This is a genomic window from Aeromonas sobria, from assembly GCF_000820145.1.
GTDB lineage: Bacteria > Pseudomonadota > Gammaproteobacteria > Enterobacterales > Aeromonadaceae > Aeromonas > Aeromonas sobria.
Genome location: NZ_CDBW01000032.1, coordinates 1 through 230,686, shown reverse-complemented (window position 1 = coordinate 230,686; position 230,686 = coordinate 1). Strand labels below are relative to the sequence as shown.

Below are 230,686 nucleotides of genomic sequence, written 5' to 3'. Positions count from 1 at the left end.
CGCCTTCCCCTCCAGGCTGTAACCGGCGATATGGGGGGTGGCAATCTCGGTATGGGGTACCAGCTCTGCCAGTGGCTCGGGCTCGTTCTCCCACACATCCATCACCAGTCGCAAAGGCTCATCGCTCAGCTGGCGTGCCAGCAGGGCCCGGTTATCCCACACCTCACCTCGTGAGGCGTTGATCAGGATCTGCCCTGCCGGGCGCGCCGCAATCGCCTGCTCATCGAGCAAGTGATAAGTGGCATCAGCGCCCTCACGAGTGATGGGCACGTGAAAGCTGACGATGTCGGCCTTAAGCGCAGTGTGATAATCGACAAAGCCGCCGGCGGGATTATCCCGCGCCTTGGGGGGATCGCAGCGCAGCACCCGCATGCCGAGCGCTTGGGCCTTGCCAGCCACGCACTCACCGGTATTACCCGCGCCAACCACCGCCAGGGACATGGCCGAGAGGTCAAGTTCATAGCGCTCAGCCAGCACCAGCAGGGCGGAGAGCACATAATCCCCCACCGAATACTTGTTGCAACCGGGGGCGCTGAAGAAGGGAATATTGCGGCTCGCCAGCAGGGCCTTGTCCACATGGTCGGTACCTATGGTGGCGGTGCCGACAAACCCGAGTTTAGGGCTGGTCGCCAGCAAATCGCCGTTGACGCGGGTGACCGAACGCACCAGCAGCACATCGGCATCCAGCAGATCGCGGGCCTGCATCTGCCGTCCGGGCAAGGCGACCACCTCGCCAAATTCGGCAAACAGCTCGACAGCATGGGGCATATTCTCATCAACGACTATCTTCATCGGGCTCTCTTTGGTCACAACCGCCACGGGGGCGCCATTCTAGCGCAAAGCCGCCCGAGATTTCAGCCTGTGATGCAATCAGCGGTGAAAGGGCGCGACATTCCCTCATCGCAGCGCCACAAGCAGCAGATAACCCGCTCCGGGCTCGGGATCGGGTCGCAAATATGTAAGCAGAGGTAACAAATCATCCGCCCGACTTTGCCCGTAGATCGGCTAATGGCACAATGCGCCACTTTCTCACTAGCGCCCAACGACCATGCCTCCTTGCACAACGTCACTCTCTCGCAGCCAGGTGCTCGGCTTCACAGCCCTGCTAACCCTGCCCCTGCTGCTACTCGCCACGCTGCCCTGGCAGCCTTTTCTGACCGGCTCCCTGCAATCTGGCTGGTTATGGTGGTCATACGCCCTCACCCGCATGGTCGATATTCCCGGGATCGGGGTCAGTGGCGCCCTCTTGCTGCTGCTGACCCGCTACAAACTCAAACTGGAGCTGGCGCCCTTTATTGCGCTAGGGTGCGCACTGGCGGCCCTGCTTGCCAGCGACTGGGTGCTCAAGAGCCAGATCAAACACCTGACCGAAGAGCCCAGACCCTACCTGCTCTGGCTGGAGAGTCAGGCGCTGATCCCGGCCATCAAGAGCTTCTACGCCAGTAGTGTCGATGTGCGCAGCGAACAGGTTCACGCCGCCAGCCAGTTGCTGGCCCTGCCCGAGTGGCTCGGCCACCACTGGCAAAAGGAGGTGAATTACGCCTTCCCTTCTGGCCACAGTATCGCCGCCATCAGCCTGGCCCAATTTTTTGGTCTGATCTGGCTGGCCCGCGCCCCCACTGGGGTCTGGCTGTTGCCACTGTGGGCCCTGGGGGTTGGCATGTCGCGCATGGTGATGGGGATGCACTGGCCAGCGGATGTGCTGGCCAGCGCCCTGCTTGGCACGCTCACCGCGCTGATTGCCGCCCGCTGGTGGCTGCACAGATATTGACTCCGGCGCCATCTTGGCGCGGCATCCTGCGTGGGATGGGAGGACAAGCCTGTGCTTTTTTGCCATAATGCCGCCTCATTTTATCCCGACCGAGATCCCATGACCGACGCAGTTCATACCCTCAAGGGCCGTTTCCGTGGTTTTTATCCCGTCGTCATCGATGTTGAAACAGCCGGGTTCAATGCCAAGACCGATGCCCTGCTCGAAATCGCCGCTTACACCCTGAAAATGGATGAGCAGGGCTGGCTCGTTCCCGATCAGGTATTCCACTTTCATGTCGAGCCCTTCGAAGGGGCCAACCTGGAAAAGGCCGCACTGGAGTTCACTGGCATCGATCCCTACAACCCGTTGCGTGGCGCAGTCTCGGAAAAAGAGGCACTGACCGAGATCTTCAAGGGGATCCGCAAAGGGATGAAGGAGCAGGATTGCGGCCGCGCCATCATAGTGGCCCACAACGCCACCTTCGATCACGGCTTTGTGATGGCCGCCGCCGAACGGGCTGGCCTCAAGCGCAATCCGTTCCACCCGTTTGCCACCTTCGATACCGCCGCCCTCTCCGGGCTGGCGCTGGGTCAGACCGTGCTGGCCAAGGCGTGCCAGAGCGCCCGCATCCCATTTGACAATAAAGAGGCGCACTCTGCCCTCTATGACACTGAACGTACCACCGAGCTGTTCTGTCATATCGTCAACCGCTGGAAGAGCATGGGGGGCTGGCCGCCAGCTCATCCGGATGACAACACGCCGGATGCCCCTGCCGACCATGAGGGGCAGGAATAAACGGACGAAGGCTGCCACTGGCAGCCTTCGCTTTTTTGGAAAGTGATTGATTGCGCGGCGCACCGGAAATCACCTCACTATCAACCGCTGCGCGCGCGATACACGGAGACAAACAGGTCACAAACCCTCATGTTGATCAACCTTGCGCCAGATGCTGCTGCGATATGAGGGGGTTGACTGATTTTTTTCTCGACATTTGTCACATTTTTCGCAAACTAACTCCCCTTCACATGACAGACAGCAATAACAAACTATAAGGAAATCAAATGAATCCAGTTGTTATCGCAGTCGGACTGATGCTGGTGCTCAGTCTGCTGCGGATCAATGTGGTGGTCTCGCTGGCGCTGGGCGCCATTGCGGGCGGCCTGGTCGGGGGATTGTCGTTGACAGAGACCCTCACCACCTTCAGTGGTGGCCTGGGCGGTGGCGCCGAGATTGCGCTCTCCTACGCCATGCTGGGTGCTTTCGCCGTCGCCATCTCCCGCTCCGGGATCACTGACCTGCTGGCCCGCAAGGTGATCAGCCAATTGGGCAAAGATGCCAGCTCGACCCGTATTATGTGGGTCAAAACCCTGCTGCTCTCTTCCGTGCTGGCCGTGGCTATCTCGTCCCAGAACCTGATCCCGGTTCATATCGCCTTTATCCCCATTCTGATCCCGCCGCTGTTGCATGTGATGGCGCAGATGCAGATCGACCGTCGTCAGGTCGCCTGTGTCCTCACCTTTGGCCTGACCGCCACCTATATGGTGCTGCCGGTTGGCTTTGGCGGCATCTTCCTGAACAATATTCTGGCCAAGAACTTGATCGATAACGGCGTGCCGATCACCTCCGGCCAGATCCCGCTGGCCATGGCCATTCCGGTCTGCGGCATGGTGCTGGGCCTGCTCATCGCAGTGTTCATCAGCTATCGCAAACCCCGCCAATACGATCTGGCCAAGATCTTGGAAGCCGAACCAGAGACCGTTGAACTCAATCTCACCCATATCTGGGTCGCCCTGCTGGCCATTGGCGTGGCGCTGGGGCTGCAACTGATGACCAACAGCATCGTACTGGGTGCGCTGGCCGGTTTTGTCATCTTCACCTGCGGTGGCGTCATCAAGTTTCGCGAAAGCCAGGATGCCTTCACCCAGGGGGTGCGGATGATGTCGCTGATCGGCTTCATTATGATCTCCGCCGCCGGCTTTGCGGCCGTGATGAAGGCGACCCACGGGGTCGATAGTCTGGTCGAGGTGGTCGCCTCCGGCATCGGCCAACACAAGGGCATCGCAGCCTTCCTGATGCTGCTAGTGGGCCTGCTGATCACCATGGGGATCGGTTCTTCCTTCTCCACCGTGCCCATCATTGCCACCATCTATGTGCCGCTCTGTCTACAACTGGGCTTCTCCCCGATGGCAATCATCGCACTGGTCGGTACCGCAGGCGCGCTGGGGGATGCCGGTTCACCGGCCTCCGACTCGACCCTGGGCCCCACCTCCGGCCTCAACGCCGATGGCCAGCACGACCATATCTGGGACAGCGTGGTGCCCACCTTTATTCACTACAATATTCCGCTCATCCTGTTCGGCTGGGTGGCAGCCATGGTGCTCTGACCCGCATATCTGACCAAAGCACGATACATAAAACGAAGGCGACCTCAGGGTCGCCTTCTTCATTCGCGCTAACCAATGGCCAAGCTCGACCGTAATAAAAACCGTCGGTCAGATATGACATCGAAGCCATCAGCTCACCGCCACGGATCCCGGTCTCCCAAGTTGCCCAGCACTCTGTTCAGCAATCACTTGAACAAGGAATGCCACAGCCTGAGCTGAAAACCATAGATATTGCTCTTCTCTTCTCTTTTCTTCTGGCTGCCCATATGACAGATATCGCAGCTCTTCGCACACACGGCTTTCGCCACTCTCAGGACTCTCGGTAATAAGAACAACCGCAGCCCAGAAGCCTCTGTAGCAGAACGACTGTTTACGCCAGATAGCACCACAACCGCCCTGAAACAGGGCTTATATACACAGACACAACACCTCCGAACGCGGTAGCCATGGGCTCAAACCATGGCCCGTTTGATGGTGTTGTGCTAACCCGGGGCAAACTGCAGCCATAAAAAAAGCCGCTCGATGAGCGGCCTTTTTATCACTGGGTCAGCAATTAACCTTCGCGGCGCTTGCCACCGAATTTACGCTTGTCAGCACCACCTTCACGGCGATCCCCACCCTTATTGAACGGGCGGTCACCACTCGGACGACGATCCTTGTTGAAAGGACGATCGCTGCGCGGCGGACGGCTGGCAGTGTTGCTACCGGCAGGTACTTCGGTGTAGCGGCTGATCTGCAGCGGACGCTGACAAACGCGAGCTTTCTTGATCACTTCCAGCACGTCGCCGGTCATACCCTTCGGCAGATCAACGGTGGAGAAGTCATCAGCGATGTCGATGTTACCGATGAAACGGCTCTCGATGTTCGCTTCGTTAGCGATAGCGCCAACGATCTGGCCCGGCTTGACACCGTGGTTAGCACCCACGTCTACGCGGTAGCGCTCCATCTCGACATCCGGGTTGTCTTTCAACGGACGCGGCTCGAGGGAAGGCATACGACGGGCAGGACGATCACCACGGTCAGCGAAGTCACGACCACCAAAATCACGGCCACCATCGCGACGTTCAAAGTCACGACCACCGCGATCATTGCTGGCGTTTAGCAGCGGATCAGGGATGGAGTCATCCAGCAGCAGCGGTTGGTCACCCTGAACCAGCTTGGCCAGTGCGGCAGCCAGTTCCAGCGGATCGGCAGAATCTTCTTCGATCAGCTCGTTCACCAGGTTGTGATAGATCTCAAGCTCTTCGCCCATCATGGTTTCACGAATGCGCTCTTTGAACTTGGTCATACGGTGCTGGTTGATGTCTTCGGTGCTCGGCATCTTCATCGGCTCGATGGCCTGACGAGTTGCTTGCTCGATGGCACGCAGCATACGACGCTCACGGGGAGCCACAAACAGAATGGCCTCGCCCTTACGGCCAGCACGACCGGTACGGCCGATACGGTGAACGTAGGATTCGGTATCGTAAGGGATGTCGTAGTTCACCACGTGGGTGATACGCTCAACGTCCAGACCACGGGCAACTACGTCGGTCGCGATCAGGATGTCCAGTTGACCTTGACGCAGCTTGTCAACGGTACGCTCACGCAACTTCTGCGGGATGTCACCGTGCAGCGCTTCACAAGCGTGGCCGCGGGCGGCCAGTTTGCCAGCCAGCTCTTCGGCAGCATTCTTGGTACGCACAAAGACCAGTACTGCTTCGTACGGCTCTACTTCAAGCAGACGAGTCATGGCGTCCAGCTTGTGCAGACCGGTTACCTGCCAGTAGCGCTGACGAATGGTCGGGGCAGTGGAGGTTTTGGAGACAATCTTGATCTCTTTCGGCTGCTTCAGGTGCTTCTGGGCAACACGACGGATCTGGTCCGGCATGGTGGCAGAGAACAGGGCAACCTGACGGGTGCTCGGGCACTGGTCCATGATCCAGTCAACGTCGTCGATGAAGCCCATACGCAGCATTTCATCAGCTTCGTCCAGAACCAGAGCTTTCAGGCCGGAGAGGTCCAGGTTCTTGCGACGGATCAAGTCCATCACACGGCCAGGAGTACCTACAACAACCTGAGCGCCACGACGCAGTGCGCGGGTCTGGGTTTCGTAAGAGGAACCGCCGTAGATAGGCAGAACGTGGAAATCAGGCATGTGCTTGGCGTAACGTTGGCACGCCTCAGCAACTTGCAGCGCCAGTTCACGGGTAGGTGCCAACACCAAAACCTGGGTGTTGCGGTTACCAGCTTCCAGACGAGATAAAAGAGGCAAGGCAAAAGCAGCGGTCTTCCCTGTACCGGTTTGCGCCTGCCCCAGCAGATCGTGTCCCGCCATCAGGTGGGGAATTGCTGCGGCCTGGATCGGTGACGGGCGCTCATAGCCCACGTCCTGCAGCGCTTTCAATACAGGCGCGGCCAGTCCAAGCTCACTAAAAAGGGGCAGTTGTTCGGTATCAGACATAGATTCTTCCAGATTAAGGCAGGCGGCTAAACACCGCGGAATAGCAAAAAGGCGGCGATTATAGCGCCACTTTGTTCTGCTGTCTTGAAAAATGTGATAAGCCTCTCAAGACGTTGGCAATTATAGAGGGATCTGGCGACTATAGCTTGCTTATTTTGCACCCTTAGGGCGTTATTGCAGATCACTCCTCGCTGGAGTCCTTGCCCCGCTTGTGTTTGAGCACTGCCATGGTCAGTCGGCTGGTGCACAATAAACGCTCACGTTCATCCCGAATTTCAATCTGCCACACCTGAGTTGTCGCCCCCAGATGCAGCGGTGAGCAACGCCCGCTGACCACCCCTTCCCGTTTGGCCCGCAGATGGTTGGCATTCACCTCCAGTCCCACGCAATAGCTATCTGGCCCCACCGCCATGTTGGCGGCAATCGATCCCAAGGTTTCCGCCAATACCACAGACGCGCCGCCATGCAGCATGCCAAGGGGCTGGTGGGTGCGATGATCCACCGGCATGGTCGCTTCCAGCCAATCGGGGCCAAAGGCGGTATAGACGATGTCGAGATGGGCCATCAGGGTGTTGCGAGAGGTGGCATTGAGCCCGTCCAGACTCATGGGTTTACGCCAGATGGGGGCAATATCGTGACTCATGGCAAGCAACTCCTTAAATCAGTAATGGATTGGTGCCGATGGGGTGACACACCCAGCATCGGCCAACCGGGTCAGAAAACAAACGGCCCCGAGCAAGGGGCCGCTTGATAAGTGATAACAGCAACCGGGACATCACCAGGGATAAGTCACCCCGGGCCACTCGTCCCAAGACTCTTGCCGCCCCGGTAGCCGGGGTTCAGGCCACTGCCAGACGTTGGCGAGCCAGTCGCGCAGCAGCGCCTCCAGCTCCTCATCCGTGATGGGTGCCTCGGCCACCTTCCAGAAGAAGAGCTCCACAGTTACCTCCGGCAGCACCGAAGGATAGAGATAAACCCCGCCCCAGAATTGCGGCTCTCGAGCTGAGCTCCATAGACCATAGGCAAAGGAGCGCTTGGCCAGAAACTCCGACTGCTGCCACTCCAGATCCCCTTGGTGCTGGCTCAGGCTGAAGTTGGCGGAAGGCCAGATATCGTTCGGGCGAAACAGCTGATGGAGCTGCTCGCGCTCGCGCAACATGGCGACAAACTCCACCACCGCCTGAGCCGGGGTGGCAGGCAACAGCAAAAAGCGCGGGTGCCGATAGGCCTTCGGCACCCGAAACCGTTTGGGAAAACGCAACATCAGAGCAGCTCCAGCAGGGCCTGCAATGGATGTTTGAGCTTCTCCCCCTCCATTCGCTTGACCTGACTGCGGCACGAATAGCCGGTCGCCAGACAGCGCGCTTTGGGCAGGCGGGCAAGGGGGTCGGCCCAGCTCAGCCCATAGATGCCCTTGGAGTTTTCCACCTGTTTGACGTCGTGACCATAGGTGCCTGCCATGCCACAGCAGCCCACAGAGACCGGCTGCAAGCTGGCCCCGAAGCGGCCAAACAGGGTGCTCCAGTCACCGTGGGTCGAGGGCTTGGCGGTCTTCTCGGTACAGTGGGCAAAGAGATACCAGGGCTCGGGATCGCTCCCCTCCCCGCTCTTTGCCTTGTCGGCGCTGACGGGCAGCTGATCTGCCGGCAACGACAGCAACCACTCCTGCGGCAGCAACACCTGAAAATCACCGCGGGCCGACCCCAGCGCCTTGGCATACTCGTCGCGATAGCAGAGCACCATGGCCGGATCCACCCCCACCATGGGGATGCCGAGCGCCGCCACCTTGTTGAGGAACTGGGCGCTGTTGGCGGCGGTGCGGGCAAAAGCGCGCAGGAATCCCTTGATATGCTGCGGTTTGCCGTTGGGTTTAAAGGGCAGCAGGTAGGGCTGGAACCCCAGCTTGCTGACGAGTTTCACCAGATCGCGCACCACGGGGGCATCGTAATAGCTGGTGAAAGGATCCTGCACGATGAGCACCACCTGCTTGCGTTGCTCGGCGCTCATCCGCTCCAGCCCCGGCAGGTCAAAATAGCGGGCGCGGTTGTCGTGTAGGGTCTCGGCCAGGGTCGGCACCGAGAGCAGCGGCACATCGACCATGCCGATGCTCTTCTCGGTCGCCTTCTGGGCCCACTCTTTTTCCAGGAAGAAGTTGACCAGCTTCGGCGCTTTGGCGAGCAGCGGCGCATAGCTTTCGACGGTGCCGACGAAGTAATCCTTCGGCGCGCGCAGATAGCGGCCATGATAAAGCTGCATAAAACGGGCGCGAAAATCGGGCACATCCACCTTGATCGGGCACTGGCTGGTGCACGCCTTGCAGGCCAGACAGCCCGCCATCGCCTCCATCACCTCGTGGGAGAAGTCATACTCGCCACGCTGTTTGGCCCAGCTGTTGCGCACCTTGTCCACCAGCTGTTTGAAGCGCACGCCACCGGATTGCAGTGCCACCTCTTCCGCCAGCGGATCGAAGCCCTGCTGCGCCAACTGACGCAGCCATTCGCGCATCAGACCCGCTCGCCCCTTGGGGGAGTGGCGGCGATCGCGGCTGATCTTGACCGAGGGGCACATGGGGGAGTCGGTCTCGAAGGTGAAACAGAGACCATTGCCGTTGCAATCCATGGCGCGGGTGTAGCTGGTGCGCACAGCGAGCGGGATCTGGCGGTCATACTTGCCGCGCTTGGGGCCATCCACCGACACCAGCTCGGCACCGCTGCCATAGGGGATGCAGATCTTGCCCGGGTTGATACGGTTGGCCGGGTCGAACGCCCCCTTGACTCGCTGCAGCTCTTCCCACAGCTCGCCAAAGAAGGCGGGGCTGTATTCGGAACGAAAACCCTTGCCATGCTCCCCCCACATCAGGCCGCCATATTTGGCGGTGAGCGCCACCACCTGATCGGAGATGCGGCGCAGCAGCACCTCCTGCTCGGGATCGCACAAGTCCAGTGCCGGGCGCACGTGCAGCACACCGGCATCGACGTGGCCAAACATGCCGTAATCGAGGCCGTGGGCATCGAGCAGGGCGCGAAATTCCATGATGAAATCGGCCAGCGACTCTGGCGGCACGGCGGTATCTTCAGTGAACGCCACCGGCTTCTTGCGCCCCTCGGCGTTGCCCAGCAGCCCCACCGACTTCTTGCGCATGGTGTAGATGGTCTCGATGCTCGGCAGGTGGTCACACACCTGATAGCCGATGATCCCGGCTTCCCCCTTGGCCAGCAGCGCGTCGATACGGTGGCAGAGCTCCGTCACCTTGGCCTTGTGTTCTGCCTCGTCGGTGTCGGCAAACTCGACGATGTTGAGCCCCTGCAGATCCTTGCCGGGCACATCCTGAATCAGGTTTTTCACCGAATGCCAGATGATGTCGGCGCGGGCCAACCCCAGCACCCGTGAGTCCACCGTCTCCACCGACAGAGCTTGCGCCTGCACCATAAAGGGGGCGTTGCGCAGGGCCGAGGGGAAGCTGTCGTACTTGACGTTGACCAGGGTGCGATAGCGCGGGATGAGAGTGATGTTGAGTCTGGCTTCGGTGATGAATCCCAAGGATCCTTCCGAGCCGCACAGCACCCGACTCACATCCAGTGTGTCGCTGTCGGGTTGATAGAGGTGCTTGAGATCGTAACCGGTCAAAAAGCGGTTGAGCTTGGGGAAGATGGCTTCGATGTCGGCGCGGCGCTCCTTGCCGATGCGATAGAGGGTGCGATAGATCTCCCCTTCGCGATTTTCCAGCGCCAGCTTGTCAGCCAGTCGCTCACCGGTCAGCGGCTCTGTGGCCATGATGTCGCCGTTCTCCAGCACCGCTTTGAGCCCCAGCACGTGATCCGAGGTTTTGCCGTAGACCAGTGACCCCTGCCCCGAGGCATCGGTGTTGATCATGCCGCCCAGGGTGGCGCGGTTGGAGGTGGAGAGATCCGGTGAGAAGAAGTAACCGTGGGGCTTGAGCCAGGCGTTGAGCTGGTCTTTTACCACCCCGGCCTGGGCGCGCACCCACCCCTCTTCCAGATTAATTTCCATGATCTGGTTCATATAACGGGAGAGATCGACGATAATGCCGCCGCCCAATGACTGACCATTGGTGCCGGTACCGCCACCACGAGGGAAAAAACTCAAGGAAGCGAACGCCGGTTCCGCGGCCAGCTTGAGCATTGCTGCTATGTCGTCCGCACTGTGCGGATAGAGAACCGCCTGGGGTACTACCTGATAGACGCTGTTATCCGTCGCCATCGCCAACCGGCTTGCATAAGACTTTTCGATATCACCACGAAATGCGCTGCGCTCTAGCAACTCAAGAAACTGCAGGGTTGCGGGTGACAAACTGTCCTGGTAATCGAGTCTCGGGATCATGAATCCTTGTTCCCATCCTTTGCTTGATGCCGGCACGCCGGCGACAACGACTGGCCAGCCGCCTATCAATGGCAATCAGACCAGTCCGCTCACATGTAAGCGGGCAGTATATCAGCAAGAAAACCGCTTGCCCTTGGCAATATTCACCATTTGAATGGAGGACTTTTATGGCTCACTATCGCCATGTTATCAGTACGTTTATCACCACCGAAAAGCAGGCTTTGACCCTGTCGCTGTTCGGCAGCATAGGGTTTGCCATCTTCGGCATCGGCTATGGCCTGCTGGTGGGATCCCACGCGATTATGCTCGACGGTCTTTTTAGCCTGTTCAGTATGGGCATGACCGGCCTTGGCCTGATCACCGCCTACCTCGTTACCCGCCCCTCCGATGCGCGCTTCCAGTACGGCTACGCCCATTTCGAACCCATTGCCAATGTGATCAACGGGGTCATCATTTTACTGCTCTGTCTGGGGGCGCTTTATAGCGGCATCACCACCCTGCTGGCGGGCGGCCGTGACATTGACCTCGGCCACGCGCTGATCTGCGCCGCTATCTCCACCTTTTTATGCTCCCTGTTTTATCTGGTCGAAGCGCGCTTGGCCAAGCAGTTCAACTCCGAACTGGTACGGGTCGATTCAGAGGAGTGGCTGGTTGATACCATACTGAGTGCCACCCTGCTGGTGGGTTTTTTGGTCGCGATGGGGCTAGATACCATCGGCTATGGCCAATACAACCGCTACATAGACCCGGTGCTGGTCTCCTTGCTGGCCCTGTGTGCCACCCTCATTCCCATCAAGGTGCTCAGTCGCAACCTGCGGGAAGTGTTGAAGATCGCCCCCAAGGGGGATGTGCCCCGTCAAGTCGAGCGGGAAATCGAGGCGCTGCGCCAACGCCACGGCATCGAGTGCTACAGCCATCTGGCCAAGAGCGGTCGGCGCTTTGATCTCGAGCTCAATATCCTGATTGCACCGGATCAAGAGTGGTCGGTGGATCGCCAGGATGCCTTGCGCCATGAGCTCTGGTCTCGCCTCGGCGATACCCTGGGTGATGCCTGGCTCTCGGTCTGTTTCACCCGCGAAAAGCGCTGGTTGTAACAACCGCACGGGGAGTGCGGCTTGGCCGCCTCCCCCAGTCTTGCTACTACCCCATCACGTCCCGCTGACGCTGTGCTTGCCAAATTGGCGCCAATCGTTATCATCAGGGCTCATTTTTCACCCGAGGTTTTATTGCCCATCATGGACAATCCCCGAAGTTGCTCTTCGTTCATTCCCTTCACGCACTCTCTTTATCTGCTTAATCCGCGCCTCTGAATAACGCCATTGCCTTGCTTTTACTACGGCCATCGTGCGCCGTGATCACTGTTTGCTCTGTCTGTTTTTATTGAGGTCGTCACAATGGAATTGCTGCTGGATCCCCATATCTGGGTTGGTCTGTTTACCCTGATCATTCTGGAAATCGTGCTGGGGATCGACAATCTGGTCTTTATCGCCATCCTGGTGAAAAAACTGCCCCCCGCCCAACGGGACAAAGCCCGCGTCATCGGTCTCTCCCTCGCCCTGCTGATGCGACTCGCGCTGTTGAGCGTCATGTCATGGCTGGTTACCCTGACCACCCCGATTTTACATCTGTGGGATCACCCCTTCTCCGGTCGGGACCTGATCCTGATGGGAGGTGGCCTGTTCCTGCTGTTCAAGGCCACCTCCGAGCTGCACGAGCGGCTGGAAGCCAAGCCCCATGACGATGGCCCGGTCGGCGCCTATGCCAGCTTTGGGGTGGTGATCGCCCAGATCCTGGTGCTCGATGCGGTCTTCTCGCTGGACTCCATCATCACCGCCGTCGGCATGGTGGAACACCTTGGCGTCATGATGGCTGCCGTGACCATCGCCATGGTGGTGATGGTGCTCGCCTCCAAGCCGCTGACCCGCTTCGTCAATGCCCACCCGACCGTGGTGGTGCTCTGCCTGAGCTTCCTGCTGATGATCGGTTTTAGCCTGGTGGCGGAGGGCTTCGGCTTTCATATTCCCAAGGGTTACCTCTACGCGGCCATCGGCTTCTCGGTGCTGATCGAGTTTTTCAACCAACTGTCCCAGCGCAGTGCCGAACGTCATGAATTAAAACAGCCCCTGCGCGAGCGCACTACCGCCGCCATCTTCAAGCTGATGGGCAGCAAGGCCTACCAGGATCAGCCGGACGACGACCTGGATGCGCCAGCGCCTGCGCCGCTGAGTTTTGGGGAAGAGGAGCGCTATATGGTGACCGGTGTGCTGTCGCTGGCCGAGCGTTCCATTCGCACCATCATGACCCCACGTTCAGACATGGCCTGGATCGATATCAACGACTCCAACGACGAGATCCGCGCCCTGCTGCAGCGAGAGCCCCACAGCCTGTTCCCTATCTGCGACGGGGATCTCGATGAGGTGATCGGGGTACTTAAAGCCCGCGATCTGCTGTTTGCCCTCAACGAGGGGCAATCCTTAAGCGAATTGGCCAAGCAGAACGACCCCATTATCGTGCCGCAGACCATCAACGTGATCCGCCTGCTGGCAGAGCTGCGTAAAGCCAAGGGGAGCCTTATTCTGGTCTCCGACGAGTTTGGCGTCATTCAGGGGCTGGTCACCACCCACGATCTGCTGGAGGCCATCGTCGGCGAACTGCCGGACGAGGACGAAACCCCGGATATCGTGCGCGATGGCGAAGGGTGGCTGATCAACGGCAGTACCAACATCCACCATGTGGAGCAGGTACTGGAGCACGAGGGTCTGGTAAGTGACAACGACGAGTATGTGACCCTGGCAGGCATGCTGCTTTCCCACTTTGGCATCCTGCCCAGCACGGGCCAGCAGTTGCAACTGCAGCAACTCAGCTTCGAGGTCGTCGAGGTGAGCGAGCGGCGCATCGAGCGGGTGCGGGTGATCCCGCAGGCAGTGTAAGCTGCCCACCATCATGACAAGAGGGCCACACGGCCCTCTTTTTTTGCATCTGGAACCGGCACAAAATAGATAGCCTCCCCTGTTTAAAGGCCGGTTGGGCTGATTGCTGCATTTTTCGCAATTCAATTATGCAATTACCCCTCTTTTTCACAACAAGATGCAGGCATAGAGTGGCGTCACTCTCACCCTCAGGAACTCAAGATGAGCCACGATCACCTGTTCTGCCCGCTGCGCCTCGGCCAGCTGCACCTTGCCAACCGCATCGTCATGCCCCCCATGACCCGCTCCCGTGCCAGTCAGCCCGGTGACGTGGCCAACGCCATGATGGCGAGCTACTACGCCCAGCGCGCCGACGCGGGGCTGATCATCAGCGAAGGCACCCAAATTGACCCCATGGGCAAGGGCTACGCCTGGACACCGGGGATCTACAGCGCCGAGCAGATCGCCGGCTGGAAGGGGGTAACCGATGCCGTGCACGCCAAGGGGGGCACCATGTTCGCCCAGCTCTGGCACGTCGGCCGGGTCACCCACCCCGACAACATCGGCGGCGCCCAGCCTATCTCTTCGTCAGCCATTGCAGCCGTGGGGGTCAAGGTGTTCGTCGATAACGGCAGCGATGCGCCGGGTTTTGTCGAGACCGTCACCCCGCGCGCCATGACCCAGAGCGATATCGAGCAGGTGATCGGCCAGTTCCGCCAAGCGGCCCGCAACGCCATCAGCGCCGGTTTTGACGGCATCGAGCTGCACGCCGCCAACGGTTATCTCATCAACCAGTTCCTCGACTCCGAGTCCAATGCCCGCACCGACAGTTACGGCGGCTCACTGGAGAACCGGCTGCGCTTCCTCAAAGAGGTGACCGAAGCGGTCAGTAGCGAAATCGGCGCCGATCGGGTTGGGGTGCGTCTCGCGCCGCTCACCACCCTCAACGGCACCGTCGATGCCAACCCGCAGGAAACCTATCTGGCAGCCGCCCGCCTGCTGGGCCAGCTCAATGTCACCTACCTGCACATTGCCGAAGCGGACTGGGACGATGCCCCCCTGATGCCGGAGAACTTCAAGCAGGGTCTGCGGGATGCCTTCCCCAACACCCTGATCTACGCCGGTAAATATGATGGAGCCCGCGCGCGCGCCGCCCTCGAAGCGGGTTGGGCCGACATGATTGGCTTTGGCCGCCCCTTCGTCGCCAACCCGGATCTGCCGAACCGGCTGCGCCACGGCTATCCGCTGGCCCCCCATGATCCGGCCACCCTGTTTGGCGGCGGCGAGAAGGGGCTGACCGACTACCCCGTCTATCAGGCCGATGACGCAACCACCAGCCGCTGATTGCCGATGGCCAACCGGCCACTTAAAGCAGGCCCCACAGGTTGGGGCCTGCTGTCTTGTTGCGCATTCGCAACAGTGATACTTATGACTGCCTTACTGTTGCAATCATCTCGTTAAGCTCTCCCACTGTTTCGCAAGGAGTCCTCATGAATCACACCCAAGCCTGGTGCTGGCATGCCCCCGGTGAACCGACCCAGCTTACCCTCGCCGATCTGCCCCTCTCCCCCCTTGGTCCTGACGAGGTGCTGGTAGCCAACCGGGTCATCGCCTTCAATCCGGTAGACTGGAAGCTGATCGAATATGGCCACTCCAACTGGCAGGACGGTCAGGTGCCCGGCGTCGACGGCATGGGCACTATCGTGGCGCTCGGTGCCAACGTCAGCCATCTACGCCTCGGCGCCCGGGTCGCCTATCACACCGACCTGCGCCACCACGGCAGCTTTGCCCGCCACACCCGGGTACCGGCCCGCGCCCTGCTGCCGGTGCCCGATGCCCTGAGTGACGAGGCGGCAGCCGCCCTGCCCTGCCCCGGCCTCACCGCCTGGCAGGCGCTGGCCAAGCTGCCGCGCCTGCACGGGGAAGCGCTGCTCATCACAAGTGCAGGCAGCAGCGTCGGCCGCTTTGCGGCGCAACTGGCCCTTAAACAGGGAGCTCGTGTCTTTGCCAGCGCCAGCCCACGCCACCATCAGTGGCTCAAACAGATCGGGGTGCAGGGGGTGGCCGATTATCGGGATCCAGAGTGGCTGGCCACCCTGCAGGCCGCCAACGGCAATGAGCCGTTCGAAGGGATCATCGATCTGGTCTCCAGCCAGCAGGCAGAAAGCTTGTTGCCTGCCCTTGGCTACTACGGCCATATGGTGACTGTGCTCGGGCGCATCCCCCACAATCCGCAGCCCGCCTTTGCCCACTGCCTCTCATTACACGAGATTGCTCTCGGAGCTCAACACGCCTTTGGCACCGACAAGCAGTGGAGCCGACTGGTGGCTGCCGGTGTCGCCATGATGGCGCAGATGGCGAGCGGCGAGCTGACCCTGCCGCCGCTGGTGGCCGGCAACTTCGAGGAGCTGCCCACCCTGCTCGACCGCTTCAAGCGCGAAGGACAGGGCGAGAAGTTTCTGGTGCGAGTGGCGTAACGCTGACCTCCCCCGGCAGCAACACCTGCCATTGAAACGAGAGAGGCCCGCCAGTAATGGCGGGCCTCTCTTTATATCTACTGCATGTCATCGCGACTTCATTAGCGCCTGACTCAGTGCAGGATCACCCCGTGGGTCTCGGCATAACTGCGGATCTCCCGGGTCAGCCGCGCCTTGTCGGCCAGAGGGATCCAGCTCGCCTCAACGGCATTGAGCGACAAGCGGCAGAGCTGACTCATGGTCGCGCCGAGGCCATCGGCCAGCGCCGCAAAGTTGGCCCCCATGTAGCCGCCGAAGTAAGCGGGATCGTCCGAGTTGATGGTGACGCAGAGCCCCTGCTCCAGCAGCCGCAGCACATTGTGCTGGGCCATCTGGTCGAACACCTTGAGCCGGGTGTTGGAGAGGGGGCAGACGGTGAGGGGCAACCGGGTATCGGCCAGATAGCGCAGCAGCTCGGGATCGTCTGCCGAGCGCACTCCGTGATCGATACGGCAAACGTGCAGCTCGTTGATCGCCTGCCAGATGTAGTCGGCGGGCCCCTCTTCACCGGCGTGGGCCACCACCGGCAGCCCCAGCTCGCGGCAGCGGGCAAAGACCCGGGCAAACTTGCTAGGCGGATTGCCCCTCTCCCCCGAGTCGAGGCCGATGCCGTGAATGCGGGCGAGGAACGGCTCCGCCTGCGCCAAGGTAGCAAAGGCCTCCTCTTCGCTGAGGTGGCGCAAGAAGCTCATGATCAGCCGCCAGCTGATGCCAAACTCCCGCTCTCCGGTCTGCAGCGCCCGCTCGATGCCGCCGAGCACAGTGGCAAAAGAGACGCCGCGGGCGGTGTGGGTCTGCGGGTCGAAGAAGATCTCCACATGCACCACCTTGTCGGCGGCGCAGCGCGCCAGATAGGCCCAGGTGAGGTCGAAGAAGTCCTGCTCGGTCACCAGCACGCTGGCACCGCGATAGTAGAGGTCGAGAAAGGATTGCAGGCAGTCAAAGTCATAGGCGGCACGCACGCTGGCCACGTCTGGCCAGGGCAGCGGCACACCGTTGCGGCGGCCCAGCTCAAACATCAGCTCAGGTTCGAGGCTGCCCTCGATATGCAGGTGCAGCTCCAGTTTCGGCAGTCCGGCGATAAATTGCGCGGCGGTGAGGTGTTCGGTTGTGACTGGCTTGGGAATTGGGGTGTCCATAGCGACGGCTCCATCAGCAAAGTGATCCGGCGTCAGCCCCTCCACCAGACTGACCCGACTGCAGCTTTATTGTGCACCCAAGTGGCGAGACAGGGGAGACTTGTCATCAAACAGACTTATAATGGCGTCACAAAAATCATAAATGATTGAACATCTTAACGATTGGCGGCTCGCCTGCGCCCTGACAAGGAGTTTTCATGAAGAAGAACGTCATCTGCGATATCGACGGTGTCATCCTGCACAATAACGATCTCATCCCTGGTGCCGACCTTTTCGTCCACCGCCTGCTGGAGCAGGGTAGCAAGCTGCTGTTTCTGACCAACTATCCGGCCCAGACCCAGAAAGATCTGCAAAACCGCTTCCGCTCCGCCGGGATCGAAGTGCCGGAGGAGAGCTTCTACACCTCCGCCATGGGCACCGCCGACTTCCTCAAGCGTCAGGATGGCAAGAAGGCCTATGTGATCGGTGAAGGGGCGCTGACCCACGAGCTCTACAAGGCCGGTTTCACCATCACCGACATCGACCCCGACTTCGTGGTGGTGGGCGAGACCCGCAACTACAACTGGACCATGATGCAGCTGGGCGCCAAGTTCGTCGATCAGGGGGCCCGCTTTATCGCCACCAACCCCGATACCCACGGCCCCATGATGCACCCGGCCTGCGGCGCTCTGTGCGCCCCCATCGAGCGGATGACCGGCAAGAAGCCGTTCTATGTCGGCAAGCCGAGCGCCTGGATCATCCGTGCGGCCCTCAACCGGATGGAGGCCCACTCCGACGACACCATCATCATCGGCGACAACCTGCGCACCGACATTCTGGCGGGCTTTCAGGCCGGTCTCGAGACGGTGCTGGTGCTCTCCGGGGTGAGCAAGGTGGCGGATATCGACCGCATGCCGTTCAGGCCGAACCATATTTTCGACTCAGTGGTCGACATCGATATCGTCTAATCACCACCCAAGCGTTAAACAGGGCAGGTCTCTCCTGCCCTTGCAGGATCTGTTATGGAACCCATTCTGATCGCCGTGGCCTTTGGCTGCGGCATGCTGGTCAATCTGATTGGCCTGCCCCCCCTGCTCGGCTTTCTGGCCGCCGGTTTTATCCTCAACGGCATGGGATATGAAAATACCCCCGCCCTGAGCGAGGTGGCCGATCTCGGCGTCACCCTGCTGCTGTTCACCATCGGTCTCAAGCTCAATATCAAGACCCTGATGCGGCGTGATGTGTGGGGCACCACCAGCCTGCACCTGCTGCTCTCCACCCTGCTCTTTACCGTGGTGCTGCTGGTCTGCAAGGGGCTGGGGCTCCACCTTGCCCTGTCGCTGGACTGGAAGCTGGCGCTGCTGCTGGGCTTTGCCCTCTCCTTCTCCAGCACCGTCTTTGCGGTCAAGGTGCTGGAAGATCGCAGTGACATGAATGCCCTCTACGCCCGCATCGCCATCGGGGTGCTGGTCATGCAAGACGTGTTCGCCGTGGCCTTTCTGGCGTTTTCCAGCGGTAAGTGGCCCAGCATCTGGGCGCTCTGGGTGCTGGGATTGCCGCTGCTGCGCCCGCTGCTGTTCAAACTGCTGGAGCGGGCTGGTCACGGTGAGTTGCAGGTACTGTTCGGGGTATTTCTGGCACTGGTCGTCGGAGCCGCCGGTTTTGAAGTGGTCGGGCTCAAACCGGATCTCGGGGCGCTGATCGTCGGCATGCTGCTCGCCTCCCATCCGGCGGCGGCGGGACTGGCCAAGGCGCTGTTTAACCTCAAAGACCTCTTTCTGGTCTGCTTCTTTCTCACCATCGGCCTCAACGGCCTGCCGACCCACGACACCATGCTGCTGGCACTGGCGCTGGTGCTGGCCCTGCCGCTCAAAAGCGCCCTCTACTATCTGGTCTATAGCGGCGCCCACCTGCGGGTGCGTACCGCCCTGCTCTCTACCCTGGCGCTCAGCAACTTCTCGGAGTTTGGCCTGATCGTTGCCGCCATCGCTGCCAAGGCGGGCTGGATCTCCCACGAGTGGCTGGTGGCGGTCTCGCTGGCGCTGGCGGCGAGCTTTATGATCTCGGCACCGCTCAATGCCCAGAGCGAGCGCATTTACCACCGCATCGGCCATTGGCTAAGGGGATTGCAGGCGAGCAACCTCCATCCGGAAGACAGGCCCATCGAACTGGGCGATGCCGAGGTGATCATCCTCGGCATGGGGCGGATTGGTCAGGGGGCCTACTTCGAGCTGGAGAACAAATACGGCAACGTCATCCTCGGGGTGGAAAACGACAGCGAGAAGCTGCCCACCCTGCGCGAACAGGGGATGAACGTCATCGAGGGGGATGCCACCGATACCGACTTCTGGGACAAGGTGCTGCTCTCCAATCAGGTCAATCTGGTGCTGCTGGCGATGCCCCACCACTCGGGTAACCTCTACGCCATCGAGAAGCTGCGCAGCCACGGATTTAGCGGCAAAATCGCCGCCATCGTCCGCTTCGAGGATGATATCGCCTCCCTGCAGGAGCAGGGGGTGGATGCGGTGTTCAACGTCTACAACGAAGCGGGCAGCGGCTTTGCCCGCCATGTGATCCGCCGCTTGCAGCCGCGCTGAGCACTGGCATCGGGGGCTTGGCAAGGACACTTGGCAAGGAGAGAAGCATCGTTTAAGTTATGCACAACCTCGTTTAATAAAACGAACGCGGGGCCGGGATGGCCCCGCTTTTATATCTCATTGCCAGGGAGGCACCATGAAGACCCTCAACGACTGGATCCTGCTCGACCGCCACGAAGCGGCCCCTACCCCACTGATGCCCGCCCCCGAGCGCATTAAAGCGGGCAACCCGGTGCAAACGGTGTGGAACCACTACTCCGATCCCAGCCAGCAGTTTCACGTCGGCTTCTGGGCTTGCGAGCCCGGCCGCTGGGCCATTCACTACACCGAGCACGAGTATTGCCAGCTGCTGGAGGGGGATGTGGTGATCCACGACAGTCAGGGCGGCCAGCTTGCCCTCAAACCCGGCGATCAATTCGTCATTCCCGCCGGCTTTGTCGGGGAGTGGGAGACCCTCACCCCCTGTCGCAAGGTTTATGTGATCTTCGAACCCGCCTCGGCTTGACGTTCACGTCACCCTGCCCTGTTGCAGCAGCCCTTATCCTGTTGATCTGCTTGACGCTTACGGCATGATTTTCTGCGGTTTTCCCGCTTGCAAAAGGTTTTTCCGCTAGGCATTGTGTCTGACGAGGAATGTAAATGGAATTTCGAGCCCGGACGTGGGGGGCTCATATAAAAATCAAGAGGATTACCGCCAATGTGTTCTATTTTCGGCATTCTGGACATCAAAACCGACCCGGCTCTATTGCGCAAATCGGCACTGGAGATGTCCAAGCGACTGCGTCACCGCGGGCCTGACTGGTCCGGCGTCTACAGCTCCGACAAAGCCATTCTGGTGCACGAGCGCCTGGCCATCGTCGATCCGGGCAATGGCGCCCAGCCGCTCTACAACCCCGAGCGCACTCACGTATTGGCCGTCAACGGCGAGATCTACAACCACAAAGAGCTGGAGAAGAACCTCAAGGTCGACTTCCAGTTCCAGACCAAATCCGACTGTGAAGTGCTGCTGGCCCTCTACAAGGAGAAGGGCCCAGCGTTTCTCGACGATCTCAACGGCATCTTCGCCTTTATCCTCTATGACGCCGAGCAGGATGCCTACCTGATTGGTCGTGACCATATGGGGATCATCCCCCTCTATACCGGTCGCGACGAACACGGCAACTTCTATGTCGCCTCCGAAATGAAAGCGCTGGTGCCGGTCTGCAAGAGCGTCGACACCTTCCCGCCGGGACACTACCTGTGGAGCAAGGATGGCGAGCTTAAGCAGTGGTACAAGCGCGACTGGATGGAGTACGGCGCGGTCGAGCACAACGTCAGTGACAAGGCCGAGCTGAAAGCCGCGCTGGAAGCGGCGGTCAAACGCCAGCTGATGTGTGACGTGCCTTATGGCGTGCTGCTCTCCGGCGGGCTGGATTCATCGGTGATCTCCGCCATCACCAAGATCTACGCCGCCCGTCGGGTGGAAGACGATGGCAAGAGCGAAGCCTGGTGGCCGCAGTTGCACTCCTTCGCCGTTGGCCTCGAAGGCTCGCCGGATCTCGCCGCCGCCCGCAAGGTAGCCGATCACCTCGGCACCATCCACCACCAGATCCACTTCACCGTGCAGGAGGGTCTGGATGCCCTGCGCGACGTCATCTATCACCTCGAGACCTATGACGTCACCACCATCCGCGCCTCCACGCCGATGTACCTGATGGCCCGTTACATCAAGGCGATGGGGATCAAGATGGTGCTCTCCGGCGAAGGCTCCGACGAGCTGTTCGGTGGCTACCTCTACTTCCACAAGGCGCCCAACGCCAAAGAGTTCCACGAAGAGAACGTGCGCAAGCTCGCCTCTTTGCACCTCTATGACTGCCTGCGCGCCAACAAATCGATGGCCGCCTGGGGCGTGGAAGGTCGCGTGCCCTTCCTCGACAAGGAGTTCATGGACGTGGCGATGCGCCTGCAACCTGCTGACAAGATGTGTGGCAAGGGCAAGATCGAGAAGCACATACTGCGCGAAGCGTTCGAGGAGCTGCTGCCCCACGAAGTGGCGTGGCGCCAGAAGGAGCAGTTCTCCGACGGCGTAGGTTATTCGTGGATCGACAGCCTGAAGGCGATGGTCGAGACCGAAGTGACGGATCAGATGTTCGAAGCAGCCGCATTCCGCTTCCCCATCAACACCCCGCTCACCAAAGAGGCCTACTTCTACCGCGCCATCTTCGACGAGCACTTCCCACTGGAAGCCGCCGCCCGCACCGTGCCCTACGGCAAGTCGGTCGCCTGCTCCACTCCCACTGCGCTGGAGTGGGATGCCAAGTTCAAAGAGATGGCCGACCCGTCCGGCCGCGCCGTGATGGACGTGCACCAGCAAGGCTACTAAGCCCGAACGGGGCAACCCGAGCGGATAACGCCAGATAGCAAAAAGCCCTTCACCATGGTGAAGGGCTTTTTCATATCCCCGCCCGCCAAACCACATCAGACCGCCGCAGATAGTTGATTTTTCATAAATATTTAATTTTTTTACCTAATGACCATTCATTGACAGGGTGTGCTTCGATTGACTATGCCTGAAGGGTGATCAACAGGATCACCACGATGACAACAAGGATCGGGAGGGGGCATGGACGCTAACACTCTTTCAAGGATTGGCCTGCTGGCAGCATTGCTTACCAGCCCGGCTGTGATGGCCAACGACAATATAGTGGTGCTGCAGCTTGGCAACGCCTTCAGCAATGAAAAACTCGATATTAAAATCGCCGACGCCAAGTTCCACCATATGTTTTGGCGTTGGGGGGACTCAGGCTGCCAATTTGGGCTGGGGGTACGTGGCGGTACCCTCAAGGTAGAAGATGAAGAGACCGCCAGACTGGGAGGCGGAGCCCGCATTGAATGCCAATGGGGTAACTGGGTGACCTGGCTCCCCGGCGAAATGGTCTGGCTCGATCAGCATCAATTTGGTACTCGCGGCCACGGCTACAAGGATTACGGCGGCCCCTTCCAGTTCACACTGGGTATCGGTCTCGGTTACGCCATCACCAAAAATTGGCTGGTCGGCTATCAGTATGAGCACATGTCCAACGCCTATATGTATGACAAGAACCCGGGGCTCGACAGCCATACCCTCCATATCGAGTACCGTTTTTAGCCAAGCAGGCTCAACCGTTATCGAAACCGTTAGACAAAAAAAGCCTTCACTTTCGTGAAGGCTTTTCGTCATGTGCACACTATCCATCGTTACAGATAGAAGATCCCCACGATCAGGGTATGGAAGACAAAGCCCGCCATCAGCGGCACAGAGGTACGCTTGATCACCGCAAACGGCGTCAGCTTGGCACCGCTGGCGACGGCGATAATCACCCCGGAAACTGGCGACATGGCCCGCCCCATATGGGAGGCCTGCTGCATCGGCAGGATCATCGCGGCTGTGTTGACCCCCATGCTGGCCGCGATCTGCGGGATCAGCTCGACAAAGGCAAGGAAAGGGGCATTGCCGGAACCCATGATGATGGCTGCCGCCAGGGTGACCAGCGCGAAGACGATAGCCATGGCAAATGCAGGCAGCCCCACATGCTCGGCGCCGACAATCATGATATCGATTACCCCCAGCACCTTGATGCCGTGGGCAAAGATCCCCGCCGCCACCAGCAACCCCACCACGTTGCTGAATGCTGACCCCATGCCATTGAGGAAGTGGCTGAAACCACCGCACACCTGCTTCATGTCACGGGTTCTGGCCGCCTCCACCACCATGCTGATAAACATCGAGATCATGACGATGGTGATGACGTTGAGCTTGATGTGATCCACAAACAGGGAGGAGAACCCCACCGCCATGATGATCGGCAGCATCGGCAAGATGGCATAAAAGCCCGGTACACCAACCTCTTTCGCCGACTCGTCCACCACAGCCGGCCCCTGATGCTGGTGCCCATCGAGCCGATCGCAGCGACGCTGCCAGAATACGTGCATCAAGCCCACCACCAGCACGGTCGCCAGCGCAGCGGGGCCCTGATAGGTGTAGACATACTCGATCACGTTATGGCCCATGCCCACCGCATCGGTCGCCCGAATGGCATCGATGGCAGTCGGGGTATAGGCAACCCCGAGAGAAGTAGCAATCACCCCGGCCGACGAGGCCGCAGAGAGCCCCAGCCCCACCATGATGGGGAAGAGGGTCGCCATCAACAGCACCGCCAGACCGGTCGCCGAGGGGATCGCCAGTTGCAGCGCGCTGGCCAGCAGGTAGGAGAAGAAGAGCAACACATAGGGGGAGCGCAACCGGCGCAGCGGACGGATGGCAATCCGCACCACCGCATCATTGGCCCCGATATGATCCATGTAATGGGCAAAGCCCATCAGCGCCATGATCATCAGACCCAGATCCGCCGCCCGCGAGCTGAAGAGATCCCGCATCACCTCGAAGGGATCAAACAGGGCAATGCCGGTGCTCTCGACCCCTTTGGGCAACACACTGCCCCACCCTGCCAGCTGGCTTGCCACCATCAGCACCAGACCGGCGGCAAACAGCACCGGCTCGGCCCGATAGCCTTTCAGGATCAATCTGGCCACCAGAACGATGACCAGTACAGCAATAACTACCTGAAACATGACGACTCCTTAGCGGCTGAAACGGGCGTGGGTGAGCTTGACTATCTCGATCACCACGGCACTGGCCGCTTCCAGAGATTTGACCGGCAGGTACTCGTAGATGGAGTGGAAGTTGTGGGCACCGGTGAAGAGGTTCGGGCAGGGCAATCCTTTCTGGGAGAGCACTGCGCCGTCATAACCGCCGCGCATCGGGATGGGCTTGGGGGTGATCCCCAGCGTCTCGTAAGCGGCCAGCGCCAGTTCGATGGGATAGCGGTTCTCCCCCTGCAGGCTGTTGAATACATTGCTGTAGCGATCGCTCAAACTGTAACTCACGCTCTGCTCGCCCCACAGGGCCTGACAGCTCTTGCCAAGGGTGTCGAGCAGGGTCATGCGCTGCTGATACCCCTGCTCGGTGAAGTCGCGCACATCCAGCTTGAGCACGGTGTTGGCGCTGTTGCCCTGCATCTGCTTGACCCAGTAGTAGCCCTCACGCCCTTCGGTATATTCCGGTGCTTCGCCCCCCGGCAGCATGGCGATGAACTTGTGGGCCATCAGCAGGGAGTTCTTCAGCTTGCCCTTGGCCGACATGGGGTGAGCCGAAGCACCGTGAAAAACAAACTCCGCATCACCCGCATTCCAGTTCTCATAGACCAGCTCGCCAATGCCGCAGCAGTCGAGGGTATAGGCAAAGTCGGCGCCAAAACGTTCGGTATCAAACGCCTTGGCTCCCCGCAGCCCCTGCTCCTCATCTGGCACCATACCAATTTTGATGGTGCCATGGGGGATCTCAGGATGCGCCTGCAGATAGGCCACGGCATTGACGATGGCGGCGATGGCCGCCTTGTCATCGGCCCCCAGCAGGCTGGTGCCATCGGTCACGATGATCTGATCACCGGCGTAATTGGCAAGCTCCGGGAACTCGCTCTGGCGCAGGGTGATCTGCTGCTCGGCATTGAGGCAGATATCCCCCCCTTCATAGCTCACCACTTGGGCATGGGTATCGGCGGTGTGCTCGGCACTGGTATCAAGATGGGCAAAGAACGCCACTGTGGGCAGATCTCCTGCCACATTGGCGGGCAGAGTGGCGGTCAGGATGGCGTTATCCGCCACCTCCACGGTCAGCCCCAGGGCGATCAGCTCCTGCGCCACCTTGTCAGCCAGCACCCGCTGGCCCGGTGAAGAGGGCATTACTCCGGCGGCCCCCGCTTCACGATTGGTAGTGGTATTGATTGCGGTATATCCCAAAAATCTGTCGACAATATGCATTGCGGTAGTCCTGTGAGTAGTGACGGATATGATGCAGTGACGAGATCCGACGGCGCGGTCACCTTATTCAGAAAGCAGCCGCCTTTTTCTGCAAACAGCCGTCTGATGAAGCGATAACGCCTTGGATTAACGAGAAAAAATGAGCTGGATAAAGAGAGTGCCCATCACAGTCGAATCAATGGGTAGTGATAAATAACACAGGAAAGATGCATAAAACCCACCAAATAGCCAAAAATGGGTAGTTGATCACATGACTGATATACCGAAAGGCGAAATAAAAACCTGAATGAAAGCATCCAATTTCGTATTTGGTAGCACAATCCACTACCCAGGCCAGACACATTGGCGGGATCTCATAGAGAAAAAATGCCAGAGCACAGGCTCCGGCATCGATAGAGGAAAAGTGAGCTGGGGGCCGGTCAGCCCGGCGGCGGCTCAAACCGACCGCAGCCCCTCCTTCTGCATGATGAGTGCGTCGCGGTTAATCCTTTTTCGCCTTGTTGGCGAAGAAGATATCGGCCTGAATATCTTGAGTGCGCACCGTGAAGATCTGGTTGGTCAGATCGTCGGTCAGCGTTTCGGCTTCCTGCATCACCCGCAGATTGAAGTCGTTGAGCATGCTGTTGGCGGCGGCCTTGTCGGTTTTGACCGTTTTCAGATAGTTGGCTTCCATCTCTTTCTGCTCTTTGGCGATCTTCGCCTCCCAGCTCTGGTACGCCTGCTTCACCATGGGTGCCAGTTTGGGGTAATCGGTCATCACCAGGGTCTGCAGCTTGCGATATTTCCAGTAGATGGAGTCGCTGTCGGCCTTGTCGCTGCCCATGGCATAGTGCGCCGGATAGGCTTCCAGACCGCTGTAGTAGGGAACGAAGGCGGTCAGATCCGCCATGCCGAGGCCCACATAGGTCACCTCCCCCACCTCGCGCGGCATCCAGGGGCGTACCTGCATCACGTGGGACTCGTAGGTGCGAAATACGCTGATGGGGCGCCACGGCTCCTGACCGTTCAACCCCTTACTGTAAGGATCGTGTTCGGTGCCATCATAGTGATTGCGCAGCACCGCCTTGACCTCCTCCAGCGTCATCTTCTTCTCGGGGGTCAAGGTGACCGGGAACTGACGACCGGCATCCACCGCCTGCTTGAGCGAGGGGTTGAACATCTGCTGGATGGTCCAGACTCGCGGATCGTTATAGCTGCGATCCCGTTCGTCATCGCGGGTATAGGCTTTCGAGAAGTTGAATGCCCCCTCCTTTTGCGGATGGTAGAGCCCCTTCTCGGTGGCAAATTCAATCAGATTTTTCGAGCCCATCATGTCGGCACTGGCCGGATCATACTGCTGCAGGCGGCCCTGATTGCCGGTGGCAAAGTAGTGATTTTTCGGCAAGCGCTGCGCCATCCAGTGGTGGCCGGTGGCGGTCTCCAGATACCAGAGCTCGTTATCATCCACCACAGCGACGCCAAATCCCTCTCCTGCACCGATTGTCTCGATGATGTTGCCAAGCAGGGCTACCGCCTCGCGGGCCGAGGTTGACCGGGAGAGCAGCACATCGGGAATGTCATCCTCGGTGATCCCCTTGTCCTCCACATAAGGGTCGACGGCGAGCGCTTCGGGTGAGGCGAAAATCGACTCGGTGCCGCTCACCCCTACCCCCTTCTCATTGAACCCGGTGGCGCCGTGCAGCTGGGTCTTCCAGTTCGGCACAGTGGTATAGCGCAGGGAATTTTTCGGCAAGGGGTAACTGAAATCATTGGCGCCATTATGGGCTTTGGAGCTGTGAACACCGCTCTGCCCCTGTTTGGCCGGATGGATCACAAAATGCTGGGCTTTCAGGGCATCGCTGTCGGCGCTGCGGGCCACCATCATGGAGCCATCGGCGCTGGCCTCGCTGCCAACCAGCAAGGTGGTGCAGGCGAACGCCGACGAGAAGAGGGCAAGATTGATGGAGAGTGCGACGACGCACTTTTTGAAGGAATGCATGAGATCTCCTTGTTGCACAGAGTGGTTGCAAATGAACGGTGGCTCGCCAGCCGACCTGCCGCTGTCGCAAGGGATCACCGCAGTGACACGGGCCGGGCAGTGCGGGCCATCAAACCGTAAAAATGAAAAAGAGAGGTGCGAACAGATCGTGGAAAGTAGAGAGACCCCGGAGCCCCTGATAGGCGACCTGTTCGTATCTCTCCTTTCCCCTGTTACGCAGGCGTGGCGATACTAGGCCTAATCAACTGGCACAAGTGTGATTGGCAACTCAAAACACCAACGAGGTGGCGCAGAACAATTAAAAATATCGATAAGTGTGACAAGCACGGGATTCCTGTCGACATTCAGACGTCAACACGAGGCGCGCAAGGAACACAGAGAGGGGGGAAATGAAGAGATGAGGGGAGATGGCGCGCGGGATGGCGTGCTGACGCCATCCCGCGATGTTCGTTAAGTCAGATTGTCACTGCGCGTCCAGCTGACTGGCAGGGGCCGCCTTGATAAAGGCCTGCAACTGCTCACAGTTGGCGACGATGCGGCAGATGGTGGGGTAATCGTCCAGGGTCATTTCGTAGCGGCGGGCATTGTAGACTTGGGGCACCAGCATGCAGTCGGCCAGGGTCACTTCGTTGCCGACGCAGTAGACGCCAGCAGTGGTCATCAACAGCTGCTCGAGGGCGGTGAAGGTCTCGTCAATCCAGTGGCGATACCAGTCCGCTTCCTGTGCTTTGCTGGCCCTGAAGTGCTCTTCCAGATAGTTGAGCACCCGCAGATTGTTGAGGGGGTGAATGTCGCAGGCGATCATGTTGACGATCTGGCGCACCCTGGCCCGCGCCTCGGGGGCCGAGGGCATCAGGGAGTAGGCGGGATAGGTCTCGTCGAGGTACTCCATGATGGCAACCGACTGGCCCAGCTGCACATCGCCATCCACCAAAAACGGCACCAGCCCCTGGGGGTTGATCCGGCGATAGGCCTTCTCGCGCTGCTCGCCCTGCCGCAAATTGATTGGATGCTGCTCATAAGTGAGCCCCTTGAGCTGCAACACGATCCGCACCCGAAAACTTGCCGACGAACGCCAATAGCCAAACAACTGCAACATAATCTATCCCTGCTTTTTATCTGGGCCCGAAGCCCGGCAGGTGCTCGCCACCTGCCTCCTTGTGTATCCGGCACCGGTTGAGGGCTCGTCGTGATCCGAACATATCCGGAATATCCTTGCCGCCAACCGGCGCTGGCCATCATCCTCCCTGACCGCTCGCTGGCACCAGCTGTTGAGAGATGGTGCCAAACAGGTTTTGGCCAGAGCGACCTTCCATCGCGATCGACACTCTATCACCAAACTGCAAATAGGGGGTTGTAGCTTGATCACAATCAAGAATTTCCAGCATGCGGCGCTCGGCGATGCAGGATGAACCGGCGCTGCGATCGTAATTGGAGACGGTGCCCGAGCCGATGATGCAACCCGCCCCGAGCGGTCTTGTCTTGGCGGCATGGGTAATCAGTTCGAAGAAGCTGAAGGTCATATCCACCCCGGCGTCTGGTGCGCCAAACAGGGCGCCGTTCAGATGGGTGCGCAGGGGCAGCAGCACCTTGCCATCGCGCCAGTCATCGCCCAGCTCGTCCGGGGTGATGGCCACCGGCGAGAAGGCGCTCGACGGTTTGGACTGGAAGAAGCCAAAGCCCTTGGCCAGCTCCCCCGGAATCAGGTTGCGCAGGCTCACGTCGTTGACCAGCATCAGCAGCTTGACGTGGCTGGCGGCCCCCTGCGGGCTTACTCCCATCGGCACGTCGTCGGTGATGATGGCTACCTCCGACTCGAAATCGATCCCCCACTCCTCAGATCCCATCACGATGGGGCCACGGGGGGCGAGAAAGCTGTCGGAGCCCCCCTGATACATCAGGGGATCGTGCCAGAAGCTCTCGGGCATCTCGGCGCCACGCGCCTTGCGCACCAGCTCCACATGGTTGACGTAGGCACTGCCATCGGCCCACTGGTAGGCACGGGGCAGCGGAGAGAGGCAAGACGCTTCGTCAAAAGGGAACGCCTCGGCCATACGGCCCTCGTTAAGCTGCTGATAGACCGCCTCAAGCCTGGGGGCAACCTCGGCCCACTCGTCGAGGGCGGCCTGCAAGGTGGGGGCAATCTCGCTCACCCGCACCGCCCGGGTCAGATCCCGGCTGACCACCACCAAAGCGCCATCGCGCTTGCCATTGTTCAATGTTGCCAATTTCATAAGCGATTCCTTATTTGCTGGCAGCAGCGTCCGGGCGCTGCCAGCTGGAGACATACCGGGGGTTCTCGATCCCTTCGCACAGACTGCCGACATGGAGCGCATCGCGGGTATCGAGCATCACCGCCACCTCGTCGGTGAACTTTTTGGCATAGGCCCGCCCCGCCGCAAACGCCTTGGGATGAGGGCCGTGGGTAAAACCGGCGGGGTGAAAGGTGACCATGCCCCGCTCAATATTGTCCCGGCTGAAGAAGTCCCCGGCATGGTAGAAGAGCACTTCGTCGTAGTCATCATTGCTGTGATAGAAGGGCACCTTGAGGGCGCCAGGGTCGCTCTCGATGGGGCGCGGCACGAAGGTACAAATCACGAAGCGGCTCGCCACAAAGGTGGAGTGGGCCGACGGCGGCAGATGGTAGCGGTGGCTCATCAGCGGGCGGATATCCCGCCAGTTGAGGCGCACCACGCACAAGTCGCCGTGCCACCCTTGCGCATCCAGAGGGTTGAACGGCCAGGTGATGACCGACACCTGATCGTGGCGTTTCACCTGCAGCGACCAGGGGTTCTCATCTTGCTGGGCCAAAAAGCGCGCGTTGATGGCGGGCACATCGAGCGCCGCCGAGTCAAAGATGGCGTGATTGCCCACCAGCCCCTTGTCCGGCAGCTGATAGCTGTCGTTGGTCGCCTCGATCATCAGGATGAACATGGGCGATGCGGGTTCAATGCGCCACATGGTGCCACGGGGGATCACCACGTAGTCGCCGTCCCGCAGAGTCAGATGGCCGTAATCGCAGAAGAACTCGCCGCTCCCCTCGTGGATAAAGAGCAGCTCGTCGCCGTCGGCGTTGCGCACCAGAAACGGCATCGCCTCGGAGAGCCGCCAGATGCGATAGCGGCAGTGGGGGTTGCTGAGAATGTCGGGAGCCACCCAGGGAGAGAGCGAGCTTACCTCCTCCTGGAGGGCATTGAGGTCAAACAGCCGTGGCCGCAGCGGCCCCTCCCAACTGATCCAGTCAGTGGGGGCATGCTTGTGGTGCATGTGGGTGGCGGGGCCGAAAAAGCCGCTTCGCCCCAGCTCGCGCTCATAGATGGCCTGTTCCGGCAGGTCGGCATGAGCCTGTCGGGAGTGGGTTCCCTCCCGGTGGGGAAAGTTAATCCAGTTACGCATCGCTCGCTCCCTCTTTGCGGGCACCCTTCTCATCCTCACCGCCATCCAGCACGCCGCGGCGGATCTGGTCCAGCTCTATCGATTCAAACAGCGCCTTGAAATTGCCCTCGCCAAACCCTTCGTTGCCCTTGCGCTGGATGATCTCGAAGAAGACCGGGCCAATCACGGTATCGGTGAAGATCTGCAGCAGAATGCCATCCTTGGTGGGGGAGCCGTCGATGAGGATGCGCAGCTCTTTGAGGGCCGCCAGATCCTCCTGATGCCCCTCGACCCGACTGTTCACCTTCTCGTAGTAGGTATCGGGCGTCGGCATAAAGCCGGTACCGCGGCTGCGCAGGGTGCGGATGGTGTGGTAGATATCGCTGGAGGCCATGGCGATGTGCTGGATCCCCTCCCCCTTGTACTGACGCAGGTACTCCTCAATCTGGGACTTGTCATCCGCCGACTCGTTGATGGGGATGCGGATCTTGCCGCAGGGGGCGGTCATGGCGCGTGAATGCAGCCCGGTCAGCTTGCCCTCGATATCGAAGTAGCGAATTTCGCGGAAGTTGCCGATCCGCTCATAGAAGTTGGACCAGACATCCATATTGCCGCGATGCACGTTATGGGTCAGGTGATCGATCTCCATAAGACCGGCATCTACCTCTGCCATCCGGGCCTGCCAGTCGGGGTAGAAGACAAAATCCACATCATAGATGGAGCCCTTGTCGCCATAACGGTCGACAAAGGAGAGAGTGCTCTCGCCGATACCGTAGATGGCGGGAATATTGAGCTCCATCGGGCCAATCTTGCCGACAAAGGGCTTGGCCCCCTTGGCGACGGCGAACTGCTGGGCCTTGCCCGCATCGCTCACCCGAAACGCCATGCCGCAGACGCTCGGCCCGTGCAGGCTGGCAAACTGTTCGGCTTGGGAGTGGGGCTCGGCATTGACCACGAAGTTGATGTCCCCCTGCCGGTAGAGCCAGCACTGCTTGTGCTTGTGCTGCGCGACCTCGGCAAACCCGAGCGAGACAAACAGGCTCTTGAGGGCGGCAATCCCTTTGGCATCGGGGGCCGTGTACTCGACAAACTCGAAGCCGTCCGTCCCTAACGGATTAGAGCTCAGCGGATTGATGGTATGGGTGGCGGAAGAGGTGGCATTCATCGGGCGCTCCTTGCTCTAAACAGGTTAAAACGAATTGCCGGGCGACTTGGCGCGGCAAGTGTTAACAACTTGTTTCATTAGAAGCAGGACGTAGCAGGAAGAGAAGAGGCAGGTCGCAGATAGTTGTGGGGGCTTGGCGGGCAAAAGATGTAAATAGATTGTGACGTTAAAGCCGCAGCCTTGCGGATCAACCGGTGACGACCCGCTGGTCTGTCAGCTTTGCCTTACAGCTGCCAATTCTTGACCATCAGCTGGGGCAAGCGGGCCCGGGCTTTTTGCAATCGCTCCGGGGTGGGATTGATCAACCATGCCTCTTTCCCCAACGCCAGCAGCGGCAGATCGTGCAGACTGTCGCTCAGGGCCAGCTCGGCATTGAGGGCGCAGATCTCCGGCAGCAGCTTGTGCTGACCCTGGCAATAGAAGCGCGGCATCAGGCCGCCGAACCGGTAGTGCATCCGCGAGCCAATGATCCGGTGGGGCAGCTGGCCGGGCAGTTGCTGATAAAGTTGTGCTCGCACCAGCGCGCAGGGGCTGGCGGAGATCACCCAGCAGCGCGCGCCCTCGCTTTGCAGCAGATCGCGAGCCTGACGAAACAACCCCGGCCTGGTGCGGCAATAGTCACGCACCAGCTTGCGCCACCCCAAAGGGGAGAGCCCAAAGGTGATGGCCCACCAGATAAGGGAGATACCGCGCCGCCGCTGGCTGGGAACAAGATAGACCAACCCACCCAGCGCAATCACCGGCAACAGCAGCAGCGGCCAGATCCGGCGGCGCAGAAGATAGCGCAGCAGACCGGCGTGGCTGTCGCCGGGAGCCAGAGTGTCGTCAAAGTCGGCCAGGATCCAGCGCGGAGTGCCCCCATCAGGCTCACGCGCTATCGATGAATGGATCATGGCATCAGGCTCAGTGCGCATAAGCATCAGGGCGCAAGGGTAGCGATGGCGGCAGTGAGCTCGGGGGTGACAAATTCACTCCCCACATCGGGCGGGCAGATAAAATCGAACGGCTCCCCCGCCAGGGTGAAGCTGAGCCGCCAGGCGTGCAGATAGCCCCGCTCGGCTGGCGTGCCGCCATAGCGCTCATCCCCCAGAATGGGCGCGCCGATACTTTTGAGGGCAACCCGGATCTGGTGGGTCTTGCCGGTCTGCGGCTTGATGCGGTAGAGCCGCAGCCCCTCGCGCACCGAGACAGAATCGAACCAGCTGATGGCGGGGTTTTCCAGCGTGCGCGCCAGCATCCAGCTGCCGCCGCGCCCCTTTTGCATATCCCCCTTCACCCAACCCTGCTTCTTCTTGGGTTTGCAATCGGAGAGCGCCAGATACTGCTTGCTCACCTCGCGGGCCGCAAAAGCCATGCTCAGCTCGCGATTCGCTTCTGTGGTGCGGGCCAGCAGCACCAGCCCGGAGGTCATCTTGTCCAGCCGGTGCACCGGATAGAGGGTGAGCCCCGTATCGGCCTTCACCCGATTGACCAGCCCCGGATTGACCGCCTCCCCGTCGCCCTTCTCGTCGTGCATGCCGATGCCGGGCTGCTTGTCGATAACCAGGAAAGCGGGATGCTCAAACAATATCCGGTACATAAAACCTCGGGAACTGGGGGATAAGGCACGCAGCCAACGGCTGGCTGCGCTCGGGAGTGCTGCATTCTCCCTGCTCGGCTGCCATTTGGCAAACCGGGCGGACAGCCGAAGAAGATGAAAAAAGCCGAAGAAGATGAAAAATGGCCCCACCTGCAACAGGCGGGGCCATTTTCGGTCATCTTGGCAGATCAACCCTTACACATTGCGCGGGCGCAGGTGAGCGTGCCAGCGCGCTTCCCACTTCTTGAACAGCCAGACGATAACAAAGGTAAGCAGCATATAGAGCAGCCCGGCAGTCAAAAATGCCTCGAACGGACTGTAGTAGCGGGAGTTGATGATCCGCGCCGCGCCGGTCAAATCAACGATGGTGATGATGCCTGCCACCGCCGACCCTTGCAGCATAAAGATCACCTCGTTGCTGTAAGCCGGCAGTGCCCGGCGAAACGAGTTGGGCAAAATGATCCGGGTCAGGGTCTGCCAGCGGCTCATGCCAAAGGCGTTGGCCGCCTCAATCTGGCCGCGCGGCATATTCTGTACCGCCCCGCGCACAATCTCGGCAGTGTAGGCGCCGGTGTTGAGGGTAAAGGCCAGCAGGGCGCAGAACCACGCCTCCGCAAACAGCGACCAGGCTGCACTGTTCTTCAGCCACTCCCACTGGGCGGCGCCGTAGTAGATGATAAAGAGCTGCACCAGCAGCGGGGTGCCACGAAAGAAGTAGATATAGGCCCAGATCGGCCCCTTGATCAGCCAGTTGCGACTATTGCGCAGGATGCCCATGGGCACCGCCAGCATCAGCCCAAGGATCAGCGAGACCGCCACCAGCCAGACGGTGGTATAGAGCCCCTCCCAATAGGTGGGCCACTCTTGGAGAATGATTGAGAAATCCATGGCTTACCTCGTCTTTATCGTGATGTAGTGACGCTCGGCACTGGCACCGCGACGATCACAGTAAACGGATGACCGCATTGAGTACGACATGGCTTACCTCGTCTTGATGGCGTAATGACGCTCGGCCCACTTGAGCGCCGAGGTGGAGACTGCAGTGAAGATCAGGAAGATCAGCGCCACCGCCATGTAGAAGGTGAAGGGCTGCTGGGTCGATCCCGCCGCCAAGGAGGCTTTGCGCACCATGTCATCAAGGCCGATGATGGAGACCAGCGCGGTGGTTTTCAGCAGCACCAGCCAGTTGTTGCCAAACCCCGGCAGGGCGTGGCGCATCATCTGGGGGAAGAGGATCCGCACAAACACCTGGGTTGCCCGCATGCCAAAGGCACGGGCAGCCTCCAGCTCGCCCTTGTCCACCGCCAGAATGGCGCCGCGAAAGGTCTCGGTCATGTAGGCACCAAAGATAAAGCCGATGGTCGCCACCCCGGCCACAAAGGGGCTGATATCGATATAGTCGGGGAGCAGGGAGACCCACTCCTGATTGGGATTGCTCTCCAGCAACCAGCTGTTGTAAGTCTCGTTGACCCAGCTGCAGATGCCGTTGATCAGCACCTGGCCGCCAAAGAAGAGCAGCATCATCAGCACCAGATCGGGGATACCGCGAATGATGGTGGTGTAGCCGGTGGCGATGGCCCGGGCCCATTTATAGGGAGAGAGTTTGGCCAGCGCCCCCAGCATCCCCAGCAGCAACGCCAGCAGCAGGGAGGCCAGCGCCACTTCCAGGGTGACCCAGGCGCCCTCCAACAGCGAGGCTTCGTATCCTTTCAAATCAAACATATGCAGCTCCATTGCAACTTATCGAGTGGGCTGATGCCTCTGAACAACAAGAGAACCCACATCTTTCAACACAGCCAGATGCAGCTCCATTGCAATTAATAGGGCCCATCGCTCCACACGGAGAGAACGGGCCCGATGACGACTGACGAGGTGAGCCGAACGGCCTGTTACTTGTCGTTGAGCAAAACGTCACAAGTCCCCTCACCCTGCCCTCTCCCAAAGGGAGAGGGCACTGCCTTTACTCGCCGTAAACGTCGAACTCGAAGTACTTGTCGTTGATTTCCTTGTACTTGCCGTTGGCACGCAGCGCCAGAATGGCGGCGTTGAATTTCTCTTTCAGATCCTTGTCAGCCTTGCGCACCGCAATACCGGCACCCTCGCCAAACCATTTGGGATCGGTCAGTTTCGGGCCGACGAATTCGAAGGCCTCACCGCCCTCTTTCTTCAGCAAGCCGTCGGTGATGGCGGCAGAGTCAGCCAGCACATAGTCCACACGACCGGATTTCAGATCGAGATAAGCTTCATCGGCAGTGCCGTAACGCTTGATGCTGGCGTTAGGGAAGTTGTCAGTAATAAAGGTATCCATGGAGGTCGCACGCTGCACCGCGACAGACTTGCCTTCCATAAAGGCTTTGTCGAGCTGCACGTCAGTGCCCTTCTTGGCGGCGAAACGGGCCGGAATGTGCTGGTACTTCTGGGAGAAGTCCACCTTCTTCTTGCGCTCGGCGGTGATGTCCATGGTGGCGATGATGGCGTCAAACTTGCGCGACAGCAGCGCCGGAATGATGCCGTCCCAATCCTGTTTGATCAGGGTGCACTTCACCTTCATCTCTTCGCACAGGGCGTTGGCGATGTCGATATCGAAGCCTTTCACCTCACCACTGGGCTCGGTCCAGGAGAAGGGGGGATAGGCACCCTCAACCCCGATCCGCACCTCTTTCCACTCCTTGGCCATCAGGCTACCGGACGCGAGGGCAGTGACTACGGCTGTCGCCAGCATCAGCTTGTTCATGTATCTCTCCTTGATAAAACAGTTGATTGGATAAGTCGGCATCCCGCCATCAGTAGATGGAGGAGATAAATTGCTTGAACCGTTCAGACTTGGGATGGGCAAAAATCTCCTTGGGGTTGCCCTCCTCTTCCACCCGCCCCTGATGCAGAAACATCACCTTGTTCGATACATCACGGGCAAACGACATCTCATGGGTCACCACCAGCATGGTGCGCCCCTCTTCGGCCAACTCGCGCATCAGGCCGAGCACCTCCCCCACCAGCTCGGGATCCAGCGCCGAAGTGGGTTCGTCAAACAGCATCACCTCGGGCTCCACCGCCAGCGCACGGGCAATAGCCGCCCGCTGCTGCTGACCACCGGAAAGGTGACCGGGATAGTAGTCGCGCCGCTCCCACAGCCCGACCCGGTTGAGCAGATGCTCGGCTCTGGCGATCGCCTCGGCACGGGGCACCTTGAGCACCTGGATCGGCACTTCGATGATGTTCTGCATGATGGTCATGTGTGACCAGAGGTTGAAACTTTGAAACACCATGGCCAGCCGGCTGCGGATCCGCTCCACCTGACGCATGTCTTGTGGCTGCCGCTCACCGGCCCGGTTGGTTTTCATGGCAATCAGCTCGCCATGGAGCGAGACGGTGCCGGATGAGGGGGTTTCGAGCAGATTGATACAGCGAAGAAAGGTCGACTTCCCCGAGCCGGAGGAGCCGATAAGGGAGATCACATCCCCCTTGTGGGCGGTCATGTCGATGCCCTTGAGCACTTCGTGGGTGCCAAAATATTTGTGCAGATCACGTACTTCCAGTGCGGCAACGTCGCTCATCCATTACAACCTTGTCTGTCCCTAGACGCCGCAGGGGCGTGACTCAACCATCGTCCATTTAACAAAAAGTTAACCGATGGCAACCTTCAGCGAAAATATCACCCGGATAGTGAAAAAACAATACAGAACGAGGGTCTGCAGGGGATTCGCTCTATTTTTATTCGCTCTTTGCGTATTTTTCAGCACTTTGTTTGCATAAACAGCCGTTTCAATGGCCGCTCAGATACCGCCTTTTTATACCCCAATCATATCAGTGGCAAGAGAAAAGCGTGATGTGTGCCAAACCGGCACCAAAATGGCTTTATGCACCCCCTTGCAGAGCGAAATATCAGCCCCCCGATCGGATCAACTTGATTTCATTGGTTCACTCGGGCTCGCACAGAACCTTAACAAACAGATGGGTTGTGGCAAAAAAGTAACAATCCTCCCCAAAAAGGGCTGTTTTTGGCCATGAAAGCGAGAGATATGTGACACAGAGCCAATAAGTAATGATAAGGTGGTATTTTTATCAGTTTTTGTGATCGAGGCCTCGATGTTGCTCAATGTGTTGCTGATCCTGTTGCCACTGGCAATCGGCTATCTGGTTCCCCTCTCCTCTGCCCGGCTGATCAAACTGGTCAACCAGAGTCTGGGCAAGATGGTCTACCTCATCCTGTTTCTGATGGGGCTCGGGCTTGCCTATGTGGAGAACCTGGGCAGCAATCTGGCGGTGATCTTCAAGGTCGCCGGGGTGATGCTGGCGGCGATCACCTTCTGCAACCTGCTGGCCCTCTGGTGGCTCGACAAGCGCACGCCGCCGACCCACGAGGCGAACGATGCCAAGATGCCGAGCAAGCTGCACCTGTTGTGGGAGTCCCTGCAGCTCTGCTTTGTGGTGCTCGGCGGCGTGCTGCTCGGGCTGCTGGTGGATCTGCGCGCCCTGCCCATCGACAAATGGAGCGAGTGGGCACTGATGCTGCTGCTGTTTCTCATCGGGGTGCAGATGCGCAACTCCGGCATGCGACTGCGCCAGATCCTGCTCAATCCGTGGGGGATGAAGATCGCCTTCACCGTCATCATCAGCAGCTGGATTGGCAGCCTGCTGGCCGCCCAGCTATTGGGCATGCCCCTGAGCCACGGGTTGGCCCTGAGCTCCAGCTTCGGCTGGTACTCCCTGTCGGGCATTCTGGTTGCCGACAAACTGGGGCCGGTACTGGGCTCAGCCGCCTTTATCAACGATCTGGGGCGCGAGCTTATCGCCATCCTGATCATCCCGGTGTTGATGCGTCGCCACCCCTCGGCCGCCATCGGTTACGGCGGCGCCACCGCCCTCGACTTCACTCTGCCGGTCATCCAGAAATCCGGTGGCATTCAGGTGGTGCCAGTAGCCATTGTCTCCGGCTTTATCCTGAGCCTGCTCGGCCCCATTTTTATTCTGGGCTTTCTGGCGATCTAAGCGCCCCAGATAGGCAGAACCACCATGAATTTTCTGGCTCATCTCCATTTAGCGGCCCATACCCGCAGCTCTCTCACCGGCAACCTGCTGGGGGATTTCGTCAAGGGGCCGCTGCCCACCGGTCTTGCAGCCTACTTCGATGAGGGGATCTGGCTGCACCGCAAAATTGACGGCTTCACCGACAGCCACCCCGAGCACAAGGCGGCCGTCGCCTGTTTCGAGGCCCCCTGGCGCCGTTTTGGCGGCATAGTGGTGGATATGATCTACGACCACTGGCTAAGCCAGCACTGGGAGCAGTTCAGTGCAAAGCCCCTGCCCCACTTCTTGCAACACAGTTATGACCAGCTATTGGCCGATCACCAACATCTGCCGGACGGACTGCCATTGCCCCTCAAGCGGATGGCCGAACAGAACTGGATCGCCTCCTATCGTCACAGGGAGGGGCTGGGGCAAGCCCTCAACGGCATCGGCCGCCGACTGCGCCGCCCGGTACTGCTGGGAGAGGCACTGCTGACCCTCGATGAGTCGCAGTGGCAAAAATGCGAGGAGGGGTTTCTGCGCTTCTATCCCGCACTGATGATGTTTAGCGAGCAGCAACTAGCCCTTTTTCGCGCAGCCCAAAGGGCTGAGTAATCCCTGCTGATTGCGCCCCTTCGCCATAAAAAACGCCCCTCGCGGGGCGTTTGCCATCAGTTGGCTTCATCTTTCTTCTTGCGAATGCTTAAGCCGAGTTCCCGGCCACGCAGTCGGGCGTAGTAGATGGTGCCGACAAAGGCGAGAGTGGTGAAGACCAGCTCCACCACCGCCAGCCACCGCTCCCCCTCATCCGTGGTGATCAGGGTGAGTGCATGGAGAAAATAGGGCATCAACACGAAGTTGCCCCAGGCGTGGGTGTAGGGGCTGCCCTGCACTATCCCCTTGAGCGGGAACAACAGCGGCACCGTCCAGATCACCGGCAGCAGCCAGGGATTGAGATCCGGGTGGGGTGACAGCCACAAGTGCCACAGTAGCACCCAGCCTAGCAGACCAAAGAAGCCGACCAGGGTCAGCCAACGCGCGAAGCGGGTACTCACTGGAGGATCTCCAGCACCAGCTCCGGCGGGCGACCAATGCGGGCCTGACCATTCTTGATGACGATGGGACGCTCGATCAGCTTGGGATGCTGATGCATGGCGCGTATGAGGGCATCACCACTGACATCGGCCAATCCCAGCTCCTTGTAGAGATCCTCCTTGGTGCGCATCAGTTGGCGCGGATCGTTAAAACCGAGCAGAGAGAGCAGGGTGTGGATCTCATCTTCGCTCGGGGCCTGCTCCAGATAGAGCACCACATCAGGGGCGATCCCGTGCTGTTCCAGCAGGGCCAGGGTTTCGCGACTCTTGGAGCAGCGCGGATTGTGGTAGATTTGGGTCTCGCTCATGGTAACTCCCTGATTAATCGCAAGATGGGACTAGAAACGGCGCTATTGTAGGGGAAAGTGATGGTCAGGGTAAGCGGCAGTGGAAAGGAATTGAAACGAATTTGTTGGCTGATTGTGGCTGGTCTGCTGGGCGCCTGCACGCCCGCCCCCGAATTTATCGCTGCCACAGGGCAGCCGGTCAGCTTGCGCCACTTTGCCGGCAAGCCGCTGCTGGTCAACTACTTCGCCCCCTGGTGCGCCCCCTGCCAGCGGGAGATGCCGCGCCTCAACGGACTGGCGGCAGAGGGCCAGATCGCCGTGGTGGCCATCAACTACGACCCGACCACCCCGGCAGAGCTGGGCCAGCTGGCAACCCGCTACGAGATCAAAGTGCCGCTGCTGATCGCCAATGAAGATGCCAAGCTCCCCTTCCCCCACCCGGGCGCCCTGCCCACCAGCTATCTGCTCGATAGTGAGGGCAAACTCAAGCAGACGCTGATCGGTGAACTGGACCCGTCGAAAATCGAGATGCTCAAAGCGACCGCCAGCAGCCTGAGTCACTAGCCCGTCGCTCTATCAACCTCACCAGCATCAACCTCACCGACATCAACGTTACCGCCATAAATAATAAGGGCGCACAACAGTGCGCCCTTATTTGCTTGGCAAATGCCCGGTGTCGTTAGCCCTTTAGGCTGTCGAGATCCTTCTTGGCTCGCTCCAGCTCGGTGATCCGCGCCTCCAGACGAGCCAGAGTCATCCGGTCGCTGGTGGTGCCGCGCGCCACGATCAGCTCGTCGATGGCCGCTTGATAATCCCCGCGCAGCGCGAGCATCTCGGCCCGCGCCATATGCAGATCGGTCATCCGGCCTGCCTTGCGATAGGCATCAGCCAGCAGGTTCCAGGCCAGATTGTTCTCTTCATTGGCACGGGCATAGGGGTCGAGGATGGCGATGGACTTCTTGTAGTTGCCGCTCTCGAGGTAGGCGTTGCCAAGGTTGACCACCACCACTTCGTTGTCCGGCATCCGGCTGCGGAACTTCTCGAGCCGAGCGATGGCCTGGGCACTGCGTCCCTTGGCCAGATCGATGTCGGTCAGGGCATCGACGATAAAGAGATCTTCCGGATGACGGGCCGCCAGCTCCTGCATCAGGGTGTCGGCCTCGTCGGTGCGCTTGAGCTGGATCAGCGCCAGCGCCTTGCCATAAATAGCGGCATCCTTGAGCGGGTAATCCCCCTTCTGGATCCGGGTATCGAAGTAGCTCAGCAACCCCTGCGGGGTATCGGTGCCAAAACGAACCTGAATACGCACCTTGGCCAGCCAGAAGTCGAGGCTGGGCGGCAAATCGCGGCGGCCATAGCTGCCGGCACGGGCGCGGGCCTCGCTGATCCGGGTCTCCGGCAGCGGGTGAGTCAGCAGCATTTCCGGCGGTTTGCTGGCGTAACGGTATTCGGCAGCCAGTTTCTGGAAGAAGTTAGCCATCCCCATGGGGTCGAAACCGGCATCATAGAGGGTCTTCATGCCGATACGATCCGCTTCGTATTCGTTGTCGCGGGTGTAGTTGATGGCCGACTGCATCGACAACCCGAGAGTGGTCTGCAATGCGGCGATACCGGCGGTGGGGTTGATCACCGCCAGCGCGATGGAGCCCACCAGACCGGCCAGTGTTATCGCCGAGCTGCTCGCCTGCGCTTCCATGTAGCGGGCAATGTGGCGCTGAGTCACGTGGGTAATTTCGTGGGCCAACACCGACGCCAACTCGCTCTCGCTGTCGGCGTAGAGGAACAGGCCGGTGTGCACCTTGACCCGTCCGCCGAGGAAGGCGGCCGCGTTGATGCTGGGATCGTTGATCAGGAAAAAGGTAAACGGGAAACGCACTCCATCGGCGTTGGTCAGCAGTCGCTGACCCAGATCGTCGATGTATTGGCTGAGCACAGGATCATCGATGATCGGCAGGCCCGCCCGGGCAAAGCGCATAAAGGCGTTGCCGTAACGCACTTCCTGTTCGATAGGCAGGGCCGAGACCCCGGCCGTGCCGATATCGGGAAGCTGGTTGTTAGCCTCGGCATGAAACGTGGCGCCCATCAGGGAAGCCAGCAGGGGAAGCGATGCCATCAGGGGGGAAAAGCGTGCCACGTTATCTCTATCTCCATCAGAAAGGGCCTCGGCAGAATACCCTTGCCTATCAAGGGCTACAAGCGTTGTTTCACGCTCTTATCACGGCCATAATAGCGGCCACCTGCCTGATGGAGTCCCTATGGAAGTTCTCGACCTGACCCCCTGGCGTTGCCCCGAGCCGCTGATCCGGCTCAAGCTCTGGTTAAAGGATGCCAAAAGCGGTCAAACCGTCACCATCCGGTTGGCCGATGCGGGCTCCCGGCAGGATATTCCGGTCTATCTGCAGCGTCAGGGCCACTATGTCGAGATGCAGCAAGAAGCGGACAATACCCTCTCTTTGCAGTTGGTTGTCGGGGCAAAACAGCCATCTTGAGCCCCAGTGATGTAAGGATGCAGTCATGTTAGAAGTATTGAAGCGCTGGTATCAGACCCGTTTCTCCGATCCCGATGCCGTTACCCTTTTCCTGTTGCTGGTGTTCTGCTTCACCATCATCTGGCTGTTTGGCGATCTGTTGGCCCCCCTGCTGGTGGCGCTGGTGATGGCCTATCTGCTGGAGTGGCCGGTCGCCCGGCTGCAAAAAGCGGGGCTGTCACGCACCCTGGCCACCAGCGTCATCCTGCTGCTCTTTATTGCGGTGGCGGTAGCCTCCTTGCTGGGTCTTATTCCGACGCTGGTAAGTCAGGGGATTAATCTGGCCAAAGAGGCGCCGGCCATGCTGACCCACGCCCAGGATTATGTGCGCACCCTGCCGGACAAATACCCCGAACTGATTGATGTCAGTCTGGTGGAGACCGTCATCGACAATATCCGCCAGCGCATCCTCAGTGGCGGCGAGCATCTGGTGAGCGCCTCCCTCAGCTCGCTGGTCAACGTGGTCGCCATCATGATCTACCTGATCCTAGTGCCGCTGATGGTCTTTTTCATGCTCAAAGACAAGCGGGTACTGATGGGCAGCCTGCGCCGCTTTCTGCCGCGCAACCGCACCCTGGTCAACCGGGTCTGGGTGGAGATGAATAACCAGATCATCAACTACATCCGTGGCAAGGTGATAGAGATCCTCATCGTCGGGATTGCCACTTATATCCCCTTTGCGCTGATGGGACTGCGCTACTCGGTGCTGCTGGCGGTGGCCGTCGGCTTCTCGGTGCTGATCCCCTATATCGGTGCCGCCGTGGTGACGGTGCCAGTGGCCATGGTGGCCCTGTTCCAGTGGGGGCTCACCCCCGAGTTCGCCTGGCTGATGGTGGCCTATCTGGTGATCCAGGCCCTCGACGGCAACCTGTTGGTGCCGGTACTCTTCTCCGAGGCGGTCAACCTCCATCCGGTGGCCATCATCATCGCCGTGCTGGTGTTTGGCGGCTTGTGGGGATTCTGGGGAGTCTTCTTCGCCATTCCCCTCGCCACTCTGGTCAAGGCGGTGATCAACGCCTGGCCCAAGCGAGAGGAAAGCACCCATGCCGTCAAATAATCGGCCACTGCGGCCACTCATTCAGCCACTGACCACAAGAGAGCGCCTATGACCCTTTCACGTCGCATCACCCTTGGCGGGCTGATGGCCCTGACCCTCGCAACCGTGACCCCGGCACAGGCCGAGATCGATCTCGGCTCGGTCGATATGCTGGCCAGTGACAGCCCAACCAGTCCGGTGCCGCAAGGACTGGTGGTGGGCGCCACCGTACTCGGGGGTCAGGCCCGCTATGAGGCACAGGACAGCGCCATCTACGCCATCCCCGGCTTTATCTACTTCGGCGACGACTTCATGTTTCTCGGGGATCGGGCACGCTACTACTTCCACAAGGATGAGAAGGTCGCCCTCTATGGCTATGGCCGGGTGCGTTTTGGCAATCTGGATCCCGAAGACTCACCCGCCTTCAGCGGCATGGAGGAACGCAAGTGGCAGCTGGAAGGGGGGATTGGCGGCAATATCGTCACCCCCTATGCTCTGCTGACCATCCGCGCCAACAGTGACGTCACCGGCCGCAGCAAGGGGCAGGAGCTGCTGCTGTGGGCCGATTTCCCCATCCTGCGCGACAATCTGCTGATCATGCCGGGCATGGGACTGATGCTGCGCAGCGACAAGATGGCCAACTACTACTTCGGCGGCATATCCGGGAGCGAAGCGAACGCCCAGCGACCCGCTTGGGATACCGGCACCACCCTCTCTCCGATGGCGGCGCTGATCACCAGCTACCGCTTCAGCCCCAACTGGATTGGCATGTTTGCCATGAACTACGAATTGTATGATCGGGACATCAAAAACAGCCCCATCGTCCAGCACGATGGCGAGCTCTATGCCGGTTTTGCGCTGGGCTATATCTGGTAACGCCATGTCAGCTGACCGGCGCGCCGCTCTGAGCAGGCCAACGCAGCACCTAAAGCAAAAGAGCAAAAAGGGAGCCATTGGATCCCTTTTTCATCCCTTGCGTCTGGCTTACAGCGCGCTCAGAAACTCGGCCAGCGCCTGATTGACGAAGGCGGGATTTTCCAGGGTCGAGATATGACCGGCAGCCGGGATCTCTTTAAACCGGCAAGCCAGCACCTCGGCCATCAGATAGCCCTCCAGCACCGGACGGGCCTTGTCCTCGCAACCAGTCATCACCAGCGCAGGCACGGTGATCTCTTCCAGCCACTCGATGCGATCCTCACGGGTGACAAAGCTGCGCCCCACCGCCACCATGGCGGCAATCTTCTCGGCAGGCCAGGCGGCCAAGCGCGCCTTGAAATCCGCCAGCAAGGTAGCATCGGGCTGGTTGGCAAAGAAGATCGGGGCCGCCTGTTCGATGATGGGCGTCGGCACAGTGCCGTGCTGCTCGATCATCGCCAGCATGCCGAGATAGCGCTCGCAGGTGATCTGGGGCTCGAGGCCGACAAAGCTGTCCATCAGCACCAGTCCCTTGAGGCGAGCTGGTGCCATGCGCGCCAGCTCCACGCCCCACATGCCACCGATGGAGAGGCCCACCAGCACGAACTCATCGACCCCGAGGGCATCGAGCAGCGCCAGATGATCGCGCGCCAGGGTTGCCAGGGTGCAGCCACCTTCGGGGAGCAGGTCGGAATCACCGTGGCCCCACAGCTCGGGCACGATGCAGCGATAGCTGCCCTTGAGCGCCTCGATTTGCGGCGCCCACATGGCGCTGTCCCACAGGTAACTGTGGCCAAACAGCAGCACCGGGCCCTGCCCTTCATCCAGATAGGCCATCCGGCGGCCCGCTATCTCCATAAAATGCTTCATGTTATCTCCTGTTGCCAGCTGCTGATGATGAGGCGGCAGTGCAAAATGCCATAAATGGCTTCATGTTTTTTCTATTGCCAGCGGCTGATGAGGCGGCAGGATAAATCGCCATAATTGCCGCATGTTTTCTTCTGTTTCTGTTGCCAACTGTTCATGGGGCGGCAGTGTATCACGTCCCCCTTGGCAGTGGCGTCTCCCTGGTGCAAGCTGGAAGTGACTCAAAGAAGTCACCCCCTGAAAGGATGCCAAAAGGAGAAGCGCATGGCGAAGGAGAAGAGCAAGAAGCGGCCGCGTCTGGACAAGAAGTGCTACGAGCACCACCTCGCCCATCTGCAGGAGGAGCTGGTCAAGCTGCAGGAGTGGGTCAAGCAGGAGGGGCTGAAGGTGGTGGTGCTGTTCGAAGGACGGGACGCCGCCGGTAAAGGGGGCGTCATCAAGGCGATCACCGAGCCCCTCAACCCCCGGGTCTGCCGGATCAGTGCACTGCCCGCGCCGTCAGATCGGGAACGCTCCCAGTGGTACTTTCAGCGCTATGCGGCCCAGTTGCCTGCCGCTGGCGAGATGGTGCTGTTTGATCGCTCCTGGTACAACCGGGCTGGGGTCGAGCGGGTGATGGGATTTTGCAGCGATGGGGAGTATCGCGAGTTTCTGCGCGCCTGCCCCGAGTTCGAGCGAATGCTGATCCGCTCGGGCATTACGTTGATCAAATACTGGTTCTCGGTCAGTGACGAGGAGCAGGAGAAGCGCTTCAAGGAACGCATTAATACCCCGATCAAACGCTGGAAGTTCAGCCCGATGGACTTGCAATCCCGCTCGCGCTGGGTCGAATACTCCCGCGCCAAGGATGACATGTTCACCTACACCGACACCGAGGATTGCCCCTGGTTTGTGGTGGAGGCGGACGATAAGCGCCGTGCCCGCCTCAACTGCATCGCCCACCTGCTCGGCAAGGTGCCCTATCAGGCGATCCACTACGAGCCCATCAAGCTACCGCCCATCCATACCGAAGGCTACGAGCGACCACCGCTGACCAGCCAGACCTTTGTACCCGATATTACTGCCGAGCTCGAGGCCTGAACCCTGCCGGTTTTACCGCACGGCAGGCACTGAAAATCAGACAATAAAAAGCCGGTCTGACGACCGGCAAAAAGGCATTGAATACTAGGAAAACCAGCACAACAAAACGATCAGGTACGGATATATTTGGCGGTACGGGGGAACGCCTGCTCCTTGGCATCAAACAGGTAGCAGGCCTCTGCCGGAATACCCACGCTGTAGGTCTGGCCGGTGACCACATCCACATCCGAGGTGGCCTTGACGGTAAAGTCGTGACCATCCACATCCATATAGACAAAAGACTCGGCGCCAAGGTGTTCGGCCACCTGCACGATGCCGCTCACCTTGCTATGTGCATGGGGGTGCGTGAGCGGGAACAGATGCTCGGGACGGATCCCCAGCTCCACCTTGTCACCGACCGCGCCACTGCGGGCATCGACCCGGGCACGCACGGTATCGCCAGAGGTCAGCTTGACCACGCACTCCTGCTCGCCAATCTCCAGCAACTCGCCGGTCAGGAAGTTCATCTTGGGTGAGCCGATAAAGCCCGCCACGAACTTGTTGTCCGGATTGTGGTAGAGATCCAGCGGTGAACCGAACTGCTCCAGGTTGGTGGTCGCATCGGCTTTAAGCGGGCTGAGTACCACTATCTTGTCCGCCAGGGTCATCGCTTCCACCTGATCGTGGGTCACGTAGATGATGGTGGAGTTGAGCTCTTTGTGCAGCTTGGCGATCTCGATCCGCATCTTGACCCGCAGGGCGGCATCCAGGTTGGAGAGCGGTTCGTCAAACAGGAACACCTGCGGCTGCTGCACTATGCTGCGACCGATGGCGACCCGCTGGCGCTGACCGCCGGAGAGCGCCTTGGGCTTTCGGTCCAGCAGCGGCTCGAGACCCAGGATCTCGGCGGCACGCATCACCCGCTTGTGGATGTTCTCCTTGTCCATCTTCTTGAGCTTGAGGCCAAAGGCCATGTTCTCGTAGATGTTCATGTGGGGATAGAGGGCGTAGGACTGGAACACCATGCCGACGTTGCGCTCTACCGGCGGTACGTCGTTCATGTAACGACCGCCGATGGTCAGCTCACCGCTGGTGATGTCTTCCAGACCGGCGATCATCCGCAGCAGAGTGGATTTACCGCAACCGGACGGGCCGACGAAGACGATGAACTCCCCTTCCTTGATGGAGAGGTTGATGTTGCGCAGGGTGTCCTTGTGAACAGCCGGATCGTAATTTTTGCGAACGTTGTTGAGTACTACTTCAGCCATGACGAGCTCCGCTCTTGAATCTTTGCAAATCGTGATAGCGGGGGGAGTCAGCTCCCCCGGCCATAAACCTTAACTTTTATATGTCACCCGTAGGGTGCCGCGAGCCAATCGCTCACGGCACGCGCATTTAGCCTTTCACCCCGCCAGCGGTGAGACCACCGACTAACCAGCGTTGCGCCATGAGGAACACCACTGTAATGGGGAAGCCGGAGAGCACGGCTGCCGCAGCAAAATCACCCCACAGGTAGTTCTGCGGATAGAGGTACTGCTGGGCCCCGACCGCCAGGGTCAGATTGTTCACATCCTGCAGCAGGATGGAGGCCATGGGCACCTCGGTGATGGTGCCGATAAAGGCCAGAATGAACACCACCGCCAGTATGGGTACTGACAGGGGCAGCAGGATCAGCCGGAATGCCTGCCATGGGGTGGCTCCGTCGATGGCTGCAGCCTCCTCCAAAGAGGAGTCGATGGTCTCAAAGTAGCCCTTGATGGTCCAGACGTGCAGGGCAATACCGCCCATGTACGCCAGGATCAAGCCACCGTGGGTATTGAGACCCAGCCAGGGGATGTAGTCACCAATCTTGTTAAAGAGCGCGTAGATAGCCACCAGCGCCAGTACCGCCGGGAACATCTGGAAAATCAGCATCCCTTGCAAGATGGTGGACTTGCCACGAAAACGCAGGCGGGCAAAGGCGTAGGCACAGGTGGTGGAGAGCACCACAATCATCAGGGCCGTGATACCGGCGATCTTGATGGAGTTCCACAGCCAGGTCAGCACCGGGAACGGCGGCGGCGTCAGACTGCCATCGGCGTTGGTGACCGTCATGCCCAAGGCAAGGCGCCAGTGATCCAGGGTCGGATTGGTGGGGATGATCTCCCCGACCGAGAAGTTGCCGCTGCGCAGTGAAATGGCGATAACCATGATCAACGGGAAGATGATCAGCGCCAGAAAGCCCCACATGACCAGGTGGGTTGCCCACACCCGGTATTTGACTGATTTGGGTTGTACGATTGCCATATTGACGCCTCCTTACAGTTGCTTGTCGGCTTTGGACAATTTCAGGTTGAGCAGCGCCAGCGCACCGACGATGAGGAAGATGGCAGTAGCGATGGCACTGGCCAGACCGTAGTCCTGACCGCCCGATCCCTGGAACGCAATCCGGTAGGTGTAGCTCACCAGCAAGTCGGTGGTACCGGCCGGGGTGGTGGCACCTATGATGTCCGGTGCGCCGTTGGTCAACAACTGGATAAGCACGAAGTTGTTGAAGTTAAAGGCGAACGAGGCAATCAACAGCGGTGTCAGCGGCTTCATCAACAGCGGCACGGTGATCTTGAAGAAGTTCTGCACCGGACCGGCACCGTCCATGGCGGACGCTTCGTAGAGATCTTCCGGAATGGCTTTGAGCAAGCCCATGCAGAGGATCAACATGTAGGGATAGCCGAGCCAGGTATTGACGATCAGGATCATCACCTTGGCCAGGAAGGGATTGGTATACCAGTCCGGCTTGATGCCAAACGCCGCCTCCAGGAACATGTTGATCTCACCGAAGTTCTGGTTGAACAACCCCTTGAACACCAGGATGGAGATAAACGCCGGAATCGCATAGGGCAGGATCAGCATGACCCGATAGAAACCGCGCCCCTTGAGGGATTCCCACTGCACCAGACTGGCCAACACCATGCCGATAGCCAGTGTCAGCGCCACAGAGCAGCTGGAGAAGATCACGGTCCAGATGAAGATCTGCAGGAACGGCGACTGGATGCCCGGATCGTTCACGATGCGCGCGAAGTTCTTCCAGCCCACGCTCACCACAAAGCCAGGTGCAACGCCCTTACCGACAAACTCACCCTGCTGATCAATGTATTGATAGAAGCCGGTCTCACCGTTAGGCAGCATCAGCTCGCCGTTCTGGGTGTCACGCAGCAGGTTGCTGTCTTTGATCACCACGCCAGACTCTAGTTTGATGCCATCCAGCAAACGGGTGTACTGCTGCTTCTGGGCGGCAAACTTGCGCAGGCTGCTCAGGGTAAGATGAGTTCCGCCATCCGGTAGCACCAGATCCAGGTCACTCAGGTGAGTACGATGCTCAACAATGGCGCGGATCGGCGCGGCCTTGCTGGCGGTTTCGCCAGTGAAGGGCTGCAGCTCGACCACTTGCTGGGTGTTCTGCACCCGGCCCTCGCGGGACGCCAGCTCACGGGCCTTGTTGGTCATCAGGGAAACAGGTTGGCTGATAAAGGAGTGATCATCCTGAGTCAGCAGCAGCTGGAACTGGCCATTGTCGCCACCCAGCAGGGTAAAATCGAATTCACCGCCCGCCACCTTGTAGCTTTTCTTCAGATGGTAATCTCGCGCCTGCTCCACGGAGAGCAAGTTGGCCCCCGAATAGTTGGTGAAGGCGATACCAATCGTGTAGGCGAGAGGAAAGATGATAAATACAACCATGCCCGCAACACCCGGAAAGATGTAGCGATGGGCATAGGTCTTCTTGTTCATGAAGACATACAGACCGACGGATACCACCACCAGATCCAGCAGCGCGAATACCCACTCGCCACTGGCGTACATCATCACGGCAGCGTAGCCGTTGAGGATGGCGACCAGGGCCGCTATGGTCCACTTAAGCCAGGTGTGCTTATCCTTCGGACCGGCATAGGACTCAACAGAAGGTACTACTTCCATGCCAATTAACCTTTATAACGCCAAGAGAGATTTGAGAGAGTGGGAGGCCATGGCGGCCTCCCGGGTAGTGCGTGCTTACTGAACGATACGCTTGGCAGCGGTATCCAGTGCTTCGTCAACACCCTGACGACCGGAGGTCACGTTCTTGAGGGCAGTTTCGAAGGAAGACCAGAAACGGCTCATTTCGGGAACGGACGGCATCGGCTCACCGGCCTGGGCGTTTTGCATGGTGGCCTTGATGTTCGCATCGGATTCCAGGGTTTTCTGGAACGATTTCAGCGCAACGGCGCCCAGCGGCTTGTCGGCGTTAACCGGTGCCAGACCGGCATCGGTCAGCAGGTAGTTTTCCAGGAACTCGATGGCCAGATCCTTGTTCGGGCTGGCGGCGTTGATGGTGGCACCCAGTACGCCAACGAAGGCTTTGGCCGGCTTGCCATTCAGGGTCGGCAGCGGCGCTACGCCATACTTGATGCCGCTCTTGTCCAGGTTGCTCCAGGCCCAGGGACCGTTGATCATCATGGCCACTTCGCCCTTGTTGAACTTGGCGTCCATCACACCGTAGTCGATACCTTTTTCCAGGTGACCTGACTTGATCATCTCGGAGATATAGCCCACGCCCATCTTGGCGCCCGCGTTGTTCACGCCGGTATCTTTGACGTCATAACCGGTCGCGGTTTTCTTGAAGGCGTAGCCACCGTTGGCAGCCACCAGCGGATAGCTGAAGTACGGGGTGTCATAAGCCCACATGATGGCGCGCTTGCCATTTTTCTTCAGAGTCTCGTCAATCTTGGCGATCTCTTCGAAGGTTTTCGGCGGCTCAGGCAGCAGATCCTTGTTATAAATCAGGCTGACCGCTTCCATGGCAACCGGGTAGCCATAGGTTTTGCCATCGACAGTCATGGCATCCCATGCCAGCTGTTCAAATTTACCTTTGGTCTCGGCATTCGGACTAACCGGAACCAGCAAACCGGCTTTGACCCACTCACCGTAACGGTCGTGAGCCCAGAAGAAGATGTCCGGACCGTTGCCAGTGGCGGCGGCTTGCTGGAATTTCACTTCAACCTGATCCGGGTGAGCCACAGTTACCTTGATGCCGGTTTCTGCTTCAAATTTTTTGCCCACTTCGGCCAGACCGTTGTATCCCTTGTCACCGTTGATCCAGATGGTCAGCTGGCCTTCATCGATGGCGGCAGTGGCAGAGCAAGCGACGCCAAGAGTGGCCAGACCGATCAGGGATGACAGCAATTTCTTTTTCATGAGCCTTTCCTTGTATTAGTTCCGCGCTGTAAGAGCATTGTGTGCGAGATGGATATTATCCCAAGCGGCAAACGGCTCACATGACGCAACTCGCATTTTTGAAATGCAATTACGTATTTCCTTCCAGAAAGTTCTGAAAACATTTTCTTAAAATGGGTAATTAGCCCCAATTATTGGCTTATTTCAGTACAAGCAAGGAAATATAATTACCAAAATGAAAATTTATTACCGCAATGAAAGGGTTTTCACTTCAATGAAAACCCTTTCAGGTGATTTATTTTGTTTGATTTGTTAACAAAGTACCGCGCCAGTTTCGGGGTCTGCCGCGGTGCAATAAAAAAAGAGACCCCGCCGGGGCGGAGTCTCTTTTTGCAGGAAATGACGACTTGATCACACTACAAGCCACACTACGACTGGCGCAGCAGCTGATCCTTGAGATTGGGCGGCACTCCCTTGATGGTCAGGGTGTCGGTCTGGGGATCGTAAAACACCCGGCTGTTCAACAGCTTCTGCTCAAAGCTCAGGGTCAGGCCGCCGCCGGAGCCGACAAACTTGGTCAGACCGCGCAGGGTAGAACGGTCCGCCGGGAAGCGCTCTTCCAGCTCATACTCCTGACCGATAAAGCTGTAGAAATCGAGGTCGCCGTCGCCAGGCAATTCGGCAGAGAGCTCCTTGATTTCGATCTCTTCGCCGGCACTGGCCTGTTCGGTGCAATATTTAAAGACCTGTTTTTTGTAATCATTGCGCTCGGTCGCCTCGAGCTGCTGACTGTCGCAATAATCTTCCACCGCCTGCAACAAGCCTTTATTTTGCACCTTGGCATCCATGCCCTCACGGGCACCCAGCAGATCCATAAAGAAGTCGCCCAGTTTACGACCGATACGCCCCTTGCTGAAGGTGATATAGCGGCGCGAATCGGCTTGAGTTTTCCATTCGGTCAAATCAATGCGGGCCACCAGATTGAGTTTGCCGATATCCAGGTACTGGATATGGCGCAACTCCAGCGCTTCGCTGACGGTAACGCTCTCCTTGCCCTCCAGCAGGGCAATCAGCAGATAGTCGACCCCGACGTAGTTATATTTGGCAAACAGCAGTACCCCTTGCTCATCGAGGGCGTGTTCCACCAGCTGCTTCACCAGCATCTGGGTCACAGTGATCGAAAAAGGGACAAATTCCGTCTGTTCGGCCAGCAGTTGCTCAAGGGCGATACGAAATGCAGGTGAAGGCTGCTTGGCAGCCTCTTCACCGTCAGCCAGCTCGGCGACGGCCGTTTCGGGGTCAGCAAAGAAGCCAAAGCCCTTGCCCCCCTTGCCGTTGTAGATACGATGCAGTTCCGCCATCAGCCCCTGTACTGCCTCATCAGCAGGGAGGGTCTGACTGCGAGTGTCGGCGTGGGGTTGACCATCGCCGCCCTGGCGCAAGGAGTGAAGAATGATCTTGTCGATATCGAGACTCATGTCACAAAGCCATAGTGTTAGCCGAAAGGGTGAAGTATTATAAGGCGCTTTGAACCGAGATGAACTGAAGATTATGCCCATCGTATCAAAGTACAAGAACGAGCAGTTTGACGCCCTGATGAACGACCTGATCACCGCGCTGGAAAAACATAAAGCGCCGGTGGATCTCAGCCTGATGGTGCTTGGCAACCTGACCACCAATATCATCAACGGTATGGCCCCGGCCCAGCGCCACGCCATCACTGAAAAATTTGTCCAGGCCCTGACCGCATCGGTCGATAATCGCCACGACGCACACTGAGTCCCCGACTCTGTTGATTTGACGTTTCTCAACGCAGATGGATCACTATGGTCGAAACCGGTAACCCCTATCGTGATAATGTCTCTCGCCTGATCACCTGGGGGCATTGGTTCTCCTTCTTCAACATTATCCTGGCCATGCTCATCGCTACCCGCTATCTGGGTGCCATCAGCTGGCCATCGACCACGCTTGGCGTGATCTATCTCGTTGTAAGCTGGATTGGCCACTTCTCGTTCCTGAGTTTTGTCACCTACCTGTTGACGATCTTTCCGCTCAGCTTCGTGCTGCCCAAGGAGAAATCGTTGCGGTTCATCTCGGCCATCATCGCCACCCTGGCGCTGGTGGTGCTGCTGATTGACACCCAGGTATTCCGGCTGTTCAAGTTCCACCTCAATAGTCAGGTATGGCAGTTGCTGCTGGATCAGGCACAAACCGAAGAGGGCTCAATCTGGAGCATCATCTTCGTCGCCGTGCCCACCATTTTCCTGCTGCAACTGCTGCTGTCGGCCTATGTCTGGCGCAAGATCAACAAGCGCAAGCGCCGCCAGTACGGCAATCAGGTAGGGCTGGCCCTGCTGGTCTGCTTTATGCTGACCCACGTGGTCAACAGCTGGGCGGATGCCACCCTCTATCAGCCCATCACCATGCAGAGAGCCAACTTCCCCCTCTCCTACCCGATGACGGCCCGCTCCTTCCTGGCCAAACATGGTTGGCTGGATCTGGATCAGTACCAAAAGCAAGCGGCATCCCTGCACGAAAATAGCGACAGCCGGATGATCTACCCGCTACGCCCGCTCAACGTCAATGCGCCCGTCAGCCACAATAATCTGTTGATCGTGGTACTCGACTCCCTGCGCTTTGACATGCTCAACAACATCAACATGCCCAATTTGCAGCGTTATGCGGATCAGCACATCACGTTTCGCAATCACTTGAGTGGCGGCAACGATGACCTGATGGGGATGTTCAGCCTGTTCTACGGGTTGCCGGGTCACTATTACAAGGACATCAGCAGCGACAAGCGTCCGCCGGTGCTGTTCGACGAGATGCTACGCCAGGATTACCAGTTCGGGCTGTTTGGCGCGATGGAAGATGCCCAGAAGTATCGCAAGAGCATTCTGGCTGGCCTGCGCAAACAGGTATTTGTCTCCGAGCAAATCGACGATGGCCAACTGCTGAGCGACTGGCAGTTGTGGCTAGAAAAACGCACAGCAGAGCGTCCCTGGTTCTCGCTGGTCTATCTCTCGAGCCCGGGTGATTATCAGTTACCAGCATCGATGAAAGGGCCATTCCAGCCAGAGCTCGCCAACTTCAATCCGGCGACTGCCTATCGGGCGGAAAATCTGCAAAAACTGGAGAACCGCTACAAAAACTCGGTCTTCTATACCGACCAGTTGCTTGAACAGATGCTGACAAAATTGCAGTCGCAAGGGATGGATAGCAACACCATCGTCGTGATCACCGCCAACCACGGTCAGGAGTTCAACGACACCCGCAGCAACAGCTGGGGCGCCGGCAGCAACTACTCACCCTATCAGGTGCAGGTGCCACTGGTGCTGGCTTGGCCAGGCCGTGACAGTCAGAGCCTGGATCAGCCCAGTAGCCATCTTGATCTGGCCCCGACCCTGATGCAGGGGATGCTGGGGGTACGCAATCCGGCGCGTGATTACAGCATTGGTCGCAATCTGTTTGATAGCGCGCCACGCCCCTGGCTGCTGGCAGGGGATCAGAACGACTTTGCCATCTATCAGGGCGACACCATTACCCACTTCAACAAGCAGGGTGACTTCGAGCTGCTGGAGCGCAACAGTTACCGCCCGATCAAGCACGGCACCCCCGATATGGGTGCCATGATCCAGGTAATGAACGAGCTCAATCGCTTCTATCGCCACCCCTGATCAGAGCAACGCCCCATAAAAACGCCCCCGAATTCGGGGGCGTTTTACGTTATATGAATCAACCATCTGCTGCGGGAGGTGAGTTAACTCCCCCACCCTTGGGGATACTTGTACCCGGCGAAACGGGTTGCCGCATAGGCTTTGAACGCTGGGGAGTTGTAGGCTGCCGCCACATCTTTGGCAAACTGCTGATCCGCATCCGCGCTTTTCACCACCACCCAATTGATGAAGTCGTAGCTGCGCTCCAGAAACAGCCCTTCGCTGAACGGGATGCCACTGGAGGCGGCGAAATTACCGTTGATCACCGAGAAGTCCACATCCTCCCGCGAACGGGGCAGTTGCGCGGCCTCCAGCAGCACCAGCTTGAGATTGTGCGGGTTGTTCACCACATCAAACTCGCTCGCCTTGAGCGGGTTGATCCCCTCCTTGAGGGTGAGCCAACCGAGATCCTGCAGTATCAGCAGCGCCCGCGCCTGATTGCTGGGATCATTGGGAATGGCCACCGTACTCCCCTCTTTCACCTTGTCGAGTGCCGCCAGCTTACCGGAATAGAGCCCCATCGGACCGGTTGGCACCTGGGTAATGGGTGCCAGTGACAAGCCGCGGTCTTTGGCAAAACTCTCAAGATAGGGTTTGTGCTGGAAACAGTTCACATCCAGTGATCCATCGGCCAGGGCAATATTGGGAGTCACATAGTCGGTGAACTCCACCAGCTTGACCTTGTACCCCTTGGCCTCCAGCTGCGGCTTGATGGAGTCGGTCACCATGTCGGCAAAATCTCCCACCGTGGTGCCAATCACTATCTCCTGTTTGGTCGGCAAGGGGGCATCGGCGGCAATTGCGGAAAAAGAGAGGCTCCCAACCGCCATCGCGGCAATGAAGGTGCTGGCGCCAGCAGTGGCACGCAAGGAAGCAGTGAAAGAAGAAGATAAGAAGGAACGAAACGGCATAGGGACTCCCTGTCAGGTACGCATCAAGATATGGGCCTGCGGCGGGGTTGGTCTCAAAGCCCCACCTCACACCATGGTAATCTAGCCATCCAAACGGCTAATTCAATTACCATAACAGAGCCATCCACCACCGCCAAGCAATAGAGCGGTGGCACAAACCCCACCTCATCGCCCTTGCACTGACTCCCCCACGCATACCTCCACTCGCGCCTACACATACAACCATGCCGTTCACTTTACAGGGTGTGCGACGCGCCCTCGGGATTGCTCCGTATCGAGATGGATGCTGCGAAGGAGAGTAACGAAAGGGGGAATTACAGACAAAAAGATCAGTAACAAAAAATGAGATCCATTCTCAATAGAACACATAAACAGCGCCATTGGAATACCTACCACAAACTGGATCAGATTTCTTTGAAGCTCGTAGATGTTTTTGAAAAAGGCTCTTTTTGAATCTCAATCGCCCGTGTATAGATTTCCATCGCACCCAGGATGGTGCGATCCAAGATGGAGTTTAAAAAATAATGAAGCAAACATCGTTAGCACTGGCGATCACAGCACTGCTGTCGACCCTGCCCAGTGCGCTCGTTCAGGCAAATGAAGGTTGTGCGCCGCTCACCGGCAAGGAGAGTGGCGTGGATATCGGACGCAACAGCACCGAACGCTGTCTGCCAGGTGCCAATCCCCTGCAGGATCAGCAATGGTATCTGCTCAACAGCGGGCAGGATGGGTTCAGTGCCCGTGGCGGGGTAGCGGGCAATGATCTCAACCTCTGGTGGGCTCATCGCACCGGGATATTGGGACAGGGAATCAACGTCGCGGTCGTGGATGATGGTCTGGCCATCGCCCACCCGGATCTGGCGGACAACGTGCGCCCAGGCTCGAAAAACGTGGTGACCGGCAGCGATGACCCGACCCCGACCGATCCAGATACGGCCCATGGCACCTCGGTCTCCGGCATTATTGCGGCGGTGGACAACGTCATCGGCACCAAGGGGATCGCCCCGCGAGCCCAGCTGCAGGGGTTCAACCTGCTGGATGACAACAGCCAGCAACTGCAGAAAGATTGGCTCTACGCCCTTGGCGACAGCGATGCCAGCCGCGACAACCGGGTGTTCAACCAGAGCTACGGCATGAGTGTGGTGGATCCCCGCCCCGCCAACGATCTGGATCAATCCCAGCTTGATCGCCTGTTCGAACAGCAGACCCTCAAGGCGCAGGGCGCGGCCTATATCAAGGCCGCCGGCAATGGCTTCAGCAAGATAGCGGCAGGCGGCTATATCCTCAACCGCACCGGCAACGGCCCCAAATTGCCGTTTGAAAACAGCAACCTCGACCCCTCCAACAGCAACTTCTGGAACCTGGTGGTGAGCGCCCTCAACGCCGACGGGGTCAGATCGTCTTACTCCAGCGTCGGCAGTAACGTCTTCCTGAGCGCAACCGGCGGCGAATATGGTACCGACTCTCCGGCGATGGTGACCACGGATCTGCCCGGCTGCGACATGGGCTACAACCGCAGCAATGATCCCAGCACCAACCGGCTACACGGCAATCCGCAACTGGATGCCAGCTGCGACTACAACGGCGTGATGAACGGCACCTCTTCCGCCACCCCCAGCACCTCCGGCGCCATGGCGCTGCTGATGTCTGCCTACCCGGATCTGTCGGTGCGGGATCTGCGGGATCTGCTGGCCCGCAGCGCTACCCGGGTCGATGCCAAGCATCAACCCGTGATGGTCAGCTACACCAGCAGCACCGGCAAGGTACGCGACGTGAAAGGACTGGAAGGGTGGGAGCGCAATGCCGCGGGTATGTGGTTCAGCCCCACTTACGGCTTTGGTCTGATCGATGTCAACAAGGCCCTTGCGCTGGCAGCCAGCCACCAGCCGCTACCGCCCCTGGTGCAACTGCCCTGGCAGAAGAGCAGCGTCACCGGCAGCGCCGCATCCATTGCGGATGCAGGCAACAGCCCGACCAGTTCCACCACCCGCATCGCGACACCATTGACGGTGGAAGCGGTTCAGGTGATGGTGAGTCTGGATCATCAGCGCCTGCCCGACCTGCTGATCGAACTGGTCTCCCCCGCTGGCACCCGCAGCATACTGCTGACCCCCTTCAACAGCCTGATCGGCCAATCCCTTGATCAGCAAAAACTGGGATATGTGCGCACCAAAGGGCTGCGGGACATGCGCATGCTCTCCCACAAGTTCTACGGTGAAGCCGCCGAGGGGCAGTGGCGACTGGAGGTAACCGACGTCGCCAACGGTACCCGTCAGGTCTCTCTGCTCAATCGCGAGACCAGGGAGCGCACCACCCTGACCGAGCGCAACAATCGCCAACCGGGCAAGCTGATCTCATGGTCCCTGCGGATCCTGGGTCACGATGCCAACCGCAGCTAACACTCTAGGAGTATTACCATGAACAAACCTGTTACCTTGCTGCTGGCAACCCTGCTGGCCCCCCTCTCGGGACAGCTCTGCGCCGAGGAGTCCGTCACCATGGATGGCAAGCAATACAGCACCATAGAGGTGAACGGCCAGACCTACCTCATTCCCGACAACGGCAGCAAGAAGCGGGTCGCCCGCAGTCTTAACAGCAAGGCCCCGCAGCAGACCCTGCGCCGCGGCGACGTGTTGATGCAAGGGGCCGCCAGCCCTGAGCTCACCGTCAGCGGCACCCTGCTGGTGGAAGCTGACGATGCCAGCGCCACCGAACTGGCAAGCCGCCACGGCCTGAGCTTCAAACAGAGCAGTGGCGGTATCGCCCTGCTGGAGGCCAAACCGGGCACCGATCTCAACGCCATAGCCACCCAGCTCAAGAGCGAAGGGATGAAGGTGCAGATCGAGCTGTCGGGGGCCGAACAGCAGCCGAAATAGGCCGTGTCACACAGATAACAAAGGGGGCCATCACGGCCCCCTTTCTGTGCTGCTCATTGTGGCAGTGGCTTACTTGGCGCCATGCTGCTCCGCCAGATAGAGCCAGGTATCGACCACGGTATCCGGATTGAGGGATAGTGAATCGATCCCCTGCTCCACCAGCCAGGCGGCAAAGTCCGGATGATCGGATGGCCCCTGACCACAGATCCCCACGTACTTGCCTGCCTTGCGCGCAGCCTGGATCGCCATCGACAGCAGCGCCTTGACCGCCTCGTTGCGCTCATCGAACAGGTGGGCAATCAGCCCGGAATCCCGATCCAGTCCAAGGGTGAGCTGGGTCATGTCGTTGGAGCCGATAGAGAAGCCGTCCACATGCTCGAGGAACTTGTCCGCCAGCAGGGCGTTGCTCGGGATCTCGCACATCATGATCACCTTGAGCCCCCGCTCGCCACGGCGCAGGCCGTTTTCGGCCAGGATGTCGATCACCTGCTCCGCCTCGCCCACGGTGCGCACGAAGGGGATCATCACCTCGACGTTGGTCAGCCCCATCACATCACGCACCCGCTTGATCGCCTCGCACTCGAGGGCAAAACAGGGGCGGAAGCTGTCGGCGATGTAGCGTGACGCGCCACGAAAACCGATCATCGGGTTCTCCTCGTGGGGCTCGTAGCCACGACCGCCCACCAGATTGGCGTACTCGTTGGACTTGAAGTCCGACATCCGCACGATCACCCGCTCCGGCCAGAACGCCGCCCCCAGAGTGGCGATCCCCTCGGTCAGCTTGGCCACGTAGAACTCCCGCGGGCTGTCGTAACCGGCGATCATCTTGCTGATGGTGGCCTGCAGCTCTGGGGTTTGCTGGTAAAACGCCAGCAGCGCCTTGGGGTGCACCCCGATCATCCGGTTGATGATGAACTCGAGGCGCGCCAACCCGACACCGGCGTTCGGCAACTGGGCAAAGTCGAAGGCCCGATCAGGGTTGCCGACGTTCATCATGATCTTGATGGGCAAGCGCGGCATGTTGCCTACCTCGGTCACCGCCACATCGAAGTCCAGCTCGCCGTCATAGATAAAACCGGTATCCCCTTCCGCGCAGGAGACGGTGATCCGCTGACCCGGCTGAATATGGTCGGTGGCGTTGCCACAGCCCACCACCGCCGGAATACCCAGCTCGCGGGCGATGATGGCAGCGTGACAGGTGCGGCCGCCCCGATTGGTGACGATGGCAGAGGCCCGCTTCATGATGGGCTCCCAGTCCGGGTCGGTCATGTCGGTGACCAGCACGTCGCCGGGTTGCACTTCGTCCATCTGGCTGATGGAGGAGATGACCCGCGCCGGACCTGCGCCAATCTTGTGGCCGATGGCCCGCCCCTCGATCAGCACCTTACCCGCTTGCTTGAGGGCAAAACGCTCGAGGGTATTGGCCTCCTGCCGACTGCGCACAGTTTCCGGGCGCGCCTGCACGATGTAGAGCTGGCCATCCTGCCCATCCTTGGCCCACTCGATATCCATCGGGCGGCCATAGTGCTGCTCGATGATGAGGGCCTGTTTCGCCAGCGCCATCACCTCCTCATCACTGATGCAGAAGCGGCTGCGCTCGGCCTCATCGGTGTCGACAATCTTCACCTGACGACCGTGACCAGCATCGCCCGAGTAGGTCATCTTGATAAGCTTGGAGCCGAGGGTCTTGCGTACCACCGCCGGGCGACCTCCCCTGAGGGTCGGCTTGTGCACATAGAACTCGTCCGGGTTGACGGCCCCCTGCACCACCATCTCCCCCAGCCCCTGACTGCCGGTGATAAAGACCACGTCGTTGAAGCCGGACTCGGTATCCAGGGTAAACATCACGCCGGAGGCGGCGAGATCCGAGCGCACCATCCGCTGCACCCCGGCCGAGAGGGCAACGCCCTTGTGGTCGTAGCCCTGATGCACCCGATAGGAGATGGCGCGATCGTTGAACAGAGAAGCAAACACATGCTTGACCGCCGTCATGACGGCATCGATGCCACGTACGTTGAGGAAGGTCTCCTGCTGACCGGCAAAGGAGGCGTCCGGCATATCCTCGGCAGTGGCGGAGGAGCGCACCGCAAACGAAGCTCTCATGCCATCACCCAGGCCACCGCTCAGCTTGTCATAGGCCACCTGAATGGCCTGCTCCAGCTCGGGCTGGAACGGGGCTTCGATCACCCAGTCGCGGATCTGCTGACCGGCCCGGTTGAGGGCGGCGATATCGTCCACGTCCAGATTGTCGAGCAGATGGTGGATCTTGCCGTTGAGGCCGCTTGACTCCAGAAACTCATTAAACGCAAAAGCGGTGGTGGCAAAGCCCCCCGGCACGGATACACCGGCGCCAGAGAGGTTGCTGATCATCTCGCCAAGGGATGCGTTCTTGCCGCCAACGCGTTCTACGTCCTGCATTCCGAGCTGTTCGTACCAGAGCACGTACTGTTGCACTTGGATGTCTCCAGATTGGTGGGCACCGATGCCATGGCACCGCGTGCGCCCGATTTAATCGATGAGGTTATGGGTAAGTCAGGTGCGTTATTGTCTGTTTCTTTTGTTGCCAACGACCATGAAAACGTTTTCTATTGGTTTTCAAAAAAATCCCCGAACAAGGGTTGGGGATGGTCGAACGACCGGAACATTCTACAATGGCGACACAAAAAGATAACGACTCAGGTTTGCAAGCCACGTCACAACTTGGGCACAGCAGACCGGTTGACAAAACTGGTATGGTTTCGAGAGATACTTCTCACCCTTTACCCCATGCGGCCCTATACGCCGGTATCACAGGAGCCCCACGTGCACACCGTATTTTATGTTTCAGACGGCACCGCCATCACCGCCGAAGTGTTCGGCCACGCGGTACTGAGTCAGTTTCCGCTGGCCTTCGAGCAGATCACTATCCCCTTTGTGGAGACCCAGGAAAAAGCCCGTCAGGTACGGATGCGGATCGACGAACAGTTCCGCCAGACCGGGGTGCGCCCCATCCTGTTTCACACCATCGTCGACCCGCTGGTAAGGGAAGAGGTGCTCAAATCGGAGGCGTGCGGCCATGACTTTCTCAACACCTTCGTCAGCCCGCTGGAACAGGAGCTGGGGGTAAAAGCCGAGCCCCGCCTCCACCGCACTCACGGCATGGAGAATCGCAAGCTCTATGACGATCGCATCGAGGCGGTCAACTTTGCGCTGGCCAACGACGATGGCATCACCACCAGGGAGTACGACGAGGCGGACATCATCCTGATCGGGGTCTCCCGCTGCGGCAAAACCCCTACCAGCCTCTATCTGGCGCTGCAGTTCGGCATTCGCGCCGCCAACTACCCCTTTATCGAGCAGGACATGGGCATGCTGGAGCTGCCCGCCCCCCTCAAGGCCAACCGTCACAAGCTGTTTGGCCTCACCATTGCGCCGCAGCGGCTGCACGAGATCCGCAACCAGCGCCGTGCCAACAGCCGCTACTCCTCCATCGAGCAGTGCGAGCAGGAGCTGGCCTGCGTGGAACGACTGTTTCGCCAGGAGGCGATCCGCTTTCTCGATACCAGCTCCCACTCGGTAGAGGAGATCAGCGCCAAGGTCCTCGAGGCGACCGGTCTGCGTCGCCAGCTCTGTTAAGTCAGCTTGACAGCTACTGGCATCAACAGCAGATAAAAATCACACGTACACTGTAAAAGTCAGGCGTTGTGAGCTGTGGTTTGAGTAGATGGCAGTGAAAAGCGTGGATGAAAAAGGGATAAGCACCACAAATGCTTATCCCTCTGCGTGCCTACCTTGGCGTTGCGCTTGTCACCTGCCGCCCGTTAGCCGCCACTCTGTTCCGTTCCGCTCTGCTCTACTGTGCTCTGCTCTGCGCACAGCCAGACTGAACTAACGATTGAGCTCAGGGTTGTTCATCAATCTGACATAGAAGGCCAGCAAGCCGTGGCGCAGGCGAACCCGCTCCGCCAACCAGCCACCAGCAACAGCACCCGTCACCCCGCCGACCAACAGCAGCGGCTGCCAGTAGTGCAGCAACCCCTGGTCACCGAGCAACATCCAGCCCAGCAGCATGGTCGCGGCCACCAGCAACAGCAGCGGACTGGCGGCAATTGCCAGCCAGAGCGCCACCAGCAGCCCCCGGGCCACCCCTTGTTGCAGCACGCTTTCGCGCTCTCTGTACTCCAACTCCCTGCACTCTTCCCTGCACTCTCGCTTGTCGGGCATCATTTGCATCCATTTATGGTTCAGCACAACAAAAGCCCACAAACAAGGCTTGGCGTCAACAAAATCCAATTCGATTGCACAAACATCAACCAAAAACTACCAACAAGTCTCTTCAGATCATGAAAAAGCTGCCATTGGTACAAAATACGGCCATCCAGCATGGAAAACAGGTGCATTCATGGCGGATTATCACTATTCTGCCTCGGTTGCCAGCCAACGCTAAAAATTGAAAATGGCATGGTGTAACGAAATAAATACGACTTTCGTCAGGTTTTGGCTACGCACTGCGGCCTGCTCAGGATGAGCCCAACACCGACAAGAGACAACAGAGACGTAAGGACAGACCCATGGATTTGAAACAAGACGGTGAGGAGCTGAAGCGCGGCCTTAAAAACCGCCACATTCAGTTGATTGCTTTGGGCGGCGCCATCGGCACCGGCCTCTTTCTGGGCATTGCCCAAACCATCAAGATGGCAGGCCCCTCGGTCCTGCTGGGCTACGCCATCGGCGGCTTTATCGCCTTCCTGATCATGCGCCAGCTTGGTGAAATGGTGGTGGAAGAGCCGGTAGCCGGTTCATTCAGCCACTTTGCCTACAAATACTGGGGCGAGTTTGCCGGTTTTGCGTCCGGCTGGAACTACTGGGTGCTCTACGTGCTGGTGAGCATGGCCGAGCTGACCGCGGTGGGCATCTATGTCCAGTACTGGTGGCCCGAGATCCCGACCTGGATGTCGGCAGCGGTCTTCTTCGTGCTGATCAACGCCATCAACCTCTCCAACGTCAAAGCGTTTGGCGAGATGGAGTTCTGGTTCGCCATCATCAAGGTAGTTGCCATCATCGGCATGATTGGCTTCGGTGGCTATCTGCTCATCTCTGGCACCGGCGGCCCCGAGGCGAGCGTCACCAACCTGTGGGCACAAGGGGGCTTCTTCCCCAACGGCATCAGCGGTCTGGTGATGGCGATGGCGGTGATCATGTTCTCCTTTGGCGGTCTGGAGTTGGTGGGCATTACCGCCGCCGAAGCAGACAACCCCGAGAAGAGCATTCCCAAGGCCACCAATCAGGTGATCTACCGCATCCTGATCTTCTACATCGGCGCCCTGGCTATCCTGATGTCCCTCTACCCCTGGGGTAAAGTGGTGGAAGGCGGCAGCCCGTTCGTGATGATCTTCCACGCACTGGACAGCAACCTGGTCGCCACCGTGCTCAACATCGTGGTACTGACGGCTGCACTGTCGGTCTACAACAGCTGCGTCTACTGCAACAGCCGGATGCTGTTCGGTCTGGCCAAGCAAGGCAACGGCCCGAAAGCCCTGCTCAAGACCAACAAGAGCGGCGTACCGCTGGTCGCCCTCTCGGTCTCGGCCATCGCCACCCTGCTCTGCGTGCTGATCAACTACCTGATGCCGGGCAAGGCGTTTGGCCTGCTGATGGCGCTGGTGGTCTCCGCACTGGTGATCAACTGGGCGATGATCAGCCTGGCGCACCTCAAGTTCCGCAAGGCCAAGGTCGCAGAAGGTGTCCAGCCCAAGTTCAAGGCGTTCTGGTACCCCTTCGGCAACTACCTCTGCCTCGCTTTCATGGCCGGTATTCTGGTGATCATGTACATGACCCCCGATTTCCGGATCTCGGTCGAGCTGATCCCCGCCTGGCTGGTGGTACTGGGTATTGGCTTTGTCATCAAGCGCAAAGGACAAGCCCAAAGCAAGGTCGCAGCCAATCTGGGTTAATGCCCGCAGCTGCCGACATCAATGCAAAAACGCCGATCGGATGATCGGCGTTTTTTTATCTGGCTACTTCAGCTGCTCTTGCCATCACTCATAAACCACACGGTAGTGCAGATCACTTGATCCGTTTTCCTTGTGCATCCACTACCGGTTCCCCATCTTCCTTGCTGAAGGCACCTTGCTGAGGGCTCGGCAGAATATCCAGCACCACTTCGGATGGACGACACAGCTTGGTGCCAAGGGGCGTCACCACTATGGGACGGTTGATCAAAATGGGGTGCGCCAGCATGGCATCGACAAGTTCATCGTCGCTGAAGCGCTCCTCAGCCAGTCCAAGTTCCTCAAAAGGCGGCACGTTCTTGCGCAGCAGGTCGCGCACCGGCATGTCCATGGCCGCAATGAGCGCGACCAGCGTCGCGCGGCTCGGCGGGGTTTCCAGATAGTGGATGACGGTCGGCTCAACGCCGGCGTTACGGATAAGCTCCAGGGTATTGCGCGAGGTGCCACAGGCCGGATTGTGATAAATGGTGATTGGAGTGTTATTCATGATTAAGCCTCTGCGTTGAGATAGTTGCGTTTCATTCTAAGGGCCACATTGACCAGAGCGATCAGCACCGGCACCTCCACCAGCGGGCCTATCACCCCGGCGAATGCTTGATCCGAGTTCAGACCAAATACCGCGATAGAGACCGCAATGGCCAGCTCGAAGTTATTACCGGTGGCAGTAAACGCGATTGACGCATTCTTGTCATAGGGGATCCCGAGCTTCTTGCCGACCAGAAAGCTGGTGAAAAACATCAGCACAAAGTAGACCACCAGCGGAATGGCGACCCGCACCACATCCATCGGCAATTCGACGATCATCTCCCCCTTGAGGCTGAACATCAGCACGATAGTGGCCAGCAGGGCGATCAGGGTGATGGGGGAAATCACCGGAATAAAGCGCTCGGTGTACCACTGCTCCCCCTTAGCCTTGACCAGATAGTGACGGCTCAAAAAGCCAGCGAGGAAAGGGATGCCCAGATAGATCAGCACGCTTTGGGCGATATCCAGCATGGTGATATCCACTGCAAACCCCTGCAAACCAAACAGCGGCGGCAGGACGGTAATAAACAACCAGGCCATAAAGCTGTAGGTTAGGATCTGAAATCCGCTATTGAGCGCCACCAGACCGGCACCGTACTCCTTGTTGCCACCACCAAGGTCGTTCCACACCAGCACCATGGCGATGCAGCGCGCCAGACCGATCAGGATCAGACCCACCATGTAGTCCGGGTGGTCATGTAAAAACACCAGGGCAATCACAAACATCAGGATGGGGCCGACCAGCCAGTTCATCACCAAGGAGAGGGTTATCGCCTGCCGGTCGCGGGTCATGGTACCCATGGTGGCGTAATTCACTTTGGCCAGCGGCGGATACATCATCAGGGTCAGGCCAATGGCCAGCGGGATATTGGTGGTGCCGACCGACATCGCCTCGTTCCACTGGGCTACCTGAGGGAACAGATAGCCAATCCCCACCCCGATGGCCATGGCGACAAAGATCCAGAGGGTGAGATTGCGGTCGAGAAAACTCATTTTTTTGCTGACGGGCAGATCGCAGCAATCGTTGGTACTCATCAAAAGACTCCAAAAGCATTGGGTGAGATGAAAGGCTCGACACGAGCACAGAGCGCGCTTGATAGTGCCTTCCATGGAATATGGTGGGGCGCTATCTCACGCCTCCTGATGGATCGGGTGACATAACCCTTGTAATGCAGCCACTCCCACCGGCTCGACGGCCTGCAAGGGCACCACCGCATAACGCTTGGCATGACGCTCTTTGACCGCAGTAATATGGGGCTGCTGGCGATACGCTCGCTGGGCCAGCAGTGGCGAGGTGACGCTGGCCGGGGCCAGCATGTGATTGACCACCCAGGCCCATGGCTCGATACCGGCACGGCGCAGATCGGCTTGCAGGTTGGCCGCCTCCTGCACCGGAGTCGGCTCTGGCAGGGTGACAATCATCACCTTGGTCTGTTTCGGGTCTTGCAATTGCATCATGGGGGTAGTGAAGTGCAGGCCCTTGTTGCCCATCTGGCGGGCAATCTCCCTGTGATAGGCGCCGGTGGCATCAAGCAGCAACAGGGTATGGCCGGTCGGCGCTGTGTCCATCACCACGAAGCGCTTGCCAGCCTCGCGAATGATCCGCGAGAAGGCCTGAAACACGGCGATCTCTTCGGTGCAGGGGGAACGCAGGTCTTCTTCCAACAGGGCGCGGCCCTGAGCATCGAGACTCGCCCCCTTGGTGGCCAGCACCTGAGCACGGTAACGCTCGGTCTCGGCGTGGGGATCGATGCGGCTCACCTCCAGAGTGGGCAAGGCCCCGGCCAGGGTCTCACCCAGATGAGCGGCGGGATCTGAGGTAGTGAGATGAACCGGCAGCCCGCGACTGGCGAGCTCCACCGCCACGGCCGCCGCCAGCGTCGTTTTCCCCACCCCGCCCTTGCCCATCAGCATGATGAGCCCATGGCCATCACTGGCCAGTTCATCGACCAGTTGCTGCAACCCCGGGTGCTGCGGGTGCGGCTCGGCGGTGGTGCGTTCGACCGCATCGGCATTATCATCAGCACCATCAGCACCATCAGCACTATCAACACCATCGGCAGACACGGCGCCCAGTAACTGACGCAGGCTCTCTACGCCCACCAGATTGGTCGCCAGCAGCGGTATTCTGTCTTGTGGCAAGCTTGCCAGCAGCGCGGGCATCTGTGCCAGAGCCTGCTGCTCCCGTTGCCATACGGCGCACGCCAAGGGGTCATCCGCCAGCTCCCGTTGCGGGAAGATGCCATTGATCACCAGCTGCTGATTGGCAAGACCTATGGCCGCCAGTTCATCATGAGTGCGCGCAACTTCCCGCAAGGTAGAGGCTTGCGCTCGGGCCACCAGAATAAGCCGGGTTTTCAGCCCATCCGACAAGGCAGCGACCGCCTCAGCGTATTGGCTGCGCTGTTTTTCCAGCCCGGCCAATGGCCCCAGACAAGAGGCATCCCCCTTGCCTTGCTCCAGAAACTCGCTCCATGCACCCGGCAGTTGCAGCAGACGGATGGTGTGACCAGTGGGGGCCGTGTCAAATACGATATGGTCATACTGATCCACCAGCTGGCGGTCAGTCAGCAGGGCGGTGAACTCGTCAAAGGCGGCAATCTCAGTGGTGCAGGCGCCGGAGAGTTGCTCTTCAATGCTGCGCACCACACTCTCGGGCAACTTGCCACGCACCGGGCCGACGATCCGTTCCCGATACGCTTGCGCCGCCGCTTGCGGGTCTATCTCCAGTGCTGACAAGCCGCTGACGGCCGCGATGGCGGTGATCGTGTTGCCGATGGTTGTGTCAAATACCTGACCGACGTTTGAAGCCGGATCCGTGCTGACCAGCAGCACCCGTTTGCCACTGTCACACAAGGCGACCGCACTGGCGCAGGCTAGCGAGGTTTTACCCACGCCCCCCTTGCCGGTGAAAAAGAGAAACGGCGGAGCATCAGTCACAAACGAATAGCTCAGCAACGCGTTACTCAAAGACGAAGACATAAGCGACTCCAATCAGGCAAAACAAGACAATTCACCCCGCAGGCGGCAGGGATGTGGTCAGCAACACTCAGGGGTTAGCAGCAACCACTGTTGCCGCAACAGCCGCCGCTCTTGGCGATCCCTTTGATGACTGCTTGCGGCGCGGGCAAACCGGCATAACGGGCCAGCTCACTGCGGTCGGGATAACGGCCGGTGAGCACCACCTGACCATCCACCAGCACCAGCGGCAACCCCGCATCCCCTGCGTGCATCAAGAAGGCGCTGACCGCAGCGGTCTCGGCAAACACCATCGGCTGCTGCGCCAGATTGAAGCGCTCGATAGCCACCCCCTGCCCCTTGGCCCACGCCACATCGGCCGCAAAGTTCACCAACCGCTGCTCTACCTCGGTACCGCATACCCCGCTGGCACAGCACAGTGCCGGATCAAAAATCTGGATAACAGACATGGCATTACTCCTTATTGCAGCAAGATTGCTCGGGCAACACATGGGGCGAACAGCTCGACTCGGCGCGCATCATCCCGCACGCTTCGGGATGCCCGGCGCAACACTCTTCCGTGAGGTAGCCGATAAGATCCAGCATCAGGGGAATGTTGGCCCGGTAACGTAAAAAACGACCTTCTTGCTCCACCGACAACAGGTCGGCATGCAGCATGGCTTTCAGATGAAATGACAGTGTGTTCGGGGCGATATCCAGTTCACTGGCCAGCTGGCCAGCAACCCTGCCTTCCAACCCAGCCTTGACCAGCAGCCGCCAGACATCGAGACGGATCCCGGATGCAAGAGACTCGAACACTTTAGTGGCTGTATCTTTATTCATGGGAACCTCTTCATCTCATTTCATAGCTACAACTATACAAGAACTATTGAAATGATCAAACCACCGCCACCCTCCTCCTACCGCAGACAGTGCTGTTGACTACATCCGCAACTTTCAGCGCATCCGGGGATCTGATCATCTGAGTCAAGCAACCTAGAGCGTCAGATCGACACGTCCAAACAGAAGATCTGTAACAGGAAACGGTACAACCAAGCTTTGGTAAAACGCGATTCCCTCACCCTCTGGATGGATGAGCAAGCCATCAAACAATGGCATTGCCAGACGCACTACAGTCGCCGGCGATGAGGGTTCCACTACAGATACAGGGCTATTGAGACCGAGCGGATGCTCAAGGGTGTATTCCAATTGCCCCTGAGTGCGCTGGAGGGGTTCGTCAATTCGCTGTTCACGTTGATGGATGTTCCCTTGCCGTCACCGTACTACAGCTAACTCAACAAGCGGGTCAAAACTCCGTACCGCATGTCCAATCACGGGATCCTATAAATTAGGCTGCCATAATGCTGGAATATTTGCATATATCATCTCAGTTCACGCGTTCGTTTTTCGGTGGGCAATCGCGGGAAAATAGTCAATATATGAACAACGATAGACACAGAACCGCCCATATTCGCCTCAACACGCTTGGCTTCTTCTACTAATAATTCGTACAACTCCTTTATACCTATCGTTGACCCTGAATCTGGGTGTCGCCAAGTTCGCTCCTTTTTCAGGGTTATTAGCAAGGCTCCTGAGCGACGAGTTTCTATTGATAGATATTTTGTTACAAGTTGATCTTGAATCGTGTCACGCAGATCATGTGCGGTACGGTTGTCGCCAAGCTTTAGCTCAATCACGCTCTCATAATCAGACGCTGTGGAACGAAGACGAATATCCGTCTCCTTTTCCTCAGCAGTGACCGCCTCCTGGTCTAATTTATAGAGACCATTGGCTGAATACTGTAATGCTCTGGCTATTTCACGCCGCATGATCCGCTCCTGATCAATTCTTGCCCATGCCTCCCTTGGCGAAACATCACTATTCAATAATTCATCCAAATCGGCCAAGCGATCACAAAGCAAGGTGAACATAGCCGCATTCGTAGTCAATGGAACTTCACCTTTATCTTCAAGTTCACGACATTGCTGTTCATCCAAGAGTGCCGAATCAATTTCTTTGGCCCATGCTTCCTGAGCTAATGCCAGAACCCGATCTTTAAAATGAGAAAATAAGGGGTCAATGGCCATATCATGTTTAACTTGCCATCCCTCCTCTCCTTGTGACTCCAATAATGCAGTCAGAATTGCATTGCGTGCATATTCGGCATTGTCACGCATATCAGGAGTGTAACTTCCTTCATGCTCAGCATCATCCTGACGCCTTATATGCAGGTAAGCCAGGCGGACAAGTCTGAGCAATAACACAGGAGTAAAATCATTATTTCTGATATTAATGCCATCATGGCGTTCATTAAATAATTTTGTAAACCATACCACGGCTTTGCTTAATGGCTCAGGTTCAATATCTCGTAATTTTTCTTCAAGTGCATCAACACCCAACTCAGGATTTAAACGAATCAAGGTTGATAACCAGAGTAGCATAGCTGGTTCCAGCAGTTTTTTACTTATATATTCCTGAGCCATAGAACATAGTTGAGCTTGCTGATCAATATCGCCATACTTTAAAATCAACTCAATCACGCTGGAATAGCGAGATATCAAGGATGATAATTGAGATTCATAAGCGACTATGGGCTTAATTTCACTCAACCATGCAAACATACGAGGGATAAAAAGAATGGTCACTGGATCAGGGGCATTATAGAGGCGTTGCAACAACATGGAATGATGAAGTTCATTGGCAGAGGTAGAGAGTACCCAATCAAGCTCTTTACCAAAAACCTCACTGAGAGCAGATGGATGTTGCTTAACCAAGTCATCAATCCAACTTGGTAATTCATTCAGCTCAAGCAATGAATAGCGAGCGGCACGCATTGCTTCTTCATAGGTCAGCTTGCTTGCCCAATTGGGCTCCTCAGCTTCAGCATAGAGCCCAGCCAAACCGAACCGCCATAAGTCTAAATATGTACTTCGTTGATCTTCTGGTCTCTCACAAATGAGAGTTGGGAGATGCTCTCGCCAGCACTCCATAAAAATAGTACGCAGCCAATCTGTAACTGTTTCTCCAAAATGAGATTCGAGAAAAGGGCGATTCCAACCGGATAAATTACTATCATCCGAGCTACTTATCATCACTCTGAATAAATCCCAAGCAAAATTTTTACAACGCTCATCCGAAAAAGTCTTGTCAGGATATTCTGATATTTCACGATGTAGCATCACCCAGCGGGCACGGTTCTTTGCTGCTTTTCGCTCTCTTCTTTTATCTCGAATAACTTCTTCACGCCGGGCTCTTTCCTGCTTTATATCAAAGGTAGAAGGCTTCATCATCTCATCGATATATAAAATCAAATCCGGACAATCTATGACCAAGGGGCGTAAGTCTATTGGCGAGATACGCAATAGATAAAGCGCAACATGCATAAGCATCTGACGATCAAGAAATGGCTTGTTTTTATCTTGAAGATCATTGACTACCCAAGCCTGATCAAGCTGTACCGTGAGCTTAATAAGCGAATCATAAGGAATAATTTCAACCACACGTTTCCATATATCATCGATTGGACATAAAGATTGCACCAAAGCATCTATTGCCCAAAAAACCAGCTTCCTATTTTTGCTATCAAGTTCATTTATCCGCTGTGCTAACGCCTGATGAATTTTATCGTCATCGTATTCACGCTGCCGCAGGCGTAATGAAAGTACACTGGCATGGATCCATTGACCGGAGCACTGGTAATCAAGCCCTCGAATACAGGCCGCCGCCAGAGCACTACTCAGATACTGGTGGGAAGAGATCATATGTGGCCATTGATCTTGACGCCAGTGCAACCCATCCGAGATGAGGGTTACTAATTTGTCCCGCAGCTCCTCCAGTTGTGACATGACTAGTTGTGCATTTTTTATTAGCGATGGCAGTCGCCAACTCAAGTTGCTAACTGACCGTTTTTTCCATTGCAGCCAGCCTAATGCCTGGCAGAGCTGCGCCACAGAAAGATGACTTGGAAACAGCTCCAAAATCGCTTCACGCACTATTTTGTCAGGCCAGTCAGGATGTTGAGAAACCATAATTGCAGCTATTTCACCCAATCTTGGATCGTTCAGCGCTTTCAGTGCATGAATTGCATAAATACGTTCCACCTCAACAAGCACTGAATCCGTGGCAACTGAATATACAAGGTCAGAACAGCCACAAATCACTCCTCGCTCAATGAGCTCCAGCAAAACACACCGTACTTCATGATTATCGATACCTTGCTGCCACAGCAGATTAATCTCATCAGCCAACTCAGGAGTTGCAAATCGTTTAATTTGGATAGATGGAGTGTGTAAACCTCGCCAACCTCCTTTTCCATAACGCTGAACATATGCACCAAGAGCTTGTTTACGCTGAGCAAGAGTCAATGATGCAGGATCACCTTCATCCAGTAGCAACGTCGGCTCATGATCACGAATTGCTTGAAAAATATCGTCATTCAATGCTACCAACCAGCCCGCAATCGCCCGTTTGGAAGGAAGTACAATGGTATTACCCTTGGTCTCAATAAGGAGCAGCCGCTTGAGGGCACGAAGCGACATGCCTTTATCTCTCATCTCCTGCAATCTTTTTGCGGCAAGAAATTCTGACACTGAACGATGGTGAAAACGTACTCGCCCATAGGAGGCAAACCCAAACAGTGGCCGCTCCAATAACGTTTGTCGTTCCTCTTGTGTCCAGTCTGACAGGATTATCGACGGATCAAGCGCAGCTTCACCTTGTTGACCATTATCCGATTTGGCACTGTGTCTGATCGTCAAACGACGGGTCAGCCACATGGCTAGAGCCAGCCTGCTCGCCCCCTCGATAGCTTTATCTATAGAAAGTTCGGCAAGCTCATGCCTATCTTCCCTATCTCTGGGCTTAAGTTTGATATGAATACTGGCTTCGACTTGCTGGCGGTGGGTTCGAAGCTGAAATCCCGCCTGCCAATCAGCGCAAAGTTCAATAAGATCTTGAGGACGTCTGGCAAACTCAAAGGCGTTTTGCCTCTCAATGTCACTAAGCAATTCGGCTGTATTTTTGACACCTTGCTGCTCGGCAAACTCGACAATCTGGGGATTAGAGAGCGGCATCAGAGCAACGGTTCGCCACTCAGGAACTGACTCTTCATTCGATTGGTCAGAGGAGATGAGCATATGCTCGCCCAATGCCATGCTGGCAAATTCTCTCTCCTTTTCTTCAGTCGACGGGAGCTTAATCTGTGGTGGTACCGGCAATTTACTGCAAACAAGTTGACCATCAAAAGGGATAGGGCGGGTCGTCACAACCACTCGTACCCTGTTCAAGTTACTTTGAATACCTTTAACGAAACGATCCAGCGCTTGTTTGAATGATCCTTTGGTCAACTGCAGTTCGTCATAAGAGTCCAGAAAAAAGGTGGCTATCTCAGACTGTGAGGCCAGCCATAGATCAAAACGCGTCTCCTCCTCATAACCCAGCAGATCTCGCAAATGGGTGGATGCCAAACTGGCCAACTCAACAAAGAATGCGGCTTCACCATTTGCAGCCAAACGACGGGCTTGCTCGCGACATTCATGGGTCTTGCCTGACCCCGCCTCGGAAATAAGTAGGATACGTTTTGAGCGCAACAACACTTCCCAAGTGACACCGTCAGACCAACCTAGCTGAGTCAGAAAATGCTGCTTATCAGCATCAACTATTTGTTTTTCATCAATATCTTTGAAAGTGCGTTCGATCATGACTGCTCGCTGAGTGATGCTAGATGGATGACAGTAATAACCAGAGAAGAGAGCTTCAAACTGCCGCTGGCGGTACCAAGCGTATCTTACGAAAGATGGGGACAATAAATCTCGATTAACCGGTAGCTAAATCCATAACCAGTTGATTTAAAGCAACAACTTAAGCGATGAGTTCTTTGCATTGAAAAAAGGGCCACCTGTTTGGGTGGCCCTGTTGTTTATTGCGCGATTCTGCAGCACGCCTTTACTTGGCGTAATCCTCGGTCGGGATGCAGGCACAGAACAGGTTACGATCGCCGTAGACGTCATCGATGCGGTTGACCGACGGCCACAGTTTGGCGGCGCGCACGGCGTCGGACGGGAAGACCGCCTCGGTGCGGCTGTAGCCACGGGACCACTCTGCATCCATCACGTCATCCTGGGTGTGCGGGGCGTGCACCAACGGGTTGTCGGTCAGGCTCCACTGTCCCTCCTGCACCTTGGCAATCTCGGCGCGGATGGCGGTCATCGCCTCGACGAAGCGATCCAGCTCGCGCTTGGATTCCGACTCGGTCGGCTCGACCATCAGGGTGCCTGCTACCGGGAAGCTCATGGTCGGCGCGTGGAAGCCGTAGTCCATCAACCGTTTGGCCACGTCCATCTCGCTGATGCCGGAGGCTTCTTTGAGCGGACGGATATCCAGGATGCACTCGTGGGCCACCCGACCGTTGCGCCCGGAGTAGAGCACAGGGAAGGATTCACCCAGCTTCTTGGCCAGATAGTTGGCATTGAGGATCGCCACCTGAGTGGATTTCTTCAGCCCCTCGTCACCCAGCATGGCGATATACATCCAGCTGATAGGCAGGATGCTGGCCGAGCCGAACGGTGCCGCCGACACGGCGCCATTGTTGCGGCTCTCCTTGTCGGTCTTGACCACGGCGTGACCGGCCACGAACGGCGCCAGGTGTTGCTTCACGCCGATGGGGCCCATGCCCGGGCCGCCACCGCCATGAGGAATGGCGAAGGTCTTGTGCAGGTTGAGGTGAGAGACGTCCGCCCCGATAAAGCCCGGTGCCGTCAATCCAACTTGCGCGTTCATGTTGGCACCGTCCAGATAGACCTGACCACCGTGCTGGTGAACGATGTCGCACACCTCCTTGATGGTCTCTTCATACACCCCGTGGGTGGAGGGGTAGGTCACCATCAGACAGGAAAGCTGATCCCCCGCCTCGGCCGCCTTGGCCCGCAGGTCGTCGAGATCCACGTTGCCGGATTTGTCACAGGCGGTGACGATCACCTTGAGCCCCGCCATCTGAGCAGAGGCCGGGTTGGTGCCGTGAGCAGAAGCTGGGATCAGGCAGATGTCGCGATGCCCTTCACCACGAGACTCGTGATATTTCTTGATGGCGAGCAGACCTGCGTATTCGCCCTGGGCACCTGAGTTGGGCTGCATGCAGACCGCATCGTAACCGGTCACCTTCACCAGCCAGTTTTCTAGGTCGGCCAGCAGCAGTTGGTAGCCCTTGGCCTGTGCCAGCGGGGCGAACGGGTGCAACTTGCCGAACTCGGGCCAGGTCACCGGGATCATCTCGGCGGTGGCATTGAGCTTCATGGTGCAGGAGCCGAGCGAAATCATGGCGTAGTTGAGGGCCAGATCTTTCGCTTCGAGACGGTGGATATAACGCAGCATCTCGGTTTCGGAGTGGTACTTGTTGAACACCTCGTGGGTCAGCACGGCGTCGGTGCGCAGCAGATCCTGCGGGATGGCGTGATGAGCCTGGGCCGCCTTGTCGAGGGCCTCGATATCCAGTCCATGGCCTTGACCGAGGAAGAGATCAAACAGCTCGACCACATCAGCGCGGGTGGTGGTCTCAGAGAGCGACACGCCCACCGCACCGTCGAGATCGGCGCGCAGGTTTATGCCGAGCCCTTCGGCTTTGGCAATCAACGCGGCCTTGTCAGCAGTTTGCACGGTCAGGGTATCGAACCAGCTGACATGCTTGAGGGCCACGCCCTTGGCCTGGAGGCCGAGCGCCAGAATGGTGGTGAGACGGTGCACACGGGAGGCGATGGTTTTCAGCCCTACCGGGCCGTGGTAGACGGCGTAGAAGCTCGCCATGTTGGCTAGCAGCACCTGTGCGGTACAGATGTTGGAGTTGGCCTTCTCGCGGCGGATATGCTGCTCGCGGGTCTGCATCGCCATGCGCAGGGCACTCTTGCCACGGGCATCTTTGGAGACGCCGATGATACGACCCGGCATGGAGCGCTTGTAGGCATCACGGGTGGCGAAGAAGGCAGCGTGGGGGCCACCGTAACCCATGGGCACGCCAAAGCGCTGGGCGGAGCCCAACACCACGTCGGCACCCAGCTCGCCCGGGGATTTGAGCAGCAGCAGGGAGAGCAGATCGGCGCTGACGCAGGCCAGCCCTTTCTGGGCCTGTACCGCGGCGATGAGGGCGCGCAGATCTTTCACCTCACCTGTGGTGGTGGGGTACTGGAACAGGGCACCAAACACCTCTTCGCTCACAGCATCGCTCGCGGCGCCAACCGCCACATCAAAACCGAAGTGAACCGCGCGCTCCTTGACCACGTCGATCACCTGCGGGTGCACATCGTCAGCCACAAAGAAGAGGTTGGATTTGGACTTGGCCATCCGTTTGGCCAGCGCCATCGCCTCGGCGGCGGCGGTCGCTTCATCCAGCAGGGAGGCACTGGCCAGATCCATGCCGGTGAGATCCAGCGTCAGCTGCTGGAAGTTGAGCAGAGCTTCGAGACGGCCCTGCGCCAGCTCGGGCTGGTACGGGGTGTAGGCGGTATACCAGCCCGGGTTTTCCAGCACGTTGCGCAAAATGACGTGGGGCACATGGGTATCGTGATAACCCATGCCGATATAGCTCTTGGCAATCTTGTTCTGGGCGGCATAGCCCCTAAGCTTGGCCAGTGCCTCCACTTCGGTCATGCCGGCACCGATCCCCAGCGGGCCCGGCAGGCGAATAGCGGCAGGCACGGTCTGGGCAATCAGATCGTCCAGGCTTTCAGCCCCAACGGTCGCCAGCAGTTGGCGCAGCTCTTCTTCGCCCGGGCCGATATGGCGGCGGACAAAATCGGTTTTTTGCTCGAGTTCAAACAGTGACTGGGTCATTTCCCTATTTCCTGATAAATAAGTCCTGGCATGAAATCCTGATAGCCAAGACCTGATGTTCCTGATCGTCGGCTGATACCGACTCCACTCATGTTCTGGGTCCCGCAGACAGGATGCGGCACCGGATGCTGCGGCAGCATCAACAGGGGATCGCCTTGTTGCGGACCGGCCCGTTTGCCCTCTAACCTCCTAGGCTGGCAAACGGCTGGCGCGGGCGACTTCACCCTTCCACCGACCGGCGCTTGCCCTGCTGGCGGTCATACAAAAGGGCCCCGCACGTTGGTGCAGGGCCCGGGGCATTACTATTCGTCCACCACGTTCTGGTAGCCTTCGGCATCCAGCAGGTTGGCCAGCTCGCTCTCGTCATCGAGCTTGATGCGGAACAGCCAGCCGGCGCTGTAGGGATCGGAGTTGACCAGCTCGGGGCTCCCTTCCAGCTCTTCGTTGACGGCAATGATCTCGCCGCTCACCGGGCTATAGATGTCGGAGGCCGCCTTGACCGACTCGGCCACGGCGCAGTCGTCACCGGCACTGACCTGCTTGCCCACTTCCGGCAGCTCGACAAACACCATGTCACCCAGCAGCTCCTGGGCGTGCTCGGTGATACCGACCACGGCCTCGCCGTTGGCTTCAACACGGATCCACTCGTGGGAAGTGGCATATTTCAGTTCGCTCGGGATATGGCTCATTTGTGCTTCCTTTGATCTTTGAGTCGCGTTTAAAAACGAATATGAAAAGCGCGGGGAAGACACTGCCCTCCCCCGACATTGTGTTAAACCAGCTTCTGGCCGTTACGGACGAAAGCAGGCTTGCTGACCTTCACGGTGACCAGCTTCTTGCGGATCTCCACCTCGGCCAGTTCGCCGATATCACGGGGCACCCGCGCCAAGGCAATACTGTAGCCCAGGGTGGGGGAGAAAGAGCCGGAGGTGATCACACCTTCCCGCTTCTCACCGTTTGCCGCGGTGAAGGTGACCGGCATACCGGCACGCAGCACCCCTTTCTCTTCCATCACCAGACCCACCAGCTTGGGCTGGTTGCCCGCCGCTTTCTGCGCTTCCAGCACGTCGCGGCCGATGAAGTTGCGCTCGCTCGGCTCCCAGGCGATGGTCCAGGCCATGTTGGCGGCAAGCGGAGAAATTGACTCGTCCATGTCCTGACCGTAGAGGTTCATCCCCGCTTCGAGGCGCAGGGTATCGCGGGCACCGAGGCCGCACGGGGCGACGCCGTTATCCAGCAGCGCCTGCCACAGCTCACAGGCTTTCTCTTGCGGCACCACGATCTCGTAGCCATCTTCGCCGGTGTAGCCGGTGGTGGCGATAAAGAGATCGCCAGCCTGCACGCCGAAGAAGGGCTTCATCCCCACCACAGCCGTACGCTGGGCGGCGCTCAGCACCGCAGCCGCCTTGACCTTGGCGTTGGGGCCCTGCACCGCGATCATTGCCAGCTCCGGACGCTCGGTCACGCTGACGTCGAAATCGATGGCGTGATGGCGGATCCAGGCCAGATCTTTTTCTCGAGTGGCGGAGTTGACCACCAGCCGGTAAAACGTATCGCCAAGATAATAGGTGATGAGGTCATCGATCACGCCGCCTTCCGGATTGAGCATGCCGCTGTAGAGGGCCTTGCCGGAGACGGTGAGTTTGGCCACGTCGTTGGCCAGCAGGTGTTGCAGAAAGGCTTTGACCCGTTCGCCGGTCAAATCGACGATGGTCATGTGGGAGACATCGAACATACCGGCATCGCTGCGCACCGCGTGGTGCTCTTCCAGCTGGGAGCCGTAGTTGATGGGCATTTCCCAACCGTGGAAGTCCACCATCTTGGCGCCGGCTTCCAGGTGTTTGGGATGCAGTACAGTAGTCTGGATCATCGCATTCTTTCCTTAGCAAAAAGCCTTTTCGCTGTAGCGACCACCCTTGCGACCCGTGCCACCGCTCGGACTGCACTGCGCGCAGCAAAAAGTGACCGGATCCAAAAGTGTGTGCTCGCTCCTGCCCTTGCCAGGCAAGAGGGATTCCTTGAACGGAGCGGATTATATGACAAGCAGGCGAGCGTGCCGCTCAAAAAAAACTAATCCCCTCCCGTAAAACTGACTCCAGACACTAAGATAAATGCAGTGATAAAAACAGCCATAAGCCGACTCAGGCGAGATTAAATTTTGATTTTTACCGTTTCGTCACAATTTACAGAAAAACGTTTCGCTCCAGAGCAAAATTAAAGGCTGACACCCAAAACGGGTCATCAGCCTTGTCGGATTACTTTTGTTGCCAAAAACAGCGGGTAATATTAGTTTTTTTCACCCTTGGCCTGCATGGCACTGCCCTTGGTCGCCGCAACAGCCCAGTCAGGACGGGCCAATGCGGGCAACTCGCCCTCCAGCCCCATGGCGGCGCGGATCACCCCCGCCTTGAAGGGCGTCAGCAGGTTGGCCGCCCGCAATCCGACGCCTCGCACCAGCTTCTTGAGCGGGTTGGCGCCACTGAACAGCCGCTTGAGCCCTTCCATTGCAGCGAGCATGCGAGCCGCTTCGCTCTTGCGCCAGCGCTCGTAGCTGCGCAGGTTGGCGAGCAGGCCGATATCTTCGCTCGCGGCATGGCTTTGCAAAATCTGCTCTGCCAGCGCAGCGGCATCCAGCAGGCCGAGGTTGACCCCCTGCCCCGCCAGCGGGTGGATGGTATGAGCGGCATCCCCCACCAGCACTAGCCGCTCGCGGGCAAAGTCGCGGGCATAGCGGGCGGTGAGCGGAATGGCGCTGCGCGGCCCTTCCACCTTGCACAGACCGAGGCGGGCATCGAAGGCGGCGGTGAGCTGGCGATTGAACTGCTCGTCATCACAGGCACAGAGCGACTCGGCACGAGCTGCGGGCAGCGACCAGACGATGGAACAGAGGTTCTCCTGCCACAGCGGCAAAAAAGCAAGCGGGCCATCCGGGGTGAAGATCTGGCGCGCCACCGCCTCGTGGGGCTCGGCGCAGCGCACCGTTGCCACCAGGGCATGGTGGCCGTAATCCCAGCTGGTAAGCGGGATATCGGCCTGACGGCGTACCCAGGAGTGAGCACCATCAGCCGCCACTACCAGTTTGGCCGAGATGGCCTGACCATCTTCAAGGAGCAGCAAGGCGCCCGCCGGGCCGCTCTGCAGGCTCTTGGCTCGGGCGGGGGTCAGCAACTGGATGTTGTTGGCCCCCCGCGTCCCGTCAGCGAGAATCGCCTCGAGCAGCGCCAGCTGGATCACCCGATTCTCGACGATGTGGCCGAGGTTGGCCTGACGCAGGCTGGCGGCATCGAAGTCGATATGGCCGAAACTGTCCTGCTCCCACACAGCCATCTTGTCGTAGGCCTGCAGGCGGCGCGCTGCAATGCCATCCCAAGCGCCGACATGGTGCAGGATCTGCTGGCTGGCCAGGCTCAGGGCGCTAACCCGGTTGTCGGCCACCTCCCCCAACTGCGGGTCGGGCAGTTGCCCCTCAACCACCAGCACCTTGAGGGCGCTATGTTTAAGGGCCGCAGCGAGCCCCAGCCCCACCATGCCGCCACCGACAATCACCACATCCACATTTTGCATCTGCATCATCTCATCCTTTCAGAGCTGACCGGCTGGCCAGCGAGGGGACGCCCGCAGGCATCGCCTCTTTATTCAACACGTTTTGATCAACGAATGGCGGTCACTATCTTCCGGTCAACAGGTTCCGCTCAACAAGCGCTGGCTAGTTGCCGCACACATCGGCGACAAAACCCAGGGTGCGCGAGGCGAGCGGCGCCTTGAGGCACGGGAGCCGCCCCATCAGGGTGAGCGCCAGATTGCGCCCCGCCACCAGCGGATCGTGACCATTGGAGAAGAGCTGGGCCAGCGAGGAGGTGAGCCAGACGGTCTGCGCCTGATCGCGCTGGCGCTGCTGCCAGTAGCCACTCAGCACCTTGAAGCTGCCGATATCCTCCCCCTCTGCCAGCGCCTTGGCCACCGCACCGGTGAGCAGGTCGAGATCCCGCATCCCGAGGTTGAAGCCCTGTCCGGCGATGGGGTGCAGGGCGTGGGCGGCATTGCCCACCAGCACGGTACGCTGGGCCAGCGGATAGTCACAGGCGGTCAGGATCAGCGGATAGACGTTACGCACGCCACATCGCTCGAAGCGGCCGAGCCGCCAGCCAAAGGCCTGCTGCAGACGGGCGAGAAACGCCCCTTCATCGAGAGCCATCAGCTCATCCACCTCCTGCTGCCCGACGCTCCACACCAGCGAGGAGAGCCCCTGCTGCATCGGCAGCAGGGCCAGCGGGCCCCCTTCGGTAAAGCGCTCGAAGGCGCGTCCCTCAGGGTCTTGCGCTGTTTTGACCGTGGCGATGATGGCGTGCTGTTCAAAGTCGTGGCGGGTCACCGGCAACTTGAAGTGCTGACGCACAAACGAGTTACCCCCGTCTGCCGCCACCAGCAAGCGGGTCTCAATCTGTTCACCGCTCTCGAGGGTGAGGGTCACCTTCTCCTCATCGGGTTCTATCTCGCGTACCCGGGCCGGACAGCAGACCCGAATATTGGTGGCGGCCGCCATCGCCCGTTGCAGCTCGTTGCCAGCGGCAGCCAGCTCGATCACCTGACCCAGCGCAGGCAAACCATATTCGGCGGCCGACAGGCGAGCCTGACCACAGTGGCCCCGATCCGAGACATGAATATGGGTAATGGGAGCGCAGTGGGGGGCAAACAGCGGCCAGAGACCGCGCCGCAACAGCGCATCGCAGGTACCGGCCGAGAGCGCAATGGCGCGGGCGTCAAACCCTGAATCGGTATGCTGTTCGGGGATGCTTGCCTCCAGTAGCAGGATCTCGAGGGGGGAGCCATCGGATCGAAGCAGGGCCGCCAGCGAGAGCGCCAGCACGGCACCGCTCATTCCACCGCCGACCAGGGTGACATCGACCTGTCGCACATCAGATTGAGACATAAGCAGAGAGGAAGAAGTGAAAAAGGTGGCCTCATGCTATCACAAAGCCGCAAGCCGAATGCGAGGTCACTGGCAAAAAACCGGTTGCGCCTCACAGGGTTAGCCACAACAGCGCCATAAAAAAGAGCGCCATCAGGCGCTCTTGCAGATCAGAAATGGCCACTTCGGCCCGCGTCTCAATGGAGGGTTGGCGGCGTGCTCGGGGTCTCGGGGCGCTTGCCAAACTCTTCGAAGGTCATCATCACCCCCAGTTTGACGTGTTCGTAGAGCACCAGGAAAGAGGCTTCGTTCTCGTCATCTTCCTGATCGAACTCGGCAGAGACCTGAGTGATGCTGGCGATATCCTGGATCATCTCCTGTAGCTCTTCCGAGGCGCGGGAGAGCTCCTGTTGCACCACGCCGAAACCGGCCAGAAATGCCTGTGACCAATCCACCAGCGAATCGATGCGCTCATCAAGGGGGGCATCGTCGCTTGGCAGCAGCAGCTCGACGCCCTTCTGGGCCATCAGGCTCTCGACCACATTGTGATAAAGATCGGTCATCACCTGGCGCACCGGGGCCGGCAGGCCGAAACCGTCGTTCACCAGATCGTTAAAAGGAGGCAGCCAGCTCTTGTCATCCAGGGCCACGCCACCACATACCAGACCACAGATCACGCCGTGGGCTTCTACTGCCGTTGCCATCAACTCATGTTGCTCCATGAGGTCAGATACGGCGGTATATTCAAGGGGGTTCGTTTTGCTCATCGAGGATCCGCTCAAAGTTCAGTCAAATTTGCAGAATTAATGGCCAGGATCCTAGCATTCTCCCTCTTCCAGAGCCAGCAAGGCCTTGAAACTTATGCATCTGCGCTATATAGTCCCGCCCAGTTGTCCACGTGGATAAAGGCGGAAATCAGCTCCGCCGTATTGAGGAAGGCATGAGCACAGAGGCCGTAGAAATCGTCATTTTGGGACGTCCCTACAAGGTATCCTGTCCCTTGGGACAGCAGGATGCCCTGCGCCAGGCCGCCGAGCAGCTGACCGACAAGCTGATCGACCTGCGTCAACGCTCCAAAGTTTCGAGCAATGAGCAATTGGCGATCATGGCGGCGCTTAACTTCTGTCATGAGCTCTGCCTTGAAAAAGATAAGAATCACCAATACTCTGAAACCATGGACAAGCGGATCAAGATGCTGCAACGCACCATCGAAGCAGCCTTGATTGAGCATGGTCAGTATGGTGATTCCAGCGAAGAGGGGCAGCAGCCCTAATCGCAAACCGTTTTAAAATTCCCTGGGATGTTTGTCAGCCGGTTCAAGTCCCCGAGCCGATAATCATACCCAACAGGGGATCGGCCTTCTGGCTATTGCGCATGCTCGGCACGACCGAGAAGCCTGCGGTCAGATTCGATTCCCGCCTTGAACCTACGGTTCAAGGGCCCAAACCGGCAACGGCATCTCGGGGTACCAATAGCAAAAAGCCCGTCACCAAGGTGACGGGCTTTTTCTTTTTCCTCGCATAAACGGTCATGGCGCCCCGCTCTATCAAGCTGCAGTAGCACAGTGATGTGTACTCTTTCTGCCAAACAAAAGCCCACCAGTAACGGTGGGCTTATCGAGGTTGATCCCGTCGTTCAGATCGCCATCTGCTCGTGGGGGGAGCCATGGTGGCGCAACCAGGCAAAGCTCAGGGCAACCAGCAAGACCATCAGGGTCATGATAGCGCCCAAGGTCACCTGCCCTGTCATCGGGAAGCCAGCCGCCAGCAGCGTCACTATGCCGGCCCCCAGATTTTGCATCCCGCCGAGAATCGCACCGGCTGTGCCAGCCTGACCGGGGAATGGCTCAATGGCGCAGGAGGTGGCGGTCGGATAGAGGATGCCGCTACCGATGAAGTAAACCGCCGCGCCGCCAACCAGCGAGGCGGCACTCACGATACCGAACAACCCTGGCAACAGAATGATCAGAGAACCGAGCGCCAAAAAAACAATACCCAGACGCATCAACTTGCCCTGGCTCAGACGAAAACTGAGCTTGGCAGAGAGCCAGGCACCGAACAGATAGCCGGGCAGCGGCAGCACGAAGAGCACGCTCACGGTGCGGGCGCTCAGTTTTAGCACATCGCCCAGCAGCACGCCGGCAGCCGCTTCAAACACCGCCAGACCGGCGAAAGTTGCCATCAGGCAGAGCAGGTTGCCCTGAAAGCGTGGATTACTCAGCACATGACGATAAGCCGCGCTAACCCGCAGTGGCTGTTGACGTGCCGCCACCGGCAGCGTTTCACCAAACCAGGCCAGCAGCGCCAGGGTCGTTACCGCACCAAAGCCGAACAGAAACCAGTAACCGGCACGCCAGTTGAACAACTCGGTCAGCCAACCACCCAGCACCGGCGCCAGCAGCGGGGAGAAGATCACCCCCATGCTCACCAGACTGTTGGCGCGGTTGAGCTCTGCGCCATTGTAGCGATCGCGCATCACGGTACGGCTCATGGCACCACCAGAACCGGTCCCCAACCCTTGAATGAAGCTTCCCACCAGCAGGGCAGTGAAGTGTGGAATGAGCTGAATGATCAGGGTCCCCACCAGAAACACCATCATGCCGACGATCAGCACCGGACGACGGCCGATACGATCCGACAACGGCCCGTAGACAAATTGGGAGAGGCCATAAGGAATGAGGTAACAGGCCATCACCGCCTGCAACTGACTCGAGGCAACATTAAAATCCCCCGCCATCATGGGAATCGACGGTACATACAGGGTCTGGGTCATCTGGCCCACAGCGACCATCAGGATGGTCAATAAAAATAAAGGATAAAAACTGTGCCGATCCATATCAGTCCCGCTAAATCGTAAAAATGCTGCCGCCTCTCCGGGGTAATATGCCCAGAGAGATCTGATCACAGAGGCTGTGATGCCATCATAAAAAAGTGCTGGAAACAGTAGGCGGGGAGCCCGCCAGACCACCGCACAGAACGTGTGGCGGAATGGGGGCATCATAGTGATTCAGCTCACAAAAAACGAACGAATCTTTATAATCGGCTTGCCTTAGTTTTTCTAATATTACGGGGCGTAATGCCCCATCCACAGTTAAAAATCAACGCGTTACCATCTGTTGCGCCTGCTTGATCAGCTCATCTGGCTGCTCTTTGCGTGGCGGAATGGTGATCCCCTTCTGGCAGGCAGGCTTCTCTGCCATGCGGGCCATCCAGGCTTGCAGATGAGGCAGTCCCTCAATGGAGATACCGCTCCAGTCATAAATACGCACCCAGGGCCAGGTAGCAATGTCGGCGATGCTGTACTCGTCCGCCAGATATTCATGGTGGGCCAGATGGCTGTCGAGCACCTCGAACAACCGCCGCCCCTCCTTCTGATAACGCTCGATGGCGGCGGGGATCTTCTCGGGGAAGTAGCGGTAGAAGACGTTGGCCTGCCCCATCATGGGGCCGACGCCCCCCATCTGAAACATCAACCACTGGAGAGCCTGAGAGCGGCGTTTGGGATCGGCGGGCAGTAACTTGCCAGCTTTCTCCGCCAGATAGATGAGGATGGCGCCTGATTCGAATACCGCGAAATCGTCGTTATCCCGGTCGACAATGGCCGGAATGCGGCCATTGGGGTTGATGGCAAGAAATTCGGGCTGTTTCTGATCCAGCGCCGACAAGTCGAGGGGAATGACCCGATAGGGCAAGCCCAGCTCTTCAAGGGCAATCGCTACCTTGAAACCATTGGGGGTCGCGGCAGTATAAAAGTCGATCATGATTCACTCCTTGTTGGTCATAGCCTGATTGCACAGTGTTAACAGGGTGCAACACCATAGCCGCCTCATCTTGCAACAAGTGACCGGCTCCAGACCATTAAAAAGCGGCGCACCGCTGGCCAAAAAAGGCATGCGGTGCGCCGCTTGTACGCTCTGGCAATGGTAAATGCTAGTTGAGCAAGGCGACCGGCTTGCGCTGGCGCAGCATGATCAGGCGGGAAAGCAGCGGGAAGTAGGACTCCAGCTTGCGCAGCAACACCCGGCTGCAGGCAGGCTCGGCCAGCTCTGACTCATCCAGCACGATGCCGTTTGAGACAAAATAGAAACGGGGGTCACGCACATCCGGCCCGCAGACCGTCAGCTCCTTGTCTCCCTTGCGGATCAGCAGCGGCAAGACCGGCAAGCCGATCGTCTCGTCCTCTCCCCGGGTAAATCCGGTATCCTGCCAGGGATCAGCTCCGTCGATCAGCAGGATCGCCGCCTCCGTCTTGGCCGGTTGCCACTGGGCAAGGGGGGTCACTGTAATGTGGGCAAAGTGATCACCATACTCGGGTGATGACCGCAAGATGGCCAACAGTCCCTCACTGGCCGCTGACATGTTCTGACTCACTAATGACAAATTCATGGCTCATATCCCTATGCTCATGACAGCCTGTATCCGGCTGCTGGGATAAGACTAGCGCAGATCTGGTCTATATTGGAGCCGTCACATCTGGCAGTGGTAATCAATTGGTCGTAGGGGGATTACAGTTGCCATCGATAAAAATACTGGTATCATATGCCGTCCTTTTATCCCCCGTTCTTTAACATCCAGTGGTGAACCTATGCATCCGATGCTGAATATCGCCGTGCGCGCTGCGCGCAACGCCGGTCAAGTTGTAGTAAAAGCCTTCTCCCAGCCCGAGAACATTGAGGCTATCCAAAAAGGCAGCAATGACTTCGTGACCAACGTTGACCGTGAAGCCGAAGCGGCCATCATTCATACCATCAAAAAATCTTACCCTGAGCACAGCATTATTGCTGAAGAGTCTGGTGAGATTGCCGGTACCAATCCGGACTACCAATGGATCATTGACCCACTGGATGGCACGACCAACCTTGTTAAAGGCATTCCACACTTTGCTGTTTCCATCGCCTTGCGCGTGAAAGGCAAAACTGAACAAGCTGTCGTTTATGATCCCATCCGTGATGAGCTGTTTACCTCTACCCGTGGTAACGGCGCACAGCTGAACGGCTACCGCATCCGTGTTGGCAAAGCCCGTGAGATGGCTGGTACCGTACTGGCAACTGGTTTCCCATATAAGCAGAAGCACCACATTGCCCCCTACCTGAAAATGTTCCAGAGCATGTTTATCGAGTGTGCTGACATTCGCCGCTCTGGTTCTGTCGCGCTGGATCTGGCCTACGTTGCCGCCGGTCGCATCGACGGTTTCTGGGAAATCGGCCTCAAGCCTTGGGAAACTGCCGCTGGTGAGCTGCTGGCCAAAGAAGCCGGTGCCATCATGACCGATTTCGTGGGTGGTCATAACTACGAGAACTCAGGTAACACTGTCGTAGCTAACCCGCGCGTACTGAAAGAGATGCTCGCCAAAATTCGTGACGAACTGCCGGAGTCTCTGGCTAAATAAGCCAGTTTGCTCAGCAACCAAAAAAACCGGCGCAAGCCGGTTTTTTTGTATCTGCCTGGTGAAGTTACTTTAATCATCAACTCCCCCCATCCTGTCTCTCTATACACCCCTTTGGTGATCGCTCTCACCATCCTTCGCTTTCGCGTGTACCTCTCGGCGCAGACGCCATCTTTTGTTATGATCTACAGCAACTTAAACTCAGCCACACGGCTAGCAAGACGAGGTCAGCAATGAAAGTAGGTATTATCGGCGCCATGGAGCAAGAAGTAGCCCTGCTGCGCAGCCAGATGAGCAACCCCACCACCCTGCAACTGGGCGGCTGTGAGTTCTATCAAGGGATGCTGGCAGGCAAAGAGGTGATCCTCACCCGCTCCGGCATCGGTAAAGTCGCTGCCAGCGTGGCCACCAGCCTACTGCTGGAGAAATTCGCCCCTGACTGCGTCATCAATACCGGCTCTGCGGGCGGCTTCGCCCAGGATCTGCATATCGGTGATGTAGTGATTGCCAGCGAGATGCGCTTCCACGATGTCGACGTGACAGCCTTTGGTTACGAGATGGGCCAGATGGCGCAGCAGCCTGCCGCCTTCCCCTGCGACGAAAAGCTCATCGCGGTCGCCCAGGATTGCATTGCCGAACAGGGCAAGCATCAGACCAAGGTTGGCCTTATCTGCACCGGTGATCAGTTCATGTGCAAACCGGACGCCATCGCCAAGGCTCGCGCCGACTTCCCGCAGATGCTGGCGGTCGAGATGGAAGGTGCCGCCATCGGTCAAGTGTGCCACATGTTCAAGGTGCCCTATCTGGTAGTGCGCGCCATGTCCGATATCGCTGGCAAGGAACAGGTTGAATCCTTCGACGCCTTTATCGAAGTAGCGGGCAAACACTCCGCCGAAATGATCATCAAGATGCTCGGCAAGCTGTGATCGAAACCGGCTCGCTCAAACTGATGGCCGATGCCCTCCTCTCGACGACGGCGGCCATTCTGGTGGGGGCAGCCCTGCTGGAGGCGGTGATCCCGTGGCCATCCCATCTGCGGCTCTCGGCCATTACGCCCCTGCTGACCCGACTGGGTCACAAGGTGCACAGAGCCGATGGTACGCCGCGCCAGCAACTGCAAGCAGGCATGCTGGCGATGCTGGTGGTCTGGGTTCCCTGCGCAGCCGGGCTCTGGTCGTTGCGCAATCTTGCCCTGAGCGAGCCGCTGTTTGACCTGCTGTTCCTGCTCTTGATAATCGAATCCCGTCCGCTGCGCGAACTTGCCCATGCCACCCGCTCGCTCGCCACGCAGGAAACCCTACCGCTAGCGAGATTGCAGGCGACGCCCTGGCTCAAACGTGACACCGGCAAACTTTCTGCCATGGGCATTGCCAAAGCGGTGACGGAGAGCTGCGCCCTGCGTCTGGTGGGCCAATGGGCGGGCCCGCTGCTGGGGTACGCCCTCGCGGGGGTACAAGGCGCCCTGCTCTGGCGGCTGACCCAGCTGATGAACCAGAGCTGGAGCATGAAGGATCCCGCGTTTGGCTATTTTGGCCGTGCCGCCAGCGCCCTCTATCAGGGGCTCAATGCTCCCACCATCCTGCTGCTGGGGCTGCCACTGCTGGCAAGCCGCCTCAAACAGGCAGCACAGTTGCTGCGAAGTGGGGCGCTCTGGCCCTACCCCGCCATGGGGATGCTGTTGACACTACTTGCTGACAAGTGCCGGATCCGCCTTGGCGGTCCTCGCTACTATCAGGGAACCTTGCAACGCTGGCCGGTACTTGGCAGCGGTAATGACCCCGATTGCGAGTCTCCGCGCAAGGTACTCAATATTTTGCAAGGAATGGGCTGGGGCTGGTTGATGCTGGCGCTGGTTATCACGGTGGCGGGATTATTTCATGGTTAGATGGTTGCGATTGCCTGTCTGGCTACCCTGCGTACTGCTTGCCTGGTTGCCCGCTGCGCTGCTGGCCGCCACTCCGATCCGGGTGGTGAGCGTAGTTCCCCACCTGACCGAGCTGCTTTATGACATCGGTGCCGGTGACAAACTGGTGGCTATCGACGATGCCTCCGACTATCCCGCCGAAGTGAAAACCAAGCCCAAGGTGGCCAATTATCGCAGCATCAATGTCGAGGCCCTGCTGGCACAAAAACCGGACCTGATCCTGGGCTGGCGCTCGGCCCAATCCCGAATGCTGGCACCGCTAGAACAGCTGGGTATCCCGGTTTTTTACTCGGAGCCCACCGATTTTGCCTCGCTGGCCACCGAGATGAGGGCACTGGGCAAATTGCTGGGGGTTGAAAAGAGTGCCAACGAAGCCGCCGATCGCTATCTGGCGCGCCTGCATGACCTGCAACAGCGCTATGGCCAGCCAACCGGCGTCAAGGTGTTCTACCAGCTTTGGTATCCGCCGCTCACCAGCGTCAGTGGCAATGCCTGGCCTGCTCAAGCCATCGAGCTCTGCGGGGGGATCAACATCATGGCGAATGCCAAGACCCCCTACCCTCAAGTGGACATGGAACAGGTGATCAGAGCCAACCCCTCGCTGATCCTGGCGGGGAGTCAAGATCCTGACGCCCTGAGTCACTGGCAGAAGTGGCCCAATCTGGACGCTGTGCAACATCAGCGACTCGACTTGATCAACTCGGATGAGCTGCACCGCTTCACCCCGAGAGCCCTCAATGCGGTGGAGCAGGTATGCCGAGCCATTGCCCAACGCGACAGCAAGTAGCCAAAAAACAGCCATTCAGATCACACCTGCCAATATACGTCTGCAAATGGCATAAAAAGTGCTTTAGAATTCTATAGATACCAATCTTCATCATGGGACACCGTCATGTTTAATGGAAAAACAATCCTGGTTACCGGTGGCACTGGGTCATTTGGCAAGAAATTCATTGCAACCGTGCTAGCCCGCTACCAGCCCGCACGACTGATCGTCTACTCCCGTGATGAGCTCAAGCAGTTTGAAATGCAGCAGCGTTTCAACCATCCCTGCATGCGCTACTTTATCGGCGATGTTCGCGATGCCGAGCGCCTCGACATGGCAATGCGCGATGTCGACTTCGTAGTACATGCCGCGGCGCTCAAGCAAGTGCCAGCAGCAGAATACAACCCGATGGAGTGCATCAAGACCAACGTGGGGGGGGCCGAAAACGTCATCAAGGCCGCGCTCAACAATGGCGTACAGAAAGTCATTGCACTCTCCACCGATAAGGCAGCCAACCCGATCAACCTTTACGGTGCAACCAAACTCTGCTCTGACAAGCTCTTTGTCGCCGCCAACAATATGGCGGGCAAGAACCCGACCATCTTCTCGGTGGTGCGTTATGGCAACGTTGTCGGCTCACGGGGCTCAGTGGTGCCCTTCTTCGACAACCTGATCAACAGTGGGGCTGATACGCTGCCTATCACCCATCCCGAGATGACCCGCTTCTGGCTGACCTTGCAGCAAGGTGTCGATTTTGTTCTTAGCAACTTCCAGCGTATGCGCGGTGGCGAGCTGTTCGTGCCAAAAATTCCGTCAGTCAGGATCACCGATCTGGCGGCGGCCATGGCTCCGGCCCTTAAACAGGTGATCATCGGCATCCGCCCTGGAGAGAAGCTGCACGAGGTGATGTGCCCAGCTGACGACTCTTTCCACACCTACGAGTTCAACGATTACTACGTGATTGCCCCAAGTATCACTTTCAACAGCCGCAACAATGATTTCAGCACGAATGCGCTAGGTGAAACAGCCCAGCTGGTCGCTCCGAGCTTTGAATATAATTCCCTAAATAATCAGCACTTTCTGTCGATAGCCGAACTACAGAGCATGAACCAGCAGGTGTTATCCGAATGATTCCTTATGGCCGCCAATCGATCAGCGATGCCGATATTGAGGCCGTCGTTGCCGTACTGAAATCTGATTATCTGACCCAAGGCCAAGCTGTTCCCGCTTTCGAACAGGGACTGGCCGATTACTGCCAGGTGCCGCATGTGGTTGCTTGCAGTAACGGAACCACTGCGCTTCATCTAGCCTGCGCTGTACTGGAGCTGGGCGTCGAAGATACCGTATGGGTCTCTGCGGTGAGTTTTGTGGCCTCGGCTAACTGCGTCCGCTACTGCAATGCCAACGTGGACTTTGTTGATGTTGATCCCGCTACCGGCAACCTCGATGTTGTGGCGCTCAAGAGCAAGCTGCAGCAGGCCGCGCTCATTAATGTTCTGCCCAAAGCGCTGATTGCGGTACATCTGGCGGGCCAACCCTGCGATCTCGAAGAGATTGGTGCGCTCTGCCGCCAGCACGGCATCACCCTGATAGAAGATGCCTGCCATGCATTGGGAGCCCACTATCAAGGGTCACCAATCGGTAGTTGCCTGCACAGTGATATGACGGTCTTCAGCTTTCATCCGGTCAAGCCGATCACCACAGGAGAGGGTGGCGCCATCACCACCCGGGATCCGGAACTGGCTGCCAAATTGCGGCTCTACCGTAGCCACGGGATCACCCGTGACCCGCAATCGCTGTTCATGCCCTCCCCCGGGGAATGGTACTACGAGCAGCAACTTCTGGGTTTCAACTACCGTCTGACCGACATTCAGGCGGCTCTCGGTCTCAGCCAGCTGAACCGTCTGGATCAGTTCATCACCCAGCGGCGTGAACTTGCGCATCGATATGACGAACTGTTAGCGCCCCTGTCAGCCCGGCCGCTGCAGCAACATAGTGACCGCCAGAGCGGCTGTCACCTCTATGTCATCCAGGTGGCTGAACGCGATCTGGTGTTTGCCCGGCTGCGTGCTGCCGGCATCGGCGCCAACGTCCACTATATTCCCATTCCTGCCCAGCCCTATTACCGTGGTCTGGGACATGACCCAGCCGTCTACCCGGGCGCGCAAGCTTACTATCAATGCGCTATCTCCCTCCCCCTGTTCCCGACCCTTTCATACTCGGAGCAGGAACAGGTGGTACACGCCCTGGAGCAGGCGCTATGCGGTTAGCTCTCGGCACAGTGCAATTCGGCCTCAATTACGGGGTAAGTAACCGGGACGGGCAAGTCAGCGATAGGGAACTCGATGCAATCATTGCGCTAGCCCGTCATGCAGGTATCGATACCCTCGATACGGCACAAGCCTATGGCAATGCCGAGCAGAAGCTGGGGACAAGAGATACCACCGACTTCACGCTGATCGACAAGCTCGCGCCAGGACTCCCGTTGGCTGATGTTCACAATGCAGTCAACAACAGTATGCGGCTGCTGGGGCGCAAACGGCTCGATGGCTTGCTGCTCCACCGCAGTCAGGATGCCTCTCCTGCCCTGTTCGAGTTGCTCACTGAACTGCAGCATCAGGGTACTGTCGGTAAGCTGGGTGTCTCCGTTTACTCCCCAGAGGAGCTCGGTGCCTGGATCGCAGCTGGCTACCCCCTTGAATTGGTGCAATTGCCTGCCAACCTGCTCGATCAGCGCTTTCTGCGCACCGGATGGCTCGACCAGCTGGTAGAGATGGGATGTGAGATCCATGTACGGTCGCTTTTTTTGCAGGGACTCCTGCTGATGGAGCCGGCGCAGCGCCCAGACTATTTTCACCGCTTTGCAGCCCAACTGGAACGATTTGATAACTGGCACCCTTCGCTCGTCCCGCTTGGCAGAGCACTCTCAATCATAACTGCCCTGCCACAGGTAAGCCGCTTCGTCATCGGTGTCTGCCATGAGCAAGAATTGGCCGCTATCGTTGCGGCCAGTCAAGCGCTACATGAATGCAACGAGACCGAAATTGCCCCGCTTGCTTCTATGGAGCAGGGCCTTATCAACCCCGGCCTCTGGAGAACACAATGATCCTAGGCATTCTGCAGGCAAGAACCGGCTCTACCCGTCTGCCCAACAAGGTATTGAAAGAGCTGCTGGGCGAACCCATGCTGGCAAGGCAGATTGAACGGCTGCAGCAGAGCAAGCTGCTGGACAAGCTGCTGGTTGCCACCAGCGATCAACCGGAAGATCGCGCCATTGCCGCATTGTGTGAAAAGCTGGGTATCCCCTGTTTCTGCGGCCCACTTGACGATGTGCTGCTGCGTTTCTATCTGGCAGCTCAACCCTACAGTCCAACCCATGTGGTACGTCTAACAGGTGACTGCCCACTGGCTGACCCAATGGTAATAGATGAGCTGATAGCCCTGCATCTCTCGGGCAAGTTCGACTACAGTAGCAACTGCGGCAACCCCAGTTACCCGGATGGGCTGGATGCCGAGATCATGAGCGGAGCAACATTGGCAACCTTGCAGGAAAAAGCAACTACGCAGACCGAGCGAGAACATGTCACCTATTACGTCCGCAGCCATTCCGAGCAATTTTCCATTGGCGAACTGCAGCGTACGCCTTCACTGGCACACCTGCGCTGGACTGTCGATGAGCCTGCCGATTTTGAATTGGTAGAGCGCATTTATCAGGCTCTATACCCTACCAACTCGGCCTTCACCACTGACGATATCCTCGCCTTGCTGGCACTACAGCCGGAGTTGGCAATTATCAATACCCAACACCAGCGCAATGAAGGGCTGGCTCGTTCCCTTGCCAAGGAAACACAATGATGAATTCGCGTTATCAACAATCACTAATTCTCTCGGCCCGTGCGGAGCAGAGTATTCCTCTAGGCTCCCAGACCTTCTCCAAAAGCCGACTCTGTTTCCCTTATGGAGCTGCCCCCCTCTTCATCGAACGGGGACAAGGGGCAAATGTATGGGATGTGGATGGAAATGAGTACATCGATTTTGCCAGCGGCCTGCTGGCCATCAGTCTTGGATATTGCGATCCGGATGTGAATGCGGCGGTCATGGAGCAGCTCAATCTGGGCTCAATCTTCTCTCTTCCTCACCGATTGGAAACAGAAGTTGCCGAACAGCTTATCGAGCTTATTCCTTGTGCTGAGATGGTTCGCTTTGGCAAAAACGGGACTGATGCGACCTCCGCCTGTATCCGGCTCTCCCGCGCCGTCACCGGGCGGGAGCGGGTGGCCGTTTGTGGCTACCACGGCTGGCAAGATTGGTACATTGGCTCGACTACCCGCCACCTGGGGGTTCCCGAGTGCGTGAGAGAGTTAACCCACAGATTTGACTACAACGATCTCGCCTCACTACAACATCTACTGGAAAACCACCAGGGGGAGTTTGCGGCCGTCATTCTGGAACCAATGAACGTAGCTTGGCCAACCCCCGATTTTCTGCCGGGCCTACGCCAGCTCTGTGATGCACATGGAACTCTGCTTATCTTTGATGAAACAATTACCGGCTTTCGAAATCATCTTGGAGGAGCGCAGACCCTATTCGGAGTAACGCCAGACCTTGCAGCATTTGGCAAAGGCATGGCCAATGGATTCCCTATATCAGCGGTGGTCGGACGTAAAAAATATATGAAGCGCATGGAAGATATTTTTTTCTCTGGTACTTTTGGTGGCGATGTTATTGCATTAGCTGCCGCCAAGGCCGTCATCAAAAAAATGCGCTATTACAATATACCTGCTCGCTTAGCTGAACGAGGACAGCTCCTTCTTGATGGATTGAATAACATACTTACTGATATAAAAGCACCAGAATGGATAAAAACTGCTGGACATCCTACATGGTGTTTCCTGTTAGTCTCCGATTCCCACAATCACTCTAGCTGGCTATTAAAAAGCTATCTGATGCAAGAGTTATGTAAACGAGGAATCCTTACGCTGGGAAGTCATAACCTCAACTATTCTCATACCGATGCGGACATCAGGAAAATATTGGAAATATATACAGAAATATTACCGGCACTGATAGAACATGATAGTAAATTGACAATAAAAGAAAATCTTGACGGTGAGCCTATTCAGCCTGTTTTTAAAGTACGATGAATCACGAATAAAATCCATAAGTGCGTATGTCATTTTAATATATGACGCTATATTTAGATGATATACGCTCCCTCTAAAAACTACTCTATGTATCATGGGTAACTCCGAACATTTATATTCAGAATACCCATTGAACCTTTTACATACATCTAGCCACTCAGAATCACGAATCACCAAATAATGAAACCTTTAACTCGACTAAAGAGCATACATATTTAAAATCGCCTTTTTTTTCCTGTTGACAACTGGGCACATCTGTAAGTAAATAGGTCATAATACCTGCTTGAAAGGACGATGTAGCACCTTGGATAGAATCCTCCACCGCAACAACATCGCGAGGATATAATCGAGATTTTTTCAATGCCAACAGATATGGATCAGGATGAGGCTTCCCAATATTTACATCTTCACCATCGACAATTAAATCAAAGGTATCTTTCATATCATTAATATCTAACCATGCCTCAACCCTACTTCTCTTATTGGAAGTTACGATAACCAATCGACATGAATGTTTCACAGCCTCATGAATCAGCTCGACCATTCCTATACTGGGGGGGGAATTAATGTACATCTCATCTATTAAAAGATTATACTCAGCAAGCAATGATTGATTGCTTTCAGGTAAATGATGCCAATCCTTTAAACAACGAACAACTTCGGTTAAAGGAGGACCATTTAGCTTTTCAAATTCAACAGTAGATGCCTGTATATTTCTTCTAGATAAAAATAAAGAATATATATGAAACATTGATTCCAGACTTTGAACCAGTGTCCCATCAAAATCAAAAAAAATTCCTTTCATGCATTTACCTTGACAAAATATTATTGCTTGCGATATAGATATAATCTATTTTGACCATAATCACCTAACATCTCATCCCCATTTTCAGTTAAGGCACTTGATAATTTTGCCGCAGCTTCAACGATGGGATTTTCATAGTCTACTTTTCCACCATTAATCATGGGCAGGAGGACATAGAGCACGACATCATGCAATGTTGAAAAACAGTTACTTTTTACTTTGAAGAACCCTAATGAATTTAATTGATTATTAACTAACTCTTCATTCATAAAGTGATTAAATTCTGCCGGTTCTCTTTTTTCAAGGCCACCAAGAGTTCGTAAATAATTTTGTCTTGAGTAAGAGCCAGTAGAATTTTCAAGCATTAAAATATATCCACCTGATTTTATTTTTTCTGCGATGTTAGCAATAGCATTCATTTGCAGAATGTCCGTATTTAAATTTATTAGGCAACGGACAGTAAAAATCAAATCGTATTGCTCACTAAGACACTCCAAATTGAGAACATTACCAACACTAAAATTTATTGATTCTTTCTCGATTAGTTTACTCTGCCTAAGCTGCTCTGCAGATGAAATCATCTCATCAATGAAATCTACTCCCTCATATTTATACTCTGGAAAGACTTCATATAAAGAAAAAAGATTGTGGCCATTACCGCAACCTATTTCCAAAATGTTAGCATTAATAGGAAGCGACCCTTTCAAAGATGATATGGTTTTTGCTAACTCAGCCAACTCGATCAGTTTTGCTGTTCCTGTTTTCGTGGTGGCTCGTAGTTCCGTGCCATAAGTAACAGCCCAATTTTTCCAGTGTTCATGAATCTGAATCAAATTCAACTTGTCTTTCATAAGTTTACCTCCTAATATACTTCTGCTAAGATAGCATGAATTTCTACTTTAAGGAAACATACAACATGTTAAGCGTGTATGCGTTTTCAGACAATGCAGTGCTTTTCATAGAGAAATACCGAATAAAACATGATGAAACCCTACTTCCCATAGTAGATGAAATTTGGAATCTGGCGCAAGATAACAATAGTAACTTGTTTGATGGGGTTATACTCTCCTGCATATCAGATTCATCAAATAGAATTACGTCTGTTATCGATAATTACAAATTTTTCTTTTCAAAAAGAATCCAACCAAAAATTCTTGAAAAAATAAAGATAATGCCTATTGCAGTTTCTGGTATTATGGAATGTAGAGACGGTTTTGTTTTTGGAAAACGATCTAAATTCACAACCCAAGATGCAGGACTCTGGGAGTTAGTGCCAAGTGGGGGGTTAGATGCCTCCATAATAAAAGACAATGATATATACGACTTCAAGAAACAATTACTGACTGAGCTACATGAGGAAATTGGTGTAAACCAAAATATGGTCCGCACAATAACTCCTTTTTGTTATGTTATTGACAAAGATGCATCTGTACTCGATATCGGTCTCTATATTTATAGTGATGTAAGCCAAGAGGAGATTCTTGGTTGTTTCCGAACAGTTAACTCTTTCGAGTATGAATCAATTATCTTCATCCCCAGAAACACTATTCTTGATTTTATTAAAATAGAAAGACAAAATATATCTTCTATTTCTGTTGCCATTATGGAATTTTTCTTAAAAAAAAGATAAGTTAACAAGCATACATTAACAGTTCAAGTGAGTATTTATCTATGGTTCCTTTCTCTATTAATGGCCGTCTTATTGACCAGAATTCACCACCTTACATCATTGCTGAATTATCAGGTAATCATAACGGTGAACTGGACAGAGCATTGGCACTGGTAGATGCTGCCGCTGATGCTGGTGCTGATGCTATCAAACTGCAGACATATACAGCGGATACTATGACGTTAAACTGTGATCTGCCCGATTTTCACATCGAGGGAGGCTTATGGGATGGCTATACACTTTACGAGCTCTATCATAAGGCCCACACTCCATGGGAATGGCATAAGCCGATCTTTGAGAGGGCACATTCTCGTGGATTAACGATTTTCTCTACCCCATTTGACGAAAGTGCTGTTGATTTCCTAGAGAGCATAGGCACCCCAGCTTATAAAGTTGCTTCATTTGAAATTACCGACATACCTTTACTTAAATATATTGCTAGACAAGGGAAGCCTGTTATTATTTCATCTGGAATGTCCACCGAAAAAGAAATATATCAGGCGCTAACAGTATTACGTGAGCATGGCTGTACACAAATACTGCTCCTTCATTGTGTAAGTGGCTACCCTACTCCTCTTTCAGATGTAAACCTCAAACGCATAACTCGTTTGGCTGATACATTTTCAGTACCCGTAGGCTTATCCGACCACACTTTGGGTAACACTGCGGCACAGCTCGCAATAGCTTTAGGAGCAGTAGCTATTGAAAAGCATCTTACGTTGGATCGCACGGATGGCGGAACAGATGCTGAATTTTCCTTAGAACCACACGAATTAAAAGAACTATGTAGTCAAACTCAACTCTGCTGGCAAGCCATGGGCTCAGGAGATAGTGGCAGTAACCAAGCGGAACAGAATAATCTGAGATTTCGTCGCTCTCTTTATTTTGTCACCGACATCCCTGCTGGCACAATAATAAAACCGGAACACATTCGGCGGATCCGTCCAGGCTATGGTTTGCCTTCTGATGCTCTGCCACAAATTTTGGGAAAAAAAGCTCGTCATGATATTCATCGTGGCAAAGCCGTTCATTTTGATGACATCTTATAATACCTTGTATGTTATTTTATGAGTCTTATATTAAAGGGTATATTGCATGAAACAAAAAAGTGTCTTCATGGAAAACGAGGCGGATGCATGGTATGAAAGAAATAAATTATGTATCAATAAAAAATCTGTAAAAAATGATCCTATATTCATGGCGCTACAAAGCATAAACTTTAAACCGAAACGAATACTGGAAATAGGTTGTGCCAATGGGTGGAGATTAGCGCAGTTTTCCGAATATTATAATGCTGACTGTTATGGAATAGATCCTTCAAAAATGGCTATTAAGGATGGCGTACAGTGCCATCCAGCATTACAGCTAAGTGTAGGTACTGCTGACCATCTACCAAAAATAGATCCTGTTGACCTGATTATATTTGGGTTCTGTTTATATCTATGTGACCCTCAGGATTTATTTAAAATTGCAGCAAATAGTGATAATTTATTGGCAGATAAAGGAATCATGGCGATTTTGGATTTTTGCCCTCCTACAGGACATTATCGAAACGAATATCAGCATCACGCCAATATGTTTAGCTATAAAATGAATTACAGTAGTATGTTCAGTTGGCATCCTAGTTATTATCGGATATTTGAGCACATCCAACATCATGATGGAAATTACGAACTGGATCCTGATGCTTTGATTTCAGTACAGATATTACAGAAAGACTCTCGACTTCTTGGCGCAAAAAACCCTTACCAAAAATGATGCAAAAAGGGAGGCTACACCTCCCTTTAAAAAAATATTCTCGTCACAGATGTACGCCATCACTTCCTAAAATAGGACATTATTTCATTATCAACCATATCAACACTTTCAAATGCTCGCGGATACATATTTCTTATCTTGGCTAAAAAATCCAACCATAAGTTTATTGCCGGTTTCATCAGCTCCATGGTTTTTTCTTCACCTTCAAAGGTGTAAAGAATAGAACTCAATATAGTGAATACATAGTTCATTGAACCAATCATAATCTGGGATATATGCTTTTGTCGAGTAGCTGAAATCTGAGAGAGATAGCCAAAATTGCGTAACATTAGCTGATTCACTTCATTCCTGGAGGAGAAATCCTGCTTCCACTCATCTACCATTTTGTTAATTAAAACATCAAAAAATTCAACATCCAAATATGGTTTGAAATCGTCTTTCGATAAGGGAATTGGTGCAGATAACTGCATAATTTGATGAAGCAATTCTGCTTTATTTATCACCTGTGATAAGTTTATTTCACGATCAGGAAAAGGCCTTGCTTTAGCAATTTTGGCACCATCGCTACAGTTAAAGCACTGCACATTTTCATTCGCAGCCAACACCTGCTCAATAACCCTACGAGAGGTATTAAACATTGCATTACTCGTCACAACACCACCGAAGTTACCCTCGTGTTGCCACTGGCTATCACCATACATCAAATCTCCAAGCACTTCAGCGCCCTCCTCACTATTGTAATAGGCACTAAACTTAGAGTGATGATGATCTTTGTATTTATATCCATTATCAAGACCAAAGAGATATATATTATTAAATCCAAGATGAATGGGGGTACTGATGCCAATATTACCGACTAATGGGTTTACACCACCAAGCGCAGCGTAATTTGGTAAGTGAGGAAAATTAACATGATATAAAATAACGCCTGGCTCACTGAGCTTAAACATTAGAGCCGACTTATCAAATAGTGTGGAGCAGTATGGATGAATGACATCAGTACTCAGAAAAATGATGTCTCGCAGGTAATCAGGATCATTCAAATTCACCAAAAAATCATAAACAATCTTAGTTCGCTCAGTTTCAACATGAATGTCAGGCTTAATACCTACTTTATGTAATGCTGATATAGCACTACCACACGAAATTAAGATAGCCTTATCTCTATTTTTTTCAATAACCGGAAGAGATGCGTCTAGAGATGGACCGTTGGCAATAACAAAAACGGGTGTTCGATTATATTTTGCTGGTATTCTTTTATCTTGAATCAAGAACGGAACGGCTCGTTCAATGTTATCTACAGTATGAGAAAGGGCTATCAGATTATCATCAAAGAACCCCCATCCCATTACCAATAGATAATATTCTTTTTGAATTCTTTCAATGAGCCTTCTTATTTTATCGTTTTGATAACCCCACATAATAAAGGCATTGGCAATAAGGAAAGAACCTCGACTATGAATTGCCGATGCAAAATCATTAAAAATAGTGTCTTCATCTTGGCCTAACAAAATATGTAAGCCTAAGTTCTCTTTATGAAGATAACCCAACAATGGAGCCCAGTCGAAACAGAATAGAGAAGCATAGAAGAGATCTAGATCTGGTTCAAAAAGAAATAGTGTTCCTATTTTACATTGCTCATAAAGATAACCAAGGTGATAACCCAATCCAATCCCAAAAACCAATGCACTGGGTACCTCTGTCGGTACTTTTTGTAGTAGTTCTTCTCGCGATGCAATGCTATCAAGATAGGCGTTGAGTTTGTTGAGATACTCCACATGCGTAAAACCGAGTGGATTAGCCTCTTGGCTAAATGAAAACTTAGAAAGCCCCCCTTTATCCATGAATTCTTTGACCAAAGTCTCACAAATCAAATATGGTTCATCACCATAGACGGCGATATCATCATCAACCCAAGCCATATTGGGCTGGCCATTATCATTACAAAAAAAACGAAATTGGCGAATTGGTTGATATGATTCATAGATATCTGCAATATAGGGGATATACTTACGAAACGCAGCAATATTCTGTGAGAATCGAAGTGGCAATGCCACCGACATGGCTGCCTCTTGCTCTGCCCGTTCTTTTAGTCGTAAAGCAACACTTTCTGCTTTTTTCAAAATGTCATTAATATTTTCCGACATCAGAACTCCTTGCTATTCACACTATAAATTTGCTTTGCTTTGCTCGCTAATCCAATCGAAGATAGCTTTTTAAAAATTACCTGATGGTGATCTGATGCCACTTTTTTCATGCTTTCTTCTTGTCTAGAAAGCACTGTAGCCAATAAAATCGCATCCTGTTTCAGGGTCGGGTCATTTTCAACCAGTAGTAACAAACGTTCAATCAAAGATTGCCGATAATCCATGCTAACTAGTGCTATATCATAGCTTTTGCTTGCCAGTAGAGATTCAATCTGCTCGTAGTTCTCCGTGAGCGCTTGCTGCAGAGAGGCTAATGCTAATGTGGCCATTACAACTCACCTAGCTGCTGTCTCATTTGATAGCCCTGTTGTTTAGCTAATTCAGGTAACTGATCCCAACCTGACTTGATCGTTACCATTAATGCCATAACCTCTTCAATTGGTGTGGTATCCAATGCCAAGCTAGCATCCCAAATCCGTTCATCCATGTAGGAATAAAGACTATACAGATTTTCCGCTATCGCACCTTGGCCCATATCAAGGGCATCCTGCAAGCCATGTAGTAAACCCTGAGCTTTGGAAACGGCAATAGCTTTCGCCTCCATATCCCGTCGCTCGATAGCTCCCTTGGCTTGAGCTAGCCTCTCAAGAAAACCTTGCATCATTAACTGAATGACTCGATGAGGGTCGGCAACGGCCAAATCAGCCGTTACGCTGGTTGCTTTGTATGCCTTTAAATTACGTTGATACATCACATGGCACCTCTACAGATAATACTTAGTTACTGTTACTTTTAACCTGTAACGATCTCAACGCTGATGCGGAGTTATTCATTTTAACCAATAATGCATCTAAGCTACCATACTGTGCACGTAGCGATGCTTCATACTTAACAAGCTGAGCACTTGATGTTGACTGCTTTTGATTCAAGCTACGCAAGTCAGCATTAAGTGTATCGGTACGCTCAGCCAACATACCGCCTGACTTGGTATATTCTTTTAAGCCCTTATTCATGGTGCCAGCAAGGCCATCATCACCACCAAACAACGCAACCACCTGATCAAAGTTTTTATCTACCGCCTGACCAAACTTTTCCTTATCGAGAGAGAGCTTTCCCTTGTTATCCATTTTGATGCCAATTTCGAAGATACTTGAATAAGTTGTACTCGAACCCGTTTTTCCTGTGATGGTATTAGCCATAAAGCTGCTAATTGTCCGTGTACTGGCATCACCAGCAAGTGCTCCGCCATCATCCTGTCTCACACCACCGGCAATACTGTTGCGCTTGCCCAGCGTATCCATCTTGTCCTGCAGCGCATTGTATCCATCGATAAATTGCTTCACCATATCCTGAATTGATGATTTATCGGTAGAGATGTCGACTTTGTTGGACTTTAGATCACCATTGCTATCTTTATCAGATACTCGGAGTATGGTTAGCTTAAGATCTTGAATAGAGTCATCGAAAACGTTAGTGTCACTTTTTAGGGTATTTCCGTCGACCAAAATCTCTGCACTGCCTGCAGCCAGGGTCTCACTCATAACACTTCCTGGTTGTCCAATTGAGAACATACCAAGCTCTGTGGTATTACCGCTAATAGTTAACCCTTTACCATCCCCGGAAATACCGGAGTCAATTATCAACTTTGCCTTGCCATCTGCAGTATTGACAATATTCGCACTCAATCCGAAATTATCACCATTGCTGTTAATACTCTTGCGAATACTTTGCAAGGTATCACCCGCTTTGACATCTACCTTAAATTCTTTGCCACCCGCACTGAACGTCAGTTGACCATCTTGAGTCACCAGTGGCGTTGTAGAACTGCCAAAAACCCCCTCTTGGCGACTGGTGGTCGCCAACTTATTGACGGTAATATTATACTGACCATTAGAACCCCCACTCTTACTCTCGACTTTCATAATGGGATTATCTTTATCTTGTGTGATATTGATTGCCCGCTTGTTGAAAGCACCTGGTTTGCTCAATGTATCGAGAATATCGGTGAAGGTAGTGAGGGATGACTTGAGCTGACCAATGCCAGAAAGCGCGATCTGGGTGCTGTTTTGCTTTTTGATGATTGGTTGTTGCAGCTGTGCCTTCTTGGCCGCCACACTAGCCGCAATCACACTCTCGAGATCGAGCCCTGAACCGGCACCGGCAGAGGTAATCGCCATGATATCTTCTCCTCAAATTATTTCGATTTAAATCTCGCGATCTAGCAACAGACCGAGCTTGGGATTCGCCCCCGCCTCACCTTGACGCAAGGCCTGGATCCGCTTGTGAATGTCGATCAGCTCTTCACTAGGAATTTGACGAATCACCGACCGGGTATCCGAATCCATCACTTTGATTACCACTTGGCCCAAGTCTTGCTCAAGACTAAAGTTAACCGTCCATCCTTGCAATTGGCCAAATTCCTGCAAAAATTGTACCTGTTTTTCAAAATCCGCTTGATTTAGTGTCGGTAAAGGCTCTGCATTTTTCAAATGCTGATTCTTCCGTAGATCAACACCTAGCTCTTCCACTGGTTCAGAAAGCAGTTGAGCGGCCACTTGGCCGCTCTTGTCACTTAGCTGTACGGAAGCGCCATTGGCAGATGACAGATTGCCGAGTTCAGTTGCCATCTTATTTCTCCCATCTCAATCAGTCCGCTTAATAACCCGCTATTAACCAAGCAGGGACAGAGCAGACTGCGGTCTTTGATTAGCCTGAGCCAATACACTTGAAGCAGCCTGCTGGAGGATATTTTGCTTGGTCATATTCGCGGTCTCGGTCGCGAAATCTGCATCACGGATGCGAGAGCGGGCTGCGCTGACGTTTTCCGAGATGTTAGCCTGGTTGCGAATGGTAGAATCCAGACGATTTTGTACTGCGCCCAGCTCGGCTCGCTTGCCATCGACTATAGCCAACATGGCATCTGCTGCAGCAAGCACGTTCTGCGCGTTACTTTGGCTACTGATGCTGATCCCACCAGCACTACCGCCAACAAAGATGGCTGATACCAGCACGGTAGCCCCAGTAGCCGTCGTGATCGAGGTTCCAGCTGCGGCTGAAATTCCCGAGATACTAAAACCATCGGTTTGGGATAGGCTAAAACCGATTGTCTGGTTGGCATCAGCACCAACCTGAAAAGTACCACCGTAGGTACCATCCAATAATTTAGTCCCTGCGAATGTAGTATCTTTCGAGATACGGTTTATTTCAGAACCAAGCTGATCAACTTCTTTTTGCAGAGCTTCACGATCCTTGGCGGAGTTTGAGCCGTTGGCAGATTGCTGCGCCAGAGTGCGCATGCGCTGCAACATACCGGTCACTTCATCCATAGCCCCTTCTGCTGTTTGTGCCAGAGAGATTCCGTCATTGGCGTTGCGGTTACCCTGATCCAGACCATTGACCTGAGAAGTCAAACGGTTGGAGATCTGCAAACCAGCCGCATCATCTTTTGCACTGTTGATGCGCAAGCCTGATGCCAAACGGGTGTAGGAGGTATCCAAGGATTTGGTCGTATTCATCAAGTTACGCTGAGCGTTAAGTGATGAGGTATTGGTGTTAATGAACATGGCCATAATAAATTCTCCCGAAGAACATGCGACTGCGGGTTGCGTCGTCACAACAACACGACGGCCCACCGTTGAAGAGCAGGGTGAACAAGCCTGCCTCTTCTGGCGGGTACCTGTTTGAACGAACAGACTACCCGCAGCTATGCAAACGTTGGATTCCGAACACCCCTCGATTGCCTCATCTTTGTTAACGGCAGCCAAGTTCAAATCTTTAGGAAAATAGTTGCCAGAAACAGTTTGCTTTCTTTTGTAACTCTATCTTTTCCTCTATGTACTACCTAGCTGGGCTTGGTCGCTATGGAGTTGAGCCCAGTAGTATCAATAAAGACAAAACGGCCTGAAGTAGGCCGCTTTGTCTCAAGGTTAATTATCAAGAGCGAACAGACGATTACCCTAGCAGCGAAAGAGCTGACTGAGGACGCTGATTCGCCTGCGCCAGAACACTAGACGCTGCCTGCTGCAAAATATTCTGCTTGGTCATATTGGCTGTCTCAGTTGCAAAATCAGCATCCCGGATACGTGAACGGGCAGCACTGACGTTTTCCGAGATGTTCGCCTGGTTGCGAATGGTGGAATCCAGCCGGTTTTGTACTGCACCCAGCTCGGCTCGCTTGCCATCAACAACACCCAACATGGCATCGGCAGCAGCGAGAACTTGCTGGGCTCCGCTCTGAGTACTGATACTAATTGAGCTACCTGCGACAAAAATTGCGGTGACGTTGATAGCGGTACCAATCACAGTGCCTACGTCAACTGTGGTATTCGCTGCAGCCGCAATTCCCGAGATACTGAAACCATTGGCTTGTGACAAGCTAAAACCGATGGTCTGGTTGGCATCAGCACCAACCTGAAAAGTACCACCGTAGTTACCATCCAATAATTTAGTCCCTGCGAATGTAGTATCTTTCGAGATACGGTTTATTTCAGAACCAAGCTGATCAACTTCTTTTTGCAGAGCTTCACGATCCTTGGCGGAGTTTGAGCCGTTGGCAGATTGCTGCGCCAGGGTGCGCATGCGCTGCAACATACCGGTCACTTCATCCATAGCCCCTTCTGCTGTCTGTGCCAGAGAGATTCCGTCATTGGCGTTACGGTTACCCTGATCCAGACCATTGACCTGTGAAGTCAAACGGTTGGAGATCTGCAAACCAGCCGCATCATCTTTTGCACTGTTGATGCGCAAGCCTGATGCCAAACGGGTGTAGGACGTATCCAAGGATTTGCTCGTATTCATCAAGTTACGCTGAGCGTTAAGTGATGAGGTATTGGTGTTAATGAACATGGCCATAATAAATTCTCCCGAAGAACATGCGACTGCGGGTTGCGTCGTCACAACAACACGACGGCCCACCGTTGAAGAGCAGGGTGAACAAGCCTGTCTCTTCTGGCGGGTACCTGTTTGAACGAACAGACTACCCGCAGCTATGCAAACGCTGGATTCCGAACACCCCTCGATTGCTTCATCTCGTTTAACGGCAGAATTTGTACAAGCTTTAGGAAAATCGTTGCCGCTAGCGGCAAGTTTTCTCCGGCTGGTTTAGGGTGGGGCAAACACCCCAAATCAATACAAAGAGGCATACGCCTGCAATCAGATAGATAGCTGGTTAAAGTGTTTGCTTTGGCACGATATGTGCTTTGGTATAATCGAGTGTCGCTAATTTGGCGGCACAATAAAAAACGGCCGGAAAACCGGCCTAAAATGAGCATATGCTCAGGAGAATATGACCAAGCGTGACAGAACTGAACAGCTGGGCAACACTTGGCATTACTAGTAGAGAATGATATTTCTCCCGATAGAACAAGGCGCAAACCCGAACACCCCTTTGTTCCATCTCTTGACCAGGGCGGCCTGAACAACCGCCCTGTTTTCTTTTGTTAGCCTTGCAGTAATTGAAGTGCAGACTGAGGTCTCTGGTTGGCCTGTGACAGGATGCTGGAGGCGGCCTGTTGCAAGATGTTCTGTTTGGTCATATTGGCAGTTTCGATGGCGAAATCGGCATCGCGGATACGGGAACGAGCTGCACTGACGTTCTCCGAGATATTGGCCTGGTTGCGGATGGTTGAATCCATCCGGTTCTGTACCGCACCAAGCTCGGCGCGTTTGCCATCCACTATCGCTAACATGGCATCTGCAGCAGCAAGAACGTTCTGCGCATTACTTTGGCTACTTATGCTGATCCCACCAGCACTACCACCTACAAATATAGCTGATACCAACACAGTAGCCCCAGTAGCAGTTGTGATCGATGTCCCTGCGGCAGCTGAAATTCCCGAAATACTGAAGCCATCGGCTTGAGATAGACTAAAACTGATGGTCTGGTTGGCATCAGCCCCCACTTGGAAAGTCCCACCGAAGGAACCATCAAGCAACTTAGTCCCCGCGAAAGTGGTAGAAGTAGAGATACGGTTGATCTCTGCACCCAGTTGATCAACCTCTTTTTGCAGGGCTTCACGATCCTTGGCAGAGTTGGAGCCGTTCGCTGACTGTTGTGCCAAAGTACGCATACGCTGCAGCATGCCGGTCACTTCATCCATCGCACCTTCGGCAGTTTGTGCCAGAGAGATACCATCGTTCGCGTTACGGTTACCTTGGTCTAGGCCATTGACCTGAGAGGTCAAGCGGTTGGAGATTTGAAGACCTGCAGCATCATCTTTAGCGCTGTTGATACGCAGGCCAGATGCCAAGCGGGTATAAGAAGTATCCAGTGATTTGCTCGAGTTCATCATATTACGCTGTGCGTTGAGTGATGAAACGTTGGTGTTGATAAACATGCCCATGACTATTCTCCTAAGCTATTAAAATTACTCTTCTATTTGCTCAGGCTTTATTATTTTCTGTGCCCGATGCGTCTTATTTAACGGCTCGTTTTTGGATGTCTTTAGCATTTTTTTCAACGCTTCATCGCATTAACGCCGCTTACCTTATATATCGGCGGGTCAGGGGGAAACTTAAGGAAAAAAACGGGCCAAAACACGCGATAGCAGCAACGTCCTGAACCCCGCCAACGGCGGGGGCAAGCGGGCACACACGAGACTCTCCCGGTTCGGGCAGCGAGAAAAAATCACGGCCGACTCTCAATTTTGTCGAGCACAGTTGGCGATTGGGCTCGCCAGCCCCTAAAATCGCGGCCCCATCAACAATTTGGCGTGAGTTGTTCTCCATGCAGACACTGGTTGAGCAGATTGTTTACATCAGCGACATGTTTGGTACTGCGGTATTCGCGTTTTCAGGGGTATTGGTGGCTGGCCGGCTCAGAATGGACGGGTTTGGCGTCATGGTTTTGGCGGCGGTCACCGCCATCGGCGGCGGCACTATCCGTGACATGATCCTGGGGGCAACCCCCGTGTTCTGGGTACGCGATCCGCTCTATATCTGGGTCGTCATCGCGACGGCGCTGATCGGTATGTGGATGGTCAAACTGCCCCGCAGGATGCCCTGGTATGTGCTGCCAGTAGCAGATGCCTTCGGACTAGCCCTCTTTACCGTTATTGGTGCCCAGAAGGCCCTCAACTTTGGCACCCCAGGGCTGATTGCTGTGATCATGGGCACCATGACCGGCGTAGCCGGCGGTATGATCCGCGATGTGCTGGCGCGAGAAGTGCCCATGGTGCTGCAAAAAGAGATCTATGCCACCGCCTGTATCCTCGGCGGCATTCTCTATACCCTGGCGCTGGAGGCGAACATGGACAGGGTAACCGCCATGCTCATCTGCATGACGGCGGTGTTTGGCCTGCGGGTTGCCGCTATCTACTGGCACTTGTCGCTGCCAACCTTCTCGCTGCAACGCAATTGAGAGCAGGCCCACAGCGCCATCATGTCGCGGTGGGCCTTGCGTTGAACCAAATCGGCTTTTCTGTTGTCATAGAAGCAGTCGTTGTTAGCCGGAACTTCTCATGCGCAAAATCGGTATGCTTACCACTCTTATCCTGGCGAACGTGACAGTAGCCCACGCCGAAGCACAAGCGGTATTTGGACGCCTGGCCTCGGCGCCGGTGCAGCAGTTCAACCAGCAGATACGTCAGGCAAGCCATCAACAGCAGCACTGGGTCAATGACTACCGTGAGGTAGCACTACGATTCGTTGGCCATGGCGACATACCCAGTCGCATCCACGCCCAGCAGCTGGACAATGATCTGGTGCTCTCGGTCGCCCTCGATGGCAGCAAGAGCGACATGATCTACATCCTGACCCTCTATCGCAACGACAACCTGTGGCAGATGCGGGAGGCGGAAATGGGCTGGCGTTGCCAGGGGCAAGACTCCTTCACCCCGGTCCCCTGCCCCTGATGGTCAGAGCTGACTCTGTGAAATAAAAAAATCCGGCACAGTGGCCGGATTTTTTATTGGAGGTGAAAGCACGCTTACGGGCGGTATACCTTGACGTTGTCAAAGCCCTTCTCTTTCAGATAGAGCGCCTGCAGCTTGCTCATCACGCCGCGATCACAATAGAGCAGATAGGTCTTCTCTTTGGGCAGATCGCCAAAGGCGGTGGCCAGCTTGAAGAAGGGGAGGTGCAGCACTTCACGGCCTTCCACCACCAGCGGCTTCTCGTCGTGCTCGTCGGCAGAGCGGATATCCAGGATCACCTCGTCAGCGCCCAGCACCTGAGTGGTTTCGACCTCTTGCACTTCCGCGGCTGTCTCTTCTCCGATGCGGCGGATATCAAGGTAACGGGCCTCGGAGACCACCTTGTCCAGAATGGCGAAGTCGAAGTTGGCCTCTTCTGCTTCAATGCGGGAGAGCTCGGCTTTCACGGTCGGCTTCTTGGAGATGACGCCGCAATACTCCGGCATGGTCTCGGCAAACTCCAGGGTTCCGATGCGGCGCGCTTCGCTGATGATGTCCGGTTTGTCCCAGGTGATGAGCGGGCGCAGGATCACCTTGTCGATCACCCGATCGATGACGTTGAGGTTGGTCAGCGTCTGGCTGGATACCTGACCCACGCACTCGCCGGTTACCAGTGCCGGGATCTGGAAGTAGTCGGCAACCTGACCGGCTGCACGCATCATCATCCGCTTGAGCACTACGCCCATCTGACCGTTATCCACTTTTTCGAGGATCTCGGCCACCACGGGTTCAAAGTCGATGGCGGTGAAACGCACCTTGTGGGAGGCGCCAAACTTGTTCCACAGGTAATAGGCGACCTGCTTGACCCCGATCTCGTGGGCAGCACCACCCAGATTGAAGAAGCAGTAGTGCACGCGGCAACCGCGCTTGATGAACTGGTAGGAGGCGACACCGGAGTCAAAACCACCGGAGAGCAGGCTCAGCACATCTTCCTGGGTCGCCATGGGGAAACCGCCCATGCCGTGGTGCACCGCACTGATGATATAGAGCTCATCATTTTCCACTTCCAGATTGACCTGGATGTCCGGCTTTTTCAGGCGCACCCCAGCGGTTTCACAATGCTGGTTGAGGCCACCGCCCACATAACGCTCCAGCTCCAGCGAGCTAAAGTCGTGCTTGCCAACGCGGCGGGCACGGACGCAGAAGGTCTTGCCTTTCAGGCGATCGCCCCAGACGGCGCGGGTCTGTTCGAAGATGTCGTGCAGGTCGGTAAAGTTGCTCAGTTTCACTTCGAGGAAGTACTGAATGCCCGGGATACAGGCCAGGGTCTCGAGATACTGGGCGTGGAACTGATCATTGCGGGAGCTCACTACCAGCTTGTCCCAATCCATCCGTACCCGGGCATCTTCGTCGAAGCGACGCAACACGTTGCGAATGTTGCCCTGCAACATCTTGGTGAAGCGCTGGCGAACTGATTTGCTCTTGATGGTGATTTCCGGGAACAGCTTGATAATGAACTTCATGGTTTTGACTCGGGTGGCCTTGATTTAAGGGCGCGGATTATATCAGAACTTTGTGGCAAGCGGCTACTGAATGAGCGCTTGCTCACATTACGCCATGCAATGTTTGCCGCCCGCCCGCAATCTTGCGTATATTCCCGAGCCTGCGCCTCGCCAGATTTTTGACAACAGACTGATCCGATGAAGACCTATATCTACTACCCCGGCATGGAGGTTCGCGACGAGCGTTGGCTCAAATTTGCCCTGCTCTATCTGGAGCGACTCGCCTTCGTCTTCACCGTCAGTGAAAAAAGTGGCCTCACCGCCTTGTTGGACACTCTTGAAGATCAGACCGATCTGCTGGCCGAACGTCCGGACCCCGCCTTCTTCGCAACCATCACCCCGCAACTGGAGAGCCAGGTCAGTGGCCTTGTTGCCCCCGATTTCGTGCGCCACAAGGTGTTTGGCAACAAGGAGCTGATTGATCGCTGGCGCCAGCGTGCCAACCATGACTGCTTCTGCCCGGCTCAGACCGGACTGGAGCGGCTGCACGGTTTTTGCCTGACTCACGGCTTTGCGACCCGGGATGAGGGGGGGATCAGAATGGCACGACGCTTTGCCAACCTGCTCTCCATGCGCCTCGCCCGTGAGTGGGCACTCGCCAATGACGGGGCGCTCATTACCGATCACGACTATCTCGACCGCCTGCTTCACCTGCTGGAGTCCCGCTACCACAACCGGGGTGGTCAGGATTGCTTCCACCTCGAGATCCCGTTGCAAGTGCCCACTAACCTGGCCGACATTCCGTTTGCAGCGCTGATTGCCCTGCGCGGGCGCAGCGGCTTTCGCCAGCAACTGGCCGAATTTCATCAGGCCCTCGACCATCTGCTCGCCATGCTGGGTAGCGGCTATGCCGACCCGGCGGTTCTGACCCGCTTCGAGCAAGCCCAGCAAGGTCTCAATCAACTGCTGGGGCCCGAGACCCTCAGCATGCCGCTCACCACGCTGGTCAGCACCAGCCTGCCCGCCATGGCGATGATCCATCAGTTAAAGGCAAGCCATCCCGACAGCAATCTCATCTTCCATCCCATCAAGAAGAGCCACTTTCACCAGCGCAAGAGCCAGCATTTCTTCACCCGGCTCGGCCATCTGCGCCAACCGGGCTGAATCGGCGGAATTAAAAAGGGGTTGGCATCTGCCAACCCCTCTCGTTATCTGCGGCCTACCAGTCATCACCACGGTGATTGGCCCGCTCTTGCGCCTGCCTACGGGCCTCCATCGCCTTGTCACGGCGGATACCCTCACTGGTACAGGCAAACTGTTTCTCGTAACAGCGTACAAAGCTTTCTGAGCCAGGCTCGAAAGGTGAATAGAACCCGGTACGTTCGGGAGAAACATGGTGATCACCATGATTGGTAGTGGCACAGCCCGAACTCATCAGCACCAACAAGGGACACAAAACACGCAGCAAAAGGGAACTCCCGATTGGATTTGAATGAGCTCGTAATTATTCATGAATTAATTCACCCAATCAAATATTGATGCATTTCAAAGGCTTAATTACATTCACCTCAATGGCTGTCGGCAAAACGCTCAACGGGTGATGATGCCGGCCTCACTGTCAGGATGCACCACGCGAAACTCGATGCGATCGCTGTTGCCCGCCTCGTCCACCACCACCAGCTGATAGCGTCCCGCCACGCTCAGCACCTGATCCCCATCCCAGCGCAGCCGCTGGCCGTTGAGAAACCAGAACGGCTTGCCGACACCGCCAAGCACCTTGGGCTGCAACCGGTAGCGCTGACTGCGAATAAGATTGCCCTCCCCCAGCGCCACGATGCGAATGGGGGCCTGCAGCTCGGCGCTCTGCCTTTCACCTTTGCAACTGCTGGCGAGCAGCGCCTGTCTGCGCTCGCTGGGTGTGCGCCAGGGTTCCAGTGACAGCGGCCAGAGCGCCCGAAAGCCGGATTGCGCCGCATCCTGACAGCGGGCCAGGGTCGGCTTGCCTTCGGCGGTCAGTGCAACTTGGCGCAGCGGCGAGGGCCAATCCATGGGGTCTGGCAAGGTGGGGGGATCCCGCGCCTCCAGCAACCAGGCGCTCTGGCGTTGCAGACAGGCCTCAGACAGGGTCGCGCTTGCCTTGCGCCCCAGCGGCCAGCAGACCTCGGCCTCGCTCACCGTGTTGGGCTGCGCCGGCAGAGGGCTGTTGTCGGCCAATCGCGAATAGACCGAGAGCAGCAGCGGCACCGCTGCACTCTGGCCGTAAAAACCCGGCAAGGGGGTGCCATCTGGGCGCCCCAGCCAGACGCCGATAGTCCAGCGACCGGAGACCCCCATTGCCCAGCTGTCGCGATAGCCGTAGCTGGTGCCGGTCTTCCAGGCCAGCCGGTTGACCCGACCGGTCGCCTCGCTGGCAAAGGGCTGATCCGCCCGCCCCTGCGCACTCAGGATCTGCCAGATGATCCAGGCTGCCCCCGGGCTCAGCAGGGGGCGTGACACCGCCTGCTGCCCCGCCAGCCAGACCGGCATCGCCACCTGCCCCTCACGAGTCAGCGCGCTGTAGAGCGCCACCAGCTGCTCGAGCCGGATCCCCGCCGCCCCCAGCGCAATGGCCGGATTGGGTTTGTCGGAGAGCGCCAGCCGCACCCCGGCATTGTCGAGGCGGCTGACCAGTTTGTCGGGCCCGAGCGCCTCCAGCACCTGTACCGCCGGCACGTTGAGGGATTGCTGCAGCGCCTGAGCGAGGGTCACCGGCCCCTGAAAGGCGCCGGAAAAGTTGGCGGGGCGATAATCCGAGCCCACTCTTGGCGCATCGGAGAGCAGAGAGGCCGAGTGCACCAACCCCTCGTCAATCGCCAGACCGTAGATAAAGGGCTTGAGGGTTGAGCCGGGGGAGCGGATCGCCTGCACCATATCGAGGTAACCGTGGCGGCGCAGGTTGCCATACTCGGCGCTGCCCACATAGGCGCGCACCGCCATGGTTTTGTTGTCTACCAGCAGCAGGGCGGCAGAGGTCTGCTCGGGGAAACGGCGGATATAACTGGCCACCCGCCCTTCCAGCCAGCGCTGCAGATCGCCGTCGATGGTGGTGTGCACCAGCGCCCCCGCCTGATGATCAGCGGCAAGGCGAGCAAACAGCGGCGCCTCCATCGGCGTGAAGTGACCGCGAGCCAGCACCGGCTCGATGCGCCCCTCCTGCCACACCGGCTCGGACCAGACCCCTTGTGCCACCAATCGCTGCATCACCTTGTCGCGGGCAGCGCGGGCTCGTTCGGGATGCCTGTCCGGCCGGTTGCGACTGGGGGCCTGCGGCAGCACTGCCAGCAGCGCCGCCTCAGCATAGGTGAGCTTGGCAGCGCTCTTGCCAAGATAGGCAAAACTTGCCGCCTGCACCCCCTCCAGATTACCGCCAAACGGCGCCCGATTGAGGTAGACGGTGAGCAGGGTGCGCTTGTCGTAGTGCCACTCCAGCTGCAGCGCGCGCGCCATCTGGCGCAGCTTGCCGGGTACGCTTCTGTGGTAGGGCTCGATCAGGCGCGCCACCTGCATGGTAAGGGTCGAGCCGCCCGACACGGCCCGCCCGTAGCGCAGCCACTGCCAAACCCCGCGCACCATGGCCACCGGATTGACCCCGGGATGGCGCCAGAAGTAGCGATCCTCGTAGCCCAGCAGCGCCTCGATATAGCGGGGGGAGACCTGCTCCAGGGTCACGGGGTAGCGCCACACGCCGCTGGTGTCGGCAAAGGCGCGCAGCGGCCTCCCCTTCATATCGAGCACCACCCGCGCATAGGCCGGGTCGAGTGGTGGCGGCGGAAAGAGGCGATCCAGCGCCAGTAGCGACAGGCATAGGGTGATGATCCCCAATATCGAGAAACGCAGCCAGCGCGGTAACAGACCAAGCCAGCGCCAACCAGCGCGGCTACTGCGACCCAATTTCAGCCAGCCACGCTGCCAGAGCGTGAGCGGGCGAACCCGCTCAAGGGAGGGAACGTTGCTCAGAGGGCGTCCGCGACTCATCAAGCGCCAGCTACTCAGAGATAACGACCTCGTGAATATCCTCACCCACGGCCCGCAGCTCAGGGCGGTACATATCCTCCACCTGAGTCGGCGGCACCTGATAGAGACCCGGCGTCACCGCCCGCATCAGGTAGACCAGCTGCTGGTTGCTCCCCTCGCTCAGATCCAGCGCTGCCGTGTAGCGGTCATCGCGAAACTCCTGATGCTTGAGATAGTCGTTCCACTCGCTCTGCCACGCCGGTTTCCCCTCGATGGAGAGCTCTTCCAGCTTGATGCTGTTGCCAAGGGCCGGGTTCTCCAGCTCGAAGCCGGCGGGCACCATCTCCACCAGCAGGGCATCGGGCACCGCGGATTCGCTGCTGACGTTGAGTCGCACCACCACCAGATCGCCCACCTTCACTTTGGCCGGGTCAAAACGCTGACCGTCGCTGTTGAACCAGCTGCGGGTCACGCTTATCCCCTGACTCAATCGGGCAGGAGCCTGTTCGGGGTAGCCGACCAGAGTGCGCTGCACATAGAGGGATCCCTTGCCCTCGTTGGTGACGGTGCTCGCCGCCAGTGCCTCGGGGGCACCCTGCTGTAGCGGAGCCGAACCGCTCAGGGATCCACTGCCAAGAGAGGAAGTTACCTTGGCCTGCCAGTCGACGGCAGGATCGAAACGGGCCAGTCGCAACAGAGCGAGCCGCTCCTGAGTGCTGAGCCACTGACGATGAGCCAGGGTGTCGGCCACCTTGGCACTGAGAGCTGGCCAGCGATCCAAAGCCAGCTTGTGCTGGCGCAGCAAGGAGAGCTCAAGGGCTCCATCGCGTGACTGCGAGCCGTAATCCCCGAGATAGTCGTCACTACGCTCGGTCGCCAAAGCCCGACTGAGGGCCTTGGCGGCGTTCTGCTCATCCCCCATGGCCGAGAGGGCCAGCGAGAGGTGCAAGAGCGGCAAACCGGAACGGGCGTGATCGGCCTGCTGCTCCCAGATAAGACGCAGGGTAGCGAGCGGCGCCTTGCCCACCCGGGCCAGCACATAGGCGCTGTAGGCCTGATAGGCCAACCGGCTGTGCTCGGGGGCACTGCTCCAGCGCTCACCATACTGACTGTCGGTGAGATAGCTTTGCAGCCGGTTCAGCGCCTGATTGAGCATCGCCTCCGGCACGGCGTCACCCGCCTCCTTGCGAGCCAGCAGGTAGTCGGCGGCATAAGCGGTGAGCCACTGCTCCTCATCGGAGCGACCATCCCAGAGGCCAAAGCCGCCGCTTGGCAGTTGCAACCGCTGCAGCCGTTGCAGCAGGGCGCGCTGCACATCCGCCTCACTCGCCGCTTTCTTGCCCTCTGCGGGTTTGCTCCAGGCGGCCCGCTCATCCGCCGTGGTCAGCAAGTAAGGCCAGACCCGCGACAGGGTCTGCTCCAGACAGGCGTAGGGGTAATCGGCCAGCGCCTGCCACTGGGCAGCCGGATCCCAGGGCGGGGTGCCGGAGAGGCTGAGCAGCCCCTGCAGGTTGGCGCGATCCAGCCCGGTCAGCTCAGCTGGCGTAAAGCTCATCTGCTGACCGGGGGCCAGCATCTGGTAGCGTTGACGAGTCTGGGCAGGCCAGGGGGAGCGTAGCGGCAAATACCAGTCGCGGCTGATGGCAAAATCCTTGCCGCTGGCCGCCAACTGCAGGCTTGCCACGCCGCTCGCCCCGGTCACGGTGAGCGGCAAGGTCAGCCACTGCTCTTCGCCGTTTTTAAGGGAAAGGGTGCTGGGCAGCTCGCCGTTTGCCTTGAGCCCGCCATTGAGGGTCCAGGCAAGGGAGAGGGTCTGATCCTCGCCGCTCATGTTGCGCAGTTGCACCAGCGCCCGGGTCTCATCTCCTCTGGCGCCAAAGCGCGGCCAGCCGATCTCGGCCACCAAGGGCGCCACCACCTTGACGGCGCGCTCGGCCTCACCGACCTGTTGTTCGTTCCAGGCCAATGCCATCAGTGCCAGCTCGCCATTGAAGTTGGGCAGATCGAGCGGGATCACCGCCTTGCCTTGCTCGTCAAAACTCACCTCGCCACTCCAGAGCGCGGCGATCTCGACCCGGCTCTCCAGCGCACCACCCTTTTTCAGCGGGGCCCGATCGCCGCCGTAGTTGAGGCGGGCCAGCTTGCCATCCTGCGGCGGGATCACCTGACCGTAGTTGTCGAACAAATCCTGTGCGAAGCGCTTGCGACCAAAGAAGATCTCGAACGGGTCGAGGGGCTGGTAGTCACTGATATTGAGCACGCCCCGATCCACCGCCGCCAGCACCACCCGCCCCTGACTGTTGGGGGTGGAGGTGGCGGTCACCTCCAGCCGGGTGAGCGGCACCGCTTTATCAGGCGCGCTCAGGGTGAGCGGCAGACGGTGCGCTTCCCGATCCAGGGTGAGCGGCACCAGCCCGACCGAGCGCAGGCTCTGCCCCTGCTGGCTACTGACCGGTTTGGAGGCGCTGTCTGGCGCGGCGATCTGGGCCGAGATATGCAAGTCATGGCGCTTCCATTCCGGGCTAACCGGGATCTCGAACTCGCCGCGGGCATCCTTGGCATCGCCACCGGCCCCCTTGAGCTCGATGCGCTGCCACCAGCGCAGGCCGTCGCCATCTTCCACCATCAGCAACCCCTTGCCGGGGCGCGGGGCTACCAAAGTCACTTTGGCCTTGTCGCCCGTCAGATAGGCGCGCTTGTCGAGGCTGATGGCAATCTTGTCGGGCCGCGCCTGCTCGCCACCGCCGCCCCAGGCGTAGCTGCCGATCTCCACCCGCAGGCTCGATTGATGGCCCTGACTGTTCTCCACCTCCAACCGATACCAGCCCGCCGCCAGTTGCAGCGTGAGAGGGGTCGGCCCCTTGCCATCCAGCAGCAGGGTCTGCTCCTGCTCCAGATAGGGCTGGCTGTTGAACTCGTACTTCCACCCCTCCCCATCGGCGTAGTGCCAGTAGTAGTCGCGGTACTCGTTGATAAGACGCACCTTCACCGCCCCCGCCACCGGCTGACCTTGTTCATCGAGGTTGAGGATCTGGAAGGGGAGCGGCTTGCCCCCTTCCACCCGCTCCACCACGAAGTCGGCCTTGAGCGCCGGCCACTGGCTGCCCGCGGGCCAGCCATACTGGGTGCGGCTGCGATTGACGGCGCGGCCACCGGGCTCGGAGAGCGACACCCGATAGGCCACCTCCAGCGGCCCGAGACCGCGCACCCCATCGAGCTCATCAGCCAGCGAAAAAGTCCCCTGCCCCTGCGCATCGAGGGTGAGATTTAGGGGCTCGAGATCCTTGGCCTGCTCGGCAAGCAGCACGTCACCCAGAGTGAACTCCTGCCACTGGGTAAAGGGCATGGTGGCGCGGCTGATTTTCACCTCCGCCTTCGCCTTGGTGGCGCTCGCCGGCGCACCGTAGAGATAGTCCCCTTGCAGCGGCAGGGTGAGCGCCTGTTGCGGGGTCAGCAATTCCCCATCCGGCCCCTTGCCAAGCTGCAGTTTCAAGCGCTCCGGCAAAAAATCCTCCACCAAAAAGGGCCACTCAAAGCGGCTGCCAGCGGCGGTCTTGAGGTTGATGGTCCAGCGCCCCAGCGGCGCATCATCCGGCAAGCGCAGGCCGTAGTGGGCGGCGCCAAGATTGTCCGGCAGCAGCCGTTTCTGTTCGAGCAGCTGGCCGTCCGGCTGTTTCACCTCCAGCTCCACCGCCATGCCGGGCAGCAGCTGGCCATCTTGGCCCTTGAGCAGGATCTCGCTGTCGAGCCGCTCGCCGGGGCGATAGAGATCGCGCCCACTGAACAGATACAACTGCTGGGCCTGCCAGGGCTGGGTACCGAGATCGAAAGTAGAGAGATCGAGCGCCGCCCCATCGAGGCGCAGCACCGCCAGATGATTGCCCTGCTCGGCCAGTAGCAGACGAGCCCCTTGCACCAGATCGAAGCGACGATGGCCCTGCAAATCTGTGGTTTGCACCTGCAACCGGTTGCCCTTCTCATCGAGTAGGGAGAGCTGTACATCCTTGAGCGGATCGGCGCTGGCCAAGGAGCTCACGAACACCTCCAGCTGATCGCGGTAACGACGGGCACTGAGCCCCATGTCGCTCACCGCGAAATAGGTGGTCTCCTTGCGCCAGTCGTAGTTGCCAAGGGGGGACATCACCGCAAAGTAGACACCGGCCTCGGCCAGCTGCGGCTCTTTCACGTTAATAAGGCGGGTCTCGCGCCGGTTGGCATCGAGCTCCAGGGCGTAGCGGCCGCTGAACACCCGCTTGGCCCGCTGGGTGATCTGCTCAAGCTCCCAGTTGCCCATGCCAGCACCGGGGCGATACTCCGCCAAAAAACGGGGCAGATATTCCGCATCGACCCTGAAGAAGTCGATATTGACCTCGTCCACGTTGACCGCGCTGATGGGCAGGCGCAGCTCATCGCGCAGCGGCAATACCATGCCGCTGGCGGTAAAGGATGCCCCCGCCTCCAGCGGGCGGGTCTTGAGGGTCCAACTCTGGGGGGATGGGCCCAGCCCCGACTTGAGGCTCACCTCGTAGCTTTTATCGGGCTGGACGTTCGGGAAATAGAGGGTGCGGCCATCTTCGGCGAGGATCCACTCCCCCTGCAACTGTTTGCCACCTTCACTGACCCCAAGCCAGCTCTGCCAGTTTGCCTTGGGTGCCAGGGGACCAGAGAAGACCAGCGCCAGCGCCGGGGCATCGCGATATTGGCGGGCATTGGCCTGCACCACAGAACCCGGTGCCCCCGCCTCTTGCTGGGCAGTGGTCGGCGAATTGGCTTCGGCATGCGTGGCGGGCTTATCAGGGCCGCAACCGGCCAGCAGCAGAGCAGCCAGCCCGGAGAGCAGCAGGGCCGACCAGCGGGGACGCAAAACGCCGGTTCCAGCAATAGATCTGTGAGAAGCAGGGGGAGAGTCGAAGAGGCGCATAGGTTCCATCCCGAGTTGGAGCGCTGCAAACGCAGCGTGGCAGCAAACAGGATAAGGCATCCTGCTCACCCGACACAAAGCTCATTACCCGGATGGGCACAATTGAGCGCCCCTGCCGCACGATAACCCCCTTGCCCACTCATGTTTAGTGCGGCAAGGGTTGTCATCTAGTCGTGGGTGGTCTGGTTTTTTGCCCCGCCTTTGAACCAGCGAAACAGGATGGCCATGACGGCCGCCAGAAACAGCACCAGCGAAGTGATCAAAAGCGCCCGGGTCAACAGCTCGCTGTGGTGGAGGAAGAAGGGGGTATTCATCGCCAGCTTGCCCACTAGGCTGAGACAGAGCGCCCACATAAAGGCACTGGCAAAGCTGGCCACGCACATGCGCAGCACGCTCAGGCGACCAATCCCCATCAACATGGGGGTCAGCACTCGCACGAACGGGATGAAACGGGAGGAGAACATCGCCAGAAAACCGTACTTTTTCAGCAGCCGGGTCGCTTTGGGCAAGCTGTCGGGGGGCAGCATCCGCTCGATATGATCCATAAAACAGGTGCGCTGCAGGGCCCGTCCCTGCCAGTACGCCAACACGGATCCCAGCCCCGCCGCCAGCGGCAGAAGACAGAGGGTCACTTCGGGGCCAAACACCCCCATGCCCACCAACCCGCCGGCCAGCAAGACCAGGCTGTCGCCCGGCAAAGGCAGAAAGACGAATGCGGACTCCAGCAGCAGTACCAGCATCAGGCAACTGATCAGCAGGGGTACCGCCTGCATCTGAACCAGGGCGTCAAAATCCTGATGCCAAATGGCCATCAGCATATCCAGCATGTCACTCTCCCTACTACACGGTTCATCATGAACGAGGCAGGGGTTATAGCACCCATCCCCTGAACAAAACGTTAATTTTGTCCGGCACAGGAAAAAAAGTGTGTCGAAATATTGCAGCAACCAGGGGAATGCAAGAAGGGCGAATAGCAGAGACAAAAAGCCCCTCATCTTGCACGCACAAGGGAGAGGGGCAAACAGGCACAGAAATAAAACGGTTACTCGGCGGTGGCCATCTGCCAGGTTTTGAAGCCACCGGAGAGGTTCTTCACTTTAAAGCCGTGCTGACTCAGCAGGCGACAGGCGACATGGCCACGCAGCCCGACCTGACAGCTGATCAGCAGCTCTTTGTCTTTGGGCAACTCATGAAGGCGACCACGCAACTCGTCGAGGGGGATATGCAGCGCCCCCGGAATCCGGCCCAGCTTGTCGAGTTCGGGGCCGTTGCGCACATCCACCACCAGCTGATGGGGGTTACGAGCCTGTACCTCGGCCACATGGCAGAGCAGGGTATCCCCCTTCAGGTGGTTGCTCGCCACAAACCCGGCCATGTTGATCACATCCTTGGCCGAGCCAAACGGCGGCGCATAGGTAAGCTCCAGATCCTGCAGGTCAAACACAGTGAGACCGGCACGCTGGGCTACCGCCAGCACGTCGATGCGCTTGTCGATGCCATCCTTGCCGATGGCCTGGGCGCCGTAAATCTTGCCATCGGGGGCAAACAGCAGCTTGAGGCTGACCGGATGGGCGCCGGGGTAGTAACCAGCGTGGCTGCCCGGGTGGACATAGACCTTCTCGAACGGCAGACCCAGTTGTACCAGTCGCTTCTCGTTGAGACCGGTGCTGGCCACCGCCAGATCGAACAGCTTGCAGATGGCGGTGCCCTGCGTTTTTTTGTAGGTTTCGCTGCGGCCCAGCATGTTGTCGGCAGCGATGCGCCCCTGCCGGTTGGCCGGGCCCGCCAGCGGGATCAGCACAGATTCGCCGGTAACGAAGTCAATCTCTTCCACCGCATCCCCCACCGCATAGATGAAGGGATCCGAGGTACGCATGCCGGCATCCACCTTGATACCGCCACGCGGGCCCAGCTCCAGCCCCGCCTTGGCGGCGAGCAGGGTTTCCGGTTTGACACCGATGGCGAGGATCAGCAGACCGGTATCAAGATGTGAACCGTCATTGAGAGTCAGGTGCAGGCCACCGCTGTTGGCGGTCGGCACGGCAGCGGTCTTCTCGACAGGCAGATCCAGACTCTCGATGGCGCTGAGGCCGGTGCGCAGGCGCAGATCGATCCCCTCTTCACGGATGCGGGCATGGAGCATGTTGGCCATCTCCTTGTCCACCGGCGCCATCACCTGATCAGCCAGCTCCAGCAGGGTGACATCCAGCTGGCGCTGGTGCAGCGCCTCCATCATCTCCAGCCCGATAAAGCCGCCGCCCACCACGGTGACGTGGCGCGGCTGCTCGTGGTGCAGGGCCGCCAGAATGCGGTCCATGTCCGGGATATTGCGCAGGGTATGCACCCGGGGGCTGTCGATACCGGGGAAGGGAGGACGGATCGGTGCCGCCCCTGGGCTCAGCAGCAGCACATCGTAATGCTCGCGCTGCTCGTCACCGGTTTGCAGGTTGCGCACCAGCAATGTCTTGCCTGCCTTGTCGATCTCAATCACATCGTGGAACACCCGCACATCGACGTTGAAACGGCGCTTGAAGCTCTGGGGGGTCTGCAGCAGCAAGGCATCCCGATTGGGGATATCACCCCCGATGTGGTAGGGCAGACCGCAGTTGGCAAAGCTGACAAACTCGCCCCGCTCGAACATCACGATCTCTGCCTCTTCACTCAAACGACGAGCACGAGCCGCCGCCGATGCGCCCCCCGCGACACCACCGATAATCAGGATCCGTTTCATCTGCAAGACTCCTCATACGTGATAATTGGCAATAAATTAGACTTTTCTAATTTAGAATTCAATGAAATTTTGTTTCACACCATTTTGCAGTATTCTTGCAACCCCGACGGTTGCTTAACAGGATGTTGTTTGTTCATGTCGTCTACCGCACTCAGTCATCTTCCTCCTGCCCTCCAGACGCCGCTCTTTTTCCGTCTGGATCTGCGCAGTCAACGGCTGGTCGCCCTGACCGACGTGATGCAAACCCCGCTCTACTGGCTCGACGAGCCGCGCGCCCCCTGGCCTGCCCAGCTTCCCGATGCCCTGCGCCTGCCCATCGAACAACTGCTGGCCAATGGCCATGGCGGCAAGATCACCGTGCGCTTTGCCAACCAGCGGTGGCACATCGCCCTCGCCCACGAGCAAGATGGCTTCTGGCTCATCTGTCTGCAGAACCTTCGCCAGGAGCCCATCGCCGATCTGGCCCTGCAACTGCCGCGCCTCAGCCAGATGGCGAGCCAGCAGCAGTATGCGCTCCTGCTCGAGGCCCTTAAAGATAGTTTGGGGGCCGATCGGCTCATCCTCTGGCACTATCAGGCCAATGGCGATCTGGGCTGCGAGCAGCTCACCCCGGTGTTCACCCTGGGGGTCGAGGCGCTCTACCCCATTCGCGGTGACAGCCGCTATATCCGCGCCCTGCGTACCCGCAAATCCTTGAGCTTCTCGGAAGCAGCCCATCAGCCGATGCTGAGCAATCACCTCTATCTGACCAGTTCCGGTGTGCGCTCGCGCCTCGATGGCGCCCTGCTGGAGCAAGACAAGCTGTTCGGGGTGCTGAGTCTGGAGTATCTCGATCCCACGCCCTTCAGTGACGATATGTTGTTACTGGTTCGCCACTGTGCCCAGTTGCTCGGCAACTGGCAGCCCAGACAGCAAGATCCTGAACTGGCATTGCCTGCCGAGCTCAATCACCTGACCGGGATCCGTTATTGCGAAACCCTGGTTCACTGGGCCATGGCGACCAGCGGTGCTCGGATTGGCTGGGTCGGCGAGTTTCAGCCCCGCGGCCAGGAACTGTGGATTATTCCCCGTTACGTCTGTAACGAAGAGGCATTACCCCCCCGCAAACCCATCCAGCTAGATCCCGGTCCTGCCATGGAGCTGTTCCAGCATGGCAAGGCTATCTATGTGGAAGATCTGCCATTGCGCTACCCCAAAGCACCCCGCTTACTGGCCCTCAATGCCAGCGCTTATATAGGCATTCCACTACATGGCCCGGATAGTACTCCTATCGGGCAGCTCACTCTGCTACTAGACACGCCGCTGAGCGATCCTGACACCTTGCTCGACTTGCTGAGCAGCCAGCACGAGCGAGCCGCTATCGAGCTACAGCGTCTGGCAGCCGATGACGCCCTGCGGCTGGCGGAAGTGGCCTTCAATACCCACGATGGTCTGCTGGTGATGGATCACAGCGGCATCGTTCTCAAGGTTAACCACTCCTTCAGCCGGATCACCGGATTCAGTGACGTTGAGGTGATCGGTCACTCCATTCGCAAACTGCGCCCCACCTACTACGGGGATAACCTGAGGGCAGATGTCAGCCGCACCGTCACCGAACAGGCATTCTGGCTCGGGGAAGAGCGTTGCCTGCACCGGGATGGCCACCTGTTGCCAATCCGGTTGATGGTCAGTGGCGTCAACAATGATCTGGGAGAGCTGAGCCATTTCATCTGCAGCTTCTACGACATCACTCAAGAGAAAGAGGCGGCCAGGCACATCGAGCAGCTTGCCTACTATGACGAGCTTTGCGGCCTGCGTAATCGGCGCAGCCTCAACACGATTTTGCAGCAAACCCTGAGCGAACCCAGTGGTCAGTGGGGAGCCCTGCTGCTGGTGGATCTCGATAACTTCAAGTCGATCAACGACTCCCTCGGCCACGCCTGTGGCGATCAACTGCTGCAGGCAGTGGTGCTGCGTTTCCAGGATCTTCCCCAGGACAATCTGGTGCAGGCGCGTATTTCAGGGGATGAATTTGCCCTGCTCTTTACCCAGCTTGGGCAGGGGGAAGTCACCGCCAAAATTTTGGCCGAGCACTTTGCCCGCGAGCTAATGGGGCTGTTTCGCACCCCGTTCGACATCGGTGATCACAAGCTGCACTGCAGCGCCTCGGTGGGGATCAGCCTCTTTTCTAGCAACGAGACGGATCATCTGATCCTGATGCAACAGGCCGACACCGCGACCCACATGGCCAAGCGAGCCGGTCAGGGCAACTATGTATTCTTCACCGAAGCGATGGCCCAGCACGAGAAGAACCGGCTGACCCTCACCAATGAGCTACGCGATGCCCTGCGTCATCACGAGCTGCAATTGCACTACCAGCCGCAATACCGGGTCGACAATGGCTCGCTGTCGGGCATCGAGGCACTGCTGCGCTGGCAGCGTAGCGATGGCACCATGGTGCCGCCCGCCGAGTTCATCCCCATCGCCGAGGAGACCAGCCTGATCCTCGAGATCGGCTACTGGGTGATGAAAACCGCCTGCGCCCAATACAGCTTCTGGCTTAACCGTGGCCTGCAGATCCCCCATCTGTCGGTCAACGTCAGTGCCCGCCAGTTCCACACCCAGGGCTTCGTGCAGCAGGTGGAGTACATTTTGCGCGATACCGGCGTGCCCCCCTCCCGCCTGCTGCTGGAGGTGACCGAATCGGTGGTGCTAGAGAATCGGCTCGAGAGCATCGCCAGAATGCGCCAGCTCAAAGAGCTGGGCATCCTCATCTCCATCGATGACTTCGGCACTGGCTACTCGTCGCTGGCTTATCTGCGGGATCTGCCCGCCGATGAGGTGAAGCTCGACAGAAGCTTCATTCAGACCCTGGTTAACAGCGAACAGGACCGCGCCATCGTCAAGGCGATCCTCGACCTGGCTCAGGTATTCCGCTTTACCGTCACCGCCGAAGGGGTGGAAGAGGAGGCACAGTTGGCCATCCTCAAAGCGCTGGGATGCCAGCATTATCAGGGATACCTCACCAGCCGCCCGCTCACCGTCAAGGCCCTTGAGCAGCTGCTAGGCAGTCGGGCGCCAGACTAAAGGTGTAGGATCAATAGGGGTTTATGTAATAAAATAACGTCCTGCTCGAATCGTTGGAGTTGTCTATGACTGTCATTAATCGGATCCCCGCCGTTGAAATCAGCCAACCGGCCGCATCTCAAGGCACCCTTGGCCGGATCCATTCCGTTGAAACCTGCGGCACTGTCGATGGTCCGGGAATACGCTTTATCGTATTCATGCAAGGCTGCCTGATGCGCTGCAAGTACTGCCATAATCGCGATACCTGGGATACCCAGGGTGGTCGTGAAGTGACAGTGCCGGAGTTGATGAAGGACATCACCAGCTATCGTCACTTCATGAATGCTTCTGGCGGCGGTGTGACCGCCTCCGGCGGTGAAGCCATGCTGCAACCGGCCTTCATCACCGAACTGTTTGCCGCCTGTAAAGAGCAGGGTATTCACACCTGCCTCGACACCAACGGCTTCGTCCGTCATCTCGATGAACAGGTCGACAAGCTGCTCGAACAGACCGATCTGGTACTGCTCGACATCAAGCAGATCGATGACGAGAAACACATTCCACTGACCCACGTCAGCAACCGTTATACCCTGGAATTTGCCCGCTATCTGGCGGCCAAAGGCAAGACTATCTGGATCCGCTACGTGGTGGTACCGACCTGGAGCGACGATGACGAGAGCGCCGAAGGGCTCGGTCAGTTTATCGCCGAGCTGGGAGAGAGCGTCGAGAAGATCGAACTGCTCCCCTACCACGAGCTGGGCAAACACAAGTGGGATGTGTTGGGCGACCCTTACGAGCTGAGCGGGATCAAGCCCCCCAGCAAAGAGGTCATGGAACGGGTCAAGGGCATCCTCGGCAAGTACCACGACAACGTCAAATATTGATGGTGAAAGCAGGCTGACTCGTCAGCCTGCTTTGCTATGGGCAGGTCAGGAAGGCCGCCCGGACTCACCCCTACTTCATGACTGGACGACAAGATGAGTGAAGGACAACTCGCCGCCCTCCTGCTCTGGCTGGTACTACTGGCCTTTAGCCTGCGCCGCTCTTTGTGGCAAACCCTCCATGACACCCCACTCTATCAGCACCTGTTGCTGGGCAGTGCCATCGCTCTGGTGCCGCTCTGGACGTTACGGGCCGGTCTGCATGAGGGGCTGGAAGTACATTTTCTCGGGCTCACCACCCTCACCCTGTTGCTGGGCTGGCGACTGGCGCTGCTCGCCCCTTGCCTGACCCTGCTGGTACTCGGCTACTTCGGGGTCACCAATCTGGCCGACTTCGGCTGGCAAGCGCTGCTTGGTATCGCCCTGCCAGTGGCCACCAGCTGGCTGCTGTTTCTGGCAAGCTGGGCCTGGCTGCCGCGCCATCTCTTTGTCTATATCTTCGTGGCGGCGTTTCTCGGCGGCGCCATCACCATTTCGGTCAAGGTGGCGGCCAGCGCGCTGCTAATGGGGCTAAGTGACAGCTACCCCTGGCACACCATTACGGCGGATTACCTCTCCATCTGGCCGTTGCTGCTGTTCCCCGAAGCCCTGCTCAACGGCATGGCGATGACGGTGCTGGCCATCTACCGCCCCCACTGGGTCAACACCTTCTTCGATCGCACCTATCTGGGCCAGTAGCCAGCATTTTCCCTGACAAGGGCCCATAAAAAAGGAGAGACCATGGTCTCTCCTTGTTACGTTCTGAACTGTGCCAGCTACAGGCTTAGTGCAGCTTCAGGGTCGGGCGCAGCACCCGGTTGATGCGGCCCACCAGCATGATGAGGCCGGTCTTGACGTAGCCGTGCAGGGCGACCTGGTGCATCCGGTACAGCGAGATGTAGACCATACGCGCCATGTAGCCTTCCACCATCATGGAGCCACGCATCAGGTTACCCATCAGGCTGCCCACGGTGGAGAAGCGGCTCAGGGACACCAGCGAACCGTGGTCGTGGTAGAGGTAGGGCTTCATCTCGCCACCGTTCATCTTGGCCAGAATGTTCTTGAACGCCTGACTGGCCATCTGGTGGGCAGACTGGGCGCGCGGCGGCACAAACTTGCCATCCGGCTGCGGGCAGGCGGCGCAGTCACCGATCACGAAAATATTCTCGTCACGGGTGGTCTGCAGGGTCTCTTTCACCACCAGCTGGTTGATGCGGTTGCTCTCAAGGCCAGCGATATCCTTCATGAAGTCCGGCGCCTTGATACCGGCCGCCCACACCATCAGATCCGCTTCAATCAGCTCGCCATCCTTGGTGTGCAGACCTTCGCTGGTCGCTTCGGTGATCATGGTGGCGGTACGTACATCGACCCCCAGCTTGACCAGCTCCTGATGGGCGGCACCGCTGATACGCTCCGGCAGGGCCGGCAGAATGCGGGGACCCGCTTCCACCAGAGTCACTTTCAAACTATCGGCCGTGAGGTTTTTGAAGCCGTAGGCATAAAGCTGCTCAACCGCGTTGTAAAGCTCGGCAGAGAGTTCAACACCGGTCGCACCACCGCCGACGATGGCGATTTTCACCTTGTCACCCGATTTGTATTCAGTAGCGAACTGCAGGAAGCGGTTCATCATGCTGTTGTGGAAACGATGGGCCTGGGAAGGGCTGTCAAGGAAGATGCAGTGATCTTTGATCCCCTTGGTGTTGAAATCGTTGGAAACAGAGCCGATGGCCATCACCAGCATGTCATAAGGCAGGGCGCGCTCATTGACCACGATCTCGCCATTTTCGTCATGGATCGGCGCCAGCACGATGCGCTTTTCGTCGCGTTGGATGTCGGTCAGGGTGCCGAGCTGGAAATCAAACCCGTGGTTCTTGGCATGGGACTGGTAGCTCAGGGCATCGATGCCCGCGTCCATGGAGCCGGTGGCCACTTCATGCAGCAACGGCTTCCACAGGTGGGTACGGTTACGATCAACCAGAGTGATCTTGGCCTTGTTCTTTTTGCCCAGCTTGCGACCCAGACTGGTGGCCAGCTCCAGACCACCGGCGCCGCCGCCGACAACGACAATATTCATCATGATGATTTTTCCTTGGTTCCTCAAAACGAAAGGGAGCCAGTGGCTCCCTAAAACGAAATCGGTCGACGTGATGATTCAAGCTTCTTTGAAGGCCTTCATCCGCTGCAGATGGTGCGAGATATTCTTGAATTTATGGGTCTCGCGCTCATCCCACACAATGTCGTAATAGTTCTTCAATTCACGTTCAGTGTCCCGATTATCGCGCACTTCATCCTGAACGGAAAGGATGCACAGGCAGTTTCCTGAATTTTTATTACGAAATTCAGTTACACACTTGGTGCCTATATCATCATATTCCTCTGGCCGGTCGATCTTGCCCTGCATGGTCTCTGCCGGATGGAGGTTGGGGTTGAAAATCACCTGGCGAATGCCGCACAGAAAGCCGATCCGCTCACTCCAGTAACCACCGAGCCCCACACCGCAGATCAGCGGCTTGGGATCGGTACTCATGTCGAGCTGTTTCTTCACTTCCTTAAGCAGGTGGCTCATATCATGACGGGGGTGAACCGTGCTGTAGTGCACGAAACGCACATCATCATCAATAAACTGCAACTGCAGCACTTTCTCGTGATTGCCGGGGCTGGTGGCATCAAAGCCATGCAGATAGATGATCATGGATAAGACCTCAGGATCTGTGTCGGTTTTATCGAAACTACCCCAGCGGCGGCCCCGTGCGCCACCAAAACATCGCACTTTCTTGCTTTGGATCACGCCCACCCCCTGATTACGCATTGGGGCAAGGGGGCGCCATCAGGCTCTTTCCCCGGCGCAGCTATCAAAGTGAGATCGCCAGATCGATAATGATAAAACGCTTACCAATCTGAGATGCCGCTGCGAACGCCCGCACCCTGACCAGGGCATTTATCGGGCCGGGATGTGACTCACCCCACAAAAACAAGGCGTTACAGCCAAACGTTTTCGCTCATGACCGGCGTTGTGCATGTTTTGTGCACTGACCCACACCAGCACCAGATCCCCTCATCACACCTGCAGATGGATCGGGTACGTCAGACCATGCTCGCTATCAATGACCGGGAAAGCGGTGGCTTTCACTATCTTGCCTGTGCCTGTTGTACAGGCTTCAAGGAGTGCTGTGTTCATGAACGAGACCAATCCCCCCTCCCCCCGACCGGGTGCGCGCAAGTACCCGGTGGATGAAGTGGAGCGCATGCTCCCCATGGGCCAGCTCTTTACCCTGGGCCTGCAACATGTGCTGGTGATGTATGCCGGCGCCGTGGCGGTGCCACTGGTGATTGGCGGCAGTCTGGGGCTGCCCAAGGATCAAATATCCTATCTCATCAGTTCAGATCTCTTCTGCTGTGGCATCGTCACCCTGCTGCAATGTGTCGGGATTGGCCGCTTTGCCGGGATCCGGCTGCCGGTCATCATGTCGGTCACCTTTGCCGCCGTGATGCCGATGCTGGCCATCGGTGCCAACCCGGATCTGGGGCTGACCGGCATCTTTGGCGCCACCATCGCCGCCGGGATCATCTCCACCCTGTTGGTGCCGCTGATCGGCCGACTGATGCCGCTCTTCCCCACAGTGGTGACCGGGGTGGTCATCACCTCCATCGGGATCAGCATCATGCAGGTGGGGATCGACTGGATGGCGGGGGGCAAGGGCAATCCGGAATATGGCAGCCTGCGCTATATCAGCACCAGCTTTGCGGTGCTCGCCTTCATCTTGCTGGTGACCCGCTTCACCAAGGGCTTTTTCAGCAATATCTCGGTGCTGCTGGGGATCATCTTCGGCTTCGTGGTGGCCATCGGTATGGGCGAAGTGAGCCTCGACAGTCTCGGCGACGCGGCCTGGTTTGCCCCCATAGTGCCGTTCGCCTTTGGTTGGCCCACCTTCGACCCTATCTCCATCGCCACCCTGACGGTGATCATGCTGATCACCTTTATCGAATCGATGGGGATGTTTCTGGCCCTTGGTGACATCGTCGGCCATCCGGCCAGTCGCGGCGACATAGTGCGCGGGCTGCGGGTCGATGCCATCGGCACCATAGTCGGCGGAGTCTTCAACAGCTTCCCCCACACCTCGTTTTCCCAAAATATCGGGCTGGTGAGCGTGACCGGGGTATCGAGTCGCTGGGTCTGCGTGATGTCGGGAGGGATCCTGCTCGCCTTTGGCCTGATCCCAAAAATGTCATTGATGGTTGCCTCCATCCCTCCTTTCGTACTGGGGGGCGCTGGCATAGTGATGTTTGGCATGGTGCTGGCGACCGGCATTCGCATCCTTGCCCGTGCTGATTACAACAGCAACCGCCACAACCTTTACATTGTCGCTATCAGCCTCGGTCTTGGCATGATCCCGACGGTCTCGGGGAACTTCTTCCAGCACTTTCCGGCGGCGCTGCAACCACTGGTCCATAGCGGCATCCTGCTGGCCACCATCAGCTCGGTGGTGCTCAACCTCTTCTTCAACGGCTATCAACCGGACCTGACCCACCAGACCAAACCATTGCTGGTCGGCCCGGTCAAACCGGAGCAGGAGCAGGCATAACAAACAGGCCCCCGGACACTCTCGTGGTCCGGGGGCCTGTTACTCACATCACCGCTCAGCCAATCAGGCGGGCAGCAGCTCGAAGCGTTCTACCGCCTGCGCCACCTGTGCCAGACTCCCCTGCCAGAAGGCGGCCTCACGAATATCCTGCCCCAGATGTTTGGCCACCAGATCTTCGGCGCTCATCCGGCCGGTATCGCGCAGCAAGGCGCGATACGCTTCGGCCACACCCTCTCCCCCCGCCGCCTTGCGGCTCATCAACTGCTGATAGACCCCGAGGCTAAACAGATAACCGAACAGATAGGGATAGTTGTAAAAACCCAGCCCCGCGATGGAGAAGTGCGCCTTGGCCGCCCAGAACATGGGGTGATAGCGGGTCAGGCTCCCCTCATACCAGCGCCCCCACGCCTCGTCGGTCAACGCCTTGAGCCGCTCTGCCGGCACATAGCCCTGCGCCCGCTCGGCAACCAAGGCCTGCTCGAAATCGAATCGGGCCGGGATATTGACCAGGAAGGTAGCGGCGCCATCGGCTTCCGCCCAGGCGATGGCAAGCTGCTCTTCCGGGCTTTGCGCCTGTTCAAACAGGGCACTGCGCACCAGGGTTTCGGCGAAGATGGAGGCGGTTTCCGCCAGCGTCATGGGGTAGCTGCGCTGGATCATCGGCAGATCGCGAATGACCCAGTTGTGCCAGGCGTGGCCCAGTTCGTGAGCCAGGGTAATGACGTTGTCCATGGTGCCGGCATAGGTGACGAAGACCCGCGGCTCCACCGGCGCGGCAAACTTGGTGCAGTAGGCGCCGGTGCGGCGATTTGGCGTGGGCGCCGCATCAATCCACCCCTTCTCCGCCATCATGCGGGCAAACGCCCCCATCTCGGGATCGAAACGGCTAAAAGCATCGGCAATCAACTCGATCGCCTCATCAAAAGGAATATCGCGGCTGCAGGCAGCCGGGGGCGGCGCAAAGAGATCCTCCGGCCCCAGCTCGTCGATACCAAGCCGCGCGGCCATCAATCCCAAGGCGCGCTGACCCAGCCCACGGGCCCGCCAGGTTTCGCTCATCAGGGCATCGAGGGTGGTGCGTTCGATATGGCTCTGGTGGCAGGAGAGATCCAGCGCATCGAGCAGCCGCTCACTACCACGCTGGCGAGCCAGCTCCAACCGCCAGCCGTTGAGGGCATTGAGGATGGCGGCGACCGTCTCCTGCTCCCCTTGCCAACCGGCACTGATGGCATCAAAGGCTTCAAGACGCAGGGCCCGCAGCGGACTGGAGAGCAGATTGCTCGCCTCCGCCAGCCCCATCTCGCGACCCTCAATGGTTAAGCGGATCTTGCCCACCAGATCGTTGTAGAGGTTGCCCCAGCCGTGCAGACCATCGGTGCCCAGACCAATCACCAGCTGCTCCGCCGCCACCGGCAGGCGCTGATCCTGCAAGCGACGCTCATGGCGCAAGCGGTACGCCTCCTCGCCGAGCAGCGGATCCCTCATCAGCGCGGCGAATTGATCTTCCGGCAGCGCCAGCATCAGATCGTCCACCGGCGCCAGCGTCTTGAACAGATCGGCGTTGAGGGCGCGGGCACGAGATGCCAGCTGTTTGGCCAGCGGATCCCGCGCATCCTGACTGCCGCGACACGCGGCCAGAATGGCGACATTCCAGCCGATATGCCGGATATCACGGGCGCGCAGCCGCACCTCCCGCAAAAAATCCAGCAGCGCGGCGTCATCGCCACGCACCCCGTCCAGACCCGCCATATAGCTGGCCAGCTCCCCCAGCGCATGGCGGGCGGCGTTCATGTCCGCTTCCAGCTCGGGGCTGTCGAGGCCCGGGTAGATATGGTCGTTATTCCACTGTTGTTGATACATAGCTTCTCGCAAGGGCCTTCATCGGGAGGCGCAACAGGCCTGCGGGCGCCGGACCCGAAGCCGAGCATCCCGCAGGCAAAAAAATGAAGAGAGGAAAAAAAGAGAAAATAGCCCGCAAGCTCACCTATCCCTTGGCCGGGGCAAGGCGGCTCACCAGCGTCATCACCGCAACCAGCAGCAGACCCGCCACCACACCGGCCACGGCGTTGAGCAGGGTTGGCGTCACCGCCGCCAGTACGGCCCCCACGGTGGGCAGAGTGGCAACAACGGCGGCTACGCCTTCAATCAGGTGATGGGCAAAAGGCCAGCCGTGCACCAGAATGCCGCCCCCCACCATAAACATGGCGATGGTGCCGACCAGTGCCAGCAGATGCATCAGACGGGGCGCCGTCACCAGCAGCCCCTGCCCCACCGCGCGGCGCAGGGCGCTGCCATCGGGCTTTTGCAGCAGATGCAGACCGATGTCATCGAGCTTGACGATCAGCCCCACCAACCCGTAGACCCCCACCGTCATCAGCAGGGCGATGCCAGCCACCACCGAGAGCTGCAGCGCGAGGCTTGCCCCCTGTACTGTGCCAAGGGCGATGACGATGATCTCGGCAGAAAGAATGAAATCGGTGCGGATCGCCCCTTTCACCTTCTGCTGTTCAAACGCGACCAGATCATCGGGAATGGGGGCTGTGTGTGCCTCCCCCTCGTTCGCCTCATGGGGCAGGAATTTGTGCGCCAGCTTCTCGGCCCCCTCAAAGCAGAGGTAGGCGCCCCCCAGCATCAAGAGCGGCGTGATAAGCCAGGGCACCAGCGCACTGATGGCGATGGCGGCAGGCACCAAAATAAGCTTGTTGCGAAATGAGCCCTTGGCCACCGCCCACACCACCGGCAGCTCCCGCTCGGCCCGTACCCCGGAGACCTGCTCCGCGTTGAGGGCGAGATCATCCCCCAACACCCCGGCGGTCTTCTTGGCCGCCATCTTGGTCATCAGCGCCACGTCATCGAGCACGCTGGCGATATCATCGAGCAGGGCCAACAAACTGGTTCCGGCCATATCAGAGATTCCTTATATCAGTGAGAACAACCCCGGGAGTGAGGTGTAGGTCCCGATAACCATCAGGGTCAGCAGGGCCACCTCATGGCGATCGCAGGCCATCATCGGCCGTGCCAAGAATCCGGTACTCGCCATCGGGGGTTACGTCTTTCGGGCAAAAGATGGCACAGTGTAACGAGAAGCCGCCACTTCGGCAGCACCCCTGAGCCATTTGATCTTGGTTCCCTCTGAATCACCTCAAGGAGTTCCCATGCAACCCTGGCAACCTCTGCTCGATCTCTGGTTTGGCGACGAGGCCGATGACGCTATTCGGGCCAAACGGCAAGCCCCCCTCTGGTGGGGAAAAAACAGCGAAACGGATGCCCTGCTGGCCAGCCGCTTCGGTGAGCTGGCACAGTCTGCGGCCGAGGGCAGCCTAGCACATTGGGCCGATATACCCAGCGGTCGGCTGGCGCTGATCCTGCTGCTCGACCAGCTGCCGCGCAATATCCATCGCGGCACGTCAGCAGCCTTTGCCCAGGATCCGCTGGCACGGGATCTCTGCCTGAAAGGGCTGGTGCTCGGGGCAGACAACGCCCTCTCGCCACTGGCGCGGGTCTTCTTCTATCTGCCGCTGGAGCATGCCGAATCCCGCGAACAGCAGGCCAGAAGCGTGGCCCTGTTCGAAGCACTGGCGGCAGAACAGACTGGCACACCGGCGCAAGAGACCTTCGCAGGATTTGCCGACTTTGCCCGCCGCCATCAAGTGATCATCGAGCGCTTTGGCCGCTTCCCGCACCGCAACGACATAGTAGGTCGCACCAGCACGCCGGAAGAGGCAGAATTTTTGCAGCAACCGGGCTCCGGCTTCTGACACCCGCCATATAAAAAATCCCCGCCAGATGGCTGGCGGGGAGAGCAGATGGACAACAATAGTCGGCGTTACTGAATGCGGTAGCGTGATATCTGCTGGTGGATGCTATCAGTAGTGACATTGAGCTCCTCGGCCGCAGCCGAGGTCTCTTCTGCTGTGCTACTGGTCTGCTGCACGACTTGAGCTATCTGCTCCACCTGATGAGCAATCGACTCGGCGGCCGCGCTCTGCTCGCGAATAGCGTTGGTGATCTCACCCACCTGATCCATGACCCGGTGCGAAGCACTGCGGATCTCGGAAATGATGGCGCCGCTCTCTGTCGCCATGGCGACCCCCTGACTCACCTTCTCCTCCACCAGATGCATCCGGGAGACTGTATTGTTCGACTCCTGCTGGATCGCCTCTACGGTGGCGGAGATCTCCTGAGTGGATTGGGCTGTGCGCTCAGCCAGTTTGCGCACCTCATCCGCCACCACCGCAAAGCCACGGCCGGACTCCCCGGCCCTCGCCGCTTCAATGGCCGCATTCAAGGCCAGCAAGTTGGTCTGCCCCGCCACATCACGGATCACGTTGACCACACCGCCAATGCGCGAAATGCCCTCACCCAGCGCAATGACCTCGGCCGAGGCCTGCCGGATCGAGTCGGCGATCTCGTTGATGGCATGGACGGTGCGATCGATGGTTCTGCCCCCCTCGGTCGCCAGCTGCCCTGACTCATTGGTGATACGACTCGTCTCCTGAGTACGCTGGGAAATATCGGTGATGCTGACCGTCATCTCTTCCACACCGGCGGCAATCAGACTGGTAGCATCATTGGCCTGACTGGCCGAGCTGGCCAGGTGTTGCGCTGCCTGAGAGAGTGATTCGGCAGTGCTCTTGATCTGCAAGCTGCCGACGGAAAATTCGGTAAATGTCTGCTGCAGCGTATCGAGCAGCCGGTTGACCGCATTGAGGGTCAGGCCAATCTCATCTTGCTGTTTCACATCCGCTCTGAGGGTAAAATTGAGGTCACGCTGGATCCGGGTCAGGGTATCCATAGCGGTGCGAAGGGGATTGGCCACCTGATTGAACAACCAGACAAACAGTCCCAACGTCAGCACTGTGGTAGCACCGGCGATAAACAGCAGTGTTTGCATGCTGTTGTCGTAGTTTTCCTTGCCTTGCGCCTTCAGTTCCAATCCCAAATCGATATTGAAGGTAACGTGAAGCTCAATCGCCTTGGCAAACTGCTGGAACAGTCCGTATGCCTCTCCCGCCAGCATGTCTCTTGCTTCATCATTTTTGTTTTGGCGGGAGAGCTGCAGAACCTTGTCTATCTCCAGATAATATTGCGCGACAATACGTTGATCATCGTCGGTCAGGCGCCGATCTTCATCATTGGAGAGCTGCTCGGCTTTGTATTTGTCGAGCAGTGAATTGATCTGTCCCCGTATCTCGGTAATACCCGTTTCGATCTGCTGCATCTTGCCGGTGTCGGTATTGAGCACATGTGTCTGCACCAGCGAGTGCAATTCATAGAAATCGGCCTGTACCTCCTTGATCAGCGAAATACTCGGCACCGTATTGTCCGTCACATAGCCTAAATCCCGGTTGGCCGAATCGAGGCGGTTGATACTGAACCAGCTGAGAAAAATGAGTGCAAGGATAACCAGCAGGGCTATCAGTTGCAGTCGGCGAGCGATATTCATAACCGTACACTCCAGATGGAAACTCTCTAGCAGTGTAGACGAGCCATATACAACAACGGCCCGCATTGGCGGGCCGTTGTTGTATATTTTTCATGGCTTTGTGATCAGGCCTTGACCGGTTCACTGTCACCCAGATCTTCGGTCTCACCCAAACTGTCTTCGGTCTTGGCAACCACGCTGGCGGCGATGGCGTTGCCCAGCACGTTGGTGGCGGAGCGGCCCATGTCGAGGAAGTGATCGATCCCCAGCAGTAGCAGGATGCCCGCTTCCGGAATATGGAACTGGTTCAGGGTGGCGGCAATCACCACCAGAGAGGCGCGCGGTACCCCGGCCATCCCCTTGGAGGTGACCATCAGCAGCAGCAGCATGGTGATCTGCTGGGCCATGGAGAGCTCGATGCCATAAGCCTGGGCGATGAACATCACCGCGAAGGTGCAGTACATCATGGAGCCGTCGAGGTTGAAGGAGTAACCCATCGGCAGCACGAAGCTGGCGATGCGCTTGTCACAACCGAACTTCTCCAGACGATCCAGGGTTTTCGGATAGGCGGCTTCAGAGCTGGCGGTAGAGAATGCCAGCAGGATGGGTTCGCGGATCATCGCCAACAGCTTGATGACGCGACCACGCAGGAAAATGCTGCCCATGGCGATCAGCAGCAGCCAGAGGCAAGCCAGCGCGATGTAGAACTGGGCCATAAAGCTGCCGTAGGTCACCAGAATACCCAGCCCCTCTTTGGCCACCATGGCGGCGATAGCACCGAATACCGCGAACGGCGCAAAGTTCATCACGTAACCGGTCACTTTCAGCATGATCTCGGCGGCGCTGGCCATCAGCACCACCACCGGCTTGGCCAGATCACCCAGCGCGGCAGCAGCCAGACCAAAGAACAGCGAGAACACCACGATCTGCAGGATCTCGTTGGTGGCCATCGCCTCGACCACACTCTTGGGAATGGCGTGGGTCACGAAATCTTTCAGGCTAATGGCACCGGCCGCAATTCCTGAACTGGCGGTGTCATTGGGCAGGGAGAGGGAGAGACCCACACCCGGCTGCATCAGGGTCACCATCACCAGACCCAGGCTCAGGGACATCAGGGAGGCCAGCATGAACCAGCCGAGGGTTTTTGCGCCGATGCGACCGACAGTGCGGGTATCGCCCATCTTGGCGATGCCGACCACCAGAGTGGTGAACACCAGCGGGGCGATGATCATCTTGATCAGTCGCAGGAAGATATCGGTGAGGATGGTGATGTTATTGGCAAAATCCGCCGCCTGATCTGCGGCAAACATGCGATAGCCCTGGCCGGTTAGGATGCCAAACATCATGGCGATGAGGATGGCAACCGTCAGTTTATTCATTTTCATGGGGGAGTCCCGGGTTTGATTGGTGCAAGCCGTAAACAATGGCGTGGGAGCCACTACAGTCCGTTTTTGTGATCCGGGCCGTTGATTCCTGGCGGCCGGTATGCTGGGAGAATGCCTAAAAGCAGGGGCTAAATCCAGAGGCTTCACTAGAATTTTATGCTGTCATTAGGTGTATGTGATATGGATCTTGCAAAAAGCCACTATTAATCACTGCTTGTTTTTATTTCTGCGAGATATTTAGCAGACAGACTCTGCTGATCGACAGCCTGTGGCAACAAACGGAAAGTGAGCAGCGCCGAGATACGGTGCTGCACCTGCATCTGGGCCATAAAGAGATCAGGCTCATCCTCGTCAAAACCGAAGACCGGCCGTGACGGCGTCACGCTGACGGCATCACGGGTAATAGTCAGCTCATCGACCTTGAGCCAGGAGTAGCCCTCTGCGAGCGCCAGCTCCCCTGCCCGCTTGAGCACATATTTGCGGGCGGTCTCTCTGTCCACCAGATCGTTGCCGACAAACTCCAGCTGCCACTTGTCCGGACCAAGCCGGGTCTGGGAGAAACCGGTCTGGCCATTCCAGAACGACTTTTCACTCTGGTAAGGGGTGGCGCAGCCCCCCAGCAGCAGGGTGAGCATCAGCAGACAAACGGCTTTTGACAGGAGAGCAGGCACGGAGGACCTCGGCTGGGATGTGGGCAACGTAGTCGTTACTACAGCACAAACCCCGGTGGCGGCACAATCACAGTGCCGGTTTCCTCTGCCCGTATCCTCTATCTGTGTCCTCTACTCGTCTGCTCGACTCGACCCGCCGCTCCTGCCTCCCTTGTCTGCGCCAGTCTGGGCCACACAGGCGCCGAATTGCGCGCAAAAGAAAAGGCCTTGTCGTTTGACAAGGCCTTTACCGGGGAATTTGGTCGGTGTGAGAGGATTCGAACCTCCGACCCTCTACACCCCATGCAGATGCGCTACCTGGCTGCGCTACACACCGACGGAGTCAGCTCGGCTGACGGGGGCAGAGTTTATGGAGATGACCCCGCCCTGTCAACAAGGAAAAGAGAGCAAAACCCCGTCTATGGTGCGTTCGCTTGCTTTACGAACGATCAGCGGTTAAAGGTCAGCCGCTTGCCTAAAATCCCGTCACTGACCTGACCGTTCTGCCAGGCGATCTGGCCGTTCACCAGGGTCATCTCCACCGTGCTATGGAAGCGGTAGCCGTTGAAGGGCGACCAGCCACAGTGGTATAGGATGTTGTCATCGTTGACCACAAATGGCTTACCCAGATCCAGCAGCACCAGATCGGCGAAATAACCCTCGCGGATATAACCGCGATCCTCGACCTGGAAGCGCTCGGCCACCGCGTGGGAGGTCTTCTTGACGATGGTCTCCAGACTGAACACGCCGTTGTGATAGAGCTCCAGCAGTGCCTGCAGGGAGTGCTGCACCAGCGGAATGCCAGACGGCGCCTTGAAGTAGCTGTTCTGCTTCTCTTCCCAGGTGTGGGGGGCGTGGTCGGTGGCGATGATATCGAGCACATCATTGCGCACCGCATCGAGTAGCGCGTGTTGATCGGCGGTACTCTTCACCGCCGGGTTGCACTTGATCTGGCTGCCCAGGGTGTCGTAATCGGTGTCGTTAAAGAACAGATGATGGACACACACCTCGGCGGTGATGTTCTTGTCTTTCAGCTCGCTCAGATCGTGGCTGGCGGTAAACAGCGACAGCTCCTTGGCGGAGGTCAGATGCAGCACGTGCAGCTTGGCGCCGTACTGCTTGGCCAGCGCCACCGCCATGCTGGAGGATTTGTAGCACGCCTCGTCACTGCGAATGCGGCCATGCTCGCCCATCGGCACATCCTCGCCCCACTTGGCCCGCGCTGCCTCTTCGGCCTTGGCGATGGTCGGGGTGTCTTCGCAATGGGTGACGATCATCACCGGACAGTCGCGGAAGATAGCCGCCAGGGTCTCCTGATTATCCACCAGCATGTTGCCGGTCGAGGAGCCCATGAACACCTTGACCCCGCAGGACTGCTTGGGATCGAGCCGTTTGATCTCTTCAAGGTTGTCGTTGGTGGCGCCGAGATAGAAGCTGTAGTTGGCCGCAGAGGAGTTGGCAGCGATCTGGTATTTGGCTTCGAGGGCATCAAGGGTCGTGGTCTGGGGATTAACGTTGGGCATTTCCATGAAACTGGTGGTGCCACCAGCGACGGCGGCCCGGGATTCACTGGCGATGGTGCCCTTGTGGGTCAATCCCGGCTCCCGAAAGTGGACCTGATCATCGATCATTCCGGGGATAAGGTGACGCCCTGCGGCATCGATGACCAGCGCATCCGGCGCCTCGATATCGGGTGCAATGCGGGCAATCCGTTCCCCCTCGATCAACACGTCGGAGGCATAGATGCGGCCTTCGTTGACCAGGGTGGCATTCTTGATAAGCAGTTTGTTCATGGGGGGTTCCAGTTCCTTTGCCGATAATCGCGAGTCATAATATCGCAAACTGCCCTTTCGCTATAGCAAGGCCTGACTGATGAAGTTATTTGTAAGAGATTTGACCGTGATCGACTCCAGCTACCTGTGCGAACGCCGCGGCATGGTGGGCGAGAGCTGGCTGGTAGATATCGAAATGAGCGGTGAGCTCAACGAAATGAGCATGCTGCTGGACTTTGGCCGGGTAAAGAAGCTGATCAAGTCGATCATCGATGAAGAGGTGGATCACAAGCTGCTGGTGCCGACCGAGTGCCCGCTGATCCACATCGAGACTCTGGACGGTGACGAAAGCACGGTGGATCTGCTGCGCCCGGAGCGCTCCATCCACCTGCGCTGCCCGACCCAGGGCTTTGCCTTTATTGAAGCCCCCCAGGTCGATAAAGAGTCGGTAACCCGCTACCTGCTGGCGGTACTGGCCAAACGGCTGCCGGACAATATCAAGGATCTCTCTCTGACCCTGCGTCAGGAGGTGATCACCGGTGCCTTCTACCACTACAGCCACGGCCTGAAAAAGCACGATGGCAACTGCCAGCGCATCGCCCACGGCCACCGCTCTCCCATCGAGATCCACGTGGATGGTGAGCGCGATGATGAACTGGAACTCAACTGGGCCGAACGCTGGAGCGATATCTACCTCGGCACCGAAGAGGACAAGGTGGCGCTGACCGAGCTGGCGTTGAGCCCTCGCGCCAATACTCAGCTGGGTGATCACCATCTGGGTTTCAAATATGTGGCACCGCAAGGGCTGTTCCAGCTGGCCATTCCCGCCGCCGAGGTGGAGATGATCGACACCGACACCACGGTCGAGCTGCTGGCCTGCTACATCGCCCGCGAAGTGAAGCAGATGGTGGGCGATAAATTCGTCAAAATTGTCGCCTATGAAGGGGTCGGCAAAGGCGCTATCGCCTACGCATAAGCGCTCAGCTAACCCCATTAACAACAAGGCCCTGCATCTGCGGGGCCTTGTTTTTTAAGTTCCGACTCATCAGGCGATGAGGCGAAAGCGCTTGACCAGGCTCTCCTGCTGCTCGGCCAGGGAGTCCAGCTGCTGGCTGGTCGCGGCCACCCGCTCAATCCCCTGATAGTTGAGATCCGAGATATCGGAGATGCGGTTGAGGTTGGTGGCGATATCGGCGCTGGTGGCCTGCTGCTGCTCGGCGGCAGAGGCGATCTGGCTCGACATGTCGCTGATCAGCACCACGATCCCCTGCACCTCCTCCATGGCGTTGTTGGCATGAGAGCTCTGATCCACACAGCTGTCCATCTCGCGGGAGCACTCTTGCATCACGGTCACCGCCTTGGCAACCCCCTGCTGCAGGTTCTCGATCATGGTCTGGATCTCGCTGGTGGATTGCGCGGTGCGACCCGCCAGACTGCGCACCTCGTCCGCCACCACCGCAAAGCCGCGCCCCTGCTCGCCGGCCCGCGCCGCTTCGATGGCGGCGTTGAGGGCCAGCAGATTGGTCTGCTCGGCGATGCCGCGAATAACATCGAGGATATTGCCGATCTGGCTGCTCATGGCGCTCACATCGCCAATCACCTTGCCAGTCTGCTGCAACTTGCCCGCCAGTTGATGGGTGGTGGTGATGTTACCCGCCATCACCTTGCGTCCCATCTCGGAGGCCTTCTCCACATCCTGCACCCGCTCCAGGGTCTGGTTGGCCGCCTGCGCCACTTCACGCACCGAGGCCTCCATCTGGGTCATGGCCGCGGCGACCGAGGCAGTCTCCTGCCGCTGTTTCTCCAGATCCGCCCGCACCAATTCGGTGGTGTGACGGTTGCCATGAGCGGCATCGTTGAGCTGGGTCGATGCCTGTGAAAGCTGGGCCAGCACCTCCCCCATCTGGGCGATCAGCAGGTTGATCTGGCTAGCCAACTGACCAAATTCGTTGTTGCTGCGAAAACCGATGCGCTGGGTCATATCGCCCTGGGTCACACAGGTCAGTACCTGCAGCAGCTCTTTGAGCGGACGGCGTATGGCCTTGCCCAGGGTGTAGGCCACCAGCATGGCGATCAGGATGGCGACCACGATGCTGGCCCCCTGGGTCAGGGTGCTCTGGCTCTGCACCGCTCTGGCGTGCGCAATGCTCTGGCCCATCAACTGCTGGCTCTGGCCGGTGATCCGCTCAAGCCGGTTCTGGATCTCGACAATGAGAGCACTGGCCTGCTTGCTCTTCTCCCGCATCTGCTCTTGCTGCTTCATCAGCGCCAGATATTGGGAGAGTACCCCTTCGCTGGCGGTGGTGTCACGCACAAAGCCGTGAACATAGTGGCCCATGTCGTTGTCGAAATTCTTCAGCTCCCCTTGCAGATCCTTGATGGTGCTGTTGAACCCTTCGATCTGCATCTTGTTGCGCTTGAGCGCCCCTTCAATGGGTGCCGGAATGGTCTGATTGAGGGCATCCATGGTGGAGAGTTCGATGGCGGAGAGCTTGGTGGTCAGGGTCTCGGAGAGCATTTTGATGAAGCTGTCGTCGATGGTGATCATCATGTCACCCAGATTCTTCTTGAACTGGGGCAAGCTGACCTGAAACTGCCCCTTGGCCAGATTGACCTTGTGCAGTCGGGCCAGCAACGCCTCGTGTTCACCGGGCAGGGTGTCGGTCAGTTGCAAATAGCGGTCGACCTGTTGGCCCAGGGCCCCCATCTCCCCCTGCAACTCAGGATGATGAGCCAGCTGCTGGCGCAGGGTGCCTAGTATCTTGTCGACCTCGGCCTTGGCCTGTTTTAACTCCGCCACCTCGGTGGGCAACAGCTTGGGATCCTGCTCGGTGAGCACATCCCCCAGCCACTTGTTGGCGCTGAGCAGGGCGATCTGGGTCTGACTGCTGGCGATCACCAGCGGCATCGACTGCTGGGTGACCTGATCCAGCGCATTCCCCAGGGTCTGCTGACTACGAAATGTGAGCAGTGAACTGGCCACCATCACGGCCACTAAAATAGCGAAGCCCAGATAGACGCGCTGCAAAATGGAGAGATTTGACATGGTTTGTTTCATTATTGTCCCGCTGTATATGCAAAAGTCCCTTGCCTGAGTACCCCGTCCTTTTGATACCCTGCAGACCACCCTGAACAGGCAGTGCAGATGACGTCCCTCCGGCTATCGGTATTTTTAACAGTAACTGAAGGGAATTAGGCATTGGCGGTGTCAAATGTCGGCTTGTGTCACACTTGCTGAGCGACTCGCCTCCTGTCGGGAGCCTCTCGGGGCTAAAATTCAATTTTCTTTTTCATATAAGGGAGTTAGCAATGGCGAATGAAACCATTTTCAGCAAAATTATCCGCAAAGAGATCCCCGCCGACATCCTTTATCAAGACGATCTGGTCACCGCATTCCGGGATATCCAGCCCAAGGCCAAAACCCATATCCTGATCATCCCCAACATCCTGATCCCCACCGTCAACGACGTGGAAGCTGAACATGAGCTGGCTCTTGGCCGGATGTTCACCGTGGCCCGCAAGCTGGCAAGCGATGCGGGCATCGCCGAAGATGGCTACCGCCTCATCATGAACTGCAACCGCCACGGCGGGCAGGAGGTCTACCACATCCACATGCATCTGGTCGGCGGCCAGCCGCTGGGGCCGCTGCTCAGCCTGTAATGAAGCGCCACCTCGCAACCTGCCGCAGCGCCCTGTTGCTCTGCGGCGCCCTGCTGTTGCTGGGGGGCTGTGCCTCCCGCTGGCAGGATATGTTCGTCTCCTACTCCGATCAGATGGTGCCCCTGCGCAACCAGCTGTTGCTGGGCCATGCCGCCGAGGCACTGCCAGAGGTGCGTGACTCCACCCTCGGGGATGACACCTTTGTACTGGATCGTCTGGAACAGGGGCGCATCGCCTGGCTCGCCGGGCAGGATGCGGGCAGCAAGCAGGCGCTCGCCGCCGCCGACAATCGTCTGTCATGGGAGGATAGCCAAGCCGAATATCGGCTGAGCCAGGGGCTGGATCAAGTGGGCAGTCTGCTCACCAACGATCAGTCGATGGCCTACCGTACCCCCGATTACGAACGCACCATGCTGCACCACTATCTGGCCCTCAACTACCTGCAACGAGGCGATGCTGATGGCGCCCTGGTGGAGGTGCGCCGCGCCAATCAGGTGCAGGAACAAGCCCTGAAACGGCGAGCCGACGAGGTGCGCAAGGCGAAAGATGAGAGCGAAGAGGCCGAGGCAGAAGGCGAGATGCGCCAGCTGATGTCGCGCGGCGCACCGGATCTCGACCGGCTGATCGGCAAGGTCAAAAACGGTTTTCAGAACGCCTACACCTTCTATTTTTCAGCCGTGCTCTATGAGGCGGCCGGAGATCTCAACGATGCCTGGGTCGACTATCAGCGCGGCTACCAGATAGCGCCGGACAACCGCAGCCTGCAAGATGCCTTGCTGCGACTGGCGCGGCTACGTGGCTCACCGGACGAGATCCGCGCGACCGAAAAAAAGGTGGGCCGCAAGGCGCCGCCGCTTGCGAAAGATCAAGGCCAGCTGGTGGTGCTGTTTGAGGATGGTTTGATCCCGGCGCGGCGCGAGCTGTTCCTGCCGCTGCCCATCTCCACCTCTCGCGGTGATTTTCGCACCTTTACCGTCGCCATCCCTTATTACGATAATCGGGCCAGTGACACCGGACCGCTGACGGTGGAAGTCGGAAAACGGGTCGAGCAGACCAGCGAGCTGGTGCGACTGGAAGCGCTGGCGGCCAAAGATCTGCAAGAGCGGCTGCCGGGCATGCTGACCCGTCAGGCGCTGCGACTGGTGGCCAAGGAGCAGATGCGCCACACCGCCGCCAAAGAGGGGGGCGATGTGGGCAATATTCTGGTGGGGATCTTCAACACCCTCTCGGAGCGGGCCGATACCCGCAGCTGGCTGACGCTGCCGGCACAGGCCGCCAGCTGGCAGGGAATGTTGCCGGCAGGCAGCGTTCAGCTCACCTTGGGCGCGGGGGCGGCGCAGCGGCAATTGCCGCTCACCATCCACAAGGGACGCACCACCCTGGTGTGGGTACAGCGCCTCGGGGCCGGTCTGACCACCCGGGTGATGCCCCTTTGAACAAAGGGCCAAAGCAGATAAACGAGACGATTAACGGGCAAGCTCAAACGCTACCCCACTCACCCCAATTAAGGAGAGCAAGATGAAAGCATACGGGTTGGCCCTCGGGCTCGCGCTACTGCTCAGCGGCTGCGCCACCAATACCTCCGGCATTGCGCTCTATGGCCCGGCGGGCGGCGCACCCACGCTGGAGCAGCACCAGAATGTCAATGTCACTCTGACTGAGCTGAGCCGCCGCCAGCAAAACGGCCTGCTGCAGGTCAATGTGGCCGCCGCCAGCACCCAGCGCGGCGATAACAAGCTGCAATACATGTTCTATTGGTATGATGAGGCCGGTCAGGAGGTCGCCAGCGATGGCCGCGGCTGGACCCCCATCAAGCTGCATGGCTATCAGACCCGCACCCTCTCTGCCCTGGCACCTAGCCCGGCGGCGCAGGGTTACCGGATTTACGTACGTGAAGTGATTGAGGAATCCAACTGATGAAAATGAATCACGCCCTGCTGATCCTGACCGGCACCCTGCTGCTGGGGGGCTGCTCCAGCACCACCGTCAGTTATGGCGATCCCACTGAAACCGAAACCGTCACCGTCGATTACGGTTCAAGCGATCTGCAGGCCATCGCCGACAAGATGGCGGACTCCATGCTCGCCTCTCCGGCCACCCGCGAGATCACCGCAGGCGGTCGTCCGGTGATGTTTATGGACTCTATCCGCAACAAGACCTCCGAGCACATCGATACCGAAGCCATCACTGACACTATCCGCACCAAGTTGCTGCGATCTGGCACCTTCCGCTTCGTCGACATGAGCAAGGTGACCGCCGTCAAACAGCAACTCGAATACCAGCAGAGCAGCGGCATGGTAGACCCAGCCTCCATGGTGCGGCTGGGCAAGCAGACCGGTGCCCGCTACATGGTTTATGGCAACCTCTCCAGCATCGTCAAGGACAATGGCAAGGTGAAGGATGTCTACTACCAGATGACCATGAACCTGATGGATCTGCAAAACGGCGAACTGCTGTGGGCCGATCAGAAAGAGATCCGCAAACAGGCGAAGAAATCCACCTTTGGCTGGTAACAGGCTCCCGCTGAGCCACGGCCCTGATTCCCTGCTGGCCAGCCTGCCCGCTCCCTGGCGGGACGGGCTGCTGGAGCCCCTCGGGACGGGCCTCACCAACAGCAACTATCGACTGCGCCTCCCCTCGGGGCGCAGTTACTTTTTGCGTCAGGGCCACCCCGATCCGCTGCGCCTTGGCATCGATCGCCTCACCGAGTGGCAGCTTTATCAGGGGGCGATGGCCGAAGGGCTGGCGTTGCCCTGCCACTGTGGCGATCCCGCCAGCGGCCTGATGCTGATCGAGTGGTGCGATGAGCCCAACTGGGCCCACGCGGCGCCAGCGGCAGCCGAGCAGCCCCGCCTGCTGGCTGAGGTGCTGCGCAAGCTGCACCGCCTGCCGCTGCCCACGGTGGTGATGGCGGTGCGGGCTCATGCGGCGGGCTATCGCGCCCGACTGGCCCATGTCCCCTGCTGGCTGCCCGCGCTGGAGCGGGGCCTGCTCGCCAGCCGTGAACCCCATGATTGCTGGCGCCCTTGCCACCACGATCTCAATCCGGCTAACTTGTTGGGAAGCAAACCCTGGGTCATCGACTGGGAGTATGGCGCGGCAGGGCATCCCGGCTTTGAGCTCGCCAGTATCCAGCGCACCCATGAGTGGCCCGCCGAGCGGCGCGACGCGCTGGAGGCGCACTATCTGCAGGCACTGCCTCGCCACCAGTGGCCCGATTTTCAGAGCGAGGCTTTTTTACCCTGGGTCGACTACATCGGCCTGCTCTGGGCCATGCTGATGGCCGAACAACAGGCCTCACCCGACGATTCACCTGACTATGACACCCTGATCGCCATCAACCGGCAACGACTGGAGTAACAGATGATAAACAAGGTGCGCTGGCACAAGCCGAAAACCTGGGGTCTGCTACTGATCGGCCTGCTGCTGACCGGTTGCTCCACCCGGGTGATCTACTACTGGCTCGATACCGCCATCATCTGGCAGCTGGATGACTACTTTGCCCTCTCCTACTCGCAAAAGGATCTGCTCAGCCGCGAAGTGAAGGGGCTGATGGCCTGGCACCGCCAGCACGAGCTGCCCCGCTACGCCAGGGATCTCGACGCGCTGGCCAAAGCCATTGCCAGCCCCATGACCCCAGCGCAGATCTCGACCAATCTGGATGCGGTGCAGCAGAGTCTGACCCGCACCCTGGAGAACACCATTCCCCGCGCGGTCAGGCTGGCGCGCACCCTGAGCGACGATCAGGTCGCCCGCTTCATGACCGATCGGGTCAAGCGGCAACAGGAGCGGCAACACGACTTTGCCACACAACCCAAAGAGCAGATGCTGGCGGAGTTTCGCGACAAGATGAACAAGCGGCTGGTGTTCTGGATTGGCGAGGTGAAACCGGCACAGGCGCCGCTGGTGGCCCAGTGGGCCGAGTGGCAATACGAGCTGATGCCCCCCTGGCTCGATTTTCAGGAGTCCTGGACCCGGGAGCTGGACAGGCTGATGAAGCAGCGCCAGAGTCCCGACTTTACCCGTGAGCTGACCGATCTGCTGGCCGAGGGGGATGGCCTGATGGATGGCCGCTTTACCGGCTATACCGAGCAGTCGCGTCAACGCACCGTCAACTGGTTGAGCGACATGAGTCAGTCACTGGATCTCGCCCAGCGAACTCATCTTTACAGTCTGCTCAAGGGCTACGCCCGCGATTTTGACCAGATGACCGGCCGCTGAACCCCCTCATCCATCAAGGACTCATCGGGCCACAACCTTGTTCTGGCCCGATGAGTGTGGTAGCTTGCCTGCTCTCTTTTTGTGGAATTCACTGCTTGCGCCTTATCGACAAAGCCAAACTGGTGCTGGTAACCCTGGTTATCACCCTCACCCTGCTTTGTTCCATCACCCAGATGGAAGGCTCACTGCTACCCACCTTTTCGCACAGTGAACCGCAACAAACTCTGGTGTTCAATCAGGCTAGCGACAGCGATGAGGGCATCATCAAGTTTGTCGCCAGCCATCAGAATCACCTGCTGCGGCTGGAACAATCCCTGCGCAGTGACGACCAGCCCAAAGAGGTGGTTTACGAGCTGATCCAGAGCTGGTCTACCCAGGCCATCCTGTTGCTGTTGCTCGGCTGGCTGATACTGGCCGCCCAGATTTATCACCAGCGCAGCTTTCGCGATCGCTTTTGCACCATCCATCGACACCGGTTGCACCGCCAACACCTGCAATACCGCTTCAGTCAGAGCGTTCTGACCGCCTGACCCCGAGGGGTTTGGCAGCTATTTCTCGCACACCTCCTCTTCTGTTACGGGCTGCACTTCGGTGCCATCCCGCCTTGAACGCATCTTTTTTTTGCGCCCGGCCGAGCCGTTATGACACGGGCCTGCGCTCCATTCTCCTGACAGAGGCTATTTGGCATGAGAAAAATCAATCGCACCGTTCTCAATCGCATGAGCAAGTGGCAGTACGCGCTGCTGCTGTTGATGCTGTTGACCTTTACCTTTTACTCCCTGCCCACCTTCTTCGGTGAGCAGCCCTCCCTCGGCCTGCACGGACAGCAGAGTCTGACCTCCCAGCAGCAGATGCTGCTGACCGACAAGCACCTGACGCCGGTCAAGGTGATCGAGCAGTCTGAACGGGTCGAGCTGGTCTTTGCCAGCCAGGGCGAACAACAGCGCGCCAAGCAGTTGCTGGAGCAGCAGGGCCTCGACAGCGCGGCGCTGACCCTGGAGTTCCACTCCAACGCGCCGGGCTGGATCACCCGCCTCGGTGCCGATCCCATCAAGCTGGGGCTGGACCTGCGCGGCGGCTCCCAGCTGCTGATCGGGGTGGACGTGGATTTTGTCATCGATACCCAGACCAAGAATCTGGTGGATACCCTGCGTACTCGCTTCCGTGAAGCCAACCTGCGCGGCGCCAGCGTCATACGCAGCGCACAGGGCGCAGTGGCCGTGACCCTGCCGGATGTTGCCGAACAGGAGAGCTGGCTCTCTATCATCAAGGAGAGTGCCGGTACCCGTCAGGATCAATGGAAGCTGACCCGCTCCGGCAATGACCTGAAGCTGGTGCTGAGCGACGCTGAGCGCACCCTGCTGGTCAACAACGCCGTGACCCAAAACCTGTCGATCCTCAAGAAGCGGATCAACGAGCTCGGCATTGTCGAAGCCTCGGTGGTACGTCAGGGGCAAGATGGTATCCGCATCGAGCTACCCGGCGTCCACAACCCCAAGCAGGCAAAAGAGGTGATCGGTGCCACCGCATCGCTGGCCTTCTATGAAGCCAAAGCAGACAGCCACTTCTATATCGCCGATCGCAGCGGCCAGGCCATTGGCATGGCACGCAAGCCGGTACTGACCGGCGAGCACATCGTCGATGCCCGCGCCAACATGGGCGAGATGGGCCAGCCTCAGGTCAATATCGTGCTCGACACCCTGGGTGGCAGCAAGATGAACCAGTTCAGCCGCCAGCATGTGGGCAAGCCGATGGCGACCGTCTTCACCGAATACAAGACCAATACCCAGGGCAAGCTGCGGGCCCAGAGCGAAGTGATCAACGTCGCCACCATCCAGACCGCCCTTGGCAACCAGTTCCGCATCACCGGTATTGGCAGTCTGCCAGAAGCGCAAGAGCTGGCCATGCTGCTGCGTGCCGGCGCCCTCACCGCTCCCCTCAAGATCCTGGAGGAGCGCAGCATAGGCCCCACGTTGGGGATGCAGAATATCGAGGCAGGTTTCACCGCGCTGGCCTTCGGCATGGCGGGCATGATGCTGTTTATGATGGCCTGGTACCGCAAATTCGGCTGGGTTGCCATCACTGCGCTGGTCGCCAACCTGTTGATGCAGGTGGGGATGCTGGCGGTGCTGCCGGGGGCCGTGCTGACCCTGCCGGGGATCGCCGGTCTGGTGCTGACAGTGGGCATGGCGGTGGATACCCATGTGCTGATCTTCGAGCGGATCAAGGATCGCCTGCGAGAAGGTGGCTCACTGGCCAACGCCATCGACTTTGGCTATCGCTCGGCCTTCCACACCATCTTCGATGCTAACATCACCACCCTCATCTGCGCCGTGGTGCTCTACTCCATCGGCTCCGGTCCGCTGCAGGGCTTCTCGGTCACCCTTATTCTGGGTCTGCTCTCCAGCATGATCACCGGGATCTGGGGGACGCGCGCCATCATCAACCCCCTGTGGGGACGCAGCAGCGAACGCACCCTGAAGGTGTAACGGGACAGCAGTCCCTCTGATGAGCGGCTTTGGCCGCGCCATCGGCCATGGATATGGCCGGGGCGTGCCGGAGCAGAACCATGTTCCCCGACGTGTTGCGACACGTCGTGACAGGCCAACAGCCTCATGCTGGGTGGCCAAGGAGAGAATTATGTTGAGAATGATCGTTGCAATGGGATTGACTCGTTGGCGTTATATCGGCCTGTGGGCCTCTATCGCCCTGACTGTGGCCAGCATCGCCATCTTGCTGGTGAATGGCCTGACTCTGGGGCTCGACTTTACCGGCGGGATCCTGCTGGAGTTCAATATCCAGACCCTGAAAGAGGCCCATGATCTCAATGCCATGCTGGTCTCCCCGCTGGCGGGTGCCGTGGAACTCAGCTCTGCCGGTGTACCAGGCGAATGGCTGATCAAGTTGCCGCCCCATGAACTGCCCTGGCCCGCGGCGGATCTCGCCACCATGCTGACGCAGCAACTGGGGATGCCGGTTGAACTGCTGCGCACCACCATCGTCGGCCCGCAGGTGGGTGCCGAGCTGTTCCAGCAGGGGATGCTGGCAGTGCTGGTTGCCTCTATCTCAATGTCTGCCTATCTGGCGTTTCGCTTCGAGTGGCGCCAGGCCATCGGCATTCTGCTCTCGGTAGTGCATGACGCCATCGTAGCGCTGGGGCTGCTCTCCCTGTGCCAGATCGAGTTTGACCTCAACATCATCGCCGGTTTGATGGCGGTGATCGGCTACTCCCTCAACGACAGCATCGTCATCTCGGACCGACTGCGGGATCTGCTGAGCTCGCGCACCCAGATGGGGATCCACGAGTGCTCTGATGTGGCCATCAAGGCAACCTTCAGTCGCACCATGATCACCTCGGGCACCACTCTGTTTACCGTGGGTGCCCTGCTGTTGTTTGGTGGTGACGCCCTCTACGGTTTCTCCTTCACCCTGTTCGCCGGCATTCTGGTGGGTACCGTCTCCTCCATCACCGTCGCCTCGACCGTGCAGGAGCTGCTGGGTCTCACCCCGCAGGCATACCAGAAGAAGAGTGAGGAGCCACTGGCCAACGCGGCCTGACCCTAGCTAATCAGGCCCGGCTCACCGGGCCTCAACTAACCGAGCCCCTGCCAACCATTGGCAGGGGCTTTTTTCCATCTCGCCCGCCAATCTCTCGCCGCCCCTTTACCGCTCGGCTCGCCTCAATTGACAACTGACCATATTGAAAGCAATTACGGTTCAACCCGTCATTTTTAATAACAAAAAGGTCATTTTATTACGGAGAAAGCCGCAATTTTGTGACTGAAAGCACTTTCTTGAGGGCTCAAAAGAGGCAACATTGTAGTGATTTATCTACAAAGGGATATGAGATGTTGTTACAACCTGCCAATACAGCAAAATCAAGACAGTTGCTGAACGAGACCATGGCTTTGGTTCTCGCCGGAGGGCGGGGCAGTCGCCTCAAGCAATTGACCGATAACCGCGCGAAGCCTGCTGTTCATTTCGGAGGTAAATTCCGCATCATCGATTTCGTACTCTCCAATTGCATCAACTCCGGCATTCGTCGCGTTGGCGTCGTGACCCAGTACAAATCCCACAGTCTGCTGCGCCACCTGCAATCTGGCTGGTCTTTTTTGCGCTATCAGATGAACGAGTTTATTGACCTGTTGCCTGCCCAGCAGCGGGTTGACGAAGTGAGCTGGTACCGTGGTACCGCCGATGCGGTCTACCAGAATCTGGATATCATCCGCGATCACGCCCCCAAATATGTGGTAGTGCTGGCTGGCGATCACATCTACAAGATGGATTACGCCGCCATGTTGCTGGATCACGTCAACATGGGTGCCAAGGTGACTGTCGCCTGTATTGAGGTGCCACGCAGTGAAGCCAGCGCCTTCGGGGTGATGGCGGTGGATGATGATCGCAAGATCAACGCCTTCGTCGAAAAACCGGTCAACCCACCGGCGATGCCGGGTAAAGCTGACACCGCGCTGGCTTCCATGGGCGTCTATATCTTCGATGCCGAGTATCTCTACCAACTGCTGGAAGAGGACCTTGCCAACGCGCAATCTCATCACGATTTCGGCATGGATGTGATCCCGCGGGTGGTCAGTGAAGGCACCGCCTACGCCCATCCGTTCGGGATGTCTTGCGTTGGCTGCAGCCCTGATCGCAAACCCTACTGGCGCGATGTGGGCACCGTTGACTCCTTCTGGGAAGCCAACATGGACCTCGCTTCCGTCACCCCGGAGCTGGATATCTACGATCAGGATTGGCCCATCTGGACCAGTCAGAACATGACCCCTTCCGCCAAGTTCGTGCAGGACAAAAACGGCCAGCACGGCATGACCATCAACTCCATGTTCTCGGGCGGCACCATCGTCTGCGGCTCCTTTATCCTGAGTTCGGTGCTCTTTACCAATGTGCGGGTAGAGTCCTTCTGCACCCTGGATCAGGCCGTGATCTTCCCGGGTGTGGAGATCGGTGCCGGTTGCCGACTGCGCCGGGTGGTGATCGACAAGGGATGCAAACTGCCGGAAGGCATGGTGATCGGTGAAAATGCCGATGAAGACGCCCGTCGCTTCCACCGCTCCGAACAGGGGATCGTGCTGGTCACTAAACCCATGCTGGATGCACTGGCTAAACAGGAGCAGGCCAGCGACAGCATTACCGATGCCAAGCAGCCGGTATCGGCATAACGCCAGCCAACCCTTCTCATCACACTGCGGGAGCCAGATGCTGGCTCCCGCATTTTTTTGCCCATAGCGGTCCCCCCCATACCGACATCCCCCGTAGCCACTCAGCGAAGATGCGGCTGACATAAGCACCAAAGTGTAAATAAAAAAATACAAACCATGTTCATAGAAAGGTAAGTATCGCACTCCCCACTCCCTGAACGATGGGGTAACCATATAAAAACAGCTAAAAATGATTACATATCAACATTTACACTTGAATATCGAGGGTGAGTTGGTATCTTGTGGCCTCGTGCAACGAATTCGCACCACCGTAAATATTTAATTACACACACTGACCAGCCGCGCCGCTGGCGAGGTACCCAGCAATGCAACGAGATCCCCTGAACAACATCCATATCCAGTCTGAACAAGTGATGATCACCCCTGCCCAGCTCAAGGAGAAATTACCCATCTCCGATCAGGCGCTGGCCTTCGTGCAAGGGGCACGAGCGACGATCGCCGACATCATTCACCGCCGCGATCACCGCTTGCTGGTGATCTGTGGCCCTTGCTCGATCCACGACATGGACGCCGCCAAAGAGTACGCAACCAGACTCAAAGCGCTGCATGACGCCTATCAGGACTCGCTCTACATTGTCATGCGGGTCTACTTTGAGAAGCCACGCACCACGGTCGGCTGGAAAGGCTTTATCAACGACCCGAATCTGGATGGCACCTTCGATGTAGAGCTGGGACTGCACCGTGCCCGCGAACTGCTCTGCTGGCTGGCTGAGCTGGAGTTGCCGCTGGCGACCGAAGCGCTCGATCCGATCAGCCCGCAATACCTGGCGGAGCTCTTCTCCTGGTCTGCCATCGGCGCCCGTACCACCGAATCCCAGACCCACCGGGAAATGGCCTCCGGTCTCTCCATGCCGGTCGGTTTCAAGAATGGCACCGACGGCAACCTGGGTACCGCCATCAACGCGCTGCAATCAGCCTCTTCTCCTCACGCCTTTATGGGGATCAACCAGCAGGGTCAGGTCGCTTTGCTGCAGACCCAGGGCAACCCGGATGGCCACGTGATCTTGCGCGGCGGCAAACATCCCAACTACGACTCGGTCAATGTGTCGCTGGCGGAAGAGGCGCTGGAAAAAGCGGGCCTGCTACCCGGTCTGGTGGTGGATTGCAGCCACGGCAACTCCAGCAAGGATCACCGTTTGCAGCCCAAGGTGGCCGACAACGTCATCCACCAGATCCAGGAAGGCAATCGCTCCATTATCGGGGTGATGCTCGAATCCAACCTGTTCGAGGGTAGCCAATCCAGCGAGCAGCCCAAAGAGCAGATGCGCTACGGGGTTTCCATCACCGATGCCTGCATCGACTGGGACACCACAGCCGCGCTGCTGGATCGATGCCATCGGGAGCTGGCCACCCCGCTCAACCGCAGAACTGCACGATAAGTCGTGCTATCTTGTCGTAACCTATTGAACAACCTGGGTATCACTGGCTGTAACACGCAGTGATACACAAGTTGCATCTTGAATCACCAGGTGCCACTACCCGCGGTACCAGCAGGGACTGGATATGGCTGAAGAGTTGAATGCCCTCAGGGACAAAATTGATGTGGTGGACAAGCAGCTGATTGATCTGCTGGCCGCCCGTCTGGCGCTGGTGGGAGAAGTGGGTGAGGTGAAGAGCCGCCACGGCCTGCCCATCTATGCACCGGATCGGGAGGCAAGCATGCTGGCCCGCCGCCGCGCCGAGGCCGAACTGCTGGGCGTACCCGGCGATCTCATCGAGGATGTGCTGCGCCGGGTGATGCGCGAATCCTATATTCTCGAATCGGCCAGCGAAAAAGAACACCACTTCAAATGCATGAAGCCGGACCTTGGCAAGATTGTCATCATCGGTGGTCAGGGTCAGCTTGGTCGGCTGTTCGGCCAGATGTTTGGCCTCTCTGGCTACCGGGTCGAGACGCTGGAACAGGGGGACTGGCCGCGCGCTGACGAGATCCTCGCGGACGCCGGTCTGGTGATGGTGGCGGTGCCCATCGACATCACCTGCCAGATCATCGACCGACTCGGCAACTTGCCAGCCCACTGCCTGCTGGTGGATGTCACCAGCGTGAAGGCGGCGCCGCTCGAGCACATGCTGGCAGTGCACCAAGGGCCGGTGCTGGGGCTGCACCCCATGTTCGGGCCGGATGTGGCGAGCCTCGCCAAGCAGGTGATTGTCAGCTGTCAGGGCCGCGACCCCGCCGCCAGCCAGTGGCTACTGGATCAGATGACCATCTGGGGCGCCCGCTTGCAACAGGTGGAAGCCAAGGCCCACGATGAGGCCATGACCCTCATCCAGGCGCTGCGCCACTTCGCCACCTTTGCCTATGGCTGGCACCTCTCCCGGGAGCATGCCAATCTGGATCGCCTGCTGAGTTTGAGCTCCCCCATCTACCGGCTGGAGCTGGCCATGGTCGGGCGACTGTTTGCTCAGGATCCCCACCTCTATGCCGACATCATTTTGTCATCGCCGCAGAATCTGGCGATGATCCGCCGTTACTACCAGAACTTTGGCGAAGCGCTGGGGCTGCTGGAACGGGGGGACAGAGCCGGCTTTATCGACGCCTTCTCGCAAGTTTCCGGTTTCTTTGGCGAACATGCCGACCAGTTCCTGCGTGAAAGCCGCATGCTGCTGGCCCAGGCCAACGACCGCCGCCAGCACGGCTGATCCCGCCAATAGGGGCATCGGAGCCCAAACAAACGGTAAAAGGGAAGGTGCCTGAGCATCTTCCCTTTTTATTTGTTACTGATTTAAACATGGGCTTCCACCTCGCTCGGCTGCACGTCGAGTGCCCAACTCTGACTGGCTTCAATTCCCTCCTCCCAGCTTTCCATACACAACCATCCAGCATGGTGCTCCCATACATATCAGCGCAGATAGCGCCGCATCCCCTTGCAAGGGATGCCAGATACTCACAGGCCAAACCAAGCTACACGGTGCAGTTCACGTCACTGCACAAAAGAGAACAATAACCCAATCAATCAAAGAGATAAGCAGGAAGCAGGAAGCAGGAAGCAGGAAGCAGGAAGCAGGAAGCAGGATAGATTAGCCGAGACAGACGGTGCGCCAAATATCACCATGAAAGGCGATTCACCATGCTGCTAATACGAAGCAGCTATACCGCACCGCCAAAAAGAAAAATGGCCGAGAGTTCATCTCGGCCATTCGTAGCTTGGTCAAAGACTCAAGCCAGGATATTACTCTTGTTCAACTTATTAGAAGTTGTACTGCAGAGCAACTGTCCACTGGTCGTCTTTCTTATCCAAACCTTCGATTTTGTACTCGGTATACGCTTTCAGCTTGGAAGTGAAAGCATACTGAACGCCCAACAGAGTTGCATCAATAGAATCTTTGTATGCAGCGCCCGGAGCACGAGTCTCTTCTTTGTTGTAACCGGCCAGGAAGGTCCACGCATCGACGTTGTAAGAAGCAGCCAGCTCGTAGCCCTTACCTTCGTGCTTGTTACCAGTCGCCTTGTTTTTCAGGTCGGTTTCGTTATACATGGCTGCAAAGTAGAAGCCACCGATGCCGTAGTTGGAAGAGATAGCCCAGTCAGACTTCTCGAATTTGTTGCCTGCCAGGAAAGAGCCAGCGCGGTCAGCAGTCGCTTCCAGGTCAGAACGGTTGTAACCGGCATCAAAGCCCAGACCGAAGTCAAACTTGTAACCAGCTGCAGCACCGTAACCTTTGTCCAGCTTAACGTCTTGGGTAGTCTTGCTGATGGTGTTGGAACCGACGTCTTTAACGGAAGTCACTGCATCATCATTAGTCTGGTAGGAAACTTTACCGTGGAAACCACCGAAGCTGTTGGAGTAGATGATCTGGCCTTCTTGGCGACCATCATACAGGTTACCTTCGCTACCCCACTCGTTGAAGATATCGGTTGCAACGATGGCATCGTAGTAGGCGGTGTCGGTTTGACCGAAGATGATCTTACCGTATTGAGTACCGTCAAAACCTACGTAGATATGACGAGCTTCGAATTTACCGCCAGTGCTCTCGCCTTTGGTAGCGGTAGAGCCTTTATTAATATTGTCACTGTTCTCGGAAGCAACTTGCCACTCGGTCTTGGCAATACCAGACCAAGTATTGTTCAACGCAATCTTGCCGGACCAACCCAGACGGGAAGCACCAACCAATTCAGCGTCAGAAGAGTCGTGGTCACCGTAGTAGTTAGCCTGTACACGGCCGTAAACGTCAAAGTTGGTACCGTCTTTGTCATAGATCACTGCGGCGTTAGCGGCGGATGCAAACAGAGCCGGGATAGCAATAGCCAGAATTGTCTTTTTCATAGTTTCCAATGCCTACTGTAATTAAACACTAAGTTGTTGTTATTCCCTGTGTTAGCGATGTTCTTTGCATCACTATGCCGCCGAGACTAGCACCGGACTTTTTGAACCGCAATGAAAAAACTTGGAACTTTTTATGGAAATCATAGTCAGCAAAGCGAAAGTGTGAGCCAGATCTCACCTGGTCATCCAGCAAAGGGAAAACGTTTACAAACCATTTCGCTGAAAAAACGGACTCAAACAGCCTGTTTTACAGGCTAAAGGGGCTGACCACCTGATAAATCACCAACCTGGTCTGCTGCGCGTAACCTTGCCGTGATAATCGCAGTAACCTCGACCTCAAGGAGGGGTTACAGGTATCCTTACCCTTCTGTTAACTCCCTCAATGGCCATTCCTGCATGCTCTCGACTCGCCTCAAAGCTACCATTCGTCAAACCTATCGCCAGATTTCGGATGGACTGCCCAGTTTTGTGCCGCGCAAAGAGCAGAACTTTCTGGTGGCCGAGATCGCCAAAACCCTGACTGGTGAGTACGACAAACAGCGCCGGATCCTGGTTGCCGAAGCGGGAACCGGGATCGGCAAATCCCTCTCCTATGCTCAGGGCGCCATCCCGGTGGCTCGACTGACCCAGAAAAAGCTGGTGATCTCCACTGCCACCGTGGCCCTGCAAGAGCAGCTCATTCATAAAGATCTGCCTTTTTACCACCGCCACAGCGAGCTGCCATTTCGCTTTATGCTGGTCAAGGGACGCCAGCGCTATTGCTGCGAGCATCTGCTGGAGCAAGCGGCCAGTGGCGTCGAGATGGCCAACTTCGAAATCGACTTTGGTACCTTGAGCAAGCACAAGCCGTCGGATAGCGACAAGGATCGCTTTGCCCGCCTGTGGCAGGCCTACACCGATGGCAAGTGGGACGGGGATAGAGATAACTGGCCAGAACCCATATCAGACGCCTGCTGGCAGCATATCGCCGCCGACCGCCACACCTGTAACAAGGCCCTCAGCCACCATCAACACTGCCCCTTTCATCGGGCCCGCAACGACATGGACAGTGCCGATGTGCTGGTGGTCAACCATGCGCTGCTGCTCTCCGATCTCACCATGGGCGGTGGCATCATACTGCCGCCCCCCGATGAGTGTATCTATGTACTCGATGAGGCCCATCACCTGCCCACCATTGCCCGGGATCACGGCGCTGCGTCGGCCAGCGTCAAAGGCTCCCGTCGCTGGCTGGAGAAGCTGGTACAGAGTGCGGGCAAACTGGCGCGGGCCCTCAATAAAGAGAGCCTGATCGACCCCCAACTCAAACTGCAGGATGCGCTGGCCTCCATCCAGCCCGACCTGAAAGCGGTCGAGCAGTGGCTCAGCGCCAACGATCGGCTGTTTGGCAGTGAACCCCACTACCGCTTCGCGGAAGGGGTATTACCGGATCCCCTGCCGATGCTGGCGGAAAACCTCAAGGAATCGAGCAAGAAGGCGTTGCGGGCTCTGGATCGGATGCAGAGCGCCATCGGTGAAGCGCTGAAAGATGGCGAGATCCGCCGCAAAGAGGCCGAGCCCCTGCTGGCCGAGAGTGGTTTTCACTTGCAACGGCTGGAGAGTTTCTGCGCCTTGTGGGAGATGCTGGGGCGCCATGTGCCACAGGGCAAGACCCCGCTCGCCCGCTGGATGGCCAAGAGTGACGATGGCGATATCTGGTTGCACGCCTCCCCCATCGAGGTGGGTTATCTGCTGGAAGAGTGGCTATGGTCCAAGTGTCTGGGTGCCGTGCTGGTCTCCGCGACCCTCACCGCCCTATCTTCATTTAGCTATTTTCGCCATCAGGTAGGGCTCAAGGAGCACGACGGCACCCGTTACCTGCGCCTGCGTTCCCCCTTTGAATACCAGAAGGCCGAACTCTACCTGCCCAAGATGGAGCACGAACCCAACTCGCCGGCCTTTACCAGCGAGCTCATCAGCGTGCTGCCTCGTATTCTGGCTGGCAAGGAGGCAAGCCTGGTGCTCTTCTCCTCCTATCGACAGATGAATGAAGTGGTGGCGGGACTGCGCGCCAAGGGACTCTCTCTGCTGGTGCAGGGGGAAGCCTCTCGCAACGCCCTGCTCACCTTGCACAAGCAAAAATGCGATGGCGGCCAGGCCAGCATTCTGTTTGGTACCGGCAGCTTCTCTGAGGGGCTGGATCTGCCGGGCCACTACCTTACCAATCTGGTGATCACCAAACTCCCCTTCGCGGTGCCCAACTCACCGGTCGAAGAGGCTACCGCCGAGTGGGTCGAGCAGCGGGGGGGAAATCCGTTCCTGCAACTGACGGTGCCGGAAGCCTCCCGCAAACTCATTCAGGCCTGTGGCCGCCTCATTCGCAAAGAGGCCGATCGGGGCCGAGTCACCATTCTCGACCGGCGGCTGTTAACCAAACGCTATGGCAAAGGATTGCTCGACGCACTCCCCCCCTTCACTCGACGGATCGAGTGAGGTCTGCGCCTCCTTTATTGATATAAAAGCAGACAACAGAGTGAACGATGCGCACCAGAAAGAGCCATTGCCGCAGTGGGCCAAACCTGCAAAAATGAGCCCCTGTTTTCAGTGGGCAATCGCCTGACTGTTCAAGGAGATGAAATGAAACTGACTGTTCTGGTACCGGCGCTGGCTGGTCTGTTGTGGGCCGGTAGCGCCTTGGCTAATGCTCAATTGGAAGTGTCCAATCCCTATGTCGTCCAGCTGATCGATGGCCAATCCATCAACCCCAAGCTGCTCGACAAAACCAGTACCTTCCCCCTCACTGCCGGCAAACACCAGTTGGTCATCGCCTTTGAAGGCAACTTCTCCAACCGCAGCGAGATCAAGCTGGTGACCGCCGAGCCGCTGGTGCTCAACTTCACTGCCGCCGATAACCAGAAGCTGGTGCTGGACTACAAAAAGCCCCGCAACGAAACCGAGGCCAAGCAGTTTGTCAAAGATCAGCAAGTGGCACTGAAAGACAAGGTCACTGGCCAGCAAGTGAGCAGCGAACAGTTTGTGATGCCAAAAGTAGAAGGCTTCCAGCTGACCCGTGACTATCAGCAAGAGCTGATCAACATTGGCAAAGCCTTCAACCAGCCAACCACAGTAGCCGTCTCTACCGCTGCCGTGATGGCTGCTGCCAGCGCGCCAGTTGCTGCTGCTCCGAGCAAGGCCCAGAGCAACCCGGAAGCCCTGACCCAGCTGCAAAACTGGTACAACAAAGCCGATGCAGAAACCCGCAAAGCCTTCCAGATCTGGGTTATCCAGCAGCAATAAGCTGGGTTGATATCTCTTTACAGGGGTGTCGGTACTGAAATGTCTGCATAGCAAAGGGGAGCCGAGCTCCCCTTTTCCATATCCAGCAGTGTCACCTCACCTTGTTTGCGCACTTTACTGTATGAATTTCCTCTACAAAAAGTGCTGCTTGGCGCGGAAGAACAGCGCCATGTCGCGGCACATTTTCAATCCCCCCCTCTGCTACCCGAGGCGGCGAGCCAACGCTGTGGCGAAGATCTTTCTTGCCAGGCACACCGACATGGCCACCGTACAATGCCATCAAAAAATGCCATACAACAAATGCCATAAAACAGAAGAGGCGACCCTTGGGGTCGCCTCTTCTAGTTTCGTCACTGTGCTAACGCTGACTCGGCCGGGTTTTGCCAACGGTTAGCGGGCGAAACGGGATACGTGGCCGCTCACTACTTTTGACGCTTGCGGGCGTACTTGCGACGGGCTCTGGCCTGGCGCTCTTCCTCCCGCTCTGCTTTCTCACTGGCTTTTTGCGCCGCTTCTTCAGCTGCGCTAACGATCTCGACGCTCACCATCTCCGGGGTTTCCAGCGAGATGCGGCCAAGCAGGCCGGAGCGGAACTCGTTGATCAGGATCTCGGACGCCTTGTGCAGATCGGCCAGACCGCCTTTGCGCACGAAGGCCCGTTGGCGGGCGATCATCTCCAGCAGTTCGATCTCGGTCTCGGGCAGATCGGTTATCTGGTAGCGCGCCTTGATCCGCTCCGGATAGGCCTTGATAAAGTAGTCGGCCGCAAACATGGCGATATCGGCATAGTCGAACACCGTATCCTTGATGGCCGCAGTGATCGCCAGACGATAGCCGCAGGAGGGCGGGTTGAGCTTGGGCCAGAGGAAACCCGGGGTATCGGTCAGGATGACGTTGTTTTCCAGCTTGATCCGCTGCTGGGACTTGGTCACCCCCGCCTCGTTGCCGGTGCGGGCGATGATGCGCCCCGCCAGAGTATTGATCAGGGTGGACTTGCCCACGTTGGGGATCCCCATGATCATCGCCCGCACGCCACGTAGCTCAAAGTTGCGTTCCGGTAGCATCTCGTGACAGAGGCTCAGCAGTTGCTTGATCTTCTCCGGCTCTTGTTGCGTCAGCGGCAGCGCTTTGATCCCCTTCTCTTTTTCCATGTGCGCCACCCACAGTTCGGTGATCGCCGGATCGGCGAGGTCCGCCTTGTTCAGCACCTTGATCACCGGGGTATCACCACGCAGCTCGGGCACCAGCGGGTTTTCGCTGGAGAAGGGGATGCGGGCATCGAGCATCTCGATGATGACATCGACCTGGGGCATGACCTCGGCAATCTCTTTGCGGGCCTTGTGCATGTGACCGGGGAACCAGTTGATGGACATTCGCGTTACTCTCTGTGGACTATGGGGGCGCGTAAGGAACTACGGCCGCTCGGTGGCAGGCATCGAACGAAGGGGGCGCATTTTACCTGCTGCAGCCGCATTTTGACAGGTCATTCTAACCATCACGCCATCAAATCAGCAAACCGCCATGACGGGGCGCCCGGGCCGGAAAAGATCCGTTCAGTCAGAGCAACTGATAGATAACATATTGATATAATGTAACATTTTTATCATCTTTTCACACAACCGTCACCGATAGTCAGTAAAAGTGTCATCTGCGACCTCTAGGCTGCGCTCAGGTTTTACAAGGAGCGAACCCCAATGAGAAAAATGGCAGGACTTGCAGTGATGATCGGCGCCGCCCTGGCCGCCGGCTGCAAATCAGACAATGACACGGTGGCGACCAAGCCCGCCGACCAGCCCACCAACATCATCTTCTTCCTCGGTGATGGCATGGGCCTCAACACCCTGACGGCGGCCCGCATCTACGGTGTCGGCGAAGAGGGTGATCTGACCATCGATACCCTGCCAGAGACGGCCTTTATCAAGACCTTCTCCCACGACTCCCAGGTCACTGACTCGGCCCCCTCCATGGCGGCCTACATGACCGGGGTCAAGAGCAACAATGGCGTCATCAGCATGGACGGCGATGCCACCTATGAAAGCGACTGCAGCAAGAGTGCCGGCAAGCCGGTGACTACCCTGCTGGAGCTGGCCAAGGCCGATGGCCGCGGTACTGGCGTGGTAACCAGTACCCGGGTGACCCACGCCACTCCGGCGGCTACCTATGCCCATATCTGCAACCGGGATCTGGAGGTGGATATCGCCGCCCAGCTGGTGCCGGGCGGCAAAGGCTATAACAGCGCCCTCAAGGAGGGGCTGGATGTGGTGCTCGGGGGCGGCAGCAGCTTCTTCCTACCCAAAGCCGACAAGGGCAAGCGGGAGGATGGCCGCAACCTCATCAGCGAAATGCAGGCCAAAGGCTATCAATTTGCCAGCAATCTGGATGAGCTGAACAAGGTCGACGCGGGCAAACCGCTGTTGGGTCTGTTTGGTTCCAGCCACATGAAATATGACCTGGACCGCCCCGCCAGCGAGCCGTCACTGGCCCAGATGACCCTGGCTGCCATCAAACAGCTCAAGGGCAAGGAGAAGGGTTACTTCCTGATGGTGGAAGGGGGCCGCATCGATCACGCCCTGCACGACACCAACGCCAAGCGGGCGCTGCAAGATACCCTCGCCTTCGACAATGCCATCAAGGCAGCCATCGACGAGGTGAAAAAAAGCGACCCCGAACTGAAAAACACCCTGATCGTGGTCACCGCCGACCATGACCATACGCTAGTGCTGAACGGCTATGCCAAACGTACCGGCAAGACCACCGCCAATAATCCGGGGGTTCTGGGGTTGGTGAAAAACTACGAGACAGGGGATCCCAGCAAGGATAGCGAGGGCATGCCCTACACCATTATCGGTTTTGGCAACGGCTACAACCGGGTGGATGGCCCGCGCAGCAGCGTCGCCCCGCTCGACGATGCCACCGTCTCCGCCAATGACTACCACCAGGAAGTGGTGGTCAAGGTGGGCGAGATAGGCAACGAGACCCACGGCGGCACCGACGTCTTCCTCGGCGCCATCGGCCAGGGAGCGGAGAGCTTCCATGGCTCACTCGATAACACCGCCGTGTTCGGCAAGATCAAGGCTGCGGCCAAGCTGTAAGGAGCACTTTCATGAGCAAACAGATGAACACATCCATCAAGCACACGCTGGTCTGCGCCGCCCTGTTCAGTGCGCTGGGCGCAACCTCCCAGGCACAGGCCGGTGATGCCAAAAACGTCATCCTCTTTATCGGTGATGGCATGGGCCCCACCGTGCTCACCGCTACCCGCCTGTTCAAGGTGGGAGAAGAGGGCAATCTGGAGATGATGAAACTGCCGCGCAGTGCCCGCATCAAGACCTTCTCCAACGATGCCCAGACCACCGACTCGGCACCCTCCATGGCGGCCTACACCACCGGGGTCAAAATGAACAACGAGGTGATCGCCATGAGTAGCGACACCAAGGCGGTAGCGCCAGCCAAGGATATCAACGGCAACAAAACTGACAACAAATGCAGCAGCGATAACGGCAAGCCGGTGCCCACCATCCTGGAGCTGGCCAAGGCGGCAGGCAAATCGGTTGGCGCCGTCACCACCACCGAGCTGACCCACGCCACCCCGGCGGCCACTTACTCCCACATCTGCCATCGGGATGCCGCCTATGATATCGCCGCGCAGGCCGTCCCGGGGGGCGCTGGCTATAACAGTGCCCTCAAGGATGGGGTCGATGTGCTGATGGGCGGTGGTGCCAACCACTGGACCCCTTACAGCGCCAGCAACAAGGGCGGTCGCAATGACAACCGCGACCTGACCGCCGAGATGAAGGCGCAGGGGTACAGCTATGTCACCACCCAAAGTGAACTGGCCCAGGTCACCAGTGGCAAGGTGCTCGGTCTGTTCAGCAGCAAATCCCACCTCGACTACGAGCTGGATCGGGTTGCCAAGGGGTCGGCCAATACCCAGCCGTCGCTCTCCGAGATGACCGCCAAGGCGATCGATCTGCTGAGCCAGAACAGCCAGGGCTACTTCCTGATGGTCGAGGGTGGCCGGATCGATCACGCCCTGCACGCCACCAACGCCAAACGATCTCTCACCGATGCGGTGGCGCTGGATGAAGCGGTCAAGACGGCGCTCGGTAAAGTGGACCTCAGCAATACCCTGATCGTGGTCACCGCCGACCATGACCACACCATGACCATCAACGGCTACTCCGCCAAGGGCAACCCGGTGCTGGATCTGGTGAAAAATGGCGACGGCTCGACCCAGAACGACGTGGATGGCAAGCCCTTCACCACTCTGGTGTTCGGCAACGGTCCCAACCGTGCAAACGTGCGCCCCGTCCTCACCAGCGATCAGGTGATGGCCAATGACTATCTGCAGGAGACCGGCGTCAAGCTGGTATCGGAAACCCACGGCGGCGGCGATGTGATGCTGTTCGCCGATGGCGCCGGCAGCAACCGCTTCAAAGGCACGCTGGATAACACCAAGGTGTTTGGCAAACTGCGGGAGGCGCTCGGCCTGTAAGCAGCGGGGGCCCGGGAGCACCTGAGCAATCGACTCAGCGGCCCGGGCCCCGGCTCTTTCGAGCGACAGATGATGATGCGACTTTTACTTTCGTTATGGCTGCTTGGCAGCACCCTCGCCTTCCCCCTCCATGCCGACGATTCCCCCCCGGATCTCGCGGCCCGGATCAGCTATCATGACCGGGTCACCGGCAGCGATGGCATCGCCAGAGAGAGCGTCTGGCAAGAGAAGTGGCTGCGAGTAGGCAATCAGGTGTGGAGCCAGCGGCTCATTCCCCTCCCCCTTGCCCGTGCCTATCACGCCACTCACGACGCCACGCCCGGCCACAAGCACTTTACCCACCAGATGGCCGCCCGCTGGGTCAGTCGCAGTGATGAGGGTGAACTTCAGTTGCGCTATGCCGACAGCTGGCACAACCAACTGGTGGAGGTGCCGGTGGAAGAGTATGGCCAGGTGGCCTTCAAACCCGACTGGCCGCGGATCCGCCATCTCGTCAACCCGGCGCTGATCGAAGGGATGACTCCGCTGGATGAGACCGCCCCCGAGCAGGCCCGCTGGTATCAAAAACGCGAAGGGCGGCAACGAACCCGCATCCTCTGGTCGCATCAGTGGCAGATCCCGCTGGTGGTCGAGTCGGCCAGCCTCGATGGCTATCGCAGCTACCGGATGGAGGTGACCCTGCGCAAGCTGCCCGCTCAGCTCCCCTGGTTGCAACTCGCCGATTACGAAGTGCGCGATTTGCGGGATTTCTTCGACTGAGATCCCAACCCTTCAGCGGGTGGAAAGACAACGCAGGCAGGAATGTTACACTCTGACCATTCGACTCTGGCTCACGATCTTGATGCGCGCTCTCTGCCTGCCCTTTTTTGCCCTGCTGTTATTGCTGGTACACACCGGCGCCCAGGCTATTGTGCTGGTGGCGGCCGAGCTGCCCCCCTATGTCATTCGCTCCTCTCACGGCAAACCAAGCGGTGTCGCCATCGAGATCATGGAAGAGGCCGCACGACGCCTCAAAGAACCGCTCACCATCGAGTTGATGCCGCTGGCACGGGCGCTCACCCAAACCGCGCATCGCAAGGATGTCTTGCTGATCCCGCCGGTGCGCAGCTCTCAACGGGAACACCTCTACTACTGGGTGACACCGATCCTCGATGACGATTTTGTCATCGTCAGCGATCGCCGGTTTCATCCTGCCCCGCTCAGGGTGACTGATCTCCCCCCGCTGCAGGTCGGCACCCTGCGCTACTCCTTCGGTCAGCATCTGCTCAGACAACGACTCCAGCTTGAGAGTGATACTGTGGCTACCGAGAAGCTCAATGCCCAGAAATTGAATCGGGGTCGCATCGATGCTTGGGTGGCCGCCTGGAACGCCATCCTCTACAACCAGCGCCTTGGTGCTTTGCCGACCGACCTGCTGGTACGCGGGGAGACCCTGATGCGCACCCAGTTTTATGTCGCGGCCAGCAAGGATTTCCCCTTCACCGAAGGTCGTCGCTGGCAAGCCGTGATCGACGAGATGCGCCATGATGGCACCCTGGCGCGGATCATCCGTCAGTACAACTATCAGGCTCCTGAGTAGTCACTCAGTCACGGTTGCCAAGGCCAGCCAGAATGGTTATGGTAGCCCCATGAAAATACTCGTTATTTCCTCGCATTTGCTCACACCCTGCTGAGCCCCCGCCTCGCTCCTTCGGCCGCGAGTCGTTTGGGGGCATGGCATTTTCACTGTTTTGAATCTGTGTAAACCATTGTGTGACATCCAGCGTACTGGCCAGCCTTCCCTTGTCGGCCTGGCCTCTCTGCTATTGATAAGGAATATCCTATGAAACAACCTCATCTCGTTATCTCCAGCCTTGATCTGGACCGTATCGAACAACTGCTCGGCAACCACCCGCAGCATCTGGCCCTGCAAGAAGAGCTGGACCGCGCCGAGATCCGCGAACCGGCCGACATGCCGCCGGACGTGGTCACCATGAACAGCAAGGTGCGCTTCAAGATGCAGAGCAGCGGCAACGAGTTCTGCCTCACCCTGGTCTACCCGCGCGATGCCAAGGGCGACGAGAGCAACATCTCGGTACTGGCGCCGGTGGGCAGTGCCCTGCTCGGCCTGAAAGTGGGCGACAGCATTGCCTGGCCGGGCCCCGCCGGGCGCACCATCGAGGTGGAAATTCTGGAAGTGGTCTATCAGCCGGAGCGTGCCGGCGAGCTGCACCGCTGACTCCCGTTGCGGGCAGGCCAGCTCGGGAGGCCAGCCCGCACAGCCTGATCCCGATCAAGCTTCCCTTGCTTATCGAGCCGATTTTCCCCCTATCGTCCCCCGCCCCTTGAGCCTGACTCGGGGGGCAGGTATCTTGTTGGCCGCGTCATGGTCATGACGCACCGAATTTCAGGCTGACATCATGATAAAAATTGCCCTTATCGACGATCACCAGATCGTCCGATCCGGTTTTGCCCAACTGCTCAATCTGGAGCCCGATCTGCAGGTGGTCGCCGAATTCGGCTCCGCCAGTGACGCCCTTGCCGGTCTGCCCGGCAGCGGGGCGCGGGTCTGTGTCTGCGACATTTCGATGCCAGACCAATCGGGGCTGGAGCTGCTCAAGCAGCTCCCCTCCGGTCTGGCGGTGGTGATGCTCTCGGTTCACGACAGCCCCGCCCTCATTGAGCAGGCGCTGCAAACCGGTGCCAAGGGATTTCTCTCCAAACGCTGCAGCCCGGACGAGCTGATCGCCGCCGTGCGTACCGCGGCTCTGGGTGGCTGCTACCTGACGCCGGACATCGCCCAGAAGCTGGCCAGCAGCAGCCGGGATCCCCTCACCAATCGGGAGCGGGAGATTGCCCAGTTACTGGCGCAGGGGCTGGAGGTGAAGGCCATCGCCGAGCAGCTCGGCCTCTCCCCCAAGACGGTACATGTCCATCGCGCCAACCTGATGGACAAGCTCAAGGTCAGCAACAACGTCGAGCTGGCCCACCGCATGCTGGATAGCTGGTGATCTCCCGTCTGGCCAGCTATGTCGCCATCGCCCTGGCGGCCAGCTTCATCTTTGCCGCCGGCTGGTTTTGCCTCTGGAGCATCAGCCTGCATCTGGCGGGTGGCCCGGCGCTGGCGGTGCTGCTGTTCCCCTTCGGCCTGCGCTTGGGGCTGCTGCTGCAAAGCCCCGGCCACTACTGGCCGCCACTGCTATTGTGCGAAGGGCTGCTGCTCTACTGGCTCAATCTGGAGGTGGGGCTGCCCCACTGGCAGTGGCTGATCGTGGGCAGTGTGATCACCCTGCTGCCCCTGTGGATTGCCCGCCGCCAACAGGTATACAACGACTGGCAGCAACTGTTGTTGCTGCTGGCCACCGTCACGGCGGCGGCACTGCTGCAAGCCCTGCTCTGGTATCTGGTGGGGGAAGATGGCCTCTCGGCCCTGCTGCTCACCCTCACCGGCGGCCTGACCCTCACCACGACCTGCATGTTGATCTGGCACTACCTCACCCGCGCCACCTGGGTGCCGCTGGGCCCTGCGCTGGTGGATCAGCCGGTGGACTGGCGCTTTCGCCATCTGGTCTGGTATCTGCTGCTCTTTATCCTGAGCCTTGGCTTGCAACTGGGCTTACCCAACTCGCTGGTGCGCTTCACCCCGTTTTGTCTGGCCATCCCCATCATCGCCATGGCGTGGCGCTACGGCTGGCAGGGGGCGCTGCTCGCCACCCTGATGAACACCATCGCCCTGCTGGCGAGCCAGGCCTGGCATGATCACCCCCTCGACCTGCTGCTCTCCCTGCTGGCCCAGAGCCTCACCGGCCTGCTGCTCGGCGCCGGGATCCAGCGCCAGCGGGAACTCAATCAGGCGCTAACCCGCCAGCTCGCCCACAATCGCCAGCTCACCGAGCGGCTGCTGGAGACCGAGGAGAGCATCCGCAAGGAGGTGGCGCGCGAACTGCACGACGATATCGGCCAGACCATCACCGCCATTCGTACCCAGGCTGGCATAGTGCGCCGTCTCGCCCCTGACAACGCAGGTGTAGTTCAGAGCAGCGCCCTCATCGACACCCTGTCGCTCGGGATCTACGACGCGGTGCGCGGCCTGCTCGGGCGGCTGCGCCCGCGCCAGCTCGACGACATGACCCTGGAGCAGGCGGTGCGCGCCCTGCTGCGGGAGCTGGAGTTGGAACGTCACGGCATCGTCACCCGACTGGAGTGGCAGCTGGCGGATGGGGATCTCTCCGATGCCCAGCGGGTCACCCTGTTTCGGGTCTGTCAGGAGGGGCTCAACAACGTGGTCAAACATGCCAATGCCCACTCGGTCACCATTCGCGCCCGGGCCAGTGGCGAACAGCTGCAACTGGTGCTGGAAGATGATGGCCGCGGTCTGCCAGAGAGCCGCCCGCAACAGGGCTATGGCCTGCTCGGCATTCGCGAGCGGGTGCAGGCGCTCGGGGGCAGTCTGCAACTCTCCTGCATCCACGGTACCCAGCTGACGGTCAACCTGCCCAGTCGCAAACGGGAGGAGAGTCATGGCTGATCACCATCATCACCAGAGGGCCAGCCTGTGCTGAGTTTTATGAGAAGCGCACCGCCCCAACCCCTTATCCGGGATCAGGCCGAGATCGACGCCACCTATCGCCACTGGCGACTGCACCTGCTGCTGACCATGTATCTGGGCTATGCGGTGTTCTACTTCACCCGCAAGAGCTTCAACTTCGCCATGCCGGACATGCTGGCGAGCGGCATGCTGGACAAGTCCGACATCGGCATGCTGTGGACCCTGTTCTATCTCACCTACGGCTGCTCCAAGTTTTTCTCCGGCATCATCAGTGACCGCGCCAATCCGCGCTACTTCATGGGGGTCGGACTGATTGCCACCGGCGTCATCAATATCCTGTTCGGCCTCTCGTCGGCACTCTGGATGTTTGCCGCCCTCTGGGTCGCCAACGCCTTCTTTCAGGGCTGGGGCTGGCCCCCCTGCTCCAAGCTGCTCACCAGCTGGTATTCGCGCACCGAGCGCGGGGTCTGGTGGTCGGCCTGGAACACCGCCCACAACGTGGGCGGGGCGCTGATCCCCCTCATCGTCAGCACCATCGCCCTGCAACATGGCTGGCGCTACGGCATGATAGTGCCCGGCCTTATCGCCATCGTCGCGGGGTTGTTCCTCTGCTGGCGGCTGCGGGATACCCCGAGCGCCATGGGATTACCAACAGTGGGCGAGTGGCGAAATGATGCCATGGAGCTAGCCCAGCAGACCCAGGATGCGGGGCTCTCCCACCGCCAGATCCTGAGTAAATATGTGCTGGGCAACCCCTATATCTGGCTGCTGGCCTGCTGTTACGTGCTGGTCTATGTGGTCCGCACCGCCATCAATGACTGGGGCAACCTCTATATGACCGAGCAGCGCGGCTTCAATCTGATGAGCGCCAACTCGGCCATCTCCATGTTCGAGGTGGGGGGCTTTATCGGCGCTCTGGTGGCGGGCTGGGGATCGGACAAGCTGTTCAATGGCAACCGCGGCCCGATGAACCTGATCTTTGCGGTGGGGATCCTGCTGGCGGTGGGGTCGCTGTGGCTGATGCCCTTCTTCAGCTATGTGATGCAGGCGGCCTGTTTCTTTACCATCGGCTTCTTCGTGTTCGGCCCCCAGATGCTGATCGGCATGGCGGCGGCGGAGTGCTCCCACAAAAACTCGGCGGGGGCAGCCACCGGCTTTGTCGGCCTGTTTGCCTACATGGGAGCGGCGCTGTCGGGCTATCCGCTGGCCAAGGTGATGGAGATCTGGCACTGGAACGGCTTCTTCGTGGTGATCTCGGTGGCCGCGGGCGTCTCGGCCCTGCTGCTGCTCCCCTTCCTCAAGGCGCAGGCACCGAGAACAGCTCAAGCGAATTCAGAGTAGCGGGTGGCAGCTGACAAGCCATATCCGGCAAGCGGAAACAGCCAGGGCGCGGATCACAGCGCCCTGCTTTTATCCCTGAATCTATCCCTGCATCAGGCAGCCTGACAGACTCGGTTCTTCCCTTCCCGCTTGGCCCGATAGAGGGCATCGTCTGCGCGGCGGAACAGGCGGTCAAAGTGCCACTCCCCCTGCCAGTGAGCGACCCCCATGCTGACGGTGATATGGATCCCATCCACCTCGCTGGCCGCAAGCTGAACCAGCAGTGACTGGCAATGGACGCTCGCCTCCTCTGCGGTGGCATGGCGAAACAGCAGCACAAACTCCTCGCCACCAAAGCGACCGGCCAACACTCCCTCCCGCTCGCGCAGCACCAGCCCGACTCGCTCCAGCACCCGATCGCCGACCTCATGACCATACCGATCGTTGATCTGCTTGAAGTCATCCAGATCAAGCACCACCAGCGCCCCCTGTGGTGCAGGCCGTCCCCGGGCCAGACGTTCCATAAAACCACGGCGATTGAACAACCCGGTCAGCAGGTCATGACTGGCCTGATAGCGCAGCTCCAGCGCCCGGTGCTGGTTGCAGAGCAGCAGCACCCCGAAGGTAAGCATGGAACTGCCCACCAGCATGGAGACATAGGGCAACACGTTAAACAACTGGCGCTGGAACGGGCTTTCGATCACCTCGCCCCACACGGCAAACATCCGCATCAGGGTCATGGCAATCAGCACCAGATGCAGGCCAATCAGCACCCAGACCGCCACCTGATAATCGGGTCGGCCGTGACGCCAGAGCTGCCAGATGATCAGCGTACTGAGCCCGAGGAAGGTGGCGCTGCTGATCATCACCCGCACCGCAATCCGGCCATCGATGGCGACCGACCAGGTCATGATGATGGCAAACAGCAGGATAAATCCCCAACAGGCACGCCAGCCGGGCGGTTGACGGAAGAAGCAGCGTTGGGCGATCAGCAGCAACAACACATGAAAAATCAGGAAGACATTGCCAACCCAAGAGCCATAGGGGGTGGGGGTCAGCAGCAGACTGGCGAATCCCGCCTGACCCAGCATGGCAAACAGGCTGGACCACCACCAGACCCCGACGCCGGGAATATCGTTGTGGGTGACACGAATGATGGTGAGAGTGAGGAAACCGAGACAATAGCCACACAAGGCCATGATCATCAAAGTAAAAATATCCAGCTTGAGCAGTAGTGAGGCGTCCATACCAAAGCCATGCAGAGAGGGTAACTGAGTATATGAGAAGCGTTTGCCAAGACCCAGAGGCCCCTGACCGTTTTCACAATAAAAACATCCAGTTCACCTGTTTTCGCGCTGCCATATCACTATCGCCATGCCGTCACCAGATACTCGATTCATACCCGCTAATGAGAACAACCAGACTAAAGCCACATGCGAGCCCCTCGCTGTGTAACAAAATGTCTTAAGCATAATTTGGGCTTGAACCCACCCCATTAGATAGATATGTTGTTTTCGTGTGATTTTATGAATGAAGCCATGGGCAATAAATGTCTCTAACCTGTTGAGTCTTCTGACACAATCTGTTTTTGGTACATTTTTCACTCAACCACTATTCATAGCATCTCATATGGGGCTTTTGTCCCGCTCAAGACATTCATCCTGTCTTGCCTGTTGCCGGATGCAGCAGTCTCTTGTGCCACGGAGTCGCACGGGATCAGGTTCAAGGCCGAACACACCAACGACAGAGACGTCACTTATGATCAAAAAACTGATTCTTTCTACCCTGCTGTTTTGCGGGATCGCCACGGCGGCCCCGACCCCGGCTCCCACTTCCACCCTGGATGCAGTGCTCGAACGCGGCGTGCTGCGGGTCGGCTTCGATGCGGGCTATCAACCCTTCGAGATGACCAACAAGCAGGGCCAATACATCGGCTTTGACGTGGATCTCGCCAAGATGGTCGCCAAAGAGATGGGCGTGAAGGTCGAGTTCGTCAACACCGCCTGGGACGGCATCATTCCGGCGCTCTTGACCAACAAGTTCGACGTCATCATGGGCGGCATGACCGTTACCCCCCAGCGCAACCTGCGGGTCAACTTTGCCGACCCTTACATCGTGGTCGGCCAGACCATAGTGCTGCGCAAAGAGAAGGCGGGCGAAATCAAATCGTTCACCGACCTCAACGATCCCAAGTACAAGATCGCGGTCAAGCTCGGCACCACCGGCGAGCAGGCGGTCAAGCGCCTGATCCCCAAAGCCACCCTGCTGCAGTTTGAAACCCAGGATGACGCCAAGCTGGAAGTGATCAACGGCAAGGTCGATGCCTTCGTCTATGACCTGCCCTACAACGCCATCTTCGCCTCCCAGAATCAGGGCGCCGTGGTGCACCTCGACAAGCCGTTCACCTTCGAGCCGCTGGCCTGGGCCATCCGCAAAGGGGATCAGGACACCCTCAACTGGTTCAACAACTACCTGCGCCAGATCAAGGGCGATGGCAGCTACGACCGTCTCTACAAGAAGTGGTTCGAATCCAACGCTTGGCTGAACCAGCTCAAATAACCTCCGGGGGGCGGCATATGCCGCCCCTGCACCACGCAGCTCCCCACACAATAACGAGAAGAGGTTGTGACTGTGCACACACCCAAACCGACAAGACAGATGGAAAAACAGCCCAATCAGCTGCTCTGGCATGGGGTCTTCCTGCTGATGCTGCTGGTTGCCGTATTCGGCATCTACAAGGCTGTCCAGTCCGTGGATTACACCTGGCGCTGGGAACGCATTCCCCAATACATCGCCTATCAGGCGGAGCAGAATAATCTGGCCGAATTTGACGGCACCGTGATTGCAGGCACCAGCGAGGCTGAGAAGGGCAAGCTGTTCCTGCAAGACGATCTCGACCCCAATGTGCGGCAAGCCATCGCCAGTACCGGCGTACAAGTCGCCGAAGGGGATACCATCTTTCGGGGCGACACCCTCGACACCCAGTTGAGCTGGACCGCTGGCCCCATCGCCTGGGGCGTCTGGGTCACCGTCAAGCTCTCGCTGGTGGCGGGCATCTTCGCCATCCTGCTCGGCACTCTGGCCGGGCTGGCGCGCCTCTCCCCCAACCCCGCCCTGCGCAATCTGGCGGTCACCTATGTGGAGCTGATCCGCGGCACGCCGCTACTGGTGCAGATCTTCATCGTCTACTTCTTTATCGGCACAGTGCTGAACCTCGATCGCTTCACCGCCGGGGTCGCCGCGCTGGCGGTCTTTACCGGCGCCTATGTGGCGGAGATCGTCCGCGCCGGTATCAGCTCCATCCACAAGGGGCAGATGGAGGCAGGTCGCAGCCTGGGTATGACCTCGGCCCAGACCATGCGCTACGTCATTCTGCCGCAGGCGTTCAAGCGGGTGCTGCCGCCGCTAGCAGGGCAATTCATCAACCTGATCAAGGACTCCTCGCTGGTCTCGGTCATCTCCATCACCGATCTCACCAAGGCGGGGCGCGAGGTGGTCAGCTCCACCTTCAGCCCGTTCGAAGTGTGGTTTACCGTGGCCCTGCTCTATCTGGTGCTCACCGGCACCCTCTCTTTCCTGGTACGCCGTCTGGAGGTGAAATATGCGCGCAGCAACTGATCCCATTATCAAGGCTCAACAGAAGTCGAGCAGTGCTGCCATCACCGGCACGCCCCGCGCCTTCCCGGTTCGTTTTCTGGAGGCGAAATATGCGTACAGCAACTGATCCAATCATCAAAGCGACCGGAGTAGAGAAGTTCTACGGCACCGAGGTGCACGCCCTGAAAAACGTCAGTACCGAGGTGGCCGAAGGGGAAGTGGTGGTGATCGTCGGCCCCAGCGGCTCGGGCAAATCGACCTTCCTGCGCACCCTCAACCAGCTGGAGACCATCAACGACGGCAACATAGTAGTGGACGGCATCTGCCTGACCGAACCGGGCGACGTCAACAAGCTGCGGGAAGAGGTGGGCATGGTGTTTCAGTCCTTCAACCTCTTCCCACACCTCAATGTGCTGGACAACATCAGTCTCGCGCCGCAAAAGGTGCGCGGCCTGTCGCGCCGTGACGCCGAAGACCGGGCCAAGGCGTTGCTGCTGAAAGTAGGGTTATCGGTGAAAGCGGCCAGCTATCCTTCCCAGCTATCCGGCGGTCAGCAGCAGCGGGTGGCCATCGCCCGGGCGCTCGCCATGCAGCCGCGCATCATGCTGTTTGACGAGCCGACCAGTGCGCTCGACCCCGAGATGGTGGGGGAGGTGCTGGATGTGATGAAAGGGCTGGCCCGCGAGGGGATGACCATGGTGGTGGTGACCCACGAGATGGGCTTTGCCCGCGAGGTGGCGGATCGGGTGCTCTTTATGGAGAGTGGCGAACTGCTGGTGGATGAGAAGCCTGCCGACTTCTTCGACAATCCCCCCTCCCCGCGCCTGCGCCAGTTTCTGAGTCAGGTGCTGTAGCAAACACGCTCTACTGGATAAACGAAGAGGGACCGCATGGTCCCTCTTCTTGTTGCCCTTCACGCTGGAGCAGACTCAACCCAGCTGAACCCGAGTCCCCATCTCATTGGCTCAGCGCGGGGACTTTCCCAAGTAGCGCTCCACGATCACTTTCACCCCGTCACGTTTCTTGAGCTGATAGAGCTCCTTGTCAAACTGTTCGATAAAGGCCTGTTTGTAGGGGTACTCCCCCTTGCGGCTATAGCCGAGAAACCCCTGCTCCTTGCTGAGCACCGGCCCCTGTTTGAGCAGTGACATATCGGCCACCGCCAGTTGATCCCCCTTGATCATGTTAAGCAGTTCATAGAGCAGGGAGAGGCGGTCATTGACGGTGCAATCGACTCGGCCACGGACAATCTTGAGCAGATTCTCCCGATTGCTTTTCACCTCCTCCACATCGATCTGCTTCTCCTTCACCGCCTGCCAGAAGGCATCGCCACCAATGGCAAATCCGGCATTCATGCCAAAGCGCAAACCGTGATAGTCGAGCGGAAACCTGGCCTGCGGGGTATTGGCAGCCACACTGGCACCGCACATCACCACCAGCTCTTCATCCAGCATCGGCTGGGAGTAGGGCCAGATATAGGGGCGGGCATCGGGCAGGTAGTAGGGTGGAAAAATGGCAAAGGCGGCCCCCTGTTCCACCATGCTCAGGCCCCGCCGCCACGGCATGGGTTTGAGCACCACCTCATAATCACTCATGGGGGCGGTCACCTCGCGGATGATGTCGGCATAAATGCCTTTCACATCATCCCCTTCCTGCCAGGAGTAGGGGGGATAGGCAGAATCCGCCAGGATCTCGACCCGGGTCTTGGCGTGAATGCCGGTACAAAATACCAGCAATAAACAAATCCATAAGCGCATAAGCCCGATACTCCTGCAACACAGCCTGCATCAAGCATAGCCAGCCCATGTCATTTCCTGAGCACCCGTTGCAACTTTCAGTCACAGCGACCCCGCCAGCCGGCGCCCCGACATGTACCAGCACCCGCGCCGATAAAATGTTAATGAAATATTAAAACCATCCTTTATGCTGGAGAGCAATTGCTCTGAATGGATGGCCGCTTATGGATGTGCAACTGCTCCTGCTCTACCTCTCCCCGATTTTTCTGGCCTTTATCGGCTGGGAGATGCTCTACCTGCGCAAACATGGCGCCACCTTTCCCACCGCCACTTATCAGTGGCGGGATCTGTTCGCCAACGCCACGCTGGCCCTGATGCATCAGGGGGGCGATGCGCTGGCGGCCATCGCCATCGTTTATCTGTATGACACCCTCTGGGGCTGGCGGCTGTTCGATATCGAGCTCACCTTCTGGAGCGTGCTACTGCTGTTCCTGCTGCAGGATCTCTGCTACTGGCTGTTCCACTTCACTAGCCACCATGTGCGCTGGTTGTGGGCCTCCCACGTGGTGCATCACAGCTCGGAGCGGCTCAATCTCTCCACCGCCTTTCGCCAGAGCCTGATGTATCCGGTCTCCGGCATGTGGCTGTTCTGGATCCCGATGATTGTCATCGGCTTCCCGCCAGAAGCGGTGGTCGCCACCGTGCTACTCAGCCTGGGCTTTCAGTTCTTCGTCCACACCCAGGTGGTGGGCAAGCTTGGCCGGCTTGAGTGGATCTTCAACACCCCCTCCCACCATAGGGTGCACCACGCCAGCAACGCCAAGTACATAGACCGCAACTTCGCCGGGGTGCTGATCATCTGGGATCGGCTGTTTGGCACCTTTGTCGAGGAAGATCCGGCCGAACCGTGCCGCTTTGGCATCACCAAACCGATCCACAGCTTCAACCCCCTCACCCTCACCTTCCACGAGTGGCGTGACATGCTGCGCGACGCCCGTGGCCTGCCGTGGCGACAAAAACTCGCCGTGCTGTTTGGCAAACCGGCCGGGCCTGCCAGCCGCTAGGCCTTCGCCCCGAATAGCATCTCCCGGATAACAAGCCCCTGATAACCAGTCCTGATAACAAAGAGAGCGCCACTGTGGCGCTCTCTTTTATGGTCAGTCACATCTTCGATGTCAGAGATGGGCGAACGACCAGACGGCGGGGATCAGGCTCAGCAAGGTCACTCCGGCCAGCCATCGCTCGCGGCCGCTCAGGCGCAGATCTGCCCCCAGCTGACGACGGCTGTAGAGAAACAGCAGCAGGCCCGGCCCGTAGAGCAGCAAGGAGAGCAGCAGATACTCCACCCCGGCTGCATAGAGCAGCCAGAAGCCGTAACCGCTCGACACCAGCGCCACCGCCCGCATCAGGCTCCGGCCCTGCCCACACTCCCCCTTCCTGCTGAAAGAGAGTTTGAGCAGAAACAAACCGATCAGCAGGTAGGGCACCAGGATCATCGAGGTGGAGATAAGCAGCAAACTGGTGTAGCCCTTGCCGAGCAGCCACACCAGCAGCAGGCATGTCTGCACCGTCAGACTGGTGAGCCAGAGCGATGCGATAGGCGTCCCGTTGTGGTTCTGACGCCGGAAGATAGCAGGAAATGCGCCATGTCGGGCCGCGCTGAACGGCACCTCGGCCGAGAACAGGGTCCAGCTGACGTAGGAGGCGAGCACCGAGACGATCAGGCCGGAGCTTATCAGCAGCTTACCCCAGGAGCCGGTCATCTGGGCCATCAGCCCCGCCATGGAGGGGTTGGGCAAGGCCGCCAGCTCAGGACGACTCAATATCCCCAGCGCCAACACCGAGATAAGCACATAGAGCAGCAGTGCCAATACCACCCCAAGCACGGTGGCCGTGCCCACATCCCGCCGGTTTCTGGCGCGGGCCGACAGCACCGCCGCCCCCTCGATACCGGTGAAGACCCAGAGAGTGATCAGCATGGTATTGCGCACCTGCTCGGAGACCGGTACCGCCAGGGTGCTGCCCTGTTGATCCGCCGCGAAGGTGACCGGGTCGAACCAGAAGCAGGCGAACAGGATAAACAGCAGTAGCGGCAGGCTCTTGGCCAGAGTCGCCACCAGATTGAACAGCGCCGCCTGCTGCACGCCTCGGGCCACCAGCAGGTGCACCGCCCAGAGGATGCAGGACTCGCCGACAAAAGCCGCCAACGTATTGCCATCACCAAACCAGATCTGTTCGGGGGTATCGACAAAGCTGCCCAGCGCCGCAAAGGCGATCACCAGATAGCCCACCACACCGATGGTGGCGCACAGCCAGTAGCCCCAGGCGGAGAAGAAACCCACCAGATCGCCAAAACCGGCGCGGGCGTAGCTGTAGATGCCGCCGTCAAGATCCGGCCTGAGCCGTGACAGATAGAGAAAACTCATGGCGAGCGCCACTATGCCCACCCCCGTGACACCCCAGCCGATCAGCACGGCACGCGCACCCGCTACCTCGGCCATGTTCTGGGGTAGGCTGAAAATCCCCGCCCCCACCATGGAGCTGAATACCAGCGCGGTGAGGGACCAGAGCCCAATCTTGCTCTCTTTCATGGGTGCTCCTTAACGCAACCGGCTGCTCAGCGCCTGAATATGCTCGGGGCCGATGCCGCAGCAACCGCCGATCAAATTCGCCCCAGCCGCGCGCCAGCGCTCGGCCCAGCCAAGGTAATCCAGCGGCCCCAGATCGGCGCGGATCTCGTCCAGCCCATCGTTGGCGGTGGCCTCTTTGGGTTGTGGCGGGAAGGCGTTGGCATAGGCTCCGAGGCGAATGTCAGCGCGACCCACTGCCTGCAATCGGGCGCGGGCAACCTCGAGGGCCCCTTCGATCACCTCGGGCTGACAGCAGTTGAACAGGATGGCATCAACCCCGACCGCCACCAGCGCGGTAACCGCATCGGCCACCCGCTCGCCGGAACGCAGCGCTGGCTCGCAGCCTGGAGCCTCATCTTCCAGCGTGAAAGAGACCCAGAACGGCTTGCCATCTTCCGGCAGCAGCGCTTTCAGGGCCAGTGGCTCGGCAATGAGGCTCATGGTCTCAGCCAGCCAGATATCCACATGGGGCGAGAGCGCCCGGATAAGCGGCGTGGCCAGCTCACTCACCCTGCCCACCTCGAACAGGTCGGCGCGGTAAGAGCCAAACAGCGGCGGCAGGGAACCCGCCACCTGCACGGTGCCCTTCTGCGCGTCAGCCACCTCACGGGCCAGTTGGCCAGCCAGGGCTGCCAGCCCCTCCCCTTCGGCAAAGAAACGTTCATCGCCGATATGAAATGGCACCAGCGCATAGCTGTTGGTGGTGATGACCCGGGCTCCACTCGCCACATAGGCCTGATGCACTTCGCGCACCGTCTCTGGCGCCTCCATCAAGGCCAGCGCCGACCACTCTGGCTGACGAAACGGAGCCCCCCGCCGTGCCAATTCGCGCCCCATGCCCCCATCCAGCACCCACAATTCCCTGGTTTCCATCTGTCGTGTCTCTTTGTTATGTGCGTTGTTTATTTGCGTGTTTATCTGTTTGTTTTGTTGATCTGCGGTTTCGCGCTGAATCGCTGCAGATCGTCCGGCTTCATCCTGGTGAAGCACCTTTATAATTCAGCCATAAAAACATATGGATGTTTAGATGGCCAAAATAAGATAAAACAAAGCACCATTGGCGGCAATCAGTATCAGCAGAAATCAGCATGCAAACGGCGGGGCAAACGCAGAAATGCAAAAGGCCACCCGAAGGTGGCCTCATCACTATCTTGATCCGCTGGCGGCTTAACGCCCTGCCAGCACTCGCTTGATCTGTTTAACCCAGTCGGAAACCCGACCCTGCTGCGGCAAGCCGCGCCAGATCTGCTCCCACTGGGCAGGGCTGAGCGGACGACCCAGCCTGCGCTGCACACCAGCATAGAGGTAGTCATGGGCCGTCATTGCTGCATGCTCGGAGGTGAGGAATTTGGAGACAGGATCGGTCAACCGCACATCCCGCATGCCGAGCAGCGGATAGTCGTTGTGCACCGCCGCCAGCATGGTCTCGCGCATGGCGGACTCGATGTAACCGCGGGCAAACAGGGCGGTCACTGACTCCAGCGAGCCCTGATCCGGGCCGTGATACTCTTCATCGAACACCGGGCTCGGCTCTGCCATGCCGCTTTGCACCACCGCATCGGGATCCGGCTGCGGCACCACCACAGCAGGCTGGGGGGCAACCGGCTTGGCTGCCACTGTGGCTTTGCGCGGTGCACTCTGGCTACAGGCACCCAGTGCCAGGGCGAGCGCGGCACAGGCAAACACTCGGGAATGAGACTGCATCTTCATGACTCTTATGTCGCTCCTTTACGATTCCTGAGCTGGCTTCTCGGCCACCACCGGCTCAACCCGGGTAACCAGCAGCTGATCAATCTTGTAGCTGTCGATATCCACTACTTCAAACTTGTAACCGGCGTAGGTGACCGAGTCGGTACGCTTGGGGATCTTGCGCAGCATAAACATAATAAAACCGGCGATGGTTTCGTAGTTCTGGCTTTCCGGGAATGCCTCTATGTCGAATGATCTCATCACATCCGAGATCGGGGTCACCCCGTCCACCAGCCAGGAGTTTTCGTCGCGCTGCACAATCTGCTCTTCCACCACGTGGGTCGCCCACTCGCCCATCACGGTACTCATCAGGTCGTTCATGGTGACAATCCCCACCACCAACGCGTACTCGTTCATCACCACGGCAAAGTCGCCACGATGATTCTTGAAATACTCCATCGCCTCATAGAGGTTCAGGGTATCGGGGATGATGATGACGTTCTGCACCAGGTTGCCACCGATGAGATCGATGCTCTGGCCACCGATAACGCGGATCAGCAGCTCTTTGGCGTCGACAAAGCCCTTGATGCTGTCGAGGTTGTGGTCACAGACCAGAAACTTGTTGTGGGGGTGCTCGGCGATCTTCGCCTTGATGCTCTCTTCGCCCTCTTGCAGAGTGAAGTAGATCAGACTCTCGCGGGCCGTCATGGCAGAGGTGACGCCAAGGGACTGCAGCTCGAACACGTTCTCGATCAGCTGGTGCTCCTCGCGCTGGATAACCCCAGCCTCGGCACCGGCATCCATCACCGCATAGATATCGTCGGAGGTGATCTCGTCGTTGCGGATCATGGAGACCCGCAGCAGGCGGAACAGTCCGTTCGCCATGCCGTTGAAGAACCACACCAGCGGCATCAGCAGGGTCACGCACAGCAGCATGGGGCGCACTACCACCACGGCAACCCGCTCCGGCATACTCATGGCAAGGCGTTTGGGCATCAGGTCGGCGATCAGGATAAACAGGCTGGTAACGACGACGAAAGAGACGATCGAGCTTATCTCGGAGAGCCAGGGGCCTTGATAGAAGCGAGCGACAAACAGCTTGATAGCGGGGTTCAGGGCTGACTCACCCAGAATACCGCCCAAAATGGCGACAGTATTGAGGCCAATCTGTACCACGGTAAAAAAGTTGCCCGGCTGGGCTTGCAGCGCCAGCACCTTTTCGGCCTGGCGATTACCTTCGTCCGCCATCACCTGCAACTTGATCTTGCGAGAGGCGGCGAGAGAGATCTCGGAGAGGGAGAAAAACACACTACCGCCAACCAGCAGCATTAAAAAAAACACACTATCGGCAAAACTCATGATGAACCTATTGCTACACCCGTCTTAGCACAAGACGGTAAACTGGGCCTGGGAGACCAGACCGTGAGCCCATCCGGGACCCACACAGGGGCGCTATTCTACCAGAAAACAGCGTATTGGGTGCTTTATCTTACTCTGCGGACAGGTGCAACAAAAAAAGGCGCTTGGCGCGCCTTTTTATTCACTTCAGCTTAGTCCTTACCCAACAGGGCACCCAAGTCATCTCCCTTGGTATGACGCACATCCTTGCCTTTCACGTAGTAAACGATGTATTCGCAGATGTGCTGGCAACGATCGCCGACCCGCTCGATGGCACGTGCCGCCCACAAGACGTTGAGAACCTGAGGGATGGTGCGGGGATCTTCCATCATATAGGTCATCAGTTCACGAATGATCGATTCGTACTCCCGATCAACCTTGTCATCTTCCTTGTAGACCGCCAGCGCCGCATCCAGATCCATGCGAGCGAAAGCATCGAGCACATCGTGCAGCATCTTGATGGTGCGACGGCCCATGTTCTCCAAAGAGACCAAGGGTGGCTGAGGCTTGTTGGCGTTATCGGTCAGCATGCGGGCAATTTTGTCAGCCACATCGCCGATCCGCTCCAGATCTGTGATGGTTTTGATGATCGCCATCACCAGCCGCAGGTCGGAGGCGGTAGGTTGACGCTTGGCGATGATGCGGGTGCACTCCTCGTCGATCGCCACTTCCATCGCATTGACGGCATGGTCTTTGGCTACGATTTTGCGCGCTGCATCGAGATCCTGATCGTGGATGGCGGCGATGGCATCGGTGAGTTGTTGCTCTACCAGTCCTCCCATCACCAACACCTGATTGCGCACATTTTCGAGCTCGGCATTGAACTGACCGGAGATGTGTTTATTGAGGTTCATATTGTCCATACAAATAATCCTTGATGCTCCGATTATGCCTTAGCCGTTGAACTGGCTGGTAATCTGTTTATTGATGCTCATGTTACTGATCCCACTCATTGCGCCACCAGCGGCTTAGCCGTAACGACCAGTGATGTAATCTTCAGTCTTTTTCTTGGCCGGGGTAGTAAAAATGGTGTTGGTATTCGAGTACTCGATAAGCTCGCCCATATACATAAAGGCGGTCTGATCCGACACCCGTGCCGCCTGCTGCATGTTGTGGGTCACGATCACCACGGTGAACTGGCTTTTCAACTCGTTGATCAGCTCCTCGATGGTGAGGGTGGAAATCGGGTCAAGTGCCGAGGTCGGCTCATCAAGTAACAAAACTTCCGGCTCGATGGCGATGGCGCGGGCAATCACCAGACGCTGCTGCTGACCACCAGAAAGACCAAACGCGTTGTCGTGCAGACGATCCTTTACCTCCTCCCACAAGGCTGCGCCGCGCAACGAACGCTCGGCGGCTTCATCCAGCGTACGGCGATCGTTGATCCCTTGCAGGCGCAAGCCATAGACCACGTTCTCATAGATGGACTTGGGAAACGGGTTGGGACGCTGGAACACCATGCCCACCTGACGACGCAGGGCGGAGACATCCACGCTCTTGTCATAGATGTTGTGACCATGCAGTTGAATTTCCCCTTCGATGCGGCAGATATCCACCAGATCATTCATCCGGTTGATACAGCGCAGCAGGGTCGATTTGCCACAACCGGATGGCCCGATAAAGGCGGTTACCTGGCCTTTGGGGATCTTCATGTTGACGTTGAACAGCGCCTGCTTGTTGCCGTAGTACAGGTTGAGATCCTTCACCTCCAGCGCGGTCTGCTGCGGGCTCAGGTTCAGCAAGTCCAGTGCGGTGTGCTGGGTGGCGGTGGTCGTTACGTTGATCATCTGTTACCTCAAATCAGTCTGGGGTGGCTGGCACAGCTCGATGCCAACGACCTGAATACCTACTTGGTAACGATGGCGGCAGGCACATTTGCCGCCAATCGATTACCGCTATATCAATCTGGGGTGGCTGGATTAATGCTCCAGCGACCGGAATTTTTCACGCAGATGGTTACGAATACCGATAGCCGTCAAGTTCAGACCAACGATCACCGTCACCAGCAGGAAGGACGTGGCATACACCAGCGGCCGCGCGGCTTCGACGTTGGGGCTCTGGAATCCGACATCATAGATGTGGAAGCCAAGGTGCATGAACTTGCGCTCCACATGCAGGTACGGGAAGTTGCCATCCATCGGCAGGGTCGGCGCCAGTTTCACCACACCGACCAGCATCAAGGGGGCCACTTCCCCCGCAGCACGGGCAATCGCCAGAATAAGGCCGGTCATGATGGCCGGGCTCGCCATCGGCAACACGATACGCCACAGGGTCTCGGCCTGGGTGGCACCTAGCGCCAGTGACCCCTGACGAATGGTACTGGGAATACGGGACAGTCCCTCTTCCGTGGAGACAATCACCACCGGCAGGGTCAGGATCGCCAGGGTCAGTGCCGACCAGATAACACCGGGTGAACCAAAGGTCGGGCTCGGCAGCGCCTCCGGGTAGAACAGCTGATCCAGTGAACCGCCTAGCGTATAGACAAAGAAACCCAGACCAAACACGCCATAAACGATGGAGGGCACCCCCGCCAGGTTGATCACCGCGATGCGGATAATCTTGGTCAAACTGTTCTTGCCTGCGTACTCGTGCAGGTAGACCGCAGCCACCACTCCCAGCGGCGTGACAATGATCGCCATCAGGATCACCATGAACACGGTGCCGAAGATGGCCGGGAACACGCCCCCCTCGGTATTGGCCTCACGGGGATCGTCAGAGACGAATTTGCCGATCTGGTGGAACCAGTAACCCACTTTGGCTATCAGGTTCATATCGTTGGGCCAGACCACATCCAGCACCTTGGACATCGGCATGGTCACCAGCTCGCCGCGCATATCCTTGACGGTAATCGAGTCGCGGTCGGCTTGGCTGCGCAGAGAGAAGAGCTCCTTCTCGAGCACCTGATAACGGTCGTTCAGCGTCTTTCGCTCGCTGGCCAGTTCGGCTTTGAGCTGCTCGGTCAGCTTGTCATCCAGCTCGGCCTTGCGCTCTTTCAACCGCAGCCGCTCCAACTGATAGTTGATACTGCCAATGTCCCCTTTTTGCAGGTCGTTGGCCTGCTCGGAAAGCGAATTGGCACGGGCCAGCATCCGCAACAATGCAGGATGGAGATCCTCGGTAAACTCGCGCCCATCCTCTTTCACCGAGGCGATGTAACCATAAAAGTTACCATTGGTAGAACGCTCCACCATGGTCAGCTCAGCGGGCTGGCTTTGGGACTTGATGTCGGTCTCCAGCACCCAGCGAAAATCGAGGTCGACGAACTCGCGGTTGCCGGTTTTGACCAGATAGCGGGTCAACACCTCACGCTCTTCCCCTTCCAGCGGCAGACCTGCGGCGCGCAGTCGCTCCACAGGCACCAGCTCGCGATCGTTGATCTCGCCGATCAATACACTTTTATTGCCACTGGCATCTTCAAGTTGCCATTCATAGATGGGGTGAGGCCAGAAGTAGACCAGCCCACGCCAGCCGATTAGCAGTAGCAGACCCAGCACCGCCACCAGACTCAGGCTGACGGCGCCGCCGGTCATCCAGATCCAGGGGGCCCCTGATTTAAACCACTTACCCATTGTCGATTCCTTGTCCATTACAGAGTCGCCCCTTACATCGAGCTGTATTTTTCACGCAACCGCTGACGGACAAACTCGGCCAGGGTGTTGAAGAAAAAGGTGAACACAAACAGGACGAAGGCCGCGAGGAACAGCACCCGATAGTGAGAACTGCCCACTTCCGATTCAGGCATCTCCACCGCGATGTTGGCAGCCAACGTACGCAATCCCTGGAACATGGAGAAGTCCATGATGGGGGTATTGCCGGTCGCCATCAGTACGATCATGGTCTCGCCCACCGCGCGGCCAAGGCCCATCATCACCGCCGAGAAGATACCGGGACTGGCGGTGAGGATCACCACCCGGCTCAAGGTCTGCCACGGGGTCGCACCGAGGGCCAGCGAGCCCTGAGTGAGGTGCTTGGGCACCGAGAAGACCGCATCTTCAGCAATCGAGAAGATGGTGGGGATGACCGCAAAGCCCATGGCGATACCGACCACCAGTGAGTTGCGCTGGTCAAACTTGATGCCCATTTCGTGGGTCAGCCAAATACGCGAATCGCCGTTCATAAAGACATTCTCGATGAGCGGGCTCAAGGCAAAGGCACCCCAACCGATGAACAGCAGCACCGGGATCAGCAAGATAGCGTGCCACCCTTCCGGCAACCATGACTTGCCGCGCTCGGGCAGATAGTGCCAAAGCAACGCAGTCAACAGCATTCCCATCGGCAGCAATATCAGCAACAAGATGACGCCAGGCAAGGCCCCTTCGATGATGGGTGCTAACCACAGCCCGGCCAGGAAGCCGAGAATAACGGTCGGCAGCGCCGCCATGATCTCGACGGTCGGCTTGACGTATTTGCGCAACCCCGCCGACATGAAGTAAGCGGTGTAGATGGCACCGGCAACACCGAGCGGCACCGCAAACACCATGGCGTAGAACGAGGCTTTCAGTGTGCCGAACACCAGCGGCACCAGGCTCAGCTTGGCTTCGAAGTCGTTGCTGGCAGAGGTGGATTGCCACACATATTGCGGCTCCGGATACCCCTCATACCACACCTCTTGCCACAGGGCAGACCAGGTGACCTCGGGGTGATCGTTCTCGACCGCAAACACGGTGAAGGTATTGCCCTGCTGCATCAGCAGCGTGTTGTGACGAGGAGAGATCGCCAACGCAGACAGCTCACCGCCCGCAACCTTTTCACTCAGCAACTTGGTCTCGCCAGTGGCATGGAAGAAGCTGATTGCGCCATCCTTGTCGGCACTGACGAAGCCTTTGCGGTAATGCTCTGGCGTCAGCAGATCCACAGCCCCATCGCCTTTAAAGTCACGGATTTGGGTAAACTGACGTTTGCCATCTTTCGCCACTTCAAACCACTGGGAGATAATGCCATTGTCGTTGCCCACTAGCAGGGAGGAGGCGCCAGAAAGCAGCTCAACCCGGGTCACGTTGGCATTGGGGGCGTTAATCTCCATCACATTACGCAGCGATATTTCGCTGAGATTATGGATGTCATAGACAGAGAGGCGATTGCCTTCGCGCACCAGCAAGATACGAAGGTTCGGGGTCAGCAGCAGCTGATCCACATGGCGCGGCAAAGCCGGAATACTGTAGTTTTGGGAGCTCCACTCCACCTCGCCGGAGAGGAAGTTCTCCTCACCGCTCATCACCGTCATCACGCCACGACCATCTTCGGTCACGGCGGCAGTGGCCATCTTGTCCTTGGTGGCTTCGAACACCAGCTGCTGCAACGGCTTGCCTTGCGGGTCGATCACCACCGGCTCTTCGCCGAAAGGATATTGCAGGCTGGGCTCGATCACCCGAACATCGTTGGGATAAGAGACCTTGAACGCCGGCTGGACAACCTGCGCCTTGCCATCGGCAAAGCCATAGGCGATAAGCTTCTGGCCCGGCGCCGGACTGGTCACTGTGGTGATGTCACCCGTGACCTGGCCATTCCCCAGAGACTGCCCGATCTTGACCTTGCCCTCTCCCTGAAGGGCGAAGAAGTTGACCAGCCCTTTATCGCTGAAGCGATAGCCGATCTCGTTCTGCTCCTCCATTCCGAGCCAGGCAGTCTTGCCTGCAACGGGCAGCGTAAATGACGCAGTCGGCTCCATGGTGGCGCCATTGAAGATGGGTTTCACCACATAGAGCAGATAGAAGAAGATAAGCAACAGGGCCACCAGTACCAGGGCTCCGCCTGTGGTGACGCCATATTTGGCTAATTTGTCCTTGATCCGGCGTTTTCTACTGCCCGCCATAACCAAATTTAACGATTCCGATGACATGCAAAACCTCAATGTAAGCTAGGCTTGGCGGGATTATATGGCAGTAACATGACAGTTTTGTTACATGAGCGCCTGTTTGAAAGAGGTTATTGCGGGGTACAAAAAGCGGGATTTATCTCAGGAAAGACAAACTTAACTAACTGTTTATATACACATATTTAAAATAGCGATCAGCGGGCAGTGAGCACTGCCCGCTGAGTCATTCAGGAAAGAACATCGTTTGATTGTTGCAGCACCAACTTAGCTGCCTTCTTCTCGGCCCGGCGGCGTTTGAAAAACGCAGAAAGCTGGGCCGAGCAAGCCTCGGCCAGCACCCCGCCAGTCAGCTCGATCCTGTGGTTATGACGCGGATCCTGCAAAATCTCGAACACTGACCCCGCCGCTCCGGTCTTGAGATCTCTGGCGCCATAGACCACCCGCTTGACCCGACTATGGATCAGCGCACCGGCACACATGCAGCAGGGCTCCAGCGTCACATAGAGTACGGTGTCGAGCAGCCGGTAGTTCGTCAGCTGCTTGCCCGCCGCCCGGATCGCCATCACCTCGGCATGGGCACAGGCATCGTGCTCGCTGATGGAGCGGTTCCACCCCTCCCCCACCACCTGTCCATCCAGCACCAACACGGCGCCGACCGGGATCTCGCCGATCCCTTCGGCACGGGCGGCCAATACCATGGCATGGCGCATCCACTGTTCATCCTGTGCTGTGTGACTGAGTATCTCTGTGACCGCTGCTGGTTTCACGCCCATGCCTCTCTATAGATATCGATTCGCTGATCCCTCGCCCATGCCATGCCGTTATCTGAACCGGTACATGACGCCACTATGACAGGACTGCGACGGGTCGGCGATTATGCCAAATCTCCCCTTCAGGCCCAAGCCACATCTTGTCTGCACAATAAAGGAGCAGTTGGCATCTCACTGATAAAAAAGGAGTTGCACCAACAGATTCATATCATTAGACTCCCTTCCGTCAGCTCGAACTGACTCCGTCGGTGTGTAGCGCAGCCAGGTAGCGCATCTGCATGGGGTGTAGAGGGTCGGAGGTTCGAATCCTCTCACACCGACCATTTTCCCCGAGAATAGCCCAGTCAAACGACTGGGCTATTTTTTTGCCTCCGATTTATCCTCCTGACGATGCCTGCTCACCAAGCACAAAAAACAGCCAGAACCACTTGAATCTTTTTGACGAACTCATTAAGATGCGCACCTTTCCGCCGGTAGACAAAACAGGGAGGTGGAAACACCAGTGAAGGGATCACTGTCCGGCTTGCGTTCAACACAGGACCAGGCATGAACCAGACCACCGATTTCACACCCGCCATTCCGCTCTATTCCGTTCCTCACGACACCCCTTGCAACACCGAAAACGACGATGAACGAGTCATCCAGCTGGATGTGATCGACTTGGCTGAGCCGGATGATGACTATTGAGCCCGGCCTGGTGGCGACGCAATCATCCACCACCCCCTCTGTTTAACGTCTCTTTTTCCACCACTTGGCGACGACGTAGCAAAAAACGACAAACTGCTAATTCTATCAAGGATGGCAGTATTATTGACTGACATTCATCCCCCTCACCTCCCTGCCATTACCCCCGACAACTGATACAAACCTACGTTATTGCGCTTCACTTTCCATCGCTGCAACAGCTGGAGCCAACAGAGCCCACCCCGCCTATGCAAGTTTAAAACAGTCGTTCACTCGCCAGTATCAGTAAAGGTAGAACCCTAAATGGCATATTCAAACACGCTTTATACGGCTGTTTTGGCAAAGCCTGGAGTAAGGTCGGGATTTGTTTTTGCATTTGTAATTTTATTACGTAATAAGTTACAAAATGAGAGGCGGGGTAACGGCCCAAATTAGCCGTTGTCCGATGGGAAAAAGCAGGAGCATAACCATCTGCGTAGAGCTTTTATACCAATCCAATAAAACAATAAAAAACATAAACTTAACCATAGCGAGAAAACGGGTGTTTAAAAAAAACTGTTGACGTAATCAACAATATTTCGCACCTTATCAATCGTGTTATCCCGCTGTTACGGGAAGTTTGCAAGAACAGGGATTCGACTTTAGTCGTAGTTAGTTAGTTCAAAATGTAATTCTCAAAGGAGTGAACCTTATGTCGGCACCGGCTCAGACCCACTGCAGCGCCCGCCTTCGCATCCAGGGCGAGATGCTGCCCGAATACGCGCAAATTCTGACGCCGGACGCGGTGGCTCTGGTCTCCGAACTGGTGGAACGTTTTGCTCCCCAAAGAGGGGAATTGCTGAAACAACGTGTGGCACGTCAAGCCCGTATCGATGGCGGCGAGCTGCCTGACTTCCTGCCGGAAACCGCCCACATCCGTGAAGGTGACTGGACCATTCGTGGCATTCCCGCCGACCTGCAAGACCGCCGAGTGGAGATCACCGGCCCGGTCGAGCGCAAGATGGTGATCAACGCCCTCAACGCCAACGTCAAGGTGTTCATGGCGGACTTCGAGGATTCACTGGCCCCCGCCTGGAATAAAGTGATCGAGGGTCAAATCAACCTGCGTGATGCGGTCAACGGCACCGTCTCCTACACCAGTCCGGAAGGAAAGGCTTATACCCTCAACCCCAATCCGGCTGTGCTTATCTGCAGGGTGCGCGGTCTGCACCTGCCGGAAAAACATGTCACCTTTGATGGCCAGCCGATCCCCGGTGGCCTGTTCGATTTTGCCCTCTATTTCCTGCACAACTATCAGGCGCTGCTGGCCAAAGGCTCGGGCCCCTACTTCTACGTGCCCAAGTTGCAGAGCAATCTGGAAGGGCGCTGGTGGAGCGAGGTGTTTGCCTGGACTGAGGACAAGTTCGGTCTGCCCCGTGGCACCATCAAGGCCACCGTGCTGATTGAAACCCTGCCGGCAGTGTTCGAGATGGATGAGCTGCTCTACCAGATGAAGGATCACATCGTCGCCCTCAACTGCGGCCGCTGGGACTACATCTTCAGCTACATCAAGACTTTGAAGAACCATCCGGATCGGGTACTGCCTGATCGCCAGGTGGTGACCATGGACAAACCGTTCCTCTCCGCCTACTCGCGGCTGCTGATCAAGACCTGTCACAAGCGCGGGGCGCTGGCAATGGGTGGCATGGCCGCCTTTATTCCGGCCAAGGATGCCGCCGTCAACGAGCAGGTGTTTGCCAAGGTCAAAGCCGACAAGGAGCGCGAAGCCAACAACGGCCACGATGGTACCTGGGTCGCCCACCCCGGCCTCGCCGATACCGCGATGGCAGTGTTCAACGCCACCATTGCTGCTGGCGCCAAGAACCAGATCGGTGTATTGCGCGAGCAGGATGCCCCCATCACAGCCGCCGACCTGCTGGCCCCCTGTGAGGGTGAGCGCACCGAGGCGGGGATGCGCACCAATATCCGCGTTGCTCTGCAATATCTGGAGGCCTGGATCAACGGCAACGGCTGCGTGCCCATCTACGGTCTGATGGAAGATGCCGCCACCGCCGAGATCTCCCGCACCTCCATCTGGCAGTGGATCCGCCATGGCAAGAGCCTCGCCAACGGCAAGGTGGTGACCAAGGAGCTATTCCGCCAATTGCTGGCCGAGGAGCAGGAGGTGGTCAAAGCCGAAGTAGGGACCGAGCGCTGGCAGGCAGGACGCTTTGCCGAGGCAAGCGAGCTGATGGAGCAGATCACTTGCGCCGACACCCTGATCGATTTTCTGACGCTGCCCGGTTACGAGCGGCTCTGAATCACGGGCCCCGGGCGGGGCTCGCCAATAACAAGTCAATGGAAACGTGAAATCAATGAAAGAGGGAACTGATATGGCACTGACCCGTGAACAACAGATCCAGGCTATCGAGAAAGACTGGGCAGAAAACCCCCGCTGGAAAGGGATCAAGCGCGGCTACAGCGCCGAAGACGTGGTAAACCTGCGTGGCAGCTTGCAGCCTGCACATACCCTGGCCCAACGTGGCGCCGACAAACTGTGGGAGCTGATCCACGGCAGCGCCAAGAAAGGCTACGTCAACTGTCTCGGCGCCCTGACTGGCGGCCAGGCGGTACAGCAGGCCAAAGCGGGCATAGAGGCGATCTACCTCTCAGGCTGGCAAGTGGCGGCGGACAACAACTTGTCTTCCACCATGTACCCGGATCAGTCCCTCTACCCGGCAAACTCGGTACCGTCTGTAGTTGATCGCATCAACAACTCCTTCGCCCGTGCCGATCAGATCCAGTGGGCCAACAAGGTCGGCCCGCAAGATGCTGGCTTTATCGACTACTTCCTGCCGATCGTGGCGGATGCCGAAGCCGGTTTCGGCGGCGTGCTGAACGCCTTTGAACTGATGAAGGGGATGATTGAAGCCGGTGCCGCTGGCGTGCACTTCGAAGATCAGCTCGCGTCCGTCAAGAAGTGCGGCCATATGGGCGGCAAGGTGCTGGTGCCGACCCAGGAAGCGGTACAAAAGCTGGTCGCCGCCCGTCTGGCAGCCGATGTGTGCGGCACCACCACTCTGGTGATCGCCCGTACCGATGCTAACGCCGCGGATCTACTGACCACCGACGCCGACCCTTATGATGCTGGCTTCCTGACCGGTGAGCGCACCGCAGAAGGCTTCTACAAGGTGCAGGCAGGCATCGAGCAAGCTATCTCCCGTGGTCTGGCTTACGCCCCCTACGCCGACATGGTGTGGTGCGAAACCGCCAAGCCGGATCTGGACGAAGCGCGCAAGTTTGCCGAAGCGATCAAGGCGCAGTACCCGGACACCATCCTGGCCTATAACTGTTCACCCAGCTTCAACTGGAAAAAGAATCTGGACGATGCCACCATCGCCCGCTTCCAGCAGGAACTGTCCGACATGGGTTACAAGTACCAGTTCATTACCCTGGCGGGTATCCACAACATGTGGTTCCACATGTACGAGCTGGCTTATCAGTACGCCCGTGGCGAAGGGATGAAGCACTACGTCGAAATGGTGCAGGAGCCGGAGTTTGCTGCCGCCAGCCGTGGCTACACCTTCGTGGCGCACCAGCAGGAGGTCGGTACCGGGTACTTCGACAAGGTGACCACCGTCATTCAGGGTGGCCAATCCTCGGTCACCGCATTGACCGGCTCCACCGAAGAAGATCAGTTCCACTGATAGGCAGAACTCTTTGAGAAAGTCCTTGAAATAGCAAAACCCCGGCCTGAAGCCGGGGTTTCTTTTTGAAAGGCCTTTCTCCCGAGGGGAGAGGGAACAAAGCCTTAGAACCTGTTCACGGTCTGTGACGAGCGGTCGTCAGCAAGGTGAAGAGCAGCGCAGGAACCGGAGTGTGTAAACACACATGAGGATTCCGAGCAGCACATGAGCCTTGATCACGGCCTCGCAGTAAGAGCGTGAACCGGTTCTCAGAGCTCGAGGATCTCTTTGACAAAGGGGATGGTCAGCTTGCGCTTGGCGCGAAATGAGGCGTTGTCGAGCTGATTGAGGGTGGTGAGCAGGGTGCGCATGTCGCGGGAAAGTCGGTTGAGCAGGAAACGACCCACATCAATCGGCAGTTTGAAGCCCCGCAGCTCGGCACGCAGTTGCAGGGCACTGAGCTTGCCTTCATCATCCAGTTCGTCGAGATGAAAGCTTACCCCCCAGTCGAGACGGGAGGCGAGATCCGGCAACTGTAACCCCAGCTTGCGCGGTGCACTGCAGCCAGTGACCACCAGCGTCCCCTCGCCCTTCTCCTGCCAGCGATTGTAGAAGTCGAACAGCGCTCGCTCCCACACCGCATTACCGGCGATCGCTTCGAGGCTGTCGAGACAGACCAGCGGCAGGCTTTCGAGGGCATCGAGCATGCTGGGATCAAGCTGTTCAAACTGATCGAGGGAGAGATAGGCCGCCGCCGCATCGCGGGCGTTGACCTCGGCACAGGTGGCGTGGAGCAGATGAGAGCGTCCGGATCCCTTGGCTCCCCAGAAATAGAGGAAAGGCGATCCCTGACCGATGGCCGCGTTCTTGAGGGCGGTGATCAGATGAGCATTGTTGCCGGGATAAAAACTGACGAAGGTTTCATCATCCGGTAGTTGTACGGCTAAAGACAGTTGGGCCGGTTGCTTCACTCGTTAGGCTTTGACTGTGACATTTGTGGCTAAGTGTATCATCGCAAAGGCAGATAGAGAACCGCCCGGACAAGCCGGGCGGTATGGAAAAGCCTTATAAAATCAGGGCTGCGACCATTGGTAACGCAAACCGCTGCCATTATCGTCAACCTTGCGCAGTCGGCTCTCGAGTTGCAACGCTCGCCCCAGCTCTGCCGGATCTCCTTGCAGGGTGAAGTTGAAGGTCACCTGATCCCCCTCCAGCTGGCCGATCGCCACCTTGCTGACGCTGGCCATTCCCTGCAGCATTTTCTGCACGGCGATCATGCTGTCCACCTCTGAGAGCCCGTCCACCACCAGGGTCTGACTGGTTGCCGGACCCGAGATACGGGCACCGTAGTTTTTCACCAGCCAGGCCGCTAACGTGTCGGCAAACCCTTGTGCCACCTCGGCCTGAGTGCCACTGCTGTTACCACGGGTCAGCTCGGCCACTTCGCCAGCTGCTTTGGCCCCGTAGAGTCCCCAGTCGATGCTCCACTTGTCACCTTCCGGTGTCAGCTTGCCCAGCACCACCATCTCGGCGCCATAGCGCTGGCTCGCCTGCAGAATCGGATCGGCAAAACGGCCCCACACATCGGTGGTGCTGACCGCCATGTTGTCGTCAAGATCCATCAGCGGAATACTGATGGGCAGCCCCAACATCTGGGCCTGCTCACGCAAGGCTTGCGCCCAGCCGTCGCTCGACTGATCCGCCAGCAGGCTACGTTCGCCCTGATCCATCACCAACCAAATCGCCATCTGGGGCCGCGCCGGACCCAGCAGGGCAAACTGGCTCTCGGAGACCAGACTGTTGACCTTGTCACTGTTGAACTCGGCTTTCAGATACTTGACCGCGTCCAGATCCTGATAGCCATAGCTCTTTACATAGTCACCCGGCGCAGCCAACGCCTTGACAACCACCGGCTGGGTGAGGATATCCCGTTTACCGGTCACCTTGATCAATACCTGCCCCAGCGCCTGAGACTGAGCAGTAGCCATGTCGCCGCTGGTCGGTGCCTTGCCCTGATAAAGGTCGGCGACCTGAGCGGCCGAGGCCATGAATGACAAGCCGCAACAGAGGGCGGTCACAACACGTTTGAACATCAACAGAGTCTCGAAATGGGGGCGTGTGCTTATGGTAGCGGCAAGGCACGTCTTGCGGCAAGGCGGGCACAAGCAGCCACAAACAACAGAGCCGGCACAACGCCGGCTCAGATCACCACTCCCGATGAGGAAGCAGGTTAAAACATCAACTTATTTGGTACCGAAGATCTTGTCGCCGGCATCGCCCAGACCCGGCACTATGTAGCCTTTCTCGTTCAGGCCCTGATCGACAGAAGCACAGTAGAGTTCTACATCGGGGTGAGCCGCTTCCAGCGCCTTGATCCCTTCCGGTGCGGCAACCAGTACCAGCACCTTGATGGATTGGCAGCCTTTCTTCTTCAGCAGATCGATGGTGGCGATCATGGAGCCACCGGTGGCCAGCATCGGATCGATAACCAGTGCCAGACGCTCTTCGATGTTGCTGACGATCTTCTCGAAATAGGGAACCGGTTGCAGGGTCTCTTCATCGCGATAGATACCGACCACGCTGACGCGGGCGCTCGGCATGTGCTCCAGCACGCCATCCATCATGCCCAAACCGGCACGCAGGATCGGCACTACGGTTACCTTCTTGCCCTTGATCTGGTCAACTTCCACTGGCCCGTTCCAGCCGTCGATGGTAACCTTCTCGGTTTCGAAGTCAGAGGTGGCTTCATAGGTCAACAAACTGCCCACTTCTTTGGCCAGTTCACGGAAACGCTTGGTGCTGATATCGCCTTCACGCATTAGCCCGATCTTGTGTTTGACCAGGGGGTGTTTGACTTCAACCACTTTCATTATTGTCTCCTCTAACTCGCCGCAAAAAAATCGCGGAATCATACAATAAAAGCCCGCACTTGTAGAGCCTTTCCGCGCAAAAACGCGCAAACGATTTCCTTTCTGATTTATCACCGCCGCTGGTAGTATATGCCCCGAATTTTACCCTCCACTTCGATACATGACGGGGAATACGCGTGACTGACAAAACCTCACTGAGCTACAAAGATGCTGGCGTAGATATTGATGCTGGCAATGCACTGGTTGAACGTATCAAGGGCGTATCCAAGCGCACTCGTCGTCCTGAAGTGCTGGGTGGTCTTGGCGGCTTTGGGGCCCTGTGTCAAATTCCTGCGGGCTACAAGGAGCCGGTACTGGTCTCCGGTACCGATGGTGTGGGCACCAAGCTGCGGCTGGCCATCGACCTGAAGAAGCACGATACCGTGGGCATCGATCTGGTGGCCATGTGCGTCAATGACCTGATCGTACAGGGCGCCGAGCCGCTGTTTTTCCTCGACTACTATGCCACCGGCAAGCTGGACGTGGACACCGCTGCTGCTGTGGTCACCGGGATCGGTGTTGGTTGCGAGCAATCAGGCTGTGCCCTGGTGGGCGGCGAAACCGCCGAGATGCCAGGCATGTATGAAGGGGAAGACTACGACATCGCCGGTTTCTGCGTCGGTGTTGTTGAGAAGAGCGAAATCATTGACGGCTCCAAGGTCGGTGAAGGGGATGCCCTGATCGCGCTGGCCGCCAGCGGTCCCCACTCCAACGGTTTCTCGCTGGTGCGCAAGATCCTGGAAGTCTCCAAGGCCGACGTGCATCAGCCGCTGGGTGACACCACCCTGGCCAACGCCCTGCTGGAGCCGACCCGCATCTACGTCAAGCCGGTGCTCAAACTCATCAAGGAGTGCGAGATCCACGCCCTGTCCCACATCACTGGTGGCGGCTTCTGGGAGAACATCCCCCGCGTACTGCCCGCCAACACTCAGGCGGTGATCGACGAGCAGAGCTGGCAGTGGCCGGCGGTGTTCAGCTGGCTGCAGCAGGCAGGCAACGTCACCCGCCACGAGATGTATCGCACCTTCAACTGCGGCGTCGGCATGATCATCGCCCTGCCTGCCAATCAGCTGGAGAAAGCACTGACCCTGCTCAAGGCGGAAGGCGAGAACGCATGGCACATCGGTCATATCGCCAAGGCCGCCGATGGTGAGGAGCAGGTCGTCATCAAATGATGCGGATCATCGTCCTAATCTCCGGCAGTGGCAGCAATCTGCAGGCGATCCTCGACCACTGCGCCAGCGGCAAGATTGCCGGTGAGGTGGTCGGCGTCATCAGCAACAAGGCCGATGCCTATGGTCTAGTTCGCGCCAAAGAGGCGGGAGTGGCGACGTCAATTCTGACCCAGCAGCAGTTTGCCAGCCGGGAGGAGTATGACACCGCCCTGCTGGCGCTGATGGCGGACTATCAGCCAGATCTGGTGGTGTTGGCGGGGTTTATGCGGATCCTGAGCGCCCAACTGGTGCACCACTTCGCCGGGCGGATGCTCAATATCCACCCCTCCCTGCTGCCCAAGTATCAGGGTTTGCACACCCACCAGCGCGCTATCGACGCCGGTGACAGCGAGCATGGCACCAGCGTCCACTTCGTCACCGAAGAGCTGGACGGTGGCCCGGTGATCCTGCAGGCCCGCGTCCCCATCTTCGAAGGAGATGAGGCCGATGAGGTGGCCGCCCGGGTACAGGCGCAGGAGCACAGCATCTACCCGCTGGTGGTACGCTGGTTCTGCGAAGGCAGGCTGCAAATGGTGGACGGCGCCGTGCAACTGGATGGTGCCCTGCTTGGCACAGCTGGTTACGCATGCGAGTAACCGCTAACGACTGCATGTAAGATGCAACAAGGGAGGCTTAGGCCTCCCTTGTCATTTCTACCTATCTGCACGCTATCCACACGATGGCTGCGGTCAGGTCCGATTGCGCCGCAACGCGGCTAAGCGTCCCTACACCGGATTGTCGATATCGATAAAGGTCACATCCAGCCCGTGCACGGTAGCCAGCCACTCCCCCAGCGCCTTGACGCCGTAACGCTCGGTGGCGTGATGGCCAGCGGCATAGAAGTGCATCCCCATCTCGCGGGCGGTGTGAATGGTCTGCTCGGAGGCTTCACCGGAGATAAAGGCATCAATGCCCTGCTCCGCCGCCAGATTGATGTAGCTCTGACCGCCGCCGGTGCACCATGCCACCGAGCGGATAAGCTCGGGACCGGTATCACCACAATAGAGCGGTTCGCGGCCAAGTCGCTCGGCAATCAGCTGGGCAAAGTCGCGGCCGCTCATCGGTTGCTCCAGCTTGCCCACCATGGCAACGCTCTTGCTGTTCCACGGCTCCAGACCGCAGCGCACCTTGATGTCGAGCAGCTTGGCGAGCTGGGCGTTGTTGCCCACCTCAGGATGAACATCCAGCGGCAGATGGTAGGCAAACAGATTGATATCGTGAGTCAGCAGGGTCTTGAGGCGACGCTGCTTCATACCGGTGATCTGGGCCGGTTCGCCGCTCCAGAAGTAGCCGTGATGGACCAGAATGGCATCTGCCTCGGCAGCCACCGCTGCGTCGATAAGCGCCTGACTGGCGGTGACACCGGTCACTACCTTACGAATGCGCTCGCGCCCCTCTACCTGCAAGCCGTTAGGGCAGTAATCCTTGATGGCGTGGGGTTCGAGCAGATGGTTCAGTACAGTTTCGAGTTTTCGATGAGAGATCATAGGGGTCCCTTTTTAAGGCTCGGTCCCCTGTTTTACCAATAAAAACAGGGCTCAGGCGCCAAACGCCAAGAGCCCCATGATAATCGAGCTAGGCCACCAAGACCATGACAGCCCCCACATGATGACAGTTATCCGCCACCAGACTCAGGCAGGCAAGTCGATCCCCGCTTCCCGCATCTGGGCCAGCTTGTAGCGCAAGGTGCGTGGACTGATGCCAAGCCGATCCGCGACATCTTTACGGCTGCCGTTACAATCTTGCAGGGTATCGAGGATGATCTGGTGCTCCTGCTGCTTGAGCTCGCTGCCGAGGCGATCGCCGCCATAGCTGCGCTCCACGCTGACAAACTCCATCTCCTGCTCGTCCAGCTCCTCCAAAATCAGGTGGCCACTATCAATGACCCCATCCGGGCTGAGGATCAGCGCGCGCTGCACCACGTTGTCCAATTCCCGCACGTTGCCGGGCCACGGGTGGGCCAGCAGTCGCTCCCGCGATGCGCCCGTCAACTGTGGGGTCGGCAACCCCTGCTGACTGGCATGGAGCGCCAACAGGTGCTCCGCCAGTGGCAGAATGTCGCCGGGTCGCTCACACAGGGCTGACCAACGCAGCGGGAAAACATTGAGGCGGTAGTAGAGATCTTCGCGAAACAGCCCATCCTGCACCGCCTTTTTCACATCCCGATTGCTGGTGGCGATGACCCGCACATCCAGCGGGATCATCTTGCGGCTGCCGAGCCGCTCCACCTCTTTCTCCTGCAACACCCGCAGCAACTTGGCTTGCAGCCCCTGATCCATTTCGGTGATCTCGTCGAGCAGCAGGGTGCCCCCCTGCGCCTGCTCGAACTTGCCCGGGCACCCCTGCACCGCACCGGTAAACGCCCCCTTCTCATAGCCAAACAGGGTCGCCTCCAGCATGTTTTCCGGAATGGCTGCGCAGTTGATGGCGACGAAGGTCTGCTCGGCGCGATTGGAGTTATCGTGGATATAACGAGCCAGCACCTCTTTGCCCGTCCCGCTCGGGCCGGTCACCATCACGGTCGCTTCGCTTCTGGCCACCCGGGTCGCCAGCTGGAACAGCTCGGCGGTTTTGGGATCCCCGTAGACCACGGCGCGCTTCTCCACCTTCTGGGCGGGCACGTAGCGGCTGACCTGATTGAGCAGCACCTCCGGCGAGAACGGCTTGGCCAGATAGTCGATGGCCCCTTCGCGCATGGCGCGCACCGCACCATCGATGTTGGCGTAGGCGGTCATCAGCAACACGGGAATTTGCGGATATTGCTGACGGATGGTGGCCAGCAAGGTGAGGCCATCCATCCCACCCATCTGGATATCGGAGATCACCATGTCAAATGGCTGACGGGAGAGGATCAGCAGAGCCCGCTCGCCGCTGTCTGCCTCACGGCATTCATAACCGCCCAGCAACAGGGTGTCCACCAGCGCTTCGCGCAGGCCATTGTCATCCTCAACTACCAGTATTCTGGCCTGTGTCATGCTACACCTCCAAGCTGCACCGGTTGCTGATGCAGGGGGAACGACAGAGTAAAGCAGGTGCCCTCACCGGGCACCGAGGCCACGCCGACCTCCCCCTGATGGGCACGTACTACTGATTGCACCACCGCCAGACCGAGGCCAGTGCCTTGGGATCGGGTGGTAAAGAAGGGTTCGAATACCTGACCAAGCTGGTGAGAGGGGATCCCCTTGCCATTGTCGATAATACGCATCTCCACCCGGGCGCCGCTGCGCACCGCACTGACCAGCAGCGACGTCGCCCCCGCCTGCTGGGCATTGGCGATCAGGTTGTTGATGGCGCCCGCCAGCGCGCTGCTGTTGGCCAGCAGGCAGAGATCCGGCTCCGGCGCTTCCATGTGCAGCTCGCAACCCTGCTGGGCACAAAAGGCCTCGGCACCGGCCTGCACTTCGGCCAGCAGCCCTTGTACCGAGATGGGGGTGACTACCTGGTTGTCGCCGTTGCGGGCAAACAGCAGGATGTCGTTGATCTGTTTCTCCAGATCCTGCAAACGGGCCATCAGCTTCTGCTGAAACTGAGTGCGGGATTCCGGCTTGAGGGTGCGGTTGGCCAGATTGGCGGCATAGAGCATGGCGGCAGAGAGCGGGGTGCGGATCTGGTGGGCGAGCGAGGCCGCCATATTGCCCAGCGCCGACAGCCGCTTCATATGGTTGATGCGGTCTTGCAGTTTGCGGGTTTCGGTCAGGTCGTTGATAAAGACCAGCTGGCCGGGCTGATCCGGCAGCGGCTGGGTCGAGAGTTGCACCCGGCGCCCGTCGCGCAGGGAGATCTCGTGGCCATCATCCTCGCGCGGCTCAAAGCAGCGGGCAATGATGTGGCGCCAGAGCTCCCCTTCCAGTGGCTCACCCAGCAGGGAGATGGCCGCCGGATTCGCGCGGGTGACCACCCCTGCCCCATCAAGCAGCAACACCCCGGTGGGGAGCGCCTTGAAGATGGCATAGAGCTGGCTCACTTCGTGGGACTGGAGTGGCATGTCCTGCTGCTGGATTGTCATAAAGCTGACCTCAAACTGGCTATTGGGTCAGGTTATTCAATTTCCATGCCACTAAAATATGTGAATTAAAACAAAGAATTGTGCGCTAGCGTCAAGGCTTTGACCCTTATGCGTCTTTGCTCATGCCGTATTTTTTCATCTTCTCCACCAGGGTGGTACGGCGCATGCCAAGCAGGTCAGCCGCACGGGCCACTACCCCGTCCTGCGACTCCAGCGCCTGACGGATCAGCTCCACTTCGAGGTCAGCCAGCATCTCTTTGAGGTTGACCCCCTCCTCCGGCAACTGCATGGTGCGGGGCGAGGCCATTGCGTGATCCAGTTCGATCGGCTGTTGGAATACTGCCGCCAGCGCATCCCGTTCATCCATCTCGGTCAACCGCTCATCCCGTGGCTCGCAAGGCAGCAGCCGATAACGGCTCGGCAAGTCTGCCACATCGACGATCTGGTGAGGGTAGAGGATCAGCAACCGCTCCAGCAGATTGGAGAGCTCGCGCACGTTGCCGGGCCAGGGGTACTGCATCAGCGACTCCATCGCCCGCTGGGTCAGCCGGATAAAACCGTGATGCTGCTCGGCATGGCGGTTGAGCAGCTCTTGCAGCAGCAGCGGAATATCGTTGATGCGATCCCGCAGTGGCGGCGTCTCAATAGGAAATACGTTGAGGCGATAGTAGAGATCTTCACGAAATCCCTGGGTGCGGATCATCGCCTCCAGATCCCGGTGGGTCGCCGCAATGATCCGCACATCGGCCTGAATGGGCTTGCTGCCCCCCACCCTATCGAACAACCGCTCCTGCAGCACCCGCAGTAACTTGACCTGCATCGGCATCGGCATGTCGCCTATTTCGTCGAGGAATAGAGTGCCCCCCTGGGCTAACTCGAAGCGGCCACGACGGGCTGCCACAGCACCGGTAAATGATCCCTTCTCATGACCAAACAGCTCGCTCTCAAGTAGCTCGGCGGGGATGGCACCGCAGTTGATGGGCACGAAAGGACCGGCACTGCGGGGAGAGAGTTCATGAATGGCACGGGCCACCACCTCTTTGCCAGTGCCGGATTCGCCCAGGATCAGCACGTTGGCATCAGTCTCGGCCACCTGACTGATGAGGCGGCGCACCTCCTGGATCCCCTTCCCTTTGCCCACCAGCAAACGCAGCAGGGCCTGCCCCTTGTCATGGGTCTGCTGGCGAGGATGTAAGGAGACAAAAGCCTGGCAAAAATGCAGATGGCGGGTGAGGGACTCATAGGTAAAAGGAGAGAGCGCTACCCCGATGAAATTGTTGTTGGGCAGCTCCGCCGCGACCAGCGAGAGGAAGGGGGTTCGCGGGAAGGCTGTCAGCAGATCCGGCAACTCCCGACCCGCCAGATCGCCCACCAGCACCCCTTGCAGCGGGCCTGAGGATTCGATGGCCACATCCAGATCGCCTTCGGCCACCTCCTGCCACGGGATCCCCATAAACGAGAGCACAGTTCCCAATTGCTGACGTCGTTGCCCATCGGCATCAACAATCAACACGCCCATCTCCACCATATCCATCCCTCGCGATAGCCTGAACTAATTTATTGTTTTTTCTCATCAAACAGTTTTTGACTGTTTTGTTGCTGGTGCACAAAGTGCCAAAATTCCGACGCATTGTCAAAAACTGTCGCGCTAGGCTAAGTGTATCGACAGAAACGGGAGACTAGTTGAATTTGTCGACAATTCTTCTGCAACCAAGGCAGCCAGAGGCGGAAAGCAAACTGCCCTCGTCAGAGGGCAGCATACAGCACAGTGAGACAAACTCAGTGGGGGTGACGGTGGTGGGGCGCCGCATAGCGACAATCGGGAAAGCGGCTACACGCCAAGAACAGCTGACCTGCATGTGGCCCTTTCTTTGCTTCCCTCTCCAGCAGGGGGGCATCACAACGGGGGCAGTGGTGAACCTCTTGCTCTTCATCATCCTCCGTATCGATGAATAAGCTCTCTGCCAGATCCCCCTCCATCGCAGGTAACTCTGCCGTCCACTTACTGTGCCGGGATGACCCCGCCGGTAATTGAGCGCCAGCAGTGGCGATCGATTCTGGCGCTGCACGACCATGACTGCCAGTGCCAACATCGACCCCATCCAGCAACAGGGGATTGAAGGTTGGCTCGCGGCGCTGCCCCGGTATCGGCGCATCCACCACAGGCTCGCTACGTTTGATCAGTAACGGCAAAATCAGCTCACGCAGTTCTTGCTCAAGACCGTGACCATTTTCTGCGATCTGCAGCAGGGGCAGACCCGCGCTATCGCAGGCTGTTTGCAGAACCGAGTCGCGAACCTTGCGTTTCTGATGACGGTGGGTGCTGTCACCGAGCTCGATGGCACAAATAAAAGAGAGGTCGGCGGGATGACACAGCAAATAGTCGAAATGCTTGCCGCTGATCTTGCCGAGGTGTTGTTGCCATTTACTTTTGCCAAGCCCCACCTCGGGCGTCAGCACTTCCGCTACCTGCACCTTGGCAAATACCCGAACCTTGTCGCCCACCGCCATTTCTAGCACTCTGAGGAAAGCGTGCTCTTCAGGGCTGAGCAAGGTCTCCCGAAGATCGTAGGGAAGACGTTTCTTCGGCCGGAATCGAAGCCAGAAAATCGCCATCACCAGCAGTGCAAACAACAGCAATCCCGATACGACAAAGGTATTCATCAGAGCACGTTCCAGTTCACAACACGAAAGGGGCACCACTTTACCACAGCCGCAACAGGGCAAGGCAGCAGTCAAGTACCTGGAAAATGTCAAAGCACCGGATTTTTATCTATTGGTCAGTCTGCGGGGCTTCATATGACCAGCCACTGCAGGCACAATGGCAATAGGCATAACATCCCATATCAAGGAGAGCAGGATGCAAAAGCAATTGGTGGTCACCGTGATCGGTGCAGACAAACCCGGTATCGTCGAAAGTCTGGCTGCCGTCATCAGCCGCGAACAGGGCAACTGGCTGGGCAGTGCCATGAGCGAGCTGGCGGGCCAATTTGCCGGTATCCTCCATGTATCTGTCCCCGATGATCACTATCGCAGCCTGTGCGAAGCGCTGGCCCTGTTACCCGGGCTCACCATCAGCTTTGCCGAAGGAACGCCCACCGCAGAACCGGCTCATCAGGTGATGATGACGGTGACCGGCAACGACCGCCCCGGTATCGTCCACGAAGTGGCCAGCATCCTGCGCCAGCTCGAGATCAATGTGGCCGACCTTACCACTGGCTGCGAACCGGCCCCTCACTCCGGCGCCCCACTCTTCTATGCCCATGCGCTGGTTGCCCTGCCTGACGGACTGGCGATGGAGACCCTGATCACCGCGCTGGAGTCCCTCTCCGACGATCTGGTGGTTGATATCGATGAGGCGTTGCACGAGTAACTCTCTTGTCATCAATCTGACATCTTCTCACGCCATAACTGCCGCGCAGACGCGACCTGATACAGAGGCATAACATGAGCACCGACAAGCAGTATGAAGAGAAAGAGCTGAGCTGGCTCTCATTCAATGAACGGGTGTTGCAAGAGGCAATGGACAAAACAGTGCCCCTCATCGAGCGGGTCCGTTTTTTGGGGATCTTCTCCTCCAACCAGGATGAGTTTTTCAAGGTGCGGGTCTCTGACGTCAAGCGCCGGATCCTCATTAGTGAAGTTCACGGTGGCGGGGACGATGCCAAGGTGCTGCTGCGCGCCATCCAGCAGAAAGTGATGGCCCTTGGCGAAGCGTTCGACAACACCTACAAGGAGCTGTTGATCGCGCTGGCCCGTCACAACATTTTTCTGGTCAATGAGAGCCAGATTTCCGAATCGATCCAGCAGTGGCTACGGGTCTTTTTCCGGGAAAAAGTGCTGCGCCACATCATCCCGATCCTGCTCAACAAGGAGGTCAACCCGGTCAAGTTTCTCAAGGACGAACACACTTATCTGGCCGTCGAAATGAAAAAAGATGGTCAGGTGATCCAGTACGCGCTGGTGGAAGTGCCGACCGACGACCTGCCCCGCTTCTTCCAGTTACCGCCGGAAGGGACCCGCCGCAAGAAACAGATCATCATTCTGGATAACGTCATCCGCTTCTGTCTCGACGAGATCTTCAAGGGCTTCTTCGACTACGACGAGATTGCCGCCTATGCGGTGAAGCTGACCCGGGATGCCGAATATGATCTCTCCGACCAGCTGGACTTGAGCCTGGTAGACAAGATGAGTGATGGCTTGAAACAGCGCCTTACCGCCATGCCGGTGCGCTTCGTCTACGAGCGGGAGATGCCCGCCGCCATGATAAGCTTCCTCAAGCTCAAGCTGCAGATCAGCAGCTACGACGCCATCATGCCGGGCGGGCGCTACCACAACTTCAAGGATTTCATCGGCTTCCCCAACGTGGGCCGGGACTATCTGGAAAACCCCAAGCTACCGGCCCTCGATTGCCGTGATTTTGACGGCTTCGTCAACGCCTTCGATGCGATTACCAAGCAGGATATTCTGCTCTACTACCCGTACCACAAGTTCCACCACTTCACCGAGCTGGTGCGTCAGGCGGCGTTCGACCCGGCGGTGAGCGCCATTCGCATCAATATCTACCGGGTGGCCAAGAAGTCGCGGATCATCCACTCCCTTATCGATGCCGCCAACAACGGCAAGAAGGTGACCGTGGTGGTCGAGCTGCGCGCCCGTTTCGACGAAGCGGCCAACATCGACTGGGCCAACATCCTCACCGATGCCGGGGTCAAGGTGGTGTTCGGGGTGCCGAGCCTCAAGATCCACTCCAAGCTCTGCCTCATCACCCGTCACGAACATGGCGAGGCGGTGCGCTACGCCCATATCGGCACCGGCAACTTCAACGAGAAGACCGCCAAGATCTACACCGATTTCTCGTTGCTGACCCGCCACCCTGATATCACCGCCGAGGTGGAGGGGGTATTTGAATACATCGAGTACCCCTATAAGCGTTACAAGTTCAACCACCTGCTGGTCTCCCCCATCAACAGCCGCCGTCAGCTCTATCGCCTCATCGACAACGAGCTATCAAACGCCAAGGCGGGCCAGCCGAGCGGTATCATCCTCAAGATCAACAATCTGGTGGACAAGGATCTCATCAACCGCCTCTATGCCGCCGGTCAGGCGGGAGTGCCGATCCAGATGATCATCCGTGGCATGTGCGCCCTGCGTCCGGGGGTGCCGGGCCTCAGTGACAACATCAAGGTGATCAGCATCATCGACCGCTTCCTCGAGCACCCGCGGGTGATGGTGTTTCACAACAAGGGCAACTCCCAGCTCTATATCTCCAGCGCCGACTGGATGAGCCGCAATATCGACGGCCGGATCGAGGTGGGCACCCCCATTTATGATGAGCGCCTCAAGCAGCGCATCATGGACATTCTCGAGCTACAACTGAGTGATACCTGCAAGGCGCGGGTGATCGATGCCGACCAGCAGAACGAGTATGTGAAGCGGGGCAACCGCCGCAAAATTCGCTCTCAGGTGGCGATTTACGACTATCTCAAACGTATCGAGTCAAACAATGGACAATAGTCTCTATGCCGCCGTGGATCTCGGCTCCAACAGTTTTCACATGGTGATCGCTCACCTGAGCGAAGGGCGTTTTCGCATCGTCGATCGCATCAAGGAGCGCGTGCGTCTGGCCGAGGGGATGGATGAGCAGAAGCGGATGAGCCCGGAGGCGATGGCCCGTGGCCTAGCCTGCCTGTCGCTGTTTGCCGAGCGCCTCACCAATATCAAGCAGGATCAGATCCGCATCGCAGGTACCTATACCCTGCGCCGCGCCAGCAACGCCCGCGAATTTGTGAGTGAAGCAGCCAAGGTGCTCAACCACCCCATCGAGATCATCAGCGGGCAGGAGGAGGCGCGCCTCATCTATCAAGGGGTCGCCCATACCCAGCATATTGAAGGTCAGGTGCTGGTGGTGGATATCGGTGGTGGCAGCACCGAGCTCATCATCGGCGAGGGGTTTGATCACAAGGCTCTCACCAGCCGCAAGATGGGTTGCGTCAGCTTTACCCAGAGCTTTTTTGCCAGCGGCAAGCTGAGCGACAAACACTTCAGCAATGCGGTGCTGGAGGCGCAGCACCAGCTCGCCCCCATCATCAACCAGTATCGCAAGCTGGGCTGGCAGAGCTGCCTTGGCAGCTCCGGCTCCATTCGTACGGTGCGTGACGTGCTGCAGGGAGAAGGGCTGACTGATGGCAGCATTACCCTGGAGGGGCTGGAGCGGCTCAAGGCGATGATGATCGAGCGCAAGCGGGTCGACAACCTCAAGCTGGCGGGGCTCACCGAAGAGCGACAAGAGGTGTTTGCCGCGGCTGTGGCTATCCTGCTAGGGCTGTTTACCTCGCTGCCTATTGAGCGACTCGACTACTCTGACGGCGCCCTGCGCGAAGGGCTCCTTTACGAGTTCGAGGAGCGCTTGCAGCACCACGATATCCGCGAGCGCACCGCCCAGGCGCTCGGCACTCACTACCGGATGGACCGCAAACAAGCCGCCCGGGTGGAACAGAGCGTGTTGACGCTGTTCGATACCTTGCAAGAGCCGTGGCAGATGGAGATGGAGCCCTACCGCGCCATCCTCGGCTGGGCGGCGCGGTTACACGAAATTGGCCTTGCCATCAACTACAGCGGCATTCATCGCCACTCCGCCTATATCCTGCAACACACCGACCTGCCCGGCTTCAACCAGGATGATCAGGCGTTGCTCGCCGCGCTGGCACGCTTTCAGCGCAAGGGGCTCAAGCTCTCCGAACTGCCAGCCCTGCCCAACCACGATCTGCAAACAGTGCTGCGCTGCATCCGCATTCTGCGCCTCGCGGTCGCCGCCCATCACAAGCGGCAAGACAACTTGCTACCGGAGTGGAACGTGCAGGCTGCCGGCGATCAACTGGTGGTCAACCTGCCCGCCAGCTGGAGTGAAGAGAATCGCCTGCTGATGCAAAACCTCGAAAAAGAGCAGCGCTACTGCAATGAGCAGGGCTGGCCTCTGCTGTTTCAGCTGAGCTAAACCGCGTTTTTTTCGCAAAAATAGGCCAAAAGCAGCGGAGGGAATGGGGTCGGATTTAGTTGACCACTACAGATAGTGGCTAAAACTGGGCAGTATTTGTTGGGTGAAGGAAGTCGAGAGCCTGTTCGATACGCATAAAAAATCCGAAACCAATCAACAGGTTTCGGATTTTCACACCTCAGAAGGATCGGTCAATAGATCCTTAACTGATCGGCATTACGCCATGTACGCCGGTTTTTTATGAGTGAAGAGCTAGTGGGCCTTACTGCGCCTGCTCTATGTGTTGCTGGTAGCGCTGCTGCCACTTACTGGTTTCAGCTTCATCTCCCTGATCCTTCCAGAAGGCGCAGATGGAGTTGGCAAGTTCGGAGGCCATGGCGTGGTCCCCGTCACGGCGACTCATTAAATAATCAGCCAGCCAGCTTTGATATTGCTTCATTACCCGATCTCCTTATCTCATGAGCTCTTGATGGTGTCGTTGCTAACAGTATCTTGTTAGCTCGCTATCCGAGGTGACATCATCAGGCATGATGGTGCAAAGTCACGACCCGGGCAGACAGCCCGATGGGCAATCTGGCGGCGAACGTGAAGTGAGATGTCAAAAAACGAGCGCTATGGTAGCACAAACTGACCAACTTGGGGGATTGTCGCCACACCTAGCGGCAGTTCAGCCCCATCTCCTTGTTCCCAAAACAGAAAAACCGCCTTGATGGCGGGATTATTTGCTGATAAATGCGCTGAAATTGACTAGCGCCGAGCGCTGGCCAGGTACTTGGCCATCCCATCGGTGGCCCCTCCCCGCTGCGTGAAGCCAAGGCCACAGCCGTACAGTGTGAAAAAACCAATCAAAAATGCCAGTCAGGCTTAACTGACTGGCATCAGGACCTCGGCCCCTCTCATGATACTAAATTGCGCTATTAGCGAATTTGCAGGATGGTCTGCTGCAACGAACTGTTGACCTCCAGGGAACGGGAGTTTGCCTGGAAGTTACGCTGGGCAGTGATCAAGTCAACCAGTTCGGAGGTCAAATCCACGTTGGACTGCTCCAGCGAGGATGACTTGATGGTGCCAAAAGTCCCTGAGTTGGGCGTCCCCGGCAAGGCATCGCCAGATAGCAGAGATTGCCGCCAGGAGGTATCCCCCACCTGGGTCAGCCCTTGCGAGTTGGCGAATTTAGCCATCGCAACCATAGCAACCTTGATGGTGGTGGCGTTACTGTAGGTCGCAGAGACAATCCCATCAGGTGTGATCTCCACCTTGGTCAAACGGCCGACAGTGGAACCATCCTGAGTCAACTTGTTGACTTCAAACGGTGAGGCATACTGGGTCACTGTTCCGAAGTTGATATCCACCTGTTGGGTGGGATCTGCACCGTTAGTGATAATGCCAGCGCCTGCTGGGGGCGCGGCTCCCAATTGCTCTGTCTTGATGGTAGCTGGTGTGGTCGGGGTAATCATCTTGCCATCTGCCCCGAAGGTGATTCGGGCACCAGAAGGTGCAGGGGTCAAACCAGCGGCCATGGTTGGTGTTACACCACCGACAATATCAATGGGCTTATCGCCTTGGTAGAGATACATACGCCAAGCGGTCGGATTGGCAGGCTTGGTCAGATCTGCCGGATCAGCCTCTTTGACAAAATATTGCGTGATGGTGTGGGGCTCCCCCAGTGAGTCATAAATCACCACAGAGGTAGAAGAGGAGTACGTTTTTGAATCCTTTATATTAAATGTGGAGGCATCCCCGGCACCTGTACCGGCAGGCAAAGGCGACGCTGTCGACGGCAAGTTGAAACTGGCGTCAATCTTGGAGGTCTTAATTGGTTCTCCAGCACGGTCAGGGATCTGGATCGGCTTGGTCGCATTGATACTGACCGCCTTAGGCGTACCATCGGCGTTTATTTCATACCCTTGCAGATAATGGCCCTGATTGTTGACCATATAGCTGTTTTCATTGAGCTTGAAGGCCCCGGCACGGGTGTAAGTACGATCCAGGTTGGTCAGACCGTCGGAGGTCACAAAAAAGCCGTTGCCCTGGATCGCCAGATCCAGTGCGTTATTGGTAAATTGCAGCGCCCCTTGATGAAACTGCTGGGCCACCGCCCCGGTCGCCACACCATTACCGACCTGGGTCTTGGCATTGACAAAGATGGAGTTGGCATAGACATCCGCAAACTCGGCACGAGACTCTTTAAAGCCCATGGTGTTGACGTTGGCAATGTTGTTTGCGGTGACGTTCAAATCTTTTTGTGCCGCGTTGACACCGCTCAAGGCATTGTTAAATGACATATCCAGCTCCTTAGATCGATGCTGTCGACGTGGTTTTTGACTGAGTAGTTGGTTTGTTTTGATTAGACCCTGAAATTTGCAGGATACTGTTAAGCGTTGTGGTGCCAAGACCTCTCAGGTTGAGCTGGGTCGGATTGGTTCCATTACCCAGAACCACACTATCGACCTTGCCATAAGTCAGGGCCGAGATGCTCTCAGACTTTCCATCCATGGTGCCGTTGGCTTTAATCACATATTTTCCAGACTTGGCTGGATTGCCTGACTTGTCTTTCCCATCCCAGGAGAATTCAACGTTGCCCCGCAAATCACCTTCCAGAGGGAACTCCTGGATAACCTGACCTTTTTCATCTTCCACTGTTATCTTGACGTTCGAGTACTTGTTCTCGACACCGACTGCCACAACACCGTTGACGGAGCCATCCTTTTCCAGATAACCGATATTGCTAGGTAGCAGCACATTCTGTCCTACCAAAGCAGAGGCTTGCAGTGCCTGGCTGGAGGTCATCAGGGTATTGAGGTTCCCCATCTGGGTCGACAAGCTATTAATCCCCTCCGAGGTTGACATTGACGTCATCTGGGAGAGCATCTGGGCGTTATCAACCGGCTTGAAGGGATCCTGATACGACAGCTGCATAGTGAGCAGTTTCAAAAAGGAAGCCTGATCCAGCTCTTTTTTGGGAGCTGTCGTCGTCTGAGGTGTGGTACGGCTGATACCGTTCACACTGTTGGTTGTATCGACCATATTGCATCCCTCCTATCAGGACTTGCCAAGCTGGAGTGTCTGCTGCAACATTCTCTTGGCCGAGTCGGCAACCTGGACGTTAGTCTGGTAACTGCGGGACGCGTTGATCATGTCAGCCATCTCTTCCACCATGTTGACGTTCGGTTTGAAGATGAAGCCATCTTTGTCCGCCATCGGGTGATTCGGGTTAAATTCCTTAAGCAGAGGAGCCTTGCTCTCAACAATTCCCTTCACCTCAACCCCGACTGCCCCCTGTTTATCAGACATTGCCTGGTCAAGCTGAGCGGCAAATATTGGCCGCCGGGCATGGTAAGTATTTTCCACACTGGAGCTGACACTGTCTGCGTTGGCCATATTGCTGGCAACCGTGTTGAGCCGCACAGACTGTGCACTCATAGCCGAGCCTGCTATGTCAAAGACCTTGAACAAACTCATCACTGTTCTCCTTTCAGGGCCTTGAGCAGGCCGCTGATCTTGCCATTCATAAATTCCAGGGAGGTTTGATACTCAAGACTGTTACGCAGGAAATCACTACGTTCCTGCTGCACGTCAACGGTATTGCCATCGCCGGTGTCCGGTTGTAACGGATTGCGATATTGCACAGTACCTGGGGCATCCATATTCAAGGCAAAGTGCTTCTCGCTGGTCGTTGCCAGTCCAAAACCCTGCTGATGTTGGGCATCCTGCAGCGCCTGAGCAAAATTGATATCCCTAGCTTTAAACCCCGGGGTATCAGCATTGGCAATGTTGCTTGAAAGCACCTCAGCACGCTTGGCACGAACGCCGATCGTGTGTTGATGCACACCAAATACCTTGTCAAATGAAAGAGCCATAGCACACCTCCTGCTTGGTATTTGTCTTGCAATAGGTATGCCAGAATAGAGTACACGGTAGCGTGGTTCGAAATAGCAGCGCCTGATATAGCGAAAAGATCGCAGGAACCGACCCTATAAAGGGGAGAGCCGATCCTCATTTTTCACCTGTATCGACGTGATTCTGAGGTCAAACATAAAGAAAGAGGGAAGCAAAATGCTTCCCTCTGGTATCACAGTAAGGGTCTAGACAACCCTCAGATTACGCGGTTACCGGGCCTATTTAACCTTATAAACGATCCCTGGATTACAACGGATCATCTCGAATCTGTCGGTCAGGCCGGCCAATGATTCTGACGCACCCAGCATCAGATAACCACCAGGGTTAAGGCTGCTGGCAAACTGGTTGAGGATCTTCGACTTCACATCCGGAGCAAAGTAGATAAGCACATTACGACAAAAAATAATGTCAAATTTTCCGAGCAAGCTGTAACTTTCCAGCAGATTTATTGGCCGGAAAGTGGTCAATTTTCTGACTCGCTCAACTACGCGCATCTTGCTATCACCATAGGGCTCAAAAAACATTTTTTTGCGCTCTGGTGACAACCCCCGAGCCAAGGCCAGGCTGTCATAGACACCCTCCTTGCACTGGTTCAACATAGTTGTCGAAATATCCGTTCCCACAATCTGCACGCCACCAGGCAAGGTGCCGGGTTTTTTCATCTGTTGCTCAATAGCTGTCATGGCAATTGAGTAGGGCTCCTGCCCGGATGATGACGCAGCAGACCAGATCTTGATGGGACGACCACTTTTTCCCAACTCTGGGAAAATTTTATCGGTCAGTAACTGAAACGGATAGGTATCACGAAACCAAAGGGTCTCGTTGGTGGTCATGGCATCAACCACCGCCATTTTCAAGTCACGCTCTCGTACACTCATTGCACGAGTGACCAGATCAGACAAACTCTCGATGCCAAACTGCGCCATCAAAGGTGAAAGACGGCTCTTCACCAGATACTGTTTGTTATCACCCAGCACGATCCCGCTCTGTACCGCCAGAAAGTTGCTGAACTGTTTGTATAAGTCGTCCGAAAGTGTCTTCATGCAGCGATTCTTCTTTATTAGAGTGCGTTTTGTACGGCTTTGGCCAACTCATCCGGTTGAAACTTGGCGATGAAGTTGTTCGCACCGACTTTCTGCACCATTGCCTGGTTAAATACCCCACTGAGGGATGTATGCAGAATAACATGCAAATCCTTGAGATTTGGATTATTCCGGATCTCGGCAGTAAAGGTATAACCATCCATTTCCGGCATTTCGATATCTGAAATCACCAGCGCAATCTGATCCTTGATAGGGCCATTCTTGGCCATTTCCAGCAGCATGTTTAACGCTTCCCGACCATCTTTTGCCAGCACACACTCAACCCCAATCGCTGCAAGTGCACGTTGCACCTGTTTACGCGCGACAGACGAGTCATCTGCAACCAGCACAGGGCGCCCCAAAGTCGGATGATCGGAACTGGCTTCCACCAACTCTTGGCTTACTTCAGTAGATACCGGAGAAATTTCGTTGAGGATCCGCTCAACATCCAGGATCTCTACCAGCTCACCATCGACCTCAGTGACTGCGGTCATGTAGTTGATACGGCCAGCCCCTTTAGGAGGCGGCAAGATGGATTCCCAATTCATATTGATGATGCGCTCGACCGAGTGCACCAGAAAACCCTGAACAGATCGGTTGTACTCAGAGATAATGATGAAGCACTTGCTCAAATCTTCAATCGGGCGCTTACCCACCGCCATGCTGAGGTCGATGACAGAAATAGTCTGGCCACGAATATGGGCAACCCCGCGAATGCAGGAGTTCAACTTGGGCATCACGGTCAAATGCGGACATTGCAACACCTCACGTACTTTAAATACGTTAATGCCAAATCTTTGACGTCCATTGAGACGAAATAACAATAACTCCAGCCGGTTTTGCCCCACTAGCTGGGTACGTTGGTTGACCGAGTCCAGGATACTGGCCATAAACACTCCCTAAAAGACGCTTGGCATTAATCATGCATGCGTAATGGATTGCATCAGACTATCGATGTGACCACAAACAGATTCTGAAGCAATCATAGTTAAATATGGTGATATGCGTGAACAACTTATCGACCAACGAGCGAAAATGATTAACCGTCTTTTACTCATCAGCCTCTTTTTAGGTAGCATCTCTTCCAGCTATGCCTCGGACGTCACCACCTATCTGCAAGAAAAAGCGCAAGAGTTCGTTTATGGCCAGCTAGAAGTGCCCTTGGATGCCAGGGCTGATGTCACCTCGGCAACGCTGGATGAACGGCTCCCACTGACCCGCTGCGAAGACCGATTAACCATCAGCTTACCCGCTAAAATGGAAATTCGTCGAAATACAACTGTTTACCTTAAGTGTGAAGAAGACAAACCTTGGGATGTCTATTTGCCTGTACGGGTTAGCATTCAAAAACCCTATGTCACCGTCGCCAACCCTATTGCTAAAGGGGATCTGCTGACCGAGCCGCAACTTATACTTGCCTATCAGGATCAAACCCTGATCCGTGGCGACTATCTGACCGACCCCACCCCACTCATAGGGGTACGTAGCAAACGCGAAATCAAACCGGGGCAGCCCATCCGTTTGAGCCAGGTGTGTGTGGTATGCAAAGGGGATCAGGTCACCCTGACAGCAGAAAACAACAACTTCCAGATCAAAACCATGGCCCGAGCCTTGCAAGATGGCAGCTTCGGAGAGATCATCAAACTCGTCAATATTCGATCCGGCAAAACCGTTGAGGGTAAAGTAAGTGGTGTTGGTGCTGTATCGATCACTTTCTAATGCCAGATGTTCGATAATTTTTCTAAAGTTCTGACCTGCTGCACCGATAAACAGGTAAGCAAACCTTAAAGCAGACGAAGGTAACTAAAATGGCCATCAACAATATCAACAACTTGGCGAATAATCGGTTGCAAAATACCGGTAACAGCCAGGGGACAGGCAGCAAGTCAGTCACCTCATCGCCCGAAAACAAAGCGGCTACTGTCAAGCTGGACTCAGTCTCCTTGACCAGTGAGGCGCAACAATTGCAAAAGATGCAACAGACCCTCAATACCGCGTCTACCGGTAATGAAAGCAAGGTCGAACAACTGAAAAAAGCCGTCGCGAGTGGCGAATATCAGGTCAATAGCGATGCAGTAGCCAAGAAGATGTTCAGTTTTGAAGCTAATCTGGACAACGTTCTTAGATGATGGACTTACCTTCGTTACTGCACACCCAAGATGATTACCTCACCCAGATGCAAGGCATTCTGGAAGAGGAGTTCCGCTTGCTCGAGCAGCATCAGGCACTGGCCCTGCCTGCACTGACCGAGCGCAAACAGCTGTTGCTTGCTGCGATAGAAACCCTGGACAAGACGCTGGCAGAGATGCCGGAACTGGCACTACAGCTGGCAGCCTATCCCGATGAGATGACGCAGCTGCGTGAAAAACTGGATGCATGCCAAGCACAAAATGATATCAACGGTCGGCTGCTTGAACTGAGCATCGTCTCCAACCGTCGTCTGGCAACCTTTCTGAGTCAGCTGCGCGATCGCAACAGCCTGACCTATGACGCCAAAGGCAACACTCGCTCTGGCACCCGTTCCTACGGTATCAAGGCCTGACATCTCTTATCAGGCCTTGCATTTTTCTGTCCGTTTTTTATAGCGCCAATCGCAGCAACTCTCGTCCATCCTCACACGCATTCACTCGAAGCACCCCGGCCTCATAGCTACCATAACTGGCAGGCAATTCGCCGCGCGGAAAACAGATTGAACCCGGATTCATCAATACTCGCTCACCCTGCCATTCCAATACCGGTACATGGGTATGGCCGCTCAGGAACAGACTACCCGGCGGCAGTTGTACCTCGTCAGGATGATAGAGATGGCCGTGGCTGACAAACCAGCGCCGTTCATCGACCAGCAGCTGGTTGTAGGGGGCGGTGATGGGGAAACGCAATAACATCTGATCCACTTCAGAATCACAGTTGCCACGCACGGCGATGATCTGCGAAGCCAACTCATTGAGCCGATCGGCCACGGCTGGCGGGTTATACCCTTCAGGCAGAGGGTTACGCGGCCCATGATTGAGCAGATCACCGAGCAGCAGGTAGTGATCGGGCTGCCATGGCTCAAGCAGGGTCAGCACCCGCTCCAGCGCAATGATGCTGCCGTGGATGTCGGAAATAATGGCAAGTTTCATTCAATGCTCCTCACTGCTGGCTGAAATAGAGATCCTTGGTGGCAATCGTCCCTCTCAAACTCTCGCTAGGCAGCCCACGTAGTGTGGGATCGACCAGCCTCATCTGATTGTAATGATACACGGGAAGGATCGGCACCTCCTCAAGCAGCAACTGCTCGGCATGTCGATAGAGTTCGACTCGGCTCGCGCTGTCCAGCGTGTTGCCAGCCTGCTCCAGCAACAGATCAAAATCGGCATTGCAGTAACCACTCTCGTTGCGCAGATCCTGGCAACGGAAACTCCCCAGCATGGCTGACGGCTCCACGTAATCGCCAAACAGGAAGCTTCTGGCGACCTGGAAGTCACCACTATCCTTGGCCATCTGATAACCCCCCCACTCCAGATGGTTGAGGGTGACCTGCACCCCCAGCTTCTGCCACATGGCCGCGATAGCCTGCGCCATCTTCTTGTGGGTCTCGGCGGTGTTGTAGGTAATGCTCAGTTTTAGCGGATTCGCACTGTTATACCCCGCCGCTGACAGCAGTGCTGCCGCTTTGGCCTGCCGGGTCGGCATATCCTCCAGGGCCACGGGCAGGACCACCCGCGGATAACCCGGCATCTCCGGCAACAGCGACCATGCCGCCAGCTCATCCTGCCCGCTCACCGAGCCAATAAGCTGCTGCCGATCAATCGCCATGGAGAGCGCCTGACGCACCCGCACATCCTGCAGTTCGGGGCGCTTCAGATTGAAGGCGTAGAGATAGGTACCAAACAGCGGCAAACCCCAAAGCCGCTCCGGGAATTCGCGCTTCATCTTCTGGTAATAGCCGAGCGATACCTTGTTGGTCAGCTGGATTTCGCCGGCCTCATAGCGCAGCCGTTCCGCATGCTGCGAGGCGATTGGCAGATAGGTGACCCGGGCAATCCGGGTATGGAGATCGTCCCAGTATTGGATATTACGCTCAGCTTCAAGCCGCTCATGAGGTACCCATTGTACTAACCGGTAAGCACCATTGCTCACCAGTTTGCCTGGCGCCGTCCACTGCTTGCCAAACTTGGCTATCGCCTTCTGGCTAACCGGCACGAAGGGGCGCTGGCTGATCAGCTGCAGGAAATAGGGGGAGGGTCGTTCCAGGGTGATTTTCAGGATCTGATCGCTTTGCGCTTCAATCCCCAGGTTGTCAAGTTCCAGTGCCCCCGCATAAATGGATTGGCCGTTGTTGATGCCAGTCGCCAGCAACAGCTCAGCGGAAGGGGAACCCATTGCCGGATCGAGCAGACGGCGCCAAGCATAGACAAAATCAGCGGCAACCAAAGGGTCGCCATTGGACCACTTCAGCTGGGGACGCAGGAAGAATCGCCACTCCAGTCCATCCTCACTCATCTCCCAGCGCTGCGCCTGCGCCGGAACGATATGCCCTTGCCCATCGTCGCTGACCAGTCCTTCAAACAGATCGACCAGTACCGCCTCCCCCGGGAAACCGGATCGCACCAGCGCAGGATCCAGCGACTCCGGCTCACCGCCATTACCCTTGATCAGGGTTTGCCGATCAGCAAGCAGAGGCTGCTGCTCGACTGTAGTTGCATGGGCCAAGGGCCCTGCCAACACGGCAAGCAATAGCGGGGAAAGCCAGCGTTGCGCCAGCTTGGGGAAGAAACCATACCTCATGATAAAACCTCGAATAAAACCACTGCAGGAGGGGAAGGCCGAGGGCGCGCCTGATGAATGCCTGATGCCGCTCTTGTTATCCCCGAAAACGCCCCGTATTGTATCGGGCTTGCCCGAGAGATGGAGTCTTTCGGGCTATTTTTTTCAGGAGTTTTTATGGGGTATGAGTGGCTGGCACTGGGTTCGGCCAGTTTATGGGCAGTTGCGGCGCTAATTTCGGTCAAACCGGCCCGTCATCTGGGGGCATTTGCCTACAGCCGCTGGCGTATGTTTCTGGTCAGCCTCATGCTCGGCAGCGTGAGTCTGCTCACTGGTGGCTGGCAAACACTCACTGCCAGTGCACTGCCCTTGCTTGCCATCTCGGGGCTGATCGGCATTTTTGTTGGCGATACGGCGCTGTTTGCCTGCATGAACCGGTTGGGGCCAAGACGCAGTGCCCTGCTCTTCTCCTGTCATGCGCTGTTTTCTGCCCTGCTCGGGCTCTGGCTGTTTAACGAAACACTCACTGGTTGGCGACTGTTGGGGGCCATGCTGGTGTTTGCCGGCGTAATGCTGGCGATCCTGTTTGGCAGACGCAGTAGCAGCAACGAGTGGGAGCAGATCCGGGGCAATCTGGCGCTGGGGATTGGTCTTGGCCTGACGGCGGCGCTTTGTCAGAGTCTGGGGGCCATTATCGCCAAACCGGTGATGATGAGTGGCGAGGTGGATGCGGTGAGTGCATCGGGTATCCGGATGGGCAGTGCCCTGCTGGCCCACTGCGTCCTGCGGCTGGGGCGCTTGCCGCTGGCCATGCCGCTCAAACCGGTCAATCGCCAGATCCTTGCCATGATTGCCACCAACGGTTTTCTGGCGATGGGGCTGGGTATGACCCTGATCCTGATGGCCTTGCGTAAGGGCGAGGTCGGCATGGTGGCCATTCTCTCCTCCTCCACTCCCGTGCTACTGCTGCCGCTGTTGTGGTGGCACTCGGGGGAGCGGCCATCCATTGCCGCTTGGGCTGGCGCCCTGATTGCCACCCTGGGCACCGCGCTGGTACTGGGTTTCAGCGGTCACTGAAACCCGATAAGGCACGCGCAATCAGAACAGCGCGATCTCCTCAGCAGTGAGTTCGCGATAGTCACCCGGCGCCAGCGCATCATCGAGCACCAGGCTACCAATTTGCTCACGATGCAGGCCCACCACCTTGTTGCCGATCGAGGCAAACATGCGCTTGACCTGATGGTACTTGCCTTCGTGGATGGTCAGTCTGGCCTCGCACTCATCGAGAATTTCAAGCTGGGCAGGACGAGTTTTGTCATCCTCATTGCGCAGGAATACACCTTCGGCAAACAGCTCGATGGCATCCGGGCTCACCGGGTCGGCCAGCCAGACGTGATAAGTCTTGGCACACTCGTGGCGCGGCGATGTGATGCGGTGGGACCATTTACCATCATCGGTCACCAGCACCAGACCCGTGGTGTCGAGATCGAGTCGCCCAACCACATGCAGTTTGCCCATCGCAGGCTCATCCATCAGGAAAAACACTGTCGGGTGATCAGGGTCTTCATTTGAACAGACGTAACCGACCGGTTTGTGCAGCATGAAATAGCGGTTGCGCTGCTCTAGCATCAAGGTGACACCGTCAAATTCGATCTGGCTCTGCTCATTGATATGAAAAGCGGGTTGCTTGACCACAATGCCATCCACCATGACCTCACCCTGACGGATCAGTTTGCCGGCAAGCGAGCGGGTCAAATCAGAACAATCGCAAAGAAATTTATCAAGCCGCATTCACAACCTCAGGTCCAACAAGTAAAGGGGCGTCATTATATCGGGCGGCGGCCACAACGCCACTGTTAAGGGGTTACCCATCATGACGATCTGGGCTTCCAATGTTACACTTCTCACTAATACCTCATCTGATCGATGCTCATAATAATAAACGCCAGGAAAAATCCATGAAGTCCCAAGCATCCTATCCCGTGATCCCCGTCAACCAGCTGAAACCCGGCATGTATGTTATTGCTATCGCCAGCCAGACCGGTGGAATGGAGATCGCCCAGATGGGAATGGTGACGAATGTGGCGCAAATTGCCAATCTGGTGCGACAGGGGGTGCTGACGGTGCGCATCGATCTGGCCCGCAGCAAACTGGGCAGTGCTGAGAGCGAAGCCGTTACCTCCCCCGACCTCAATGCCAATAGCGCTCAAGTGGGACGCAGGGCCAGTGCCAACAGCGAAGGGCGGGAGCTGAAGATCCGCCGTCTTTATCAGGAGGCACGCGAGCTACAGGGCAAATTCATTCGCCACCTCAAAGCGGGTGAACCCATCGACATCACCCCGCTGGCCGCTGTGGCCGAGGAGATGGTGGACACCATGTTCACCCATGGCGATGCCATGCTCTGTCTGGCTCGCATTCGCGCCAAGGATGCCTACCTGATGGAGCACTCCATGAACGTAGCCATTCTGCTCGCCAACTTCGGCCGCTATCTGGGGCTGGAGCGTAGTGTGCTCAAAGAGCTGACCCTGGGGGGCCTGCTGCACGACGTGGGCAAGATCATGACCCCGGACGAGGTGCTCAACAAACCGGGCAAACTGACCGATGAGGAGTTCGCCATCATGCGCCAGCATGTGGTGCATAGTTACGAGATCCTCAGCAATACTCCGGGCATCACCCCCACCATGCTGGAGGTGGCCGCCAACCATCACGAGCGGCTCGATGGCACCGGTTACCCACAGCGGCTCAAAGGCGATCAACTCTCCCTCTATACCCGCCTGAGCGGCATCGTCGATGTCTATGATGCCATCACCGCGGATCGGGTCTACAAGGCTGGCATGCAGCCAACCCAAGCCTTCCGCATCCTGCTCAAGGGGATCAATCAGCACTTCGATGCCGAACTGGTGACCAAGTTCATCAAGTGCATGGGGGTCTATCCGGTAGGAACGCTGGTGCAACTTTCCAACCAGCGATTGGCCATCGTAATGCAGCGCAACGAGCAGCAGCCGCTCAAACCTATGGTCAAGGTGATCTATCACGCTACCCAGCGCCACTACCTCGATGTGCAGTGGCTGGACTTGGCCAAGTCAGGTGTGCAGGAGAGCATCGAAAACACCGTCGATCCCAAAGAATTTGGCATCAGCCTCGCCAACTTCTTCTAGGGGCTGTCGTCCATTTCACTACCCTATCGGCCTCGTCAACGTAACTATGTACAGCTACATGACAACACCTGCACTCATTGCCACGATATCTCTGACCGAGTATGGGTCTTACTCGATTCTCATATATTGGGGAACAAGGCCGAGTGGCGCCTTTGATATAGGCATTAACTGATTTCTTCTGGCACGGCCTCTCTGACGAGACTTGCCATCTGCATCTGATTGTGGCTAGGCCGTGAAGGTAGAAGGGTTCAGGGCGCATCACCTCTGTTGCTTGAGCTGCTTGCAGGAATCAATCTGCAGGATACGCCACTCTTTCTATCCTTCCGTACATCAGAAATCCCCCTGCCCCCACTTATTACACTCCTCCACTCATCTGTTGGCATTCTAATTGCTTTCTTCCGGTCAGAGTCATCTGTTTGACGGAGAATGCCATGGATCACCTGCTTTATATCGCCATGTCCGGGGCCAAAGAGACCATGAACAGCTTGGCTGTTCGGGGTAACAACCTCGCCAATGCCAATACCACGGGTTTCAAGTCTGACTTTGAGCAGGCAAGAAGCATGCAGGCGTTTGGCGAGGGCTTGCCAACTCGTGTGTTCGCCATGGCGGAGCGTCCTGGTCAAAATCTGCAGCATGGCATGCTGATGACCACCGGACGGGATCTCGACGTGGCAGTTGATGGCCCGGGTTGGATTGCGGTGCAAGACCCCAAAGGGGGCGAAGCCTATACCCGCATGGGGAATTTGCAGGTCAATGCGACCGGCAATTTGCAAACGTCGACCGGGTTGAACCTGGTGGATGACGGTGGCCAACCTATCGTGCTGCCGATGCCGATGGAAAAACTCGAGATCAATCGTGACGGAACCATCAGTGGCCGCCCAGAAGGGGCTGCCGCCAACTTGCCGGAAGATTTTCAGCGGATAAAACTGGTCAATCCGGCTGCTGATGCCGTGGAGAAGGGACAGGATGGTCTGTTTCGCCGCAAGGATGGTCAAAATGAAGCCGCCTCAGCCAATGTTGGCTTGATTGCCGGCTCTCTTGAAGGGAGCAACGTCAATGTGGTGGACGAGATGACCAACCTGATCCGGTTGCAACGCCAGTTCGAAACCCAGGTCAAAATAATGAAGACGGCCGAAGAGAATGATGAAGCCCAAACCCAGCTGCTGCGTATCAGCTAATCAAGGAGTTACACCATGAATCCTGCACTCTGGATCAGCAAGACCGGGTTGGATGCACAGCAGACCAATATTTCGGTCACCTCCAACAACCTGGCGAACGCCAGCACCGTGGGCTTCAAAAAGTCGCGGGCCATCTTCGAAGATCTGCTTTATCAGAACATCAATCAGCCCGGTGGCCGTTCCTCTGCCGATACTGAACTTCCCTCCGGCTTGATGCTGGGAGCGGGAGCCAAGGTGGTAGCGACCCAAAAAAACCACAGTCAGGGCAACGTGCAAACCACCGACAATTCGCTGGATCTGATGATCAGTGGCCGCGGCTACTTTGAAATTCAGCTGCCCGATGGCAGCGCTGCTTATACCCGTAATGGCCAGTTTACCCTCAATGATGAAGGCACCATTGTCACCCCTGGTAATGGTTACCCTCTGCAGCCGGAAATCCAGATCCCGGAAAACGCCCAGAGTGTCACGGTGGGTGAAGATGGTCAGGTCTCGGTGCAGCTCAAAGGAGACGGCGCCTCACAGGTGGTGGGGCAGGTCAATATCTCCGACTTTGTCAACGCCAGCGGCTTGCAGCCGATGGGGGAGAACATGTTTGTCGAGACCCAATCCAGTGGAGCCGCGATTCAGGGGGTTGCCGGGGCGGATGGTCTGGGGGTGATCAAGCAGGGGATGCTGGAGACCTCCAACGTCAACGTGACCGAAGAGCTGGTGAACCTGATCCAGGCCCAGCGGGTGTACGAGATGAACTCCAAGGTTCTCTCGGCAGTGGATGGCATGATGTCCTTCCTGATCCAGCGTACCTAATTAGGAGGCGCATGATGAAAGCCGTATGGATGCTGGGATTGCTGGTGCTGGGAGGGTGTAGCAGTACCCCCAATACGCCCAGGCCGGATGATCCCGAATTCTCCCCGGTCTACGGGGAGTCGGATCCTGTCTCGGTGCGACCGACAGGGGCCATTTTTCAGCCGGATCAGGTCAATGGCATCTATTCGGATATCAAGGCGCACAAGGTAGGCGACATCATCACCATCGAACTGTCGGAATCGACCTCCGCCTCGAAAAAGGCCAATACCCAGAGTGGCAAGGACAACAAGTTCAATCTGGATCCAGTCAAGCTGGGCGGCGTGTCAGTAACCGCCAGCCCCTACGACCTCTCTGCCTCTATTGGTCAAAACAGCGCGTTCAAGGGCCAAGCCAAGGCGGATCAGAGCAACAGCCTGCAGGGTAATATTTCAGTCAGCGTGGCCAAGGTGCTGCCCAACGGCAATCTGGTCGTACGCGGTGAGAAGTGGATCATGCTCAACAATGGTAATGAGTACATCCGCATTACCGGCCTCATCCGTCCTGGCGATGTGACCTCGGATAACAGTGTCTCGTCACAGAAGGTGGCCAATGCCCGAATTTACTATGGTGGTACCGGCGATCTGGCCAATAGCCAGGAGCAAGGGTGGCTTACCAGCTTTTTCAATGGCCCCTGGTGGCCGCTCTAGGAGATGTTATGAAGTCACTCCGTCTCGTTACCCTGCTCTGCTGTCTGCTGCCCTTGGGGGCGGCAAACGCGGCCCGGATCAAGGACATCAGTTCGGTTGATGGGGTGCGCAACAACCAGCTGATTGGCTATGGTCTGGTGGTCGGTCTGCCCGGTACTGGCGAGAAGAACAACGCCTTTACCGAACAAACGTTCCGCACCATGCTCAATAACTTTGGCATCAAGGTACCGGACAACATCAAGCCCAAGATCAAGGATGTGGCACCGGTGGCGATTCATGCCGACTTGCCCCCCTTCTCCAAGCCGGGCCAGACCATTGATGTGACGGTTTCTGCCATCGGGGAAGCCAAGAGCCTGCGCGGCGGTACCTTGCTGCAAAGCTTTTTGAAGGGGCTTGATGGGCGGGTATATGCCGTGGCACAAGGCAGTCTGGTGGTCGGTGGTTTGGGGGCTGAAGGGGCTGACGGTTCCAAGGTGGTCGTCAATACGCCGACAGTTGGACGTATCGCCAATGGCGCGACTGTGGAGCGGGAGGTGCCCAACTCCTTCAGTCAGGGCGACACCATTACCTTCAACCTCAATCGTCCCGATTTTACCACTGCCCGTCGCTTGGCTGATGTGGTCAATGACCTGATCGGCCCCAACATGGCGCAGGCACTCGACGCCACCTCGATCAAGGTTTACGCACCGCGCGATCCGAGCCAGCGGGTGGCTTATCTGGCCACTATCGAGAATCTTGAAGTCGATCCGGCCAATGAAGCAGCCAAGATCATCGTCAACTCCCGTACCGGCACCATCGTGATCGGCAGTCAGGTCAAGCTCAAACCCGCGGCCATCAGCCATGGTGGGCTAACGGTGACCATCGCCGAAAACCAGCAGGTCTCCCAGCCAAATCCATTGGCGGGAGGAGAGACGACCGTCACCAACAACTCGACTATCAATGTGCAACAGGAGCCGGGGCGGATGTTCAAGTTTGATACCGGTGCGACCCTGGATGATCTGGTGCGGGCGGTGAATCAGGTCGGGGTGGCCCCCGGTGATTTGATGGCGATCCTTGAGGCGTTGCAACAGGCCGGCGCCATCGAAGGACAACTGGTCATATTGTAACAAGCGGCAAGTGATTGCCATGGGTGGCAATGAGGTAAGCAAAATGGCGGAGTTTGACACCAACAGCGGCATGAATCTCGGGATGGTGCAGGACATCAAGAACCTGGATCGTCTGCGCCAGATGAGCCAAAGCAAAGAGGGACAGGCCGAAGCCCTCCAGAGTGCGTCGCGTCAGTTCGAGTCAATCTTTACCCAGATGCTGTTTCAGGGCATGCGTCAGGCCAATGCGGTACTGACCCAGGACAACCCGATGAACAGCAGTTATACCCAGTTTTATGAAGGTATGCTGGATGAGCAACGGGTTGCCGACCTGTCCAGCAAGGGCGGATTGGGGTTGGCCCAGATGGTCGTCAAGCAATTCTCCCCGGAGGCGTTTACTCACCAGGATGGTCGGGTGCTAAAGATGCCGCAGCGCACCGAACGGGTCTATAAACCCTACGAACCACCCAAGGCCGCCGCAGATGAATTGATCACTGCGTCAAAAGTTGGCAAAGATTTTGCTGAGAAAGAGATGGCTGTGCCCCATGGGCTCGCCATGCCCAGTCGGCCACATCGCAGCGTACCGCCGATGGGACACCCCGCCAGCGAAGCGGGCACGGCCCCTGGCAGTGGTAGCAAAGAGTTTGATACCCCGGAAGAGTTCGTCAATCGCCTGATGCCGCTGGCCAAGAAAGCGGCCGACAAGTTGGGATTGAGCCCGGCGGTACTGGTCGCCCAAGCGGCATTAGAAAGTGGCTGGGGCAAACGAGTGATCAAGGATGGTGACGGCCAGATGACCCATAACCTGTTTGGCATCAAGGCAGATCCTCGCTGGGAAGGGCCCAAAGCAGTGGTCAGCACCCTGGAATATGAAGAGGGTGTCGCCTCCCGCCAGAAAGCGGCATTTCGCTCCTATGAGTCATTTGAAGAGAGCTTCAACGACTATGTGGACTTTCTCACCTCCGGTTCTCGTTACAAGGGGGCCCTGACGAAGGTGGATAGCCCGGATCGCTACTTCGAGGCGTTGCAACAAGCGGGTTATGCCACCGATCCGCAGTACGCCAGTAAACTGAAACAGGTATTGCGCAGTGATGCCATTGCCCAATACAACGAGATGGAGCTGTAAGGTATGGCAAGCGACCTGCTTGGAATTGGTACATCGGGCGTGTTGGCGCAACAGCGCCTGCTGCAGACCACCAGTAACAACATAGTGAACGTCAATAGCCAGGGCTATGTGCGCGAACGTACGCTGGTGTTTACCAATTCGATTGGTCTGGGCACCGGTGATCTCGTGACCGAGCGGGTAATTAACAATTACATGCAGGGTGAGGTGCGTCGTGACACCTCTGCCTACTACGGCTCCATGACTCACTATGACCAACTTGCCAGCGTTGACAGTTTGCTGGGGGATGCGAGTAACAGTGTCGGCGAGACGATCAGCTCCTATTTCAAGGCGTTTCACTCCGCCAATGAGTCACCTGCCGATATCGGTGGCCGCAAGGTCAGCATGACCGAGTTAAGCGGCATGGTTAACCGCTTTCATACCCTGTCCTCCCAGTTTGACAAACAAAGTGACACCATCAATACCCGCATCGAAGATGAAACCAAGCAGGTGAACAGCCTGCTCACCAGTATTAATGATTTGAATCAAGCCATTATCCGTACTCAAGGCTCGCCAGAAGAGAACCTGATGCTGTTTGATCAGCGTGATGAAGCGATCAAGCAGCTATCGGCAAAAATGGATATTCGCACTGTCGCCCAACCCAATGGCAGCATGCTGGTCAATATGACCACTGGCCACTCACTGATCCTCGATGGCGGCGTGGCACAGTTCAAGGTGGTAGCAGGGGATCCGGACTCCCGGGATCAGGAGCTGCAGCTGACCTTGGGGGACAACAAGGCATTGATTGACCATGATACCTTCGGCGGCGCCGTGGGCGGATTGTTTAAGGCCCGTACCGATCTGGAGCCGACCAAGCGTGAACTGGGGCAACTGGCGATCGCCATGGCCGATGCGCTGAACCAGCAAAATCGCCTCGGGATGGATCTGGATAACGAGATTGGCGGTGATATCTTCACCTTGCCAACCGGCAAAGGCTTACCTTACGGCAGCAATACAGGGTCAGTCGGAGCTAATGTCAGTTTTGTGCCAGGCAAGGGCACATCAGTGATGCCCCTTGATTATGAAGTCCATTTCAACAGCGCCACCGGTTATGAGGTGTTCTCGCTGGACAAGTCGGGCAATCGTACCTCTATCGCAACGGGGGCCACCCCACCGACAACCTTTGAGCTGGCGGGGCACGGTATTTCGATCGATCTGACCGGAGCTCCCGCAGCTGGAGATAAACTGTTACTGCAACCGACCAAGAGTGCAGCGGCGGGCCTTGGCCAGCTGATCACCCGGCCGGAAGATTTGGCCTTGGCGTCTCCGTTGAAAGCCCAAAAGGCCACCAATAACGTCGGTAGCGCCGACATCAAACTCGGTGGGGTATTCAATACCGGTGCCGGGTCGGGTTTTGGTGCCAATGCTCTGAGTCCAACGGCCCCTCAGGTGGTCAAGATAGACGCCAGTGGTAACTATCAGGTCTTCCAAGCCAATGGCACTACCTTGATCGGCACTGCGCCTGCGAGCAGCAAGGGGCAAAATTTGATGTCGACTATCGTTAACCCCTTCCCGGCAGGAACGGCTGTCTATGCAAACCCAACACAGATGCCAGGCTATGAGTTCAGTATTACCGGAACGGCTAAAGCTAGCGATAACTTCACGCTCAGTTACAACACCAACGGGTTCGCCGATAACAGCAATGGTTTGGCTCTGGCCGAGTTGCAGAACAAAGATCTGGTGCGCAAGAGCACCAATGGCGGTACTACCAACGACAAGATGACCTTTAACGAGGCCTATTCCGGATTGGTGATGGCGGTGGGTAACAATACCAGCCAAGCCAAAACACTGCTTAAGGCCAATGAATCCAAGCTTATTCAGAGCACGGGTATTTATGAAAGTGTCTCCGGAGTCAATCTGGAGGAGGAAGCGGCTAACCTTATTCGCTTCCAACAATCTTATGCTGCTTCGGCACAGGTGGTCAGTACGGCCAAAACCATTTTCGATACACTGCTCTCTTCCGTGAGGTAACGTCATGCGCATCACCACCAACATGATCTACGACCGGAATACATATTCCCTCAACAACGCCAATGAGCGGCTAAATACCGCCTATCAACAGTTGCAAACCGGCAATAAATTTCAAACTGCGGGCGAAGATCCTGCTGGTATGAGCCAGAAGATGGCATTGACCAAAGAGATCGATCTCTTCAAGCAATATGGGGTCAATGGCAGCTTGCTGGAGAACAGTTTGGGGCATGAAGAGACAGTATTGACTTCAATTAACAACGCCATGTTAAGTGCCCAAACCCTGATCCAGAAATCCAATAACGGCTCTATCAGCCTGGATGACCGCAAAGCCATCGCCAGTGAACTGGAAGGGCTACAAAAGCAGATGTTTGACTTGATGAATAGTAAAAACTCATCCGGTGAATTTATTTTTGGTGGTAATCAGAGTAAAACCCAGCCTTATGTAAAAGACACCAACGGCAATTACATCTATCAGGGTGATACTGGGCAGCGGAATATTCAGGTCTCCTCAACGGTGCAGATCGCCGCTAATGATTCCGGTCAGGATTTGTTTGAGATTGTAGCAACCAGACGCACAGCCAGCGCAGTCAGTGCCAATATCAAGGTTGGCATAGGGGATCAGGGCAATTTTGATAATTTTTATCAATCCAGTTATAACCCGGCACTGGCCAGCAATAGTTACACCGTATCGACGACCATAGGGCCACCGGACACGTATGACATCAAGGACAGCGGTGGTAATACCTTGCAGACGGGTGATTACAGCCCTGGCACCAAGATCCCGTTCAATGGCCTGGAGTTAACCCTTGACCAGCCTGCGGGTGGTGCAGTGCAACAGTTTGACCTTAATCCGCCCAAGAATGACAACGTGCTAAACGGAATGTCCGATTTCATGACTGCCTTGCTTGATCCAAATATTTCAGCAGAGAACTTTGCGAGCCGCGTGGCCGATGCAACAGTTCATATGAAAAATTCCCGTTTGAATATAGATCATGGCCTGGGGGAGTTGGGGGGGCGGATGAATAGTCTCGAGCAGGTCATGAATTCTAATGAGGGATTAAGTACCCTTAATACCGGTGCACGAGCGAAAGTGTCGGAAGCAGACCTCTATGAGGTTATTTCGACACTGTCAAAAGAGGATGCGGCACTGAGTGCTTCGCAACTCTCTTTCAGCAAAATAAGTCGCTTGACGCTATTTGACTATATCCGCTAATAAAAGGCCCTTTTGGGGCCTTTTATTTGGCTATGTCCCAATTACGTGTTGCATGGGGTGCCCCAGCGCCTCATGCAAACACGCTTTGATATTCACTCCTTTCCCGTAGCGCTCCAGCATCCTGCGCCAACCCAGATAATTCCTCAGGTAGTGCGTCGCCACGCCATGGAAGCGCTCCATCCACTCTTTCAACCGACGGTGATAGCCGTTTACATGTTGAATGTGGTATGCCCCCATGACCCGTTCACCTTGACGATTGCGCACCACCTTATGAGTCACTCCCTGCACTTTACTGAAACTGGCATACACGCCCGCGCCATCGCTACACAGCACAGCATCCGGTGACACCAGCGGCTTCAACACCGCGATGACAGTCTCGGCATTCATATGCTCCAGCTGAAAATCCGCATGATGGCCTGCGCGGTCCTGCACCACTATCACCGGGATGTAATCCGGCCCGGTACCACGGGTTCGGCCTTTCCCTCCACGACGCCGAGCCAGGCGAGGTAATCCCCGTTGCCCCTTGAACG

Annotated in this window: 198 protein-coding genes, 2 tRNA genes, 1 other RNA gene and 1 pseudogene (1 of these 202 cut by a window edge); 98 read left to right on the top strand and 104 right to left on the bottom strand. The window is 57.4% G+C overall.

Annotated features, from left to right (window positions below; all coding sequences use genetic code 11):
- Positions 1–792 carry the 5' portion of a 4-phosphoerythronate dehydrogenase gene (locus BN1135_RS14775; RefSeq protein WP_042022375.1) on the bottom strand. The gene continues 330 nt to the left of window position 1, outside the view, so the window shows 792 of its 1,122 coding nt (coding positions 1–792); the start codon lies at positions 790–792; its stop codon lies off the left edge, out of view.
- 256 nt (positions 793–1,048) lie between these two features.
- Here BN1135_RS14775 and BN1135_RS14770 point away from each other — a divergent pair, with 256 nt between their 5' ends.
- The 3 genes from BN1135_RS14770 (at position 1,049) to BN1135_RS14760 (ending at position 4,137) form a co-directional block, all read left to right on the top strand.
- The gene (locus BN1135_RS14770) at positions 1,049–1,771 is read left to right on the top strand and encodes a phosphatase PAP2 family protein (protein WP_042022374.1); all 723 of its coding nucleotides are present in this window, start codon (positions 1,049–1,051) and stop codon (positions 1,769–1,771) included.
- A gap of 99 nt (positions 1,772–1,870) precedes the next feature.
- Positions 1,871–2,548: a ribonuclease T gene (rnt, locus tag BN1135_RS14765; RefSeq protein WP_042022373.1), complete on the top strand. Its 678-nt coding sequence runs from the start codon at positions 1,871–1,873 to the stop codon at positions 2,546–2,548.
- Between the two features lie 266 nt (positions 2,549–2,814).
- Positions 2,815–4,137 (top strand): Na+/H+ antiporter family protein, encoded by a 1,323-nt coding sequence (locus tag BN1135_RS14760; protein ID WP_042022372.1) that lies wholly within the window; start codon positions 2,815–2,817, stop codon positions 4,135–4,137.
- A gap of 553 nt (positions 4,138–4,690) precedes the next feature.
- Here BN1135_RS14760 and BN1135_RS14755 read toward each other — a convergent pair.
- From BN1135_RS14755 to ydiJ, 4 genes are all read right to left on the bottom strand, one after another.
- Positions 4,691–6,580, bottom strand: coding sequence for a DEAD/DEAH box helicase (locus tag BN1135_RS14755; RefSeq protein ID WP_042022369.1), 1,890 nt, complete (start codon positions 6,578–6,580; stop codon positions 4,691–4,693).
- A 181-nt stretch (positions 6,581–6,761) separates the two neighbouring features.
- Positions 6,762–7,223 (bottom strand): hotdog fold thioesterase, encoded by a 462-nt coding sequence (locus tag BN1135_RS14750; protein ID WP_042022368.1) that lies wholly within the window; start codon positions 7,221–7,223, stop codon positions 6,762–6,764.
- A gap of 132 nt (positions 7,224–7,355) precedes the next feature.
- Positions 7,356–7,844, bottom strand: a complete 489-nt coding sequence (locus BN1135_RS14745) for a hypothetical protein (protein WP_042022367.1) — start codon at positions 7,842–7,844, stop codon at positions 7,356–7,358.
- Positions 7,844–10,921 carry a D-2-hydroxyglutarate dehydrogenase YdiJ gene (ydiJ, locus tag BN1135_RS14740; RefSeq protein ID WP_042022366.1) on the bottom strand — a complete coding sequence of 1,026 codons (3,078 nt, stop codon included), beginning with the start codon at positions 10,919–10,921 and terminating at the stop codon, positions 7,844–7,846. Before ydiJ ends, BN1135_RS14745 begins: the two co-directional genes overlap by 1 nt.
- A 167-nt stretch (positions 10,922–11,088) precedes the next feature.
- Between ydiJ and BN1135_RS14735 the strand changes: the two genes are divergently transcribed.
- The 4 genes from BN1135_RS14735 to BN1135_RS14720 all read left to right on the top strand — a co-directional run bounded on the left by BN1135_RS14735 (position 11,089) and on the right by BN1135_RS14720 (position 16,307).
- Positions 11,089–12,015, top strand: coding sequence for a cation diffusion facilitator family transporter (locus BN1135_RS14735; RefSeq protein ID WP_042022364.1), 927 nt, complete (start codon positions 11,089–11,091; stop codon positions 12,013–12,015).
- A 300-nt stretch (positions 12,016–12,315) separates the two neighbouring features.
- On the top strand, positions 12,316–13,851 hold the full coding sequence (locus BN1135_RS14730; protein WP_042022363.1) for a TerC family protein: 1,536 nt from the start codon (positions 12,316–12,318) through the stop codon (positions 13,849–13,851).
- Positions 13,852–14,052: 201 nt separating this feature from the next.
- Positions 14,053–15,174 (top strand): alkene reductase, encoded by a 1,122-nt coding sequence (locus BN1135_RS14725; protein WP_042022361.1) that lies wholly within the window; start codon positions 14,053–14,055, stop codon positions 15,172–15,174.
- 146 nt (positions 15,175–15,320) lie between these two features.
- Entirely contained in the window at positions 15,321–16,307 is a 987-nt protein-coding gene (locus BN1135_RS14720) for a zinc-binding dehydrogenase (protein WP_042022359.1), read from the top strand.
- Between the two features lie 113 nt (positions 16,308–16,420).
- Here BN1135_RS14720 and BN1135_RS14715 read toward each other — a convergent pair whose 3' ends face one another.
- Positions 16,421–17,485, bottom strand: a complete 1,065-nt coding sequence (locus tag BN1135_RS14715) for an adenosine deaminase (RefSeq protein ID WP_042022356.1) — start codon at positions 17,483–17,485, stop codon at positions 16,421–16,423.
- Between the two features lie 197 nt (positions 17,486–17,682).
- Between BN1135_RS14715 and BN1135_RS14710 the strand changes: the two genes are divergently transcribed.
- The 5 genes from BN1135_RS14710 (at position 17,683) to BN1135_RS14690 (ending at position 23,188) form a co-directional block, all read left to right on the top strand.
- On the top strand, positions 17,683–18,432 hold the full coding sequence (locus tag BN1135_RS14710; protein ID WP_042022354.1) for an HAD-IIA family hydrolase: 750 nt from the start codon (positions 17,683–17,685) through the stop codon (positions 18,430–18,432).
- A gap of 54 nt (positions 18,433–18,486) precedes the next feature.
- Positions 18,487–20,061, top strand: coding sequence for a cation:proton antiporter family protein (locus tag BN1135_RS14705; protein ID WP_042022352.1), 1,575 nt, complete (start codon positions 18,487–18,489; stop codon positions 20,059–20,061).
- A 136-nt stretch (positions 20,062–20,197) separates the two neighbouring features.
- Positions 20,198–20,566 (top strand): cupin domain-containing protein, encoded by a 369-nt coding sequence (locus BN1135_RS14700; protein WP_042022349.1) that lies wholly within the window; start codon positions 20,198–20,200, stop codon positions 20,564–20,566.
- Positions 20,567–20,758: 192 nt separating this feature from the next.
- Positions 20,759–22,423 carry an asparagine synthase B gene (asnB, locus tag BN1135_RS14695; protein ID WP_042022347.1) on the top strand — a complete coding sequence of 555 codons (1,665 nt, stop codon included), beginning with the start codon at positions 20,759–20,761 and terminating at the stop codon, positions 22,421–22,423.
- Between the two features lie 240 nt (positions 22,424–22,663).
- Positions 22,664–23,188 carry an acyloxyacyl hydrolase gene (locus BN1135_RS14690; protein WP_042022345.1) on the top strand — a complete coding sequence of 175 codons (525 nt, stop codon included), beginning with the start codon at positions 22,664–22,666 and terminating at the stop codon, positions 23,186–23,188.
- An 89-nt stretch (positions 23,189–23,277) separates the two neighbouring features.
- Here the strand turns inward: BN1135_RS14690 and dcuC are convergent, their stop codons facing one another.
- From dcuC to BN1135_RS14625, 13 genes are all read right to left on the bottom strand, one after another.
- Positions 23,278–24,651 carry a C4-dicarboxylate transporter DcuC gene (gene dcuC, locus BN1135_RS14685; RefSeq protein ID WP_042022342.1) on the bottom strand — a complete coding sequence of 458 codons (1,374 nt, stop codon included), beginning with the start codon at positions 24,649–24,651 and terminating at the stop codon, positions 23,278–23,280.
- Between the two features lie 9 nt (positions 24,652–24,660).
- The gene (gene pepT, locus BN1135_RS14680; protein ID WP_042022340.1) at positions 24,661–25,899 is read right to left on the bottom strand and encodes a peptidase T; all 1,239 of its coding nucleotides are present in this window, start codon (positions 25,897–25,899) and stop codon (positions 24,661–24,663) included.
- Positions 25,900–26,380: 481 nt separating this feature from the next.
- Positions 26,381–27,877 carry a C69 family dipeptidase gene (locus BN1135_RS14675; RefSeq protein ID WP_042022338.1) on the bottom strand — a complete coding sequence of 499 codons (1,497 nt, stop codon included), beginning with the start codon at positions 27,875–27,877 and terminating at the stop codon, positions 26,381–26,383.
- Positions 27,878–28,340: 463 nt separating this feature from the next.
- Positions 28,341–28,976 carry a maleylacetoacetate isomerase gene (gene maiA, locus BN1135_RS14670; RefSeq protein ID WP_042022335.1) on the bottom strand — a complete coding sequence of 212 codons (636 nt, stop codon included), beginning with the start codon at positions 28,974–28,976 and terminating at the stop codon, positions 28,341–28,343.
- 139 nt (positions 28,977–29,115) lie between these two features.
- Positions 29,116–30,111 (bottom strand): fumarylacetoacetate hydrolase family protein, encoded by a 996-nt coding sequence (locus tag BN1135_RS14665; protein WP_042022332.1) that lies wholly within the window; start codon positions 30,109–30,111, stop codon positions 29,116–29,118.
- Positions 30,112–30,121: 10 nt separating this feature from the next.
- A complete protein-coding gene (locus BN1135_RS14660) occupies positions 30,122–31,273 on the bottom strand; it encodes a homogentisate 1,2-dioxygenase (RefSeq protein ID WP_042022329.1) in 1,152 nt (383 codons plus the stop codon).
- The gene (hppD, locus tag BN1135_RS14655) at positions 31,266–32,417 is read right to left on the bottom strand and encodes a 4-hydroxyphenylpyruvate dioxygenase (protein WP_042022326.1); all 1,152 of its coding nucleotides are present in this window, start codon (positions 32,415–32,417) and stop codon (positions 31,266–31,268) included. The genes BN1135_RS14660 and hppD overlap by 8 nt, the downstream gene beginning before the upstream one ends.
- Positions 32,418–32,641: 224 nt before the next feature.
- Positions 32,642–33,310, bottom strand: coding sequence for a haloacid dehalogenase-like hydrolase (locus BN1135_RS14650; RefSeq protein WP_042022522.1), 669 nt, complete (start codon positions 33,308–33,310; stop codon positions 32,642–32,644).
- Positions 33,311–33,336: 26 nt separating this feature from the next.
- A complete protein-coding gene (locus tag BN1135_RS14645) occupies positions 33,337–33,996 on the bottom strand; it encodes a TIGR01621 family pseudouridine synthase (protein ID WP_042022521.1) in 660 nt (219 codons plus the stop codon).
- Between the two features lie 195 nt (positions 33,997–34,191).
- Positions 34,192–34,884, bottom strand: a complete 693-nt coding sequence (locus tag BN1135_RS14640) for an ABC transporter permease (protein WP_042022324.1) — start codon at positions 34,882–34,884, stop codon at positions 34,192–34,194.
- Positions 34,885–34,977: 93 nt separating this feature from the next.
- On the bottom strand, positions 34,978–35,718 hold the full coding sequence (locus BN1135_RS14635; RefSeq protein ID WP_042022322.1) for an ABC transporter permease: 741 nt from the start codon (positions 35,716–35,718) through the stop codon (positions 34,978–34,980).
- A gap of 238 nt (positions 35,719–35,956) precedes the next feature.
- The gene (locus tag BN1135_RS14630; RefSeq protein WP_042022320.1) at positions 35,957–36,730 is read right to left on the bottom strand and encodes an ABC transporter substrate-binding protein; all 774 of its coding nucleotides are present in this window, start codon (positions 36,728–36,730) and stop codon (positions 35,957–35,959) included.
- A gap of 49 nt (positions 36,731–36,779) precedes the next feature.
- On the bottom strand, positions 36,780–37,550 hold the full coding sequence (locus BN1135_RS14625) for an ABC transporter ATP-binding protein (protein ID WP_033138423.1): 771 nt from the start codon (positions 37,548–37,550) through the stop codon (positions 36,780–36,782).
- 532 nt (positions 37,551–38,082) lie between these two features.
- On the opposite strand from BN1135_RS14625, the gene BN1135_RS14620 reads away from it, so the two are divergent.
- Both BN1135_RS14620 and BN1135_RS14615 read left to right on the top strand, forming a co-directional pair.
- Positions 38,083–38,985: a LysO family transporter gene (locus BN1135_RS14620; RefSeq protein WP_042022318.1), complete on the top strand. Its 903-nt coding sequence runs from the start codon at positions 38,083–38,085 to the stop codon at positions 38,983–38,985.
- Positions 38,986–39,009: 24 nt separating this feature from the next.
- Positions 39,010–39,618, top strand: coding sequence for an acyl carrier protein phosphodiesterase (locus BN1135_RS14615; protein ID WP_042022316.1), 609 nt, complete (start codon positions 39,010–39,012; stop codon positions 39,616–39,618).
- A gap of 56 nt (positions 39,619–39,674) precedes the next feature.
- Here BN1135_RS14615 and BN1135_RS14610 read toward each other — a convergent pair whose 3' ends face one another.
- Together BN1135_RS14610 and arsC (BN1135_RS14605) are read right to left on the bottom strand one after the other, a co-directional pair.
- Positions 39,675–40,058, bottom strand: coding sequence for a DUF2069 domain-containing protein (locus tag BN1135_RS14610; protein WP_042022314.1), 384 nt, complete (start codon positions 40,056–40,058; stop codon positions 39,675–39,677).
- Complete coding sequence (arsC, locus tag BN1135_RS14605) at positions 40,055–40,405, bottom strand: arsenate reductase (glutaredoxin) (RefSeq protein WP_042022313.1); 351 nt, start codon at positions 40,403–40,405, stop codon at positions 40,055–40,057. The genes BN1135_RS14610 and arsC (BN1135_RS14605) overlap by 4 nt, the downstream gene beginning before the upstream one ends.
- Before the next feature lie 60 nt (positions 40,406–40,465).
- Between arsC (BN1135_RS14605) and BN1135_RS14600 the strand changes: the two genes are divergently transcribed.
- Positions 40,466–40,948, top strand: coding sequence for a TlpA family protein disulfide reductase (locus tag BN1135_RS14600; RefSeq protein ID WP_042022311.1), 483 nt, complete (start codon positions 40,466–40,468; stop codon positions 40,946–40,948).
- 115 nt (positions 40,949–41,063) lie between these two features.
- Here BN1135_RS14600 and bepA read toward each other — a convergent pair whose 3' ends face one another.
- On the bottom strand, positions 41,064–42,518 hold the full coding sequence (bepA, locus tag BN1135_RS14595) for a beta-barrel assembly-enhancing protease (protein WP_367888846.1): 1,455 nt from the start codon (positions 42,516–42,518) through the stop codon (positions 41,064–41,066).
- Between the two features lie 121 nt (positions 42,519–42,639).
- Between bepA and BN1135_RS14590 the strand changes: the two genes are divergently transcribed.
- Genes BN1135_RS14590 through BN1135_RS14580 form a run of 3 tightly spaced genes read left to right on the top strand, consistent with a single transcriptional unit; the run spans position 42,640 to position 44,824 of the window.
- Complete coding sequence (locus tag BN1135_RS14590; protein ID WP_042022304.1) at positions 42,640–42,873, top strand: sulfurtransferase TusA family protein; 234 nt, start codon at positions 42,640–42,642, stop codon at positions 42,871–42,873.
- Between the two features lie 25 nt (positions 42,874–42,898).
- Positions 42,899–43,969 carry an AI-2E family transporter gene (locus BN1135_RS14585; protein WP_042022302.1) on the top strand — a complete coding sequence of 357 codons (1,071 nt, stop codon included), beginning with the start codon at positions 42,899–42,901 and terminating at the stop codon, positions 43,967–43,969.
- 48 nt (positions 43,970–44,017) lie between these two features.
- Positions 44,018–44,824, top strand: coding sequence for a MipA/OmpV family protein (locus BN1135_RS14580; protein WP_042022301.1), 807 nt, complete (start codon positions 44,018–44,020; stop codon positions 44,822–44,824).
- Positions 44,825–44,932: 108 nt separating this feature from the next.
- On the opposite strand, the gene BN1135_RS14575 is transcribed toward BN1135_RS14580, so the two are convergent.
- Positions 44,933–45,733 carry an alpha/beta fold hydrolase gene (locus BN1135_RS14575; protein ID WP_042022299.1) on the bottom strand — a complete coding sequence of 267 codons (801 nt, stop codon included), beginning with the start codon at positions 45,731–45,733 and terminating at the stop codon, positions 44,933–44,935.
- Between the two features lie 261 nt (positions 45,734–45,994).
- On the opposite strand from BN1135_RS14575, the gene ppk2 reads away from it, so the two are divergent.
- On the top strand, positions 45,995–46,810 hold the full coding sequence (ppk2, locus tag BN1135_RS14570) for a polyphosphate kinase 2 (protein WP_042022296.1): 816 nt from the start codon (positions 45,995–45,997) through the stop codon (positions 46,808–46,810).
- 110 nt (positions 46,811–46,920) lie between these two features.
- On the opposite strand, the gene BN1135_RS14565 is transcribed toward ppk2, so the two are convergent.
- From BN1135_RS14565 to yejK, 5 genes are all read right to left on the bottom strand, one after another.
- Complete coding sequence (locus BN1135_RS14565) at positions 46,921–48,057, bottom strand: ABC transporter ATP-binding protein (RefSeq protein ID WP_042022293.1); 1,137 nt, start codon at positions 48,055–48,057, stop codon at positions 46,921–46,923.
- Positions 48,058–48,184: 127 nt separating this feature from the next.
- A complete protein-coding gene (gene malG / locus BN1135_RS14560) occupies positions 48,185–49,075 on the bottom strand; it encodes a maltose ABC transporter permease MalG (RefSeq protein ID WP_042022290.1) in 891 nt (296 codons plus the stop codon).
- Positions 49,076–49,087: 12 nt separating this feature from the next.
- Positions 49,088–50,740, bottom strand: a complete 1,653-nt coding sequence (malF, locus tag BN1135_RS14555) for a maltose ABC transporter permease MalF (RefSeq protein WP_042022287.1) — start codon at positions 50,738–50,740, stop codon at positions 49,088–49,090.
- Positions 50,741–50,815: 75 nt separating this feature from the next.
- Positions 50,816–51,997 carry a maltose/maltodextrin ABC transporter substrate-binding protein MalE gene (gene malE, locus BN1135_RS14550; protein ID WP_042022285.1) on the bottom strand — a complete coding sequence of 394 codons (1,182 nt, stop codon included), beginning with the start codon at positions 51,995–51,997 and terminating at the stop codon, positions 50,816–50,818.
- A 407-nt stretch (positions 51,998–52,404) separates the two neighbouring features.
- Entirely contained in the window at positions 52,405–53,454 is a 1,050-nt protein-coding gene (gene yejK / locus BN1135_RS14545) for a nucleoid-associated protein YejK (RefSeq protein ID WP_042022284.1), read from the bottom strand.
- A 73-nt stretch (positions 53,455–53,527) separates the two neighbouring features.
- Between yejK and BN1135_RS14540 the strand changes: the two genes are divergently transcribed.
- Together BN1135_RS14540 and BN1135_RS14535 are read left to right on the top strand one after the other, a co-directional pair.
- Positions 53,528–53,755 (top strand): YejL family protein, encoded by a 228-nt coding sequence (locus BN1135_RS14540; protein ID WP_042022283.1) that lies wholly within the window; start codon positions 53,528–53,530, stop codon positions 53,753–53,755.
- A 47-nt stretch (positions 53,756–53,802) separates the two neighbouring features.
- On the top strand, positions 53,803–55,653 hold the full coding sequence (locus BN1135_RS14535; RefSeq protein WP_042022282.1) for a DUF3413 domain-containing protein: 1,851 nt from the start codon (positions 53,803–53,805) through the stop codon (positions 55,651–55,653).
- 83 nt (positions 55,654–55,736) lie between these two features.
- On the opposite strand, the gene BN1135_RS14530 is transcribed toward BN1135_RS14535, so the two are convergent.
- The gene (locus tag BN1135_RS14530; RefSeq protein WP_042022519.1) at positions 55,737–56,522 is read right to left on the bottom strand and encodes a MetQ/NlpA family ABC transporter substrate-binding protein; all 786 of its coding nucleotides are present in this window, start codon (positions 56,520–56,522) and stop codon (positions 55,737–55,739) included.
- 605 nt (positions 56,523–57,127) lie between these two features.
- Between BN1135_RS14530 and asp the strand changes: the two genes are divergently transcribed.
- Both asp and BN1135_RS14520 read left to right on the top strand, forming a co-directional pair.
- A complete protein-coding gene (gene asp / locus BN1135_RS14525; protein ID WP_042022281.1) occupies positions 57,128–59,002 on the top strand; it encodes a serine protease Asp in 1,875 nt (624 codons plus the stop codon).
- Positions 59,003–59,020: 18 nt separating this feature from the next.
- Positions 59,021–59,479 (top strand): serine protease chaperone, encoded by a 459-nt coding sequence (locus BN1135_RS14520; RefSeq protein WP_042022280.1) that lies wholly within the window; start codon positions 59,021–59,023, stop codon positions 59,477–59,479.
- Positions 59,480–59,548: 69 nt separating this feature from the next.
- Here the strand turns inward: BN1135_RS14520 and ppsA are convergent, their stop codons facing one another.
- Positions 59,549–61,933: a phosphoenolpyruvate synthase gene (gene ppsA, locus BN1135_RS14515; protein ID WP_042022279.1), complete on the bottom strand. Its 2,385-nt coding sequence runs from the start codon at positions 61,931–61,933 to the stop codon at positions 59,549–59,551.
- Positions 61,934–62,281: 348 nt separating this feature from the next.
- Here ppsA and ppsR point away from each other — a divergent pair, with 348 nt between their 5' ends.
- Positions 62,282–63,094 (top strand): posphoenolpyruvate synthetase regulatory kinase/phosphorylase PpsR, encoded by an 813-nt coding sequence (gene ppsR, locus BN1135_RS14510; protein WP_068979127.1) that lies wholly within the window; start codon positions 62,282–62,284, stop codon positions 63,092–63,094.
- A gap of 252 nt (positions 63,095–63,346) precedes the next feature.
- Here ppsR and BN1135_RS14505 read toward each other — a convergent pair whose 3' ends face one another.
- Complete coding sequence (locus tag BN1135_RS14505; protein WP_223290142.1) at positions 63,347–63,643, bottom strand: hypothetical protein; 297 nt, start codon at positions 63,641–63,643, stop codon at positions 63,347–63,349.
- A 28-nt stretch (positions 63,644–63,671) separates the two neighbouring features.
- Between BN1135_RS14505 and BN1135_RS22195 the strand changes: the two genes are divergently transcribed.
- On the top strand, positions 63,672–63,905 hold the full coding sequence (locus BN1135_RS22195) for a hypothetical protein (protein ID WP_175479076.1): 234 nt from the start codon (positions 63,672–63,674) through the stop codon (positions 63,903–63,905).
- 124 nt (positions 63,906–64,029) lie between these two features.
- Positions 64,030–65,412, top strand: coding sequence for an amino acid permease (locus tag BN1135_RS14500; RefSeq protein WP_042022277.1), 1,383 nt, complete (start codon positions 64,030–64,032; stop codon positions 65,410–65,412).
- 112 nt (positions 65,413–65,524) lie between these two features.
- Here BN1135_RS14500 and arsC (BN1135_RS14495) read toward each other — a convergent pair whose 3' ends face one another.
- The 5 genes from arsC (BN1135_RS14495) to BN1135_RS14475 all read right to left on the bottom strand — a co-directional run bounded on the left by arsC (BN1135_RS14495) (position 65,525) and on the right by BN1135_RS14475 (position 69,795).
- Entirely contained in the window at positions 65,525–65,956 is a 432-nt protein-coding gene (arsC, locus tag BN1135_RS14495; RefSeq protein ID WP_042022276.1) for a glutaredoxin-dependent arsenate reductase, read from the bottom strand.
- A gap of 2 nt (positions 65,957–65,958) precedes the next feature.
- On the bottom strand, positions 65,959–67,029 hold the full coding sequence (arsB, locus tag BN1135_RS14490) for an ACR3 family arsenite efflux transporter (protein WP_042022275.1): 1,071 nt from the start codon (positions 67,027–67,029) through the stop codon (positions 65,959–65,961).
- A gap of 96 nt (positions 67,030–67,125) precedes the next feature.
- Positions 67,126–68,976: an arsenical pump-driving ATPase gene (arsA, locus tag BN1135_RS14485; RefSeq protein WP_042022274.1), complete on the bottom strand. Its 1,851-nt coding sequence runs from the start codon at positions 68,974–68,976 to the stop codon at positions 67,126–67,128.
- Positions 68,977–69,050: 74 nt separating this feature from the next.
- Positions 69,051–69,422: an arsenite efflux transporter metallochaperone ArsD gene (gene arsD, locus BN1135_RS14480; RefSeq protein WP_042022273.1), complete on the bottom strand. Its 372-nt coding sequence runs from the start codon at positions 69,420–69,422 to the stop codon at positions 69,051–69,053.
- A 4-nt stretch (positions 69,423–69,426) separates the two neighbouring features.
- The gene (locus tag BN1135_RS14475) at positions 69,427–69,795 is read right to left on the bottom strand and encodes an ArsR/SmtB family transcription factor (RefSeq protein WP_042022272.1); all 369 of its coding nucleotides are present in this window, start codon (positions 69,793–69,795) and stop codon (positions 69,427–69,429) included.
- Between the two features lie 165 nt (positions 69,796–69,960).
- Here BN1135_RS14475 and BN1135_RS21710 point away from each other — a divergent pair.
- Positions 69,961–70,242 (top strand): annotated as a pseudogene (locus tag BN1135_RS21710) (transposase); the annotation flags it as partial.
- Positions 70,243–70,334: 92 nt separating this feature from the next.
- On the opposite strand, the gene BN1135_RS14465 reads toward BN1135_RS21710, so the two are convergent.
- The 7 genes from BN1135_RS14465 to BN1135_RS14430 all read right to left on the bottom strand — a co-directional run bounded on the left by BN1135_RS14465 (position 70,335) and on the right by BN1135_RS14430 (position 83,448).
- A complete protein-coding gene (locus BN1135_RS14465) occupies positions 70,335–74,651 on the bottom strand; it encodes an NACHT domain-containing protein (RefSeq protein WP_042022271.1) in 4,317 nt (1,438 codons plus the stop codon).
- Positions 74,652–74,895: 244 nt separating this feature from the next.
- The gene (gcvP, locus tag BN1135_RS14460; protein ID WP_042022270.1) at positions 74,896–77,772 is read right to left on the bottom strand and encodes an aminomethyl-transferring glycine dehydrogenase; all 2,877 of its coding nucleotides are present in this window, start codon (positions 77,770–77,772) and stop codon (positions 74,896–74,898) included.
- 302 nt (positions 77,773–78,074) lie between these two features.
- On the bottom strand, positions 78,075–78,461 hold the full coding sequence (gene gcvH / locus BN1135_RS14455) for a glycine cleavage system protein GcvH (protein WP_042022267.1): 387 nt from the start codon (positions 78,459–78,461) through the stop codon (positions 78,075–78,077).
- An 83-nt stretch (positions 78,462–78,544) separates the two neighbouring features.
- Entirely contained in the window at positions 78,545–79,642 is a 1,098-nt protein-coding gene (gene gcvT, locus BN1135_RS14450; RefSeq protein WP_042022266.1) for a glycine cleavage system aminomethyltransferase GcvT, read from the bottom strand.
- Between the two features lie 416 nt (positions 79,643–80,058).
- The gene (locus BN1135_RS14440) at positions 80,059–81,342 is read right to left on the bottom strand and encodes an FAD-dependent 2-octaprenylphenol hydroxylase (protein WP_042022263.1); all 1,284 of its coding nucleotides are present in this window, start codon (positions 81,340–81,342) and stop codon (positions 80,059–80,061) included.
- A 136-nt stretch (positions 81,343–81,478) separates the two neighbouring features.
- Positions 81,479–82,702 carry a 2-octaprenyl-6-methoxyphenyl hydroxylase gene (gene ubiH, locus BN1135_RS14435; RefSeq protein WP_042022261.1) on the bottom strand — a complete coding sequence of 408 codons (1,224 nt, stop codon included), beginning with the start codon at positions 82,700–82,702 and terminating at the stop codon, positions 81,479–81,481.
- 176 nt (positions 82,703–82,878) lie between these two features.
- The gene (locus tag BN1135_RS14430; protein ID WP_042022260.1) at positions 82,879–83,448 is read right to left on the bottom strand and encodes a UPF0149 family protein; all 570 of its coding nucleotides are present in this window, start codon (positions 83,446–83,448) and stop codon (positions 82,879–82,881) included.
- A 173-nt stretch (positions 83,449–83,621) separates the two neighbouring features.
- Between BN1135_RS14430 and zapA the strand changes: the two genes are divergently transcribed.
- Complete coding sequence (zapA, locus tag BN1135_RS14425; protein ID WP_042022258.1) at positions 83,622–83,954, top strand: cell division protein ZapA; 333 nt, start codon at positions 83,622–83,624, stop codon at positions 83,952–83,954.
- Between the two features lie 16 nt (positions 83,955–83,970).
- A non-coding RNA gene (gene ssrS / locus BN1135_RS21705) (6S RNA) lies at positions 83,971–84,152 on the top strand.
- Between the two features lie 164 nt (positions 84,153–84,316).
- Here ssrS and emrD read toward each other — a convergent pair.
- The 3 genes from emrD to BN1135_RS14410 form a co-directional block, all read right to left on the bottom strand.
- On the bottom strand, positions 84,317–85,516 hold the full coding sequence (gene emrD, locus BN1135_RS14420) for a multidrug efflux MFS transporter EmrD (RefSeq protein ID WP_042022257.1): 1,200 nt from the start codon (positions 85,514–85,516) through the stop codon (positions 84,317–84,319).
- Between the two features lie 262 nt (positions 85,517–85,778).
- Positions 85,779–86,441: a glutathione S-transferase family protein gene (locus tag BN1135_RS14415; RefSeq protein WP_042022256.1), complete on the bottom strand. Its 663-nt coding sequence runs from the start codon at positions 86,439–86,441 to the stop codon at positions 85,779–85,781.
- A gap of 169 nt (positions 86,442–86,610) precedes the next feature.
- Positions 86,611–87,066, bottom strand: coding sequence for a hypothetical protein (locus BN1135_RS14410; protein WP_042022255.1), 456 nt, complete (start codon positions 87,064–87,066; stop codon positions 86,611–86,613).
- A gap of 199 nt (positions 87,067–87,265) precedes the next feature.
- Here BN1135_RS14410 and suhB point away from each other — a divergent pair, with 199 nt between their 5' ends.
- The 9 genes from suhB to BN1135_RS14365 all read left to right on the top strand — a co-directional run bounded on the left by suhB (position 87,266) and on the right by BN1135_RS14365 (position 95,900).
- Positions 87,266–88,069: an inositol-1-monophosphatase gene (gene suhB / locus BN1135_RS14405; protein ID WP_042022253.1), complete on the top strand. Its 804-nt coding sequence runs from the start codon at positions 87,266–87,268 to the stop codon at positions 88,067–88,069.
- Positions 88,070–88,299: 230 nt separating this feature from the next.
- On the top strand, positions 88,300–88,992 hold the full coding sequence (gene mtnN / locus BN1135_RS14400; protein WP_042022251.1) for a 5'-methylthioadenosine/S-adenosylhomocysteine nucleosidase: 693 nt from the start codon (positions 88,300–88,302) through the stop codon (positions 88,990–88,992).
- The gene (locus BN1135_RS14395; RefSeq protein WP_042022249.1) at positions 88,989–89,951 is read left to right on the top strand and encodes a cobalamin biosynthesis protein CobD/CbiB; all 963 of its coding nucleotides are present in this window, start codon (positions 88,989–88,991) and stop codon (positions 89,949–89,951) included. The genes mtnN and BN1135_RS14395 overlap by 4 nt, the downstream gene beginning before the upstream one ends.
- Positions 89,944–90,777, top strand: coding sequence for a cobalamin-binding protein (locus BN1135_RS14390; protein WP_042022247.1), 834 nt, complete (start codon positions 89,944–89,946; stop codon positions 90,775–90,777). Before BN1135_RS14395 ends, BN1135_RS14390 begins: the two co-directional genes overlap by 8 nt.
- A gap of 105 nt (positions 90,778–90,882) precedes the next feature.
- Positions 90,883–91,887, top strand: a complete 1,005-nt coding sequence (gene pseB / locus BN1135_RS14385; RefSeq protein ID WP_042022245.1) for a UDP-N-acetylglucosamine 4,6-dehydratase (inverting) — start codon at positions 90,883–90,885, stop codon at positions 91,885–91,887.
- On the top strand, positions 91,884–93,026 hold the full coding sequence (pseC, locus tag BN1135_RS14380; RefSeq protein WP_042022243.1) for a UDP-4-amino-4,6-dideoxy-N-acetyl-beta-L-altrosamine transaminase: 1,143 nt from the start codon (positions 91,884–91,886) through the stop codon (positions 93,024–93,026). The genes pseB and pseC overlap by 4 nt, the downstream gene beginning before the upstream one ends.
- The gene (locus BN1135_RS14375) at positions 93,017–93,862 is read left to right on the top strand and encodes an aldo/keto reductase (protein WP_042022240.1); all 846 of its coding nucleotides are present in this window, start codon (positions 93,017–93,019) and stop codon (positions 93,860–93,862) included. The genes pseC and BN1135_RS14375 overlap by 10 nt, the downstream gene beginning before the upstream one ends.
- Positions 93,859–94,611, top strand: a complete 753-nt coding sequence (locus tag BN1135_RS14370) for a cytidylyltransferase domain-containing protein (RefSeq protein ID WP_042022238.1) — start codon at positions 93,859–93,861, stop codon at positions 94,609–94,611. The genes BN1135_RS14375 and BN1135_RS14370 overlap by 4 nt, the downstream gene beginning before the upstream one ends.
- On the top strand, positions 94,608–95,900 hold the full coding sequence (locus tag BN1135_RS14365) for an aminotransferase class III-fold pyridoxal phosphate-dependent enzyme (protein WP_223290141.1): 1,293 nt from the start codon (positions 94,608–94,610) through the stop codon (positions 95,898–95,900). The genes BN1135_RS14370 and BN1135_RS14365 overlap by 4 nt, the downstream gene beginning before the upstream one ends.
- A 163-nt stretch (positions 95,901–96,063) precedes the next feature.
- On the opposite strand, the gene BN1135_RS21700 is transcribed toward BN1135_RS14365, so the two are convergent.
- Positions 96,064–96,705 carry an HAD family hydrolase gene (locus BN1135_RS21700; RefSeq protein ID WP_082186807.1) on the bottom strand — a complete coding sequence of 214 codons (642 nt, stop codon included), beginning with the start codon at positions 96,703–96,705 and terminating at the stop codon, positions 96,064–96,066.
- 20 nt (positions 96,706–96,725) lie between these two features.
- Positions 96,726–97,556: a class I SAM-dependent methyltransferase gene (locus BN1135_RS14360; protein WP_052443846.1), complete on the bottom strand. Its 831-nt coding sequence runs from the start codon at positions 97,554–97,556 to the stop codon at positions 96,726–96,728.
- A gap of 65 nt (positions 97,557–97,621) precedes the next feature.
- On the opposite strand from BN1135_RS14360, the gene BN1135_RS14355 reads away from it, so the two are divergent.
- From BN1135_RS14355 to BN1135_RS21690, 3 genes are read left to right on the top strand one after another with little or no spacing between them, the layout of a single operon-like run.
- On the top strand, positions 97,622–98,335 hold the full coding sequence (locus tag BN1135_RS14355) for an NUDIX hydrolase (protein ID WP_042022235.1): 714 nt from the start codon (positions 97,622–97,624) through the stop codon (positions 98,333–98,335).
- Between the two features lie 41 nt (positions 98,336–98,376).
- Complete coding sequence (pseI, locus tag BN1135_RS21695; RefSeq protein ID WP_082186806.1) at positions 98,377–99,423, top strand: pseudaminic acid synthase; 1,047 nt, start codon at positions 98,377–98,379, stop codon at positions 99,421–99,423.
- Between the two features lie 46 nt (positions 99,424–99,469).
- Complete coding sequence (locus BN1135_RS21690) at positions 99,470–100,132, top strand: class I SAM-dependent methyltransferase (protein ID WP_082186805.1); 663 nt, start codon at positions 99,470–99,472, stop codon at positions 100,130–100,132.
- A 59-nt stretch (positions 100,133–100,191) separates the two neighbouring features.
- On the opposite strand, the gene BN1135_RS14345 is transcribed toward BN1135_RS21690, so the two are convergent.
- From BN1135_RS14345 to BN1135_RS14310, 8 genes are all read right to left on the bottom strand, one after another.
- Positions 100,192–102,279, bottom strand: a complete 2,088-nt coding sequence (locus BN1135_RS14345) for a motility associated factor glycosyltransferase family protein (protein WP_042022232.1) — start codon at positions 102,277–102,279, stop codon at positions 100,192–100,194.
- Positions 102,279–102,608, bottom strand: a complete 330-nt coding sequence (locus tag BN1135_RS14340; protein WP_042022229.1) for a hypothetical protein — start codon at positions 102,606–102,608, stop codon at positions 102,279–102,281. The genes BN1135_RS14345 and BN1135_RS14340 overlap by 1 nt, the downstream gene beginning before the upstream one ends.
- Complete coding sequence (fliS, locus tag BN1135_RS14335; protein WP_042022228.1) at positions 102,608–103,030, bottom strand: flagellar export chaperone FliS; 423 nt, start codon at positions 103,028–103,030, stop codon at positions 102,608–102,610. Before fliS ends, BN1135_RS14340 begins: the two co-directional genes overlap by 1 nt.
- Positions 103,031–103,055: 25 nt before the next feature.
- On the bottom strand, positions 103,056–104,459 hold the full coding sequence (gene fliD, locus BN1135_RS14330; protein ID WP_175479079.1) for a flagellar filament capping protein FliD: 1,404 nt from the start codon (positions 104,457–104,459) through the stop codon (positions 103,056–103,058).
- A 24-nt stretch (positions 104,460–104,483) separates the two neighbouring features.
- A complete protein-coding gene (locus BN1135_RS14325; protein ID WP_042022224.1) occupies positions 104,484–104,906 on the bottom strand; it encodes a flagellar protein FlaG in 423 nt (140 codons plus the stop codon).
- A 42-nt stretch (positions 104,907–104,948) separates the two neighbouring features.
- Positions 104,949–105,848, bottom strand: coding sequence for a flagellin N-terminal helical domain-containing protein (locus tag BN1135_RS14320; RefSeq protein WP_042022221.1), 900 nt, complete (start codon positions 105,846–105,848; stop codon positions 104,949–104,951).
- A 382-nt stretch (positions 105,849–106,230) separates the two neighbouring features.
- Positions 106,231–107,130, bottom strand: a complete 900-nt coding sequence (locus tag BN1135_RS14315) for a flagellin N-terminal helical domain-containing protein (protein ID WP_042022219.1) — start codon at positions 107,128–107,130, stop codon at positions 106,231–106,233.
- A gap of 587 nt (positions 107,131–107,717) precedes the next feature.
- The gene (locus BN1135_RS14310; protein WP_042022217.1) at positions 107,718–108,620 is read right to left on the bottom strand and encodes a flagellin N-terminal helical domain-containing protein; all 903 of its coding nucleotides are present in this window, start codon (positions 108,618–108,620) and stop codon (positions 107,718–107,720) included.
- A 383-nt stretch (positions 108,621–109,003) separates the two neighbouring features.
- On the opposite strand from BN1135_RS14310, the gene BN1135_RS14305 reads away from it, so the two are divergent.
- Entirely contained in the window at positions 109,004–109,636 is a 633-nt protein-coding gene (locus BN1135_RS14305; RefSeq protein WP_005333975.1) for a trimeric intracellular cation channel family protein, read from the top strand.
- Between the two features lie 100 nt (positions 109,637–109,736).
- Positions 109,737–110,129, top strand: coding sequence for a hypothetical protein (locus tag BN1135_RS14300; RefSeq protein ID WP_042022215.1), 393 nt, complete (start codon positions 109,737–109,739; stop codon positions 110,127–110,129).
- A 74-nt stretch (positions 110,130–110,203) separates the two neighbouring features.
- Here the strand turns inward: BN1135_RS14300 and thiI are convergent, their stop codons facing one another.
- Positions 110,204–111,652, bottom strand: a complete 1,449-nt coding sequence (gene thiI, locus BN1135_RS14295) for a tRNA uracil 4-sulfurtransferase ThiI (RefSeq protein WP_042022213.1) — start codon at positions 111,650–111,652, stop codon at positions 110,204–110,206.
- A 177-nt stretch (positions 111,653–111,829) separates the two neighbouring features.
- On the opposite strand from thiI, the gene BN1135_RS14290 reads away from it, so the two are divergent.
- Positions 111,830–112,795: a hypothetical protein gene (locus tag BN1135_RS14290; protein ID WP_042022210.1), complete on the top strand. Its 966-nt coding sequence runs from the start codon at positions 111,830–111,832 to the stop codon at positions 112,793–112,795.
- A 55-nt stretch (positions 112,796–112,850) separates the two neighbouring features.
- Here BN1135_RS14290 and BN1135_RS14285 read toward each other — a convergent pair whose 3' ends face one another.
- From BN1135_RS14285 to BN1135_RS14265, 5 genes are all read right to left on the bottom strand, one after another.
- Positions 112,851–113,099, bottom strand: a complete 249-nt coding sequence (locus BN1135_RS14285) for a hypothetical protein (protein ID WP_042022208.1) — start codon at positions 113,097–113,099, stop codon at positions 112,851–112,853.
- A 122-nt stretch (positions 113,100–113,221) separates the two neighbouring features.
- Positions 113,222–115,645: a penicillin-binding protein 1C gene (gene pbpC / locus BN1135_RS14280; RefSeq protein WP_042022206.1), complete on the bottom strand. Its 2,424-nt coding sequence runs from the start codon at positions 115,643–115,645 to the stop codon at positions 113,222–113,224.
- Between the two features lie 10 nt (positions 115,646–115,655).
- A complete protein-coding gene (locus BN1135_RS14275) occupies positions 115,656–120,545 on the bottom strand; it encodes an alpha-2-macroglobulin family protein (RefSeq protein ID WP_042022205.1) in 4,890 nt (1,629 codons plus the stop codon).
- A 167-nt stretch (positions 120,546–120,712) separates the two neighbouring features.
- On the bottom strand, positions 120,713–121,372 hold the full coding sequence (locus tag BN1135_RS14270; RefSeq protein WP_042022203.1) for a DedA family protein: 660 nt from the start codon (positions 121,370–121,372) through the stop codon (positions 120,713–120,715).
- A 215-nt stretch (positions 121,373–121,587) separates the two neighbouring features.
- Positions 121,588–123,276, bottom strand: a complete 1,689-nt coding sequence (locus BN1135_RS14265) for an FAD-dependent oxidoreductase (protein ID WP_042022201.1) — start codon at positions 123,274–123,276, stop codon at positions 121,588–121,590.
- 135 nt (positions 123,277–123,411) lie between these two features.
- Here BN1135_RS14265 and BN1135_RS14260 point away from each other — a divergent pair, with 135 nt between their 5' ends.
- From BN1135_RS14260 to BN1135_RS14250, 3 genes are all read left to right on the top strand, one after another.
- The gene (locus BN1135_RS14260) at positions 123,412–126,342 is read left to right on the top strand and encodes a sensor domain-containing phosphodiesterase (RefSeq protein ID WP_042022199.1); all 2,931 of its coding nucleotides are present in this window, start codon (positions 123,412–123,414) and stop codon (positions 126,340–126,342) included.
- A 65-nt stretch (positions 126,343–126,407) separates the two neighbouring features.
- Positions 126,408–127,205 (top strand): pyruvate formate lyase 1-activating protein, encoded by a 798-nt coding sequence (pflA, locus tag BN1135_RS14255; RefSeq protein WP_082186804.1) that lies wholly within the window; start codon positions 126,408–126,410, stop codon positions 127,203–127,205.
- A gap of 93 nt (positions 127,206–127,298) precedes the next feature.
- Positions 127,299–127,940, top strand: coding sequence for an energy-coupling factor ABC transporter permease (locus BN1135_RS14250; RefSeq protein WP_042022197.1), 642 nt, complete (start codon positions 127,299–127,301; stop codon positions 127,938–127,940).
- An 85-nt stretch (positions 127,941–128,025) separates the two neighbouring features.
- Here BN1135_RS14250 and BN1135_RS14245 read toward each other — a convergent pair whose 3' ends face one another.
- The gene (locus BN1135_RS14245) at positions 128,026–129,318 is read right to left on the bottom strand and encodes an NAD(P)/FAD-dependent oxidoreductase (RefSeq protein WP_042022195.1); all 1,293 of its coding nucleotides are present in this window, start codon (positions 129,316–129,318) and stop codon (positions 128,026–128,028) included.
- Between the two features lie 75 nt (positions 129,319–129,393).
- The gene (ycfP, locus tag BN1135_RS14240) at positions 129,394–129,933 is read right to left on the bottom strand and encodes an alpha/beta hydrolase YcfP (protein WP_042022510.1); all 540 of its coding nucleotides are present in this window, start codon (positions 129,931–129,933) and stop codon (positions 129,394–129,396) included.
- A 484-nt stretch (positions 129,934–130,417) separates the two neighbouring features.
- Between ycfP and BN1135_RS14235 the strand changes: the two genes are divergently transcribed.
- Entirely contained in the window at positions 130,418–131,824 is a 1,407-nt protein-coding gene (locus BN1135_RS14235; RefSeq protein WP_042022194.1) for a nucleobase:cation symporter-2 family protein, read from the top strand.
- Between the two features lie 63 nt (positions 131,825–131,887).
- On the opposite strand, the gene BN1135_RS14230 is transcribed toward BN1135_RS14235, so the two are convergent.
- Both BN1135_RS14230 and BN1135_RS14225 read right to left on the bottom strand, forming a co-directional pair.
- Positions 131,888–133,684, bottom strand: a complete 1,797-nt coding sequence (locus tag BN1135_RS14230) for a M3 family oligoendopeptidase (RefSeq protein WP_042022192.1) — start codon at positions 133,682–133,684, stop codon at positions 131,888–131,890.
- A gap of 124 nt (positions 133,685–133,808) precedes the next feature.
- Positions 133,809–134,729 carry a DUF808 domain-containing protein gene (locus tag BN1135_RS14225; RefSeq protein WP_042022189.1) on the bottom strand — a complete coding sequence of 307 codons (921 nt, stop codon included), beginning with the start codon at positions 134,727–134,729 and terminating at the stop codon, positions 133,809–133,811.
- A 250-nt stretch (positions 134,730–134,979) separates the two neighbouring features.
- Here BN1135_RS14225 and BN1135_RS14220 point away from each other — a divergent pair, with 250 nt between their 5' ends.
- A complete protein-coding gene (locus BN1135_RS14220; RefSeq protein WP_042022187.1) occupies positions 134,980–135,582 on the top strand; it encodes a DUF924 family protein in 603 nt (200 codons plus the stop codon).
- A 68-nt stretch (positions 135,583–135,650) separates the two neighbouring features.
- On the opposite strand, the gene BN1135_RS14215 is transcribed toward BN1135_RS14220, so the two are convergent.
- The 5 genes from BN1135_RS14215 to BN1135_RS14195 all read right to left on the bottom strand — a co-directional run bounded on the left by BN1135_RS14215 (position 135,651) and on the right by BN1135_RS14195 (position 141,077).
- The gene (locus BN1135_RS14215; RefSeq protein ID WP_042022185.1) at positions 135,651–137,270 is read right to left on the bottom strand and encodes a methyl-accepting chemotaxis protein; all 1,620 of its coding nucleotides are present in this window, start codon (positions 137,268–137,270) and stop codon (positions 135,651–135,653) included.
- 104 nt (positions 137,271–137,374) lie between these two features.
- Entirely contained in the window at positions 137,375–138,634 is a 1,260-nt protein-coding gene (locus BN1135_RS14210) for a dicarboxylate/amino acid:cation symporter (RefSeq protein ID WP_042022184.1), read from the bottom strand.
- 203 nt (positions 138,635–138,837) lie between these two features.
- A complete protein-coding gene (locus BN1135_RS14205; RefSeq protein ID WP_223290140.1) occupies positions 138,838–139,305 on the bottom strand; it encodes a CC0125/CC1285 family lipoprotein in 468 nt (155 codons plus the stop codon).
- A gap of 239 nt (positions 139,306–139,544) precedes the next feature.
- Positions 139,545–139,621 (bottom strand) — tRNA-Pro (locus tag BN1135_RS14200).
- A gap of 112 nt (positions 139,622–139,733) precedes the next feature.
- Positions 139,734–141,077, bottom strand: coding sequence for a dihydroorotase (locus BN1135_RS14195; RefSeq protein ID WP_042022181.1), 1,344 nt, complete (start codon positions 141,075–141,077; stop codon positions 139,734–139,736).
- A gap of 79 nt (positions 141,078–141,156) precedes the next feature.
- Here BN1135_RS14195 and BN1135_RS14190 point away from each other — a divergent pair, with 79 nt between their 5' ends.
- Complete coding sequence (locus tag BN1135_RS14190; RefSeq protein ID WP_042022178.1) at positions 141,157–142,032, top strand: 6-carboxytetrahydropterin synthase; 876 nt, start codon at positions 141,157–141,159, stop codon at positions 142,030–142,032.
- Positions 142,033–142,101: 69 nt separating this feature from the next.
- On the opposite strand, the gene BN1135_RS14185 is transcribed toward BN1135_RS14190, so the two are convergent.
- On the bottom strand, positions 142,102–144,114 hold the full coding sequence (locus BN1135_RS14185; protein WP_042022177.1) for a methyl-accepting chemotaxis protein: 2,013 nt from the start codon (positions 144,112–144,114) through the stop codon (positions 142,102–142,104).
- Between the two features lie 251 nt (positions 144,115–144,365).
- Between BN1135_RS14185 and hinT the strand changes: the two genes are divergently transcribed.
- The 12 genes from hinT to tyrA all read left to right on the top strand — a co-directional run bounded on the left by hinT (position 144,366) and on the right by tyrA (position 156,817).
- Positions 144,366–144,716, top strand: coding sequence for a purine nucleoside phosphoramidase (hinT, locus tag BN1135_RS14180; protein ID WP_042022173.1), 351 nt, complete (start codon positions 144,366–144,368; stop codon positions 144,714–144,716).
- Positions 144,716–146,152 carry a COG3014 family protein gene (locus BN1135_RS14175; RefSeq protein WP_042022172.1) on the top strand — a complete coding sequence of 479 codons (1,437 nt, stop codon included), beginning with the start codon at positions 144,716–144,718 and terminating at the stop codon, positions 146,150–146,152. Before hinT ends, BN1135_RS14175 begins: the two co-directional genes overlap by 1 nt.
- 82 nt (positions 146,153–146,234) lie before the next feature.
- Positions 146,235–146,633, top strand: coding sequence for a YcfL family putative periplasmic lipoprotein (locus tag BN1135_RS14170; protein WP_042022171.1), 399 nt, complete (start codon positions 146,235–146,237; stop codon positions 146,631–146,633).
- Positions 146,633–147,229: a penicillin-binding protein activator LpoB gene (gene lpoB / locus BN1135_RS14165; RefSeq protein WP_042022169.1), complete on the top strand. Its 597-nt coding sequence runs from the start codon at positions 146,633–146,635 to the stop codon at positions 147,227–147,229. The genes BN1135_RS14170 and lpoB overlap by 1 nt, the downstream gene beginning before the upstream one ends.
- Complete coding sequence (locus BN1135_RS14160) at positions 147,219–148,076, top strand: phosphotransferase (protein WP_042022167.1); 858 nt, start codon at positions 147,219–147,221, stop codon at positions 148,074–148,076. The genes lpoB and BN1135_RS14160 overlap by 11 nt, the downstream gene beginning before the upstream one ends.
- Before the next feature lie 3 nt (positions 148,077–148,079).
- Positions 148,080–148,937, top strand: coding sequence for a DUF6279 family lipoprotein (locus BN1135_RS14155; RefSeq protein ID WP_042022165.1), 858 nt, complete (start codon positions 148,080–148,082; stop codon positions 148,935–148,937).
- A gap of 95 nt (positions 148,938–149,032) precedes the next feature.
- Positions 149,033–149,467, top strand: a complete 435-nt coding sequence (locus BN1135_RS14150) for a hypothetical protein (protein WP_042022163.1) — start codon at positions 149,033–149,035, stop codon at positions 149,465–149,467.
- A gap of 156 nt (positions 149,468–149,623) precedes the next feature.
- Positions 149,624–151,426, top strand: coding sequence for a protein translocase subunit SecD (secD, locus tag BN1135_RS14145; protein ID WP_042022162.1), 1,803 nt, complete (start codon positions 149,624–149,626; stop codon positions 151,424–151,426).
- A gap of 151 nt (positions 151,427–151,577) precedes the next feature.
- Positions 151,578–152,495 (top strand): protein translocase subunit SecF, encoded by a 918-nt coding sequence (secF, locus tag BN1135_RS14140; protein ID WP_082186803.1) that lies wholly within the window; start codon positions 151,578–151,580, stop codon positions 152,493–152,495.
- A gap of 290 nt (positions 152,496–152,785) precedes the next feature.
- Entirely contained in the window at positions 152,786–154,114 is a 1,329-nt protein-coding gene (gene glgC / locus BN1135_RS14135; protein ID WP_042022156.1) for a glucose-1-phosphate adenylyltransferase, read from the top strand.
- Positions 154,115–154,479: 365 nt separating this feature from the next.
- Positions 154,480–155,553 carry a 3-deoxy-7-phosphoheptulonate synthase gene (locus BN1135_RS14130; RefSeq protein WP_042022154.1) on the top strand — a complete coding sequence of 358 codons (1,074 nt, stop codon included), beginning with the start codon at positions 154,480–154,482 and terminating at the stop codon, positions 155,551–155,553.
- 124 nt (positions 155,554–155,677) lie between these two features.
- On the top strand, positions 155,678–156,817 hold the full coding sequence (gene tyrA, locus BN1135_RS14125; protein WP_042022153.1) for a bifunctional chorismate mutase/prephenate dehydrogenase: 1,140 nt from the start codon (positions 155,678–155,680) through the stop codon (positions 156,815–156,817).
- A 548-nt stretch (positions 156,818–157,365) separates the two neighbouring features.
- Here the strand turns inward: tyrA and BN1135_RS14120 are convergent.
- Positions 157,366–158,442 carry a porin gene (locus BN1135_RS14120; RefSeq protein WP_042022150.1) on the bottom strand — a complete coding sequence of 359 codons (1,077 nt, stop codon included), beginning with the start codon at positions 158,440–158,442 and terminating at the stop codon, positions 157,366–157,368.
- 396 nt (positions 158,443–158,838) lie between these two features.
- Between BN1135_RS14120 and dinG the strand changes: the two genes are divergently transcribed.
- Together dinG and BN1135_RS14110 are read left to right on the top strand one after the other, a co-directional pair.
- Complete coding sequence (dinG, locus tag BN1135_RS14115; protein WP_042022147.1) at positions 158,839–160,911, top strand: ATP-dependent DNA helicase DinG; 2,073 nt, start codon at positions 158,839–158,841, stop codon at positions 160,909–160,911.
- A 144-nt stretch (positions 160,912–161,055) separates the two neighbouring features.
- Entirely contained in the window at positions 161,056–161,715 is a 660-nt protein-coding gene (locus BN1135_RS14110; protein ID WP_042022144.1) for a YccT family protein, read from the top strand.
- Between the two features lie 422 nt (positions 161,716–162,137).
- Here BN1135_RS14110 and ylqF read toward each other — a convergent pair whose 3' ends face one another.
- Positions 162,138–163,088, bottom strand: coding sequence for a ribosome biogenesis GTPase YlqF (gene ylqF / locus BN1135_RS14100; RefSeq protein WP_042022138.1), 951 nt, complete (start codon positions 163,086–163,088; stop codon positions 162,138–162,140).
- 321 nt (positions 163,089–163,409) lie between these two features.
- Between ylqF and BN1135_RS14095 the strand changes: the two genes are divergently transcribed.
- The 8 genes from BN1135_RS14095 to uhpC all read left to right on the top strand — a co-directional run bounded on the left by BN1135_RS14095 (position 163,410) and on the right by uhpC (position 172,079).
- Entirely contained in the window at positions 163,410–164,807 is a 1,398-nt protein-coding gene (locus tag BN1135_RS14095; RefSeq protein ID WP_042022136.1) for an alkaline phosphatase, read from the top strand.
- Positions 164,808–164,818: 11 nt separating this feature from the next.
- The gene (locus BN1135_RS14090; RefSeq protein WP_042022134.1) at positions 164,819–166,210 is read left to right on the top strand and encodes an alkaline phosphatase; all 1,392 of its coding nucleotides are present in this window, start codon (positions 164,819–164,821) and stop codon (positions 166,208–166,210) included.
- Between the two features lie 72 nt (positions 166,211–166,282).
- Positions 166,283–166,969: a hypothetical protein gene (locus BN1135_RS14085; RefSeq protein WP_042022508.1), complete on the top strand. Its 687-nt coding sequence runs from the start codon at positions 166,283–166,285 to the stop codon at positions 166,967–166,969.
- A gap of 82 nt (positions 166,970–167,051) precedes the next feature.
- On the top strand, positions 167,052–167,789 hold the full coding sequence (locus tag BN1135_RS14080) for a substrate-binding periplasmic protein (protein WP_042022132.1): 738 nt from the start codon (positions 167,052–167,054) through the stop codon (positions 167,787–167,789).
- Between the two features lie 243 nt (positions 167,790–168,032).
- On the top strand, positions 168,033–168,428 hold the full coding sequence (gene rnk, locus BN1135_RS14075) for a nucleoside diphosphate kinase regulator (protein ID WP_005334070.1): 396 nt from the start codon (positions 168,033–168,035) through the stop codon (positions 168,426–168,428).
- Positions 168,429–168,609: 181 nt separating this feature from the next.
- Positions 168,610–169,200: a response regulator transcription factor UhpA gene (gene uhpA / locus BN1135_RS14070; protein WP_042022130.1), complete on the top strand. Its 591-nt coding sequence runs from the start codon at positions 168,610–168,612 to the stop codon at positions 169,198–169,200.
- Entirely contained in the window at positions 169,197–170,717 is a 1,521-nt protein-coding gene (gene uhpB, locus BN1135_RS14065) for a signal transduction histidine-protein kinase/phosphatase UhpB (protein WP_042022127.1), read from the top strand. Before uhpA ends, uhpB begins: the two co-directional genes overlap by 4 nt.
- Before the next feature lie 27 nt (positions 170,718–170,744).
- On the top strand, positions 170,745–172,079 hold the full coding sequence (uhpC, locus tag BN1135_RS14060) for an MFS transporter (RefSeq protein ID WP_042022125.1): 1,335 nt from the start codon (positions 170,745–170,747) through the stop codon (positions 172,077–172,079).
- A gap of 92 nt (positions 172,080–172,171) precedes the next feature.
- Here the strand turns inward: uhpC and BN1135_RS14055 are convergent, their stop codons facing one another.
- A complete protein-coding gene (locus tag BN1135_RS14055) occupies positions 172,172–173,305 on the bottom strand; it encodes a GGDEF domain-containing protein (RefSeq protein ID WP_042022123.1) in 1,134 nt (377 codons plus the stop codon).
- 511 nt (positions 173,306–173,816) lie between these two features.
- Between BN1135_RS14055 and BN1135_RS14050 the strand changes: the two genes are divergently transcribed.
- The 4 genes from BN1135_RS14050 (at position 173,817) to BN1135_RS14040 (ending at position 176,509) form a co-directional block, all read left to right on the top strand.
- Complete coding sequence (locus BN1135_RS14050) at positions 173,817–174,617, top strand: transporter substrate-binding domain-containing protein (RefSeq protein WP_005334079.1); 801 nt, start codon at positions 173,817–173,819, stop codon at positions 174,615–174,617.
- 99 nt (positions 174,618–174,716) lie between these two features.
- Positions 174,717–175,676, top strand: a complete 960-nt coding sequence (locus BN1135_RS14045) for an amino acid ABC transporter permease (RefSeq protein ID WP_042022121.1) — start codon at positions 174,717–174,719, stop codon at positions 175,674–175,676.
- Complete coding sequence (locus BN1135_RS22565; protein WP_263053673.1) at positions 175,660–175,782, top strand: hypothetical protein; 123 nt, start codon at positions 175,660–175,662, stop codon at positions 175,780–175,782. Before BN1135_RS14045 ends, BN1135_RS22565 begins: the two co-directional genes overlap by 17 nt.
- Positions 175,766–176,509 carry an amino acid ABC transporter ATP-binding protein gene (locus BN1135_RS14040; protein ID WP_042022120.1) on the top strand — a complete coding sequence of 248 codons (744 nt, stop codon included), beginning with the start codon at positions 175,766–175,768 and terminating at the stop codon, positions 176,507–176,509. The genes BN1135_RS22565 and BN1135_RS14040 overlap by 17 nt, the downstream gene beginning before the upstream one ends.
- A gap of 111 nt (positions 176,510–176,620) precedes the next feature.
- On the opposite strand, the gene BN1135_RS14035 is transcribed toward BN1135_RS14040, so the two are convergent.
- Positions 176,621–177,412, bottom strand: coding sequence for a substrate-binding periplasmic protein (locus tag BN1135_RS14035; protein ID WP_042022118.1), 792 nt, complete (start codon positions 177,410–177,412; stop codon positions 176,621–176,623).
- A 203-nt stretch (positions 177,413–177,615) separates the two neighbouring features.
- Between BN1135_RS14035 and BN1135_RS14030 the strand changes: the two genes are divergently transcribed.
- The gene (locus BN1135_RS14030; RefSeq protein ID WP_042022116.1) at positions 177,616–178,455 is read left to right on the top strand and encodes a sterol desaturase family protein; all 840 of its coding nucleotides are present in this window, start codon (positions 177,616–177,618) and stop codon (positions 178,453–178,455) included.
- 111 nt (positions 178,456–178,566) lie between these two features.
- Here the strand turns inward: BN1135_RS14030 and BN1135_RS14025 are convergent, their stop codons facing one another.
- The 9 genes from BN1135_RS14025 to tadA form a co-directional block, all read right to left on the bottom strand.
- The gene (locus BN1135_RS14025; protein ID WP_042022114.1) at positions 178,567–179,982 is read right to left on the bottom strand and encodes a basic amino acid/polyamine antiporter; all 1,416 of its coding nucleotides are present in this window, start codon (positions 179,980–179,982) and stop codon (positions 178,567–178,569) included.
- 9 nt (positions 179,983–179,991) lie between these two features.
- A complete protein-coding gene (locus BN1135_RS14020) occupies positions 179,992–180,894 on the bottom strand; it encodes a homocysteine S-methyltransferase family protein (RefSeq protein ID WP_042022112.1) in 903 nt (300 codons plus the stop codon).
- A 294-nt stretch (positions 180,895–181,188) separates the two neighbouring features.
- On the bottom strand, positions 181,189–181,731 hold the full coding sequence (locus BN1135_RS14015) for a hypothetical protein (protein ID WP_042022110.1): 543 nt from the start codon (positions 181,729–181,731) through the stop codon (positions 181,189–181,191).
- An 18-nt stretch (positions 181,732–181,749) separates the two neighbouring features.
- A complete protein-coding gene (locus tag BN1135_RS14010; RefSeq protein WP_042022106.1) occupies positions 181,750–183,069 on the bottom strand; it encodes a polyamine export protein PaeA in 1,320 nt (439 codons plus the stop codon).
- A 191-nt stretch (positions 183,070–183,260) separates the two neighbouring features.
- The gene (gene phoU, locus BN1135_RS14005; protein ID WP_042022103.1) at positions 183,261–183,971 is read right to left on the bottom strand and encodes a phosphate signaling complex protein PhoU; all 711 of its coding nucleotides are present in this window, start codon (positions 183,969–183,971) and stop codon (positions 183,261–183,263) included.
- A gap of 105 nt (positions 183,972–184,076) precedes the next feature.
- On the bottom strand, positions 184,077–184,895 hold the full coding sequence (gene pstB / locus BN1135_RS14000) for a phosphate ABC transporter ATP-binding protein PstB (RefSeq protein WP_042022101.1): 819 nt from the start codon (positions 184,893–184,895) through the stop codon (positions 184,077–184,079).
- Between the two features lie 132 nt (positions 184,896–185,027).
- Complete coding sequence (gene pstA / locus BN1135_RS13995) at positions 185,028–186,677, bottom strand: phosphate ABC transporter permease PstA (RefSeq protein WP_042022099.1); 1,650 nt, start codon at positions 186,675–186,677, stop codon at positions 185,028–185,030.
- 32 nt (positions 186,678–186,709) lie between these two features.
- Entirely contained in the window at positions 186,710–188,947 is a 2,238-nt protein-coding gene (locus BN1135_RS13990; protein ID WP_042022097.1) for an ABC transporter permease subunit, read from the bottom strand.
- A 203-nt stretch (positions 188,948–189,150) separates the two neighbouring features.
- Positions 189,151–189,696 (bottom strand): tRNA adenosine(34) deaminase TadA, encoded by a 546-nt coding sequence (gene tadA, locus BN1135_RS13985; protein ID WP_042022095.1) that lies wholly within the window; start codon positions 189,694–189,696, stop codon positions 189,151–189,153.
- A 243-nt stretch (positions 189,697–189,939) separates the two neighbouring features.
- Between tadA and BN1135_RS13980 the strand changes: the two genes are divergently transcribed.
- The 4 genes from BN1135_RS13980 (at position 189,940) to aceA (ending at position 194,063) form a co-directional block, all read left to right on the top strand.
- Positions 189,940–190,016: transfer RNA gene (locus BN1135_RS13980), tRNA-Pro, on the top strand.
- A gap of 223 nt (positions 190,017–190,239) precedes the next feature.
- Positions 190,240–190,380: a hypothetical protein gene (locus tag BN1135_RS22190; RefSeq protein WP_162850117.1), complete on the top strand. Its 141-nt coding sequence runs from the start codon at positions 190,240–190,242 to the stop codon at positions 190,378–190,380.
- Between the two features lie 688 nt (positions 190,381–191,068).
- On the top strand, positions 191,069–192,676 hold the full coding sequence (aceB, locus tag BN1135_RS13975) for a malate synthase A (RefSeq protein WP_042022092.1): 1,608 nt from the start codon (positions 191,069–191,071) through the stop codon (positions 192,674–192,676).
- Positions 192,677–192,749: 73 nt separating this feature from the next.
- Positions 192,750–194,063, top strand: a complete 1,314-nt coding sequence (aceA, locus tag BN1135_RS13970; RefSeq protein ID WP_042022090.1) for an isocitrate lyase — start codon at positions 192,750–192,752, stop codon at positions 194,061–194,063.
- A 248-nt stretch (positions 194,064–194,311) separates the two neighbouring features.
- On the opposite strand, the gene hda is transcribed toward aceA, so the two are convergent.
- The 3 genes from hda to upp form a co-directional block, all read right to left on the bottom strand.
- Positions 194,312–195,013, bottom strand: coding sequence for a DnaA inactivator Hda (gene hda, locus BN1135_RS13965; RefSeq protein ID WP_042022088.1), 702 nt, complete (start codon positions 195,011–195,013; stop codon positions 194,312–194,314).
- 102 nt (positions 195,014–195,115) lie between these two features.
- The gene (locus BN1135_RS13960; protein WP_042022086.1) at positions 195,116–196,135 is read right to left on the bottom strand and encodes a DUF2066 domain-containing protein; all 1,020 of its coding nucleotides are present in this window, start codon (positions 196,133–196,135) and stop codon (positions 195,116–195,118) included.
- Positions 196,136–196,285: 150 nt separating this feature from the next.
- The gene (upp, locus tag BN1135_RS13955) at positions 196,286–196,912 is read right to left on the bottom strand and encodes a uracil phosphoribosyltransferase (protein WP_005320172.1); all 627 of its coding nucleotides are present in this window, start codon (positions 196,910–196,912) and stop codon (positions 196,286–196,288) included.
- A 176-nt stretch (positions 196,913–197,088) separates the two neighbouring features.
- On the opposite strand from upp, the gene purM reads away from it, so the two are divergent.
- Positions 197,089–198,126, top strand: coding sequence for a phosphoribosylformylglycinamidine cyclo-ligase (purM, locus tag BN1135_RS13950; RefSeq protein WP_042022081.1), 1,038 nt, complete (start codon positions 197,089–197,091; stop codon positions 198,124–198,126).
- Positions 198,123–198,761: a phosphoribosylglycinamide formyltransferase gene (purN, locus tag BN1135_RS13945; RefSeq protein ID WP_042022079.1), complete on the top strand. Its 639-nt coding sequence runs from the start codon at positions 198,123–198,125 to the stop codon at positions 198,759–198,761. The genes purM and purN overlap by 4 nt, the downstream gene beginning before the upstream one ends.
- Before the next feature lie 129 nt (positions 198,762–198,890).
- Here the strand turns inward: purN and BN1135_RS13940 are convergent, their stop codons facing one another.
- The 5 genes from BN1135_RS13940 to BN1135_RS13920 form a co-directional block, all read right to left on the bottom strand.
- Positions 198,891–199,652 (bottom strand): Nif3-like dinuclear metal center hexameric protein, encoded by a 762-nt coding sequence (locus BN1135_RS13940; RefSeq protein ID WP_042022078.1) that lies wholly within the window; start codon positions 199,650–199,652, stop codon positions 198,891–198,893.
- Between the two features lie 144 nt (positions 199,653–199,796).
- On the bottom strand, positions 199,797–201,140 hold the full coding sequence (locus BN1135_RS13935; RefSeq protein WP_042022075.1) for a sigma-54-dependent transcriptional regulator: 1,344 nt from the start codon (positions 201,138–201,140) through the stop codon (positions 199,797–199,799).
- Positions 201,137–202,171: a sensor histidine kinase gene (locus BN1135_RS13930; RefSeq protein WP_042022072.1), complete on the bottom strand. Its 1,035-nt coding sequence runs from the start codon at positions 202,169–202,171 to the stop codon at positions 201,137–201,139. The genes BN1135_RS13935 and BN1135_RS13930 overlap by 4 nt, the downstream gene beginning before the upstream one ends.
- Positions 202,172–202,277: 106 nt before the next feature.
- Positions 202,278–203,699: a sigma-54 dependent transcriptional regulator gene (locus BN1135_RS13925; protein ID WP_042022070.1), complete on the bottom strand. Its 1,422-nt coding sequence runs from the start codon at positions 203,697–203,699 to the stop codon at positions 202,278–202,280.
- A gap of 251 nt (positions 203,700–203,950) precedes the next feature.
- Positions 203,951–204,835 (bottom strand): DUF2726 domain-containing protein, encoded by an 885-nt coding sequence (locus tag BN1135_RS13920; protein WP_042022067.1) that lies wholly within the window; start codon positions 204,833–204,835, stop codon positions 203,951–203,953.
- A gap of 196 nt (positions 204,836–205,031) precedes the next feature.
- Between BN1135_RS13920 and BN1135_RS13915 the strand changes: the two genes are divergently transcribed.
- The 3 genes from BN1135_RS13915 to ppx all read left to right on the top strand — a co-directional run bounded on the left by BN1135_RS13915 (position 205,032) and on the right by ppx (position 209,168).
- Entirely contained in the window at positions 205,032–205,544 is a 513-nt protein-coding gene (locus BN1135_RS13915; RefSeq protein WP_042022066.1) for a glycine cleavage system transcriptional repressor, read from the top strand.
- A gap of 74 nt (positions 205,545–205,618) precedes the next feature.
- Positions 205,619–207,688 carry a polyphosphate kinase 1 gene (ppk1, locus tag BN1135_RS13910; RefSeq protein ID WP_042022064.1) on the top strand — a complete coding sequence of 690 codons (2,070 nt, stop codon included), beginning with the start codon at positions 205,619–205,621 and terminating at the stop codon, positions 207,686–207,688.
- Positions 207,678–209,168 carry an exopolyphosphatase gene (gene ppx / locus BN1135_RS13905; protein WP_042022057.1) on the top strand — a complete coding sequence of 497 codons (1,491 nt, stop codon included), beginning with the start codon at positions 207,678–207,680 and terminating at the stop codon, positions 209,166–209,168. Before ppk1 ends, ppx begins: the two co-directional genes overlap by 11 nt.
- 262 nt (positions 209,169–209,430) lie before the next feature.
- Here the strand turns inward: ppx and BN1135_RS22185 are convergent, their stop codons facing one another.
- The 7 genes from BN1135_RS22185 to BN1135_RS13875 all read right to left on the bottom strand — a co-directional run bounded on the left by BN1135_RS22185 (position 209,431) and on the right by BN1135_RS13875 (position 215,040).
- Positions 209,431–209,607 carry a hypothetical protein gene (locus BN1135_RS22185; protein ID WP_098969069.1) on the bottom strand — a complete coding sequence of 59 codons (177 nt, stop codon included), beginning with the start codon at positions 209,605–209,607 and terminating at the stop codon, positions 209,431–209,433.
- Positions 209,608–210,085: 478 nt separating this feature from the next.
- Positions 210,086–211,453: a flagellar hook protein FlgE gene (gene flgE / locus BN1135_RS13900; protein ID WP_042022054.1), complete on the bottom strand. Its 1,368-nt coding sequence runs from the start codon at positions 211,451–211,453 to the stop codon at positions 210,086–210,088.
- A gap of 10 nt (positions 211,454–211,463) precedes the next feature.
- Complete coding sequence (locus BN1135_RS13895) at positions 211,464–212,195, bottom strand: flagellar hook assembly protein FlgD (RefSeq protein WP_042022050.1); 732 nt, start codon at positions 212,193–212,195, stop codon at positions 211,464–211,466.
- Positions 212,196–212,210: 15 nt separating this feature from the next.
- A complete protein-coding gene (gene flgC / locus BN1135_RS13890) occupies positions 212,211–212,630 on the bottom strand; it encodes a flagellar basal body rod protein FlgC (RefSeq protein WP_042022049.1) in 420 nt (139 codons plus the stop codon).
- Complete coding sequence (flgB, locus tag BN1135_RS13885; protein ID WP_042022048.1) at positions 212,630–213,028, bottom strand: flagellar basal body rod protein FlgB; 399 nt, start codon at positions 213,026–213,028, stop codon at positions 212,630–212,632. Before flgB ends, flgC begins: the two co-directional genes overlap by 1 nt.
- A 258-nt stretch (positions 213,029–213,286) precedes the next feature.
- On the bottom strand, positions 213,287–214,111 hold the full coding sequence (locus BN1135_RS13880) for a CheR family methyltransferase (RefSeq protein WP_042022045.1): 825 nt from the start codon (positions 214,109–214,111) through the stop codon (positions 213,287–213,289).
- Between the two features lie 17 nt (positions 214,112–214,128).
- The gene (locus BN1135_RS13875) at positions 214,129–215,040 is read right to left on the bottom strand and encodes a chemotaxis protein CheV (RefSeq protein ID WP_042022043.1); all 912 of its coding nucleotides are present in this window, start codon (positions 215,038–215,040) and stop codon (positions 214,129–214,131) included.
- Between the two features lie 145 nt (positions 215,041–215,185).
- Between BN1135_RS13875 and flgA the strand changes: the two genes are divergently transcribed.
- The 3 genes from flgA to BN1135_RS13860 all read left to right on the top strand — a co-directional run bounded on the left by flgA (position 215,186) and on the right by BN1135_RS13860 (position 216,692).
- Positions 215,186–215,869 (top strand): flagellar basal body P-ring formation chaperone FlgA, encoded by a 684-nt coding sequence (gene flgA / locus BN1135_RS13870; RefSeq protein WP_082186813.1) that lies wholly within the window; start codon positions 215,186–215,188, stop codon positions 215,867–215,869.
- An 89-nt stretch (positions 215,870–215,958) separates the two neighbouring features.
- Positions 215,959–216,279, top strand: a complete 321-nt coding sequence (gene flgM / locus BN1135_RS13865) for a flagellar biosynthesis anti-sigma factor FlgM (protein ID WP_042022041.1) — start codon at positions 215,959–215,961, stop codon at positions 216,277–216,279.
- On the top strand, positions 216,276–216,692 hold the full coding sequence (locus BN1135_RS13860) for a flagella synthesis protein FlgN (protein ID WP_042022039.1): 417 nt from the start codon (positions 216,276–216,278) through the stop codon (positions 216,690–216,692). The genes flgM and BN1135_RS13860 overlap by 4 nt, the downstream gene beginning before the upstream one ends.
- Before the next feature lie 37 nt (positions 216,693–216,729).
- Here BN1135_RS13860 and yfcE read toward each other — a convergent pair whose 3' ends face one another.
- Positions 216,730–217,272, bottom strand: coding sequence for a phosphodiesterase (gene yfcE, locus BN1135_RS13855; protein WP_042022036.1), 543 nt, complete (start codon positions 217,270–217,272; stop codon positions 216,730–216,732).
- A 10-nt stretch (positions 217,273–217,282) separates the two neighbouring features.
- Entirely contained in the window at positions 217,283–218,920 is a 1,638-nt protein-coding gene (locus BN1135_RS13850) for a peptide ABC transporter substrate-binding protein (RefSeq protein WP_042022033.1), read from the bottom strand.
- A gap of 156 nt (positions 218,921–219,076) precedes the next feature.
- Between BN1135_RS13850 and BN1135_RS13845 the strand changes: the two genes are divergently transcribed.
- Positions 219,077–219,976, top strand: coding sequence for a DMT family transporter (locus tag BN1135_RS13845; protein ID WP_042022031.1), 900 nt, complete (start codon positions 219,077–219,079; stop codon positions 219,974–219,976).
- A gap of 21 nt (positions 219,977–219,997) precedes the next feature.
- On the opposite strand, the gene rsuA is transcribed toward BN1135_RS13845, so the two are convergent.
- Positions 219,998–220,690, bottom strand: a complete 693-nt coding sequence (gene rsuA / locus BN1135_RS13840; RefSeq protein ID WP_042022029.1) for a 16S rRNA pseudouridine(516) synthase RsuA — start codon at positions 220,688–220,690, stop codon at positions 219,998–220,000.
- A gap of 167 nt (positions 220,691–220,857) precedes the next feature.
- On the opposite strand from rsuA, the gene BN1135_RS13835 reads away from it, so the two are divergent.
- From BN1135_RS13835 to flgL, 8 genes are all read left to right on the top strand, one after another.
- The gene (locus tag BN1135_RS13835) at positions 220,858–222,057 is read left to right on the top strand and encodes an HD-GYP domain-containing protein (RefSeq protein WP_042022027.1); all 1,200 of its coding nucleotides are present in this window, start codon (positions 220,858–220,860) and stop codon (positions 222,055–222,057) included.
- A gap of 431 nt (positions 222,058–222,488) precedes the next feature.
- Positions 222,489–223,235: a flagellar basal-body rod protein FlgF gene (gene flgF, locus BN1135_RS13830; RefSeq protein ID WP_042022025.1), complete on the top strand. Its 747-nt coding sequence runs from the start codon at positions 222,489–222,491 to the stop codon at positions 223,233–223,235.
- Between the two features lie 15 nt (positions 223,236–223,250).
- Positions 223,251–224,039 (top strand): flagellar basal-body rod protein FlgG, encoded by a 789-nt coding sequence (gene flgG / locus BN1135_RS13825; RefSeq protein WP_042022024.1) that lies wholly within the window; start codon positions 223,251–223,253, stop codon positions 224,037–224,039.
- 14 nt (positions 224,040–224,053) lie between these two features.
- On the top strand, positions 224,054–224,725 hold the full coding sequence (gene flgH / locus BN1135_RS13820; RefSeq protein ID WP_042022022.1) for a flagellar basal body L-ring protein FlgH: 672 nt from the start codon (positions 224,054–224,056) through the stop codon (positions 224,723–224,725).
- 8 nt (positions 224,726–224,733) lie between these two features.
- Positions 224,734–225,831, top strand: a complete 1,098-nt coding sequence (locus BN1135_RS13815; protein ID WP_042022020.1) for a flagellar basal body P-ring protein FlgI — start codon at positions 224,734–224,736, stop codon at positions 225,829–225,831.
- A 43-nt stretch (positions 225,832–225,874) separates the two neighbouring features.
- Positions 225,875–226,936: a flagellar assembly peptidoglycan hydrolase FlgJ gene (flgJ, locus tag BN1135_RS13810; protein WP_042022504.1), complete on the top strand. Its 1,062-nt coding sequence runs from the start codon at positions 225,875–225,877 to the stop codon at positions 226,934–226,936.
- 3 nt (positions 226,937–226,939) lie between these two features.
- Positions 226,940–228,943: a FlgK family flagellar hook-associated protein gene (locus BN1135_RS13805; protein WP_042022018.1), complete on the top strand. Its 2,004-nt coding sequence runs from the start codon at positions 226,940–226,942 to the stop codon at positions 228,941–228,943.
- 4 nt (positions 228,944–228,947) lie between these two features.
- Positions 228,948–230,156 carry a flagellar hook-associated protein FlgL gene (flgL, locus tag BN1135_RS13800; RefSeq protein ID WP_042022015.1) on the top strand — a complete coding sequence of 403 codons (1,209 nt, stop codon included), beginning with the start codon at positions 228,948–228,950 and terminating at the stop codon, positions 230,154–230,156.
- A 30-nt stretch (positions 230,157–230,186) separates the two neighbouring features.
- Here flgL and BN1135_RS13795 read toward each other — a convergent pair.
- Positions 230,187–230,686, bottom strand: a 500-nt coding sequence (locus BN1135_RS13795; RefSeq protein ID WP_042022013.1) for an IS1595 family transposase, incomplete at its 5' end; no start/stop codon positions are given.

Bases quoted from the DNA above. Each gene is read 5' to 3' on its own strand.
- BN1135_RS14770 (WP_042022374.1), top strand. From the start codon at position 1,049: ATGCCTCCTTGCACAACGTCACTCTCTCGCAGCCAGGTGCTCGGCTTC.
- rnt (WP_042022373.1), top strand. From the start codon at position 1,871: ATGACCGACGCAGTTCATACCCTCAAGGGCCGTTTCCGTGGTTTTTAT.
- BN1135_RS14760 (WP_042022372.1), top strand. From the start codon at position 2,815: ATGAATCCAGTTGTTATCGCAGTCGGACTGATGCTGGTGCTCAGTCTG.
- BN1135_RS14755 (WP_042022369.1), bottom strand. From the start codon at position 6,580: ATGTCTGATACCGAACAACTGCCCCTTTTTAGTGAGCTTGGACTGGCC.
- BN1135_RS14750 (WP_042022368.1), bottom strand. From the start codon at position 7,223: ATGAGTCACGATATTGCCCCCATCTGGCGTAAACCCATGAGTCTGGAC.
- BN1135_RS14745 (WP_042022367.1), bottom strand. From the start codon at position 7,844: ATGTTGCGTTTTCCCAAACGGTTTCGGGTGCCGAAGGCCTATCGGCAC.
- ydiJ (WP_042022366.1), bottom strand. From the start codon at position 10,921: ATGATCCCGAGACTCGATTACCAGGACAGTTTGTCACCCGCAACCCTG.
- BN1135_RS14735 (WP_042022364.1), top strand. From the start codon at position 11,089: ATGGCTCACTATCGCCATGTTATCAGTACGTTTATCACCACCGAAAAG.
- BN1135_RS14730 (WP_042022363.1), top strand. From the start codon at position 12,316: ATGGAATTGCTGCTGGATCCCCATATCTGGGTTGGTCTGTTTACCCTG.
- BN1135_RS14725 (WP_042022361.1), top strand. From the start codon at position 14,053: ATGAGCCACGATCACCTGTTCTGCCCGCTGCGCCTCGGCCAGCTGCAC.
- BN1135_RS14720 (WP_042022359.1), top strand. From the start codon at position 15,321: ATGAATCACACCCAAGCCTGGTGCTGGCATGCCCCCGGTGAACCGACC.
- BN1135_RS14715 (WP_042022356.1), bottom strand. From the start codon at position 17,485: ATGGACACCCCAATTCCCAAGCCAGTCACAACCGAACACCTCACCGCC.
- BN1135_RS14710 (WP_042022354.1), top strand. From the start codon at position 17,683: ATGAAGAAGAACGTCATCTGCGATATCGACGGTGTCATCCTGCACAAT.
- BN1135_RS14705 (WP_042022352.1), top strand. From the start codon at position 18,487: ATGGAACCCATTCTGATCGCCGTGGCCTTTGGCTGCGGCATGCTGGTC.
- BN1135_RS14700 (WP_042022349.1), top strand. From the start codon at position 20,198: ATGAAGACCCTCAACGACTGGATCCTGCTCGACCGCCACGAAGCGGCC.
- asnB (WP_042022347.1), top strand. From the start codon at position 20,759: ATGTGTTCTATTTTCGGCATTCTGGACATCAAAACCGACCCGGCTCTA.
- BN1135_RS14690 (WP_042022345.1), top strand. From the start codon at position 22,664: ATGGACGCTAACACTCTTTCAAGGATTGGCCTGCTGGCAGCATTGCTT.
- dcuC (WP_042022342.1), bottom strand. From the start codon at position 24,651: ATGTTTCAGGTAGTTATTGCTGTACTGGTCATCGTTCTGGTGGCCAGA.
- pepT (WP_042022340.1), bottom strand. From the start codon at position 25,899: ATGCATATTGTCGACAGATTTTTGGGATATACCGCAATCAATACCACT.
- BN1135_RS14675 (WP_042022338.1), bottom strand. From the start codon at position 27,877: ATGCATTCCTTCAAAAAGTGCGTCGTCGCACTCTCCATCAATCTTGCC.
- maiA (WP_042022335.1), bottom strand. From the start codon at position 28,976: ATGTTGCAGTTGTTTGGCTATTGGCGTTCGTCGGCAAGTTTTCGGGTG.
- BN1135_RS14665 (WP_042022332.1), bottom strand. From the start codon at position 30,111: ATGAAATTGGCAACATTGAACAATGGCAAGCGCGATGGCGCTTTGGTG.
- BN1135_RS14660 (WP_042022329.1), bottom strand. From the start codon at position 31,273: ATGCGTAACTGGATTAACTTTCCCCACCGGGAGGGAACCCACTCCCGA.
- hppD (WP_042022326.1), bottom strand. From the start codon at position 32,417: ATGAATGCCACCTCTTCCGCCACCCATACCATCAATCCGCTGAGCTCT.
- BN1135_RS14650 (WP_042022522.1), bottom strand. From the start codon at position 33,310: ATGATCCATTCATCGATAGCGCGTGAGCCTGATGGGGGCACTCCGCGC.
- BN1135_RS14645 (WP_042022521.1), bottom strand. From the start codon at position 33,996: ATGTACCGGATATTGTTTGAGCATCCCGCTTTCCTGGTTATCGACAAG.
- BN1135_RS14640 (WP_042022324.1), bottom strand. From the start codon at position 34,884: ATGGATTTCTCAATCATTCTCCAAGAGTGGCCCACCTATTGGGAGGGG.
- BN1135_RS14635 (WP_042022322.1), bottom strand. From the start codon at position 35,718: ATGTTTGATTTGAAAGGATACGAAGCCTCGCTGTTGGAGGGCGCCTGG.
- BN1135_RS14630 (WP_042022320.1), bottom strand. From the start codon at position 36,730: ATGAACAAGCTGATGCTGGCGACAGCCGTAGTCACTGCCCTCGCGTCC.
- BN1135_RS14625 (WP_033138423.1), bottom strand. From the start codon at position 37,550: ATGAGCGACGTTGCCGCACTGGAAGTACGTGATCTGCACAAATATTTT.
- BN1135_RS14620 (WP_042022318.1), top strand. From the start codon at position 38,083: ATGTTGCTCAATGTGTTGCTGATCCTGTTGCCACTGGCAATCGGCTAT.
- BN1135_RS14615 (WP_042022316.1), top strand. From the start codon at position 39,010: ATGAATTTTCTGGCTCATCTCCATTTAGCGGCCCATACCCGCAGCTCT.
- arsC (WP_042022313.1), bottom strand. From the start codon at position 40,405: ATGAGCGAGACCCAAATCTACCACAATCCGCGCTGCTCCAAGAGTCGC.
- BN1135_RS14600 (WP_042022311.1), top strand. From the start codon at position 40,466: ATGGTCAGGGTAAGCGGCAGTGGAAAGGAATTGAAACGAATTTGTTGG.
- BN1135_RS14590 (WP_042022304.1), top strand. From the start codon at position 42,640: ATGGAAGTTCTCGACCTGACCCCCTGGCGTTGCCCCGAGCCGCTGATC.
- BN1135_RS14585 (WP_042022302.1), top strand. From the start codon at position 42,899: ATGTTAGAAGTATTGAAGCGCTGGTATCAGACCCGTTTCTCCGATCCC.
- BN1135_RS14580 (WP_042022301.1), top strand. From the start codon at position 44,018: ATGACCCTTTCACGTCGCATCACCCTTGGCGGGCTGATGGCCCTGACC.
- BN1135_RS14575 (WP_042022299.1), bottom strand. From the start codon at position 45,733: ATGAAGCATTTTATGGAGATAGCGGGCCGCCGGATGGCCTATCTGGAT.
- ppk2 (WP_042022296.1), top strand. From the start codon at position 45,995: ATGGCGAAGGAGAAGAGCAAGAAGCGGCCGCGTCTGGACAAGAAGTGC.
- BN1135_RS14565 (WP_042022293.1), bottom strand. From the start codon at position 48,057: ATGGCTGAAGTAGTACTCAACAACGTTCGCAAAAATTACGATCCGGCT.
- malG (WP_042022290.1), bottom strand. From the start codon at position 49,075: ATGGCAATCGTACAACCCAAATCAGTCAAATACCGGGTGTGGGCAACC.
- malF (WP_042022287.1), bottom strand. From the start codon at position 50,740: ATGGAAGTAGTACCTTCTGTTGAGTCCTATGCCGGTCCGAAGGATAAG.
- malE (WP_042022285.1), bottom strand. From the start codon at position 51,997: ATGAAAAAGAAATTGCTGTCATCCCTGATCGGTCTGGCCACTCTTGGC.
- yejK (WP_042022284.1), bottom strand. From the start codon at position 53,454: ATGAGTCTCGATATCGACAAGATCATTCTTCACTCCTTGCGCCAGGGC.
- BN1135_RS14540 (WP_042022283.1), top strand. From the start codon at position 53,528: ATGCCCATCGTATCAAAGTACAAGAACGAGCAGTTTGACGCCCTGATG.
- BN1135_RS14535 (WP_042022282.1), top strand. From the start codon at position 53,803: ATGGTCGAAACCGGTAACCCCTATCGTGATAATGTCTCTCGCCTGATC.
- BN1135_RS14530 (WP_042022519.1), bottom strand. From the start codon at position 56,522: ATGGCGGTTGGGAGCCTCTCTTTTTCCGCAATTGCCGCCGATGCCCCC.
- asp (WP_042022281.1), top strand. From the start codon at position 57,128: ATGAAGCAAACATCGTTAGCACTGGCGATCACAGCACTGCTGTCGACC.
- BN1135_RS14520 (WP_042022280.1), top strand. From the start codon at position 59,021: ATGAACAAACCTGTTACCTTGCTGCTGGCAACCCTGCTGGCCCCCCTC.
- BN1135_RS14500 (WP_042022277.1), top strand. From the start codon at position 64,030: ATGGATTTGAAACAAGACGGTGAGGAGCTGAAGCGCGGCCTTAAAAAC.
- arsC (WP_042022276.1), bottom strand. From the start codon at position 65,956: ATGAATAACACTCCAATCACCATTTATCACAATCCGGCCTGTGGCACC.
- arsB (WP_042022275.1), bottom strand. From the start codon at position 67,029: ATGAGTACCAACGATTGCTGCGATCTGCCCGTCAGCAAAAAAATGAGT.
- arsA (WP_042022274.1), bottom strand. From the start codon at position 68,976: ATGTCTTCGTCTTTGAGTAACGCGTTGCTGAGCTATTCGTTTGTGACT.
- arsD (WP_042022273.1), bottom strand. From the start codon at position 69,422: ATGTCTGTTATCCAGATTTTTGATCCGGCACTGTGCTGTGCCAGCGGG.
- BN1135_RS14475 (WP_042022272.1), bottom strand. From the start codon at position 69,795: ATGAATAAAGATACAGCCACTAAAGTGTTCGAGTCTCTTGCATCCGGG.
- BN1135_RS14465 (WP_042022271.1), bottom strand. From the start codon at position 74,651: ATGATCGAACGCACTTTCAAAGATATTGATGAAAAACAAATAGTTGAT.
- gcvP (WP_042022270.1), bottom strand. From the start codon at position 77,772: ATGACCCAGTCACTGTTTGAACTCGAGCAAAAAACCGATTTTGTCCGC.
- gcvH (WP_042022267.1), bottom strand. From the start codon at position 78,461: ATGAGCCATATCCCGAGCGAACTGAAATATGCCACTTCCCACGAGTGG.
- gcvT (WP_042022266.1), bottom strand. From the start codon at position 79,642: ATGATCCAGACTACTGTACTGCATCCCAAACACCTGGAAGCCGGCGCC.
- BN1135_RS14440 (WP_042022263.1), bottom strand. From the start codon at position 81,342: ATGCAGATGCAAAATGTGGATGTGGTGATTGTCGGTGGCGGCATGGTG.
- ubiH (WP_042022261.1), bottom strand. From the start codon at position 82,702: ATGTCTCAATCTGATGTGCGACAGGTCGATGTCACCCTGGTCGGCGGT.
- BN1135_RS14430 (WP_042022260.1), bottom strand. From the start codon at position 83,448: ATGAGCAAAACGAACCCCCTTGAATATACCGCCGTATCTGACCTCATG.
- zapA (WP_042022258.1), top strand. From the start codon at position 83,622: ATGAGCACAGAGGCCGTAGAAATCGTCATTTTGGGACGTCCCTACAAG.
- emrD (WP_042022257.1), bottom strand. From the start codon at position 85,516: ATGGATCGGCACAGTTTTTATCCTTTATTTTTATTGACCATCCTGATG.
- BN1135_RS14415 (WP_042022256.1), bottom strand. From the start codon at position 86,441: ATGATCGACTTTTATACTGCCGCGACCCCCAATGGTTTCAAGGTAGCG.
- BN1135_RS14410 (WP_042022255.1), bottom strand. From the start codon at position 87,066: ATGAATTTGTCATTAGTGAGTCAGAACATGTCAGCGGCCAGTGAGGGA.
- suhB (WP_042022253.1), top strand. From the start codon at position 87,266: ATGCATCCGATGCTGAATATCGCCGTGCGCGCTGCGCGCAACGCCGGT.
- mtnN (WP_042022251.1), top strand. From the start codon at position 88,300: ATGAAAGTAGGTATTATCGGCGCCATGGAGCAAGAAGTAGCCCTGCTG.
- BN1135_RS14390 (WP_042022247.1), top strand. From the start codon at position 89,944: ATGGTTAGATGGTTGCGATTGCCTGTCTGGCTACCCTGCGTACTGCTT.
- pseB (WP_042022245.1), top strand. From the start codon at position 90,883: ATGTTTAATGGAAAAACAATCCTGGTTACCGGTGGCACTGGGTCATTT.
- pseC (WP_042022243.1), top strand. From the start codon at position 91,884: ATGATTCCTTATGGCCGCCAATCGATCAGCGATGCCGATATTGAGGCC.
- BN1135_RS14375 (WP_042022240.1), top strand. From the start codon at position 93,017: ATGCGGTTAGCTCTCGGCACAGTGCAATTCGGCCTCAATTACGGGGTA.
- BN1135_RS14370 (WP_042022238.1), top strand. From the start codon at position 93,859: ATGATCCTAGGCATTCTGCAGGCAAGAACCGGCTCTACCCGTCTGCCC.
- BN1135_RS14365 (WP_223290141.1), top strand. From the start codon at position 94,608: ATGATGAATTCGCGTTATCAACAATCACTAATTCTCTCGGCCCGTGCG.
- BN1135_RS21700 (WP_082186807.1), bottom strand. From the start codon at position 96,705: ATGAAAGGAATTTTTTTTGATTTTGATGGGACACTGGTTCAAAGTCTG.
- BN1135_RS14360 (WP_052443846.1), bottom strand. From the start codon at position 97,556: ATGAAAGACAAGTTGAATTTGATTCAGATTCATGAACACTGGAAAAAT.
- BN1135_RS14355 (WP_042022235.1), top strand. From the start codon at position 97,622: ATGTTAAGCGTGTATGCGTTTTCAGACAATGCAGTGCTTTTCATAGAG.
- pseI (WP_082186806.1), top strand. From the start codon at position 98,377: ATGGTTCCTTTCTCTATTAATGGCCGTCTTATTGACCAGAATTCACCA.
- BN1135_RS21690 (WP_082186805.1), top strand. From the start codon at position 99,470: ATGAAACAAAAAAGTGTCTTCATGGAAAACGAGGCGGATGCATGGTAT.
- BN1135_RS14345 (WP_042022232.1), bottom strand. From the start codon at position 102,279: ATGTCGGAAAATATTAATGACATTTTGAAAAAAGCAGAAAGTGTTGCT.
- BN1135_RS14340 (WP_042022229.1), bottom strand. From the start codon at position 102,608: ATGGCCACATTAGCATTAGCCTCTCTGCAGCAAGCGCTCACGGAGAAC.
- fliS (WP_042022228.1), bottom strand. From the start codon at position 103,030: ATGTATCAACGTAATTTAAAGGCATACAAAGCAACCAGCGTAACGGCT.
- BN1135_RS14325 (WP_042022224.1), bottom strand. From the start codon at position 104,906: ATGGCAACTGAACTCGGCAATCTGTCATCTGCCAATGGCGCTTCCGTA.
- BN1135_RS14320 (WP_042022221.1), bottom strand. From the start codon at position 105,848: ATGGCCATGTTCATTAACACCAATACCTCATCACTTAACGCTCAGCGT.
- BN1135_RS14315 (WP_042022219.1), bottom strand. From the start codon at position 107,130: ATGGCCATGTTCATTAACACCAATACCTCATCACTTAACGCTCAGCGT.
- BN1135_RS14310 (WP_042022217.1), bottom strand. From the start codon at position 108,620: ATGGGCATGTTTATCAACACCAACGTTTCATCACTCAACGCACAGCGT.
- BN1135_RS14305 (WP_005333975.1), top strand. From the start codon at position 109,004: ATGCAGACACTGGTTGAGCAGATTGTTTACATCAGCGACATGTTTGGT.
- BN1135_RS14300 (WP_042022215.1), top strand. From the start codon at position 109,737: ATGCGCAAAATCGGTATGCTTACCACTCTTATCCTGGCGAACGTGACA.
- thiI (WP_042022213.1), bottom strand. From the start codon at position 111,652: ATGAAGTTCATTATCAAGCTGTTCCCGGAAATCACCATCAAGAGCAAA.
- BN1135_RS14290 (WP_042022210.1), top strand. From the start codon at position 111,830: ATGAAGACCTATATCTACTACCCCGGCATGGAGGTTCGCGACGAGCGT.
- pbpC (WP_042022206.1), bottom strand. From the start codon at position 115,645: ATGAGTCGCGGACGCCCTCTGAGCAACGTTCCCTCCCTTGAGCGGGTT.
- BN1135_RS14275 (WP_042022205.1), bottom strand. From the start codon at position 120,545: ATGCGCCTCTTCGACTCTCCCCCTGCTTCTCACAGATCTATTGCTGGA.
- BN1135_RS14270 (WP_042022203.1), bottom strand. From the start codon at position 121,372: ATGCTGGATATGCTGATGGCCATTTGGCATCAGGATTTTGACGCCCTG.
- BN1135_RS14265 (WP_042022201.1), bottom strand. From the start codon at position 123,276: ATGAAACGGATCCTGATTATCGGTGGTGTCGCGGGGGGCGCATCGGCG.
- BN1135_RS14260 (WP_042022199.1), top strand. From the start codon at position 123,412: ATGTCGTCTACCGCACTCAGTCATCTTCCTCCTGCCCTCCAGACGCCG.
- pflA (WP_082186804.1), top strand. From the start codon at position 126,408: ATGACTGTCATTAATCGGATCCCCGCCGTTGAAATCAGCCAACCGGCC.
- BN1135_RS14250 (WP_042022197.1), top strand. From the start codon at position 127,299: ATGAGTGAAGGACAACTCGCCGCCCTCCTGCTCTGGCTGGTACTACTG.
- BN1135_RS14245 (WP_042022195.1), bottom strand. From the start codon at position 129,318: ATGATGAATATTGTCGTTGTCGGCGGCGGCGCCGGTGGTCTGGAGCTG.
- ycfP (WP_042022510.1), bottom strand. From the start codon at position 129,933: ATGATCATCTATCTGCATGGCTTTGATGCCACCAGCCCCGGCAATCAC.
- BN1135_RS14235 (WP_042022194.1), top strand. From the start codon at position 130,418: ATGAACGAGACCAATCCCCCCTCCCCCCGACCGGGTGCGCGCAAGTAC.
- BN1135_RS14230 (WP_042022192.1), bottom strand. From the start codon at position 133,684: ATGTATCAACAACAGTGGAATAACGACCATATCTACCCGGGCCTCGAC.
- BN1135_RS14225 (WP_042022189.1), bottom strand. From the start codon at position 134,729: ATGGCCGGAACCAGTTTGTTGGCCCTGCTCGATGATATCGCCAGCGTG.
- BN1135_RS14220 (WP_042022187.1), top strand. From the start codon at position 134,980: ATGCAACCCTGGCAACCTCTGCTCGATCTCTGGTTTGGCGACGAGGCC.
- BN1135_RS14215 (WP_042022185.1), bottom strand. From the start codon at position 137,270: ATGAATATCGCTCGCCGACTGCAACTGATAGCCCTGCTGGTTATCCTT.
- BN1135_RS14210 (WP_042022184.1), bottom strand. From the start codon at position 138,634: ATGAAAATGAATAAACTGACGGTTGCCATCCTCATCGCCATGATGTTT.
- BN1135_RS14195 (WP_042022181.1), bottom strand. From the start codon at position 141,077: ATGAACAAACTGCTTATCAAGAATGCCACCCTGGTCAACGAAGGCCGC.
- BN1135_RS14190 (WP_042022178.1), top strand. From the start codon at position 141,157: ATGAAGTTATTTGTAAGAGATTTGACCGTGATCGACTCCAGCTACCTG.
- BN1135_RS14185 (WP_042022177.1), bottom strand. From the start codon at position 144,114: ATGAAACAAACCATGTCAAATCTCTCCATTTTGCAGCGCGTCTATCTG.
- hinT (WP_042022173.1), top strand. From the start codon at position 144,366: ATGGCGAATGAAACCATTTTCAGCAAAATTATCCGCAAAGAGATCCCC.
- BN1135_RS14175 (WP_042022172.1), top strand. From the start codon at position 144,716: ATGAAGCGCCACCTCGCAACCTGCCGCAGCGCCCTGTTGCTCTGCGGC.
- BN1135_RS14170 (WP_042022171.1), top strand. From the start codon at position 146,235: ATGAAAGCATACGGGTTGGCCCTCGGGCTCGCGCTACTGCTCAGCGGC.
- lpoB (WP_042022169.1), top strand. From the start codon at position 146,633: ATGAAAATGAATCACGCCCTGCTGATCCTGACCGGCACCCTGCTGCTG.
- BN1135_RS14155 (WP_042022165.1), top strand. From the start codon at position 148,080: ATGATAAACAAGGTGCGCTGGCACAAGCCGAAAACCTGGGGTCTGCTA.
- secD (WP_042022162.1), top strand. From the start codon at position 149,624: ATGAGAAAAATCAATCGCACCGTTCTCAATCGCATGAGCAAGTGGCAG.
- secF (WP_082186803.1), top strand. From the start codon at position 151,578: ATGTTGAGAATGATCGTTGCAATGGGATTGACTCGTTGGCGTTATATC.
- glgC (WP_042022156.1), top strand. From the start codon at position 152,786: ATGTTGTTACAACCTGCCAATACAGCAAAATCAAGACAGTTGCTGAAC.
- BN1135_RS14130 (WP_042022154.1), top strand. From the start codon at position 154,480: ATGCAACGAGATCCCCTGAACAACATCCATATCCAGTCTGAACAAGTG.
- tyrA (WP_042022153.1), top strand. From the start codon at position 155,678: ATGGCTGAAGAGTTGAATGCCCTCAGGGACAAAATTGATGTGGTGGAC.
- BN1135_RS14120 (WP_042022150.1), bottom strand. From the start codon at position 158,442: ATGAAAAAGACAATTCTGGCTATTGCTATCCCGGCTCTGTTTGCATCC.
- dinG (WP_042022147.1), top strand. From the start codon at position 158,839: ATGCTCTCGACTCGCCTCAAAGCTACCATTCGTCAAACCTATCGCCAG.
- BN1135_RS14110 (WP_042022144.1), top strand. From the start codon at position 161,056: ATGAAACTGACTGTTCTGGTACCGGCGCTGGCTGGTCTGTTGTGGGCC.
- ylqF (WP_042022138.1), bottom strand. From the start codon at position 163,088: ATGTCCATCAACTGGTTCCCCGGTCACATGCACAAGGCCCGCAAAGAG.
- BN1135_RS14095 (WP_042022136.1), top strand. From the start codon at position 163,410: ATGAGAAAAATGGCAGGACTTGCAGTGATGATCGGCGCCGCCCTGGCC.
- BN1135_RS14090 (WP_042022134.1), top strand. From the start codon at position 164,819: ATGAGCAAACAGATGAACACATCCATCAAGCACACGCTGGTCTGCGCC.
- BN1135_RS14085 (WP_042022508.1), top strand. From the start codon at position 166,283: ATGATGCGACTTTTACTTTCGTTATGGCTGCTTGGCAGCACCCTCGCC.
- BN1135_RS14080 (WP_042022132.1), top strand. From the start codon at position 167,052: ATGCGCGCTCTCTGCCTGCCCTTTTTTGCCCTGCTGTTATTGCTGGTA.
- rnk (WP_005334070.1), top strand. From the start codon at position 168,033: ATGAAACAACCTCATCTCGTTATCTCCAGCCTTGATCTGGACCGTATC.
- uhpA (WP_042022130.1), top strand. From the start codon at position 168,610: ATGATAAAAATTGCCCTTATCGACGATCACCAGATCGTCCGATCCGGT.
- BN1135_RS14055 (WP_042022123.1), bottom strand. From the start codon at position 173,305: ATGGACGCCTCACTACTGCTCAAGCTGGATATTTTTACTTTGATGATC.
- BN1135_RS14050 (WP_005334079.1), top strand. From the start codon at position 173,817: ATGATCAAAAAACTGATTCTTTCTACCCTGCTGTTTTGCGGGATCGCC.
- BN1135_RS14045 (WP_042022121.1), top strand. From the start codon at position 174,717: ATGGAAAAACAGCCCAATCAGCTGCTCTGGCATGGGGTCTTCCTGCTG.
- BN1135_RS22565 (WP_263053673.1), top strand. From the start codon at position 175,660: ATGCGCGCAGCAACTGATCCCATTATCAAGGCTCAACAGAAGTCGAGC.
- BN1135_RS14040 (WP_042022120.1), top strand. From the start codon at position 175,766: ATGCGTACAGCAACTGATCCAATCATCAAAGCGACCGGAGTAGAGAAG.
- BN1135_RS14035 (WP_042022118.1), bottom strand. From the start codon at position 177,412: ATGCGCTTATGGATTTGTTTATTGCTGGTATTTTGTACCGGCATTCAC.
- BN1135_RS14030 (WP_042022116.1), top strand. From the start codon at position 177,616: ATGGATGTGCAACTGCTCCTGCTCTACCTCTCCCCGATTTTTCTGGCC.
- BN1135_RS14025 (WP_042022114.1), bottom strand. From the start codon at position 179,982: ATGAAAGAGAGCAAGATTGGGCTCTGGTCCCTCACCGCGCTGGTATTC.
- BN1135_RS14020 (WP_042022112.1), bottom strand. From the start codon at position 180,894: ATGGAAACCAGGGAATTGTGGGTGCTGGATGGGGGCATGGGGCGCGAA.
- BN1135_RS14015 (WP_042022110.1), bottom strand. From the start codon at position 181,731: ATGAAGATGCAGTCTCATTCCCGAGTGTTTGCCTGTGCCGCGCTCGCC.
- BN1135_RS14010 (WP_042022106.1), bottom strand. From the start codon at position 183,069: ATGAGTTTTGCCGATAGTGTGTTTTTTTTAATGCTGCTGGTTGGCGGT.
- phoU (WP_042022103.1), bottom strand. From the start codon at position 183,971: ATGGACAATATGAACCTCAATAAACACATCTCCGGTCAGTTCAATGCC.
- pstB (WP_042022101.1), bottom strand. From the start codon at position 184,895: ATGATCAACGTAACGACCACCGCCACCCAGCACACCGCACTGGACTTG.
- pstA (WP_042022099.1), bottom strand. From the start codon at position 186,677: ATGGGTAAGTGGTTTAAATCAGGGGCCCCCTGGATCTGGATGACCGGC.
- BN1135_RS13990 (WP_042022097.1), bottom strand. From the start codon at position 188,947: ATGTCATCGGAATCGTTAAATTTGGTTATGGCGGGCAGTAGAAAACGC.
- tadA (WP_042022095.1), bottom strand. From the start codon at position 189,696: ATGGGCGTGAAACCAGCAGCGGTCACAGAGATACTCAGTCACACAGCA.
- BN1135_RS22190 (WP_162850117.1), top strand. From the start codon at position 190,240: ATGAACCAGACCACCGATTTCACACCCGCCATTCCGCTCTATTCCGTT.
- aceB (WP_042022092.1), top strand. From the start codon at position 191,069: ATGTCGGCACCGGCTCAGACCCACTGCAGCGCCCGCCTTCGCATCCAG.
- aceA (WP_042022090.1), top strand. From the start codon at position 192,750: ATGGCACTGACCCGTGAACAACAGATCCAGGCTATCGAGAAAGACTGG.
- BN1135_RS13960 (WP_042022086.1), bottom strand. From the start codon at position 196,135: ATGTTCAAACGTGTTGTGACCGCCCTCTGTTGCGGCTTGTCATTCATG.
- upp (WP_005320172.1), bottom strand. From the start codon at position 196,912: ATGAAAGTGGTTGAAGTCAAACACCCCCTGGTCAAACACAAGATCGGG.
- purN (WP_042022079.1), top strand. From the start codon at position 198,123: ATGATGCGGATCATCGTCCTAATCTCCGGCAGTGGCAGCAATCTGCAG.
- BN1135_RS13940 (WP_042022078.1), bottom strand. From the start codon at position 199,652: ATGATCTCTCATCGAAAACTCGAAACTGTACTGAACCATCTGCTCGAA.
- BN1135_RS13935 (WP_042022075.1), bottom strand. From the start codon at position 201,140: ATGACACAGGCCAGAATACTGGTAGTTGAGGATGACAATGGCCTGCGC.
- BN1135_RS13930 (WP_042022072.1), bottom strand. From the start codon at position 202,171: ATGACAATCCAGCAGCAGGACATGCCACTCCAGTCCCACGAAGTGAGC.
- BN1135_RS13925 (WP_042022070.1), bottom strand. From the start codon at position 203,699: ATGGTGGAGATGGGCGTGTTGATTGTTGATGCCGATGGGCAACGACGT.
- BN1135_RS13920 (WP_042022067.1), bottom strand. From the start codon at position 204,835: ATGAATACCTTTGTCGTATCGGGATTGCTGTTGTTTGCACTGCTGGTG.
- BN1135_RS13915 (WP_042022066.1), top strand. From the start codon at position 205,032: ATGCAAAAGCAATTGGTGGTCACCGTGATCGGTGCAGACAAACCCGGT.
- ppk1 (WP_042022064.1), top strand. From the start codon at position 205,619: ATGAGCACCGACAAGCAGTATGAAGAGAAAGAGCTGAGCTGGCTCTCA.
- ppx (WP_042022057.1), top strand. From the start codon at position 207,678: ATGGACAATAGTCTCTATGCCGCCGTGGATCTCGGCTCCAACAGTTTT.
- BN1135_RS22185 (WP_098969069.1), bottom strand. From the start codon at position 209,607: ATGAAGCAATATCAAAGCTGGCTGGCTGATTATTTAATGAGTCGCCGT.
- flgE (WP_042022054.1), bottom strand. From the start codon at position 211,453: ATGTCATTTAACAATGCCTTGAGCGGTGTCAACGCGGCACAAAAAGAT.
- BN1135_RS13895 (WP_042022050.1), bottom strand. From the start codon at position 212,195: ATGGTCGATACAACCAACAGTGTGAACGGTATCAGCCGTACCACACCT.
- flgC (WP_042022049.1), bottom strand. From the start codon at position 212,630: ATGAGTTTGTTCAAGGTCTTTGACATAGCAGGCTCGGCTATGAGTGCA.
- flgB (WP_042022048.1), bottom strand. From the start codon at position 213,028: ATGGCTCTTTCATTTGACAAGGTATTTGGTGTGCATCAACACACGATC.
- BN1135_RS13880 (WP_042022045.1), bottom strand. From the start codon at position 214,111: ATGAAGACACTTTCGGACGACTTATACAAACAGTTCAGCAACTTTCTG.
- BN1135_RS13875 (WP_042022043.1), bottom strand. From the start codon at position 215,040: ATGGCCAGTATCCTGGACTCGGTCAACCAACGTACCCAGCTAGTGGGG.
- flgA (WP_082186813.1), top strand. From the start codon at position 215,186: ATGATTAACCGTCTTTTACTCATCAGCCTCTTTTTAGGTAGCATCTCT.
- flgM (WP_042022041.1), top strand. From the start codon at position 215,959: ATGGCCATCAACAATATCAACAACTTGGCGAATAATCGGTTGCAAAAT.
- BN1135_RS13860 (WP_042022039.1), top strand. From the start codon at position 216,276: ATGATGGACTTACCTTCGTTACTGCACACCCAAGATGATTACCTCACC.
- yfcE (WP_042022036.1), bottom strand. From the start codon at position 217,272: ATGAAACTTGCCATTATTTCCGACATCCACGGCAGCATCATTGCGCTG.
- BN1135_RS13850 (WP_042022033.1), bottom strand. From the start codon at position 218,920: ATGAGGTATGGTTTCTTCCCCAAGCTGGCGCAACGCTGGCTTTCCCCG.
- BN1135_RS13845 (WP_042022031.1), top strand. From the start codon at position 219,077: ATGGGGTATGAGTGGCTGGCACTGGGTTCGGCCAGTTTATGGGCAGTT.
- rsuA (WP_042022029.1), bottom strand. From the start codon at position 220,690: ATGCGGCTTGATAAATTTCTTTGCGATTGTTCTGATTTGACCCGCTCG.
- BN1135_RS13835 (WP_042022027.1), top strand. From the start codon at position 220,858: ATGAAGTCCCAAGCATCCTATCCCGTGATCCCCGTCAACCAGCTGAAA.
- flgF (WP_042022025.1), top strand. From the start codon at position 222,489: ATGGATCACCTGCTTTATATCGCCATGTCCGGGGCCAAAGAGACCATG.
- flgG (WP_042022024.1), top strand. From the start codon at position 223,251: ATGAATCCTGCACTCTGGATCAGCAAGACCGGGTTGGATGCACAGCAG.
- flgH (WP_042022022.1), top strand. From the start codon at position 224,054: ATGAAAGCCGTATGGATGCTGGGATTGCTGGTGCTGGGAGGGTGTAGC.
- BN1135_RS13815 (WP_042022020.1), top strand. From the start codon at position 224,734: ATGAAGTCACTCCGTCTCGTTACCCTGCTCTGCTGTCTGCTGCCCTTG.
- flgJ (WP_042022504.1), top strand. From the start codon at position 225,875: ATGGCGGAGTTTGACACCAACAGCGGCATGAATCTCGGGATGGTGCAG.
- BN1135_RS13805 (WP_042022018.1), top strand. From the start codon at position 226,940: ATGGCAAGCGACCTGCTTGGAATTGGTACATCGGGCGTGTTGGCGCAA.
- flgL (WP_042022015.1), top strand. From the start codon at position 228,948: ATGCGCATCACCACCAACATGATCTACGACCGGAATACATATTCCCTC.